The organism is Rarobacter faecitabidus (assembly GCF_006716265.1).
GTDB lineage: Bacteria > Actinomycetota > Actinomycetes > Actinomycetales > Cellulomonadaceae > Rarobacter > Rarobacter faecitabidus.
The window spans coordinates 1,383,399-1,614,084 of record NZ_VFOS01000001.1 but is presented as its reverse complement, the minus strand read 5'-3'; the positions used below and the strand labels follow the sequence as shown (position 1 = coordinate 1,614,084).

Below are 230,686 nucleotides of genomic sequence, written 5' to 3'. Positions count from 1 at the left end.
AAGACGATGACGCCGGAGCCATCCGCGCTGGTTCGCGCCGCGGAGACCTCGTTGGTCGTGGCCGAGGTGTAGTAGGGACTGACGTCGGTGACGCGGTCACCGTCCACCGTTTCGAACGGGACGGAGTAAGCGCGCAGGTAGGGGTTGGACGCAGGCGGGGGGACGAGGTACTCGTCCGAGTACTGCTGAGCGGGATCTTCATTGAGCCGGAGGGTTCGGCCCCCGACCCGATCCCCGAGCATGGCCGCGATTCCTGTCGACGGTGTTCCCCACATGCACTGCTCCGGCGAGGGGCCGGCGTCTTCGTCTCCCCAGCACTGCATGACCTGAAAGAACGACTCCGAGAATCGGCTCACCGGGGTCGGGGCGGCCCCGGACCACGAAACGGTGATGCCCTGCGTGGTCAAGTCCTTGGTCTGGCTCACCGTGACGGTGATGCCCGCAAGCGCGTTGTAGGAGGCTTTCGCGGGATCACGTTCGCCCAGGAGAGCGGGATCGGCCCACTGCTGGGTCACGGCCGAATCGGTGGTCGCACCCCAGTCATCGTCACTCGCCGTGACCGACCGGCTGCCCGCACCATTCGCGGTCGTTGATGCGATCAGCAGGACGCCCCCTAGGGCGTTGGCGGACAGGCCGACGACGCCGAGGACGATGCCGACCCTGCGCAGGACGCTCACGCGCGACCCGCTTTCCCAGCGCGCCGTCATCGGACGCCTCCCTTGGCTGAGTACGAGCCGTTCCTGCGGCGAGCGAGGAAGGCTACCAGGGACGGTGCGGCGATAGCGAGGGCCGCCGCGCCGATGGCCAACCACGCCCCAGCCGGAACCACCGGCGCCGCTGAGTTCTCAAGAGTTACCGGCTCGGCGATCACATTCATGCACACGCCGGTGTCCGGTTCGCAGACGACGGGTCCGCCGCCAAAGTCGGGCCCCACGACGGAGCCTCCCGCGTCGCCGCCCCCGGTGACCGTGTTGTCCGTATCGGCCGCGCCGCCGTCGGTGCCCGCATCGCTGGCTCCATCCGTGGCCGTGTCGGCGCCGCCACCGTCCGTACCACCGCCCGATTCTGTCGACGTCCCACCGCCAGTCGAACCCGTCGTCCCGGAACCTGTGGTCCCACCCTTGGTGGTGCCGCTGGACGTCTTGGTGACTGCGGTCTTCGTCTTCTTCGCACCGCCGGTGCCCTGGGTGCACTGCTCGACACCCTTCTTGTCGCAGTTGTCTGGCATCGGAGCGTTCTTGGCTAGCGTGTTCGTCCCGTCGGGGGAGAAGGTGGGGTTGTTGCATCCCTTCAGGTCGATGGATTGCGCCGCGACTCCGGGAATCGCCCGCACCTGTTCTAGTCCCGCCTTGACGAGGTTGATGGGCAGCGGCGAGTAACCGAGCACCTCGGCCTGCTGCTGGCCCTCGCACAGGAAGTAGTAGGAGAATGCACCGAGCGTCTTGCCCTTGGCCGTCGTGAACCCCGATTGGGTACCGGTCGGGACGATCAGGTAGCTGTACGAGGACAGGGGATACGTCCGCTTGTCGTCGCTGCGAAAGACCCCGGTGAGCTCCTGGGTGAGGTAGCTAGGCGAGTTCTTGTCGGTGTTGATTTTGGCGGACAACAGCCCGACGGCGACGTTCGAGGCGGTCGGCTCGACGTAGTAGCCGGCGTGGTTGAGCACCTTGGCGACCGGGTATCCGGTTTTCAGCGCGTAAGAGTACTCGACGTAGGTGATGGTGCCCTCGTTCGCTCGCTGCGCGACGTAGCCCGCGACGCCCTGCGAATTGGGCTGCGCGACGAAGCCCTTGCCCGCGACCGTGGGGTAGTTGGAGGTGACGCCGCACGGCGTGGATCGTCCCGCCGCCTTGCAGTAGTTGTCCCACAGCGACTGATGCTCGGACGCCATCCACGTCGTGAACTGTGCGGTCGAGCCGGAGCCGTCGGAGCGGACCACCGGCACGACCTTGCGCGCCGGCAGCGACAGGTTGGGGTTGTCCGCCGCGATGGCGGGATCGTTCCACATGGTGATGTCGCCGGTGAACAGCTTGGTGAGCACATCGCCCGACAGCCGCAGGTTCGTGACCTGCTGTCCGCCGATGCGCAGGTTGTACATGAAGGCGGTACCGCCCGCGACGATGGGCATATAGGCGAAGCCTCGCGACGGCGGGGTATCGACGACCCCGCCGTCCTTGAGTCCGTAGGGGATCTCGGAACTCGCGAAGTCGATGGTGCCTGACTTGAACTGGTTTCGCCCGTCGGAGGAACCGGTGGACGCGTAGTTGACGCGCATGCCGTACTGCTCCACGTTTCGGCGCCACTGATCGATTGCGTTGGCTGACCATGACGATCCGGCACCGCTGATCGGGACGTAGGTGTCGGCGTTCGCCGCTGGGGCGAGCGCGAGGGCGAGGCTGGCGGCGAAGCCGCCCGCCAGGACGAGTGCCGCGACCTTGACGAGGTGGCGTGCCGGTACTCCGCGGCGGGCCTGAATGGGGTTCGACATCACTGTTCCTGGATGGTAGGCGTGGAGGTGGGAAGGTGGGACTGTTGGGCGGCGGGCGAGCGCGCTTCGTCGGGCTCGGATGCGGGGCGATCGCCGCGCCCGCGCCGCGCCCGAGTGGCGCGGCGAACGAGGCCCGTCAGGGTGTGCAGCACGGCCTCGCGCCGGTCCTGGCGCCGGGCCTTCTTGGCGGGACTGTCGGCGCCGATGACCCGGGCGATCACGAACAAGGTGACCACGAGCGCCATGAGCACCGCTGCCGTGCCGAATCCACGGGCGATCATGTTCGGCTCTGGGGACTTGACGAACTGGAAGATGGCGAGCGGTAGCGACACCATGGGGCCCGACAGGGGATTGGTGTTCATCGCCGCGGTGAATCCGGAGGTCAGCAGAACCGGAGACGTCTCGCCGATCCCGCGGGCGGTGGCGAGGATAATCGCCGTGGTCAGGCCCGACCGGGAGGTGGGCAGCACCACTTGCCAGACGGTCTTCCACTGGCTGGATCCCAGGCCGTACGCGGCCTCCTTGAGCGTGTGGGGAACAAGGCGGAGCACCACGTCGGCAGACCGGATCATGATCGGCAGCATCATGATCGAGATGGCCAGGGCGGCGGCGAATCCGGACTTGTCGAGCCCGAACATGTAGATTGCCGTGGCGTAGATGAACAGGCCCGCGACGATGGAGGGCAACGCGGTCATCGCCTCGACGACCGTTCGGACGAACCTGGCGAACGGTCCCGGAATCTCCGAGAGGAACACCGCGGTGGCGAGACCCAGCGGAATGGTGATCGCCAGTGCGATGCCGATCTGGATCATGGTTCCGGTGATCGCGTGGAGAACGCCTCCGACGTCCAGCGGGTCGAGTGGCCCGGCGAGTGACATGTCCTGGGTGTAGAAGTTCGGATGCGGCAGCGCGGGGAGCGCTCGAGCAACCGTGAACACGACGATGAAGACCAGCACGAGCAACACCGCGAACGCGAGCGTGTGCACGACCACCATCGCGACGCGATCACGCACAGCGGGGCCGTTCTCGGTGATCGCGGCGACCGCCGCATAGATCCCGACGAACACGATCAGTGTCAGGGCGATGAAAGCGGGAGCGCCGCGAACGGGTGCGAGCACCAGCGAGGCGAATGCGGTCAGCGCGAGCGAGGCGATTGCCGAACCGAGGAGGGCAAGCACGTCTCCAACGCGCGTGTTGGACAACTGCCGTCGCACTTGGCTCGCTGTCACGTCGGGCGCCTGGTCGATGCGGACCTGCGTGGCGATGGTCATGGGAGAACTCGTCCTTCAAATCGAACTGGGGGGCGCGCGCTCACGAACTCGCCCCGGAGCGGGAGCGCGCCACGACGGTGGACGCCGCGAAATTGACGACCAGGGTCATCAGGAACAGGGCCAGACCCGCGGCCATGAGCGCAGACATGCCCATGGGCGTCGCCTCGCCGTAGCGCAGGGCGATGAGGGCCGAGACGGAGTTGGTGCCATTGGCCAGGATGTGCGGCTGGATGACGAAGACGGGCGAGATGATCATGTACACAGCGATGGTCTCGCCCAGCGCCCGGCCCAGCCCCAGCATCGTGCCGCCGATGATCCCGCCCGCCCCGTATGGCAGCACGACCGAGCGGATCATGCCCCAGCGGGTCGAGCCGAGTGCCAGCGCACCCTCGCGTTCACCCAGGGGAGCCTGCATGAAGACCTCGCGCATGATCGAGGTCATGATCGGGGTGATCATCATCGCCACCACTATGCCGGCGATGAAGGTCGAGGACGTGTAGACGGTCGAGCTCGCGAGCGGATCGTGCGGGTCCACGCCGTCCACGCGCAGCAGGGGGATCCAGCCGAACACCGTGGAGATCCACCGGGCCACGGGGACGATCTTCTCCTGCAGGAAGAACACCCCCCACAGGCCGAACACGACCGACGGCACGGCGGCCATGAGATCGACGATGGTGATCAGCGTTTTACGCAGGCGCGGTGGGGCGTACTCGCTGATGTAAAGGGCGGTGCCCATCGCGAGGGGAAGCGCGACCGTGACGGCCACGCCGGCTATCAGGATCGTCCCGACGATCACGGCCGCGATGCCGAAGTTGCCCGAATCGGGTTCCCACGCCTGGGTCGTGAAGAAGCCTGGGCCGGCTACCCGGAGGGCCTCCCAGGCGCGGATGAGGAGGAACACGCCGACGAACGACATGATGAGCAGCACGGTCGTGCCGCTCGCGCGGACGCTACCGCGGAAGACGCGGTCTGCGGTTTCGCGCTTGGTAGTCAGGCGCCGAGGGGTGATGACGGTGTCCACGTGGTTGTTTTGGCCTGTCGTGTCGAGAGGTCGGGGGGTCAATCCCTCATGGTCCAGGCAGATAGCGACCGGTGATCGACGGTCAGGGGAACGAGAGGTGAATCGTTGGTGGCGACACGCCGGTGGGAAAAATCTTCGAGTCGTTATCCACCGCCCGTGGACGAGTTTTCCGGGACGATGTGGAGGCCGAATCGGCGGGTTGTCGCGGCCCAGTGGGCCCTCGTGGCGAGTCATGCGCAGGTTGTCCACAGCCGAACCGATGCGACGCGCAAACACTATCCCTAGTAGTGCAGGCGAGTGTCCGCCACTAGGTGTAGTGTTGGATGAGCAGGGGATGAGCGAGGGAAACCACGCCCCGTTGCGAATGACAACAACGTAATTTCAGCAGTGTCAGCACTTTGCGCCCGACCCGGTTTCGGGGCGAGCCGGGCGGGTGCGAGCGAGCAGGAGGAACTCGTCAAAATGAGCATCACGGTCTACAGCAAGCCGGCTTGTGTGCAGTGCGACGCGACGTATCGTGCGCTGGACAAGCGGGGCATCGAGTACTCGATCGTCGACATCAGCCAGGACGTCGAGGCGCTCGAGATGGTTCGTTCACTCGGGTACCTTCAGGCGCCCGTCGTGATCGCCGGTGACTCGCACTGGTCTGGTTTCCGTCCCGACCAGATCAGCCAGCTCGCTCAGCAGGTCGCGGCGAGTTCCGTAGTGGCCTGACGCAGGCTCTGGCGTGGCCAGCCTCGTCTATTTCTCGTCGGTTTCCGAGAACACGCGGAAGTTCGTCGACAAGGTCGGCCTGGCAGCCTTGCGCATCCCGCTCCGGCGATCCGACCCGGATCTGCAGGTCGGCGAACCCTACGTCCTCGTGACACCGACTTATGGCGGCGGGGACCACGGCGGGGCGGTCCCGCGGCAAGTCATCAAATTTCTCAACGTGCCCGGCAACAGGGCACTCATCCGCGGCGTCATAGCCGCGGGCAATACAAACTTCGGCAGCGGCTATTGCCTCGCCGGTGACATCGTCTCCGCGAAGTGTCAGGTGCCATACCTGTACGCATTCGAACTCATGGGGACACCGCAGGACGTTACTCGCGTCCAGGAGGGCTTGGTGCGATTTTGGCAACGACAACCGAGGTCGATGTGACGACCGGCTTGGACTATCACGCGCTCAACGCGATGTTGAATCTGTATGGTCCCAACGGCGAGATCCAGTTCGACAAGGACAAACTCGCGGCGCGGCAGTACTTCCTGAGCCACGTCAACCAGAACACGGTGTTCTTCCACTCGCTGCGCGAGAAGCTGGACTACCTGGTCGAGAACCACTACTACGAGGCCGCGGTTCTGGATAAGTACGACCGCGACTTCGTCAAGGCGCTGTTCAAACTCGCCTACTCGAAGAAGTTCCGGTTCGAGACGTTCCTTGGCGCCTTCAAGTACTACACCTCGTACACGCTGAAGACCTTCGACGGCAGCAGGTACCTGGAGCGTTTCGAGGACCGCGTGTGCATGGTCGCGCTGGCGCTCGCCGACGGCGATGAGCAGTTGGCCGCGGACTACGTGGAAGAGATCATCTCCGGTCGTTTCCAGCCGGCGACTCCGACGTTCCTGAACCTCGGCAAGGCGCAGCGCGGCGAGGCGGTCTCGTGCTTCCTGCTGCGCATCGAGGACAACATGGAGTCGATCGCCCGCGGCATCAACTCCGCCCTGCAGCTCTCGAAGCGCGGCGGCGGTGTGGCCCTGCTGCTGAGCAACCTGCGCGAACAGGGTGCTCCGATCAAGAAGATCGAGAACCAGTCGTCGGGCGTGATCCCGGTGATGAAGCTGCTGGAGGACTCGTTCTCCTACGCGAACCAGCTCGGCGCGCGCCAGGGGGCCGGAGCGGTATACCTCCACGCGCACCACCCCGACATCATGCGGTTCCTTGACACCAAGCGAGAGAACGCGGACGAGAAGATCCGCATCAAGACGCTCTCGCTGGGCGTCGTGATCCCGGACATCACGTTCGAGTTGGCCAAGAACAACGACGACATGTACCTGTTCAGCCCGTACGACGTCGAGCGCGTCTACGGCAAGCCGTTCGCGGACGTTAACGTCTCCGAGATCTACCACGATCTCGTCGACGACGGCAGGATCCGCAAGACGAAGATCAACGCCCGCGAGTTCTTCCAGACCATTGCGGAACTGCAATTCGAGTCCGGCTACCCGTACGTGATGTTCGAGGACACGGTGAACCGGTCCAACCCGATCGCCGGCAAGATCACGCACTCGAACCTCTGCTCGGAGATCCTGCAGGTCTCGACCCCGTCGACCTACACCACGGACCTCAACTACGACCACATCGGCCGCGACATCTCCTGCAACCTGGGCTCGCTCAACATCGCCAAGTCGATGGACTCGCCCGATTTCGGCAAGACCATTGAGACTGCGATTCGCGCGCTGACCGCCGTTGCGGACCAGACGTCGATCGACTCGGTGCCATCGATCCGCCGCGCCAACGCGGAGGGCAAGGCCATCGGGCTGGGCCAGATGAACCTGCACGGCTACCTGGCCCGCGAGCGGATCCACTACGGCTCCGAAGAGGGCCTGGACTTCACGAACATCTACTTCCTCACGGTCGCGTTCCACGCGATCCGGGCATCGAACAAGCTCGCGATCGAGCGTGGTACCTCGTTCGGTGGCTTCGCCGAGTCGAAGTACGCTTCGGGGGAATACTTCGACAAGTACACCGACCAGGTGTGGGAGCCCGCCACCGAGCGCATTCGCGAACTGTTCGCCCAGGCGGGCGTCGCGATCCCGACCCAGGACGACTGGCGCGAACTCAAGGCGTCCGTCATGGAGCACGGCCTGTACAACCAGAACCTGCAGGCGGTCCCGCCGACCGGCTCGATCAGCTACATCAACAACTCGACCTCGTCCATCCACCCGGTGGCCTCCAAGATCGAGATCCGCAAGGAAGGCAAGATCGGCCGCGTCTACTACCCGGCGCCGTACCTGACGAACGACAACCTGGAGTACTACCAGGATGCGTACGAGATCGGCTACGAGAAGATCATCGACACGTATGCCGCCGCGACGCAGCACGTCGACCAGGGCCTGAGCCTGACGCTGTTCTTCAAGGACACGGCAACCACCCGCGACCTGAACCGCGCGCAGATCTACGCATGGCGCAAGGGCATCAAGACGCTGTACTACATCCGTCTTCGCCAGATGGCGCTCGAGGGCACCGAGGTCGAGGGCTGCGTGTCGTGCATGCTGTGACCTGGCCGGTTGCCGACACGACTTCGAACTCGCCAGCAGAATAAGGAAAGCACATGAGCCCCACCGGCAAGATTAAGTTGATCGATCGCGTATCGGCGATCAACTGGAACCGCCTCGAGGATGACAAGGACCTTGAGGTCTGGGACCGCCTCACCGGCAACTTCTGGTTGCCCGAGAAGGTGCCGCTGTCCAACGACATCCAGTCGTGGGCGACGCTCACCGAGGCCGAGAAGCGCATGACGACCCGCGTCTTCACCGGGCTGACGCTGCTGGACACGATTCAGGGCACCGTCGGCGCAGTCTCGCTGATCCCGGACTCGCTGACCCCGCACGAGGAAGCCGTCTACACGAACATTGCGTTCATGGAATCGGTGCACGCGCGGAGCTATTCGTCCATCTTCTCGACGCTGATCTCGACCCGCGAAATCGATGACGCGTTCCGCTGGTCGGAAGAGAACGAGAACCTCCAGCGCAAGGCGGAAATCGTCCTCGACTACTACCGCGGCGACGACCCGCTGAAGCGCAAGGTCGCCTCGACCATGCTCGAATCGTTCCTGTTCTACTCGGGCTTCTACGCGCCCATGTACTGGTCCAGCCGGGCCAAGCTGACGAACACGGCCGACCTGATCCGCCTCATCATCCGCGACGAAGCGGTCCACGGCTACTACATCGGCTACAAGTTCCAGAAGGGACTCGAGCTCGTCACGCAGCAGGAGCGCGACGACCTCAAGACGTACACGTTCGATCTGCTTTTCGAGTTGTACGAGAACGAGGTCGAGTACACGCAGGACCTCTACGACGAGATGGGCCTGACCGAGGACGTCAAGAACTTCCTGCGCTACAACGCCAACAAGGCGCTGATGAACCTCGGCTACGAGGCGCTGTTCCCGAAGGCGGACACGGACGTGAACCCGGCGATCCTGTCGGCGCTCAGCCCCAACGCGGACGAGAACCACGACTTCTTCTCGGGCTCCGGGTCTTCCTACGTGATCGGCAAAGCCGTGAACACCGAGGACGACGACTGGGACTTCTGACCAGTTGACTCGCAATCGTGAAGCCCCGCCCAGACCGCAAGGTTTCGGCGGGGCTTCATTGGGTTAGCGCCGGACGCCCCTTCCTAGAGCAGAATCGTGAAATCCCTAAGTGGTTTTGCGGTTACATCCCCGGCGATACGGCGGGTGCCAAGCCCCGGTGAGCGACCGCTCGTCAAGAACGTGCGTCGCGGACTTGTCGATGTTCTACACCGTTGCAGTCGAAAGCCGCGACTGCTCGCGGGCCTCAGCGTTCCGATACCTCTCAAGGCCAAGTTTCGTGGAGCGCTTGGCTTCGTTCGGCTTCTGGATAGGCTGGGCACTGAACTTGAGGATGACGGAGGTCAGTTTTTTGCGTCTAGCAATACGAGGCGAGCCGAGATGGCACTGGAGCGTTAGCGGTCGTTGTCGCCAGTTCACAGTTGGTGCTCAGCCTCGTCGACCCATACGCGTCGTTGGTGCGCGAGTTCACGTCGGCGTTGCTTGTTGGCGCGCACAAGGGTGGGGACGAGGTCGAAAGCTTGCTCGATGTAGCCGGGGATGAGTTCGCGATCACCACCGGTGGCATCGAGAAGGACCGCGATGGTCTCTACGGGGTCCGCGCCGTGTTCGAGCAGCCGGTCGATCTCGCGGGCGTCTTTCTCGCCCTTTTCTGTATCGGGTCGGTCAAGCAGTGCGGCAAGCTTGGTGGCTGTGTGGGCATGGATGTTGAGCAGACGCCAGCCGTTCATCGGTGCAGGCTCTGTGTGCTCAATCAGCTTCTCCACCTTGAGCCGCAGTTTGGTCCCTAATGCGGATTCCCACGGAATGTAGGCATCGACGTGGACGCCGTCTTTGGTGCCGCGTCCTTTTCTGCCGCCGCTGTGGATTGCGTTTTCGCTGTAGTCGGGGAGGACTTCGCGTAGCTTCTGCCGCGGCCGGGTCTGCCCCGGGTTTGGTTGACATCTGATGTGTGAGGATTCGTCCTCACTGGAAGGATGTATTCATGCCCAAGCCCTATCCGAAGGAGTTCCGTGATGATGTCGTGGCCGTGGCACGTAAGGCGCAGGCCCCGTTGTCGCAGATCGCGCGTGACTTCGGGATCTCTGAAGCCTCCTTGTTCAACTGGTTAAAGAAGGCTGATGTTGAAGACGGGCGTGCGCCGGGCCTGACCGAGGACGAACGTAAACAGCTCCGCGAGGCGAACAAGCGGATCCGACTCCTCGAGCAAGAGAACGAGGTCTTGCGGCGGGCGGCCGCGTATCTATCCCAGGCGAACCTGCCGGGAAAATAGTCTTCCCGCTCGTCCGAGAGATGGCTGCGGCCGGCGCCCCTGTGAGGGTGCCGGTCGGGTCCTCGGCCTCTCCAGGCAGGGGTATTACCAGTGGCTGGAACATCCTGCCTCCCAGCGGGACTGGGACGATGCGCACCTCATCGATGCGCTCTACGACCTCCATGCGGACGACGCTACCCTTGGCTACAGGTTCCTCACCGATGAGCTCGAGAGCGAGCACGGGATCACCGCGAGCGAGAACCGAGTGCACCGACTCTGCCGGATCGCGGGGATCCACGCATCGCACCACCGCAAGCGCAGCAAGCCCGGCAGCACGGGACCTACGCCGCACGACGATCTCCTCGCGGTCGTCGACGAGCACGGTGTCATCCGGCACGAGTTCGTCGCCGACGGGCCGAACAAGGTCTGGCTGTGGGACATCTCGGAGCACCCGACCAAAGAAGGCAAGCTCTACATCTGCGCGTTCAAAGAAGTCTGGTCGAACAAGATCGTCGGGTACTCCATCGACACGCGCATGCGTTCTTCTCTCGCGAGAGCCGCGATGTGCAACGCGATCGCGTTGCGTTCACCCGAGGGAACGGTGTGCCATTCCGATAGGGGCGGCCAATTTCGTGCGAAACGCACCCAAACCCTGCTTCGGAACAATAGCTTGATCGGCTCTATGGGGCGCTCTTACGGTGCCGGTGACAATGCGAGTATGGAGAGCTTCTTCAGCCTGCTGCAGAAGAACGTGCTGAACACAAGGCGCTGGGACACCCGCGCCGAGCTCCGCCTCGCGATCGTGTCCTGGATCGAAACGAAGTACAACCGGAGGCGCCGGCAACGTGGCCTCGGCAAACTCACTCCCGTAGAGTTTGAAACGATCTACACGGACGCGAAAGCGGCCTGATCACTCTCAACCCCGACTGTCAACAAGACTCGGGGCAGACCCCTTGACCCCCCACGGGACCGTTCCAGGCGTTGACCCACAACGACCAGGCCGAGCTCATCGAGCCGAGTGAACGTGGTCAGGTCAGGGCAAGCGAAGGTAGCGTTAGACACGTCGAGGCCTTTCGAAGGGACAGTGTGAGAACTTCCATCATCGAAAGACCTCGACCCTCAATCCCGCAACGACGCGCCCACCACTCCTACACCCTCAAATCGGAAGAGCCCTTCACGGAGTTCCTCGAGACATTGGGTGAAGTCGAGTCCGGTTCGTCAAGACTTAAAGCGTCAGAAACAAGTAAAGTTGCACAAACTATGCGGTTCGAGTACTCTGTCACAGAGCCTTGAAGGTTCCCTCATCAACTAGTTCAAAAAAATTGAGGTTCACAAACATGCGGCACCAGCCAATTTTGTTACGCTTTCTGCTGGCTATCGCCCTTATCTTCGTCGGCGTGCCGAGTGCACAAGCCGCTGTTCCTGGCGTCCCGACAAACATTCGAGTCACTCTGTATCCTGCGAAATGGGTGACGGTAACGTGGGATTCCGTATTGAGTGCTACAAAGTACGAAATGCGTGTTTATGATACAAACGGAACTGTATTAGAGGACGGTGTATTCGTACAAACGAACCTTAACCGCAGTGTGTATGGACTACAGGCGGGTACGTTATATCGAACTCGAGTGCGAGCCTATAACTCTACTGGATGGGGTGCTTGGTCTAATCCAGTTACTTTCGTAACATTGCCCGATATGCCTGATGTTGAATTGGAGGAAGATCTTCTCACCAGCACATCAGCGGAGGTCTCATGGGCAACTGTAAATACTGCTACTGAATATAGAATTACTGTGAAACAGGGATCGAATCAAGTCCTGGCTCTTAAGGTGCCGACAGGTCTCTTGTCATACTCGATTCAAAACCTAATTGCTGCGACGACATATACCGTCACGCTAAAAGCCTGTACAGCTAGTGGGTGCTCTGTGGAGTCAAATCCGCTTTCGTTTACTACGTATCCAGCGCCCCCCGCAATCCCCTCGGGGCTTTCCGGCAGTGCTTTTTCTTCAGACTCTCTTAGGCTTACATGGAAGTCCGTGGTGGGGGCAAAAAAATACGAAGTACGTGCAATCGATGAGAAGTTGAGCTTTCTGGACAACGAGGATGACGTACGCACCATGGAGTCGACGACCAATAGTATCATATTCACAGGATTGGTTCCGGATTCCCAGTATCGTGTGGAGGTCGCTTCTGTAGGACAATCGAAGAGCGAGTATTCTTCCAGTATTTTAGTCGCAACAATGGCTGAGGCGCCTGACGCTGCTCTAGTAGAAGAAATTCAGGCAAATTCAGCCGTTGCAACATGGGAGGACGATTTGAACGCTCAGGCCTATATTGTCAGTATCGTCGACTCAAATCTGAAAACTATATCGTCAAAAGTTACACAGGGAACTTCAGCCGGATTCATCGGTCTTCGGCCATCTACTCGATATAGGATTAAACTTCAATATCGAACTTTCACCGGTCGTCACTCTGAACCGACATTCACTGCATTTACTACGAAGACGTTACCTCCCAGACCATCCATGGTCAAAGGAATCAAAATTAAGCGATTGAGCAAGAAGTCATTTCGCGTCTCCTGGAATAAGTCTCGGGGCGCTACATCGTATACGATTCGTGTACTCGTCGGTAATAAAAACCTAGTTAGCAAAACGTTTACGAAACGACGAGTCCACGTCAAGGGAATTTTTGTCAAGAAGAAGATTACTGTCATTATAATTGCAAGGGGTATTGGAGGAGAGAGTCAAACTTCTATAAAAACGCTTCGCGCAAAATAGAACTTGTCATTTTGCAATACTGATCGAATGACCGAAAATAAGCAAAGGACGTGCTCATGAGATTGAAATCGATAATCGCCGCCGGGCTTAGTTTAGCCTTGCTTCTGTGCGCAGTTTCTGCAACAGTCGCTGAAGCGAAACCCGTCCGAGCGCAGGATTTGCCGTGTTGGCATGTGCCGTTAAAAACAGGCAAGGCATATTTGAAATGGCGCTCCATTAAAAAGAAACCAGTAATTCTTGGATCGGAATTATATGAGAATGAAACGCTAGAGTCTGCGACTCGAACTGAGTCGATTTCTATCGACAAGACTATAGCGGCGAGCGTTGATGTCAGTTACGAGGGCGGTCTTGAGGCTGGTTTTGCACTTGCTAAACTATCGGCCAAAACTCGCTATAGCCTTAAGGCTGAGGGTAAGAAAACTAAGAGTAGGAGTGTTTCTGTAACACATAAGCTTCGTCCCAAATCTCGTACCGTTTTTTATTACGGGACTACCAAAGTCAGCGGGTCATTTGACTACTACTATCCTGCTTGTGAGAAATCGCGTTTTGAGGAGAATTCGCGTCTTGTGTGGAAGCGCAATAGGGGCGCAGTCATGTCTTTTACTGTCGAAACTAAAGGCGCAGTAGATTGTCGAGTGAAACCGAGTAGAAGAAGCCTGGCTTTCTTTGCAAGAAAGGCCTGCTAGTGACGTCTTGCATTTATTGACTATGGATCCGTGGGATGGACTGTCCCTTGAACTAGTGTCGCAGTTCGGACAACTCTGCTGACCCATCTTGGCTTCTTGAGTTGAGCCTAGACAAAACAGTGGACCCAGACTGGAGTAATAAAATTCGACTAAGTCACTAAATGATTGATTCTGTGCAAGCACGATGCAACCGTTGACGATAACAGACGGAACGGGATTCGGTCCAAGACAGTGCTGACCGAGGTCGCTGTGGTACAGATCGATTCGCCCGGCCGATAGAGAAGGGTCATTTAATCTGACGATCGTGCGCAACCAGAAGCGTGGGTGGAGGGTATCCCTAGGATCGTTTGACTGCGCGTCTCTCGCAACTGCAGGTCGCGGTGTACTTCGGCGATGGTCGTGAGAGCACGTAGTTCTGGCTGGGCGCGTTTACCGGGATCAAGAACCATGGTGTTGAGGACGTGTGCATCGTCGTCCGTGAAGGGCTCAAGTTGCTTCGTAGTCTGATCGCCACGACGCGTGAACTCGTTGCGGCACAGAACTGCACTATCCATCTGATCCGTCACACGTTCAGGTGTGCTTCGAAGAAGTAGTGGGACCGGACCGCGCTGCGACCTGAATCCCGACAATACTGCCCCGAACGAGGTCGTATGAAGCGAGAGGTTCGAGGACTTCGTGGAGAAGTGGGCGATCCGTTATCCCGCGATCTGCAAAATCGGGGCGAAGGAGTGGAGCGAGTCCATCCCGTTCCTGGACTATGACGCCCCAGTCTGTCGGATCATCTGCTCGATGGAACGCGATCGAGTCCTCAAAACACCCACTCACTCCCGCCGCGCTTGAAGTGTCTCTACTTCGTGACCCAGCCCTCGACCCCACCGGGCGGGTCAGGCACGCTAGGTGGCCAGGTGGATTCCCGCACGCAACGCCTTCGCGATCACCTTCGAAGGTCGACCCAATTGAAACGCGCCAGATTAGATCTACCGTCAATCTGAAACACCGAATTTGTCAAGATCGCAGAACGTCGTCAGGTCAGGGCAAGCGAAGGTAGCGTTAGACGTGTCGAGGTCTTGTCGATGGCCGATGTTGGAATCTCCGTAGTCGGACGACCAGGTTTATCACGCATCTCTAACGACGCGCCAATCAGCCTTACACCTTCAAAGAAGCAGGTAACGCTTGCCGCAATCCTCAGTTCATGGCTGCAATGCCGGTGCGGTGAGTGTGATCGAACCTTAACGATTTTAGATAGGGCCTTGACCCGTGATCGTGGACACGGTGTTGGTTCGGCTATGCCGCTTCCGTGAGGGTAGCGGACGTGGTCGCCGCGTAGGTGTTCGGGGTGATGTTTGCCGATCGCTGAGTGGCGTCGGCGGGTGTTGTCGCGGCCCGCCCATCGGAACACGGCCCGATACGCATGGCATGGTCCGGGAACACCGACTCTCCGGCGAGGAGCTCGCGTTTCAGCGCCGCGTTCAGGCTTTCGGCCAGGGAGTTGTCGGCGCTTGTGCCGACCACTCCCATGGACTGTGTCACCTGCAGCTGCTCGCAGAGCTTGGCGTAGGCCTTCGAGGCGTAGACGCTGCCATGTTCGGAATGGAAGATCGCGCCGGCCAGCGACCCGCGGTCACAGGCCCCAGCACGCAGAGCGTCCCCGACGAGTTCGGTGCGCATGTGATCGGCGACCTGCCAACCAGCGAGCTTCCGGGAGCCGAGATCGATACAGGTCTCGAAGTAGAGGTTCGACCCAACCGCGATGGGCAGGTAAGTGATGTCATCGACATAGTTGCGGTTCGGCTCACCGATGGCGAAGTCCCGCCCGAGCAGGTCGGGAAACGTATGTCCGGGGACTGGTCCGGGATAGTCGTCTTTACTCGGCGTCGCAGCCGGATACCGGCGAGCTGATGCTCACGCATCACGCGGGCGACCCGTTTGTGGTTGATCCGCTCGATCGGTGCGACGCCGTCGTTGAGGTCAGAGGTGATCTGCGGCGCCCCGTAGGCACGGTCACTGCCCTTCGTAGGGTCCTGGAGCACCCGGATCCGCGCCGCTAACAACTTATCCGCGGCCTGCCGCTCAGCCCGTCCTGGTGCGGCTGCGAGCCACGCGTAGAACGACGACCGGGTGATCTCGACGACCTCACACAACCGCTTCACGCCGTAGGCATCCTTGTGGCCTTCGACGTATTGGAAGCGGTTCACCAGTTCGTCTCCCCGGCGAAATACTTCGCCGTCTGACGGAGGATGCCGCGCTCCGTCTCGAGCTTGACCCGCTCCGCCTTCCAACCTCGCGTTCTTGGCCTCCAGGCGGAGAACCTTCGCCGTCTGCGACTCCACCCGTCCGGGCATGGGCGGCGACCCCGCGTGGGCGGGCGTGGTCCCGGAGCCGTACTTGTCGACCCGCTCCTTCAACGCGCCGCGAGAGACCCCCAGATCCGCCGCGATGCCCTTCAACGTCGCCCCAGGCGTGGACTCGTACAGGTCCACCGCCCGCTGCCGGAACTCGTCCGTGTAGTTCTTCCTAGCCATCCCTTGAATTCTCGCTTCCCCAGCACCGTGCTGGAATCAGCGTGTCCAAGATCAGGGGTCAAGCGCCATATGACTGGCGCCCTGGCCATATGCAGCGTCATCAGGGATCGGATGCACCACTAAGAACATATGCAAAAAGGTGGTCGACCCAAGCGGGGGTGACCACCTTTTTGCCGAGGGTTCTTCGGCTGATGTTGCGAGACTCGTCAATAATCCAAATCGTGAGGTGTAGCAGCCTCCGGGAAACTACTCAATGCCTCGCGATGCGTGAAGCGGATGCCCCCTTTTCTTCGGGTTACGAGACGAGTGCCTCGACCTTGACAACGAATACTAGAGTCTCCGCCTGAAGCTCGTGACCTTCATTAGCCCCGTAGCCGAACTCCGGTGGAATGACCAATAAAACAGTCGAGCCAACCTTTACCCCGGAAAGTCCCATGGTCCAGCCCGAGACGACCTGTTGAAGTGAGAACTCGATAGGCTCTTCTCCGTGTGACCACGACGAGTCAAACGTGCTTCCATCTGAGGCTTTGACTCCGAGGTAGTGAGCCTTGATCGTGTTACTGGACGTGACAACCTCCCCATCGCCTTCGGTGAGAATCGCGCGCTGAATAACTGTAGGGGCCTTAAACTCCTTGGGGAGTGTGATGGCGGGAACTCCGGCATCGTCGAACTTGACCTGTGGGGTGCCGGGAGCATCGGGAGCGATGTCGTCAAGGAGGCTTTCGACCGACAGCACCTCGACGGCGGCGACCGAACCGGGCTGGGCCTCCGTGCCGGATGCCGCGTCAGCCGCCGTACCGGGGGCCCCGAGCAGGACGCGCACGCCCACCTTCTGGCCGACGAAAGCGTTCAGAAGCTTCTCGTTGAGCTGACCCTCAGTCAGGGTAAGCGGCTCGGGCTCGCCGGTGTAGGAGTTGTACGACTCGGTTCCGGTGTCGGCGGTGACCTGGTACACATTCACGGTGATCTTCTGCCCCGCCTGAATCTCATCGCCCGTTCCGGGGGAGTAGATCTTCACGGCGAGGTCGGAGAATGTCAGAGGACCTTCGAACTCGATCGTCGGCTGAGCACCCGCCTCGCCAGTCACGGTGACCTTGTCGAGCTGCGCAAGGTCCGCGGCGCTCGTCTCGGACGAGCTGCCGTCCGCCGGAGCGGATGCGCTCGGCGCGGTCGAGGCGTCGGTGCTGGGGGATGACGAGTTCGAATCGGAGCAGCCCGCGAGCACGAGCGCTGCCGCGACGACGATGCCCGCAGCGCGGAAGGTGACTGACTTCAATGTGTGTCCTTACGAATCTTGTGGTCGAGACGCCGGCCGGCGAGATCGAATTGCCCGCAGGGCGCATCGCTAACCAGTGAACAGGGCCGCCGCGAGTCTGGCGCACTCAACGTTACCGCCTGTTCCTGGCATTTGGCCGCGAACCAGCTTGGCGTGACAATAGAAATGTGCCCAGTAGCCGCCGTTCCAGCCGCCGTCCCTACGGCAAGCCCGCGCCGGAACTCAACGTCGATCGCGCAACGGGTGGACGATCCAGTGTGACTCGTGACGGCGAGGAGTGGGTGGTTCAGCAGATACGGCACTCCGAGAAGCAGTACACCTGCCCAGGATGTCACCGCGTCATAGCGCCGGGCGAGGCGCACGTGGCTGCGTGGCGTGCCGAGACCGTCCTCGGCGCCCGCGACGGCCTTGAGAGCAGGCGCCACTGGCACGCGGCCTGCTGGCGCATCGGCCACTGACACGCGGCGACCGACACCCCCGCACCGACACCGCCCGGACGGTCACTATCCTGGTGTCATTATGAGTCACGAGATTCGAGCGACATCGGTCCTGCCCGCCCACCGCGAGGACATCGAGCTGCGCACCTCCGATGGCCTGCGATTAGTTGGCGAACTGGCGTTACCGGCCACCGCGCCGGTGAGGGCCACACTCCTAACGCTGCATCCGCTGCCCACCCACGGCGGCTACATGGATTCACACGTCTTGCGCAAGGCGGCGTGGCGGCTTCCTGCGCTCGCGGACATCGCAGTGGTCCGGTTCAACACGCGCGGAACCTCGTCACCGCGCGGCACGAGCGATGGCACGTTCGACGAGGGTGCGGGGGAGCGCCACGACGTTGCCGCCCTTCTCGAATTCGCACAGGAGCGCGGGCTGCCGCGGCAGTGGGTGGTCGGCTGGTCCTTCGGTACGGAGTTGACGCTGAAGTACGGGGCGGATCCGCGCATCGAGGGCGCGATCCTCCTTTCGCCGCCGTTGCATCGCGCGACCGATGAGGATCTGGATCGCTGGGCCGCCTTCGGCAAGCCGCTCGTGATCCTCGTCCCCGAACTCGACGACTATCTACAGCCGCCGGAGGCCGCCCGCCGCTTCGCCCGCGTCCCGCAGGCGGAACTCATTGCGGTGGACGGCGCCAAGCATCTCTGGGTTGGCGAGAAGGCGGTGCGCCGCGTGCTGGACGAGATCGTCGCGCACGTCGCTCCCGAGTTCCCCACGCCGTTGCCGACCCAGTGGGATGCTCCCGTGCAGTAGGAAGCCCGGCAGGCACGAGGGGGCGCCGCGCACTGGTTGGCGTTCGCATCGCGCGAACTCGATGGTGACTACTCCGCTACCTCCGGAGCGATGGTGCTTTTCAGCAAAGTGCGCAGGTCCTTGAGGTGGCCGGAGATCGCATCGCGCTCATCGCGGAGGGAATCGACCTCGGCGCGAATCGAAGTGAGTTCCTCGGCCGCTCGTTCCGCCGCCTCGGTGCGGATACGTTCGGCATCGGCCCGCGCCGCGTCCAGGATGCCCTCCGAACGCTGCTCGGCCTCGGCGAGCGCGGACGACCGCAAGTGCGCCACATCTGCCTGGACCTTCTCGTACTGCTCGAGGGCGGCGGCGGCACGTGCCTCCGCCTCAGCCGCCTGGGCCGAAGACTTCTGGACGAGATCCCCCACGCGCTGGCGCGCGGCCTCGGCCTCGTCGCGAATAGCTGCCAGGGTTTCGTCGCGCTCCTTGGCCACGGCCAGCTCAGCCTCGCTGCGCTGGCGTCGTGCAGCGCTGTGCATCTCTTCCGCCTGCTTCCTGGCATCCTCGAGACGTTCGCGTGCGGTGGCGAGCAGGTCGGCGGCGTCGCTACGTGCCTTATCCAACTCCGACTGGGCCGCGGTGCGGGCGTCGGCGGCCTCGGCCTGGGCGACTGCGAGTTCGGCCTGCGCCTGACCGCGGATGATCGCGGCGTTCTCGTTGGCCTGGTCGAGTGCCGATTGCGCTTCGGCACGAAGCGAATCCGCGTGGGCACGAGCGGACGCGAGTTGTTCCTCTGCGGCCGTGCGTGCGTTGTCCCGGTCGGACTTCGCGGCGCCGGCGGCCTGGATGCGGAGCTGGTCCGCTTCCTGCCGGGCGGCGTCGACGATGCCCTGTGCCTCGGTGCGCGCGCTTGTGACCAGGTCGGCGGCCTCGCGCTGAGATGTGTCGCGTAGCTCGGCGGCCTCGGCGTGAGCCGCCGTCAGGAGATCGGCGGCCTCGCCCTTGGCCTCCTCCAGGATCGAGGTCACCTCCGCGTTCGCCTGCGCGCGCTTGCTTGCGATCTCAGCCTCGAGCGATGACCGATCCGCGACCGCAGTCGCATCGGCTTCGAGCCGGACTCGTTCGGCGTCGCGCGCTGCGGCTTCCCGCGCTTCGGTGGCGGCGAGTTCGGCGGCCTCGAGCCTCGTCTGGCTCTCCTGCTTGGCGCTTTCAACGATTTGTGAGCTCTGGCGGCGGGCTTCCGACAGCATCTGATCCGATCGCTGATGGGCATCCGCGAGGAGCTTCGTCGATTCCGCCTCCGCCTCATTGCGCGCGGCCTCGGCCTGCTTGACGGCGGTGGAGATGAGCGTGGCCGACTGCTCCTCTGCGGAGCGGAGCAGTACTTCGACGCGCGCCCCGAGGCCCGCGTAACTCGGCTGGTCTATCTCCGCGATGCGCGCCTGCGCCTCGGCGGCGGCCAGTCGCGACTGGGCGATCTCGCCTTCGGCGTGCAGAATGCGCTGGTCGAGTTTCGCGATGCGAGAACGCGCCTCGTTCAACTGGTGTTCGCCCCGTGCGACCTGTTCGCGTAGCGTCTGCAACGCGGCATCCACCGGCTCGCGCTCGTAGCCGCGGAAGGTCAGGGGGAAGGGGGTCGTCTCCTGCGTCATCGGTTCTCCTGTAGCCGTTTCCTCACACTATCCACCACCCTACTTGGACCAGGCTGAATGGTCAGGCCATGTCCACGTTCTTGTCAGCCCAATTCGTCCCGCAGCCCGGACGATTCCGGCACCAAGTACCGCCCAATGGCAGCACCATCCGACGATTCGAAGGTTCAACAGTTAGGCTTGCCGAGCAATGCATAGACAACATCTGACTCAAAAGCTGCTGCCTCTCGCCCTCATAGCGGCGGGGCTCGTCGTGGCGGTCCTCGGGGTGGGAACCGCCACCTGGTGGCGCCCGGATGGCAGGATCACGCCGGTGGCCTCGTCCTCCTCGCCCATGATCGTGACCGATCGCGGTGTGCTCAGCGCGGGAGCCGACTCGGTGCTCCTCACCGCCCAGGCGAGCGACGCGAACACGGCCGTGATCGTGCTCGGCAGGCGCGCGGACGTACTCGGCTGGATCGGCACGGCGCCGCACGCGACGGTGACGGGATTGACGAGCAAGACCGCGCTCAGAGTGGTCGAGCAGCCGGGCGACGCTGCCGCGTTGCCGACGCCAAGCGGCAGCGATATGTGGCTGATCGAAGCGGACGGCTCACCGGCCGCTGAGTTGAGTTGGACCTCCACGAGCGACGAGATCGTTGCGCTGGCGGCATCCGTGGGGCCGGACGGCACTCTCGCGGGCACCGTATCACTGAGCCTCGAATGGAACGTTCCCACTCCGCAGACGTGGCTCGTTCCCGGGCTGACCGTAGGCGGGCTCCTCGTCCTGGCCGGGCTGGTCCTGGCGCTCGTGTGGCGCCGTTCCGCGCGCCGGGATGCTGACGACGATGACTCGAAGGAATCCTTGCCCGAAGCCGCGCCCACAGACACCGACCTCGCCGGCGAAGTGCCCGATGGGGTTCTCGTCGCCGCGAGTGACTACAGCCCGCACGTAGCGCCGGCCTACGAGGGCGTAGATCGGCCCGACCCCGCCGACGCGCCGTTGCCATCCGCATTCGCCCCGCGCGCTGAGGACGAGTCCTCCGTCGCTTCCCATCACGCCGCACCCGGGGTCGAGGCCGCGGATCTGGACACGGAAGTGTCCGGCGACGACTCGGCCATCGAGGTGGTCTCCATCGGCGCACTGCCCGCCTCGCCGTTCCGCGACGCGCCCGCCGCCGACGCTGAGCCAGCCGACGCGCCCGCCGCCGACGCCGAGCCAGCTGCCGACGCTGAGCCAGCCGACGCGCCCGCCGCCGACGCTGAGCCAGCCGACGCGCCCGCCGCCGACGCTGAGCCAGCCGACGCCGAGCCAGCCGACGCGCCCGCCGCCGACGGTGAGCCAGCCGACGCGCCCGCCGCCGACGCTGAGCCAGCCGACGCGCCCGCCGCCGACGCTGAGCCAGCCGACGCGCCCGCCGCCGACGCTGAGCCAGCCGACGCGCCCGCGAACGAGGGCAGGTCGGAGCATGCGGCCGACGAGGCCGCTGCGCGGCATCGCTCGGAAGTCGATGCGGCCTTGAAGGGTTCGGACCTGCCCGCCAGGCGGCAGGCACCTGCCGGGGAATCGCAGTCGACTGGGCTCACGGTTCCCGCCGCCCAGCAGCCCATCCCCGGCGCGGGCGATCCGTCGTCCGATTGGTCGCCTTTCTCGCAGCCGCAGGACGCGTACGAGTACGTTCCCCAATTCGCTCCTCCCGCCACGGCGGAGGGCGCGTTCGAGGCCGAACAGGAGTCTGAGGCTTCTGCGGGCGAACCCCCCATCGATGGGGTCCCGGCCGCTGTTGCGGCCGACACGGTGTCGCCTGCGTCGCCCGACGCTCAGGCAGGTGCAACGGCCCCAGAGTCGGTGCCCGCCTCGTCCAACCCACCCATGACCCGCCGCCGATTGCGCGAACTGAGAGAATTGGGCCAACTCCCGCCGGAGTACTCGGACTGGGGGAAGAAATGAACAAGTCGCTTTCCAGGCTGAGCGCCCTGGGCATTGCTCTGGCGTTGGCGGCGGCGGGATGCTCGTCCGCCCTTCCCCAGCCCCACCCGACACCGGTCCCGGCGACGGTCGAGGCGGTCCTGACGCCGTCCCAGGTCCAAGCCGTGGCCGGGCGGATCGCCGTTGCCCTGGGCACCGCGGACGTGGCTCGCGACGCGGGCGCCCTGGCGCAGGCCGCCTTCGGTCCAGCGGCGAAGATCCGCGCCGCCCAGTACACGATCGCGACCGCCACAGGCGATAGCGCGCAGATCACGGCGATACCCGCCGGGATCCAGTCGTCATCCGTGAGCGATACGGATACGTGGCCGCGCTCGTCCCTGCTGGTGACGGAGCAGCCGGAGGACCTTCAACCCCAGCGGCTCGTCGTCGTGACGCAGCCGAGCGCTCGCGAGAACTACGCCATGTGGGCCTGGGTCCGGCTGTTCCCGGGCGCCGCACTCAGCCTGGCGACCCCTGCGGCGGAGATCGACCTCGCCGGCGCGGACGGAGAGGCCATCAACGCGGCCGTCGACGGGTACGTCGACGTTCTGAACAATGGCGCTGGCGCTCAATCCGCATCGCAGTTCAATGCTGAGGACGAGCTTCGCGCGTCGATCGAATCACGCCGTGCCGAGTTGACCAAGGGACTCACGGAGGTGAAGGGTACCTACTCCTACGCGATCAGCCGTCCGCCATCCGAGGAAGCCACGACCCGCGCCTGGAGCCTGGCCGATGGCGGCACCCTCGTCGTGACTGCGCTCACCGCCCGCGAGACAGCCGCGGCCCCGAAGGGCGCGAAGATCACGCCTGACGCGATCGACACCGCGCTCCTAGCAGGCAAGACCGTGACGAACCGGCTCGTGACGGACCGGCAGATCGTCGTGGCCATGGTCCTGCCCGTCGACGAAAGTGCGATCCAGGTGGTCGGCGCGGAAAACGCGCGCATCGCCGCTAGCCTTAAGTGACACCCTGAACGATCTCGAGGAGCAGTAATGTCTCAGCCAGCTCAGCCGCAATTCTCGCTGCGCGGAGCCGTTGACCTTTCCAGCCTTGGCAAGCCCGCCCCCGCGCCCGTCGAGGGGGCTGCGCACGGCGGCAAGTGGGTCGTCGACGTGACCGACACGAACTTCCAGCCCGTTGTCGAGGGGTCTGCGAACTACCTGGTCCTGCTACTCGTGTGGCTGCCCAGCGACCCGACGTGCCAGCAGGTCGCCGCGCATCTCAGTCAGATCGCCGACGAGAAGGACGGCGCCTTCCAGCTCGCCCGCGTCGACGCCGAGACGTCGCCCAATATTGCGCGAGCGCTGCAGGCGCAGGGCGTTCCGTACGTCGTTGCCGTTCTGGGAGGTCAGCCCGTTCCGCTGTTCCAGGGCACGGCTGAACTGGATCAGATCCGCGACGTCGTTGACCAGGTTCTGCAGGCCGCCGCCGCGAACGGGGTCACCGGCAAGGCGCCGAGCGACGAACCCGTCGCCGAGGACGAGGCCCCCGCCGTCGCCGACAAGCCACTGCCGCCGCTGCACCAGGAGGCGTTCGACGCGCTGGAATCGGGAGACTTCGCGGGCGCGGTCGCTGCGTATGAGAAGGCGCTCGCGCAGGATCCCCGCGACCAGGACGCCGCTGCCGGCTTGGCGCAGACCAACCTGCTACTGCGCCTTGAGGGCGCGGATGCGGCCGCGATTCGTCGGGCTGCTGCCGATTCACCCGACGACGTCGATGCGCAACTGGCGGTCGCCGATCTGGATCTGGCCGGGGGCAAGGTGCAGGATGCGCTCGATCGGCTGATCCAAAGGATCGCCACTGTATTCGGGGACGACCGTGACAAGTTGCGCACCCGGCTCATCGACTACTTCGCCCTGCTCGGCGCGGACGATCCGCGCGTCGCTCCCGCGCGCCGTGCTCTCGCCGCCGCGCTCTACTAGGCGCCCCGGCCCTCAGCGCCCGCGCCACTCGTTCGCCGCCGCGCTCTACTAGGCGTCCCGGCCCTCAGCGCCCGCCACCCCTCGTCCGAGCAGGCGGCTTCGTTGAACGGCCAGCCCAGCAGGGCGAGAAGCTGCCCGGTTCCGCCGAGCTAAGCCTGCCGGACCAGGAATAGGCCGCCCAGTGGTGGCACCCGCAGCGAGACCGAGTGCGCCTGGCCGTGGCACGGCGCGCGTTCCGCCTCAAGCGGGCCCGAATTGACCACGCCCGAGCCGCCGAACGCGAGGTCGTCCGAGTTGAAGACCTCGCGCCAGGTGCCGTCCTGCGGGAGCCCGATTCGGTAGCCCTCATGGGGGACGCCAGCGAAGTTGACCACCACCACGACCTCATTGCCTTCACCGTCGCGCCGGATGTAGGACAGCGTGTTGTGGTTGCCGTCGGATGCGTCGAGCCACTGGAAGCCTGCTGGATCGTGGTCCAGTTTCCATAGCGCGGGGTGCTCACGATATACCCGGTTCAGTTCGCGAACGGTCTTCTGGACGCCCTGGTGGGATGGGTAGTCGAGCGTGTACCAGTCGAGGGGCGTGGACTCGTTCCACTCTGTGCCCTGGGCGAACTCGGTTCCCATGAAGGTCAACTGCTTGCCGGGGTGTGACCACTGGTACGTGAACAGCGCGCGAACGCCGGCGTGCTGCTGCCAGTCGTCGCCCGGCATCTTCCGCAGAAGCGATCCCTTGCCGTGCACGACCTCATCGTGGCTGATCGGCAGGATGTAGCGCTCCGAATACGCGTAGACCATCGAGAAGGTGATCTCGCCGTGGTGGTAGCGGCGGTTGACGGGTGATTCCGCCAGATAGCGCAGGGTGTCGTTCATCCAGCCCATGTTCCACTTGAGCCCGAAGCCCAGCCCTCCACCCGAGGTGGGCGCAGTCACGCCGGGCCAGGCCGTGGATTCCTCGGCGATCATCATGATCCCCGGTGCGCGGCGGTAGGCGGTCGCGTTGGCCTCCTGCAGGAACTGTATGGCGTCCAGGTTCTCGCGGCCGCCGAACTGGTTGGGGCGCCACTGACCAGCCTCGCGCGAATAGTCGAGGTAGAGCATGGAAGCCACGGCGTCGACGCGCAGTCCGTCGATGTGGAACTCCTGGAGCCAGTAGACGGCATTCGCGACGAGGAAGTTGCGAACCTCGTTGCGGCCGAAGTTGAAGATGTAGGTCCCCCAGTCGGGGTGTTCGCCCAGGAACGGGTCCGGGTGCTCGTACAGCGCCGTTCCGTCGAAGCGCGCGAGGGCCCACTCGTCCTTGGGGAAGTGCGCTGGCACCCAGTCCAGGATGACGCCGATGCCGGCGCGGTGAAGCGAATCGACCAGGAAACGGAAATCGTCCGGCGAGCCGAAGCGCGAGGTCGGGGCGTAGTAGCCGGTGACCTGATATCCCCAGGAACCGCCAAAGGGGTGTTCAGCAACGGGGAGGAACTCCACGTGCGTGTAGCCGAGGTCAACGACGTAGTCGGTGAGCTGGGACGCCAGGTCGCGGTAACTCAGGCCCGGTCGCCACGAGCCAAGGTGTACCTCGTAGATGCTGATGGCACCTGTGTGCGGGTCTCGCGCCGAGCGGTCGGCCAGCCATTCGTCGTCGCTCCACGTGAAGTTGCTGTCGACCACGATCGAGGCTGTCGCCGGTGGCACCTCCGTGCCGCGGGCCAGCGGGTCCGCCTTCTCGCGCCACGCCCCGTCGGGGTGGCGCAACTGGAACTTGTAGCGCTGCCCCGCTCCGACGCCGGGGACGAATAACTCCCACACACCGGAACTGCCGAGCGAGCGCATGGCGTGACTGCGGCCGTCCCAGCCGTTGAAATCCCCGACGACGCGGACGGCTTGCGCATTGGGCGCCCACACGGAGAAGGCCGTTCCGTGCACGTCCCCGAGGGTCGATTCCACCGTGAGCACCCGCGCTCCAAGCGCATGCCACAATTCCTCGTGGCGGCCCTCGCGGATCAGGTGCAGATCGAGCTCGCCCACAGTGGGCTGGTGGCGATATGGATCGTCTGCCAAGGAGACGTCTGCGCCGTAGCGAGTGCGCACTCGGTAGTCCCATGACGCGACGGGCACGATGGCGTACCAAACACCGGCATGCTCATGCACCGCGCGATACTCGGCATTGCCGGTGACGATCGTCACGTCGTCGGCCAGGGGCCTTCGCACGCGTACGGTCGCCGTCACGCCGTCGGGATTGGGATGAAACCCCAGGACCGAATGCGGATCGAAGTACGACCCGTCCGCGACGGCCACCAATTCGGCCTCGGACTTCGGCAGCGGCGTCGACGACGGTGTCATTGCGGTGCTCATTCTCTTACCTTGTCACAATCTGGGCGTTACGCGGAACCGCGACGTGCGGTTTCGTCACCTATCGGCCGCGATGGGCGCGCTGACCGCGGCGGATAGCCGTCATCGCCCGCGCCGCCACCGCGAGGGCGCGCTTGATCTCCGGCAGATCGCCCGCCGGAGCGCTCCCCGCGGCGGGTGCCCACTCGGATCAGCCTCAGCCGAGGCGGGGGCGCCTCGCGCCTGCCGCGCCGTCCCGCCCGGCACGAATGGAGCGCCTGGAGCGACGTAGAATTGACGCATGTCTTCTCCTTCCCCGGAATCACCTGTGCCCGCGACCGCTGCGTCCGCAATCGCGGCGGAGCCCTCGTCCACGCCCGCAAGCCCGGTGCGCGTGCGCTTCTGCCCGTCACCGACCGGCACGCCGCACGTCGGCATGGTCCGTACCGCGCTGTTCAACTGGGCGTACGCGCGGCACACGGGGGGCACGTTCGTATTCCGCATCGAGGACACCGATCCGGCACGCGACTCCGAGGAGAGTTACCACCAGCTCATCGACTCGCTGAAGTGGCTGGGGCTCACGTGGGACGAGGGTGTCGAGGTGGGCGGTCCGCACGAGCCCTACCGGCAGTCACAGCGCTTCGACCTGTACAACAAAGTGGCTGCCGACCTGCTGGCGGGCGGCTACGCCTACGAGTCCTTCTCCACCTCCGATGAGATCGAAGCGCGTAACGTTGCCGCGGGCCGCCCGAAGGCCTTGGGATACGACGGCTACGACCGCACCCTGACGGACGAGCAGAAGGCGGCATTCCGCGCGGAGGGCCGCGAACCCTCGATCCGCCTCCGGATGCCGGATGAGGACATCACCTTCACTGACCTGGTCCGCGGCGACATCACGTTCAAGGCGGGCTCGGTGCCTGACTTCGTCATCGTACGATCGGGCGGGCACCCGTTGTACACCTTGGTGAATCCGGTCGACGATGCCGCGATGGACATCACCCACGTGCTGCGCGGCGAGGACCTCCTGTCGTCCACGCCACGGCAAATCGTGCTGTACCGCGCGCTGATCGAACTCGGCTACGCCAAGCAGATCCCCGCCTTCGCGCACCTTCCTTACGTCATGGGGGAGGGGAACAAGAAGCTGTCCAAGCGCGATCCGGAGTCGAACCTGCTGTTGCACCGCGAGAACGGCTTCATCCCCGAGGGTCTACTCAACTACCTGGCGCTGCTGGGCTGGTCGATCTCGCCGGACAATGACATCTTCACGACCGATGAGCTGATCGCCGCGTTCGACGTCTCCGACGTCAACCCCAACCCCGCAAGGTTCGACCTGAAGAAGGCGCAGGCGATCAACGCGGCGCACGTGCGCATGCTCGAACCATCCGACTTCGTTGCACGCCTGGTGCCGTACCTTGCCGCGGCGGGCCTCGTTCCCGCTGACACCTACGCCGAGTTGTCGGACGCGGATCGGGCCCGGCTCGACGCGGCCGCGCCGCTCACCCAGGAGCGCATGGTCCTGCTGGGTGAGGCCCCGGGCATGCTGGGGTTCCTCTTCACCGCCGATGGCGATCTGGTGATCGAGGAGGATGCCCGCGCGCAGTTGCGCGACGATGCGGCCCAGGTTCTCGACGTCGCTGTCGACCGGCTCGGGGCTCTCGACGACTTTACGACCGACGCCATCCAGGACGCGTTGCGGACCGCGCTCGTCGACGAGTTGGGTATTAAGCCGCGCTTCGCGTTCACGCCCCTCCGCGTGGCGCTGAGTGGCCGCCGCGTCTCGCCCCCGCTGTTCGAGTCGATGGAGATCCTGGGCAAGGAGTCCACGTTGGCTCGCCTGCGAGCACTGCGGTCGAGCCTGTAGCGTCATGGGTTCATTCAAGGACGAGCCCTCCGTTCCACTGCGAGCCGTCATCGTCGACATCGACGACACGATCGTGGACACTAAGGGCGCGTTCGCTGGCGCACTGAGTGAGGTTGCACGGACCTACCTGCCCGATTTGGCTGAGGCCCGCCACGGCGAGGTCGTGGCCCTATGGCGGCGGGACCCGAACGGCTTCTACCGGGCTTTCACCCGCGGCGAGATGGGGTTTCGTGAACAGCGCCTCGCCCGGGCCGAGCAATTGCAATCCCAGTTTGGCGGGGCTGGCATCGGCACGGATGGTTTCGATGCCTGGAACGAGGTCTTTGAGGCCGCGTTCCAGGCGAACTGGCGCCCTTTCGCCGATGCTGCGCCATTCTTTGCGGCCATCGCGGGTGCGGGCCTGAAACTCGGCGCCGTCTCGAACGCGGACACCGCCTACCAGGAGAAGAAACTCGAGGTGGTGGGACTGGGCGGACACATCCAGACCCTGGTCGGGGTGGATGTGCTCGGCTACGGCAAGCCCTCGCCGCGCGTATTCGAGATCGCCTGCGACCGGCTGGTCGTCGCAGCTGCGGAGACCCTGTATGTCGGTGACGAACTGGACATCGATGCTCGCGGGGCGCGGGCGGCTGGGCTCAGGGGAATCTGGCTCGACCGGCCGGGTGCCCGCCGTGGCGGCCCCTTCGATGAGGATCGCGAGGCAGCGCTCGCGGACGGTATCGCGGTCGTCGAATCGCTAGACGAGTTGGCTGCGGAGCTGTCCCTGGTTCCACAGGTTCGCGATGAGTCCACGGCGAGCTGAGCGCTCCGTCCACGAATGCGGTGAGGAGGACTCCTGCTCAGATAGGGGCGTTCGCGTCGAATCGTCCTGCCGCGTGTCAGACGTCGCGGGTATCGGCCAGTGGAACTCGCGACGCGACTGCGACCAGCGACGATAACCTGAGGTGATGAAGCCTTTTCTCCTCCTCGCCACGCGCTTCGACGATCCGGTCGCCGACGCGGAGTACGAGGCATTTCGGAGTTACGGCGGCCTGAGCGACGGAGAACTCGTCCGAGTGCGTCTTGAGCAAGCACCTATGCCCGCGATCGAGCTGGACGACTATTCGGGCATCATCATCGGCGGCGGACCATTCAACGCATCGGATCCGCAGGCGTCGAAGAGCGGCGTGCAGGTTCGCGTCGAGGAGGAACTCGGTGCGTTGGTGGACCGGATCGTCGAGGCAGACTTCCCGCTGCTCGGAGCCTGCTACGGCGTGGGCGCGGTCGCGACGCGCCTCGGAGCAAAGGTTGACACGCGGTTCGGAGAGCCCGTCAGCGCGGTGCCGATCACGCTGACCAAGGAGGGCAAGGAGGACGATTTGTCCGCCTCGCTTCCGGAGACCTTTCTCGGATTCGTCGGTCACAAAGAGGCGTGTTCGGAGCTTCCTCCCGGGGCGGTGCTGCTGGCATCGTCGCCGCTATGTCCGGTGCAGATGTTCCGGTACGGGCGGAACCTGTATGTCACGCAGTTCCATCCGGAGCTGGACACTCCCGGCATCGTCCAGCGCGTGCGTACGTACCAGGACGAGGGCTACTTTGACCCGGCCGAGTTGGAGGCCGTGATCGCCAGGGTCGAGGGCGTGAAAGTCACGGAGCCGAGCAGGCTGCTGGCCGCGTTCGTCGCGCGGTACGCGCGCTAGCGAAGAATCGCTGATCGGCACGCGTGAGCGGATGCCACCGACACTGATCGGCAGCACGCGGTCCCGTGGTGGCGATCGCGCCGATTAGCGGGTCGCCATGATGGCGATGAGGGGTACGGCAAGCGCCGTGACCGTGCCGGTCAGCGCGGCGATCCCGGTCGTGCGCCAGCGACGCGCGAGTGCGGAGATGGAGATATTCGCCCCAATTGCGACCATGGCGCCCGCGATCATGGCCGTGGATGCCACCGGCGCGGCGCCCTCGGCTTGCTCCGGTAGATCGAACACCGTGCCGAGGGCGATGCAGGCAATGAAGCCGATAACGAACAGCGGCACGATCCTCGCCTTCGAACCAGCCCGCCCCGTTCGGCGCCCGCGCAGTAAGCGTCCGGAGCCGGCAGCGCCCACGATGAGGACGAGCGGCGCAAGCAGTGCCACGCGCAGCAGTTTGGCGACGGTGGCGATGGCGAGAGCCTCGGGCGAGACGAGGTCGCCCGCCATGACCACGTGAGCGACCTCCGGCAGGCTGGCACCCATCCACAAGCCCGTATCGGCATCGCTGAGGCCGAGGCTCGCTGACATAAAGATCGTTACTGGAATGGCTACCAAACCCAGAACGCACACCATCGCTATGGTCGCGGCGGAGTACTCGTCCATCATTGACCGGCGCCGCGAACCGGAACCGCGCTCTGCCAGCGCCCCGGCCATGGTCGAGGCGGCCGCGGCGCCGCAGACGGCGAAGCCCGCCGCGATGGTCGCCGAACCGTCGGGGTCGTTGCCGTAGCGTCGAGCGACGATGCGGGTAACGAGGAATGTCGCTATCAGCGTGAGCGCCGCGATCGCCATCCCCCGCGGACCCAGCGTTCCTAAGTCGCGCAGTGTGAAGCGAATGCCGAGCAGTGCCACGCCGGTGCGCAGCACCGTACCGGCGACCGAATTTGCGTCAGCCAGGATGCGCGCTGGATCGCCGGGCAGGCGAAGGACGACCGGGCGTGCCGCGATGCCGACCGCGAGACCGAAGACGATCGCGGAGACCGCGGGAACGGCCGCTTGCGCCGCGACACATCCCAGGCCGAGACCGGTGAGGATCACCCCGGTGAGGATCGCTCTGGCGGGCGTGCTCTTGCCGCGGCCGAGCTCCCTGCTGGCGCCGTCTTGTAGCGCTCCGGAGTCGCACGATGCGGAGGTGCCGCCGGGCTGACGAGGTCCTCGCAGCGGCGTGGTCGGAGTTGTGCTCACGCATTCCACCCTGCGCGTCCGGAGCTGCGTCCGGAAGGCCCAACCCGCGATAGTGATATAACTTTTAGTTATGGCATGGCGAGGGGAGCGGGTGTCGCTCGCGAGTTTGCAGATCATCACGGCGATCGATGAATACGGATCGATCAGCGCTGCTGCCCGCGCACTCGGGCTCTCGCAGCCCGCAGCATCGGCGGCGGCCCGCCGCCTTGAGCGCAGGGTCGGTGCGCGGCTGCTAGACCGCGGCGCCCGGGGGACCTCCTTGAGCGAGACCGGCCGGGCCGTCGCCGCCTGGGCGCGCGGGGTCATCGACGCATCGGACGCATTCGAGACGGCCGTGGCCGCACTCGGCCAGACGCATGACGAGCGGGTGCGCGTGGCGGCATCCATGACAGTTGCCGAGTACCTGGCGCCGCAGTGGCTGGCACGATTGTCCGCCAAGCATTCCGGCTATGACGTGGAACTGATCGTCCGCAACTCCCGCGCGGTTATGGAACTGGTGCGAGACGGCGAGGTGGAACTCGGATTCGTGGAGGGGACCGACGTCGACTACGGGCTGCGCTCGCGGGTCGTGGCGCGCGACGAACTCGTGGCCGTCGTCGCGCCAGGACATCGCTGGGCAAGGAGGCAGGCGGTCTCGCTGGACCAGTTGCTCGACGCGGAACTCGTGGTGCGCGAGGTCGGATCGGGAACCCGGCAGGTGCTCGAGCGCACGCTGCGGGACGCCGGGCTCGCACTGCCGGACCACCTCCCGCACCTCGGCTCGACGGCAGCCATCAAATCGGCGGTGCGGCACGGCGGGTCGCTCGCCGTCCTGTCCCGGCTGACAGTGAGCGAGGAGATCGAGCACGGCATTCTGGTGCCCGTCGAGGTCCTGGGTGCCGATCTGGCGCGTGAACTCGTGATGGTGTGGCGCGACGACACGGTCCTGGGCGCCGCGGGGTTGGAGCTTGCTGCGTTGGCCGTGCGGGGAAACTGAGGCGAGTCGGTGGGGGAGCGCTAGCGAGCCTACTCGCAGCCGACCCCGTCACCGTTCCGGTCCAGATGGGTGCCGTATCCCGGGTCGCCCCGGTAGACCGGTGCCGCACCCGCGTTTCGGGCCGCCGTGCAGTTTTTGTAGTAGACATCCGCTGGCGGGGTGAAGGACTCTTTGACCGTGGAGGAGCCCTTGTCCGCCTTCGGTGTCATCTTGCTCGGCTCGCTCTTGGTCTTCGGTCCGCTCTTGGTCTTCGGTGAGCGGTCCTTCGGGGTCGTGACGTCCGTGGGGATCGTCTGCCCGGGGCAGCCTGTCAGCACCTTCTCCATGGCCGACCGTTCGGCCTTGGTCACCCAGAGCCGGTACTCGGCTTTGACCGCGATCTGCCGGGCGACGTATTCGCACCGGTAGCCGCGATTGGGCGGCAGCCAGGTGGCGGCGTCTCCGTCGCCCTTCTGGTTGTTGAGCGGTCCATCGACCGCCAGCAGGTTGAGCGGGTCATTGCCGAAGTGCTTCCTGGTGTCGCCGTCCCAGGACTGGGCGCCCTTCTGCCACGCGTCAGACAGCGCGACGACATGATCGATCTGCACCTGCGCCGACGTGTCCTGGCCGCGTGTGAATGCGATCTCCTCGCCCGAGTACGGGTCGGCGAGCATTCCGCTGAGTACTACGCAGCCGCCCGTCCCGGTTTGCAGCACGACTTTCGTGAGGTCGCGGCGCAGCACGTCGTTGCGAACGTCGCAGCCGTTGCCGTCCGCATCGAACGAACGGTAGGCGAAGGAATCTCGATCGTAGCCCGTCTTCGGAGCGCGGCCCTTGGTGGGCAGAGTGGCGAGGACTGCGAGCGCATCGCCCTCGGCGGCGAGAACCGTGCCGTCGTCGGGCGATTGAGGGTCTGGGGTTCCGCTGTTTTCGCCCTGCGGTGCTTCTTCGTCATCGGATGCGGCGGGTTCGGTCTCCTCGATTGCCGGTTCCGCGGAAGGCTGCTTTACTCCGTCTTCGTCTGTCCGATCCGGCGCTGCAGATGGAGAGCCTGCCGATGGCGATGGGCTCGTCGTCCCGAGGGGAGCCGGTTCCCCGCTTCCAGCGTCGGAGACGGCACCGCCGAACACGATGACCGCGACAGCAGCCGCCGCCACCACGCCATTGGGAATGCCCGCAGCCGCAAGGACATTCTTACCCCGTGCGGCCTTGACGATCACCCAGCACAGAGCGGTGATGCCGGCAAGGACCAGTGCTCCTCCAATTCCTTGGAACAGGCCGAACAGGGCAGCGAGGCCCAGAGTTATCCAGAAAGGCTTGGCGGAAGCTCTCATCGTTCGCAGGCGATGCCATCTTTGTCGCGGTCCAGGTGCTTGTTGGCCTTGTATATCGACCGCGACACCTTGGGACGGTACTTCGACGGAGCAGTCACCTTGCGTCCGCCTACAGTCTTGGTGTTCGTCGCCTTCTTGGACTTCGCGACGCCGCCGGGATATGCCCGCTGGAGAACGGCGCAAGACTTGTACTTGGTTGCCGCTGATGCCGGTGTCGTTGTGGCCAGGCCAAGGAGCAGCAGGCTCGCTACGGCGAGCAGGACGCCGAATTTCTTTGTCATGTGGACACAGTATCGCGCGCCCGGCTCGCGGCCTTAACTGCCTAGGACCGCGAAGTCGTTCGGGAGGCGGGCGGTACGTTCCGTAGCCCGTGCTCGCACAGGGAAGCACTTGAGAAAACTGAAACGACCGCCTGACGTTCCCACGTTTTCGCAGGTCAATCAGACGGTCGTATGCGTACCCCCAAGGGGATTTGAACCCCTGTTACCGCCGTGAGAGGGCGGCGTCCTAGGCCGCTAGACGATGGGGGCCAGGACTGGTTTTCGGCATTTTGCCGTTCACCGGTGAACCACTGTACACGATGATCATCGCGAAGCAAATCGCATGTGATCGTGCGCTGGGGTACCAGGACTCGAACCTAGACTGAGAGAATCAGAATCTCTAGTGCTGCCAATTACACCATACCCCAAGGGGTATCACCCTCGGCCGAGCCGAAGAGCGTTACCGTCGTGGAACATTACCCGATCTTTTGGCCGGACTCAAACTGGCCGGTCGGGCAAACCTGATCCCCTCACTCACCGGCGCGGCGCAGCACCTCTGTGAGGCGATTCGCCGCGGCTACTACCGAGGGCGCGTGCAGGCGTCCAGGCTGACGGGTCAGGCGCTCGACCGGCCCGGATATGGATACTGCCGCGACGATGCGCCCGGATGGGCTGCGGACGGGTGCGGACACGGACGCAACGCCGGGCTCCCGCTCGCCAACGGACTGCGCCCAGCCGCGGCGGCGAACGCCGGACAGGATCGTGGCGGTGAATTCCGCTCCCTGGAGGCCGCGGTGCAGGCGATCCGGTTCCTCCCACGCGAGAAGAACCTGGGCCGCGGAACCGGCCTGCATTGTCAGGGCGGCTCCGACGGGGATCGAGTCGCGCAGCCCGACCGGGCGTTCGGCCGAGGCCACGCAGATGCGCTGATCTCCCTGGCGGCGGTACAGTTGCGCGCTTTCGCCAGTGTGGTCGCGCAGAGCGGTCAGCACGGGATTGGCCGCGCCGAGCAGGCGGTCCTCGCCGGCCGCGGTCGCGAGCTCGTTCAGGCGCGGCCCGAGCACGAATCGTCCCTGCATGTCGCGCGCCACCAGCCGGTGGTGCTCGAGCGCCACGGCAAGCCGGTGGGCGGTCGGCCGGGCCAGCCCCGTGGCGGTGACCAGCTGGGCGAGTGTTGCAGGGCCCGACTCAAGGGCGCTCAGTACAATCGCTGCCTTGTCCAGAACGCCAACTCCGCTAGAATTGTCCATAGGTCGATATTGCCGTCTCGCACTTCGAGATGCAACAGATGTCCACATTCTCGTTTTACGAGGCAACTTTTCGACGACTTTCAGTGAGAGAATGCTGTTTTACACCGCCCGTTTGGGCGCAGCATGAGACCCCCCAGGTCACCGAGTGACCGCCGTCCGTCACGCGCGAAAACGTGATGGGCGTCAGCAATAAATGCGAGAGGACGACAATGGCCGGCACGCTGGCGGAAAAGGTCTGGAACGATCACCTGGTTCGACGAGGTACCAACGGTGAGCCCGACCTGCTCTACATTGACCTACACCTGTGCCACGAGGTGACGAGCCCGCAGGCATTCGAGGGCCTCCGCCTCGCCGGACGCCAGGTGCGCCGTCCGGAGCTCACCATGGCGACGGAGGACCACAACACCCCGACGCTCGACATCGACCTGCCGATCGCGGATCTTACGAGCCGCACGCAGATCGACACTCTTCGCAATAATGCGAAGGAATTCGGCGTTCGCATCCACTCCCTGGGCGACGCGGACCAGGGCATCGTTCACCAGGTCGGTCCGCAGCTCGGTCTGACCCAGCCCGGCATGACGGTGGTCTGCGGCGACTCGCACACCTCGACCCACGGCGCCTTCGGCGGTCTCGCGTTCGGTATCGGCACCTCCGAGGTCGAGCACGTGCTCGCGACCCAGACGCTGCCGCTGCAGCAGTTCAAGACCATGGCGATCAACGTCAACGGCGAGCTGCCTCCGGGCACCACCAGCAAGGACATCATCCTCGCGATCATCGCGAAGATCGGCACCGGCGGCGGTGCGGGCTACGTGCTCGAGTACCGCGGCGATGCGATCCGCAAGCTCTCGATGGAAGCCCGCATGACGATCTGCAACATGTCGATCGAGGCGGGCGCGCGCGCGGGAATGATCGCCCCGGACGACATCACGTTCGAGTACATCAAGGGCCGCCCGCACGCACCCGAGGGTGAGGACTGGGACGCCGCGGTCGAGTACTGGCGGACGCTCAAGACGGACGATGACGCCGTCTTCGACGTCGAGGTCGACCTGAACGCCTCGGACCTCGAACCGTTCGTCACCTGGGGCACGAACCCTGGTCAGGGCCTGCCCCTGAGCGCTACGATCCCGGTTCCAGAGGAGATTGCTGACGAGAACGAGCGGGTCGCCGCCGAGCGCGCAATCGAGTACATGGGCCTGACCCCGGGTCAGCCGCTGCGCGAAATCAAGGTCGACACGGTCTTCATGGGATCGTGCACCAACGGGCGCATCGAGGACCTGCGTTCCATCGCCAAGGTCATCAAGGGCCACAAGAAGTCGGACGATGTCCGCGTCCTCGTGGTTCCGGCCTCTGCTCGCGTCCGCCTGCAGGCCGAGGCGGAGGGGCTGGATCGGATCTTCAAGGACTTCGGAGCCGAATGGCGCAACGCCGGTTGCTCGATGTGCCTTGGAATGAACCCCGACCAGCTGGCTCCAGGGGAGCGCAGCGCGTCGACCTCGAACCGCAACTTCGAAGGCCGCCAGGGCAAGGGGGGGCGCACGCACCTCGTCTCGCCGCTGGTCGCCGCGGCGACGGCGATCCGCGGAACGCTGTCGTCAGTTGCCGACCTGGCCGCCACGGACCCCGCTTTCGCTGACCTCGACATCGACTCTATCGACGGCTCGCCGCTCGCGCCGCTGGACCCGAACCTGATCGTTCAGGTCTAGGGATTTAGGAGACTTTAATCATGGAGAAGTTCACCACTCACACCGGAATTGGCGTTCCGCTGCGTCGCGGAAACGTCGACACCGACCAGATCATTCCGGCGGTATACCTCAAGCGCGTGACGCGTACCGGCTTCGAGGATGCTCTCTTCGCGGCATGGCGCAGCGACCCGGAGTTTGTCCTGAACCAGGACGCCTACCGCGCTGGCTCCGTGCTCGTCGCCGGCCCCGACTTCGGGACCGGCTCGTCCCGCGAGCACGCCGTGTGGGCGCTCAAGGACTACGGCTTCAAGGTAGTCTTCGCCTCGCGCTTCGCGGACATCTTCCGCGGTAACTCCGGCAAGCAGGGCCTGCTTGCAGGCCAGATGGCTCAGGAAGACATCGAGTTGCTCTGGAAGATCCTGGAGACCAAGCCGGGTACGAGCATCACGGTGGACCTCGGCGAGCGCGTCGCGACCGCCGATGACGTGACCGTGCCGTTCAACATCGATGACTACACGCGCTGGCGCCTGATGGAGGGCCTGGACGACATCGGTCTGACCCTCCAGCACGAAGAGGAGATCACGGCCTTCGAGGCGAACCGGCCGTCGTTCAAGCCGAAGACCCTGCCCGCCAAGCACTTGCCCAAGGTCGACATCGAAGCTGCGCGTCCGGTCTAATACGACCATGCCGAGAACTCGACCTGTACGAGGGATCACGCCAACATACCGTGCCCTGGTCGCACTCCTGCGACCAGGGCTCATGGCGCTCACCAAGCGTGAGTGGACCGGCGGCGAGAACATCCCCAAGTCCGGTGGCTTCATTGCCGCGGCGAACCACATGAGTGGCTTCGACCCGGTGACGACCACGCACTACCTACACGATCACGGCGTTGCGCCCAAGATCATGGCCAAGGACTCACTGTGGAAGGTGCCGTTGCTCGGGGCCTTCCTACGCGGCACGAAGATGATTCCGGTCTCGCGCGGAACGCGGAACTCGTCCGACTCCCTCGTGGCGGCGCAGAACGCGCTCGAGGCGGGCGAAACGGTGCTGATCTTCCCCGAGGGGACCCTCACCAAGGACCCCGAACTGTGGCCGATGGCGGGCAAGACTGGCGTGGCGCGCCTCGCGCTCACGTCCGGCGCGCCGGTCATCCCGATCTCGCAGTGGGGCGTGCAGCGGATCTTCAAACAGCACGGCAAACTGCTGCGGCTGATCCCGCGTAAGACGGTCCAGGTGCACACCGGCCAGCCGGTCAACCTCGATGACCTGCGCGACCAGCCGATCACCGCGAGTGTGCTGCAGGAGGCGACGTCACGCATCATGCGCGCGATCGCGGATGGCGTCGCCGATCTGCGCGGCGAGACGGCTCCCGAGCAGTTGTACAGTCCCGGCTCGGCGAAGAACTCGTCCAAGGAGAAGCAATGATTGCTGCAGTTCTCGGGTCGGGCGCGTGGGGAACCACGTTCTCGGCGGTGCTGGCCGATTCCGGCTGCCGGGTTCGTCTCTGGGGGCGCGATGAGATCGTGGCCGAGCAGATCACGACGATGCGCCGCAACGACAAGTACCTGCCCGGCATCACGCTGCCGGCGGGGGTGAGCGGGACGACGAGCGCGCGCGACGCGCTCTCGGGCGCCAAGATCGTGGTCGTCGCGATCCCCTCGCAGAGCGCGCGTGCGGTGCTCGAACCGCTCGCGGAGTACCTCGATCCTGATGCGGTCGCCGTGTCCCTGATGAAGGGCGTCGAGCTCGGCACGGACAAGCGCATGAGCGATGTTGTCGCGGAGGCGCTGGGCATCCCGCTGAGTCGCGTCGCCGTCGTGTCCGGTCCGAACCTCGCGGGCGAGATCGCGGCGCATCAGCCGACGGCGACGGTGGTCTCGTCCACCGACGAGGCGACCGCGGCCCTCGTGGCCGAGGCCTGCTCGTGCGACTACTTCCGCCCCTACACGAATCCCGATGTCGTCGGGGTCGAGCTGTGCGGCGCGGTCAAGAACATCATCGCGCTGGCCGTGGGCATCGCCCAGGGCCAGGGGATGGGCTACAACACGACCGCGACGGTCATCACGCGCGGCCTGGTCGAGATCACGCGGCTCGGGCTCGCGCTCGGCGCCCAGGCCGAGACCTTCGCTGGCCTGGCAGGCATGGGCGACCTGGTCGCCACCTGCGCCTCCCCGTCGTCGCGCAACCACACGCTCGGGCGGCACATCGGGCAGGGTAAGACGTTGGACGAGGCCATCGTCGCGACTCGCGGAACCGCCGAGGCGGTGAAATCTTCCCGATCGGTGCTCGCGCTGGCTCGCACTGTTGGCGTCGAGATGCCGATCACCGAGGCCGTGGTGGGCGTGTTGCACGAGGGGCAGTCGGTCACCGAGATGGCATCGAAGTTGCTGAGCCGGCCCCGCAAGACCGAAGGGCTCTAGCGGCGCCACTGTCACTGTCACTGTCACTGGCGCCGATCCGGGGCCGCGCCATCGTTTGCTCGGTTTGTGTTCGGATGCTGCGGTTTAGGTGACCGCATCCGAACGAAAACCGCGCACGCGATGCTTCATAAGGATGCGCTTTTCCGCATCAAAGTTGCGTGATGCGGAAAAGTGGATCACTCGTGCGATCGGATGAATTCCGCACCGTGGTCTTTCGCTGACTCTCGATCATCGTTTGCTCGGGTTTCGTTCGTATGCCGCGGTTTGAGAGGCCGCATTCGAATGAAAATCCCGCACGCGATGCGGATCGGTCGCTTAACCCGGCACGGAGTAGTGAGTTTCCCGCCCGCTAGTTTGGCATTTTATGGGGGCAGCCGGGTTTCCTGCGCCCTAGAGCCGGTCCAGCCCTAGAGCCCATCCAGCCCTTGCGCCAGGTCGGCCCAGAGGTCCTCGACGTGCTCGATGCCCACGGACATTCGGATGAAGTCCTCGGGCACGGTGGGGGATTCGGAGGTGAAGCGGCGGCGGCGCTCCAGCGTGGACTCGACCCCGCCGAGCGAGGTGGCCGGAATCCAGACCTTCAGCGCATCGATTAGCGCATCCGCCCCGGTAGCCCCGCCGCGCGGCCGCAGACCGATCACCGAGCCGTAGCCGCGCATGATTCTGGTGGCAACCTCGTGCCCCGCATCGCCGGGCAGGGACGGGTGACGGACTTCCACGACGTTCGCATGCGATTGCAGGCGCAACGCCAGTTCGCGGGCGTTCTCCTGCGCGCGCTCGACGCGCAGGGCCAGGGTACGCAGGCCGCGCAGGGCGAGCCACACCTCCCACGGCCCGGCGATCGCGCCGTGGTGCGTGCGGTGATGCCACAGCCGTTCGCGCAGTGCGCTGTCGCTTGTGAGGGCCAATCCGAGCACCACGTCCGAGTGACCGGCCAGGTACTTGGTGACCGAGTGGACAACGACGTCCGCGCCGAATTCGAGCGGGCGCTGGACCAGCGGGGTGGCGAAGGTGTTGTCGACGGCGACCAGCGCCCCGGCGGCGTGCGCGGCCTCGATGATCACGGGCAGATCCGCCACCTCCAGCATCGGGTTGGTGGGCGATTCGATCCAGACGAGGTCCGCGCCAACCACCGCCGTGGCCACCTGCTCGGTGTCATCCACATCGACCTGGCGCACGGTCACCCCGTGCCGCTGCGCGAGTTCCTCGGCGAGGATGAGCGTGGCGTGGTAGGCGTGGCGCGGCACCACGATCGTGCCGCCATCCGGCACGAGCGAGATGACGGCCGAGATCGCCGCCATGCCGGAGGAGAACACTAGCCCGGGGAGATCGGCGCGTTCGAGTTCGGCGACGGCCTGCTCGAAGGGATGCCACGTCTCGGTGTCCCACCGCGTGTACAGCAACTCGTCGCTCGACGGCGTGCCCGTCGAGACATAGGTAGAACTCAGGACTACCGGCGGATTCACGGGGGCGCCCGGAGTCGCGTCCGGCCTGCCTGCGCTCACGACGATCGTCGATGGATCAAGCTCGCGTTCAGTCATAGGACCAATCTAACGCCGCAGACGAACCGGCAGAACGTCGTGACCACGAGTCGGAACGACAGGGCCGCATGAGATGGAGTCGGCGCCAATCGGGAACGACATTGGATCCGCGAATGTATTGGTGCCGACCTTCGCTTTTGGCTGCCCGCGAGTCTTTATATCCTAAGGACTACAGTTGCTTGTGTTCAGGCAATGTCATCGATGCCGATCGGATGCACCATGGTGAACCTTCATCACAATCCCGCGGGAGTGCGTCTTCGTCGCGCCGTAGACCCTCCGTTCCGGACGTACCTGGTCGCGTTCGTCAGTGCGTTGGCACTCTTGTGGGCCGTGGCAACCCCTGTGCAGGCAACAACAGCTATCTCACCCGAAGTGAAGGACGCCTCGTCAATACTCGGTGGTCGTGTGGTGCCGTTTGGTGGCATGCCCGCCACCGTTCGATCGGGCGAGTTCATCTCTGTAGCGGCGGGTTTAAGGCACTATCTGGCGCTTCGTGCGGATGGCAGCATCGTCGCGTGGGGCGACAACCGCTACGGGCAGACGGACGTGCCCGCGGAACTCACCGGCGAAACGGTAATCGCGGTCGCTGCGGGTGATTGGTACTCGCTGGCATTGACGGCGAACGGCCAGGTTACTGCCTGGGGTGACGATTCGGCGGGTCAGATCGACGTCCCGCAATCATTGGCAACTACGTCCGTCGTGGCTGTTGCCGCAGGCGAAGCGCATTCCCTCGCGCTGACCTCGGACGGTCACGTAATCGCCTGGGGCTCTCAGACAGAGACACCTCCAGCGCTCACTGGGCGAACCGTGACGGCAGTGGCGGCCGGGGGCGACCATTCGATGGCGCTCCTGGACAGCGGGGAGATCGTATCGTGGGGTTGGATCGTCGACGGCATAGCAGACGTCGCAGAGACCCTGGGTGGCAAGACCATCACTGCGGTCGCTGCAGGCGTCGATCACTCCCTGGTGTTGACCTCCGATGGGGAAGTGATGGCGTGGGGCAGTGACGCTAAGGGGCAATCGAGCGTTCCGCCGTCACTTGAGCACGTGACGATCAGCGGTATCGCGGCCAGTGGCGATCACTCCCTGGTGTTGACCTCCGATGGGGATGTTATCGCCTGGGGCGATAACGACTATGGCCAGACGGCAGTGCCTGCCGGATTGAACGGTTCGCATGTCAGTGTCATTGCCGCTGGTCCTCGGGGCTCCATGGCACTGTCTTCCGCTGGGAAGCTCACCGCATGGGGTGCAGATTTCAACGGTCAGGCGGACGTCCCTGCCTCACTCGCGGGCAAGACCGTGACGGCAATCTCCGCCGCGTATTTTCACTCGCTGGCGTTAACCTCCGACGGTAAAGTCCACGCGTGGGGCTCTGACTTCGCCGGGCAAACCGACGTACCGGAGTCCCTAGACGGCAAGGAAGTGAGTGCGATAGCGGCGGGTGGTTGGTTCTCGCTCGCTCTGACATCGGACGGAAAAGTCATCGCGTGGGGCGCGAAGGGCGGGCCTCAGATCGATGTACCAGCGTCCCTGGATGGCAAGATCGTTACCGCGATAGCCGCGGGAGAGGACCATTCGCTCGCAGTGACAATGGACGGCAAGGTGACGACCTGGGGATACGGCGTCGCTGGCGACAACGCAGTGCCGCCCGCAGAACTGGCGGATGAATCCGTTGTCGCTGTTGCGGCGGGCCAGGATTTCTCGCTCGCTTTAACTACCGATGGACGAGTTCTCAGCTGGGGCGATAGCGCGGCGAATCTTGAGGTGCCCGGCTCCCTCACGGGGAAGACCGTGATCGCTATCGCGGCTGGCGACCTCCACGCCCTAGCTCTGACGTCCGATGGCCACGTCACGGCGTGGGGAGCGGACAACTTCGGGCAAACGGACGTGCCGACGTCCCTGAATGCCACGGCGGTGAATTCCGTAGCCGCGGGGGCATCGTCCTCCTACGCGCTGACGTCCGATGGTCGGGTTACGGCATGGGGCGCCAACCAGTTCGGGCAAACGGATGGGACGGATGGGATCCAGGGAAAATTCGTGACCGCCGTGTCGGGTGGTGCGTATCACGCCCTCGCAATCGTCGCCGATGGGCTCCAAACTCCCGCAATCCAAGCAGCCACACTCGCCTCAGGTCAGGTCGGCACAGCGTACGACTCGCCATTGGTCGTGAGTGGGACGCCGCAGCCCACCCTCGCAATCACGGCCGGGCAACTCCCGCCAGGGCTCGCGTTGACTCCAGACCGCAGGATCGTCGGAACCCCCACGAATGCGGGAACGTACGCCTTCACCGTGACTGCGACGAACGTTCTCGACTCAGCATCCGCGGGATTCACGATCTCCATTGATCCGGCCACCATACCTCCGATTAGACCACCAGGTCAGCCGTCAGCCGGCGGTGGGTCGGACAAGGCTGGCGGCACACCGACTCAGCCCGGCAACAACAGTGGCAACGTTGTAAAGGCGACCGCTAGAGTCACGGCCAAGCTGAAGCGAAAGACCGTGACCACTCGTACTCGGGCACACGTCATCATCCGCGTCCAGACCAAGAACGCGACGCGTCCCACAGGCACGATCACGGTCAAGGTCGGGAAGAAGAAAGTCACCAAGAGACTTAGAGTCAAGAACAACGGCCGGCTGACCATCATGCTTCCGAAACTTCGCAAGGGCGGTTACAGGATCACCACGAAGTTCAGCGGCTCACGGACAGCGAAAGCCGCCAGCGCGAAGAAATCACTCAAACTACGAGTCGTCAAGGCAAAGCCGAAGGCGCGCTGACCAGCCGGGCCCGTATTCCTGCCAGTTTGGGGTTTGGATGCGTCCAGGTGTGCATCATCGACGTCCGTAGGCAGAGGCGTATCGGCACACGGTCGTGTGGTCGCATCAGGCGACGCCAGGCGAGTACGATCTAACCGATGTCTTCTTCGCCCAAAATCCGCGTCATGATCCTCTTCGGGGGACGCTCCGGCGAGCACTCGATCTCCTGCGCCACCGCCGCCGGCGTGATGCGCGCCATCGACCGCGCCAAATACGAGGTCGTGCCCGTGGGCATCACCCGGCAGGGTAAGTGGGTCGAGGCGGACGAGGATCCCGCCGCGTGGGAGATCATCGACGGGAAACTGCCCGAGGTGACGGACAACGGAGGCGGCGAGGTCACGCTGTCGCTCGACGTCGGCACCTCCGAGGCGCGCGTCGTGACCCCGGGTCAGCCAGTGCGATCGCTCGGCCACATCGACGTCGTCTTCCCGCTGCTGCACGGCCCGTTCGGCGAGGACGGAACCCTACAGGGGCTGCTCGAACTCGCCGACATCCGCTACGTCGGCGCGGGTGTCCTCGCGAGCGCGGTCGGTATGGACAAGCACTTCATGAAACTGGTGCTCGCCGGGGCGGGCATCCCGATCGGCGCCTACGAGTTCTTCACCGCGAGCGAATGGGATCGGGATGCGCAGACTCTGCTCAAGCGGGTCGAACCGCTGGGGCTGCCGCTGTTCATCAAGCCGGCACGGGCGGGCTCGTCCCTGGGAATCAGCCGCGTGACCAGCCTCGCCGACCTACCCGCCGCCATCGCGGAGGCGCGCAGGCACGATCCGCGGATCATCGTCGAGGCCGCGATCACCGGCCGGGAGATCGAGTGCGCGGTCCTGCAGGGGCGGGCAGGCCAGCCGACGCGGGCGTCCTCGCCCGGGGAGATCGTCGTCAGCGGCGGCACCCACACCTTTTACGACTTCGAGGCAAAGTACCTCGATGAGGCCAGCGTCCAGTTGTCGTGCCCGGCCAACCTTCCCGCCGATGTCACGCAGCGCGTGCGCGACTACGCCGTCAAGACCTTCGACGCCTTCGCGGGCGAGGGCCTGAGCCGCGTCGACGTGTTCGTGACCGAGGCCGGCGACGTGATCGTCAACGAGATCAACACGATGCCCGGCTTCACGCCGTTCTCCATGTACCCGCGAATGTGGGAATCCTCGGGACTCGACTACGCCTCGCTCATCGACGAACTGCTCACCCTCGCGCTGGAGCGCCCGCTCGGACTCCGGTAGCCGCTCTCGTCGGTCATCAACGCACCACTTGCTAGCGCGCCACTGAACAATCCAGCAGTGCTTAACCCGCACCGCCCGCCAGATGGTCGTTGACGGTCGACACCGGATTGACCCGGCCGCTCCTCACGTCCGACTGACGAGCGCCGCCCCAACTGCCGCTGCCGGGGTGTTCTCCGGCAGGAACTGCACCCTCTCGGGCAGCTTGAGGTCCGCGATGAACGGCGACGTCCCCGACCATTCGCGGAGCGTGGCCCCGAGGGCCTGCCGCAGGGGTTCGCCGAGCCGGCTGAGGCCGCCCCCGATCACGATGGTCTGCGGGTCGATGCTGAGTGCGAGAATCCGCACGCAGCCCGCCGCGCCGCTGACGAGCCCCTCGAACGCGCGCCGCGCGTCGGCATCCCCCGACTCCATGGCCCGCACGAGCCCGCGCCCGGGGTGGGCCCCGCCGGCGGGCCACGCCCGGCGCAATCCGGCGCCGCTGGCAATAGTCTCCAGGCAACCCCTCTGCCCACAGGGGCACTCCAACCCATGCGGGTCTACGGGCAGGTGGCCGATCTCGCCAGCTGCGCCCGCCTGCCCGCGCCACGCAACACCATCCACGACGATGCCCGCCGCCAATCCCGTCCCCAGGTTGAGGAACGCGACGGTGCCGGACAGTGACATGAGGTGCGCGGCTCCGGCGGCTGCGGCGGTCACGTCGTTGTCGATCTCAACCGGGATACCGAACCGCTCCCGCAGCGCGGGTCCGAGTTCGAGCGAGCGCACTCCGAGGTTCACCGCGTTGCGCACTCGCCCGCCGACGCGGTCGACGTGGCCGGGGATGCCGATTCCGATGGACGAGAATTCCCCCAGTTCGCGTCCGGCCGTGGCGGCCAGCGCCACGACTGACGAGGTGGTCGTCGCCAGGACGGCATCCTCGCCGCGCATGGTGGGCAGCGTTACGCTCGCGGCGATCTCGCCCGAGTCGGCGAGGGCGACCGCCTGCGTCTTGGTTCCGCCGATATCGATACCGACGCGCATCATATGACCGCCTCCGCTTCGAGCAGGTGGATCAGTGCATCCCCGACAAGCCTGGAGGCGCCGTAGGTGGCGAGTACGGGCGCATCCGCGAAGACCGATGGCCAGCCCATCTCGACGACCAGGGTCGGGATTCCGCTCGCCGTGAGCTCGCGTAGTCGGTCGGCGGCGGCTCCAGGACGAGTGATCCCGCGTCCGATCACGATGGCGGCCGGGGGCCGCTCATCGAACTGCCAGGGGGACGATGCCTCGGCATCGACCGACGTGAGCGGGCGCTCGGACAGCCAGCCACGGCGGCTATCGGGGGTGAAAGGTCCCCACGGCGCATCGCCCACGGCCATGTTGGCCTCACTGTCGGCGCGGACTATCCACGCCTCGCGATGACGCGCGATCCATTCCCCGGCGGCGTCCACACCGTCGAAGGCTTCGATGACCTGCTCAACGTCCGGTCCGGCGGAGACCTCCTCCTCGCCAATGCCGGTCGGTAGCTCGGCTATCGTCGCCCGCACGCGCGCCGCGGCCTCGCTGACCCGCCCCAAGGTCAGGCCGCCGCGCTCGATGGCGGCCTCGATCTCGGCGGCGATCTCGTCCACGAGGGCGGGGGTGGTACCGGTGCCGAGGCACAGCAGATCGCAGCCGGCCGCGAGCGCGCGCACCGCGGCGCGCGGAATACCGATGCCAGCGCTGGCCCCCTGCATGTCGAGCGCATCGGATACGACGATCCCCGTGAAACCGAGTTCGCCGCGAAGTAGGTCGGTCACGATCGCCCTGCTGAACGTCGCGGGCGCGGTGGCGTCCAGTGCGCGGACCACGATGTGCGAGGTCATGACGGCCTTCACGCCAGCCTCGATAGCGGCGCGGAAGGGGACGAGTTCGCGTGTCGCGAGCTCGTTCGCGGGCACCGAGATCGTGGGCAGGCCGAGATGCGAATCGGCGGACGTGTCGCCGTGTCCCGGGAAGTGCTTGACGCATGCAACGGCGCCCGCGGCCTGAGCGCCCGCCACCCAGGCGGCCACGTGCCGCGCGGCGATCTGCGGATCCGCCGAGAAGCTCCGCGTTCCGATGACGGGGTTAAGCGGATTGCTGTTGACGTCGGCCACGGGCCCGAGGATCAGGTTGAATCCGGCGGCTAGGACGTCCCGCGCGACCTGGCTGGCGACGCTCGCCGTCAACTCGACGTCATCGATGCGCCCGAGAATGGCAGCGCCCGGATATGGCGATCCCTCGCGATAGTGCAGCCGGGTAACGTCGCCGCCCTCCTCGTCGATGGCGACCAGGATCGGCCGGTCCGCCTCTCGCAGGGCGCTTCCTATCGCGCCCAACTGTTCCGCATCGCGCACGTTTTCGCCGTACACGCAGACGGATTCAATGCCGTCAGCCAGCCCTTGCATGACCCATTCGGGGACCACGTGGCCGGTGAATCCTGGCTGGAGTGTGGCGAGAATGTCTCGCCTAAGCGCGTGATCGCTCATCCCTTGACCGCCCCTGACACCAGCCCCGAGGTCATGCGGCCCTGGACGAGGACGAAGAAGAAGATCACGGGCACCGCCACGAGGGTGGACGCGGCCATGACCTCGCCCCAGTCGATGGCCCGCGCGCTCGACTGCTGGATGAAGGTGCGCAGCCACAGGGGCAGGGTCGCTTGCTCGGCGGGCAAGATGACGAGGGCGATCGTGAACTCGTTCCAGGCCTGCAGGAACGCGTAGACCCCGGAGGCGATGAGTCCGGGCGCCAGCAGCGGGAAGGTGATCCGGAGGAATGCCCTGGTGCGGCTCAGGCCGTCTACCATCGCGGCTTCCTCGAGTTCTATCGGAATTCCCGCAACGAAGCCGCGCAGCATCCAGATCGTGAACGGCACGACGGCCGCGATGTAGAGGATCGATACGCCGATGATGTTGCGCATCTCGAGTGATCCCAGCAGCTTGTACTGAGCGATGAACATGCCCTCGGCCGGCAGCATCTGCACGAACAGGACGGCCAGGACGAAACTGCGCCGCCCCTTGAACCGGAAGCGGCTGAGTGCCAGCGCAGCGAAGAAAGCAAAGATGAGGCAGACGACCACCGCGATGCCGGCGGCGATCAGGCTCATGCCGAGAGCGGATGCGAACGATCCGTCCCGAAGGACGGCGCGGAAGTTGTTCAGAGATCCGCCGAAGGGAACCAGGGTCGGGGTGGTGCGCTCCAACGTGACGCCAGGCAGGAATGATGAGTTCAGCATCCAGTAGACGGGGAACGCCCACAGTAGCGCGACGATGATGCCGAGCGCGGCGAGGGCAAATCGGCCGAAGCGCTTGCGCGCGCTTCGCCTCGATGCCGACAGTGCAGGGCTCTCGGACGAGGTCTCCGGCGCGGCCGTACTGCCTAGCGGAATATCGCTCTCGTTGCTGCCGAGAAGGGCGGAGTCGATGGTCATGCGGGTTCATCCTCCCTGACGAGGTTGCGCACGTAGGCCCAGCTCAGTGCGATGGTGAGAAGCAGCACGAAGATCGACATGGCGCTGGCCATTGCGAAGTCCGACGATCCGACGCCGAGTTGGTAGATATAGGTACCCAGCACGTCGGTCTCGCTGGCGAGGGAGCCCCGGTCCTGCAGGAGCTTGATCTGCGTGAACACGCGCAGATCCCAGATGATCTGCAGCAGCATCACGATACCCATGACGGGCTTGACGAGGGGAAGGATGATGTAGCGCAGGCGCTGCCACGGCGTTGCGCCGTCGATGGCGGCCGCCTCCAGGACCTCGCCGGATACCTGGGTCAGCCCGGCGTAGATGGAGAAGGCCGCGAAGGGCACCGACATCCACACCACGATGACCATCGCCACGAAGAAGAATGACAGCGGATTCTCGAGCCAGTTGTGACCGTTGAAATCGAAGCCGAGGTTGGTGAGGAGCCAGTTCGCCAGGCCCCTGCGCCAGTCGAAGAACCAGTTCCAGATCGTCATCGCGGCCACCACGGGAGTGGCCCACGCGAGGAGGAGGGCGATCTGCATAGTGAGCCGCACGCCCTTGTTCGTGGCCTTCATCAGTAGCGCGATCGCCAGGGCGAGCACCATGGTGACGACGGCGGTGACGAGGCAGAAGGCGACGGATCGCCCGACCACGAGCCACGTCGCCTTGGATGTGAACAGGGCCACGTAGTTGTTGAACCAGACGAACTCCGGCGGCTTCCCGAACTGCTGCGCGAGGCCGAACTTCTGCATCGACGTCCGGACCTGCCACAGGATCGGGTAGGCGAGTGCGACCAGCATGATCGCGATGGCTGGCGTGATCAGTACATAAGGTGCGATCCGCCCGCGACGTTTGGGGGAGCGCTGTGCGCGGGCAGACGAGGGTGCCGTGGTCACTGGTGACTCATCTCGTGAGGGCGGGAAGGGCGTGTGATGCCCGGCCCGGGGTCGCGGCGAGGCTGCCGCGACCCCAGGCCTTCGAGCGGTGTTGCGTTACTTCAGGTTGAGCAGGGCGTCCAACTTGCCGTTGTACTCCTGCGCGAGGGCCGTGAGGTCCTTGGCGTCGCGAATCTTGGCGAAGAACTCCTCCATGATGTTCTGCGACTCGATCGCGGCCCAGCCGGGTGCGGCGGGCGTGAGCTTTGCGTTTTGCGCGGACTCGATCAGGGCCTGGGCGAACTGGTCGTCCCCGAGCGAGGACACGTAGTCGGAGTTGGCCGGGCCGAGCCCTGCCGCGCCGAGCATGTTCTGGTACTCCGCGGAGAAGATGATCCGCATGAGCTCCTTGGCGAGTTCCGGCTCCTTGGACGTGGCCGAGATGCCGATGTTGGATCCGCCCGCGAAGACCGGGGCGGCCCCGCCATCGACGCCCGGGAGGGCGAATACGCCGAACGTGTCGTCGTTCCATTCACGAGCCGGCTGACCGTCATCGCCGGTCACGAGGTCGCCGATGGACCAGTGAGCCCAACCCGGAGCCATGATCGTGGCCGCGGACAGCGAGAGCTTGTCGGTGACCTTGCCGTCTTCGTCCTTGACCTCGTCCGAGTCATTGATGAACTGGTACTGGTTGGCGTCCTTGGCATCGTTCGGCGCGTTGGACGCGTTCTTGTACAGTTCCTGCAACTGCTGCAGGCCCTTAAGGGATTCGGGGGAGTCGAGGGTGGCCTTCCACGTGCCGCCCTCGTTCGTGGCGATGTCACCGCCATTGGCGAAGATCCAGGAGATACCGTTGCGCCAGTCCTGACCGCCGAGGTAGAAGCCCGAGAACTTGTCGATACTCTTCGGGTTCTCCTTGGCGATAGTGGCGACGGCGGAGTCGAACTCGGCCAGCGTCGTGGGCACCTCGACGCCCGCGGCCTTCCAGATGTCTTTGCGATAGAACACGTAGCGGGAGCCGAAGTAGTACGGCAGCGTGTAGTTCTTCCCGTCGACCTTGCCGGCCTCGACGAATCCCTGGAGAAGCTTGTCACCGCCCAGTTCCTCGTACATGTCGGAGATGTCGAGGAACGCGCCGACGTTCGTGAACGTGGGCGACTGCGTGTTGCCCATCTCGGCGACATCGGGAGTGTTGTTCGCGTCAGGCAGTGAGGTCGTCAGCTTCGTGACGAGGTCGCCCCAGCCCTGCTCCTCGATGACCAGCGTGGCGCCGGTCTTTTCGTTGAACGTGGTCTTGAGGTAGTCCCGCAGTTCGTCGTTGGTGTCGCCGCCGGCAAGCCAGAGCTTGATCGTCTTGCCCGCGTTCGCACCGGGATCGGGCGATTCGCTGGTCGTGTTGCCCGGCGCGGAGGACGAGGTTTCGTCTCCGGATCCGCAGCCGGTCAGGAGCAGTGCAGACGCCGCTGCCAGGGCGGTGAGGCCCGTGAGCACTTTCTTCATCGGATTTCCTTTCGGTGTGCGTAGCCGGCGTCTGCCGGTCGCAATTGTGGGGCGGAGAGGCCGTCAGCTCACTCCGAGTCGGTCCTGCAGGACGAGGGCGGCCGCACCGCGTAGAACGAGATCGCGGCCTTGCGAGCTTGAGCGGATGGTGAGGGTGTCGTGAGAGTCGGGCATGGTGCGGCGCCGGACGATCTCCAAGGCCGCGTCGGTCAGTGTGCCCTGGACGAGTTCCTCGGGTCCCGCGATGACGACCTCGGTGAGGTTGAGGGCGCCGACCACGGGCGCAAGCGCCACCCCGAGCCGCTGACCGGCCTCCCGCAGGACCGCTTCGCGGCCCTGCTCCCCGGCCGCCGCGAGCGCCGCCGTGAGGTTGGGGACCGACAGCCAGTGCTCCAACACCTGGTCGCGCGAGTAGGGCGCGTCGAGGCCGAGGTCGGTTCCGACCATGACTTGGCCGATCTCACCGGCAGCGAACCGGCTACCGGGGACGAGTTGCCCGTCGACGATGATGCCGGAGCCGAGACCGTGGCCGATCGCGATCAGCATGAGGTCATCGCTGGCCTCGTCGGCGCTGTGCTCGGCGAGGGCGGCGGCGTTGGCGTCGTTCGCCACGACCGTCGGAATCCCGGTGAGCTCCTCGAGTAGATCCTCAAGCGGCTCGTCTTTCCAGCCGAGGTTGGGTGCGGTGCGTACCGTGCCCAGATCGTCGACGACACCGGGCGTGCCGACGCCCAGGCCGAGGATCGGGACGGTGGTGTGGCTCGCCAACTGGTTGGCGAGCCGTGCCGCGAGCTCCGTAGCCTCACGGCCTCGTTCGGTAGTGAGCGGAACTTCGGAACTGTGCAGGATCCCGCCACTGAGGTCGAATACCGCGCCGCGCAGGATGCGGTGGTCGCTGAGATCCAGGCAGACGACGGCGTGGGATTGGCGGGCGATGTCGATGAGGACCGCAGGTTTTCCGGGCCCGGACGATTCCTGGGTGCCCAGGGTGCGAACCAGGCGTTCGACCATCAAACCGGAGACGAGGTCGGAGACCGTCGCCTTGGTCAGCTTGGTCGCGCGGGCAACGTCCGCCCTGCTGATCGGTCCCTGGCGATATAGCGTTTGCAGAACCAGGGTGCGGTTGTGCCAGCGGCTGTCGCCGGGGAGGGACTTGGTCCTGAGGCGATTGCGCCGCGCCGCACGGGCCGCGCGGGAAGCCTCGTCAACGGGGCTGAGTTCGAACTGGGTGCTGTCATGTGTGACCTTCGTCATGTAAGTTAGTACAGCGCACAAACTAATTGTCGGCAAGCCCAAACCGAAAAGTTCTTCGGATCGGATGCGAAATCATGCCAGAATCCGTCGGCAACGGCCCGGGTGCTGCCGAGGCGTGGACGTATTCGGGCGACCAGGCCCGCGTCCCATCCTGAGGAGGAGCCATGCAAGTCGTGATCGTCGAGCAACCCGGTGACGTGGCAAGCTTCGCGGCCAGCCGGATCTCGGACGTCGTCGCCCGGGTCGCAGCGTCGGGAAAACGCGCCGTACTCGGCGTCGCCACCGGCTCGTCGCCGCTGGGGACGTACCGGGCGCTCGCCGAACTCGTCTCTCGGGGCCACCTCGACACGACCGGGGTCAGCGCCTTCGCCCTGGACGAGTATGTGGGGCTCGACTACGCGCACCCGGAGAGCTACCACAGCGTGGTGACGCGCACCGTCACCGAGCCGCTCGCGCTCGACCCGCGGCGGGTGCACGTTCCGGATGGACTGGCGGACGATCTCCCGGCCGCGTGTTCCCGCTACGAGGAGCAGATCCGCGCCGCCGGGGGCATCGACGTCCAGTTGCTCGGCATCGGCGCCAACGGGCACATCGGCTTCAACGAGCCCACCTCGTCCCTGAACTCGCGCACGCGTCTCAAGACGCTCGCCAAGCGGACCCGGGACGACAACGCGCGATTCTTCGATTCCCCCGATCAAGTGCCGATCCACTGTCTTACCCAAGGGCTCGCGACCATCCTCGATGCCCGCCAGGCGCTGCTCGTCGCACAGGGCGTGGGTAAGGCAGAAGCGATTGCGGCCGCGGTCGAGGGGCCCGTGTCCGCCATGTGCCCCGCCAGCGTGCTGCAGTTGCATTCACATGCGACCGTGGTCGTGGACGAGGCAGCCGCATCGCGGCTGCGGCTACGGGACTACTATTCCTACGTGCTCACCAACCTGCCGTCCGGCGACCGGTAGTCCGCCATGTCCTCGCCGAGAACCATCATCCGGGCCGCGCGCATCGTGGGATCGGACGCGATCTACGAGCCTGGCTGGATAGTGAGCGAGGGAGGGCTCGTCCTCGAAATCGGGACCGGAGACCCGCCAGCCGCGGATGCGGAACTGCTGGACCTGCCGGGGGCGACCCTGGTGCCGGGGTTCGTTGACATCCACACTCACGGCGGCGGTGGCGGAACATACGCGGGCAGCGATCGCGACAGCGCGGTCCTCGCGCGCAGCGCCCACCTCACGAACGGGACCACGACCACCATGGCCTCGCAGGTCACCCAGAGCCCCGCGGAACTCCTGGCAGGCGTGCGCATGCTCGCGGATCTGGCGCGCGAGGGCGTCATCCGCGGGATTCACCTGGAAGGCCCCTGGATCAGCCCCGCGAAGAAGGGGGCCCACCCGCTCCAATTCCTGCGCGACCCCGATGCGCGCGAGATCGACGCGCTGCTGACAGCCGGCGATGGGGCGATTCGCATGGTCACCCTCGCCCCCGAACTCCCGGGCGCGATCGCGGCCATCGGGCGGTTCGTCGAGGCGGGCGTGCGCGTGGCGATCGGACACACCGACGCCGACTACGACACGACCCGCCGGGCCATCGATGCCGGAGCCACAGTGGCCACGCACCTGTTCAACGCGATGCGACCGCTCGGCCACCGCGAGCCCGGCCCGATCCTCGCACTGCTGAGCGATCCGCGGGTCGTCGTGGAACTGATCGCAGACGGCGTGCACACTCATCCCGACCTCGTCGCCTGGGTCCGCCGGATCGCGGCGCCAGGCCGTGTCGCGTACGTGACAGATGCCATGTCGGCCGCCTGCATCGACGACGGGGACTACCTGCTCGGTGCGCTGGACGTCGAGGTGCGCGGGGGCGTTGCGCGTATCGCAGGGACGGGCACGATCGCCGGCAGCACGACGACCATGGCGGATTCCTTCCGCGCCGCGCTTCGCGCTGAACCCGGTGCGGCCACCGAGAACGAGTTACTCGCCGCCGTCCGCGTGACCGCCACGACGCCCGCCGCCGCGATGGGCTGGGAAGACGTCGGGGACCTTTTCCCCGGCAAGCGCACGGACGCGGTTGCGCTGGAACCGAGCGGGCAGGTGCGGACCGTCCTCCTTGGCGGGACCGTCGTCGAATAGCCGATTCCCGGCTTGCTGAGTGCCGGTGTCCGTCCCTTCCGCTACTGTCGTTTTAGGAGGACAAAACGGACATGACTGAACTTGCAATCGAGGCGCGCGGGCTGGAAAAGATCTTCGGCTCCACGCGAGCGGTGGACGGGCTCGACCTGGCGATCGCGCGCGGGGGAGTCCACGGGATCCTGGGCCCGAACGGCGCGGGTAAGACGACGACGATGCGAATCCTTGCGACGCTCCTGCAGCCCGACGGCGGTCAGGCGCGAGTGCTGGGACACGATGTGGTGCGCGAGGCGGGCCGGGTGAGGCGCGCGGTTTCGATGACCGGCCAGTTCGCCTCGGTCGACGAGGACCTGACCGGACGGGAGAACCTGGAGATACTCGGAGCGCTCGCCGGGCTCGACCGGGCCGTAGCGCGCCGCCGCGGCATCGATCTGCTCGACGCATTCGGCCTGGGCGACGCCGGCGATCGGCAGGTCAAGAAGTACTCGGGGGGAATGCGACGGCGGATCGACATCGCTGCGAGCATCGTCGTGACCCCCGAACTGCTGTTCCTCGATGAGCCGACGACCGGTCTCGACCCGCGCAGCCGCGGCGAGGTGTGGGACATCGTGCGCGCTATGGTGCGCGCGGGAACCACGGTCATCCTCACGACCCAGTATTTGGACGAGGCCGACCAGTTGGCCGACACGATCTCCGTGATCGATCACGGCAAGGTGATCGCGGAGGGTACGCCAACGCAGCTCAAGGCATCGGTCGGCGCCGGTTCGGTCACCGTCCGAGTGGTGGACCCGGCCGATCGCGACCGCGCGCAGCAACTGCTCGCCGAACAGTTCGGTGCGCAACCGGACCTGTCCGCGGACCCGCATGCGCTGAGCATCAACGTGGGCAAGAACAGGGGCGTGTCCGCCGCGCTCGGTGCACTGGAGTCCTCGGGCATCCAGATCGCCGAGTTCGCGTTCGGCCAGCCGACCCTCGACGAGGTGTTCCTCACCCTCACCGGCCACGCGACGGCGAAGGACGCTGACCAGGAGGACGCAGCATGAGCGCCGAAAGTGCCGTCGACGACGAGGCGCAGGTCGCCTCGGCGCCCAGCCAGGCAGCCATCGCCAACGTGCTCGCCGCCGGAATCCGACCCGAACCAGCGGGTCCCTTCCGGGCATCCCTCATCTTCGGCCGCCGGGCCCTGCTGAAGATCAAGCACGTCCCCGAGCAGCTCTTCGACGTGACGGTGTTCCCGATCATGTTCACCCTGTTGTTCACCTTCCTGTTCGGCGGGGCACTCGCGGGCTCAACAGGCGCGTACATCCAGTTCCTCCTCCCGGGGATCATGGTCCAGGGCGTCATCATGATCACGATGTACACCGGCACCACGCTACGCACCGATGTCGAAAAGGGCGTCTTCGATCGGTTCCGCTCCCTCCCGGTCTGGCGACCCGCCGCTTTGGTGGGCATGCTGCTGGGCGACGCGGTCCGCTTCACCATCTCCGCCGCCGTCACGTCCTTGCTGGGCCTTGCGCTCGGTTGGCGGCGCGGCGGCGGATTCGCAGGAGTGGTCATCGGCGTGCTGCTGATCCTGATCTTCGCATTCTCGCTGGGGTGGATCTGGACGTTCCTGTCGTTGCTGCTGCGCACATCCAACGCCGTCATGGGCGTGTCGATGATGATCATCACGCCGCTGACGTTCGGCTCGAACATCTTCGTCGACCCCGCCACGATGCCCGGCTGGCTGCAGGCCTTCGTCAACGTCAACCCCGTCTCCCACCTGGTCAGCTCAGTGCGGGCGGTCATGGGCGGCACGCCGGTGGGTGACCATGTGTGGCTCGTCCTGATCTGGTCCGCCGCGCTCGTCGCGGTGTTCGGCACCCTGTCCATGTGGCGCTATCGCGACGTCCGCTGACCTGCCACGATAAGGACCATGACCGATCCCAGCGCCACCGGCAGCGAGTTCGCCGCGATCGAAGCCGAACGACTTCTGACGGCACTCGAGGCGGCGGGCACTCCACTGACGCGGCTCGAGGTGGCGGCGGAGGCCTCGTCCACGAATGCGATCCTGCTCGCCGGGATCGCCGCGGAGGGCAGCGGCTGGATCGCCCCCTGCGCGTTGATCGCCGAGCACCAGTTCGCCGGGCGCGGCAGGCACGACCGCACCTGGGTCACGCCTCCGCGCGTCGCGCTGACCGCATCGGTCGCCGTGCCCGTTCCATCCGGTCTCCCACCCACCCTGCTGCCGCTGATCGCCGGTCTGGCGACCTGCGGGGCGGTCCGCGAGGCGACCGCGCTGCCCACCGGGCTCAAGTGGCCCAACGATGTCCTGATCCAGCCCGCGTACGCCGCCGATACGCCGTCGTTCGGCCGCTGGCGCAAGGTCGCGGGCATCCTGGTGCAGTTGGCTCCGGGTCGGCCGCGCGATTCCGCCATCGCGGTTGTCGGCATCGGCCTCAACGTGCACCAGGCGCAGGCCGAATTGCCCGTCCATCATGCGACATCGCTCGACGCGGCCATGGAGGTCACGCCCGGGGCTGCCTCGCCGCGCCGCGCCGACCGGACCTCGCTCGCAGTGGGGGTGATCGGCCGGCTACTCGATCTCCTCGGGACGGCGCGCGAATTCGGCACGGATCCCGTGCTCGACCTGCTTGCGGCCGAGACGCTGACCCTTGGGCAGTACGTCCGAATCGAGGCGGTGGGAGGCGAACCGCTGGCGGGGCGGGCCATCGGGCTCGGGCCCGCGGGTGAGCTGGCGATTCGGCTGCCCGACGGGGCGATTCGCACCGTGTACGAGGGCGACGTCCACCACTTGCGATGACGCCCTATCCGGGTTTCGGCGCGCCCAGTCCGTTCGTGATCTGGATCACTAAACAATGCGGCGTGCCCTAGACTTCAGGGTGTGCAGAACTCAGATCCGCTCGACTCCGCCGAACTGTCTCAGGCGTCGGCGCGGCGGATCGCATCGAGGCTGGACCAGGAGATTCTGGGTGAGCAGCGCGTGCTCACTGCCAGCGAACTCGCCGAGAGCGCGGGGGTGGATGAGCGCTTCGTCCGGGACTACTGGCAGTCGCTCGGGCTACCGATCGCCGGGGAAAATCGCGTCGCATTCACGAACGCAGACGCCGACGCCGTACGCGAGATCGCCGAGGCCGCGCGGGAGCAGGGGTGGGACGAGGCTACCGTCCGCACGCTCGTACGTTCCGTCGGGCACACGATGGACCGCATCGCGCTGTGGCAACTCGAAGCGCTGGTAGACAACGTGGCCCGCATGGAGGGCCTGACCGATGTCGCCGCCCGCTTCAAGGTGATGCACAACCTGCCCGACCTGCTCCCCGTGCTGGAGTCCCAGCTCACTCACGCATGGCGCCGCCAGTTGGCGGTCTGGGCGGGGCGGTACGTGATCGAATTCGCCGGACAGGACTCGTCCACGAACCTCGACAGCGAACTCCCGCTCCCGCGCGCGGTGGGATTCATCGACATCGTGCAGTTCACGCAGCGCACCACGCAGCTGGGGTCGCACGACCTCGCCGTGTTCGTGCAGAACTTCGAGGCGAAGGCGCGGGACCTGGTCACGGACCATGGCGGACGAGTCGTCAAGACCATCGGCGACGCGGTGATGTTCATTGCGGACGAGGCGCGCCAGGGCGCGGAGATCGCGCTCGCCCTCGCGGAGCGGTGGCGTGAACCGCACCTGGAGGTCGACGGCAAGCCGGTTGCGGTGCGCATCTCGCTGGTGTGGGGGCGGGTGCTGTCCCGATTCGGCGACGTGTTCGGACCATCGGTGAACCTGGCCGCGAGACTCGTCGCCCTCGCCGAGCCGGGTGACGTACTCATCGATCCCGAGACCCGTGATGTGCTCGCGGGCAATCCTGACTACCTGCTCACGGCGGGGCAGCCGCAGTCGGTGCAGGGCGTGGGGATCGTCACGCCCTGGTCCCTGGCGCGGTCGTAGGCGAGCGGATGGCGACGCGGCGTAGCGCACGCCGTCCCATCGGACGGGAATCCGCACGCGACGGATTCGTCTACCATTTCCGCGGCCGCACTATCACCGACCCCCGGGAACTCGAGCGAATTGAATCGCTGGCGATTCCCCCCGCCTGGCAGCAGGTCGAGATCGCCCGCTCACCGAAAGCCAAGGTGCTGGCCGTCGGGATCGATGCGGCCGGTCGGCGGCAGGCAATCTACAACCCCAGCTTCCGGCGCCGCCGGGATCGGCAGAAATTCGCCCGCATGATCGACTTCGGTGAGGCGCTGCCTGAGCTGCGGGCCCGGGTCGACAAGGATCTCGCCAGCCGCCGCCTCTCCAAGGCCAAGGCGGTCGCGTGCGTGGTGAAACTCCTCGACGAGGAGAACTTCCGCGTCGGGAACCGGCAGTATTCTCGCCGCCACGGATCGTACGGCGTGACCACGCTGCGGCGCGAGCACGTGCGCGTCACCAGGTCGCGCATCTATTTCGACTACACCGGCAAATCGGCCAAGCATCACCAGCATTCGCTGCCCGATCCGCGCCTGGCGCGCGCGGTGGGCAGGCTGCTGGAACTGCCTGGGGAAGCCGTATTCAAGTACCGCACCCGCAGTGGCCGGATCAACGAGGTGACGAGCAAGCACATCAATGCCTACATCAAGAAGCACGCCGGATCGCGGTTCTCGGCCAAGGACTTCCGGACGTGGGGGGCGACGCGTCTGGCCGTCGAGTTCATGCGCTCGACGCCGGTGGCTGAGAAGGACGAGGCCTACGCCGCGCACATGGTGGCGTTCGTGGCCGATCGACTCGGAAATACCCCGGCGGTGGCGCGGGGTTCCTATATCCATCCAGTCATGCTGCAACTCGCCGAGGCGCAGGACGGTCCCGCGCAGGTTGCGGATGCGGGTCGCAAGAGGCGCGCGCGCAAGCGCTTCAGCGTCGCCGAGCAGTGCGCGCTACAACTCCTGGGCGAGCACTCGACGTAGGAGTCTGCCGCGGCCACCACACTGCATGTCGCGAGGTGCAGGTTCCGGTCCGACAGCCACTCCCGTAAGTCACCGATCCGACAACTGTCGCTATCGACGCCGTCCGCCCAGTCTCGCGGCGATGAGGCGGTTCACGGCTTCATCGATTGTCGTCTCGTCCTTCACGAAGGTGAAACGCAGCAGCGAGCGGAACGGCCCGTCCGAGTCGCCCGGCCGGCACAGCGCGGAGACGGGAATGGCGGCGACGCCGGCGAGGGCCGGAAGGCTGCGGGCGAGTTCATCGCCATCCGCAAAGCCCAGAGGCGCGCCGTCCGCGACGATGAAGTAGGTGCCATCGGGCTCGATCACCGAGAAGCCCGCCTCCTGCAGGCCCGCGCTCAGCACATCGCGCCGATGCTCCAGCGACGCCGCTAGCGCCGCGGGGAACTCGTCGCGCCCCAGACCCCAGGCGATCGCGGGCTGGAACGGCGCGCCGCCCGCGAAGGTCGTGAATTGACGGACGGTCTGAACCGCACCGACCAGGTCCGCGGGCCCGGTGACCCAGCCCACCTTCCAGCCGGTGAACGACATCGTCTTGCCAGCCGATGAGACGGTCAGAGTTCGTTCGAACATTCCTGGTAGCGAGGCGATGGGCAGGTGTTTTGCCGCGCCGAACACCAGATGCTCATAGACCTCGTCGGTGATGACCAGCAGGTCGTGGCGCGCCGCGAAGTCGGCCAGTCGCATCAGTTCGTCCGGGGTCAGCACCATTCCGGTCGGATTGTGCGGGGAGTTGAGGAGCAGCACGCGGCTGCGCGCGGTCGCGGCCCGTTCAAGCGCGGCGAAGTCGATGGCGAAGCGCAATGCGCCATCCGTGCCGGGTTCGTCTGCGCGCGCGGGGCGCAGTGTCAGCGGTACCGCCACGTGCACGCCGCTGGCCATCGCGATCACCGCAGGGTACGAGTCGTAGTACGGCTCGAAGGTGATGACCTCGTCGCCAGGTTCGACCAGTGCAATGACGGCCGCCGCGATGGCCTCGGTAGCTCCTGCCGAGACGATGACCTGCGTGGCAGGATCGAGCGCGAGGCCGTACCGGCGCCCTTGATGCTCCGCGATGGCCTCGCGCAGGGCGGGAACACCGGTGGCGGGCGGGTATTGGTTGCGGCCATCGTCGATGGCGCGCTTGACGAGATCCTTGACCTCGTCCGGCCCGTCGGTGTCCGGGAAGCCCTGGCCGAGGTTGATCGCACCCGTCGCGTTCGCCAGCGCGGACATCTGGGCGAAGATTGTCGGTTGCGGATCCCCGGACGGGCTCAGCAGGCCAGCGGCGGCGGCCACGCGCTGCCATCGCTGGCCCATCGGAACGCCGCGGGATGTGGCGCCGGCCGCGCCGGGCACGAGCCCGGCCACGGCTAGTCGGCCTCGTCCGGGCTGGGTGCCACGTACACCTGCATGCTGAACGGCGCGACCGTCACGGTCGCGCCGCCGGGTATGCCTGGGGCGGCCGAATCGATGTCGGACGGGCGCTCCAGCGCCGAGTCCCAGGCGAGGGACCATTCGCGGACGGTGACGGGCTGACCGGCCAGCGAGACCGAGATCTCGTCGAGGGAGCCGTTGATCACGAGCAGAACGTGCGCGTCGTCGCCTACGCCGCGCCGCAGCATCTGCAGGGAACGCAACTCGGACGAGTTCCAATCCTGGTGCGTGAGCGTCTTGCCGCCCGCGCAGTACCAGGTCAGATCCACCTGATGCGGCATCTCACCGTCGCGCGGAGCACCGAGGAAGAAGTTGTCGACGCGTAGCGCCGAGTGCGTGCGTCGCAACGCCGAGAGGTGGCGCACAGTGGCAAGCAGATCGCGCTGCCAGTCGCCCAACTCCCACGACACCCAAGAGATGTCGTTGTCCTGGCAGTAGGCGTTGTTGTTGCCGCGCTGCGTGCGACCGAACTCGTCGCCGGCCGTGATGAGTGGCGTTCCCGCGGACAGTAGGAGCATGCCCCACAGGTTGCGCAGCGACTTGCGGCGGGCGGCCGAGACGTCGGCACCCTCCGCGCTGCTCGACTGCGCGGCGACCGGTCCCTCGGCGCCATGGTTCCAGGAAAGATTGTTCGTGGTCCCGTCGCGGTTGTCCTCGCCGTTGGCGAGGTTGTGCTTGTCGTTGTAACTGACCAGGTCGCGCATCGTGAAGCCGTCGTGGGCGGTCACATAGTTCATGGACGCGACGGGACCGCGTAGTAGCGGGGGATCGGACATGCCGAACAGGTCGGCGGATCCTGCGAGCCGGGTCGCAAGTTCGCGGAAGCCCGAGGTCGGCCCGTCGTGGGTGGCTGCGCCGAGGTCGTGCAACCAGAAACCGCGCACCGCGTCCCGGAACCGGTCGTTCCACTCGGCGAATGGTGGCGGGAACTGGCCCGTGCGCCAGCCGCCGGGTCCGATGTCCCACGGCTCGGCGATGAACTTGGTGCCGGCGAGGACGGGATCGGTCTGCAAGGCGACCAGGAACGGGTGGTAGCGGTCGAATCCGTCCTGACCGCGCGCGAGCGTCACCGCCAGGTCGAAGCGGAAGCCGTCCACGCCGATCTCGTCCACCCAGTAGCGCAGCGAGTCCAGCGCCAGTTGTACTACGCGCGGGCGCCGAAAATCGAGGGAGTTGCCGGTTCCCGTCACGTCGGCGTACCGCGATGGCGACCCGCCGTCGTGCAGGTAGTACATCTCGTTGTCGAGGCCGCGCCAGCCCAACGTCGGGCCATCGACCCCGCCCTCGCACGTGTGGTTGTAGACAACGTCGAGGACGACCTCGATGCCCGCCTCGTGTAGCAGGTGGACCATTCCACGGACCTCGTGTAGCACGGCGGTCGCCCCGCCCGCCTGGGCCTCGGCCGTGGCGTAGCCGGGATGCGGTGCGAAGAACCCCAAGGTGTTGTAGCCCCAGTAGTTTGCCAGGCCCAAATGGTCCAGGTGCGTCTCGGACGCGAAGGCGTGGATCGGAAGTAGTTCCAGGGTCGTCACACCGAGCGACTTCAGGTGGTCGATGACAGCTGGGTGCGCCATGCCCGCGTAGGTGCCGCGCAACGGCTCGGGAACGGCATCGAACTGCTGAGTGAAGCCCTTGACGTGCGCCTCGTAGACCACGGTTTCGGACCAGGGCACACGTGGGTGGTGAATGTTCTCGTGAGCGGCCAGCGGTTCCACGATGACGCTGTGGGGGACGAACTCCGCGCTGTCGCGCGGGTCCGCCTCACCGAACGGGTCACCCTTGCCGACCTCCGGCGTCACGAAGTCACGCGTCTCCGGGGCGTTCACCAGGTCGCCGGCAAAACCGCGGGCGTAGGGATCGATCAGCAGTTTTGCTGGGTTGTGGCGTCTGCCTTTCGCGGGATCCCAGGGGCCGTGAACGCGGAAGCCGTATCGCTGTCCGGCCTCGATTCCGGGGATGTGACCGCTGAAGACGCCCCAGTCGCGGTGCGGCAACTCGAAGCGGCGCTCACTGACCTCGCCGTCCGTCACGTCGATGGCGCAGAACTCGACCTTGGTGGCGTGGCTCGCGACGACCGCCACGTCGACTCCGTCCTCCGACAGGTAGGCGCCGAGCCGCGGAGCACGGTCGTGAGTGGGCAAAAACGCTTCAGACATACCGACTATTGTCCCGCATTCCGACATTGCGCCCGAACTGAGCTCCGCCGAACCCGGGCCAGGTCCTATTCGCGGTATCGTTTTGGGTGATACCCCAAGGAGTTATAGCGATGCGTGTGCTCGTACCGGTGAAGTACGTTCCAGACATTCAGGCTGACCGCCGATTCGGTGAGGACGGTCGCGTGGTGCGCACCCTGTCGGAGGGAACGCTCAACGAACTCGACGAGGTCGCGGTCGAGGCCGCGCTCCGAGTCGTTGAGGGCATTGCGGGCACCGCCCGCGAGGAGCACGAGGTCGTCGCCCTCACCGTGGGTCCGCAGGACGCGGATCTCGCCTTGCGCAAGGCGTACCAACTGGGTGTCGACCGGGCGATCCGCGTGACCGATGACCGAATTGCCGGGTCGGACTACTTCTCGACAGCGGCAGTCCTGGCCTCCGCTGTGCGTTACGTAGATGGGCAGACCCCCGTCGATGCCGTGATCACCGGCATGGCAGCGCTCGATTCCCTCGGTTCCGTCATTCCCGCCCTCCTGGCCGCGGAATTGGACTGGCCGCAACTGCTCCTCGCCCGCAGCCTCAAGATCGAGGGCGGCAGCGCTGCAATCGAGCGGGAGCTCGACGGCGTTACCGAGTCACTCACGGCCGAGCTCCCCGCCGTCGTGTCCGTGACGGATCACATCGCGGCACCCCGGTACCCCAATTTCTCGTCGATCATCGCGGCGCGCACCAAGCCGATTGACTCTCTTTGCGTTGACGACCTGGACATCGATCCCGCGCTCGTCGGCGACACTGCGGCCCGCACGAGTGTGACTCGAGCCGCGCCGCGGCCCGAGAAGGAGCCTGTGATCATCCACATCGACAAGGGAGACGGCGGGCAGGCGCTCGCCGACTTCCTCATTGCGCGCGGCCTCGTCTGAGACGGCGCGACCCCCACTAGATCTTTGCCAAAAGGAATCTCACGAAGATGACGAGCCAGCACACCGTCGCGGTACTGATCGATCACGCCGACGGGCCGTTGCACTCCCCGGTACGCGAACTCCTGACGATCGCGCGCGAACTCGGCCACCCCGTCGCCGTGAGTTTCACGCCGGTGAGCGACGAGGCCCGGCGGGACCTCAGCACCCTGGGTGCCGAGGAACTCGTGATCGTCCAGCTCGATGCCTCGCATCACCTGACGCCGGTCGCGGCCGAGGGCCTCGCGGCCGCGGTCACAGATATCGGTGCCGACATCGTGCTCGCCTCAACGACGTTCGAGAACCGCGAGATCGTGGCCCTTGCCGCGCGGCAGCTCGGTGCCGGACTCGTGGCCGATGCGAGGCCCGAGTTGACCACCGACGGCAAGATCGTCGCCTTCAAGCGCGTGTTCGCGGGCACCTGGGACGTGTGGGCCGAGTTCAGCACCGGCATCGCCTTCTTCACTGTGCGCGCGAACACCGTCCAGGCCAGCGAGATAGACCCCGTGCAGTTTGCGGAGCGGACGATCCAGGTTGCCTCGTCCTCCCGCGCGAAGGCGGCCCGGCTGGAAGCGCGCGAGTACCATCCGGGACACGGCGAGGCCGGCCCCGCGCTCGCGGAGGCGGCGTACGTCGTGGCTGGCGGCCGAGGAACCCTGGGCGATTTCGAGCCGGTTCACGACCTTGCCGACGCACTCGGCGGGGCCGTGGGCGCGACCCGGGACGCGGTCGACGAGGGTTGGGTCGATCACGATGCGCAGATCGGCCAGACCGGCGTGACCGTGGCGCCGCGCGTCTACATCGGCGCTGGTATCTCGGGCGCCCCGCATCATCGTGGCGGCATGCAGGCCTCGCAGACCATCATCGCGGTCAACACCGACCCTGAGACTCCGCTGTTCGAGATTGCCGACTTCGCCGTCGTGGGCGACCTTGCCGACGTCTTGCCGCAGGCCGCCCGCGCAATCCGGGAATACCGGACGCGGAAATAGTGTTGATGACCGTGCCCCGTCCGCGCCCTGGCGCGCGACTTCGCCGGATACCGAAGCGGTAGCAATGACCCCCACGTACCTCGATCACGCGGCCACCACGCCCATGCGGCGGGCCGCCATCGAGGCGTACGCCGAGGCTGCCACGCTGGCCGGGAACGCCTCGTCGCAGCATGCCCAGGGCCGCCGTGCGCGGCGCGTCGTCGAGGAGTCCCGCGAGCAGATCGCCGCGCTCCTCGGATCGCGGCCGTCCGAGATCATCTTCACCTCGGGTGGCACTGAGGCGGACAATCTCGCGATCAAGGGCGTGTTCCTCGCGCAGGCGCAGCGCGGCCGTAAGCGGGTTGTCATCTCCGCGGTCGAGCACCACGCCGTCCTCGACCCCGCGCGCTGGCTCCAGGTGCACGAGGGCGGCGAGGTCACGATCTCGCCTGTGGACGCCGCCGGCCGACTCGACCTTGACGAGTTCGCCGCCACCCTTCGCGCGTCGTCAGAGCGGACCGCCGTAGTTTCCGTCATGTGGGCCAACAACGAGACGGGGACTATTCAGCCGATTCCAGCCGTCGTGGACCTGGCGAGCCGCTATGGCGTGCCCGTTCACAGCGACGCGGTCCAGGCTATCGGCACGCAACCTGTGGACTTCGGCGCGAGCGGGCTGAGCGCGATGACCGTCGGGGCGCACAAGGTCGGCGGGCCCGTCGGCGTCGGGGCACTGGTGGCGCGCCGCGACCTGCCACTGACAGAACTGACCTCGGGCGGGGGCCAGGAGCGCTCGGTGCGCTCCGGCACGCTGGACGTCGCCGGCGTCAGGGCGTTCGCCGTCGCGCTGGAGGAGACGGTACGCGAACGCGCGGCCGAGGCCGAGCGCGTGGCAGCACTGCGCGACCGCCTTATTGCGGGTGTCCGCGAGCAAGTCTCCGGGGCGCAGTTGCGCGGAGTGGATCCCGCTACGGACCCCACGGGGCGGCTCGCTTCGATCGCTAACTTCACCTTCGCGGGCTGCGAGGGGGATTCCTTGCTGTTCTCCCTGGACTCGCGCGGGATCTGCGCATCGACCGGCTCGGCCTGCCAGGCTGGCGTGCCGCAGGCGTCACACGTCCTGCTGGCCATGGGCATCGACGAGGATACGGCACGCGGCGCCCTGCGCTTCTCGCTCGGTCACACCTCGACTGAGCAGGACGTGGACGAGTTGCTCGCCGTCCTTCCCGAAGCCGTCGCCCGCGCCCGCAGCGCCGGCCTGACCACGCGGGCCAACAAGCCCCTGACAGCGGTGGAGTCCTGATGCGCGTCCTAGCTGCAATGTCCGGAGGCGTCGACTCGGCCGTCGCCGCCGCTCTCGCCGTGGAGGCGGGCCACGATGTCGTCGGCGTCCACATGGCGCTCAGCAAGAACCGGAACCAGTTCCGCACCGGCTCGCGCGGCTGCTGCTCGATCGAGGATGCCTCGGATGCGCGCCGAGCCGCGGACATTATCGGCATCCCGTACTACGTGTGGGATCTGTCCGATCAGTTCGAGGAGACGGTCGTCAAGGACTTCCTCAGCGAGTACGCGGCCGGCCGCACGCCTAATCCTTGCGTCCGCTGCAACGAGCACATCAAGTTCGAGGCGCTGCTGGACAAGGCGGCCGCGCTCGGCTTCGATGCCGTCGCCACCGGCCACTACGCCCGGGTCGAGACGGTTCAGCGCGGCGATGGCTCGGTCGAGCGCCAGCTCCACCGTTCCCCGAACGAAGCCAAGGATCAGTCATACGTGCTGGCCGTGATGGGCCCGGCCCGGCTCGCCAAGGCGATGTTCCCGCTGGGCGGCTTCGCCACGAAGGACGAGGTCCGCGCCGAGGCCGCGCGCCGGGGCCTGTCCGTGTCCAACAAGCCCGACTCGTACGACATCTGCTTCGTGGCCGACGGCGACACCCAGGGCTTCCTGCGCGATCGCCTGGGCGAACAGCCCGGGGAGATCCTCGACACCGACGGCAACGTGCTGGGGGAGCACCGCGGCGCCTACTCGTACACGGTCGGCCAGCGCAAGGGCCTTGCCATCGATCGCCCTGCGGCAGACGGCCGCCCGCGGTACGTGCTCGGCGTCGAGCCGTCGCGTGGCCGCGTCATCGTCGGGCCCGCCGAGTTGTTGACCGTCAACACGATCGACTGCGACGAATCGTTCTGGTTCGCTGGCGATCTCGCGGATCGCGCCGTGACCGAGCCGGTGGGTGGCCTCGTCCAGATCCGCGCACACGCCGAACCCGTCCCAGCCGAGGTCCGCGTGACTGGTGAGGGCCGACTGACTGCGCGCCTGACGGGGCAGACGCTCCGGGGTGTGGCCGCGGGCCAGTCCCTCGTGCTGTACGACGGCACGCGCGTCCTCGCGCAGGGCACGGTTGCGGCCGCGCGCCGCGAACCGTGATCCGCGTCACGGGGCTGGGTCTGGTGCCAGGCGCCGACCCGCTCGAGGCGCAGTTGGCGGTTCTGGACGAGCTCACCCACGCTGCCGCCGGGCAGGGGATTGGCCTGCCGTTCGAGGTCCAGCTGGCCCGCAGCGCGGACGATTCCGTCGCTGCCGTCGCGCGCGCTTGCGCGATGCTCGACCAAGTGTTCGCCGAGCGAGGTCCGCATGGATGGAAACTCGCCGATCGTCCCGGACTCGATCTTATGAGCGAGCGTCGCTGGCTCGACAGTCAGGACGAGGCCGTTCAGATCGCCCTGTCCGGATATGACGGCGGGCTCTCGGTATCGGGCCTCGGTCCGATCACGCTCGCCGCACGGGTCTACCTGGCGCGGGGCGACCTCGCGGTCTCGGATCCGGGGGCGATCAAGGAGATCGCGCACGCCTACGCCGAAGGGCTCGCGACGCATGTCGCACGGCTCCGCGAACACGTGCCCGGTGCCGGTCCGATAGAGGTGCAGTTGGACGAGCCGCTCCTTGGCGCCGCTATGGCTGGGGTGCTGCCCAATTTCTCGGGCATGGCCAGGATTCGCAGATTGTCCAGGGATGTCACCGACCAAATCCTGCACATCGTGACCGATCGGTTGTCCGAACCGGTGACGGTGCACCTCGGTGAGTCAATGGTGGGTCTGGACGCGGTGCGTACCGCGGGAGTCGCGGGCGTTGGGCTCAACGTGGGGCAGTGGGACCCGGCGCGCTGGGCCGCCATTGCCGAGTGTATTGAGGCCGGGACACCCGTGTCCTGGGGAATGCCGGCGCCGCGGTTCTCCCAATGCTCTGGCCCGCAGATCGTGGAACTGGCCGACAAGTTGTGGCAGCCGTGGCGACGAATCGGCCTAGCGGTTTCGGGCCTTTCCGCGTGCTCCATGGTGGATCAGGCGCGAAGCCGGCCGCACACCCTCGGGCAGGTGCGCGACCGGCTTGCGTCGCTCGTCAAGGTCGCGGAGATCCTGACGGAGCGGCTCGACTGAGTCCCGCCGCGGCGAGGCCGGCGCGCCCCGCGCCCGAACTCACGCGATGGCGACGGAGAACTCGTCCCCTCCCGTGAAATCGGGCGCGGGCCCCTGGATTCCAGCGCCTCAGATGACGCCGAGCGCGAGCATGGCGTCGGCTACGCGAACGAAGCCCGCGATATTGGCGCCGAGCACGTAGTTGCCGGGCGCGCCGTACTCCTCCGCGGTCTCCTTGCACTGGCTGTGGACGTTGATCATGATCTGCTCGAGCCGGTCTGCGGTGTGCTCGAACGTCCAGGTGTCGCGCGACGCGTTCTGCTGCATTTCCAGCGCTGACGTCGCCACACCGCCCGCGTTCGCGGCCTTGCCCGGCGCGAACAGGATGTCCGATTCGTGCAGCAGGTTGACGGCTGCGGGAGTGCAGGGCATGTTCGCGCCCTCGGCTACCGCGAGGCAGCCGCCGGCGATCAGCGATCGCACGTCGGCCTCGTCGAGCTCGTTCTGCGTGGCGCAGGGGAGGGCGACCTTGACCCCGCCCGGCTCCCGCGCGACATCCCAGACCTTGCCGGTGGTGCGCAGTTCGGCACGTCCGCCGCGGCGGACGACGTAGTCGGCAATGCGCCCCCGCTCGATCTCCTTGATCTGCTTGAGCAGGTCGAGGTCGATGCCGTCCGGGTCGTAGACGTAGCCCGAGGAATCGGACACTGCCACGACGGTGCCGCCGAACTGCTGGACCTTCTCGATCGCGTAGATCGCGACGTTGCCGGACCCGGAGACGATGACGCGGGCACCGTCGAATGACGCATTGCGCGTCGCGAGCATCTCGCGGGCGAAGATGACTGTGCCGTAGCCGGTCGCCTCGGTGCGCGCCAGCGATCCGCCCCACGCCGGTGATTTTCCGGTGAGGACGCCTGATTCGTAACGGTTCCCCAGGCGCTTGTACTGGCCGAACAGGTAGCCGATCTCGCGGCCACCCACGCCGATGTCGCCGGCCGGGACGTCCGTCTCGGCTCCGATGTGACGGTGGAGTTCAGTCATGAAGGACTGGCAGAAGCGCATGACCTCAGCATCTGATTTGCCCTTGGGGTCGAAGTCGGAGCCGCCCTTGCCGCCACCGATGGGCAGTCCGGTGAGTGCGTTCTTGAAGATCTGCTCGAAGCCGAGGAACTTGATGGTGCCCAGGCGGACGGAGGGGTGGAAGCGCAGGCCGCCTTTGTACGGACCGAGCGCCGAGTTGTACTGAACTCGGAAGCCGCGATTCAGCTGGACGCGACCGGCATCATCAACCCACGGCACGCGGAAGATGATCTGGCGCTCGGGTTCGCAGATGCGCTCCAGGATGGCCGCGTCGAGGTACTCGGGGTGACGCTCGACGACCGGCGCGAGCGAGTCCAGGACCTCCTTTGCGGCTTGGTGAAACTCCAGTTCTCCGGGGTTCCGACGTAGGACTGTGTCGTACGTGGCGGAGACGGACTGGGCGGCAGTGGACATCTTTGATCCCTTGACTTGAAGGAGCCTCGCCGCAGTTGGCTGCAGCGAGGCAACGTGACAGTAACTTTGTTGTAACGCGACTGTAATTTTCGCCGCTGGGAGGGCGGGGGTCAAGTGCGCCGCTAGGCGCCGCTCGCCGATCGAGGCGTGGGCGCGGCGGGTCCCACTGCGCGTTGATATGATGAAATTATCAATTCATCATTCTGCTGAGCTCCCGCTCGAACCTGCCCGTGAGGCCCACTCGTGTTCCAAGACTCCGAACGACCCTTGTACGAGATCAAAGCGAATCTCTTCAAGGGCCTGTCCCACCCCTATCGCATACGAATTCTGGAGATTCTGGCGACCGCGTCCCTCGCCGTGAGCGGGCCTGGAGAGGTGGCTGTCGCAGACATCCTCACCGAAACTGAACTGGAGGCCTCCCACCTGTCGCAGCACCTGTCCGTACTGCGCAGGCACCGCCTCGTTAGGTCGCAGCGCCGGGGGTCAACCGTGTACTACCGGCTTGCGTTTCCGGAGGTCGCGGATCTGCTTCGGGTCGCTCGTTCGCTGCTCGGCGAGATCCTCGAAGAGACGAAGGACCAGCTCGATACCGCCGGAGTTCTGCGATGAAGCAGTTTCTCACGGGCGCCTCTGCCATGCTCCCGAACCGGTCCGACTATGCGGGTCTGGGCCGAACCTGGCGCAGTGACGTCGTGGCGGGGATCACGGTGGGCATCGTTGCCCTGCCGCTCGCCCTGGCATTCGGGGTGAGTTCGGGCGTGGGCGCCGAGGCGGGCCTGGTCACCGCGATAGTCGCGGGCATCGTCGCGGCGGTCTTCGGCGGGTCGAACGTGCAGGTCTCGGGGCCGACGGGCGCGATGGTGGTGGTTCTCGGCCCGGTCGTCGCCGCGCATGGAGCCGGAGCCGTGGTAATCGTGGCGGTGCTGGCCGGCATTGTGGTGTGCGTTGCCGGGGTGCTTCGACTAGGCCGGACGGTGACGTACATCCCGTGGCCGGTCATTGAGGGGTTCACCGCGGGAATCGGCGTCATCATATTCCTGCAGCAGGTTCCCACGGCGCTCGGAGTGGGCCCCAGCGGGCATCACTCCACGAACGCGGGAGTCGCAGCGGCGCAGTCCGTGTCGCAGGCGCGCTGGCCGGGAGTTTTGGTGCCGCTGGCCGTCGTGGCCGCGGTGGCGATTGTCATGGGGCTGGCGGCGCGTCTGGCGCCCAAGGCGCCGGCATCCTTTATCGCCATCGTGGTGGTTAGTGTGGCGGCCATCGCATTCGATCTGCCGCTCGCGACGATCGGTGAGTTGCCGCAGTCACTGCCCGCGCCGCAGCTGCCGGCCGTCAACCTCCACATGATCTCGTCGCTCGCCGGGCCCGTGTTTGCTGTCGCGGCCCTCGCCGCGATCGAATCGCTGCTCTCGGCCCGAGTCGCCTCGTCGATGTCCGATACCGGTCCGTACAACGCGGATCGCGAACTCGTGGGACAGGGGCTCGCCTCCGTCTTTTCGGGCATCTTCGGTGGAATGCCCGCCACGGGTGCGATCGCGCGCACCGCGGTGAACGTGCGCTCGGGCGCCCGCACGCGGCTCGCGGCTGTCGTGCACGCACTGGGGCTTGTGGCGGTCGTCTATCTGGCTGCGCCACTTGTCTCGCGGATCCCGCTCGCCGCACTGGCGGGAGTTCTGATGGTCACCGCCTGCCGGATGATTGAGATCAGCGTCATTCGACAGGTGCTGGGCGCAACACGCTCGGCAGCGCTCGTATTCGGGGTGACCGCGATCGTGACCGTCGGCTTCGACCTGATCGTGGCCGTGGCGATAGGGGTCGCGGTCGCTGCCTTCTTTGCTTTACGAGCGCTCAGTCGCACCTGCGGAGTGCGCCGCGAGGAGATTCCTGGGCCTGCTCGGTCGGGGGACGAGCGCATCGCCATCTTCCGCCTCGATGGGTCGCTTTTCTTCGGGGTCGCGGACCGCGTGATGCAGCGCGTGGCCGACCACGGGGGCGTGGACATCGTCATCCTCCGGCTGTCGCACCTGCAGCACGTCGATGCGACCGGGGCCCATACGCTGGCAGAAATCGTCCAAGCCCTGGAGCGTGCGGGCGTGACCGTCTTCATCAAGGGGATCAGGCCCGGCCACCTGCAGGTGATGACGCGCGTCGGCGCCCTTGACGCGCTGCGGCATCCGAATCACCTGTTCGATGATCTCGAAGCGGCGGTTGCTGCTGCGCGCGGTCACCTGGTGCACACCGGCTAACCAGCGCGCGGCCGCCGTGGCGACTGACGGCCACCTGCGCCAACACGCGCGATGGGCCGCCCGCCTCGCGAAGCCCGCGCTACTCATAAGTCTGTAGACTCATATGTGGCGCGTGCGTGACCGTATGGGTGTGACCGGAGAACTGCAACGTACCGTGGGACAGAACCTGCGCAAGTACAGGCAAGAACGTCAACTTTCGCAGGAAGAACTCGCCGAGGTGCTGGGCGTCCATCGGACCTATATGGGCGGTGTGGAACGCGGAGAGCGCAACTTGACGCTGCAATCGGTCGAGCGCATCGCCACCCGGCTGGGTATCGATCCTCGCGAGTTGTTCGAGAAGGGGTAGTCCGCGACGGCGCGCCGCCTCGATGTCAGAGGGTTGGTACACAATGCACCAACAACCTCGCACGAAAAGGAGCCGACGATGCACTCCTCCGCACGTAGAGCGTCTTGGCAGCGCACCGACTGCCCGACTTGGTGCGTCGTCAACCATCACGACGACGACCACATCCATGATCACCGCCACCAGTCCGAGTTCCTTGAAATTCCGGTCCTCGCGGTGACGGAGGGCCACGGCGGCCACCTGGGCGGCCGAGACAATTGGAACGCCACCGAACTGGTCATCTGCCTCCAACTTCGTGACGGCGCGGACCACACTGAGGTCTACATCGGGGACGGCATGGAACAGCGGATTGCCGTCGATGTACCCAGCGCGCTACGGCTCGCCGACAACCTCGGATCCCTTGTCCGGGCACTCACGGCTTCATGGAGCCGCGAGACCGGCGTGACCGATCAATCCCGCCCCGGGGGCTGACCTCGCCCGACGGCTACCGGGCCTCACTACGAAGGCGCTCGCGAATCATCCGCGCTGTGGTCCTGTCCACGCGGCCGAGGGATCGGCGGAAAGCGCGCCTGTGTACGGTGATCAGCGGAGACGAGCCATCCGGCTGGGCCACCCGAATCCAACTCTGCTTGCGTCCCACCGCTCCCGACCAGTTCTGACTCGGCAGATACATGAACTGTCCGGGACGCGCCGACTTGTCCTGCGAGGTGACATAGAGAACGCGGAGTCGGCGAGTGCTACCGCCAACGATGAGGCATGGCCGATCCTTGGCACCGGTCCCGTCTTCGAAGGGGACCTCTGCCATCCAGAACTGTCCGGCTCGCGGTTGCCTACCCCCGGGGCGGGTACTCACGACCACCAGGCCGAAAATCGCGCCTGCGATCGTGAAACCGATCAGAGTTTCGGGCTCGCGGCCCAGCAGCGATTCCACCGTTGCGTATCCGCTGGCTGTGCCGATCAGTTTCCGCGCTACCCCGAGGAGTGCGAGGAGAATCACTGTAGTGGCGGCAAGAGGGACGACGCTACGCGCTGACCAGGTGACCGCGCGGAGCCACAGCAACCACGTGGCAAGCGCGGCAGTGAATAGCCAGCCCATCGCGATGAACAGCGACTGATCGGTGCCGATCGCGAGGCTGGCGGCGGCGTAGCAACAGGTGGCCATCACCGCGGCGAAATAGATGGCTGCGAGGCATGCCTTGTCGAATTTTGACCCACTGAGCATGGCAACGATGGTACTGACTTGCGACGACCGGGGGATCGCGAGTGCGATGCCCCAGGAACTTGGCAAGATGTACTCATGACGATTCCTGCCTCGGACCAGCCCGGTTCAGAGCCCACCGACCCGCTCGTGCCTCCCGCAGCGCCGGCCCCTGCGCTCCGTCCGGCGAGTCCTGAACAACAGGCCCGGTGGGCCGAATTGGCGGACGAGATCGACAAACTCAGCTTCGCCTACTACGTCCAGGATTCACCACGAGCCTCCGACGCCGAGTACGACGCGAAGCTCCGGGAACTCGAGGAATTGGAGGAGGCCCATTCGGACCTGCGCGTACCGGAATCGCCCACGCAGCGCGTCGGTGGCACGTTCTCCACGGACTTCGCGCCGGTCAGGCACCCGCAGCAGATGCTGTCATTGGTGGACGTCTTTTCGGTGGACGAGGTCTCCGCGTGGGTGTCGAAGACGGCGGCCGACCTGGCCGGCCGTGACGTCACTTTCCTCACGGAAGTAAAGATCGACGGCCTCGCGCTCAATCTGATCTATGAACATGGAAAGTTGACGCGCGCGGCCACGCGCGGAGACGGTGTCACCGGCGAGGACGTCACATTGAACGCGCGGACGATCTCCGCGATTCCCCAGGTGCTCGCGGGAGATCCGGACGATCATCCGGCTCTGGTCGAGATTCGTGGCGAGGTGTTCATCCCGGTCGCTCAGTTCGCGGAACTGAATGCGGCGCAGGTGAAGGCGGGCAAGCCGCCCTTCGCGAACCCCCGCAACGCTGCGGCCGGTTCGCTGCGCCAGAAGGATCCTCGGGTCAGCGCCGCTCGTCCCCTGCGGTTCTATGCCCACGGCCTCGGCACGCTGCGCTGGGAAGCCGGCCACGTCGGCGAACTCGTCCGGCAATCCGAGGCCTACGACCACTTCCGTACCTGGGGCATCCCGGTCTCCGGCCATAACCGCGTGTGCGCGACTATCGACGATGTGCTCGACATGATCGCCTATTACGGCGAGCATCGGCACTCCATCGAGCACGAACTCGACGGCATTGTGGTCAAGGTGGACGAGATCGCCCTCCAGCGGGAACTCGGGACAACCAGCCGGGCGCCGCGGTGGGCGATCGCCTACAAGTACCCCCCCGAAGAGGTGAACACCCGCCTGCTGGACATCCAGGTGGCGGTGGGGCGAACTGGCCGCGCGACTCCCTATGCACTGATGGAGCCGGTGTTCGTGTCCGGGAGCACCGTCCGCCAGGCAACCCTCCACAACCAGGATGTGGTCAAGGTCAAGGGAGTGCGCATCGGCGACATGGTCGTGCTACGCAAGGCGGGAGACGTGATCCCCGAGATCGTCGGCCCCGTCGCGGCGCTCGAGGATGACGGCTTTCCGAGGCGCGACTTCGTGATGCCCCTCAACTGCCCCGAATGCGGCACGCCGCTACGGCCCATGAAGGAGGGCGACATCGACCTCCGCTGCCCCAACGCCCGCTCCTGCCCCGCGCAGGTACGCGGGCGCGTGGAGCACATCGGCTCGCGCGGTGCGCTCGACATCGAGGCGCTGGGGGAGGTTACGGCTGCGGCGCTCACGCAGCCCGAGTCGCCGTCGACTCCACCGCTTAGAACCGAGGCAGATCTATTCGGTCTCACGCTCGAGCAGTTGCTCCCGATCGAGGTCGTCGTCCGCGACGCCGAAACCGGTCTGATCAAGGAGGACGAGGACGGACGAATCCGCCGGCGGACCCCCTTCAAGAAGGTGTCCAAGTCGTACCCTCCGGGCTCGGAGCGCATGGATGCCGCGCAGCGACGCAAGGCCGGTATCCGCAAGGACTACGAGGTCGTCGAGCCCTCCGCTCAGGCACTAACGCTCCTGGAGGAACTCGAAAAGGCAAAGACCAAAGACCTGTGGCGCCTCCTCGTCTCGCTCAACATTCGGCACGTCGGACCCGTGGCTGCGCGCGCGATCGCTGCTCGATTCGGCTCGCTCGACGCCGTACGCGCCGCCGACGTGGACCAGTTGGCCAGCGTCGAGGGCGTCGGTTCGATCATCGCGGAATCGCTCCTTGAATGGTTCGCGGTCGACTGGCATCGGGACATCATCGACGCGTGGACCGCGGCGGGAGTGCGGTTTACGATCCCTGGACACCCCGGTCCCGATGCTGCGCCCGCACAGGACGAGGAGCCGGGTCTGCTGACGGGTCTGACGGTCGTGGTCACCGGCTCGCTAGAGGGCTTCACCCGAGATTCGGCGAAAGAGGCGATCGTTTCGCGTGGCGGTAAGGCCGCCGGTTCGGTTTCGAAGAAGACGGACTTCGTCGTGGTGGGGGAGAACGCGGGTAGCAAGGAGGCCAAGGCTCGTGAGCTCGGTCTGCGCATTCTGGACGAGGACGGCTTCGCCGCACTCCTCGACAGGGGCCCGGCCGCATTCGACGAGGCCTGAAGCTATACGGCGTTCCCGGGACGAGGAAGGGCAAATGTGGCCCACGTCACTCAACCCATTTTTCGACCATCGTGGCAGATCAGGCCAATATTCCGAGGTGGAGCGTTGAAATATCAACGCAACCCCCCGCCCGAAATGCCGATTTGACCTGAGCGAAACAAGTCGCGTAATGTTTCACATGTCGCCCGGACAGGGAGAGACGGACAAGCTGAGAAGCGCAAGGCGCCTCGAAGCGAGGACGGTCCCGCGGGCAAGTCACTCACTAGAAATCCTTAGGGATTCGTGTGCGTGGCGCCTCACTCCGAACAACGCAGGTCAGAGCGATTTGACTGGTGGTTGTGGGGGGTGTAGGTTTGAGAGGTTGCCCTGCTGCGCTGGCTTTGGTTGGTTGTTTGGGTGTGTGGTGGTTGTTTGAGAACTCAATAGTGTGTTTGATAGTTGATGCCATTGATGTTGGGGTGGCTGGGCTGGCTTGCCTGTTGTGGGTGGGTTTGGTTTGGTTGTTTTGACATCTTTTTGTTTGGTCCAGCATTTGCCTTTTAGGTGGGTGTTGGTTTTTTGATGCCAGTTTTGGCGTAATTTGTATGGTTGTTACATCTGCCTTTGTGGTGGGTGTGGCGTTGTACTTTTACGGAGAGTTTGATCCTGGCTCAGGACGAACGCTGGCGGCGTGCTTAACACATGCAAGTCGAACGATGAAGGAGAGCTTGCTCTTTGGATTAGTGGCGAACGGGTGAGTAACACGTGAGCAACCTGCCTTCCACTTCGGGATAACATTCGGAAACGGGTGCTAATACCGGATATGACCTTGGGACACATGTTTTGGGGTGGAAAGTTTTTCGGTGGAAGATGGGCTCGCGGCCTATCAGCTTGTTGGTGGGGTAATGGCCTACCAAGGCTTCGACGGGTAGCCGGCCTGAGAGGGCGACCGGCCACACTGGGACTGAGACACGGCCCAGACTCCTACGGGAGGCAGCAGTGGGGAATATTGCACAATGGGCGAAAGCCTGATGCAGCGACGCCGCGTGAGGGATGACGGCCTTCGGGTTGTAAACCTCTTTCAGTAGGGAAGAAGCGAGAGTGACGGTACCTGCAGAAGAAGCGCCGGCTAACTACGTGCCAGCAGCCGCGGTAATACGTAGGGCGCAAGCGTTGTCCGGAATTATTGGGCGTAAAGAGCTCGTAGGTGGTTTGTCGCGTCTGGTGTGAAAACTCACGGCTCAACCGTGAGCTTGCATCGGGTACGGGCAGACTAGAGTGCGGTAGGGGAGACTGGAATTCCTGGTGTAGCGGTGGAATGCGCAGATATCAGGAGGAACACCGATGGCGAAGGCAGGTCTCTGGGCCGCAACTGACGCTGAGGAGCGAAAGCATGGGGAGCGAACAGGATTAGATACCCTGGTAGTCCATGCCGTAAACGTTGGGCACTAGGTGTGGGGCTCTTTCCACGAGTTCTGCGCCGTAGCAAACGCATTAAGTGCCCCGCCTGGGGAGTACGGCCGCAAGGCTAAAACTCAAAGGAATTGACGGGGGCCCGCACAAGCGGCGGAGCATGCGGATTAATTCGATGCAACGCGAAGAACCTTACCAAGGCTTGACATACACCGGAATCGGCTAGAGATAGTCGCGTCTTCGGACTGGTGTACAGGTGGTGCATGGTTGTCGTCAGCTCGTGTCGTGAGATGTTGGGTTAAGTCCCGCAACGAGCGCAACCCTTGTCCTATGTTGCCAGCGGGTTATGCCGGGGACTCATGGGAGACTGCCGGGGTCAACTCGGAGGAAGGTGGGGACGACGTCAAATCATCATGCCCCTTATGTCTTGGGCTTCACGCATGCTACAATGGCCGGTACAAAGGGTTGCGATACTGTGAGGTGGAGCGAATCCCAAAAAGCCGGTCTCAGTTCGGATTGGGGTCTGCAACTCGACCCCATGAAGTCGGAGTCGCTAGTAATCGCAGATCAGCAACGCTGCGGTGAATACGTTCCCGGGCCTTGTACACACCGCCCGTCAAGTCACGAAAGTCGGTAACACCCGAAGCCGGTGGCCCAACCCTTGTGGGGGGAGCCGTCGAAGGTGGGACTGGCGATTGGGACTAAGTCGTAACAAGGTAGCCGTACCGGAAGGTGCGGCTGGATCACCTCCTTTCTAAGGAGCTTTTGATCATCCCGGTAGGGATGGTGGCCATCTTTCGGTGCCGAGTGTGTGCCGGGGTGGTTGCTCATTGGGTGGAACATCAACTCTTGGCTTGCTGCTGTATGTCATTGCTGGTTTCTTAGTACCGCTCTTGTGGGGTGTGGAACGGGTGCTGGTGGTGGTGGCGGCGGGTATCGGACACACTGTTGGGTTTTGAGACAACGACCTATGTTGTTTCTGGTACGGCGTGTATCGCGACTCTCCCCGGTGGGGGGTGGTTGGTGGTGGATGTCCGTTGGTTGTTTGAGAACTGTATAGTGGACGCGAGCATCTTATTTTTGTGTGATCGAGAATAGATTTGTTTCTTGGTTTTTGTTGTTGAAGTTTTTAAGGGCACAGGGTGGATGCCTTGGCACTAGGAGCCGATGAAGGACGTTGTAGCCTGCGATAAGCCTCGGGGAGTTGGCAAACGAACCGTGATCCGAGGATGTCCGAATGGGGAAACCCAGCCAGAGTTATGTCTGGTTACCCTCACTTGAATATATAGGGTGAGTGGAGGGAACGCCGGGAAGTGAAACATCTCAGTACCGGCAGGAAGAGATATTCCGTGAGTATTGGCGAGAGAAAGCGGATCAGGCCAAACCATACGCGTGTCAAGCTGTCAGGCGTTGCGCGTGTGGGGTTGTGGGACTCGATGGACCTATCTGACAGTGGGTCAAAGAGTAAAAAAGTTGCGTGGATAGTCGAACGGTATTGAAAGACCGACCATAGAGGGTGGCAGTCCTGTAGACGAAATTCCGTGACCTCTTTTCGAGGATCCCAAGTAGCACCGGGCCCGTGAAATCCGGTGTGAATCTGCACAGACCACTGTGTAAGCCTAAATACTACCTAGTGACCGATAGCGGACTAGTACCGTGAGGGAAAGGTGAAAAGTACCCCGGGAGGGGAGTGAAATAGTACCTGAAACCGTGTGCCTACAACCCGTCGGAGCCTCCCTAGTTGGGGTGACGGCGTGCCTTTTGAAGAATGAGCCTGCGAGTTAGTGCTCAGTGGCGAGGTTAACCCGTGTGGGGAAGCCGTAGCGAAAGCGAGTCCGAATAGGGCGATACAGTCGCTGGGTCTAGACCCGAAGCGGAGTGATCTATCCATGGGCAGGTTGAAGCGCGGGTAAGACCGCGTGGAGGACCGAACCCACCAGGGTTGAAAACCTGGGGGATGACCTGTGGATAGGGGTGAAAGGCCAATCAAACTCCGTGATAGCTGGTTCTCCCCGAAATGCATTTAGGTGCAGCGTCACGTGTTTCTTACCGGAGGTAGAGCTACTGGATGGCTAATGGGCCCTACAAGGTTACTGACGTCAGCCAAACTCCGAATGCCGGTAAGTGAGAACGTGGCAGTGAGACTGCGGGGGATAAGCTTCGTAGTCGAGAGGGAAACAGCCCAGATCACCGGCTAAGGCCCCTAAGCGTGTGCTAAGTGGGAAAGGATGTGGAGTTGCACAGACAACCAGGAGGTTGGCTTAGAAGCAGCCACCCTTGAAAGAGTGCGTAATAGCTCACTGGTCAAGTGATTCCGCGCCGATAATGTAGCGGGGCTCAAGTACACCGCCGAAGCCGTGACATTCATACTTATAGCTAGGCCTTCGTGGTCCAGGCGTATGGATGGGTAGGGGAGCGTCGTGTGGGCAGTGAAGCTGCGGGGTGACCCAGCAGTGGAGCCCACACGAGTGAGAATGCAGGCATGAGTAGCGAAAGACGGGTGAGAAACCCGTCCGCCGGATGACCAAGGGTTCCAGGGTCAAGCTAATCTTCCCTGGGTAAGTCGGGACCTAAGGCGAGGCCGACAGGCGTAGTCGATGGACAAGCAGTTGATATTCTGCTACCGGCGAAGAACCGCCCATACCAAGGCTTGTGATACTAACCACCCCGCCCCACCTTGGGTGTCCTTCGGGACATCTGAACGTGATGGCGGGCTGGGACCTGAACTTGTAGTAGGTAAACGTGTTAACAGTGGTGACGCAGGAAGGTAGTCCGAGCCTGGCGATGGTTGACCAGGTCTAAGACTGTAGGGCGAACGGTAGGCAAATCCGCCGTTCACATGCCTGAGAGTTGATGGGGAGCACCTACTGGTGCAACTCGGGTGATCCTATGCTGCCTAGAAAAGCCGCGACGTGAGGTTCTAGCCGCCCGTACCCTAAACCGACTCAGGTGGTCAGGTAGAGAATACTAAGGCGATCGAGAGAATCGTGGTTAAGGAACTCGGCAAAATGCCCCCGTAACTTCGGGAGAAGGGGGGCCCGGACCGTCAACCCACATGCTGGGAGAAGCGGGTAAGGGCCGCAGAGACCAGGGAGAAGCGACTGTTTACTAAAAACACAGGTCCGTGCGAAGTCGCAAGACGATGTATACGGACTGACGCCTGCCCGGTGCTGGAAGGTTAAGAGGACCGGTTAGCCCCTTGTGGGCGAAGCTGAGAATTTAAGCCCCAGTAAACGGCGGTGGTAACTATAACCATCCTAAGGTAGCGAAATTCCTTGTCGGGTAAGTTCCGACCTGCACGAATGGCGTAACGACTTCTCCACTGTCTCAACCACGAACTCGGCGAAATTGCACTACGAGTAAAGATGCTCGTTACGCGCAGCAGGACGGAAAGACCCCGGGACCTTTACTATAGCTTGGTATTGGTGTTCGGTCCGATTTGTGTAGGATAGGTGGGAGACTATGAAACAGCCACGCCAGTGGTTGCGGAGTCAACGTTGAAATACCACTCTGATCGGGCTGGGCCCCTAACTTCGGACCATGATCTGGTCCAGGAACAGTGCCTGGTGGGTAGTTTAACTGGGGCGGTTGCCTCCCAAAGAGTAACGGAGGCGCTCAAAGGTTCCCTCAGCCTGGTTGGCAATCAGGTGTTGAGTGTAAGTGCACAAGGGAGCTTGACTGTGAGACTGACAGGTCGAGCAGGGACGAAAGTCGGAACTAGTGATCCGGCCACGGCAAGTGGAAGCGTGGTCGCTCAACGGATAAAAGGTACCCCGGGGATAACAGGCTGATCTTGCCCAAGAGTCCATATCGACGGCATGGTTTGGCACCTCGATGTCGGCTCGTCGCATCCTGGGGCTGGAGTAGGTCCCAAGGGTTGGGCTGTTCGCCCATTAAAGCGGTACGCGAGCTGGGTTTAGAACGTCGTGAGACAGTTCGGTCCCTATCCGCTGCGCGCGCAGGAAACTTGAGAAGGGCTGTCCCTAGTACGAGAGGACCGGGACGGACGAACCTCTGGTATGCCAGTTGTCACGCCAGTGGCACGGCTGGTTAGCTACGTTCGGAAGGGATAACCGCTGAAAGCATCTAAGCGGGAAGCCTGCTTCAAGATGAGGTTTCCATCCCACACAAGTGGGGAGAGGCACCCAGCAAGACCACTGGGTAGATAGGCCGGACGTGGAAACAGGGACCAAAGACCTGTGGAGCTGACCGGTACTAATCAGCCAACAACCTCAACACACCACACCAAAAAATGTGCGCGTCCACTATACGGTTCCCAGAGAACCAACACACCCACGTGTAAACACTCTGACAACGTTACGGCGGCCATAGCGAAGGGGAAACGCCCGGACCCATACCGAACCCGGAAGCTAAGCCCTTCAGCGCCGATGGTACTGCCCCCGCCAGGGGGTGGGAGAGCAGGACACCGCCGAACACCCATTCAACGAAGGCCCACCACCACGGTGGGCCTTCGTCATACCCCCAACACACCAAAATCCTTCGTCGTAACCCGCGGCCGTTCGTCGCCGACCTACTTCGCGCCAAGCGCGTTGACGCACCAACCCGCCGCGAAAGTTGTCGGCGGGCGGCCCGTGCCAAGCGTGTCGGCGGCTCCAGGGTGTCGGGGGCTCCAGCGCATCGGTGGCCCAGGTGCTCGGGCCTCAGCGCATTGCTGGCCACATCCCGCACCGAAGCCGTCGCTGGCCTAGCGCGCGGCGAAGGCATCGGCGGCGCGACGCAACGCCGTGCGTACGGCCACGACGCTCGGCCGGGCCGCGGTCGCCAGCCGGGCGGAAGAGAATATCTCGCGAACCGGGGAGTGGGGAAGCTCACTGAGTCTCACCTCGGGCTTCTCGCCGGCCCAGACGAGGTCGGGCAGCAACCCCACCGCATTCCCGTTTCTCACCAGCTTCACCTGTGCCACGAGGTCCGCGGTGTCGAACCGCACGTCGGGTTCAAAGCCCACCTGCCGGCACGTCTGCAAGGCCCATTGCCTGCTCGCAGTTCCGAGTGGTTCCATGACCCAGGGGCGATCAGCAAGATCGCCAATAGACAGTGGTGCTTCGCTGCCCAATGCTGTCGCCACGTGTATCCGGTCCTGCGCCAGCGGAATGCGATCGAGTTCCGCGACGATCGGGCGCGTATAGCCGGGGTACTGCTCGGCCAGCACCAGGTCGAAGTCACGCGCCGCGACTCGCAGCAGGGCGGCCTCTGGATCCAACTCGGTCACCTCGACCCGCAGTTCCGGGTAGTCGGCGGCGAGCTCCGACAGCGCGTGCGGGACCATAGAGTGTGAAGCCGATTGGAACACGGCGAGCCGGACGGTACCGCCCACGGCCGTGCGCGAGGCTTCAACGGCCGCGGCGGCCTCGTCCATCAAATCCAGGATCCGGGCGGCGTATCCGACGAGCACCTGCGCTTGCGGCGTCAACTGCAGGCGACGCCCGGCAGGAATGATCAGTTCGCAGCCCGCCTCGCGCTCGAGAGTGCCTAGTTGCTGCGAGATCGTGGACGGACTGTAACTCAGCGCCCGGGCCACCTCGGCGACCGTGCCGCGACGATCCAATTCCAACAGCAGTCGCAGCCTATGTGCATCGAACACGGCGCCCCCATCGTTCGGTTTTCTCGAATGTAATCCTGCGTAAACGTTTGCTTGTTCGAAAGTAGCGTGCGGAGCAGACTGGATTCAAGTAGTTCTGCGATGACCGCCGGCATACGCTGGCAATGATGAGGCGGAGGATCCGATGCTCGCTCCCAAGAAGAATCAGCCGGAGAAGATTCACCAGGCCGTGGGCAAGGTGCTAGCAATCGACAGCGCGCGCCTCGAACTCGCGGGCCACCGCCCGGACGCGCCACCCGTCGCGATCGATTCGGCACGGGTGACCGACCTCGTTCACCGCTGGCTCCGGGAGGCACAGTCCTACCCGGAGGACGTTTCGGCCCAGCGCCTGGCTGGAGTGCTGAAGGACGACAACGGACTAGCCTTCACCGTCGGGTTCGTCGATGGCGTCATGCGGCCGGAGTCGCTCAAGGTCGCGGCTAGGAATCTCGCCAAACTTGGCGGAATCACTCCCAGGTTCCTGCCATGGCACCTGCGTGTCGCCATCAAACTTGGCGCCGCCGTCGCCCCGACAATCCCGGGCATAGTGATCCCGATCGCTCGTCGGGTGCTACGCGCCATGGTTGGGCACCTCATCCTCGATGCTCGTCCGGATCAACTCGCGGGCGCGATACAGCGCCTGCGAGCCGACGGCAACAGGCTGAACCTCAACCTTCTGGGCGAGGCGGTGCTGGGGGAGTCCGAGGCGGACAAGCGGCTCACCGGCACGAGGGACTTCCTCGCCCGCGACGACGTGGACTACGTCTCCATCAAGGTGTCTGCGGTCGTCAGCCAACTGTCGATGTGGAGTTTTGACGAGGCCGTCGCCAAGGTTGTTGAAAAGCTGACGCCCCTGTACGAACTGGCTGCTGCTTCACCGACCCCGAAGTTCATCAACCTGGACATGGAGGAGTACCGCGACCTGGATCTGACCCTCCGCGTCTTTACGGCGATCCTCGACCAGCCTCAATTACGCCGCCTCGAAGCGGGAATCGTCCTGCAGACGTATCTGCCCGACGCCCTCGGCGCCATGATCGCCCTACAGGAATGGGCGGCGCGGCGCGTCGCTGACGGGGGCGCACCGGTCAAGGTGCGCGTGGTCAAGGGCGCGAACCTGGCGATGGAGCACGTCGATGCCGTCATGCACGATTGGCCCATGGCCACCTACGATCGCAAGGTCGATACCGACACGAACTACCTGCGCGTGCTGCACTGGGCGATGACCCCGGATCGCGTGGCCAACCTCCGGCTGGGAATTGCGGGCCACAACATCTTCGACATCGCGCACCTCTCGCTCCTCGCCGGCGACCGCGGCATCGAAGACGCCATCGACTTCGAGATGCTGCTCGGTATGGCTACGGGGCAGGCGGCGGCGATTCGCAAGGATGTCGGACAACTGCTGCTCTACACGCCGGTCGTCCACCCGGACGACTTCGACGTCGCCATCGCCTACCTCGTTCGCCGACTCGAGGAGAACGCGAGCAGCGACAACTTCATGTCGGCCGTCTTCGACCTCCACGACAGCGAGGATCTCTTCGGGCGGGAGCGGGGGAGGTACGAGGCCTCCGTCGCGGCGCTCGAAGACCCAATGGTGGTGCCCGCCCCGCGTCGTGACCAGGCGCGCCCCGCAGCAGTACAGGCGCGCCCCGCAGCAGCGTCCGAACTCGGCGATGCGGGGGACTTCCGCAACGAACCCGATACCGATCCCGCACTCGCCCCGAATCGCGCGTGGGGCCGGTCTATCCTGGCGCGCGTTCCTCGCAGTACCCTCGGAAATGACACCTTGGCCGCCTGCGCGGTGACGTCTGCGGACCAGGCGGTCGCCCTGGTCACCCGGGTGCGAGAGGCCGCTCCCGCCTGGGCGGCTCGTCCAGCGAACGAACGGGCGAGCGTGCTGCTCGCCGCCGCCGACCAACTCTCAGCGCGGCGCGCCGACCTGATAGAGGTGGCCGCCAGCGAAACCGGCAAGATGATCGCCGAGGGCGACGTCGAAGTCAGCGAGGCCATCGATTTCGCCCGATACTACGCGGCCAGTGCCCTCGATCTGGAGCGCGTCGACGGGGCGCAGTTCGTGCCGTCGCGCGTCACCGTGGTCGTTCCCCCGTGGAACTTCCCTGTTGCGATCCCGGCGGGCGGAGTTCTTGCCGCCCTAGCGTCCGGCTCCGGTGTCATCATTAAGCCAGCACCGCAGGCGCGCCGCTGCGCGGCGGTGATCGTCGAGGCGCTGTGGGCGGCGGGAGTCCCCCGCGAAGTGCTCGTCCTGGCCGACGCGCCCGAAGGCGACGTCGCGCGTGCCATCATCGAGCATCCTGCCGTGGGCCGCGTCATCCTCACCGGCAGTTACGACACGGCATCGCTGTTCCGGTCCTGGCGTTCCGACCTGCCGCTGCTCGCCGAGACGAGCGGCAAGAACTCGATCATCGTGACGCCTTCGGCGGACCTCGACCTTGCGGCAGCCGACATCGCGCGCAGCGCGTTCGGACACGCCGGCCAGAAGTGCTCAGCGGCATCGCTGGTCATCCTCGTGGGCGAGGCCGCCCGGTCCGAGCGCTTCCGCCGCCAGCTCGTCGACGCCACGACTTCGATGCGCGTCGGTTGGCCGGATGACCCGACATCGCAGGTGGGCCCGGTCATCGAGCCGCCCACCGGAAAACTTCTGCGCGGCCTGACGAAGCTGGGCCCGGGAGAAAGCTGGCTAGTACAGCCGCACAGCCTCGACGAATCGGGCCGGCTGTGGTCGCCGGGCATCCGCGACGGGGTGCGACCGGGTAGCGACTTCCACCTCACCGAGTTCTTCGGACCGATCCTCGGCATCATGACCGCGGCCACCCTGACGGAGGCGATAGCGTTGCAGAACGCGGTCGAGTACGGACTGACGGCGGGTTTGCATACGCTCGACCCAGCGGACGTGCGCGTCTGGCTCGAGTCGGTCCAGGCCGGCAACCTTTATCTGAATCGGGGGATCACCGGCGCCATCGTCCGGCGTCAGCCGTTCGGGGGCTGGAAGAAATCGGCGGTCGGCGCGGGGACCAAGGCAGGCGGTCCCAGTTATCTGTATGGCCTCGGCACGTGGGCGCGGGCGGATCGCGATCGTCCCGCGACGGCGACGCATCCTCCGGGGCCGGTCGTCGAACTCCTCGCGGCCCTCGACGGAGTAGTGCCCAGCGAGATCATCGACGAGGCATTCGCGGCCGCCGCGCACATCGAGGAGGACTACGCGCGGACGTACGCCGCAGGCACCGATCCGAGCGCACTCGGCGTCGAGCGGAACATACTGCGGTATGTACCCACCGCCGCCACGATCCGGCTCGGCGCGGATGCCCCGTTGGCCGATTCGCTCACGGTGATCGTGGCCGGACTGCGCGCGGGCGGTGAGCTCGCCGTCTCGGCCGAGCCCGACCTGCTGCCCGGCGCGGTGGTGGCAGCGCTTCGCAGCCTGGGTGCTCAGGTGCGCGGCGAGGACGAGGCATCCTGGCTCGCGAGGCTGGGCTCGGCGGCCGCGCGCGGGCAGGCACCAGCGAGGATTCGCCTGGTGGGAGAGGTCAGTGGCCCCGTGTGGGAGGCGGTCAAGGGTGAGCCGTTGGTCGCAGTGTGGGATGCGCCGGTCACGGCCAGCGGCCGCATCGAGGTACTGCCCTTCGTGCGCGAGCAGGCCGTGTCGATGACGAATCACCGGTTCGGCAATCCGACGAGCCTGCTCGATGGCATCCTGCAGGATGAATCCTGAGACGGGTATCGAGGGGTCGTAGCGGCGGGTCCGCGGTAGTTGCGACCGCGTAGACTGGGACCATGTCTACCATCTCATCCGACGAGGTCGCGCGCGTCGCGGCGCTCGCCCGCATTGACCTGCGCCCCGATGAGATCGCGCGGCTAGCCGGAGACCTCGACACCATCGTCGACTCGGTCGCTCAGGTTAGCGCCGTCGCCGCGGATGTTCCGGCGACGAGCCACCCGCTGCCGATCTCAAATGTGTTCCGTGAGGACGTGCCCAGGCCGCCGCTCACCGTCGACGAGGCGCTCGCTGCGGCGCCCGCGGCGGAGGACGACCGATTCGCCGTGCCGCAGATCCTGGGCGAGGAGTGAGATGACGAACGACGTAACAAGGCTCAGCGCGGCTGAGCAGGCGGAACTCTTCGCTCACGGCGAGGTGTCGAGCGCCGAACTCACCTCCGCGCACCTGGCCCGTATCGAGGCCGTGGAATCGAAGCTGAACGCCTTCATCGAGGTGAGCGGAGAGCAGGCGCTCGCTGAGGCGCACGCGATCGACGCTCGCCGCGCTGCGGGCGAAGAACTCGCCCCACTCGCGGGCGTGCCCATCGCGGTGAAGGACATCGTGGTCACGAAGGGCATTCAAACCACGGCTGCCTCGAAGATCCTCGAGGGCTGGATCCCGCCGTACGACGCCACAATCGTCGAGAGGATCAAGGCCGCTGGCCTGCCCATCCTCGGAAAGACGAACCTGGACGAGTTCGCGATGGGCTCGTCCACGGAGCACTCCGCGTACGGCAACACCGCGAACCCCTGGGATCTCGAGCGGATCCCCGGTGGCTCGGGCGGCGGATCGGCTGCCGCGGTGGGCGCCTACGAGGCCCCGCTGGCGATCGGCACCGACACCGGCGGTTCGATTCGCCAGCCCGCCTCGGTGACCGGCACCGTCGGCGTCAAGCCCACCTACGGCGGCGTCTCTCGCTACGGATTGATCGCCATGGCCAGCTCACTCGATCAGGCGGGTCCCGTCACGCGTACGGTGCTCGATTCGGCGCTGCTCCACGAGCTGATCGGCGGTTACGACGACCGCGACTCGACCTCCATCAACGAGCCGCTTCCCGCCCTCGTCGAGGCGGCGCGCCAAGGTGCCGCAGGCGACCTCAGCGGCCTGCGCGTCGGCGTCGTCACGGAGCTCAGCGGCGATGGCTATCAGTCCGGAGTATCCGCCTCCTTCAACGAGGCGCTCGACCTGCTTCGCGGCGCTGGCGCGCAGATCGAGGAGATCTCGTGCCCGAACTTCCCGCTCGCACTCAGCGCCTACTACCTGATCATGCCGTCCGAGGCCTCCAGCAACCTCGCCAAGTTCGACGGCATGCGATTCGGGCTGCGAGTGGAGCCCGAGGACGGCCCGGTCACCGCTGAAAGAGTCATGGCAGCGACCCGCGGGGCGGGTTTCGGTGACGAGGTCAAGCGGCGCGTGATCCTCGGCACCTATGCCCTGTCCGCCGGCTACTACGACGCCTACTATGGCAGCGCGCAGAAGGTCCGCACGCTCATCCAGCGCGACTTCCTCGCCGCATTCGAAAAGGTCGATGTGCTCGTCTCGCCCACCGCGCCCACTACGGCGTTCAAGCTCGGCGAGAAACTGGACGATCCGCTGGCGATGTACCTGAACGACGTCGCGACGATCCCCGCTAACCTCGCCGGTGTGCCGGGCATCTCGCTGCCCTCCGGACTGTCGGACGATGGCCTGCCCGTCGGATTCCAGATCCTCGCGCCGGTCAAGGCCGACGATCGCCTCTACCGGGTGGGCGCTGCGCTGGAGAAACTACTCGAAGACAAATGGGGCGGAACGCTGCTCGCGCAGGCGCCAGAGTTGGAGGTCCTGTAATGGCGGCCACGTTCGATCTCGTCGACTACGACGAGGCCATCGCGAAGTACGACCCGGTCCTCGGCATCGAGGTGCACGTCGAACTCGGCACCAAGACCAAGATGTTCTGTGCCGCGGGCGTGAGCTTCGGCGCTCGCCCCAACTCGGAGACGACTCCCGTGTCGCTCGGCCTGCCGGGCTCCCTGCCGGTCGTCAATGGCACCGCCGTCGAGTACGCGATCCGCATCGGCCTGGCCCTCAACTGCCAGATAGCCGAGACGTGCCGGTTTGCCCGGAAGAACTACTTCTATCCGGACGTGCCGAAGAACTATCAGATCTCCCAGTACGACGAGCCGATCGCATTCGATGGTCACCTCGACGTCGAACTCGATGACGGGACGATCTTCCGCGTCGAGATCGAGCGCGCGCACATGGAAGAGGACGCGGGGAAGAACACGCACGTCGGCGGCGATGGCGGCCGCATCCACGGCGCCGCGTACTCGCTCGTCGACTACAACCGGGCCGGCATCCCGCTCGTCGAGATCGTCACCCGGCCCATCGAGGGCGCCGGCGCGCGGGCGCCCGAGGTGGCGAGGGCCTACGTGCAGACGCTGCGCGACATCTTCCGCGCACTCGGGGTTTCCGAGGCAAAGATGGAGCAGGGCAACGTCCGCGCAGATGTGAACCTCTCGCTTCGCCCCTCTCCCTCCTCGCCGCTGGGTATCCGCTCCGAGACCAAGAACGTGAACTCGTTCCGCTCGATCGAGCGGGCCGTTCGCTTCGAGGTGTCCCGCCAGGCGGGAATCCTCGACGCGGGGGAGAAGGTCATTCAGGAGACGCGGCACTGGCACGAGGACACGGGAGAGACCTCACCGGGACGCGTGAAGTCGGACGCCGAGGACTACCGGTACTTCCCGGAACCCGATCTTGCTCCCGTCAGCCCGAGCCGCGAGTGGGTCGAGGAGATCCGCGAGTCGCTACCCGAGCTTCCCGCTGTGCGACGCAAGCGGCTGCAGGCCGAGTGGGGATACTCGGATCTGGAGATGCGCGACGTCATCAACGCCGACGCCACGGAACTGATCGAGGCGACGGTTGCGGCTGGCGCATCCGCCGCCGGGGCCCGCAAGTGGTGGATGGGTGAATTGGCGCGCGTCGCCAAGGAGCAGGAGGTCGGCATCGCCGATCTGGCTATCACTCCCGCCCAGGTCGGCCAGCTCCAGGCGCTGGTCGAGGCTGGCACCATCAACGACAAACTCGCCCGCCAGGTGCTGTCGGGCGTGCTCGCCGGTGAGGGCGACCCCGCCCAAGTCGTCAAGGATCGCGGCCTCGAGGTCGTGTCCGATGATGGACTGCTGCTCGCCGTGATCGATGAAACGCTCGCCGCGCAGCCGGACATCGTCGAAAAAATCAAGAGCGGCAATCTCGGACCGATCGGCGCTATCATCGGTGCGGTCATGAAGGCCACCAAGGGGCAGGCCGACGCCGGACGCGCCCGCGAACTCGTCCTGGAGCGGGTGAACGGGTCATGACCTCTGGGCCCACGCTCGAGGGGGAACTGATCTGCCTGCGACCACTGCGCTCGTCCGACCGGGACGCGCTCTGGGAGGCTGCCCAGGATCCCGTCACCTCGCGCCTGACCGGGCTCGTCCCGGCGGCCACGCGTGAGTTGTTCGACGCGTGGGCCAGCAGACTCGCCGACCGCAGCGACCGGGTCGACTTCGCAATCACGACGCCGACCTGTGACGATCTGATCGGTCACGCGGTGCTCACCCAGATCGACGAGAATGCCGGCCGCGCCGATATGCGCATGTCGATGCTGCCGGGTTTCCGCGGCCGCGGATACGGCCGTGAGGCCGTGTTCCGCATCCTCGAACTCGCGTTCGCCGGACGCCCGGAGGGGTTTGGCCTTCACCGCGTCGGTCTCGTCGTGCTTGCGCTCAACCCGCGCGCCAAGGAGTTGTACGAGTCCTTCGGGTTCAAGGAAGAGGGCGTGCTGCGCGACTACGCGCGCGACGACGAGAGGTACACGGACGGCATCGTCATGTCCCTGCTGGCGGATGAGTTCCAGCCGGATGCCGCGATTTACGCACCGAGACTCTCGGCGCCTCGCGGCGCGCAGTAGCCACGCCCGCATAGCGCAGCCACGTAGCGCATTCGCCAGTCGAGAACTAAAGGTGGTGGGGCCCGCACTGAGAATCAGTGCGGGCCCCACCACCTTGTTACGACGTCCATCCCGCTTCACCAGTTGAATGCCGTAGGAGGAATCGTCCTCCTACTCGATCGAGCTAGGCGACTGCGACGGGAGTGGTCTGCGCCACCGACTGGATCCTTTTCGCGTGGCGGAAGCCCAGGAACGACAGGACTCCGAGGCCGACTGCTCCGGCGTAGGCCACTCCGGCCGCGATGAAGGCGATCTCGCCGATGGTGCCGAACGCGTAGGCGGTCAGCAGTGTGCCGCGCAGGGTGTTGCCCATGAACAGAGTCTGGCGAAGCGCGCCCAGCGCCTGGCCATCCTCAGACGCCTTCTCCTCATCGCTGAGCTTGGTGTACTCGCCGCTGACCTCTTCGTAGGTGCGGCCGCCAGACGAGGCGTTCATGTGAGCAAGGATGTAGTGGTCGGCGAAGGCCTGCGCCTGCCTGGGGCCCTCGAGCGGCTGCCCGGCGAACGGCTCAAGCGCCTTGCGATCCGCCTCATTCTCTAGTTTCGCAATGGCGTCGCCAGCCGGCATGGTGATCCGCTGGGCAGTGAGTTGGTTGCTCACCTGCGCGTTCACGAAGCCGCCCGCCCAGGTGAGCAGGACGCCACCGATAAGGAGGACGACGGCAAGGACGGCGCCGGTGGAGGAGATCAGTTTGTCGAGTGTCTTGCGGTCCATTTCCATGGTCCTTTCAGCGTCAGTGCATTGGAGTTGTGCAATGTCGTGCGACCGGCGCTATGCCCTAGTCGATGTCATTGGCGACACGACAATCATCTCGATTCGGACAGGCCCCAAATCGGGCGGAAAGTCCCATATCCGCCGAGATCGCGCAAATGTCGCACGAGTCACAAATCCCATCCCGCGTGTTTCAGGTATGTGACAAGTCGCGGCAAAGGGCGTAATGTAAGGCACTATGCAGACAGCGGTACTAGTAGTAGTAACTGAGCGCGCAGCGTAAGCTGCCGATCAGCCAACGTCTGCGCGCTCACCCCTCGAAATGTCCTCACCGGGAACGAGGGGTTTTTTCATGTCACAAGGTTCGCGCCACCCCATGCGATTCCTCGTGACACGGGTTGTTCACAAGACACCTTGCACTCGGTGCCAAAGCCGGCCTAGCCGCTGTGGCGGGTCCGGCAACTATTCCGCCGGCCCGGCAGGCCCGTCGCACAGACACACGTGAGGACCAGGAGCCAAGACATGACAAACCAGGCGACAACGAGGCCACGCCCAGGCCCAGCGACGCCATCGACGCCATCGACGGAAGTCTCGGAGCAGGTGACCGGAGCGCAATCGCTCGTGCGGTCGCTGGAGGCGGTAGGCACGGATGTTGTCTTCGGCATCCCCGGCGGCGCGATTCTGCCCGCCTACGACCCGCTGATGGACTCGACGAAACTCCGTCACATCCTCGTTCGCCACGAGCAGGCGGGCGGACACGCCGCGTCCGGCTACGCGCATGCGACAGGCCGGGTCGGGGTGACCATTGCCACGTCGGGCCCAGGAGCCACCAACCTCGTGACGCCGCTGGCCGATGCCAACATGGACTCGATCCCCATGGTCGCGATCACTGGACAGGTCGGGGCCAGCCTCATCGGCACTGACGCCTTCCAGGAGGCCGACATAGTCGGCATCACCCTCCCGGTGACCAAGCACAACTTCCTCGTGACCAATCCGGACGACATTCCCCGCGTCATCGCCGAGGCCTTCGAGATCGCCGCGAGCGGCCGTCCCGGCCCCGTGCTCGTCGACGTCGCGAAGTCCGCGTTGCAGTCGCAGACGACTTTCAAGTGGCCGCAGGCCACCGCGCTTCCCGGCTACCGTCCGGTCACCAAGCCGCACGGAAAGCAGATCCGCGAGGCGGCGAAACTCATCGCGACGGCCAAGCGCCCCGTGTTCTACGTCGGCGGCGGCGTGATCCGCTCCGGCGCCTCGGAGGTGCTGCGCAAGCTCGTGGACGAGTCCGGTGCCGCTGTGGTGACCACGCTCATGGCCCGCGGCGCGCTGCCCGACTCGCACCCGCAGAACCTCGGGATGCCCGGCATGCACGGCACGGTCGCGGCCGTGGCGGCGCTGCAGAAGGCGGACCTCGTGGTGGCCCTGGGTGCCCGCTTCGACGACCGCGTGACCGGAAAGCTCTCGAGTTTCGCGCCGAAGGCTGCCATCGTCCACGCCGATATCGACCCGGCCGAGATCGGCAAGAACCGCACGGCGGACGTGCCGATCGTGGGTGACCTCAAGGAGGTCATCGGCGACCTGCTGCCCGAGCTGGCGCGCGAGCACGAGATCCAGGGCAAGCCGGATCTGGGCGCCTGGTGGCGCCAGATCGATGACTGGCGCGAGACGTATCCGCTGGGCTACACGGCTACCGAGGACGGACTGCTGGCCCCCCAGCACGTCATCCAGCGGCTCGGCCAGCTTGCGGGCCCGGATGCCATCTACGTTGCGGGCGTGGGTCAGCACCAGATGTGGGCATCGCAGTTCATCCGCTACGAGCGACCCAATACGTGGATCAACTCGGGCGGACTTGGAACCATGGGGTACAGCGTTCCCGCGGCCATGGGTGCCAAGGTCGGACAGCCCGACCGCGAGGTCTGGGCGATCGACGGCGACGGCTGTTTCCAGATGACCAACCAGGAACTCGCCACGTGCGTGATCAACGAGATCCCGATCAAGGTCGCGCTGATCAATAACTCGTCGCTCGGCATGGTCCGCCAGTGGCAGACCCTGTTCTACGACAAGCGCTACTCCAACACCGACCTGCACACCGGGCACGGCACGCGTCGAGTTCCGGACTTCGTGAAGCTGGCCGCGGCCTACGGCTGCGCGGGTATCCGCGTCGAGAGCGAATCCGAGGTGGACGCAGCGATCAAGCGCGCGCAGGAGATCGACGACCAGCCGGTGGTGATCGATTTCACCGTGTCACGCGACGCCATGGTGTGGCCGATGGTTGCCGCCGGAGTCTCGAACGACGACATTCAGTACGCGCGCGGCATCTCGCCCGCTTGGGACCGAGAGGACTAGGAAACCGCCATGACTCGACACACTCTCGCCGTGCTGGTGGAGAACAAGCCCGGCGTTCTCACTCGCGTTGCCGGCCTGTTCGCTCGCCGCGCCTTCAACATCCATTCCCTTGCCGTCGGACCGACGGAACACGAGGGCTTCTCGCGAGTCACCGTCGTGGTGGACGTGGACGAGCAGCCGCTCGAACAGGTGACGAAGCAGCTCAACAAGCTCGTGAACGTCATCAAGATCATTGAACTGGACCCGGTTGCCTCGGTTCAGCGCGAACTCATGCTGGTCAAAGTCCGCGCCGACGTCGCAACCAGGACCTCCGTTCTGCAGGTCGTGGAGCTCTTCCGGGCGCACGTAGTCGACCTGCAGCCCGACGCTCTGACCATCGAGGCCACCGGTAACCCCGATAAACTGGCCGCGTTGCTCGCTGCGCTCGAGCCCTTCGGGGTCCGCGAAATCGTCAAGTCGGGTGCCATCGGTATCGCTCGTGGTTCCCGCTCAATGACCGAACGCGCGCTCGAGCGCGCACCTCGCACTGCCTAACCGCTAACTGAATACCCAAGGAGTACACCGTGGCTGAGTTGTTCTACGACGACGACGCAGATCTGTCCATCATCCAGTCCAAGAAGGTCGCCATCATCGGCTATGGCAGCCAGGGACACGCTCACGCGCTGAACCTGCGCGACTCCGGCGTTGACGTGACCGTCGGCCTGCGCCCCGGCTCGTCCTCGCGCGCCAAGGCCGAGGAAGAGGGCCTGCAGGTCGCCGACATCCCCGACGCTGTTGCGCAGGCGGACGTCGTCATGATCCTCGCGCCGGACCAGCACCAGCGCGGCCTCTACGCCGAGCAGATCGAACCGAACCTCAAGCCCGACGCGGCGCTGTTCTTCGCGCACGGCTTCAACATCCGCTTCGGCTACATCAAGCCGGACGCGACTCACGACATCGCGATGGTCGCGCCCAAGGGCCCCGGCCACACGGTTCGCCGCGAGTTCCTTGACGGCCGTGGCGTTCCGGTCATCGTCGCCGTCGAGCAGGACGCATCGGGTAACGCCTGGGCGCTCGCACTGTCCTACGCCAAGGCGATCGGTGGCCTGCGCGCCGCCGGTATCAAGACGACCTTCACTGAGGAGACCGAGACCGATCTGTTCGGCGAGCAGGCCGTCCTGTGCGGTGGCACGTCGCAACTGATCCAGTACGGTTTCGAGACGCTGACCGAGGCCGGTTACCAGCCGGAAATCGCCTACTTCGAGGTCCTGCACGAGCTCAAGTTGATCGTCGACCTCATCTGGGAGGGCGGCATCACGAAGCAGCGCTGGTCCGTCTCCGACACCGCCGAGTACGGCGACTACGTCTCGGGCCCGCGCGTCATCGACCCGAGCGTCAAGGAGAACATGAAGGCCGTTCTCGCGGACATCCAGTCGGGCGCCTTCGCGGAGCGCTTCATCAACGACCAGGACGCCGGTGCGCCGGAGTTCAAGGAACTGCGTCAGAAGGGTGAGAACCACCCGATCGAGGCCACCGGCCGCGAACTGCGCAAGCTCTTCGCGTGGCGCAACTCGCGCGACTCCGACTACGTCGAGGGCTCCGCAGCGCGCTGATCCCGCGCACTTTGCGGGCAGTCGTGGACGAGTAGCCAAACGGCTGACGTTCAATATCGAATGGGCCACCCGGATTCCGGGTGGCCCATTCGTGTGCGCGGCGTCCGTATGCCGCGGGATGCGTGTCAGTATCCGACCTAGAGCCGGGCGAGCTTACCGCTCAGCGAAAATGTCACTTCCTGCATTTGTATGCGCAGTACCCCGGGATGGTCCATCCGTGTACCCAGATGAGGGTGCAGGCGGTGCCTATTGTGAAGGGCACCCATGTCCAACTCGACAGCACGCCAATAAGCGGGAAGTCGACCACGCGACTGAAGAACGTCACGATCCCGGTGATCCACGTAATTAGCTGGAACACCAGCCGATGCCACGGTGAGAATGCCTTCCGCGTCACCGGGACCCGGTGCGGCGTTACTTGCATCGCGAGTCCCGTGTTGCTCTCGAGCGCCATAGTGTTATGCCCAATCCGATTGGGTATCCGGCAAACCAGCCGGAAAACAACGTCGCCGCGAATGCGGTGTTGGGGTTCCAGAGCAAACCGGCGATCAGTACGAGTCCCATGACGCTGTGGGTCGTCAGCCCTAGCAGCGCGCGTGGATGCCGCCAAGTTAGGTCACCTGGAGCGTGGATGTTTTGGAGGCTGATAGCGGCGAGGCACAACCCCGCGGCCAAGGAAATGGCATACGCCGTCACTTGCAGTAGCCCTCTCTAAAGGTTGAACGACCACTGTCGCGTCAGTGTTGCTGCTGTAACTGATAGTTCCATCGGCAGCGACTTCGGCTTCCTCAATGTCTGCAAGAGCGGGTAACGAGACAGCGATGTCGGGCGCCGTTAGCGCCACGCCGCTAGACGGTGTCACATTGCTCGGGACGCCGTCAGCGACGCTGAGGGTAAAGGGGTCGGGTGGGTCGAGCGGGATCGTCACTGTCCCTGTTTCAGTGATGGCGAGCAGATCGCCCGTCGACAATTCTTCCGACATGACGACGTTGACGGGAGCCACCTCATCAATGACGATCTCGGTCACCTCCGCGGGCACGACGGGGTCCTCGGCATGTGCCAATCCCCCCGAATGTAACGGACGACAGGACGGCCAGAAACAGGATTTTGGTCAGAGTGCGGGCCTTCATTGATCTCCTTCGTTGTTGAGAGGTCGAAGGGGAGGCCTCTCGACGGCGCTGGTGGAACTTCCACACCGTATAGCGTCGCAATGAGTTCTGCATCTTGGGTCCGCAAGGTGTGAGTGAATCAGGTAGCGTGACACCACGCAACTACCCCCTTATGAGTCAGTCGCTGCATCCGCAACTGCGGCACGCACTAGCGATGAAACCGCATGAGTTCGCGGCCTTGCGAATCCACCGCGACCAGTTCCTCATCGTCCGCCGTGATGGCAAGCGCTTTGACCGAGGACCAGCCTTCGTTCCGCTCGGTGTCTATGTCGCAACCCACCAGCGTTGATTCCATGACAGTGGTAAATGCAATTATTCCCGCGTCATCGATAACCCAACCGCGACTCGACTCGTTGCATGAATCGAAGGCAGTCTCCACGCCGTCCTTACCGAACTCGTTCCATGACTCACCTCGTTCGCCGGAAGGTCGTTCGATGGCATACCAGCGCCGGCTTGTGAGCAGATCTTGCGTCACCGGGCGTAGCCCGTCCGGCAACGATGCCGAGAATTCGGCGATAACCTTACTAGCAATGTCGTCCAGGGGATCTTCAGCGCCATCAACGGCCGCGGCCGAGTCGTCGCGATCGAATAGCGCGAGCGTGTTGCCCTGGAGATCCTCCAGCGCAAGGTGCCCGTCAGTGAGGGAAAACCGCCCTTCAATCGGTATCGCTGGCGGTTCGTCGCAGGTGTCGAGCATCCATGTCCGTCCGGTAACGAAGCGGCCGTCGGCGGTCAGGAGATAGGCAACGCTGGCGCCGTTGTCCCAGGCGTCGCAGGGACGACTCACCACAAGGTCCCTTCCGATTGTCAGCGCCATTCCTTCGCCGTCTCGTGATTCGGTCCCTACCCACTTGCCCACCAACTGCTTTAGCAGGCCAACGGCATCCGGGCTCGTAGACTGCTGCGATTTGGGGTTCGGGTGGCCCACGTAACGGGCGGCCTGTTGCCCCGCTTCGTCGAAGAAGAGCAGGGCGCTTCCGTCACCGGTCACAGCCATCGCGTGCGCCGACATCAGGTCGGCATCGGTTTCGACTCCAGGACAGCCGACCTCGTTCTTGCCTCCGCCCGTTGCACGGAAGGCTCCCGTACTGTCATCCACTAGCCAGAGGCCTACCATGCCGTTGCATCCGTCGGACGTTTCATAGCGGCCATCGGCGCGCAGGTCGATCCAGGATCCGCCCGGATCCTCTGGTGCGGGATTCTCGGGATACCACCGGTGGGCCGACAGATCCGCGGCGGTTGCGACCCGCGCATCGTCCGGCAGCGACAGGTTCGCGGGCGCAAGCAGCTGGACTGCCGCCGCCAGTTCCGCGGAGTAGACCGGCTCCTGGGCCAATTCCGGTGAGGTGTCCCCGGTGACGTGCGGCTCGCCACCGCGAGTAAGTTCCGCAATTGTGGCGGAGGACTCGTCCACGATCTCAAGGCGATCGCCGACGAACCGGAACTTCCCGCGCTCAGGGATGAAACTGCCCGGGCCGCAGTCTTGCGTGTAGCCTCCGTCGCTCGCGACGAAGTCACCGTTGGGCTTGATGATGTACGAAACCAGGCTGTAGCCGCATTGCCGCGACAGCGCGAGCGACCAGCCGATCTGCAGGATCGCCCCGTCGGCATCGGTTCCGGAGTCGGCGACCGTCCAATTCCCGATCGCCGATTCCAGATCGAACGACGCGGGGGCCTCGCCCGGCGACGAGGGCGTCGTCGGAACGCACGCCCCGAGCAGCGCGATTACGGCTACTCCGACGGCTGCCATCGGTATCTTCATCGTTGATTCCCTCCACGAGCGCAATGGTGGCGGGACCGGCCCGCTCCATAGTCCTATGTGCCGAGAGCCCGCGAACTTGCGCCGGGGGAGTTATGGACGAGTCCTCCGCCGCGTTTGTCAGCCGTCCTTCTTGGGCTTGCGGCTCTTCTCCTTGGCCTCGGACCTGGACAGCACCTGGCTCGCATAGTCGGGGACGAAGTTGATCTCCTCGCGCGGTGGTCGCACGTAGCCGCCGGATTTGGGGCGCGGCGGGATATCGATGGGATCGCGTTCGACGTCGGTGTAGGGGACCTGGCTGAGCAGGTGAGCGATCATGTTGATCCGGCCGCGTCGCTTGTCCTCGTTGTCCACCTCGAACCAGGGCGATTCCGGGATGTCGGTGTGGACGAGCATCGTGTCCTTGGCGCGCGAGTAGTCTTCCCACTTGGTGATGGAGGCGACGTCGTTGGGGCTGAGCTTCCACCGGCGCATCGGGTCCTCATTGCGGGAATGGAAGCGCACCTCCTGCTCCACGTCGGAGATGGAGAACCAGTACTTCAGCAGCAGGATGCCGTCCTCGATGAGCATGCGCTCGAATATGGGCGCCTGGCGCAGGAATCGCTGGTATTCGGCATGCGTGCAGTAGCCCATGACGCGCTCGACTCCCGCGCGGTTGTACCAGGAGCGGTCCATGAGCACGATCTCGCCCGCCGCGGGCAGGTGCGGAATGTAGCGCTGGAAGTACCACTGTGACTGCTCGCGCTCGGTCGGCCTCGGCAGCGCGACGGTGCGCGTGACGCGGGGATTGAGATACTGCGAGACCCGCGAGATGGTCGATCCCTTGCCCGCGGCGTCGCGGCCCTCGAAGATGACCACCACGCGGGCACCGGAGGCCTGAACCCATGCCTGCATGTCCACGAGCTGCGCCTGTAGCTTCTTGAGCTCGCGCGCGTAGACCTTCTTCGGAAAACGTGTGCTCATTCGTGAAGCGTACTGCGGATGAGGGGGAGGCAACACCGGCCGGTTCATCCGACTCGCTCCACCGGCGTCGCTCAGCCCGCGTGAGTCACGAGCCGCACCGCGATCGCGACCATCACCAGCGCGACCGCGCCGTCGAGAACCCGCCAGGTCCAGCGACGCGCGAAGAGCGGGGTGAGGTAGCGGGCACCGAAGCCGATCGTGCTGAACCAGATGACGCTTGCCGCTATCGCCCCGAGCGTGAAAGCCCACGGTGCCGCGGTGGCGAATTCTGGGGGCACCAGCATCGCCTGCGCGACGCTGATCGATCCCAGGAGCAGGACGGTGTCGATGTACACGTGCGGGTTCAGCCACGTGAGTGCGGCCGTCGTGGCGATGGTCTTGCGCCGGGAGGTTGGCGGTGCGTCGCTCGGGGCGTTAAGCGTGCCGGGCTTCACCGCACGGACGAGGGCCTGGATCGCGAGGAACGCGAGGAAGGCAGCGCCACCCCATCGCGCGATTTCGCTGATGGTCCGCGACTGTGCGACCGCCTGGCCGAGCCCAGCAGTGCCGGCGACGATCAGGATCGCATCCGAGACGATGCACACCAGCACGACGGCGCCGATGTGCTCGCGTCGCAGTGACTGGCGCAGGACGAACGCGTTCTGCGCCCCGAGGGGAACGATGAGTCCTAGTCCTGTGGCGAATCCCGTCCACATGGGTGCGAGGAGGGTGGCAGCGTGCATCCTGCCACGATATGCACGTTAATTAATAAAGTCGAACGAAATATTCTTGATAATATTAAGATCATCTTATGGTAAATCTATCGGTGGAGCAGCTGGAGACCCTGGACGCGATAGCGCAGACCGGCAGCTTCGAAGCTGCGGCGCAGTTCCTGCACATCACGCCATCGGCAGTCAGCCAGCGAGTCCGCGCACTCGAAACCGCGGCCGGGAAGGTGCTCGTCCAGCGCGGTAGGCCGGCAGCACTCACCGCAGCGGGCCGCGAAGTCGCGAATTACGCAAGCAACCTCCTCCTCCAGCAAGCCGATCTGTTCACGGCCCTTGGCATCGCGACTGAGCCGAGCGGGAGGGAGAACTCGTCCTCGAGACCCAGGCTCACGGTCGTCATCTCCGCGGACGCACTCGCGACATGGGCGCTGCGTCCCTTGGCTGATGTCGGGCAGACGGCGGACATCGAGATCCTGCGAGAGGACGAGAACCACTCTCTGGACAAGATTCGCGAAGGGAATGCCGTAGCGGCGATCTCGACAGTGGCTGAACCGGTCCCCGGATGTCGGGTGAGCTTTCTCGGCAAGATGCGCTACCGCGCCTGGGCCAGCCAGGACTTCGTAAACAAGTGGTTCCCCGATGGGCTCGGCGCACCGGCCCTCGCACGTGCGCCCATGATCAATTTCGACCGTCAGGACGGCCTCCAGGCCCGTTATCTGCGCGATCGCTGGGGACTGCGCGCCGAACGTTGGGTCAGCACCTCGAGCGATGGAGCTGACGGCTTGAAGACCATCGCGCCGCCGACGCACTACGTGCCGGCAAGCGCGGATTTCAAACGAGCGATCGATGCGTCGATGGGCTGGGGACTCATTGACGATCTGCAAGCCGATCAATCCCGCAACCGGCAGGGCGAGGGCGGGCGGCAGAGTGGGGTAGGCGAGCAGGGCGGGCTCGTGGACATCGATCCCGGCGAGCACATCGACGTGCCGCTTTACCTCCAGCGCCAGCGACTGCATTCGTCCTCGCTCGACGCCTTGGTGGAGCGCATCGCAGAGGCGGCCAGCGAGGCCCTACGGCGCTGAGACAACGAAGGAGTGCGGAGATGGGACTCTTGCGGGCGTGAGGAGCGCCTTTATCGCAACGAATTTGTGTCGAATCATGAGATCGATGTGTCCGAGGGGCGGACTTACGACTATGCTCTTCCCATGACCCGCAACATCAAACTGGCAGTTATCCCCGGCGATGGCATTGGCATCGAGGTTGTAGAACAGGGCTTGCGGGTCCTTGAGGCGGTGACCGCGAACAGCGGCGTGACCATTGACCAGACCAAGTTCGACCTCGGCGCCGCCCGCTGGCACCGCACCGGCGACACCCTGACGGACGAGGATCTCGCCTCGATCCGCGAGCACGACGCGATCCTGCTCGGCGCGATCGGCGACCCAACCGTTCCCTCCGGTGTGCTGGAGCGCGGGCTGCTCCTGAAGTTGCGATTCAGCCTCGATCAGTACGTCAACCTGCGCCCCGCCAAGCTGTACCAGGGAGTCAAGTCACCGCTGGCCAACCCGGGCGACATCGACTTCATCGTAGTTCGCGAGGGAACCGAAGGACCGTACGTCGGTAACGGCGGCGCGATCCGCGTCGGGACGCCGCACGAGGTCGCCAATGAGGTTTCCGTCAACACCGCCTTCGGTGTCGAGCGCGTTGTCCGCGATGCGTTCACCCGAGCCGCGGCCCGCCCAGCCAAGCACCTGACTCTCGTGCACAAGCACAACGTCCTCGTGCACGCCGGCCACTTGTGGCGCCGGACCGTCGAGGCCGTGAACGCCGAGTTCCCGGACGTCACGACCGACTACCTGCACGTGGACGCGGCCACCATCTTCTTGACGACGAACCCGTCGCGGTTCGACGTGATCGTGACCGACAACCTGTTCGGCGACATCCTGACGGACCAGGCCGCGGCGATCGTCGGCGGTATCGGACTTGCCGCATCGGCCAATATCAACGCCGACCGCACCGCCCCGTCGATGTTCGAGCCCGTGCACGGATCAGCGCCCGACATCGCGGGCCAGGGCAAGGCCGACCCGACGGCTACCGTGGCCTCGGTCGCGCTGCTGCTCGATCACCTCGGTCTGACCAACGAGGCGGCAAAGGTCGAGGCGGCTATCGCCGCCGACCTGGCCTCCCGTGGCGACCGAGTCCGCTCGACGACCGAGGTCGGATCCGACCTGGTCGCCCTCCTGCGCGACTAACGGTCATCGCGGCACCATGATCCCGGTGCCGGATCCACGTTCTGGCTCCCCATCAGGAACCGAACGTTCACCTCGGTCGTCCTCACCAGATAAAGTCGTACCTGGGGAACCCAGCCGCGAGCTGCACCCCGGTTCTTATGGTGAAAGGCCAGAAACAATCATGAGTACTTCATTGGACCTCGGCGAACTAGCACGCTCGTTCGAGGTGTACCCCACATCGAACCCCACCTCTGCTGAGGAACGCGCCGCCGAACTGCGCGCACCGAGGTTCGGCACCGTATTTTCGGACCACATGGCCAGGATCACCTGGAACATCGACGGCGGTTGGCGGGACCGTCGGGTGGTGGAATACGGCCCCCTGCTCCTGGATCCCGCGGCAGCCGTCCTGCACTACGCGCAGGAGATCTTCGAAGGGCTGAAGGCTTACCGCCATGCGGACGGCTCGGTCTGGACATTCCGCCCCGAGGCGAATGCGGCGCGCTTCCGCCGCTCTGCGCGGCGCCTGGCACTCCCTGAACTCAGCACCGAGGACTTCATAGGTTCTCTCGTCGCGCTGGTACGCCAGGACGTCGACTGGGTGCCGGACGCGGAGGGTTTCAGCCTCTACCTGCGGCCCTTCATGTACGCCTCGGAGACCTTCCTGGGCGTCCGGGCGAGCCACGAAGTCGAGTACCTGGTCATCGCCTCGCCGGTCGGCTCGTACTTCGCCGATGGCGTCAAGCCCGTCTCCATCTGGATCGCCCAGGACTATCACCGGGCGGGCAAGGGCGGAACCGGCGCGGCCAAGTGCGGCGGGAACTACGCCGCTTCCCTCCTGCCGCAGATCGAGGCATACGAGCAGGGTTGCGAGCAGGTGGCTTTCCTCGACGATGTCACCGAAACGTACCTCGAAGAACTCGGCGGCATGAACCTCTTCGTCGTGAAGTCCGACGGCACCGTTGAGACGCCGGAACTGACCGGCACGATCCTCGAAGGCGTGACGCGTTCCTCCATCCTGCAACTCGCACGCGACCGCGGTCACCAGGTCGTGGAACGCAAGATCGCCCTGTCGGAATTGATCGCAGGCATTCAGGACGGCTCGGTCGCCGAGGTTTTCGCGTGCGGCACTGCCGCCGTGATCACGCCGATCGGCGGGTTCAAGAGCACCGACATCGACGTCACCGTCGCGGACGGCGGCGCCGGACAACTCACGATGGCCCTGCGCGAGGAACTCACCGGTATCCAGACAGGCAAGGTCGAGGACCGCTACGGCTGGCTGACGCGATTGGCGTGATCGGACGATCGCGCTTCGCCTGACTGCCGAATGGGTGCCGGCCCGGGCGTGCGAGTGTCGTTTCCGGCAAGCAAAAAGGCGGGGCGGATGAACGTCTAGTTCATCCGCCCCGCCTTGCTGTTTGGCGTCAGTACATGCGCTTGATCTTCTGCGACTTGAACTTGTAGGCCTTGGCGTACTTGTTCTTGCTCACCTTGACGTAGGCTCGTCCACCGACGCGCAACTTCTTGCTCTTGAGCGTCACGGTAACGCGCGAGTACTTCGCCTTGGTGAACTTCTTCTTCGCGACGACCTTGAACTTCTTCGCTCCCGGCGCCCGGTAGTAGAGATACGCCTTGGCGCCCTTCTTGAACTCGGGTGCGCGCACGGTGATCTTCGCCGTCTGACCGGTCTTCCATGTGTTGCTGCTGTACGAGGTCTGGCTCTTGCCCACCGCTGCGGGTGCCACGATCGTGACCGTCTTGGTTACCCACCTGGTTACCTTGGTGGTGGGGTCATAGCCGACGGACTGGCTCTGGGTGATCGGAACCGAGACGTTGTACTTGCCCGGCGTCGTGTACGGGGAGACTCGCAAGGTGAATCCTGCAACCGTGCCGGTTGCGAACGCCGTGGTCGGGCCCCAGATCGTCGGCTGAATGACGTTGGCCTTCTTCACGACCGTGCTGACTCGCGTCGCCTTGTACCAGCTCGAATAGTCGGCGGTAGTGGCGCGGTAGGAAACGTACGCGCCATCGCCGTTGGAGTCCGTGTATCCGGCGTCGGCCGGGGTGCCGGTGAGGCTGACGGTGAAGGCATGCTCCTTCGTCGACTTCGTGAGTTTGATGGTCGAGGGGAGCTTACCGATGCTCGATACTGCGAAGGCCCCTGGTGCGGGTGCTGCGGTTGCTGCGGGCGCGGCGGCCAGCCCGAGGCCGCCGGCCAGGGCGAACGCCGATGCGATGGCAGCGAATTTGATGCGGTGGGTATTCATCCCATTCTTCCTTTCCTGGGGCTGAGGCATGGTCAGACTTGGCGCTGGTATGGCCATTCCTGGTTCGCCTCGGCGTGCGAGCGGCCCACCCCGGTCGGGATTCCTGCGGGGTGCAACCACGGCGCTCGTGCTTCGTTCCGTACTCCTCCAGGTTGGGGGAAAACGCCTCGCCGTGCACGTCGAAAGCCTACGAACTGCCGATCTGTGAAATAAATCACATTGCTAGAGTTGTTGGATGTCGAGTACTATTTGCGGTTGTTTCCGCAAACGTTTCGCGCCCGCCACTCACTCGAGAACGCTGCTGATCCAGTGCGTATGGGGCGGGGAGCGTTGCACGTATCCCCGCGCGCGTGTGACAATGAACGGGTGAGCAACGAAGCCGTGGTCATTATTGCCGAGCGCGTCTGATTCCAGTTACGGAATCGGCGCGCCAACCTCCCATGCTGGGGGGTTTTTTTGTTGCTCGCACGCCCGACTAAGCCAGCCAAGGCACGATTCGAAAGAGACCCGCCATGAACTTTCAGGTCTACGACACGACGTTGCGCGATGGTGCGCAGCAAGAAGGCATGAACGTCTCCGTCAATGACAAGATCGCCATCGCAACTCTCCTGGACGAATTGGGCGTCGGGTTCATCGAGGGTGGCTGGCCGGGTGCAATTCCCAAGGACACCGATTTCTTCTCGCGCGCTCGGCGTGAGCTCAAGTTCCGCAACGCCGTGCTGGCAGCATTCGGGGCAACGCGCAAGGCCGGGGTGAGCGCCGACGCGGACCCGCAGGTTCGGGCGCTGCTGGACTCTGAGGCACCCGTTGTCACCCTCGTTGCGAAGTCCGACATCCGCCACGTCGAGCGCGCGCTCAAGACCACCCCGGATGAGAATCTAGCGATGATCCAGGACACGGTTGCGCTACTGCGTCAGCAGGGCCGGCGGGTCATGGTGGATGCGGAACACTTCTTCGACGGATATCGCTTCGATCCTCGCTACACCACGCGCGCCGTCGAGGTCGCCTTCGAGGCGGGCGCCGAGGCCGTGATCCTCTGTGACACCAACGGTGGCATGCTGCCCGAATGGGTAGGCGAGATCGTCGCCGAGCTGCGCGAGGCGACCGGCACGGGAACCCCGGAGACCATCCTCGGCATGCACGCGCACAATGACACCGGGTGCGCGGTCGCAAATACGCTCGCCGCCGTGAACGCAGGCGCCCGCCACGTGCAGGGAACCGTCAACGGCTACGGGGAACGCACCGGGAACGCCGACCTCTTGACCGTGATCGCAAACCTCGAGGTCAAGTACGACCTGAAGACCCTGGCCGGAGACCTGGCCAACGCCACGCACGTCGCGCATCAGATCTCCGAGATCACCAACATCACGCCCTACGGCCGCCAGCCATACGTCGGCGCGAGCGCGTTCGCTCACAAAGCCGGTCTCCACGCGAGCGCCATCAAGGTCGACCCCGACCTTTATCAGCACATGGATCCGACGCGCGTCGGCAACGACATGCGGATGCTCGTCTCCGAGATGGCCGGCCGCGCCTCTATCGAACTCAAGGGTCGTGAGCTCGGCTTCGATCTGGCCGGCCGTTCGGACGTGCTGACGGCGATCACAAATAGGGTCAAGGACGCGGAAGCCAACGGCTACGTTTTCGACGCGGCCGACGCGTCGTTCGAGCTTCTCCTAGTCGAGGAACTCGAGGGCACTCGCCCCAAGTACTTCGCCGTGGAGTCCTGGCGTGCGATCGTGGAGCGGGTCGGCCCTCGCGGCACCCAGGCCAGCGCCGAAGCCACGGTCAAACTCGTGGCCGGCGGTGAGCGAATCGTCACCATCGGGGAGGGCAACGGACCGGTCAACGCTCTCGACCACGCCTTGCGAGTGGCCTTGGAGCAGGTCTACCCCGAGATCAACAAGTTCGAACTCGTGGACTTCAAAGTGCGCATCCTCGACGAGACGCACGGCACAGACGCGATCACCCGCGTCCTGATCGAAACCACGGACGGCGTGAGCACGTGGTCGACGGTGGGCGTAGGCCCCAACGTGCTCGAGGCGTCATGGGAAGCGCTGACGGACTCCGCCATCTACGGCCTGCGGCGCGAGGGCATCGATCCGCGCTAGGCCGATGCCAGGCCGGTGAGCGCTAGGCCGATGCCAGGCCGGTTAGTGCTAGGCCGGTTAGCGCTAGGCCGATGCCCCGCTACTGAGGGTGAGTCTCGTCGGGACGGCGCCGTACCTGCGCCATTCGGGATCGCTGCTGCAACGCCGCCCGTGGCGGGATGCGATTCGCTCGCTTCGACTCGGATTCTTCCGGCCCGCGTCTCAGGCGCTGGCGAACTCGACGCAGAGCGTGACCTTCGTCTTCCTCAGCGCACCTCGGAGCGTGGATTCCACTGCGTTGACGCGGCCGCCTTGCGGCGTGCCCGGCTGCAGAATCAGGTGGAGGTCGTAGGTCTCGGAACCCCGGACATCGTCGGGCACCAGCCCCTGGGCCGGGGCGGACGCGATGGCGGCGAGACCGCTGTTGAACGCGGTCTTCATGAGCCGAGCCACCCGTGCCTCGATGCTGGTCTCCGGCAACGCGACCTTGATGACGAGCGACTTGGCGGCCTCGTCCCACGCGAGTTCCGCGGCACCCACCTCGGGGTCGCTGTCCGGGTCGTCCTCCTCGACATCCGGCACCGAAGTTTCGGCGACCTCGAGCGGGATCGAGGAGCCCAGCGACTCGCGCAGAATGTCGACGGTGTGACGTTCCAGGTCGCCGAGCCCCCTGCGCTCGGGCTCGACGAGGATCGCGACGGTGGCCTCGGTCACGCCATCCGGAATGGACGAACCCACGTCGCCGGCCTGCACCGCGCGGACGGCGTGCACGATCGCCTGGGAGAGTTCTTCCGCCGTATCCGATGTCGCGGGAGACGCGGGCGCGAATGGGACGTGGAGGAGTACGCGGTGCGTCGCAGCGTCCCATGACTCGTGCCAGTTGGGGTCGACGGGGCGCGAGCGCGAGAACCATGCCATGAACCCGACTCTCGCCTACAACCCCCACCCGTAGCAAATTGACCCGCTGGTGGACATCGGTTGTCCGGTGGAGTGCGCGGGCATACGATTCGAAAATGGTACAAAACACGCAAGACTCCGCGTGGCGGAAAATAGCGACGGCGATTGCGGTTTCAGCGCTCGCCACAAGCGCCGGTATCGTCGGCGCGACCACCTCCCACGCCGGCACCAACGGCACCTGGACGAGGGTCACAAACGACGACGTGTCAATCACAACGACGCCCTCGATTCTGCGCCAGGGAAGCGACCTCCTCGCGGGGTGGCAGCAGGGTAGCGTCGGTAACTCGGCGGTGAAGGTCGTTCGCATCAATGCGAAGGGCAAGGCCATCAAGACGTCTACCGCGGTCAGCGGCTGGATGTCGATTGAGCACGATCCCGCCCTTGCCCGATTGAGCAATGGGCAGGTCATCGTCGCTTATTCGGGTGTGCGCACGAGCGAGCCCAGTGACCCGTTCAGCCAGACTGTGGCGTTCTCGCGCCTCGGCGCCGGGGACAACTGGGCGGTCGCCACGAATGAGTCACTGTCCGATTCCTACAGCAGCTATCACTCTGCCTACGGCCTGGCCGTGGTCTCCTCTGGCTCTGCGGTCGTGACCGGCCGGATCCCCACCTCGACCAACCGCGTGACCTTCCGAATCGGGATCGCGCCGACTATCGCTGCCGCGTCCGGTGATTTCCACGGCCGGGAGGCGGCACTCGGAGCCGACTCCTACAACCTGTCCCTGGTTCGCGACAACGCGTCGGGCGCCGTCGTGGCGGGCTGGTTCATCGGGGGAGGTTCCGACGAGGGGGTCTGGCTGCAGCAGGTCTGGCCCACAGTGGGCCAGGCCGTGCGGGCGCCCGGATCCGGTCCGAACGCCTACTGGTCCGGGGGCAACATCGGTCTTGCCAGCCCTAAGTCCGGTGGTGTCTACGCGGCCTACGCCACGAGCCCTTCCACGATCGCGCTCTGGAAGTTCGGCGCAACCAAGGCAAGGACGGTGACTAACAAGGCCAACTACTTCAGGAGCGTCAAGGTGGCAGCCGCCCCGACGGGCAACCGACTCTGGGTGTCCTGGCTGGAGGGCCGCGAACTACACGTTGCCTCCACAAATCCGACGGGCACCAAGATAGGCGCCGTGCGCACGGGACAATCGCTGAAGTGGGGGAGCGAGAACGCCTACCTCTACAACCTCGAAACCGACGCGTACGGACCGGGGCTGGACGCCATCCTGACCGCCGGGCACGCGACGACGGCCAACCAGGCGGACCTGTTCCACGTCCAACTGCTCCCGGCGCTCTCCGTGAAGGTCAGTCCCAAGAAGGCCAAGGCGAAGAAGGGCAAGAAGTTCACGGTCACCGTGACGGACGCCGGGAGCCCGGTGAAGGGCGCCAAGGTGAAATTCCTCGGAAAGTCCTACCTCACCAAGGCGAACGGCAAGGTCAAGGTCACGCTGAAGAAGAAGTCCAAGGCCAAGACTGTGAAGATCACCGCGGCCAAGAAGAACTTCGTCTCGGCGACGGCGAAGGTCAAGTTGACCAAGTAGGGACGCGCTCGCGGCCGGCGATCACACCGTCGGCCGCGAGCCGAACACTGCAGTTCCCGGCCGCACGATCGTCGCGCCCGCGGCGATCGCCAAGTCAAGATCGCCGGACATGCCCATCGACAGTTCCCTCGCGTGGGCGTGCCCGCGGTCGATCAGGCTCTCGCGCAGCGTTCGCAATGACTCGAACGCGGCGGTCGTGACATCGCGGTCGCGCGAGCGCGGGCCGATGGTCATGAGGCCCACCAGACGTAGCGTGGGATGGTTCGCGATCTCCTCGGCCAGATTGGGCAGTAGCGCCGGCTCGATTCCGCGTTTGAACTCGTCCATAGCGGTATTGACCTGGATCATGACGTCCAGGGGTGCGTTGCCCTGGCAGCGCGAGGCGAGCCGCCTCGCCAGGGAGGCGGAATCGACGGTCTGAATGCAGGCTCGGCCCGCCGCGTGCGTGGCCGCGGCGAGCGCGGCGAGCGCGGCGTTGACCTTGTTGGACTGCAACGGTCCGATCAGGTGGATGTCGGTACGCAAGCCGGCGAAGTACCCCGCCTTGGCAACGAGTTCCTGCACCCTGTTCTCGCCCACCAGCACGCTCAACTCGTGTGCGCGTGCCGCGTCGATGGCCTGCGCGATGCCGTCCGTGTCCTGCGTCTTGGTCGCGAGCAGCACGCGTACCTCAGACGGGACGCGCCCAGCGGCGGTTGCTGCGCTATGGATTCGCTCGGTCAGCGCCGCCACGCGGGACGCGATAGTCGCCGAAGCGGTCATTCCCGTCATGCGCTAACCCCGAGCGATCTGGGCGCCGACGGCATCGAGTACTCGGACCAGGTCCGCGGGAGCCACCTCAATATCCATGCCGCGCCGCCCGCCCGATACCAGGATCGTCTCGAATCCACCGGCGCTCGCATCGATGACGGTGCGCAGTCGCTGCCGCTGGCCGAACGGGGATATCCCGCCGAGCACGTAGCCGGTCGATCGCTGCGCGACCGCGGGATCGGCCATCTCGGCACGCTTGGCCCCCAATGCCTGGGCCATGGCCTTCAGATCGAGTTGGCCGGTCACCGGCACAATGCCGACGGCCAACGCGCCGTCGGCGCTCACGAGCAGCGTCTTGAACACCTGCGCGGGATTCTTGCCCAGCGCCGTCGCGGCCTCCAGTCCGAAACTCAGGTCGGAGTGCGGGTCGTGCTCGTACGTGTGGACGTGGAAGGCGACGCCCGCCTTGTCGAGTGCCACGGTGGCGGGCGTGCCGCCCGGCTTCTTGCCCTCTGCTCTCTTGCCCTTAGCCACGAGATTCCTCCCAGGGGCCGACCGACAGGATGTGCAGGACCACCTGGCCGGCCTCGTCCGAGGCATCGAGGTCTACTTCCGCGACGATGGACCAGTCTCCGGTGTGGTCGGGATCGTCGATCACCTGCCGGACCCGCCAGGTGCGCGCGCCCGGGCTGTCGCCGGTGTCGATGTGGACGAGCGCCGCGCTGCGCGCCGCGCCGTCGATGCCGATCGCGTCGTCCCCGAACTCATCGAACAGGGGATCGAGCGCATCGGCCCAGGCGCGCGCGTGCCAGCCGTCGCCGCTGTCAAGCGCGCCGAGCGCCGAGTAGTTCTCCCTGGCGGCAAGTTCGACGCGGCGGAACATCGCCCCGGCGACCATGATCCGGAAGGACCGCGCGTTGGCGGTCAGCGGTCGTACTGGAGCGGATTCGCCCGTCCCCGACAGCGGCCCGTCGCCGGTCAGGGTGTCGGCATCGTCGTCCACGGGATGGGAGAGGCGCTCCCACTCGTCCAGGAGGGACGAGTCCACCGACGCGATCATCTCGCCGAGCCACACGACGATGTCCGCCAGGTGCTCTGTGCGGTGCTCGGGGGCGACCGTCTTGGACAGCGCGCGATACGCGTCTGCCAGGTAGCGCAGCAGCACGCCCTCGGTGCGGTCCAGCGAGTAGCGGCCCACGTATTCGCCGAAGGTCGCGCCCGTCTCGACCATCTCGCGCACCACGGATTTGCAGGCGAGTTCCGCGTCGGCGACCCACGGATTCGTGCGGCGGTACGTCGCGAAAGCGGGCTCCAGCACGTCGGCGAGGGGCCGGGGCCACTTGATTTCCTCAAGCGCGGCCATGCGCTCGTCGTAGTCGTATCCCTCTGCCTTCATGGCCGCGATGGCCTCACCCTTCGCGGCGCGCTGCTGCGCGTACAGCACCTGGCGCGGGTCGTCGAGCGTCGCCTCGATGGTGGAGATGACGTCGAGCGAGTGCGTGGGTGCCTCGATGTCGAGCAGTTCCTGCGCGGCGAGCGCGAAGGGCGAAAGCGGTTGGTTGAGCGCGAAGTGATCGGGCAGGTCCCGCGTGAGCGTGACGCGCGCGTGCAAACCCTTCGCGTCCCGGTAGGTCGAGTGCTCGATCAGCCCGGTCTGCTTCAGGGAGCGGTAGATCTGCAGGGCACGGCGCACATGCTCGCGCTTGGCTGCTGCCGCATCGTGGTTGGCGGTGAGCAGATGCGCGAGGATCGCGACCGGGTCGGCGCGGAAGTCGGCGCGCGTGCGGCCGAGTACGTTCAGCACCATCGCGTGATTGATCGCGAAGTTGCTGGTCAGCGGCTCCGGATCGGCATCCCGCAGCCGCTCGAAGGTCTTGTCGGTCCAGTTCACCGACCCCTCGGGGGCCTTCTTCCGGACGATCTTCCTGAGCTTCTTCGGGTCGTCGCCCGCCTTTTGCAACGCTTTGCGGTTCTCGATGACGTGCTCGGGCGCCATGACCAGCACCTCGCCGAGCGTGTCGTACCCGGCGCGGCCCGCCCGCCCCGCGATCTGGTGGAACTCGCGCGCCGTAACGTGGCGCATCTTGACGCCGTCGAACTTCACGAGCGAGGTGATCAGCACGGTGCGGATGGGCACGTTGATGCCGACGCCGAGCGTGTCGGTGCCGCACACGACGGCGAGGAGGCCGAGCTGGGTCAGTCGTTCGACCACCCGGCGATACTTCGGCAGCATGCCCGCGTGGTGAATGCCGATTCCCGCTCGCAGCAGCTTCGACAGGGTCGACCCGAAGCCGCGGGCGAACCGGAAGTCGCCAAGTTCGTCGACGATCTGTTTCTTCTGTTCCGCTGAGATCAGCTTTGTGCTGAGCAGCGCGGTGGCCCGGTCGATCGCATCCTTCTGCGCGAAGTGGACCACGTAGACGGGGGTGCGGTGGGTGTGGACGAGTTCTTCGATGACCTCGGTGATGGGCTCCACGACGTACTCGAAACTCAGCGGAACGGGTCGGGTGGTCGACGTGACCGTCGCGATCGGGCGCCCGGTGCGCTGCTGCAGATCCTCTTCGAAGAACGAGGTGTCGCCGAGTGTCGCCGACATCAGGATGAACTGGGTGCTCGTGAGCGTCAGCAGAGGCACCTGCCACGCCCAGCCGCGCTGCGGATCGGCATAGAAGTGGAACTCGTCCATCACCACCTGCGCGATGCGCTCGCGGCCCTTCGGATCGTCTCCGCGGCGCAGCGCGAGGTTCGCGAGGATCTCCGCGGTGCAGCAGATGATCGGCGCCTCGGGATTGACCGCCGAGTCTCCCGTCATCATGCCCACGTTCTCGGAGCCGAATAGCTTCACGAGGGCGAAGAACTTCTCCGAGACCAGTGCCTTGAGCGGGGCCGTGTAGTAGGTGACGCCGCCGTCGCCCGCAGTGCGCGCGGCCAGTGCGGCGAAGTGGGCAGCCGCGGCGACCATCGATTTGCCGGAACCCGTCGGGGTCGCCATGATCACGTGCGAACCGGAGACAATTTCGAGGAGTGCCTCCTCCTGCGCCGGATACAGCGTGAATCCCGCGTCCTGCGCCCACGACGTGAAGCCGTCGATCACGGCCTCGGGGTCGGCGCTGGGAGGACTCGTCCTTGAGGCGTCGAAGGCGGGCAGGTAGTCCTTGAGAGCGGCGGGCATGATCCCTAGTCTGCCAGGGCGAGCAGCGCAGAGGTGACCTGCGAGAGGCGAGCACGAAGAACCTCCGCGCGGACGAAGACCTCCCGCTGGCGGCGGGCGTACTCGGCGCGACCGCGGGCGGATTCGATCGGCACGACCCCGTAGCCGCGCGACGTCACGTCGTAGGGTGAGGCTTCCATGTCGAGCACTCGCACGTCGCGCGCCAGCTCGAAGCAGTCCAGCAGCAGGTCGCCGGGAACGGCCGGGCCTAGTTTGGTCGCGTGCCGAAGCAGGTCCATGTTGGCGTGCAGACAGCCCGGCTGGTCCATGGTCACGCGCGACTCGGGCGTGGGCTGCAGCGCGTTGAGCGGCCTGGCCGCGGGGGTGAAGAAGCGGAAGGCGTCGAAGTGGGAGCACTGAATGGACGAGCCCTCCACCAGCGCATCGGTGGCCTCCTGCCCGAGGCGAAGCGGGAGGCTGTGGCGGTGGGCGTCCTGCCGGTACACCATCGCCCATTCGTGGAAGCCGAAGCAGCCGAACGCCGGGCGCCTGCCCGCGGTGCTCGTCAGTACGGCGTGGATCCACCGCACGGCGTCGATGCGGTCGGCCAGGAAGGCTCGGGTATCGAGGCCGACTGCCATCGCGATCGGCTGCCGATCGGCGCATTCCGCATCCTCGCGAAGGCTTGCGCTCGGGTCCTCAGAGCGGCGCTGCGCGCCATACCAACGGCCAGCGACCCACTCGGAGGCCTCGTCCTCGCTGTCCACCACGAGCGCGATGCCCACACCGGGATGCCAGCGGCGCAACTGGCCGGGGCGGACCGGGTAGTAGGTGAACAGGAAGTCTTCAACCTCGTCCTTGGTGCCGGCTGCCGTGCGGGCCCTGCGGGCGGCCGTCAGCGAGTCCGCTCGCTTCGCGTGGTCCGCGGCAGCCGCCCGCCAGGTCGGCGCGTCGAGCAGTACGGCCTCGCTCTGTACGGCTGCGGATGGCGGCGAATGCGTCACGGTCCTATTGTGTCGCGGTTTCCCTGTGGAAAACGAACGAGTGCCCCATCGAGATCGGTAATGTCCAGCGATACGCGCGTACGCGCTAAGGCACGGGGAAGGAGCAGTCGATGGCGAACGTGCGGTGGCAGGTGATCGGTGAGCGGGGCCAATGCGTCGCCTTGCAGATCGAGGCCGACGACTGCGCGCCGATCGGGCAGATCGCTCACGCCATCGCCCGTGAACTGCGGCCGGTACCCGGGGAAGGTCACTCCGGACCGCTGACCCTGTGCGAGATCTTGCCGGGGGGAGACCAGCGCGTCGAGCATCCGGCCACACCGCTTGCCGATTCGGGTCTCAGGAGCGGGCGAACGATCGCGATAGTCGCGTTCGGCAGCATCGGTTCGCCTGACGTCGAGCGTCACCGGCCGCCGGCATGGGTCACGTGCACCAGTGACCGAATGCCGGCGATCACATATCCGCTGCTGCTGGGCTCCAATGCGCTGGGTCGAGGCTGGCGGAATCGCATTCGGATCCCGGACGCGAGGACGCCGCGCATCAGCGGCGAACTCATCTTGCGCCGCGTGGGGCGCGGGGGAGTTCTCGAGGTGGCGATGCGACACGAGGGCAACGGAGACGAACGGCTGGCGGACCGGCGCGCGCATTCACTGCCCGCGCGGCTCGAGTTGGGGCACCTGTCCTTACTGATCGAGTCCGCACGCCAGGCGCCGAGCGCCGGTGTAGCCACGCAAGCAGTGGCGAGGGCTCCGAGCAGTGCCTCGACAGCGACGATCGACCGCGGGCGGGAGTCGCTAGGAGCCGGCGGGCTCACCATCGAGCACCTGCCATCACCGAGGGTGCAATCACGCTTCGCGCAACTCGAACTGGCCATGCCAGAGGTACCCGACAGGGCTCCCAGATCACGTATGGGAGTCCTTTCCGCGGTCATTCCGGGCCTGCTCGGTGTCGGTGCATGGGCGGTTACGGGGCAGACCGCGATGCTGTCGATGGTCGCGATGTCGGCCGTGATGGTCGCCGGAACTTGGGCGGATCAACTGGTCGGAGCGCGCCGCAGGGGCAAGCGGGATCGAGCCCGATTCCGCCAGGCTTTGGACGATTTCAGTCACTCTCTCGCGGACCTGCAACAGGGGGCAATCGATGCGCTCCAGGGGCAGTTTGGGTCCGTCCAGCGCGCCGCGGCGTCCGTCACCACGCTCGATGACGAATTGTGGAGTCGCCACGAGGGTCCGGAATTCCTCACCCTCCGCGTGGGATCACAGACGCGGGATGACCTCGTGCTCGTGAACGGCCCGACGCAGCACTCGTCCTATCCCGAACTTCGCCGCGAACTAGCGGAACTCTTACGCCGGGAACTGCCGGTGCGCAACGTGCCGGTCGGAGGATCCCTCGTATCCTGGGGCAACCTGGGTCTGGCGGGTGCCATGGCTCGCGATACCGCCAGAGCCCTCGCCGTGCAGTTGGTAGCGGGGCATTCGCCGCGTACGCTGGCGGTCTACTGCGCGACCTCGCCGTCACACGCGGACGATTGGGAGTGGCTGCAATGGCTGCCGCACGTTCGCGATACCGGGCACTTGGCCGGTGACGGCGCCGCGGTCCAGGACCTGGCCAGCGCGCTTGATCGGGAGCGGGCGACGCGGCGCCTGCTCGATGGGGCGCCTTCGGGAAACCGGCTAGCCATCGTGCTGATCGTCGATGGGCCCGCTGGTGGAATCGGCCCGTGGCTGCGGTTGGCCGCTGCCGGGCCGCCATTGGGCATCTACGTCCTCTGGGTAGCCGATGAGGTTCATGGACTCCCGGCAGAGTGCGCCGCGTTCGTCGAATGCGGGCCCACGACACGATTCGTCGATGCGCGCGCTGGCAGGCAGATCGAACTGACCCAGCTCGAGGTCGCTAGCGCCGGTGAGTCGGCGCGACTTGCGCGAGCGCTGTCACCGCTCGACGATCCTCGCGGGACCGAGGGCGCGGACGCTCAATTGCCGGGTATGGTGCGGCTACCGGCGATCCTCGGTGAGGATGTTGCCGACGCGCAGGTGATTGAGCGCCGGTGGCGCGAGGCCGACGACGATCTCGCATGCACGATAGGCCAGGGCAGGTACGGCCCCGTGCGGGTGTCCCTGCGACAGGACGGACCGCATGCGCTGGTGGGAGGTACGACCGGTGCGGGCAAATCCGAGTTCCTGCAGACGTGGATCACCGCGCTCGCGGCCACGTATGACCCCGCGCACGTCAACTTCCTGCTGGTCGACTACAAGGGAGGTTCCGCGTTCGCTGAGTGCGCTCGTCTGCCGCACGTGGTGGGGCTCGTGACCGACCTGTCCGGCGGGCTGGTCACGCGAGTTCTCGTATCCTTGCGCGCCGAGTTGCGGCGTCGCGAAGGCATCCTGGCCGACTGCGGCGCCAAGGATCTCTCCTCGCTTGCGCGAGGAAACCCAGAGGTGGACCTTGCGCCCCTGATCATCGTCATCGACGAGTTCGCCGCACTCGTGACAGAGGTACCCGAATTCATCGATGGCGTTGTCGACATCGCGCAGCGAGGGCGCTCGCTCGGGCTCCACCTCATTCTCGCGACGCAGCGACCCGCGGGCGTGATCCGGGACAACGTGCGAGCGAATACGGCTATCCGCGTCGCGCTGCGGATGGCTGACGACGATGACTCGCTCGACGTAGTCGGCGTGCGCGATGCCGCTCGCTTCCGCGCCGATGCGCCCGGCAGGGCTCTCATCCGTCGTGGAGCGGCGTCGCTCACCGAGTTCCAGTGCGCCTACCTCGGTGCCACGGCTTCCGGAGATCGGGAAGTGACGATCAAGCGCCTCGGATTCCATGCGAGCGCGCCCGTCGTTGCGTCGGTGCGTCCCCGGGCGGTCCGCTCCGACATCCAGCGTCTCTGCGCCGCCGTCTCGCGGGCGATGGGGGATCGGCCGCGACCGCGACGCCCATGGCTCGATCCGCTGCCAGAAGTCCTGAGGTTCGAGGATCTGGACGCTGTCGCGCAGGCACGGTCGATCGGCTTGGTCGATGATCCCTCCGATCAGCGCCAAGTGCCCCTGCAATGGAGCCTGACGGAGGGCAACAACCTGCTCATCCTCGGGCCGCCGGGCTCGGGAAAGTCCGAGGCCGTCCTGACGGTGCTCCTGCGGCAGGCCGAGGCGGACATCGCTGTGGGAAGCACCGTGGAATGTCACGTGCTAGATCTCGCCAGCGCCTTGCCGGCGAGCACGGCTACCCTGGCCGGGGTCACGAACCTCGTGACCGGCGGCCAGAATGAGCGGCTCCAACGCCTGCTCGACTACCTATGCGGCCTCTGCGATCGGCGCGAATCCGGCCGAAGCCCGGCCCAGCCGATCTTGATCGTGATCGACGGGCTCGGCCTGTTGCTCGAACGATTCGAAACGGACCTGCACGGCACCGTCGAAACGCAGATCGCCACGATTCTGCGCGCTGGATCGCTTGGTTTTCGGGTCGTTGCGACCTCCCTGGGCGAGCGAGGCATCCCGGCGCGTATCCTGCAGCAGTTCGGGCTGCGCATCGTTCTGGGGTCACCCGACGAGGACCCGGATCGCCGCGTTGCGATTCCTGGTCGCGGCTGGGTGGATGGATTGGAGTGCCAGATGGCGGTCGCGGCCTGCGATGCGGCAGGCAGGTTCGATGCGCTGGGGCGCCTCGCGGGCCTCGGTGAGTCCCAAGGGCTGTTCGCGGTGGGATGCGAGATCGAGGATGCGCCGGAGTCGCTGACGTGGGCGGACCTGACGGCACGGATCTCGCGGTCCTCCGAGCGCGTCTCGGATCTATCCGGTGCTGAGCGTGAAACGGATCCCGCGCCCGCTTCCGACGAATCTCCGGCGATTCCCGTTGGCATTGATCTGGCCCACTTCGACCCGGTGACGGTGGATGTCCGGGGAGTAACGATAGTGAGCGGCGGGTTCGGCGGCGGCATCACTACGACCCTGCGCACGTTTGCCGCGGCGTATTCACGGGTGAATCCCGAGCGCACGACTGCCCTTCTTAGCGCCACCCCGGATCGAGAACTGTCCGAGCAGATTTCCTGGACGCACCTGAGCACCGGAATCGAGCAGTGCGCCGCGACCGCCAGATCGATCCTGGCGGGCGAACTGGCGATTGATTTCCTCGTCATCGGCGGTATTGCCGATTTCGCCGACACGGACTGCGATGAACTCCTGGCATCGCTCATTCGGGTTCTTCCCGCCGTCGTGGTCGGGGTGGAACTTCCGAGCGGAAGCCGCGCGTGGCAGATTCACGCGGAACTTGCAGCCGCGCGGCGAATCCTCGCGTTGAGACCGTCGGATGGGGACGTGCCGGGCCCCATCCCGGTGTCGTTGCCAGCGAATCTCGTCGGAACTCAGTTGAAGCGTCCGGGACGTGGGGTGCTGGCGCAGGCGGACACGATCCGCGGGATCCAGATCGCATTGCCACCTGATCCGGGTAATGCCTGACCTCGGCTAATGTGGTTTGATCCAGCCTTCGATTCCCAGCGCCGGCAAAGGTCATCGTGGATAGTTACGCAGAACTCGTCCAGTATCGTTCTCTGGCTGCGCTCCTCACGGCGGATCCGGGACTGATGGAGCAACTGGAGTGCCTTGCGCCTCACCAATCGGCTTCGATACCCGATCTGACGCCTCGCCGTTGGCTCGTCACCGTGCAATGGCTTCGTGACAACGAGGTGGCTGTCGCCGTCGCAGCGGACGACGATGCCCGCGATCTGCTGCACTGGCTGGGTGGGCATCCGCTTGTTTCGCCTGCCACGACCTTTGGCGATATCTCGCCGAGGATGCCGCAACTGCACGCGGCACTACTGGTCACAGGTCGATTGGCGGCTGTGGGCCTCGAACTAGTCAGTCTTGAGGACGGTACGGGCAAATCGACCTATGTGCTCCTGCCTGCGGCGCAGATTCCGCTCTTCAGGTTCCTGGTCAGCCAGGTGAAAGGGGCCATTGAACCGCTGACTCTGGCGGAGGCGTCGCTTTACGGTCCTGTTCCAAGGGGCGCTCGGGAACCCGCCAGTACGGCCGCGATCAGCGCGATGGGCTTCCAGGAGCAAGTGGTGGATCCTCCGCCAGATCCCGCGGAACCCGTCTGGTATGTGCTGCGGCGACGTGCGTGGTGGCTAGTAGCCCTGGGGATCGTGCTGAGCCTTTCCAGCCACTTTCTGCACGGGTGGGTGGCGCGGCTCATTCGTGAGGGGGACACGGATATCACCGCCATCGCGGCGATGGTGCTCATTCCGACGTTTCTGCTTGTCGTGTGGATTCGTACGCTCATCCGGCGCCGTAGGTTCCGAGTGCGGCTGACGCGGGCGGCCAGCGTTCCCGGCGCTGTTGTCGTCATGGGCCATTCGCGCCCCAAAACGATGCAGGCACTGGGAGCGGTTCGCGACTGCCTCGCTGACGGTGGCGACTCCGGACCGTTGGGTAGCGCCTACGTCGTGGCGGTATCGCGTGACGGACTGCGGCTAATTCCTGGATACCGCGAGCCTTCGGAGGGGTTCTTGATCGATGCCACACAAATCCGCTCGATCCACACCGTTCGGTCAAAGGGCGGCGAACTGAATATCGCATTCGACATCGTCTCGGATGACGGGCAACGGATTGTTCCCGTGAGCTTCCTCGTCTCTAGGAAACCGATGCTTCTGGTTCGCACGCCCCGGAGGTTCGTTCAATCCACTGCCGCCGAGATGCGCGTTCAGCTGGGATTGAATCCGCTCGAGTAGGTGCGCCAACACGCCGCGACCAGATTTGCCTCTCAACGCTTGTGCGCTCTGCTGTGGGCGCTGATTCACGGCTTGGTGTGAGGCTTCGCCGTGGCGTTGGCGGGCGGTGCGCGCGCTGGCGCGTGGGGCTTTGCCGTGGCGCTGGCGGGCCGTGAGGCGCAGTCGCTGGCGCGTGGGGCTTCGCCGTGGCGCTGGCGGGCCCTGAGGCGCAGTCGCTGGCGCGTGGGGCTTGGCCGTGGCGTTGGCGGGCCCCTGAGGCGCAGGCGCTGGCGCCGACAGTCGCGTTGAGTGCTGGCCGCCGAGCAGGGCGTGGTGTGAGTTGGCTGACTGGTTTTTGTGCGATGCAGTCGGGATGGTGCGCGGTCATTCGGTCACCGCCCACGCACCACGTAGTGGTCATGGGCGGTGACGCGATCACCCCCCTTGGCGAGGAAACGCTGAACGCTGCCGTGCCGCGCATAGGCGGCCTGCTGGTCGAGTGCGGTCTCGGCGTAGTCGGCGGCGCTGTGGCCACCGGCTCGGCCCCGCACTGTCTTGTGCTGCTTCGTCTCGTTGTTCCTTTTCATGTCCAGCCGGGGCACGACCTTGTCGCTGGCGTTCTCGAAACTCAGCGCGGAGACGCCTTCCGGTAGTGGGATGCGGGCGACGGGAGCTCCCGCAGTGACGACCTGTTTGATGGCGAAGTCGCGATGGTAGCGCTGGGCGAATCGGGCGGCGGTGATTCCGCCCTGACTGAATCCCGCCACCATGACGGCCACGGAAGATGGATCCAGGCGGAGATCCTTCATCGTCGACCGCAGAGCGTGCTCGGCCGCCCTCAGCAGTGCGGAATCCGCGCCGGCCATAATGGCAATGTTGGACGCGAGATCGTTGGGCACCTTCGACGTGCTGTACCAGTCCTTCGTGCTCGGCAGGATCAACGTTAGAGTCACTGGCGGACCGTGATTGACCATCACGCGGATGACGGCCGCACGGTTTTCGCCCAGAGCATCGATCTCACCCGCATTTGCGAAGACATCGCCGACGGTGCTGAGTTGCCCATACCGGTTTGAGAGCCGCGGATGGGCGGCGCGCAATTTCGCACGGTAGCGATCCCGCGCGGCGTTCATCTGCGCCCGCTGTGCTCGATTCGGCGTGACGGAGCGGATCGACCTGTCGGATTTCCCGGTAAGCGTCCAGGCATTGGAGAACAAGGCGAGGATCGACTGGTATGACAGCAGCCCGGTATCGGGAAGCGTCCGCCCGATTCCGTCCTCGATGGCGTCAGGGTCCAAGCCGTCCTTCACGTTTCGCAGTATCAGTGCGGCGCCGCGCAGCCACTCCGAGGGGCTGTCCAGGGCACCGGGGTCGGTGAGGATGCCGCGACCAAGTTCGCCGGCGGCATTCCGCAAGGAGCGCTCGACCGATGCCACTGTGCCACTTGCTAAGGCCGTGGTCGAGCCGAGCAAACCCGCGGCCATGGCGGCCCGCCAGCCAGTCACGTAAGTCAGACCGCCCACGATCGAGAGCGCGGTTGACGCGGGTACGGTCAGCAATCGGCCCGCGATACGCACCTGCACTCGTCCAATCCGGATCGCAGTGGCCGTGCCGGCTGCGGCAGCTCCGTATGCAACATCGAGGCTAAGTCCTATCACATCCTCGGCGGCCTGGACTGATGCCGCGATGCGCGTAAAAACGGGCAGAAGCCAGCGTCCGGTGTGTGTTAGGCCCTTGATCGTGGCGGCTCCGGCAATGGCTGCGGTGAGCACGGCCTGGCCCGTGACCGCGCTCAAGGCCATCGATCGGATCATCGCCCCATCCGTGGGTAGCCTCCCGAGCGTCCCCGCAATCGCATCCAAGTCATCGAGGATCTCATCGAGTCCGCGTTCGATTTCGCGCAGCGCCGAGATCGTCAGCCGGAACTCCCTCGCGGTGCGTGCCGCGCGCCTCTGAGTACGGCTTGCGATTTGCGAACTTCGCCTTGCCAGTTCGTCCGCGGCCGCTGTGGTTCCGGAAGTGACGTCGCGGGCGGCAGCCTTGGCGGATTCGTCCGGTGTTCCGAGTGGACCGCTGAAGGATTTCGCGCCCTGATGCGCAGCGTCGACCTGGCCCCGAACCAGCAGGTCCCCGAGGATGTCGCGGTCGATTCCGCCGTCTGCGCGCGCCATGAGTCAGTTCCAATAGCGAGCGAGAACGGAGGGAACAGACAGCCAGGCGAGTGCGCCGGGCGGCGGAATCGCTGGAATCCGCTGGGCGATCGAGAGTGCCCGGCCGACGCGACCAGGATCCACGCAGGCGTTGCCGTGCTCGTAGTAGTTCACGCGCACCTCATCGCTGCCCGGTGCAAGGGTTCCGAGTACCGTCATCCACGGGTTCACTCGGGTGATCGGGATTACTCTGTCGACCCGGCGCGCCTCCCGGGCAAGGCGCAGCGCGCTCTGCAGGGCGTCGGACAGCCCAGTCTCGACGCGCTGGATCGCACGCTGCACTCGCTCCGCGGCCACCCGGTGCGCCGCCACGAGCCGGGCTACGGCCTCGATCGTTGTCGCTGCCCCACGGCATCCAGTCATGAGGGCATCGACCTGACCTCGGAGCGCGATGCCTGTCAGTGAGGGGAGATCGGCCTGCGCGAGTTGCCGCGTGACGTTGGCCGCTTTCTGACGGAGCGAATCGGCGAGAGAGGCGAGTTCCCGCTCATAGGTGCGTAGTCGCTCAGAGTCTGAAGTCATTGCGCACTCTATCGAGCGATCTTCGCGGCCAGTTGGCGGTCAACCTCGGCCAGCGTCTTTGCAGTATTAGTTAGGAAGTCAGCGATGCCATCCAGGCTCGCGATCGTCGTGCGCGCGCCGCGCGTGAACTCCCGGTAGTGCGCCTCGAATGCTGCCGAGGTCCTGTCGGTGACAAAGCCCTGCGTCACGAGCGAGGCGATCTCCCGCTGCAGTTTGTCGAGTCGCCGGACGATCTCGGTGCGCTCACTGCGCAGCGACGAGGCCTGCCGGCTCAGGTCCGCGTAGGACACATTGATGGCGTTCTTCATGGTCTCCTCCTTGTCCACGTCCTGCCCGTAGCGGGCTGGTGGAGGAGACGTTACGCATTCTGCGGTCTCGGCGACCGTTATCCACAGGCTAGAACAATGCGATCTTCGGCGGCGCTGGGAAGATGTCGCCCACTCGGCCGACGATCTCCGGGTCGAGCCGAACCGCGGCGCGAGCGTTGGCCTCGATCTGCGCGGGAGTAGTCGCGCCAGCGATCACGGACGTGACCGGGGATTGTGCGGCGAGCCAGCTGATCGCGAGTTGCAGCGGCGTGAGCCCTGCACTATCGGCGACGGCGAAGAACTCGTCCAACTGATCCCACGGCGCCGTCTCGAGCAGGTGCGCTTTGCGCCCGGCCAGCCGACTGCCCTCGGGCGCGGCCTGGCCGCGGCGGTACTTGCCGGTGAGCAGGCCGTTGGCTAGCGGGAAGTAGGGGAGCACGCCGAGTCCGAGTTCGAGTGCGGCGGGCAGCACCTCGAGTTCTGCGCGGCGATCGAGCAGGTTGTAGTGACTCTGCGATGAGATGAAGCGGGTCGCGCCGATTTCACGGGCGACGTAGTGGGCCTGGGCGATCTGCCAGCCGGAGCGGTTCGAGTGGCCGATGTAGCGTACCTTGCCCGCATGCACCAGATCGTCGAGTGCGCTGAGTGTCTCCTCGATGGGCGTTAGCGGGTCAGGGGAGTGGTACTGGTACAGGTCGATGTAGTCGGTGCCGAGGCGCGTGAGGGAGGCCTCCACGGCGGCGATGATGTAGCGACGCGATCCGCGCGGTGCGTTGATCGCCGCCTGTTCGCCCATGTCGAGGCCGAACTTGGTCGCGAGCACGATCTCGTGGCGCCGCTTGCCGAGTGCGCGTCCGAGCAGTTCCTCGCTGGCGCCATTGACGGTGCCGTACATGTCGGCGGTGTCGAAGAGGGTGATTCCGGCATCCAGTGCGGCATGGACGAGTGCGTCCGCCCCCACCTGATCCCCGGCGGGTGTTGAGGTCGAACCGATGTTGTTGCAACCGAGGCCGACCGGAGAGACGGTCAAACCACTGGTACCCAGTTGGCGGGGGGCGAGGGGCGAAGGAGTCATGTCCAAGACGCTACGCCGGTCGGTTGACCGGGGCAAACAGCCCGCGACTCGGGCGAATTTCCCGTCCACATATCGAAACTCGAGTCTCGCATGATGGTCGGCACAGGCTACGATCAGGCCATGAGCGCTCCCAATCGAAGCGATCTTTCGCTGGAATCCGAGTCCTACACCCACGGTCACCACGAATCCGTGCTGCGCTCACACCGTGCGCGCACCGTGGCGAACTCCGCACAGTATTTGGAGTCGCACCTTTCTGAGGGAGCGTCGCTGCTCGACGTCGGCTGCGGGCCGGGGACGCTCACCGTCGACCTGGCCAGGCGGGTGGCTCCGGGACGAGTCGTGGGCGTCGACGCCTCGCAAGACGTGCTCGAATCGGCGCGCGAGTACGCGCTCGCCGAGGGAGCTGCCGTCGAATTCGCGCAGGCGAACGTTTATGAACTGCCCTTCGCCGATGACACCTTCGACGTGGTTCACGTCCACCAGTTGCTGCAGCACCTGTCCGACCCCGTTGCCGCGATCCGAGAGCTGCGCCGCGTGGCGAAGCCCGCCGGCATCGTCGCCGCCCGCGAGGCCGACTACGCCGCCATGACCTGGTTCCCCGACTTCGACGGACTGACCGAGTGGAACATCCTCTACCACGAGGTCACGGCCGCGCATGGCTTCGAGGCCGATGCCGGACGCCGCCTGCTCGCCTGGTTTGAAGAGGCGGGCTTCGCCGTGGACGAGTTGACCGCCAGCGCATCGACGTGGTGCTACGCCACTGCCGAATCGCGCGACTGGTGGGGCGGACTGTGGGCACAGCGGTGCCTCGAATCCAACTTCGCGGTCCAGGCCCGCGAGGCCGGGCTGGCGGATGATGTCGCGCTGGAGGCGCTGGCCCACGACTGGCACCGCTGGGCCGCCGATCCGCGGGGCTGGTTCTCGGTGCTGCACGGCGAGATCCTGGGCCGGGCCTAGGGGGCGCTCCGGCTCCATCGGGTGTGTCGACTCGATACAGTAGTGACGTGCGCATCGCGAGATTCATTGAGGGAGAAAATCCCCGGTACGGATTTGTCCAAGGCGAGCCCGGGGCGGAGTACCTGGCGGTAGTGAGCGGCGATCCGCTGTTCCAGCCCGTTGCCCCGACCGGAGAGCGAGTGGACCTCGACACCGATGGGCTCCGGTTGCTCGCGCCGGTGATTCCTCGTTCCAAGGTGGTCGGCGTGGGCCGCAACTATGCGGATCACGCGGCCGAGCTCGGCAACGAGCCGCCGATCGAGCCGTTGCTCTTCCTCAAGCCGAACACCGCGGTCGTCGGACCCGACGATCCGATTCAGTTGCCGTCGTGGTCTCGTGAGGTGCACTACGAGGCCGAACTCGCGGTGGTGATTGGACGAGTCGCCCGCAACGTCGAGCCCGAGGACGCGCTGGGGCACGTCCTTGGTTACACGGTGGCCAACGACGTCACCGCCCGAGACATCCAGAACTCCGACGATCAGTGGACGCGCGCCAAGGGATTCGACACGTCGTGCCCGCTCGGCCCCTGGATCTCCACGGACGTCGACCCGGAGGATCTGCGCGTCACCACGCGCGTGAATGGCGAGTTGCGCCAGGACGCGACGACGGCGGACCTGATCTTCGACGTGCCGTTCCTGGTTTCGTATATCTCCAAGGTATTCACGCTACTGCCGGGGGACGTCATTCTGACCGGCACTCCGGCCGGTGTGGGCTCCCTCAAGCAGGGCGACGTCGTCGAGTGCGAGATCGAGGGCATCGGCGTGCTGCGCAGTCCCGTGGTCTCGATGGACGAATAAGCCCGCCTGATCGGTTCGATTGCATGCGCGGGCGGTACCCTGTCGCCGCGCACGCTCGCGGCGGCTGATCGCCGGTCTGGCACTCGGCTAATTGTCGAAAGCAGCTACGGCTAATTGTCGAAAACGTGGTCGGCTAGATGTTGAAAATATCGTCGGCTCACTGCTGCTTGGTGCTACGGTGGTGGCATGATTACGCGCATCGAGCGACGCCTTCTGCCGGTCGTTCTGGAACGCATCCCCCAGACCCCGGTGCTGCTTCTGGAAGGTCCACGCGGCGTCGGCAAGTCAACGCTGCTCGCCGAGGTGGCAAGCACGATTCCCGCTGCGCGCCTGTTCGATCTCGATGACCCGGCGGTCCTCACGCTCGCGAAACAGAACTTGTCGCTACTCACCGACGAGGCTCTTCCCGTGCTCATCGACGAATACCACGCTGCCGAGGGAACCTTGCAGGCAATCAAGGCGCGGCTGAACAAAGGCACTCACTCGGGCATGTTTGTCCTCGCGGGGTCGGCCAGCTACGACTCGCTGCCTGCGGGAACACAGGCACTGACTGGCCGCATCCAGCGTCTGCCCGTGATGCCCCTCACCCAGACCGAAATCGACGGCACTGGCAATACCTTCATCGCCCGGGCATTCGACGGTGACATCCCGCACACGGCTGATATGGCGAGCGCCGCTCGAATGGACTACGTTGATCGAATCTTGCGCGGTGGAATGCCGCTGGCGCTGGCACAGCCGAACGAGACTGCCCGTGGACGATGGTTCGCGGGCCATGTGCGCCAGTCTTTGCAGCGCGATGCTGGGCAACTCCGACGGCTGAACCGGGCAGCAGTGTTGCCTAAACTCTTCACCCGCGTGGTAGGTCAGACAGCCGGGCTGCTGAATATATCGAAGGTTGGCGAAACGCTGGAAGTCTCTCGCAGTACGGTGACGTCCTATGTGGAACTGCTCGAATCGATCTTCCTGATCGCCACCCTTCCTGCCTGGGGAACGACAGTGGCGTCACGGAGCGTGGAAGCCCCGAAAGTCCACGTCCTCGACTCCGGCATCGGCGGTCACATGCTGCGACTCACGCGGTCGAAACTGGAGCGGGGCGACCCTTCGGCCTTGACTGAGTACGGCCACCTGGTTGAGTCATTCGCGGTACAGGAGGCTATTCGTCAGTCGACCTGGATGGACGACATCATCACCGCGGGGCATTGGCGTACCCGCGACAACGTCGAGGTCGACCTCGTGCTCGAACGTCATGACGGTGCGGTGATCGGCATCGAGGTCAAAGCCGGTGACCAGGTTCCCTCGAAGCAACTGACCGGTCTGCGTCAACTACGTGACCGTCTCGGAGAATCGTTCATCGCGGGGATCGCCTTCCACACGGGCAGTCGCGGTTACCCGGTGGAGGATCGTATTCATGCCTTGCCGCTGGAGAGACTGTGGACATGATCGGCGCCCTTGTGAGGGCTTGTCCGCAAGTCGTGGACACGACCCGCACAACTACCCCGAGCGTGCCAGCAGTTCACTAGGCGTGTGCCAGGTCACCCCAGGGAACCTGCTGAAGTCGTTGTCGTATGACGCAATGCTTGCCCGGTGCTCCAGGGACAGCGCGGCGAGGTGCGCGTCGTTGGTGAGATTGCCTCCGCCTCCGGTACGCGTGAGCAGGGTGCTCAGGTGGTGCTGGTGCGCGGGGCCGGGTGAAACGAGCACGGCATTGGGCGAGCTGAGCCACAGATCGGCCTGCGCGATGGCGTCAGCCGAGGAAAGCGGGGTCGGCAACAACGCGTGGTGGGTTGAGATGCGAATAAATGCCAGGAGCACGTTCCATGCAAATCCGACGCGATCGCCACCACCAAGGGCGGTGTCCAGCCATTGCCGGGAGTCATCGTGGTGCGGAGTCGCCGAGTTGCTTGCGTAGAGCAGGACATTCGCATCTACGACCCTCATTTGCCGAGCCGCATCTTACGAATGATGTCCGCATCCTCAAGATCGTCGGCAACGCTGAGCGCCTTATCGAAATCGATCCGTGGCATACCCAGATCGCGCGCGATGGTGTAGGAGCGTGGCCCGCTATCGTGCGGTTGCAGTCCCGCCCGGATGGCATCGTTCAATGCCTGCTTGAAACTGATGTTGTTGTCATGCATGGCGCGGCGCAACGCGGCTTCGACGTCGGCGTCGAGTGTGACGGTGGTGCGCATGGTGACAGCATAGCATCACGGAGAGTGACAGCATGCTGTCACTACGCTAGCCGCCCGAGGCAGCCAGGATCTGCGCCATCAGGATCTTGGCGATCATCGCCGCCGGGTAGAGCAACGCATACCCCACGGCGACGCGCGGATCGTGCCGGGTCTTGGCATTGGCGAACGACAGGACGGCCGGGTTGGTCTGCGCACCCCCGATCAGCCCAGCGAGCCTAGTCCCTCCCGACTTCCACACGTACTTCATCAGCAGATACGTGGCGACGGTCAGGAACATGGTCATGACGACGCCGAGCAGGGCGTCACGCGTGACCTCGCCGGTCTCGATGGCGTGCAGGATCAACGATCCCGCCTTGGTCCCGGCGTAGGCGAGGAAGATGAACAGCCCGAGTTCGCTGACCACGCTCGCGGATGTTTGCGGCATCGAGACGGGAATCCGCCCCACGCGACCGACCTTCCCCAGCACCAGTCCGGTGAGCAGCGTTCCACCCGCGGCCCCGAGGGAGAACGTGAGCGATCCGAGCGGGAAGGTGATCAGCCCTATCGCCAGTCCCGCGGCGATGCCGAGCCCGAGCGCGACGGGCGTCAGCTCGGTTAGCCCGCGCGAGGAGTCGCCCACGTAGTCGCTGACCTCGCCCAGCCGATCGGGCTGCCCCACGATCCGCAGCCGGTCACCGAGTTGAAGCAGCGTGTCGCTGGTCGGCAGCAGGTCGATATCGCCCCGGCGCAGCCTTACGACCTTGGCCCCGAATCGTTCGGTTAGCCCCAACTCGCCAACAGTGCGTCCCACTAGGTCGTGCCGGGACACGATGATCCTCCGGTAGGCGAGGCTGGTCTGGTCCTGCCGAAGATCGTCGGCGCTGCGCTGGCCGATGGCGGCGACCAGCGCGTTCACCGCGACCTGGGTTCCCACGAGCGCGATCTGGTCACCCGCGCGCACGGTCATCTCGTCCGTCAGCGCGACGACGGGCCCGCGACCGCCCGGCCGAATGCGCGTGAGGATCAGGTCGGGGCCAAATTGCTCCTGAAGCGCGGCAACCGATATCGACTGCTTGAACACGTCGATCGTGCAGTCCTCAAGCGTGGGCGGCGCGTCCACGTCCTTATGTGCCGATCGCAGCGCCAGTACGGCCAGGAACAGCGTCCAGCCGGTCGCGAACACGTACGTCGATGCGTAGCCGACCGTGGCGGCGGGCGTCCCGCCGGCCGCGGCGAGTGACGGCGTGTTGGTGAGCGCCCCGGCGAATGCCCCGGCAATCGTCTCGCCCTCGATCCCCATGGCACGGCCCACGAACAGGCCGATCACCCCGGTCGCGACGACCACCCCGGCGATCGCGAGCATCGCGGGCCAGGAGCGGCGCAGGGCGGCGAAGAAGCCCGGCCCGGCCAACATGCCGGTGGTGAACGCGAACAGCACGAGGCCGATCGATCCGATCACATCCGGCAGAACGAGTTCCAGCCCCATCGAACTGCCCCACGCCGTGATCCCGAGCGCGGTGAACAACACTGCGGCAGGCCCCAGCGATACCTTCCGGATCGAGATGGACCCGATGGCGGCCCCGAGCCCGATCACGAGCGCGAGGAAGATCAGTGGGTTGTCGGCAAGTAGTTTCATAGGAATCGCCCCAGAATCCGCATCAGGGCATCCGTTGGCACCCATTCCCACTGCTGCCGGTGCCGATGCTCGTATCCGACCTCGTACGCCGCGCGATCCAGCTCGAACGCATCCAGCAGCGATCGCCGTGCCTCGTCGCCGATGTGCGGCGTGCGCTCATCGACCGGCCCGAGGTGGCTGTAGTAGCCGGTGAGCAGGGCGTCGCGCGCATCCACCCGCCAGGCCTCGCCAGCATCGGTGAGGGCGGCGGCGTAGTCGATCGAGCGGAGCATCCCGGCGAGATCACGTTCCGGCAGGTCGGGAGTGATGCGGTCGGCGAGCGGTCGCAGGGGCTCTCCCTCGAAGTCGAGGATCCACCAGCCGTGTGGCGACCACAGCGTCTGCCCGAGGTGCAGATCCGAGTGCAGCCGCTGAACGGTGACGGGTGAATCGGGCAATTGGCGCCGCAGCGCCGCCAGGTAGGTGTCGATCGGCCCCAGCAGGTCCGCGACCGCTTCGCTGCGTTCGGCTGAGTCCTCGATGCGGGCGCCGATCGCAGCCAGCACTTCGTGGATGGAACGGGTCTCCGCTGGGAACGCCCTGCGCAGTGCAACGTGCATATCGGCCAAGTCGGCCCCGAGCGCGGCCAGGTCGGCGGTGAAGGGCAGATCGGAGGCGGCCATTGCGCACGCCCGCGTGAACCCGTCCTCGGCGTCGGCCACGAGCTGGGACACGATCCCGAGGGTGGCTTGCCATCCCGCCAGGAAGCGGCCGTCGTCCACCACGGCCTCCAGCACGGCGTACGTGCGAGGAACGTGCGCGAAGCCCGCGGAGGCCAGCGCGTTGGGGACGTCCAGGTCCGGTTGATTCCCGTCGACCACGCAGCGCAGCAGCTTGACGATCACTCCGTGGTGGACGCGCGGCATGATGATCGAGGTGTTGGACTGCTCGACGGCGAGCACCGCCCCGAGGCTTTGTGAGTCGTCCTCGTCCGCTTCGACCCCGCCGGCCCCGGGCCGTTCGTCCTCGGGCTCGGGGACGAGCATCCCGCCGGACTCGCGGCGAAGCCACGGCTCCACAATGCGCGACTGAGTGAGGAGCGCCCGGTGGAAGCGGTCGTCGTGGGCCGCGTCGACCAGGAATCTGTCCCGCCCATCGACTCGCACCTCAGCGATGAGTCCCGGCGGCCGCACCACCGGGCGATGCGAAGCGAGGGAGATGACTCCGGGCGGTGCCGCATCCGGAACCGGCAGCAGGGCAAGTGGCACCTGGACGGTTACCTCGCTGGGCGTGCGGAGCAACCAGATCGCTACGTCGTCGCCCAACTCGATCTGCGTCGCAGACTCCCAGCCTTCGTCCCCTGGCCACCAGCGTTGCCGCAGCAGCCATTCGCGAAGCGCGGCGGCGAACTCGTCCGGGATCTTCGCGGATCTGGCGACGAGCATCTAGTAGCGCCGTAGGTGTAGGACGTGCGCGACGCGCTCATTCGGATCGAGGCGCACGTAGGGGATTGCGCCCCATGCGTAGGACTCGCCGGACAACTCGTCGTATGCGGTGATCGTGCCGTCGCCCAGGTCGGAGAGCCCGATGGCGCCGAGGTTGAGGTGGACGAGCCCGTCATGCGCCTCGTGCGGATCGAGGTTGACGATGGTCAGCACCGTGTCGGCGACGTGAGCCGGGGTGTAGGGCGCGTCGAGGTGATGCGAGAAGGCGACGATGCTGTCATTCGTCGTGGGATGGACCACGAGGTTGCGCAACTGCCCCAGCGACGGATGATTGCGCCGGATCGTGTTGAGCCGGGTGAGCAGGTCAGCAACCCCGTAGTGCGAGGTCAGTGCCCAGTTCCGCGGCTTGAGCTCGTACTTCTCGTTGTCGATCTGCTCCTGAGCGCCGGGGCGCGGCACGTTCTCGACCAGTTCGTAGCCGGAGTAGATGCCCCAGGTGGGGGACGAGAGCGCCGCCAGCACGGCGCGCACCTTGAAGCCGGCGACGCCGCCGTGCTGCAGGTAGGGCGGCAGGATGTCGTGCGTGGTGGGCCAGAAACTCGGTCGCATGACGCTCGCCTGATCGCCGGCGATCTCGGAGAAGTACTCCTCGATCTCCCACTTGGTGTTGCGCCAGGTGAAGTACGTGTACGACTGGTGGAAACCTATCGTCGCGAGCGTGCGCATCATGGCGGGGCGGGTGAACGCCTCGGAGAGGAAGATGACCTCGGGGTTCGATTCGCGGATCTCGCCGAGCAGACGCTCCCAGAAGTCGAGCGGCTTGGTGTGCGGGTTGTCGACGCGGAATGCCTTAACGCCGTGACTGATCCAGAGGCGCAGAATGCCGGCGATCTCGGCGTAGATGCCCTCGGGGTCGTTGTCGAAGTTCAGCGGATAGATGTCCTGGTACTTCTTCGGCGGGTTCTCCGCGTAGGCGATCGTGCCGTCCGCGCGCGTGGTGAACCAGTCGGGGTGTTCGGAGACCCACGGGTGATCGGGAGAACACTGCAGGGCCAGGTCGATAGCCACCTCAAGACCGAGCTCGGCGGCGCGGGCGACGAACGCGTCGAAGTCCGCGAACGTGCCGAGTTCGGGGTGGATGGCGTCGTGGCCCCCGTCCGGCGAGCCGATCGCGTAGGGCGAACCGGGATCGTCCGGCCCGCCGCCCAGGGTATTGTTCCTGCCCTTGCGCTCCGTCAGGCCGATCGGATGGATGGGGGTCAGATAGACGGTGTCGAATCCCATGCCCGCGATGGCAGGCAACCGCTCCGCGGCCGTCGCGAACGTGCCCGAATGCCAGGTGCCGTCATCGTCCTGGAACGCACCCTCGGAGCGGGGGAAGAACTCGTACCAGGCCGACGCTAGAGCCGCGGCGCGGTCGACGCGCAGCGGATAGTTCTCCGTGGGGGATACCAGGTCGCGCAGGGGAGCCCGGTCGAGGACCGCTGTGATCGGAGGCGACACCAGCGCGGCGAACCGCGAGGAGACACTGAGGGACGCGTCGAGGGCGGTATCTGCCGCATTCACGAGCATCGCGGCATCGTCCTGGTTGCGGAACTCCTCCGCCGCGGCTCGGCGCAGCACGGCCGCACCCTCGGCCAGCATGAGTTGGACCTCCAGGCCAGCTGCGATCTTGATCTCCGCGTTGTGCCGCCACGTGCCGTATGCGTCCGACCAGCCCTCGATGCGGAAGGCCCAGTCCCCAGCGGCGTCGGGGACGAGGTTACCGCGCCACTTGTCGAGCCCTGAACCGACCTCGTGCATCGGCGCGCTCGAGTGGACGTTTCCGGCGGGATCGATCAGGACGGCTGTCGCCCGGTGCAGATCGTGTCCCTCGCGGAAGACGGTCGCTGTGATGGGCACGACTTCGCCGACAACAGCCTTGGTGGGCCAGCGGCCACCCTCGATCACCGGCTGCACGTCAACGACCGGAATGCGTCCGATACCGGGTCCGCGCGGGGCATTGAGTCGCTTGTGGTCGAGCTTGCCCGAGGTCGGCGCTGGTGTCTGTTGCTTCGGGGCGCGCGTCGATCGGGGGACAGACGTCTTCGATGGCTTCTGCTCGCGGTTCACACAGTCGAATCTAGTCCATCAGCCCCAAAACACCGGTTAGGGCTGCGGGGTGTGCGGTATGCCGGGTGTCCGGGAGCCCGGACCGGTGTTCTCCTGCGAGGTGCGCGTCGGCAGGCTCGAACAGATGGGCCATTTAGAATGGCGCAGGTGAGTCAGATCGAGTCGGAACTGCCGTCGCGCGCATCGCGCCGTCGCGAGCGGGATCGCGCCACGCGGCGGCGTGCCTCGATCCCTGCGCGCATCGCCGGCGTCGTTGGCGAGTTGCTCATCACGGCGGGAATCGTCGTCCTCGGCTACGTCGCATGGCAGGTCTGGTGGGACTCGAACGCCGCGGTCGCGGTAGCGCAGGAGCACATCCAGGAGTTTGAGCGGGAGATCACCCCGCGGGTCCTGGAATCCGCCGAACTCGTCACCGAGGGCGAGCCGCCCACCGTTGAGCGCGTGGCCGAAGGCGAGACATTCGGGGTTCTCATCGTTCCCAAGTGGTACGAGAAGACGGACAACAACATGCCGATCCGCGAGGGTACGACTGCGGCGATCCTCGATCAGGCGGCGGCGGGGCACTACACCGATTCCGCCATGCCCGGCGAGGTCGGCAATTTCGCGCTCGCGGGGCACCGGCGCACCCACGGGAACTCATTCCGGTTCATCAACGAACTCGAAAAGGGGGACCAGGTCATCGTCGAAACCGCGGACACGTGGTTCGTGTACGAGGTGTACGACGAACAGATCGTGACGCCCGATCAGGTGGACGTCGTCGCCCCCGTTCCGGGTGATCCCGGCGCCGAGCCGACTCGGCGCCTGCTCACGCTCACGACCTGCCATTCCCTCAGGCTGGGCGAGTGGGGAAACGATCACCGCTGGATCGTCCACGCGGAACTTCTCGGCTGGATGGCACGTGCCAATGGCACACCCGACCAAGTGCTGGAGACCAAATAATGTACGGATTCCTGTGGCGCATCCTGCCCGGCCCGACCTGGCTGAAACTCATCGAGGCGGCGATCATCATCACGGCTGTCGCCTACGCGCTCCTGAACTGGGGCTATCCGTGGATCAGCGACCGCATCGAACAGAATCCGGTGATCGGGAACTGACATGGGCGGACTCGACATCCTTCTCGTGATCGGGCTGCTCGCCGCGATCGCGTTCGGCATTCGCCGAGGTCTCGCCGCTACGCTCGGGCTCATCGCCGGGATGGTGGTCGGCGGCGTCGTCGCCTGGCTCTCCATGCCGTGGCTCACCGGCCTGCTCCCGTCCGCCCAGTGGCGAATGCCCGTGATCGTATTCCTCGCCGTGTTGCTCCCCGTGCTCGGCGGTCGAATCGGGGGCTATGCGGGACTCGTCATTCGCCGCGGTGTCGACGCCACGCCGTTGCGGCTGACGGATCGCGTGCTCGGCGCCCTCGTGTCCCTGGCGGGGGTCGCTATTGCATACAGCCTGGTCGCGTCGCTCGTCGTTTCCCTCGGGGTTCCGGGAATCGCTCCGGCGGTGGCCTCGTCCAAAATCGTCACCACGATCAATGGCCTCATCCCGGCACCCGTGGAACGAGCGATCGCCGGGATCCGCAATTTCGAGCTTCCCGCCGGACTCGCTGGGCTCGGCGATGTCTTCGGCGTGGGAGAGCCCACCACAATCCCGGACGTCGACACCGGCACCCCGGAGATCAGGGCGGCGGCAGGTTCGGTGACCCGCATCACCGGGGTCGCCCTCGCGTGCGGCATCTCCTCGACCGGTAGCGGCTTTGTGGTCGGCCCCGGAATGGTGATGACGAACGCGCACGTGGTGGCGGGGGTCACCAGCCCCGTCGTGCAGGCGCCCGGCGGGTTCGCGAGCGATGGCGAGGTCGTGTACTTCGACGACGAGACCGACATCGCCGTCATTCGGTTGGCGGACGAGGGCCCCGCCGCGCTTCAACTCGTCGACAACCTTGTGAAAGGGAATGACGCCATCGTCGCCGGGTATCCGTTCGGCGGTCCGCTCACGATCGGGGGAGCCCAGGTGCTGCACGTGGGGGACGTGCCTTTCACCGACGTCAACGGGACGCCCGCCGCGCCGCGGCAGATGTACGCGCTCGCTGCGAACATCCAGCCAGGAAACTCGGGCGGTCCGTTGCTCACGCAGGCTGGGAAAGTCGCGGGAATGGTGTTCGCACGTTCGGCCGATACCCCGCGTTTGGGCTACGCGATCACCGCGGACGAATTGCGGCCCGTCGTCAAGTCGCTGGGGTCGCTGCGAGAGCCCGTGGCCACAGGCAGGTGCACCTCCGACTAGGCCGACGTCGGGGGGGTGCTCTATCGGCCCGAGACATACATGAGGTGGGCCCGAACGGAAGAATCCGCTCGGGCCCACCTCACGATGCGCTACTCATCGCCTACTTGGTGATCTTCACCTTGGTAGTCTTCGTAGCTTTGTTGACCTGGGCGTTGCCCCGGAAGGTCACGGTGACTTTCTTGCTGCCCTGGAGCTTCTTCGGGAGCGCGATAGTTACCTTGCCCTTGGACTTCGCGGTCAGCTTCCCCGTCACGGTCTTCTTGCCGATCGTGATGGCCACGACGCCCGTAACGGTCTTGATGCCGGCCGCCTTGACGGTGACCTGGGCCTTACCCTTCTTGGCCTTCTTGGCGATTGAGACCTGGGCGTTGGCCTTGGCGACCTTGCCCGTCGGAGCTGTCACGATCGACTTGGAGGCGAAGCCCGCGAGGACGGGGGTGATCTTAAGCGACAGTGTCTCTGCCGTGGCCGATAGCGAGGAGACTCCCTCAAGTTAGAGCGCCATCGAGTCGCTGAGCCGCGGTTATCTTCGCCCAGCGTTGTCAAGTAGCCTTGACGGTTGTGGCCACTACAGACTTTTCGACAGAGATCGAGCAACTGCGCTCGACGTTAGCGTCAATCTCCGCGGTTTCAGATCCCGATGCGCTGCGGGCCAGGATCGCCGAGTTGTCGGATCAGGCTGCTGCGCCCGACCTCTGGGACGACCAGGACAAGGCGCAGGCCGTGACGACCGCGCTCTCGCAGACCCAAACGGAGCTGGAACGCATTACGTCGATGGAGTCCCGGATCGACGACCTTGAGGCACTGGTGGAACTCGCCGCCGAGGAAGACGACGCAGATACGCTCGCCGAGGCTGAGTCGGACCTCTCCGTGATCCGCAAGGACCTGGACGCGCTCGAGGTTCGCACGCTCCTGAACGGTGAATACGACGCGCGTGAGGCAGTGGTGACCATCCGCTCCGGCGCGGGCGGAATCGATGCCGCGGATTTCGCCGAGATGCTTTTGCGCATGTACCTGAGGTGGGCCGAGCGCCACGGCTATCCCACGGCTGTCTTGGACACGTCCTACGCCGAGGAAGCGGGATTGAAGTCCGCGACGTTCGAGGTCAAGGCCCCGTACGCGTTCGGCACGCTCTCGGTCGAGGCGGGAACCCACCGCCTCGTGCGCATCTCTCCGTTCGACAACCAAGGGCGCAGGCAGACATCTTTCGCCGCGGTCGAGGTCGTTCCGCTCATCGAGCAGACCGACTCGATCGAGATCCCCGAGTCGGAGATCAAGGTGGATGTGTTCCGCTCGTCGGGTCCCGGTGGCCAGTCGGTGAACACGACCGACTCGGCGGTTCGCATGACGCACATCCCGACCGGCATCGTCGTGTCGATGCAGAACGAGAAGTCGCAGATTCAAAACCGTGCTGCGGCGCTCCGCGTCCTCCAGTCCCGGCTGCTGATCGAGCGCCAGGCGGAAGAACGGGCCAAGAAGAAGGAACTCGCCGGCGATATCAAGGCATCCTGGGGCGACCAGATGCGCTCGTACGTCCTGCAGCCCTATCAGATGGTCAAGGATCTTCGAACGGAGCACGAAGTGGGCAACACGGGGGCGGTGTTCGACGGCGATATCGACGATTTCATCGAGGCGGGCATCCGCTGGCGCCGCTCCGCTGAGCGGGCCGAGGCCTAACCCACTCCGGCACCGGATCGACCCGGGTCGGCGTGTCAGCCCTCCGGTCCCAGGTACCGCTCGTACGCTCGGTAACACCTATCGCGTCCTTTCCACGCGATCGAATGCCAGCCTGAGGGGGCCTCTGCGAGTGATCCGATTCGACAATGTCACCAAGGTGTATGCGCGCGGTGCGCGTCCCGCACTCAATGACATCTCCCTCGAGATCGAGCGGGAGGAATTCGTCTTCCTCGTGGGTGCGTCAGGCTCCGGGAAGTCCACCTTCCTGCGGCTGGTGCTGCGCGAGGAGCGTGCCACCTCCGGCACCATGTTCGTGGCAGGGCACAACCTCTCGACGCTGTCCAACTGGAAGGTGCCATCGCTGCGCCGCCAGATCGGCGCGGTCTTCCAGGACTTCCGGCTGCTGCCGACCAAGACGGTGTTCGAGAATGTCGCCTTCGCATTGCAGGTCACGGGCCGGCCCCGGCACCAGATCCGATCGACGGTGCCGGAGATGCTCGAACTCGTCGGTCTCGCGGGCAAGGAGAAACGCCGCCCGCACGAACTCTCCGGCGGTGAGCAGCAGCGCGTGGCCATCGCCCGGGCGATGGTGAACCGCCCACCCATCCTGCTGGCGGACGAGCCGACGGGAAACCTGGACCCCACGACCTCGCTCGGCATCATGCGGCTCCTCGACCGCATCAACCGCAGCGGCACGACGATCGTGATGGCGACGCACGACGACGAGATCGTCGACCAGATGCGCAAGCGCGTCATCGAGTTGGAAACCGGTGACCTGATCCGAGACCAATCCCGCGGCGTCTACGGCGCTTCGCGGTAGGAGTTATCACTGTGCGTTTTCAGTTCATCGCGTCCGAAATCTGGATCGGCCTGCGCCGCAACCTGTCGATGACGATCGCGGTCATCATCGTCACGTTTGTCTCCCTGACGTTCATCGGTTCCGCCGCGCTCATCCAGGCCCAGGTGGGCAAGTTCAAGGACGACTGGTACGGCAAGGTCGAAGTGTCGGTTCTGCTGTGTCCCACGAATTCGGCCAAGCCCGTATGCGCGTCGGGGGAGGCCACGACCGAGCAGATCGCCGAGATCGAGGGCCTCCTGAAGTCGCCGGAACTCGCCCCCGAGATCGAGACGTTCACGTTCGAGTCCAAGGCCGATGCCTGGGCCTCCTTCTCGGATCGCTTCGAGGGGCAATGGCTGCTGTCGCAGGTCACCGAGGACGACATGAACGCCTCGTTCCGCATCAAACTCGTCGATCCGCAGAACTACCAGGTCATCGCGGACGTCCTTACTGGCCGGCCGGGCGTCGAGGAGGTCCAGGACCAACGCCAGGTGCTCGAACCCATCTTCCGGGTACTCAATGGCGCCACCTTCGTTGCGGCCGGACTGGCGGCCGTCATGCTGCTCGCGGCGGTCCTGCTCATTACAACGACGATCCGCCTGTCGGCGCTGAGCCGTCGCCGTGAGACGGGCATAATGCGGCTCGTGGGCGCCTCGAACTTCATCATTCGGCTTCCCTTCATGCTGGAAGGCGCGATAGCGGCGCTCGTGGGCAGCGCCTTGTCGCTGGCCACGCTGTGGGGCGCGGTTCGTTATCTTGGACGAGCAGCCCAGTCCAGTTCGCTTCAGTGGGTGCCGGTCATCACCGTTTCCGAGGTATGGGCGATCGCCCCCTACCTCGTCGTGGTCGCAGTCGCTCTGGCGATGGTCGCGTCCGCGCTGACGCTTCGGAAGTTCCTCAAGGTCTGATCACCATGCCATCAACTAGGTTTCTATCCCGGATCTCCAAGGCGGCTTCGGCGCTCGTAGTGGGCGCACTCCTCGCCGCTACCGCGGTGACTGGCGCGCACGCCGACGATCTCGCGGACCTCGAGGCGAAACTGTCGAAAGCGCGTACCAACGCCAAGACGACCAAGTCGCAACTGTCCTCGGTGATGGAGGACCTGGAGCACTCGGACGCCGAACTGGCTAAGGCCTACGAGGAGCTGGAAGATACGCGCGCCCAGATCCCGGTGGCCAAGGCAGAACTCGAGAAGGCGAACGGCGAATACGAGGTCGCGCAGCGCGAAGCCGACACCATCAAGGGACGATTGGCCAACGCCCGTGAGGAGCGGACGTCGATCGCGACGAAGATCACCGAGAACGAGGAGAACACTGAGCGCGCGCGCCGGGGGATCGCCCAGATGGCTCGCGACTATGCCGCGGGCAATTTCAAGGTCACCTCCGTGGAGATCATGGTCGGTGCCTCCGATTTCTCCCAGGTCATGGCCGACTACAACCTTTCCCAGACCGCGCTGCGAACCGAGGCGGATGCGATGCGGGCGCTGCGGGAGGCGAACGCCATCGCCACCAACATGCAGGTGCGCCTGGACGCGACCGAGGAAGCGATTTCCGCCCTGCAGGAGCAGGCGGCCGAGAACGTCGTCACCACCAAGACCGCAGCCGACGCGGCAAAGGCAGCCAAGGACAAGCTCGAGAGCCTCGAATCGACCCAGACTAAGGCCGCGAACCAGATCGAGGCCCGCAAGCAGGCTGAACTGGATCGCCAGGCAGAACTCGTCGCGGAGCAGGATTCGCTGACCGACGACATCCAGAAGCTCATCGGCCTGACCAAGGCCGAGCGCGACCGCATCAAGAAGGAACGCGAGGAGGCGCAGCGCAAGGAGCGCGAGCGGCTCGAGCGGGAGCGGAAGCAGAACGGCACCACTAGTGGAGGCGGTTCCTCGTCGGGCGGCGGCACCTCCACCGGGGCGAAGGGCCGCGGATTCCTCGGATACCCCACGGCCAACCCACACATCACGTCGAGTTACGGGCTTCGCTATCACCCCGTTCTTCACTACTGGCGGCTGCACGCCGGCACGGACTTCCGTGCCTACTGCGGGACTCCCATCTACGCAGCGGGCAAGGGAACCGTCGAATGGGCCTACATGCGGGCCGGCTTCGGAAACCAGGTCATGATCAATCACGGCACCGTCGACGGGGCCAACCTCATGACGAGTTACAACCACCTCTCGCGATTCGCGGTTCACTCCGGCCAGAGCGTGAAGAAGGGCGACCTGGTGGGCTATGCCGGGGCCACCGGGACGGTCACCGCGTGCCACCTGCACTTCGAGGTCTACGTGAACGGTTCGACCGTGGACCCCATGACCCGCCTCTGATCGGTTCGGGAGGGCGGCGGAGGTCTCGTCCATAAATCGCGTGAGCGCGAGGTTCACCTGAAGTAGGCTTGATTGCCGGTCACGAGTCGAATGGATGAGGAGGACAGCCGTGGCGAAGAACCGTATGTACAACGTGGGCTCGACCCCGTCCAAGAAGACCCCGGAGCGAGTTCCGAAGAAGACGCTGATCGCATCGAACAAGCGCGCACGTCACGACTACGCGATCGACGACGTGCTCGAGGCGGGCGTCGTGCTGACCGGCACCGAAGTCAAGGCGCTGCGTGCCGGACGGGCATCCCTGATCGACGCGTACGTAGCCATCGATCGCGGTGAGGCGTGGCTCGAGGCGGCGCACATCTCGGAATATGCCCAGGGCACCTGGACCAACCACGCCCCGCGCCGGAAGCGCAAACTGCTGCTGCACCGTACCGAGATCGACCGACTCGATCAGCGCACGCGGGAGAAGGGCTTCACGATCGTGCCGCTCTCGCTCTATTTCCTGGACGGCCGCGTAAAGGTGGAGATCGCGGTCGCCCGCGGTAAGCAGGAGTGGGACAAGCGCCAGACTCTGCGCGAGCGGCAGGACAATCTCGAGGCGCGCCGCTCGATGCGCTACCGCGAACTCGGCTGATCTGCGCGGCCGGAAATACTGGCGACACCCGGGCTGTTGAAAGGATAGACTGGACGAACCCCGCTCGCGGGGCTTTGACAACTGAACACGGGGGTGATCGGTTTCGACGGTGGTCGTGATTCCACGCGAAGCGGGTCGAGGATGCAGGCTTATCTCGTTAACGATGTCTGCAAACCAATAGGTGCCGATTCCAAGCGCACCGACTTCGCCCTCGCTGCCTGATAGCGAGCGCATAGGAAGTCCGTCAGCCCGGGGTTGCTTCTGCTCCGGATCCTGGCGTCATCTAGGAAGCCACTGCTGTCCGTCCTCGTCGGTGGGGCGGGCGGGACTCTTAGCCGACTGAGCCTGTCAACGTCTTGTCTGCGTGAGCGTTGGGGCTGAGAAAATCGTCAGCAGACTGCACCCGGAGAATTCGTGGGTGACCGTCACCGGACCGGGGTTCGATTCCCCGCACCTCCACCATTAGTACTAAGAAGGGCCTCTGACCTGCGAAAGCGTTGCAGGTTGGGGGCCCTTCCCCACGGAAACCACACGATAATTCATCGTCCGAGTTAGCCAAGGATGCCCGAACATCAGGGATTGAATGCTGTTTTGCAACACAGTGACGCTGGGTGTTTCGTCGTTGGAATGGCCTAACGAGTTGTGCGGCATCGTAGGTGGTGCGGGCCACGAGTGTTGCCACTGTCTTGCGCAGAATGTGTGTGGTCTTATCTTCCCAGAGTGTGCCCTTCGCCACCACGAGACTTACAGACGGTTCACGCTGGACTACAGGGCATAGACCCCATCAGCCCTTCCGTGAGAATTAGCGCTGAGAGCATATACCGCCGGGCAAATCGACACTACGTATAGGTATCTGCTTGAAGGAGCCAGACGAATAATCAAGGATGATGGCTTTCCCTTCTTGAGGGGTGCTTTCGAAGAAGATCGAACTAGAAATGTATGAGTCCTCCGTCTCTGAATCCCTGACATAGGTCTGAACGTAAAAGGGAAGGGTGGGCGGTAGAGGCATTGATCCAGCTGAGTCAATCGTCACATACGACGGCAAATTAGTAAATGGTATTTCCAGCAATCCCAAGGGTGCCTTGGTGAGTTTCAATAAGGTTGGGTTCTTATCGTTGAAGTCTTTCCCGTGGCCAATCTCTATTTTCGTTATTTGGTAACCGCTCTCGCAATTATTCTGTATCAAGATTTGTGATTCGTCGTTTGTGGGCTTCGCAAAAGAAATCACATATCCATCTGCTTGGCGAGGCTCCGCAACGAAACAGCCTCCGAGGAGTAGGAGAGAGCACAGCACGAGTAATCGAAGGAGAGGATTCACGATACGGCCTCCATTGTCTATGTCGTTGGATTATTTTGACTAATGACAGCCGCTGTCGGCTCCTTGGTTGGAGAGCGCAGGTACGATTGCCGTTGAAGTCGAATCCTTACGATCTTACAGTCCGTGGGCTATCACAGGTGTCATCTACGGAAGTCAGTCGATCTACTTCTTCATATGTCAATGTCTGCTGACGCGTCTCGCCCGGGGCATTGGGACCAGATTGGACTGAGATTCTTCTTGAATGTCGTAGCCGGTTTTCCGTGATGCGAGAGTCCCAACGGATGAGGGATATGTGATGCCAGTTGTTTGGCCGGCACGGTCATTGGAGTTTGTGCGGATGCGCATCGTCGCAAAGTTCTGGATCATTGGGCGTCCGCCTGCGTCGTAGGTCGAGTTGAACTGGCCAGAGCCGGAAATGTTCTTGGACGTCACAAGACCTCTGTGTTCGGTGAAGCTGTCGTACGGGTCCGCAACCGAAGCGAACTGTCCAGCCGTGGGATAAGTCGTTGTCCTTAAGAAGTCATCCCTGTCGATATAACTGGTCTGCCTACCCCACAGCCGCATCCCCTCTGAACCACGCCACCCGATGCCTCGATGCCCGTGTGATCTAGGTGAGCAAACCACTCGCCGAGTCATATGTATTGGTCGTTGGAGACACAGCCGTGTAAGAGGAAAGCCCGGTACGCTCGTTGCTGAGGTTGCCGGTCTGGAGGCTGCGTTAAGAGTTGCAGTGTTGGTTCGAATTGTCCTGTGGGGCGGTTCTGCCCTGACGTCCAGTGCTCCCCATGCATTCTCGAGGAGGGATGCCCGCTCCCGTCGAATACGCGGGTCCGCGTAATCTGGGACCATGCCGCCGCATCATCGAATCAGTACCGGACATCAGGGTGTCGACGCCATCGTCGATGGCCTGCGTATCGGCGACAACGTCGTTTGGCAAACAAGCGATCTGGCCGACTACCGCGAGATGGTGGGCAACTTCGTCGCTCAGGCGCGGATGGACGGTCGCCGCATCGTCTACATCCGTTTTGCCGCGCATGAACCCGTCGTCGATGACATGACGGGTATCGAGTTGTACCACCTCGATCCGGCTCCGGGATTCGAGAGCTTTGCCTCCACGGTTCACCAGATCATCACTCGTGAGGGCATAGGGGTCTATTACGTATTCGACTCCCTGACGGATCTGCTCGATCGCTGGTATTCCGACCTTATGGTCCTGAACTTCTTCAAGGTCACGTGCCCGTACCTCTACGACCTGGATACGGTTGCCTACTTCTGCCTGCTTCGGGGCAAGCACACCTTCAGCACCATCGCAGGCATCCGGGAGACGACCCAGCTCCTGTTCGACCTCTACAACGTCGAGGGTCAGACCTACATCCACACCCTCAAGGCGGCTGACCGATACGCGCCGACGATGTACTTTCCGCATCGCGTCGCCGCGGATCGCGCCGAGCCGGTAACGGCAAGCGAGGAGACCTCACGGCTATTCGGCCAGGTGGCCGGGCAGCGCGAACCTCTCGACCGCTGGCGGACCCTCATCAGTGATGGATCGAGGGCACTCCACGACGGCGACGTGGCCGAGCAGCAGCGCATAGCCGACACCCTCGCGCGGCTCCTGCTGGGCAGGAGCGGGCGAATGGTGGCACTTGCGCGCCAGCAATTGAGTCTGCAAGATCTGCTGGCCATCGCCGACCGCGAGATCGGCACCGGATTCATTGGCGGAAAATCGGTGGGCATGCTGACGGCCGGGGCAATCGCCGCCAGCGTGCCGAGCCTCGCTCGGCGGCTTGAGGCTCATGATTCGTTCTATCTCGGATCCGACCTTTTCCTCACCTACATCGTCGCCAACGGGTGGTGGCGCGAATGGATGGCGCAGAAGACGGAGGAGGGCTACTACGAGGTCGGGGCGAGACTGCACGACCGCCTCGCTCACGGTCAGTTTCCGCAGGCAATCCGCGAAAGGTTCCTACGCCTGCTGGAGTACTACGGGCAATCGCCCATCATCGTTCGATCCAGCTCACTGCTGGAGGACAACTTCGGCAATGCCTTCGCAGGCAAGTACGAGTCCACGTTTTGCGCGAACCAGGGAACTCCCGAGGACCGCCTGCGTGCTTTCGAGAACGCCGTGAGATCCGTCTACGCGTCGTCCATGAGCGAGGAGGCACTCACCTATCGCGAAAGGCGGAACCTCAGCACCTCGGACGAGCAGATGGCCGTCCTCGTCCAGCGCGTGTCCGGGGATCACCATGGGGAGCTCTTCTTCCCTCACGCGGGTGGCGTCGGCAACTCGCACAACCTGTACGTGTGGGGCGAGGACATCGATCCGGCGGCGGGCGCGCTGCGCCTCGTTATCGGGCTCGGCACCCGAGCGGTGGACCACCTGACGGACGACTACGCGCGAGTGGTCACCCTCGACCATCCGCTGCGCAGTCCGTTCTCACTCGAGGACGCGGCGCGATACGCCCAGCGCAAAGTCGACGTGCTCAACCTGCGGCGAAACGCCCTACTCACCGTTCCGCTCACCGATGTGCAGTCGTTGCCCATGGACTGGAGCCTGTTCCTCAGCCTTGATCGCGAGCAGTTGCGGCGGTTGCGCGAACTCGGCCGCTCCGCGCCGATCACCCCGCTGACCTGTGATTTTGCCGGACTTCTGCACTCCGAGTTCGCGGCCTACATGCGCGAGTTGATGTCCATGCTGGCGGCGGCCTACGAGTATCCCGTCGACATCGAGTTCACCGTGAACCTGTCTCGTGAGGGTGAGTTCCGCGTCGGCCTGGTTCAATGCCGTCCCCTGCAGACCAGGGGACTGGGAGATGCCATTGAGATGCCGGACGAGGACTCCGGTCGCGCGATTCTGCGCGCAGCCGGCGGATTCATGGGCGGCAACGTACGTTTGCCGATCGACGTCGTCGTGCTCGTCCGACCGCAGGCATACCTCGCGCTCGGCCAGCAGGAACGCTACTCAGTCGCTCGCGAGTTGGGCGAGGTGAACCGCGCACTGGCCGGTCAGCGCATTATGTACATCGGGCCGGGACGGTGGGGTACAAGCACGACGGAGCTGGGGGTCCCCGTCCACTTCGCCGAGATCAACAACGCTGCCGCGCTGGTCGAGGTCACGGATCCGGCAGCGGACTTCAGCCCTGATCTCAGCTTCGGCTCCCACTTCTTCCTCGACCTCGTCGAATCGAACATCTTCTTCATCGCACTCGACCAGGCCAAACCCGATGCGCTATTCGCGCCGGCGCTGGTGACGGAAGCGCCCAACCTGCTGGCGAGCCTCGTGCCCGGCACCTCGCTGGAACACGTCATCACCGTGGCACGGCTACCCGGTCTGACGCTCTACTCGGACGTCGTCAGCCAGCGCGTCGCCTGTCTCTGACCTTGAGGGCTTCGCCGCGCGTCGGCGACCTAGTCTGCGACGAGCGAGGACAGAAGGAGCGGCAGATCCCGCCGCGACTTGATCCCCAACTTGGGGTAGGCGCGCCACAGATGCCATTCCACGGCCTTGACGGTCACGTACAACTCCGCCGCGATCTGGCGGTTCGTCATACCCTTGGCGGCGAGTTCGCACACGCGCACCTCGGATGCGGTCAACGATGCGACCGGATCGTTGACGCGCTCGGTCGGATGGCGTTCCCCGAGATCAGCCAGCAGCGTGCGCGCCCGTTGCGCCACGGGGATCGAGCCGATGCGCTCAGCCTCGATGATGCCGCCCCGCGCCAGCGCGATAGCCTCGGCCACCTGCGCGTCGCCGCCGAGTTCGGCCAGATGGTGCGCTAGGCGGACTCGGCCCTCTCCTAGTTCAAGCCGTCCCTCGTGCAGTTCGAGCAGCCTGATTCCCTCGCGAAGCAGGACGATGGCCTCGTCCTGCGGGTACGCGGCCGAAGCCATGACGAGCGTCCGGCCCAGGGTGCGGGGGGCGCCGAATGTGCGGGCTCGTTCAATGGCTTGAGCGGCGACGTCCGACGCCAACTCACGATGTCCGAGCACGACTGCGGATCGGACGAGGGCGAGCGGCGGGAGGCCGTACGTCGGTCCCGGGCAGTACTCATTGGTGATTTCTGTGGCAGCCCGCAGATATTCGAAGGCTCGCTCGTGGTCGCCCTCGCCCTGAGCGACAAGGCCCACGGCGTGCAGCGCCATCATCTGAGGCAGCGCCTCGGAGCGCATGGCGTCCGAGTAAACGTCCAGATCCGCGACCGCGGCCTTCGCCGCGTCCAGGTCGCCCTGCGCGAGTGCCACGCGCGCGAGCACCAGTTTTGCGGCAGCGAGGTATGCACCCCAACCGTAGTCGCGGTGCGTGCGCAATGCCGCCTCGGCATCCTGGCGCGCCCGCCGAAGCCGACCGCGGTTCATGTGGACGTACGCGCGGCAGTACGACATCGTGCCGTAAGCCATCACGGAGCCCGAGATGCGGGCGCGCCGCAGCGCCTCGGTCATCAGCGCGAGTGCCTCGTCGTCGCATTCGGCTCCATTGAGCGCACCTGTGAGCATGGAGAGGACCGGCCCGTCGATGCCATCCTCGGACACGATTGCGAGGTTGTGGGCCGCGCGGCGAGCCAGGTGGGCCGCTCGCGGCGCATCTCGACCGAGAATGGTCAGTTCGAGTGCAGCATGACTCAGGAGGGCTCGTTCTCCTAGCCCGTCCAACGACTCGTCCTGTGCCAGGATCGCCTCGATCTCCGATTCTTCGAGAGGTTTGCCTTCACCGACAAGCCATGCGACTGCCGCGAGCCTCGCTATGGCGAGGCGCCGGTGGCCGAGGGAGAGACGGATGGAATCATCCTCCAGCATGGCGAGCGTATCGAGGAAAGCTTCGCGCGCGAGTTCGGTCTGTCCGCTCGCGTAGTAGGCATCGCCGATGTCCATTTGGATGTCGAGCACCTGCGACGCGTCGGCGCCGGCCATCGCCGCGCGCCAGGCTCGGACGGCACCTTCCACATCGCCAGCGAGTACGAGGGACTTGCCGTCGAGGATCTTCAGCCGGTGGGTGTCCTCGTCGCTCGTCGGAGGCTCGAGTCGCGCCCGTTCCACCAACTCGCGAGCGGTCCTTTCGAACCCGAACGTGATCGAGCGTTCGATAGCCGAAAGGAGTAGGGGGAGCACGCGAGGATCCTGCTGCGCGGGCGTCGCGATCAACCACGCCCCGACCTGCTCGACAGAGGCTTGATCACCGAGGGCGAGGGCTGCCTTGAGGTAGATGGGCGCGGTCAGGTCTGCGTTCTCGAGTACGACCTCGGCGAGTAAGGGGTGAGCGGCCACGGAGACGCCGTCCGCTCCGTCGAGAAGGTCGAGGCGCGTCGCCTCGGCGATGAGTTCGGCGGCGGCGTGGGGCGCGATCTCCAGCACGGTTGCCACGTTCGCGGAGGTGGCGAAGGAGTCGAGCACCGCCACTGCGGCCAGAACCGGCAGGAACTGAGGAAACCCCGCAAGGTACTGCCGGCCGATCGCGAGTAACTGCCCGGGCGCCGTGGGGGTCCGCGGCGTGCCGTCCGGATTCAGCAGGGTCTCCATGACCGCCGGATCGTGGACAAGGGGGGCGATGAGCAGCGGCAATCCGCCTGTGACGGCGGCAACGCGGCCAACCTCTTCCTCGCTGAACTTCGCAAAATCCGTGGCGCGCAGCCACTCGGCGATGTCCGGACGCGACAGCGCGGTGAGCTCGGAGAACGACGTTCCCGGCCGCCCGATCAAGGGCTCGAATTCCGGCGGTAACTCGCCTGCGCGCGCGGCGATGACGACCACGACCCGCTGATCCGTCAGCGAACTGATGGCCGATGCGATGGCCTGCAGCGAGGCAGCATCCCCCCAGTGGGCGTCGTCGATGACCAGGAGCGTGGGTCCGGCGGCGGCCAGCGTCTCGATGGTCCAGGTGAGAGCCACGGGAATGCCACTTGTGGGAACCACCTTCCCCAGCACGAGGTCGCTGATCGAGGTTCCGGGCCCATCGAAGGGCTCACTGCCGGCGGGAATGCGCGTGGCGAGTCGCACGAAGATTCGCGTCAGTATTCCCCACGCCTGGTCCGGGCCGCCCGCCGGATTGCCGGTGGCCGCCAGAACTGTCCAGCCCTCACTCGTCGCGTCGTCGCGGATGGCGCGCAAGAGGGAGGTTTTTCCCACGCCGGCCATACCCGTGATGAACCAGACCGAGCCCGCACCCGCCGTCGCCGCGGCGCGCAGGCGTGCCCACTGCTCCAGTTCCGTGCTGCGTCCTACGAGTGGCATGTTCTCGGATACTCCTTCGCGCAGGGGTCAGGCCAGCGCTTCACTGGAATTGTCGCGCCCTGGTGCGCAAATACCAAGGGACGATCCTGAAAATCTGGGGTCTCGGGGTCTTGTATGTCGAGCCGATCAAGTGTATCGCCGCCGCCATGCGCCGTCATTCGTTGGAGGGTATCCGTCCGATGCGCGACGTAGGATTGTGCCCATGACCGATCCCAACCTGCCACTTTCCGAGCCCGCTGCGGACCCTGCCACCCAGGGTGGCGCCACGGCGGTCCTGGAGCGCGCGGAGCAGACGCAGGATGCCGAACCAGGGGACCATGAGCGGTTCAGCCACTACGTGCGCAAGGAGAAGATCCTCGAGTCGGCGCTCTCGGGCAAGCCCGTTGTCGCGCTGTGCGGCAAGATCTGGGTTCCGGGCAGGGACCCGAAGAAGTTCCCCATCTGCCCCGTCTGCAAAGAGATCTATGAGGGTCTGCGCGACCCGCAGGACGATGGCGACGGCAGCGACGGCGGTGACGCCAAGTCGTGAGCATGACTCAAGACTTTGACGGTAGCCAGACACTCTTCGACGCGCTGGGAGCCACCGAGGAAAGCCCGGAGGTTCGGCCGATTCCCACGCCTGGGGGCGACCTGGAATCGGGCGCACCGGCCCACGTGCCAGCGCGCCGTGCCGGTTCCGTGGCCGCCGCCGAGCACCTCCCACCGGCCTTCCCGCTCCGTGCGCCGTGGGGCACCGTCACGAAGTTGCGTGCCTGGCAGGCCGAGGCGCTCGAGCGCTATCAGGCGGCCCGCCCGCGCGACTTCCTCGCCGTGGCCACGCCTGGCGCGGGGAAGACGACCTTCGCGCTTCGCCTCGCGACGATGCTGCTCGATGAGGGCGTCGTGAACCGCGTCACCGTCGTGGCACCCACGGAGCACCTCAAGCACCAGTGGGCCGAGGCAGGCGGGCGAGTGGGCATCAAGCTCGACGCGAATTTCCGCAACTCGCAGGGCGCCCACGGCGCTCACTTCCACGGCGTCGCGGTGACGTATGCCCAGGTGGCCGCCAACCCGGAACTGCACCGGGCCAAGACGGAGGCTCGCCGCACCCTGGTGATCCTGGACGAGATCCACCACGCGGGCGACGCGCTGTCCTGGGGAGATGGCGTGCGCGACGCGTTCGAACCCGCCGCGCGCCGCCTCGCCCTGACGGGCACGCCCTTCCGCTCGGACACCGCACCCATCCCGTTCGTGACTTACGAGAAGGGCGACGACGGCATCCGCCGTTCCCGCGCCGACTACACGTATGGCTACGCCGAGGCGCTACGCGATCACGTGGTGCGCCCCGTCATCTTCATGTCCTATTCGGGGCACATGCGCTGGCGGACGAAGGCGGGGGACGAGGTCTCCGCGCGCCTCGGGGAGCCGTTGACGAAGGACATCACGGCGCAGGCCTGGCGCACGGCCCTCGATCCCTCGGGCGAGTGGATCTCGCAGGTGCTTCGCGCCGCCGACACTCGGCTCACGGAGGTCCGCCGTTCGGTTCCGGACGCGGGCGGGCTCGTCATCGCCTCGGATCAGACGGATGCGCGCGCCTACGCCAAGCAGCTACGCGCGATCACCGGGCAGCCGCCGACCGTGGTGCTCTCCGACGACACGGGCGCATCCGAGCGCATCGAGGAATTCGCCAAGGAACCTAAGAAGCGCTGGATGGTGGCCGTGCGCATGGTCTCGGAGGGGGTCGATGTGCCTCGCCTGGCGGTAGGTGTTTATGCGACCTCGACGTCGACCCCGCTGTACTTCGCGCAGGCAGTCGGACGATTCGTCCGGGCGCGCAAGCGCGGAGAGATCGCCTCGTTGTTCCTGCCGTCCGTACCGCACCTGCTCGGCCTCGCGAACGCGCTGGAACTCGAACGGGACCACGCTCTGGACCGCCCCGAGACCGCGCAGAATCCCGATTTCGTGCCCGAGGACGCCCTCGTAGCTGCGGCGAACCGGGAGGAGAAGGCATCTGGAACGCTGCTCGATGAGGGCGCATTTCAGGCGCTTGAGGCGCAGGCATCGTTCGATCGCGTCCTGTTCGACGGCGGCGAGTTCGGGACGGCGGCCGACCCCGGATCGTCCGAGGAAGCGGATTTCCTGGGCCTGCCGGGCTTACTGGAACCGGATCAGGTCTCGACGCTGCTGCGCTCGCGGCAGGCCGATCAGTTGCGTGGTGGGCGCGGCGGTCAGGCGGACGAGGAGTTCGACCACCGTCGCGCCGCGGAACTGCGCAAGGAACTGCAGAAACTCGTCTCCGCGTGGTCTCGCAGGTCAGGTCAGCCGCACGGCTCGGTGCACACGGCGCTGCGCCGTGCCTCAGGTGGTCCCGAGGTGCCCCAGGCGACGGTCGCGCAGCTCGAAGCGCGCATCGCCACGCTCCGGAAGTGGTTCGTCGGCAAACGCTGAGCCGGGGGCACCGCCCGGTTCGGGCATCACCCGGTTCGCACCGCCACCCGGTTCGAGCCACCACCTGGTTCGCACCGCCACCCGGTTCGCACCGCCACCGGGTTCGCGCCACCATAGTGCAGTTCGACCTATGAAATACATGCCGGTGAACGGTACTTTCATACAGCGAACAGCGAACAGCGAACCGCGAACCGCAAACCGGGGATCAGGCGCGCACCGCTATACGCGCACGGTCACAGAGTTGCAGTGCGGACGGGCAGTGCGGGCTCGCCCGACGAGAGTCGCAGCGCCGTCAGCGGCAACTCGTCGCGGGCAGAGCGGTGGTGCTCCGCCGCTCGGCGCAGGCCCCCAGCGCCCAGGTGGCTCTCGTCGATCTCACCGTCGCGGACGTACGTCACCGTGAGGTCGCGCGCGGGCTGGGACGGCACGAAGGAGGCGACGGAGGCCTCGTCCCCGATCGCCACCAAGTCGGCGCTTGCTCGCCCCTGGTCGTCTACCTCGCGGAAGAGTCGCTTGAACCCGCCGACGCTCGGCTTGCCAGCGGATGCCTTGGCGACCGGGACCATCGAGCCGTCCGCAGCCTCGCGCGCCGCGAGTTTGTAGACCATAGAGCACGTGGGAGCGCCCGATCCCGTCACGAGCCTGGTGCCGACGCCGAACGAATCGACCGGCGCGGAACTGAGTGAAGCTATCGCGTACTCGTCCAGGTCTGAGGTGACCGTGATCTTCGTCTCGGTCGCCCCGGCCGCGTCGAGTTGCGCGCGCACCTCGCGCGCCAGGATGCCCAGATCGCCCGAATCGATGCGCACCGCGCCGAGTTCCGAACCCGCTACCTCGATGGCGCGCCGCACCCCGAGCGGAATGTCGTAGGTGTCGACGAGTAGCGTCGTCCCAGGACCGAACGCGGCCACCTGCGAGGCGAAGGCCTGCTCCTCGTTGTCGTGCAGCAGCGTGAACGCGTGCGCCGCGGTCCCGATCGTGGGGATCTCCCACAGCGCCCCCGCGGCCAGATTGGACGTGCCCGTGAACCCTCCCACGACGGCGGCGCGCGCGGCCGCGAGCGCCGCGTCCTCGTGCGTGCGCCGCGCGCCCATGTCCAGGCAGGGACGAGTCCCCGCGGCCGACGTCATTCTGGAAGCGGCGGCGGCCACCGCCGAATCGAAGTTCAGCACCGATAGCACCAGCGTCTCGAGGACTACGGCCTCGGCGAACGTGCCGACGACACTCAGCAGCGGGGTACCGGGGAAGTAGACCTCGCCCTCGGCCAGGCCGCTGATGGTGCCGTTGAAGCGGTAGTTCTCCAGGTAGGCGGCGGTGGGCTCGTCCACGATCCCGCGCTCGAGGAGGAATCCGAGTTCGGCCGAACTGAAGCGAAACGCCGCCAACTGCTCAAGGAAGCGGCCGGTACCCGCCAGCACACCGTACCTGCGCCACGACGGCAGGCGGCGGGTGAACACCTCGAAGCGGCAGCGGCGCTCGGCGGTGCCGTCGGCGAGGGCAGCGCGCAACATCGTGAGTTCGTACATATCCGTGCGCATGGCCGGGGAGATCCGGCGGGGGTCGGCGGGAATCACCCCATAACGGTACGTCCGAACCGACTAGAGTGGGCGTATGGGCGACACACACGCTACCGGCGGGTCGACCGCGCTGGCGTCGCAGGCCGCCGCTTCGCGGGCCGCTGCGGAGAACCCCAAATGGCAGGTCGTCGTCTGGGATGACCCGGTGAACCTGATGAACTACGTGGAATACGTCTTCCGCAAGCACTTCGGGTACACCCAGGACCACTCGCGCACCCTCATGCTGCGGGTTCATCACGAGGGCAAGGCCGTCGTCGCGACGAGGTCCAAAGAGCGCGCGGAGGCCGATGTGCAGGCGCTGCACGGCTACGGGCTGCAGGCGACGATGCGGCCAGAGGCTCGCGGATGATCCCGTTCGAGGTCGAGGAATCGGCCTACGTCGCATGGCTCGACGACATCGAGGTGTTCCTCGTCATCGGTGCGATCGAGCAGACGATCGAGGCGCTGAGCGGCGTCACGGCAGTCGTCGTGCCCGGCGCGGAGGAGGCTGGCAACGGTCGGTCCGGCGCGGACGAGCCCGGCGCCGCTCGGCCCGGGGCGGACGAGCCCGGAACCGACGAGGGCACGAACCCGCTTGCGGAGATGCTTCGACTGCACTCTGCCGAGATCGAGGCGATAGCGCGGCCAGCCGATAGCGCCGTCCTCAAACTCCTGCCCGACGGCAGCGAGGACCCCGACGTAGCAGACCAGTTCCGCCGCCTCACCCAGCTCGACCTCGCCGAGCGGAAGGTGACTCGGCTCGTACGCCTCCACCAGCAATTGCGGGCTTCGGGGGAACTGGGAATGCCGCAGGCGGCGCATCGTATCGAGTTGCAGCCAACGGACGCGGCGGAAGTTGCGTCCGCGATCACCGACGTCCGGGTTCTGCTCGCCGATCGACTCGGGATCGCCGATAGCGATCAGGTCGAGGAGGTCTACGAACGAGTCATGGACCTGGCCGACGATACGGTTACGCCGCCCGACGAGGCGTTCGAGCCGGCGGCATCACCCGACTCACTGACGCAAGAACCGGACGAGGGCGCGCCCTGGCCGGATATGAATCGCGTCGCCTTCGTGCTGCTGGGGTTGCTGCAGGATTCGCTGGTCGATGCCATGCTGGACGATCTGCCGGAGGACGGACCGGCGTAATAGCCCGAGGCGGGTACCATAAGGGACGTGAATGACGCGCCGATCGGTATCTTCGACTCTGGTGTGGGCGGGCTCACCGTGGCGCGCGCAGTGCTCGATCTCCTGCCGGGCGAGTCGATCCTCTACATCGGCGACACCGCGAATTCCCCCTACGGTCCCAAGCCACTGGCAACGGTGCGATCACTGGCTATGGAGGTGATGGACCGGCTCGTGGACCAGGGCGTCAAGATGCTCGTCATCGCCTGCAACAGCGCGTCCGCGGCCGTCCTGCGGGACGCGCGTGAGCGCTACACGATCGGCCGCGGGCTGCCCATCGTCGAGGTGGTGCTGCCCGCCGCCCGCCGCGCCGTCGCCGCGACCCATTCCGGTCGCATCGGCGTGATCGGAACCCAGGCCACGGTCGATTCGCGCGCCTACAACGACGCGCTCGCGGTGGTGCCCGGGATCGAGATCTTCTCCCAGGCCTGCCCCGAGTTCGTGGAGGTCGTTGAAAATGGCGTGACGACGGGCCCCAAGGTGCTCGCGCTCGCCCATGAATACCTTTCTTCGCTGCGGGAGCACGAGATCGACACGCTCATCCTCGGCTGCACGCACTATCCGCTGCTGGCGGGCGTCATCAGCTACGTCATGGGGGACAAGGTCACGCTCGTTTCCTCGGCCGATGAGACGGCTCGCGACGTCTACCGGACGCTGATCGCGCAGAATCTCCAGCGCGACCCGGCCGCGGGTCCGCCGCGCCACCGCTTCGTCTCCACCGGCGACAACGAGGTGTTCCAGCGCCTGGCGCGGCGATTTCTCGGACCCGAGGTGGATCAGGTCGAGCGCGAGGTCCGAATCGGGCTGCCCGTGGGGGACGCGTCGTGAAACTGACCGTCGTCGGCTGCGCGGGCTCGTATGCGGGACCCGAGAGCGCGGCCTCGTGCTACCTGGTGCAAGCGAGCGACGAATCCGGTCGCGTTTGGAACCTGATCCTGGACCTGGGCTCCGGCAGTTTCGGGTCGCTGCAACGCCACATCGAGCCGTCCGAGCTTGATGCCGTCGCGATCTCGCACATGCATGCGGATCACATCGCCGACATCACCGGCCTCGAGGTATACCGCAAATACCACCCCGAGCGGGCGGAGCGGATCGGCGCCGGCCCCGCGGATCGCGCCGAGGCGCTCACGGTGCTCGGGCCCTCGGGCATCGCGCGCCGGGTGGCCCGGCTTAGCGCGAGCGAGGACGAGTCCTCCGCCACTCCCGCCGGCGCCCTGACAGGGGAGCCGTGCACCTTTCGCTTCGTGGAGTGGGAGACGGCCACGACGTACCGGATCGGCCCGTTCACCATCGAGGCGTTCGACGCTCACCACCCGATCGAGGCATACTCGATCCGCATCTCGGGACCGAGCGATTCGGGAGCCGCCGAGCCGGTGGTGCTCGCCTTCAGCGGCGACACCGACGACTGCGCGGGCGTTCGTGCTGCCGCCAGCGGCGCCGACCTGTTCCTGTGCGAGGCCGCGTTCGTGTCCGGCCGCGACGACGCGATCGACGGCGTGCATCTGACCGGCCAGCGCGCCGGCCGGATCGCGACGGATGCAGGTGTCCGGCAGCTCGCGCTGACGCACATTCCCGCCTGGAACGCGCCGGGAATCGCCCGGGATGAGGCGCGCGTCGAATACGCCGGGCCCTTGAGCGTGGTCCGTCCCGGTGACACTTTCGTCCTGTGATAGCGCGACCTGGGGCCGCGCTACGAACCGCCACTTCTTCTACCGAGCCCGTTCAAGCACCCGACCGTAAGGCACTCACCCCATGACGACAGTCTCCGACCCCACCTTCCAGCGCGCCGACGGCCGCGCGGCCGACCAACTGCGTCCCGTCCGGATCACGCGCGGCTGGCTCGATCACGCCGAGGGCAGCGTGCTCGTCGAGTTCGGTGCAACGCGGGTACTGTGCGCCGCCTCGTTCACGCAGGGCGTGCCCCGCTGGCGCAAGGGCTCCGGGCAGGGCTGGGTCACCGCGGAGTACGCGATGCTGCCGCGCTCGACCAACACGCGATCCGATCGCGAGTCCGTGCGCGGCAAGATCGGCGGTCGCACGCACGAGATCTCGCGGCTGATCGGGCGCTCACTGCGAGCGGTCGTCGATGTGGATGCGCTCGGCGAGAACACGATCGTGCTCGACTGCGACGTGCTGCAGGCCGACGGGGGAACCCGCACCGCAGCTATCACTGGCGCGTACGTGGCACTCGCGGATGCGGTTCGCTGGGCGACGCAGCGCGGCGTGATCGCGCCGGGCCGGCAGGTGCTGCGGGATTCGGTTGCGGCCATCAGCGTTGGAATCGTGGATTCCACGCCGGTCCTGGACCTGCCCTACGTCGAGGACGTGCGAGCCGAGACCGATATGAACGTGGTCGTCACCGGCTCGGGGGCCTTTGTCGAGGTGCAGGGGACCGCCGAGCACGCGCCGTTCAATCGCAATGAGCTGAACTCGCTGCTGGACCTGGCGCTCGCGGGTACCAGCGAACTGGCGCGGATCCAGAGCGAGGCGCTCGCGGCACCGCTGCCCGGTGGAAGGGCGCCGCAGGCATGACCGCGGTGCCCGGAAACGCCCGCCTGCTACTCGCGACGGGCAACGCCCACAAACTGGGCGAACTGCGCGCCATCCTGACCGGTGAGGACGGGGTGCCCGGGCTGCGTCCCGACGAGATCATCGGATCGGGCGAACTAGGCCTGCCCGAGCCAGTCGAGGACGGCGCGACCTTTGCCGAGAACGCGCTGATCAAGGCCCGCGCACTCGCCCAGGCGACAGGTCGGCCCGCCATCGCAGATGACTCGGGAATCGCCGTCGACATCATGGGCGGCGCTCCCGGAATCTTCTCCGCCCGCTGGAGCGGGCGGCACGGCGATGACGTCGCCAACCTCGACCTGCTGCTCGCCCAATTGGCCGACGTCCCCGATCGGCACCGCGGGGGTGCGTTCGTCTGCGCGGCCGTGCTCGTCCACCCGGATGGTCGGGAGATCGTGCGCCTCGGCGAACTGCGGGGCACGATTGCTCGCGCGCCCCGTGGCGAAGGAGGGTTCGGCTACGACCCGATCTTCATCCCGGAGGGGATGAAGGTCTCGTCAGCCGAGTTGAACGCCGATGAGAAGAACGCGATCTCGCACCGGGGGCGGGCATTCCGCGAACTGGCGCGCGACATCGCCGCTGGCATCGCCTAGGGAACGGGCCATTCCTGCGGCCGTCCCAGAGCGCCGAGTTCACACGCGATTGTCCGACTTCCAGGACGCATTGCTGTGAACGTGCGCCCTGGCTAGTGGGGCCGCTGCCGGCAGGGTGGTCCCGGCCAGCGGCCTCGGTCGATGGGGCGAGGCGGGTTACTCCGCCTGCGCCGACTTTGCGGCGGCGCGAGCCAGGAGGCGCCAGCCGAGGATGAGCAGGGCGAGGACCACGACGGTGATAGTCGTCATGGTCCAGTGCGGCGCCTTGCTCTGCACGACCGCGTAGATGCCGAGCCCGACGGCGCTCGTCGCCGCCCACACGCTCAGGCCCACGGGCTTGAGACTGGCCGGGGCGCGCCAGGCGCGGGCGGCCAGCCACGCCACGGCAAGCGCGGGCACGAAGATCGCGAGGAGTTTCGCGATGTCCGCCGGCCCTTTTCCGTGCGCCAGGGCGGCCAGCAGCGCGAATACCACGACGCTCACGAAGTCTGAGATGGCGGCGCGCACGACTTGCTGGCGCGCGGGCGGGGCGGGCACGGGGCTGGGGGAAACGCTCACGTCAACATCCTAACCGGCTCCAAAGTCGCGGGCGGCAGCCAGCTGCGTTCCGCCGGGATCGGTCTCGACCGCACACCACCCGCGAAGCAATGTTCGCCGTGGCGAACATTTGTTATCAGGCACGGCGAACACTACTATCGGGGCATGCGCATTCCCCGCACGGCTCTGCGTGCAGTTTCCCTCATCGTGGTCGTCGCGCTCGCGGCGGGGTGCTCGTCCTCCGCCCGTAAGGCCACCGATGACCGTCCGCTGGTGCTGACCACCTTCTCGGTGCTCGCCGATATCGCGAGCAACATCGCGGGGAACAGGGTGCGGGTCGAATCCATCACCAAGGTCGGCGCCGAGATCCACGGCTACGAGCCGACGCCCGGGGACCTGAAATCCGCCGAGGACGCCGACCTCATCCTCGTGGGCGGACTCGGGCTCGAGGCGTGGTTCGAGAGGTTCGTCGCCCATTCCGATGCCCCGCGCGTGATCGTGAGCGATGGCATCGTGCCGATCGACATCGCCGGTGGCGCATACGAGGGCAGGCCGAACCCGCACGCCTGGATGAGCCCGGCGAACGTGCAACTCTACGGGGATGCCATCGCGGCGGCGCTCGCCTCGATCGTCCCGGAGCATGCGGACGAGTTCACCGCCAATGCCTCCCGCTACCGCGGCGAACTGCAGCAGGTGCGCGACGATCTGGCGGCCGCGCTCCGAGCCGTGCCGCAGGAGCGCCGAGCCCTCGTGACGTGCGAGGGCGCGTTCTCGTACCTCGCGCGCGATGCGGGACTCACGGAACGCTACCTGTGGCCCGTCAATGCCGAGCAGCAGGTGACGGCGCAGCAGATCACCGCGGTGATCGAGTTCGTCCGCGACAACGAGGTGCCGGCGGTGTTCTGCGAGTCGACGGTCTCCGATGCCGCGATGCGGCAGGTCGTCGAGGCCACGGGGACCAGTTTCGGCGGCACGCTCTACGTCGATTCGCTGTCGGCGAAGGACGGTCCGGTGCCCACGTACCTCGACCTCATCCGGTACGACGCGGAGTTCATCGCCGCGGGCCTCACGGGAGGAACGCAGTGAGCGCGGCCATCGACATCGACGGCGTCTCGGTGCGCTACGGGGATCTCGTCGCCCTGGACGATGTCACCGTCCGGGTCGAGTCCGGCGGAATCTGCGGGCTCGTCGGCATGAATGGCGCGGGCAAGTCCACCCTCATGAAGGCGGCGATGGGAGTGATCCGGCCCGGTGGGGGAACCGTTCGCCTCGCCGGGCGTGCCCCTGGCGAGGCGAGACGGGCGGGCGTCGTCGCCTACGTCCCGCAGAGCGAGGCCGTGGACTGGGATTTCCCCATCTCGGTGCGCGAGGTCGTGACGATGGGACGATATGGCTTCATGCGGCCCGGCCGGCGGGCGTCGCGGGCGGACATCCGCTGCGTGGACGAGGCCATCGAACGCGTGGAACTGCCTGACCTCACCGAGCGGCCCATCGGGCAACTCTCGGGTGGTCAGCGCAAGCGGGTGTTCGTCGCCCGCGCCATCGCGCAGCGAGCGAGCGTCCTGCTGCTCGATGAACCCTTCGCGGGCGTCGACAAGCGCACCGAGGCCACGATCACGCGGCTACTGCGAGAACTCGCGGCGGGCGGCGCGTCGGTCCTGATCGCGACGCACGACCTCGCGGCTCTGCCGGAACTCGCTACCGAGGCCGTCCTGCTGGCGCGCAGCGTCATCGCGCATGGCACGCCGGTGGACGTTCTCGCACCCGCCAACCTCGCCCGCGCCTTCGGCATGGATCCGCTTAGACGGGACGAGCAGGTATGACCGTCATCGAGTTCCTCACCGAGCCGTTCGCCTACGACTTCATGATGCGCGGGCTCGTGACCTGCCTCATCGCTGCCGTCGTGTGCGCGGTGCTGTCATGCTGGCTCGTGCTCATCGGCTGGTCCCTGATGGGCGATGCGGTCTCGCACGCCGTCCTGCCCGGGGTCGTGCTCGCCTACATCGCCGGTGTGCCCTTCGCGCTGGGGGCGATCGTGTTTGGACTGCTTGCCGTCGGGCTGATCTCGGCGGTGCGCTCCGGTTCGGGCATCAAGGAGGATGCGGCGATCGGGATCGTCTTCACGACGCTGTTCGCGCTCGGCCTCGTGCTCATCTCGGTGACGCCGTCACAGACCGACCTGAACCACATCGTGTTCGGGAACGTGCTGGGCGTCGCGAACGCGGACTTCGCGCAGATCGCCGGAATCGGAGCCGTGGTGCTCGCCGTCCTGGTGTACAAGCGCCGCGATTTCACCCTGTTCGCGTTCGATCCCGCGCACGCCTTCGCCATCGGATTGAATCCCAGGCGCCTCGCCGCGATCCTGCTCGGTTTGATTGCGCTCACTGCGGTCGTCGCGCTGCAGGTCGTGGGAGTCGTGCTCGTGGTGGCGCTGCTCATCACGCCGGGTGCGACGGCCCGGCTGATCACCGATCGATTCAGCCGGATGCTGGTGATCGCCCCGGCAGTGTCGATCGGTGCGACCTTCGCTGGACTGTATGCGAGTTACTACGCCGACGCGGCGCCGGGCGGCTCCATCGTCCTCGCCCTGGGGGTTGCCTTCGCGTTGGCGTACCTGTTCGCCCCGCGCGCCGGGCTCGTGGTGCGAGTCGTGCGCCGCCGGTAATCCGAGCGTCGACGGCGGTAACCACGATCCGGGCGTCGACACCGGGTAGGGCTACCGAACACCCGATATACCCGGTGTCGCGCAACCCTAACCGGCGTCGGCAGTGGACTGTGCGGGTAGGTGGTGTCGGCAGTGGACTGTGCGGGGCTATGCGTCCTCGGCTGCCGGCGCCGGAGACACGAATATCGCGTCGGCCGCCTGCGCACCGAGCGGGATCTTGCCTCCGCCCGGAAGCGAGACCTGGACGGCATCCGAGTAGGGGGCGGCCTCGCCGATCGTCAGTTCCGCCCCTAGACCTATCCCGCAGCTGTCGAAGAACTGAAGCATGGCGGGATCCTCGTCCGAAATCCGCTCCACCACAACGCGGCCTACCGGACCGGCCTGGCTCAGACGCACGGCATCGGGCACGCGCACTATCCCCTCCGCGTCCGGGATCGGGTCGCCGTGCGGGTCGCGATCCGGATAGCCGAGTAGCGCGTCGATCCGTTCGACCATGAAGTCGGACACGGCGTGCTCCAGCGTTTCGGCCTCGTCGTGGACCTGATCCCAGGTATAGCCAAGCGTCGTGACCAGGAACGACTCGATCAGCCGATGGCGGCGAACCATCTGGATGGCGTAGCGACGCCCCAGCTCCGTCAGTTCGACGGCGCCGTAGGGCGCGTGCTCGACCAGCCCTTGGCTGTCCAGTTTCTTGATCGCATCGGAGACGGAGGACATCTTCAGCCCTGATTTATCCGCGATCAACTTGGGGGTCACGGGATCATCCGACCACTCGGCGAGGCCCCAGATGACCTTGAGGTAGTTCTGGGTGCTGGCGGACAGATCAGATACGGACACGTGCTCAGTCTAGGGAACGGGGCATCCTCCCGTCGTGTCCGCAGGGCTGGGGGTTAACCCCCAGCGAATTCGGGTGGCAGCAGGGTGTCGCCTCGCCTCGGCAACTGAAAGCATGGAGAACATGACAGATCAAGTGACCGCTGCCGGCTTTCCCGATCTCGGCGAAGCGCCGATTCGCTCGGCGCTCGCCTCGGCGCCGTTGTTTCAGGAACGCCGTTCGCCCCTGCTCGGGCTCTTCCAGGGGACGACCTGGAGCGCATTCGGCTACCTGTTCACGACGATGCTGCTGGCACCGGTTGGCTTCGCCTATGCGATTACTGCGATCTCGCTCGGCCTGCCGATCGCCGTGTTCATTGTCGGACTGGTCGTATCGGCGGCTTTGATCCTCGGCGCCCGGGGAATAGGAGCGGCCTACCGGCTTCTTGCCAACGGCATCCTGAGGACGAGTATCCCGGCACCGATGCCGCCTCGCAGGCGGGCGGGCATCACCGGGTTCGTCAAGATGGGCCTGACGGATGCGGCGGGCTGGCGCGCGCTGGCGCACTCGGTCATCAGCTTCGTCACCGCGCTGATCTCGCTCGTCCTGACCGCGACTCTGCTTTCCATCGGCCTGGGTGCCACGACCTATGGGCTCTGGCGTCCGTTCCTGCCGGCGCAGGAGGCGACGGACGGCACCTGGCATAGTGGCGCGCAGTTCGGGGACGCCTATTTCCTCGACACCCCGGGGCGCATCGCCCTGTCCACGATTGTCGGCCTCGTGTTCTTGGTCTTAATCTGGCCGGCCGTCAACAACGGGCTCGCCCGCTTGCAAGCCATCCTCGCCGCGAGTCTGCTCGGTCCCACCGCCTCGTCGATCGCTCGCGCTCGTCTTGAGGCGCAGCGCGACCAGGCGGCATCGGTCACGACGGACAGGATGCGCTCCATTGAACGCGACCTGCACGATGTCACGCAGGCTCAGCTCGTCGCCATCGCCATGAAACTCGGCGATGCGCGCGAACGACTCGATTCGGGCGAGACCCCCGCATCCGTCGCGGCCAGCATCGCCGCCGCTCACGACACGTCCAAGGACGCACTGGCGGATCTGCGGTCGCTGGTGCGTGGGATCCACCCCGCGGCGCTCGACGCCGGGCTCGGCACGGCCCTGCAGACGCTCGCGTCGCGCTCCGCGCTGCCGGTATCGCTCGATCTTAGGATTGAGGACGATCTCACCGCGACAGTGGAGAGCGTCGCCTACTTCTGCGCCGCGGAACTGCTCAACAACGTCGCCAAGCACTCGGGCGCGGATCATGCCGAACTCGTAGTGCGGACAGCCGATCAGCGGCTGCTGCTGACGGTGCGCGACGGCGGGCGGGGAGGCGCGCGCGGGCTCACCTCGGTGCGCGGGCGGGCCGGCAGCATCGGCGGCAACGTTACGATCGAATCACCAGAAGGTGGCCCGACCGTGGTGACAGTGGACCTGCCCCGGATCCTGACGTCGGCCTGACCTGGAGTAAGCAATCGGGGGACGTAGATGAAACTGGCCATTGCCGAGGACTCCGCGATCCTGCGGGTGGGACTGAGCGAACTCCTCAGCGGTCGCGGGCACGAGGTGACGATCGCGGCAGGCGACGGCGACCAGTTGTTGCGCGAACTAGAGCACGCCGGCGTGGACGCCGTCATTATGGACGTGCGGATGCCGCCCACGTTCGTCAGCGAGGGCATCGAGTGCGCGCTGAAGGTCCGGCAACGCTGGCCCGATACGGCCGTCCTGGTGTTCTCCCAGTACGTCGAGACCCAGTACGCGGCCGAGCTGCTCGCGGGTGACCCGAGCGGCGTCGGCTACCTGCTCAAGGACAGGGTGGCGGAGGTGGGCCAGTTCCTTGATGCTCTCGCGAGGGTGGCGGCCGGCGAGACCGTGCTCGACCCCGAGGTCGTCAGCCAACTCATCGGGGCCTCAGCGACGCGGCAGGGCATCGCGTCGCTGACGGCGCGCGAGCGGGACGCCCTCGAATTGATGGCCCAGGGGCGTTCCAATGCGGCGATCGGCCAGTCCCTGCACATCTCGCTGGGGACCGTGGAAAAGTACGTCTCGGCGATCTTCGCCAAGATGGGGCTCGAACAGGCGGGGGAGGACCACCGGCGCGTGCTCGCCGTCCTGCGCTATCTCGACGTGACCGCGTAGGCGGAAGGTTCTTCTCCATTGCGTCGTCATCCCGGCGAGAGGCGACTCCGCAACCCCGAGTGACAGCCGTGCCGCGGACTGCTGTCCTGAACTCGGATGACTGAGTACGATCGATGCTATGAGAGTTTCCCGGCGCATCGCGGCTATTTCGTTGCCTGTCATCCTCATGTTCGGCACGATCACCGGCGCAAGCTCGGCCGTGGCGCAGGAGCCCGCATGTTCCACCGCCAATGCGGAGGCTCTGCTCGTGGGCAACGGAGTGAAATTCGATGTGCGCAAAAGCGCAGGCGCCTATCTCGACAAGCGCGAGCGCAAGACGATCTGCGTGGTGTGGATGGCGGACCTGGAGAAGGGCAAGTCATCGGTCCGGCTCTCGCTGAGCAAGAACACCAAGACCCTCTGGGTCAAACGCACGGAGAAGACCGCGAAACGGGCGTTCACATCGGTTGAGACCTTGACCAAGGCGGGACGCAAGGCGCTCGGGGTGAAGACAGTGCGATTCACGCACAAGACCACGACTCGCAAGAATGGCAGCAAGCAGGTCACCTCCTACCGCAACGTGGGCGGTAGTGCTGGTCGCAGGATCGCCACGGTCAAGAGCAGCAGTACCGCCTGGTCGAACAAGGTCAAGATCACCCTCACCGCCAAGAACGGACGGACCACGAAGATCGTGGTCGGTGACACTTGCCGGGTCAACGCCGCTAAGCCGCGGTGCACCGGCTCGCAGTCCAGCAGCAGCAAGTCGTACCGGGGATCGTTCAACGTCGTGCTGAAGGAGAAATCCTCCGATGACCTGCTCGTAAGCCACGGACTTGCGCGTAGCGGTCAGGGTGCGGGGCGCTACAACAAGGTCTATCGGCTGGAGCAGTCGCGATTCGGGGCGGAACGCAATGGATACGCGCGTGGCCGAGGCTAGCCGCTGCATCACCTGATGATTGCGACTTCCTGGAAACGCTCGATATAGGCGAGTAGGGTCGATGGATTCGCAGGCCGGGATTCCGGTCACCAGCCGTGACCACGCTGGAAATCGTGGATCAGCAGGAGGAATCATCGTGAATCTTGCGCCTATCGAGATCACCACGCTCAAGGGTGACCGAACCACCTTCGGTGAGCTCACCGGCGGCAAGGTTGCGCTTGTGGTCAACGTAGCCTCCCGCTGCGGACTGGCTCCGCAGTATGCCCAGCTTGAGGAACTGCAGAAGACCTACGCCGACCGCGGGTTCACCGTCATCGGCTTCCCCAGCAACCAGTTCCTCCAGGAGCTCAGCTCGGAGGACAAGATCGCCGAGTACTGCTCGATGACCTGGGGTGTCACCTTCCCCATGACCGAGAAGGTCAAAGTCAACGGGAAGCATGCGCACCCTCTCTACCGCGAACTCACCCAGACCCCTGACGAGGAGGGCAAGTCCGGGCGCGTCATATGGAACTTCGAGAAGTTCCTGGTGCACCCGGACGGGCGGACCAAGCGTTTCCGGCCGACGGTCGTCCCAGACGATCCGAGGATCGTCGGTGCCATCGAAGATTGGCTTGACGAGAAGTAGGCAGGCAACCGGGTCCCCGCGAATTGAGTAGGCGGGCAACTGGGGCGCTGGCCCCCGCGAATTGCCCGTCGGCTACGGCGGGCTATCCGACGCCGGAGGGGCGGGTTGCCGCGATCTCCTCGGCCTGGATGACGGCACCGAGCAGTCCGGGGAAGCGCGTGTCCAGATCGTCGCAGCGGAGCGCGTTCAGGATCGCCGTGCCCTCGTACCGCTGCCTGATCACCCCCGCCTCGCGCAGGACGCGAAAGTGGTGGGTCAGGGTGGATTTGCTGACGGGTAGCTCGAATGCGATGCAGGCGAGTTCGTCATGCCCCTGGGAGAGTTTCAGCACGATCTCCCGGCGAACCGGATCCGATAGGGCGGAAAGCATGTCGGTGAGGGAGACGTCGGCGATGTCGGGGTGCATCAGTTCACGCGGCATCAGTTCTCCTTCGAGTGGTGGGTGCGCGGGCCGGTGGTCGCGGACCACGGCGTCCGCACCTAGTCTACCTTGTACGTAATTTATCGTAGTACGATCATCTACGTACAAATCAGGCTGTTGTGTTGAGGAAGGTGCCGTCTTGTTATTTGAACCGCTTCAGATCCGTGGGCTGTCGATCTCGAACCGCGCGTGGATGCCGCCCATGTGCATGTACAGCGCGGATCCCGCGCCGGGGAGGGCGGGCTTCCCGACGGACTTCCACGTAGCGCACTACGCGGCTCGCGCAGCGGGTGGCGCGGGCCTCGTGACCGTCGAGGCGACCGGCGTCTCACCCGAGGGGCGCATCTCGCCGTATGACCTGGGCCTGTGGGACGACGCGCAGATCTCGTCCTTCGCTCGCTTGACCGCGGGTATTCGGGCGGGCGGCGCCGTGCCGGCCATCCAGCTTGCGCACGCCGGTCGCAAGGCGGCAACCGACAAGCCCTGGCTGGGCGGGGGCTCCGTCAGCGAAACGGATCTGGGCTGGCTACCGATCGGGCCCAGTCCGCTGGCCTTCCCGGGCCTACCTGTGCCGGCTGAGCTTTCCAGGGACGAGATCTCCGCCGTCGTGGCGCAGTTCGCCGCGGCGGCGCGGCGGGCGGATGCGGCGGGCTTCGACGTGGTCGAGATCCATGCCGCCCACGGTTACCTGCTGCACTCGTTCCTGTCGCCGATCTCCAACAAGCGCGCGGATGAGTACGGTGGCAGCCTCGAGAACCGTGCGCGGATCGTGCTCGAGGTCGCAGGCGCGGTGCGCGCGGTGTGGCCGGAAAGCAAGCCGCTGTTCATGAGGGTCTCGGCGACCGACTGGATCGAGGAGAACCCGCACGATTCGCGGGACGCCTGGACTGTGGAGCAAACCACGCAGTTGGCGCGCTGGGTCGCCGAACTCGGAGTCGACCTCATCCACGTCTCCTCGGGAGGAGTGGACCAGGTGCCAGTGCCGAACGACGTCGACTACCAGACGCGCCTCGCGGCCGAGATCAAGCGCGACGCGAATGTCCTCGTCGGTGCCGTAGGCCGCATTACGACGCCCCAGCAGGCCGAGCGGCTCCTGGCCGAGGGGGAGGCGGACGCGATCTATGTGGGCCGTGAGATGCTCCGCACGCCCTCGTGGGCCAACGATGCCGCGATCGAACTGGGTGCGCGCCCGCGTTTCATCGAGCAGTACGCATATACCCAACCATCCGCTCGTGCCTGATTCGGCGCCTCGGCGGGGCTTGGGGTCCTGATTCGGCGTCTCGGCGGGGGCTATGCGCACCCGCCGAGGCGCTCACCTGCGCATTCGGCGAAATCTTGGTTGTGTCCGTAGATGGCCCTACACTGAACTATCGAACAAGTGTTCGATTGAAGGGGTGGGTGCCGTGGATGCAGAGATGTCGACCAATCAGGTTGCCGAGCAGGTTTGGACCACGCCGGATGGCGCCCCCGCGCGCTTCATATGGAACCAGCGCAGGTTTGTCGCCTGGGCGAAGCCACTCCCGTGGATTGCCCGGATCCCGTGGTGGGAGGTCGACGCTGACAGGGGTCCGAACCCGGCTGACCGGGGGGTGGAGCAAGCGATGTGGCAGGTGGAGGCGAAGGCGCTCGACAACGGCGAGATACTCATCTTCGACCTCGGCCTCATCGATCCCCCGCAGTGGCGGATCAGAGCGGTATTCAGTTAGTTGCCCGCCTCAGTTTTCACACACCTGAATGTGACGTCCTGTTTCACGGCGCATCACGGGACCGCGCATCCGGAGGAACTCGTCGCCGCCGCGGCCGCGGACGGGGCCACAGCGGCGGCGATCACCGATCGGGACGGCATCTACGGGGCGATCCGCCATATCCGAGCCTGCCTGGGCGCAGGCATCCAGCCGATCGTCGGAGCGAACCTTCAGATCCACGATGTGCAAGGTGAACTGGCCGCCATCACGGTGCTCGCCCACGGGCGGAACGCGGGCGCCGGCTGGGCCGGCCTCGTCCGCCTCATCTCCGCCGCTCATTCACCGCGCGGCCGCAAACGCGAAGTGCACGGCAGTGCCCACCGCGCCGCGCGAATCGCCCCTGACCAGATTCCCGCCTTCATCCTCGGTGAGGACGGGCTGGTCGCCACCGTGCTCCTGGGACCCGACTCCGACGTGGGCCGGGCCGTGCTCGCCAGCGACCACAATCGCGCTCGCACCCTTCTCGGAGACTGGGCATGCCGCCTGCCCGGAGGAGTCGCTGTCGAGGTCGTCTGCCACCACAGCAAGCCGGGGACCGTCGCGAGCCTGCAGCACGCGGGGGACATGTTGCAACTCGCCCGGACAGCGGGCGTACCCGCAGTGCTGACCAATGCCGTCCGCTTCCTGCAGCCGGACGATGCGATCACCGGCGATCTGCTCGATTCCACCGCCCTGCTGCAACCGCTCGGCTCGTTCGAGCAGCAGTCGGCTCAGGCCTGGCTCAAGCCAAGGGCTGCCATGCACGCCCTTGCGCGCGAGATCACCGAGTACGCGGGCCTGCGCCGGGACGTCTGCCTCGACCTGCTCAATCACACGGAACGAGTGGCCGATCGATGCCGACTGGACCCGGAGGGCGACCTGCGGTGGCGGCAGCCCAAAGTGCCGGAACTAGAGGCGATCGGCCTCGCTGGAGCCGATCCGGTACGAGTGCTCCGCCAGCGGTGCGAAGCGGGAATCATTGATCGATATCCGCACACCAGCGGGGCTGAACTCGTCCGCGTTCGCGATCGGCTGGACGACGAACTCGCCACCGTGGGGCGCTTCGGTTTCGAGTCGTACTTCCTGACGGTCGCCGACGTCGTTGATCACATCCGTGAGATGGGCATCCGCGTCCAGGCGCGGGGAAGCGGCGCCGGGAGCCTCGTCAATCATCTCCTGCGAATTTCCGCCGTAGACCCCTTAGAGCACCACCTGCTCGCTGAGCGATTTCTCGGAAATGCGCGCCTGACCCTGCCCGATATCGATATCGACGTCGAGGCCACGCGCAGGCACGACATCTATCAGGCCGTGTTCGACCGGTACGGGCATCATCGGGTCACGCTGCTGTCTATGCAGTCGACCTACCGTGCCCGCGGGGCGGTGCGTGACGCTGGTGCGGCCCTCGGCCTTGCCCCGGAACAGATCGACCGCATCGCCGAAAACGTGTGGCGATTCAACGCGAAGGACTTCGCAGCGGCTCTCGCGACTAAGCCGGAACTTCGCGACATCGCGGACCAGATCGCCACCGATGCGCAACTGGCTCTGCTGGTCGATCTCACGGCGCGACTAGACCGGCTCCCGCGGCACATCTCCATGCATCCGTGCGGCGTCATCCTGGGAGACAGCAACCTGCTGTCGCTGACCCCCACCCAGCCATCGGGCATGGGGCTGCCCATGTCTCAGTTCGACAAGGATGACATCGACGACGCAGGCCTGCTGAAACTGGACATCCTGGGCGTCCGCATGCAGTCGACGCTGGCCTACGCCGTCGAGGAGATCGTTCGCGTCAACGGCGCCGCCGCGACCGCCGAAGGAGGGCTGCCCGTGGACGCCCCCTACGTGTCCCCCAGGGGCCGGATAGACCTCGACGAGATTCCGCGAGACGACGAACCGACCTTCGAGCTGATCCGCTCGACACATACGCTCGGCTGCTTCCAGATCGAATCCCCGGGGCAACGGGAACTGGTCGGCAAACTACAGCCCGATCAGTTCGAGGACCTCATCGCCGACATCAGCATGTTCCGTCCCGGCCCCATGAAGGCCAACATGATCGAGCCGTTCATCAACGCGAAGCACGGTTTCGACTCGATCAAGCCGCTGCATCCACGATTCCGCTCGTTCCTGCTGGAGACCTACGGGGTGGTCATCTACCACGAGCAACTCATGCGCATCCTCGCCGACTGCATGGGGATCACGCTCGCCGAGGCTGACGAGGTCCGCCGCGCCCTGACGAAAGGCGCGGATTCCATCGAGTCCAGGTTTCGCGAGCTGACCGCTACTCGCGTAGACGACCGCGGCCGGCGCCTGTTCAGCGCCCGAGAGGTGGATCTCATCTGGGAGAACGTCAAGTCCTTCGGCTCCTTCGGCTTCTGCAAGGCGCACGGCGCGGCCTTTGCGCTTCCGACCTATCAGAGCGCCTGGCTGAAGACGCACTTCCCGGCGGAATTCCTGGCCGGGATCTTCGAGCACGATCCCGGGATGTACCCGCGCCGGCTCCTCACCGCTGAGGCGCGCCGCATCGGCATCCCACTCCTGCCGGTTGACATCAATGCCTCTACCGATAGTTATTACGTCGAGCGGATATCGCCCGAGGAGAAGGCGATCAGGTTCTCCCTGCGGGACGTGGCAGGGATCACTGACGCCGAACTCGTCCGCATCCTGGGCGGCCAACCCTACGCCTCGATCACCGACGTGTATCAGCGCGCCAGGCCCTCGCGGCCGCTCATGATGCGACTGGCGCGTATCGGAGCATTCGATAGCCTCGCGGTGGGTCATGACGGGCAGCCGCATCGCGGTGGGATCATCGCCTATGTTCGTCACCTGACGGCGCGGCCGCGTAAGCCCACGGCGGCGCCATCGCCCGGTCAGGCGTTGCTCTTCGAAGACGATCTCCTGATCGACATGAATATCCCCGACCCCAGTGCCGAGGAGCGGATCGCCACCGAACTCGACATTCTTTCCACCGAGGTGGACGGCCATGTTCTGGAGCTTTACCGTCCCATGCTCGATGATCTGGGCGTCACTCCCGCGGAGGAACTGCTGAGCTTGCGCTCGGGCACCGAGGTCGTCGTCGCCGGGGTGCGCGTCGCGACGCAGACCCCTCCCATGCGCTCGGGAAAGCGCACGGTATTCATCAGCGTGGACGACGGCACCGGTTGCGTCGATGCGACGTTCTTCACGGAAGCCCAGCAGCAGACGGGATCGGCGTTGTTCACCACCCGGATGCTGCTCATTCGCGGTCGAACACGCCGCACGGGACAGCGGGGCATGTCCCTCCAGGCGGAGGAGGCCCGCGACCTCAAGCAGACGTGGCTCGAGTGGCAGCGGATGCACGGCCAAGCCGGCTGAGAGCATCCGCTACCACGCCGATCATCCCCGGGCCGCTACTTCCGGCTCGCCTTCGCGAACCGGGTGTCGCCCGAATAGGTGAGACGCACCTTGCCGCTCTTGCGGATTGTCTTGGTGCGCACTGTCGCGATGTAGCGCTTGCCCACCTTCTTCACGCGAGCCTTACCGACGGCGGCCTTGCCAACCCGGATGGTGATTTTGCCCTTCACCTTGAACGCGCCCGAGCCGGTGATGCGCACCCGGACCACGGCGCGCTGGCCGGCGCGCAGCTTGCCCTTCACGACCTTGGGCTTACTTACCTTCACCCGTCCCTTCGTCACGTTCAGCGTGAGCTTGGTGGGCGTGCGGGGCGCTATCGCCCTACCTGTAATTGAGGCCGTGTATTCGATCGAGAGTGCGTGCCGTCCCACCTTCAACGACTTTGGCAGCAGCACCGTGGCTCGACCGGCCGCGAGTTGCTTGCTCGCCAGCACCTTTGACCCTGCGCTGACCGTAACGATTCCCGTGGGGACGATGCCCTTGGCGGTCACCGTGACGTTCACCTTGGCCGCCTTGCCGAAGCGGGACGCCTTGGCGCTTGCGACAACGGTTGCGGGCACATCCGCATTGCCCGGGTTCGTCCCCGGGTCGGTGCCCGGATCAGTCCCCGGGTCGGTGCCCGGATCAGTGACGGGGTCCTCCGCGCCCCCGCTGCCGGGGTCGGTGCCATCGGCGTTGCAACGTTCCGGTAACTCGGGTCCGGGCTCGGTCGGGGGAATTTCCGCGGCGGGAAGCGCATAGGGCACAGTCACGTAGGAGCCGGAACCCGTCGTGATGGTCAGCGCAGCGGTGCCGATGGCGGCCCATACCTCCAACTTCACCGTGCCGTTGCTGAGCGCGGCGATTGCCGAGCCGGTCACCGTCGGCGTGCGGCCCACGTTCGTGTACGCCTCCGTGCCCGCCACCGGGTCGGTCGCGAAGTAGCCGTAGGTTTCCGTGCGATCGAATACGCCGTCCCCGGTGAAGTCGTAACTCACGCGAGCCTGGGCTGCCGCTCCAGGGTTGTTGCCGGCGTCGATCAGGACGCGGAACGCGGTTTGCGCGCTTGTGCTGGCACCGGTCAGGCCGGTCGCGGTGAAGCTCGCCGGCTCGTGGGGCGTGCCGTCGTAGTTCGCGCCGCCCGCCGATGAGATCTGCACCGTGCCGGGTGATCCCGCCAGTGCGGCGAGCGTTCCGTCGGCACTCAGTTTCAGGGTGTTGCTGTCACCTGCCGGGTCGCCCGGGGTGTTGTTTGGATCGGTGGGAGCCGCGCATGCGGCATTGCCTCCCCGCCAGGTCACCCCGCCCTTCGTGGCCGTCTTGCCCGCCTCGACGGCCAGCGTCGTGCCGTCGGAGAAGTGGACCGTCATGGTTGCCGTTCCAGGGTTGGTCGCCACGTACGTCTTGACGCCGTTCTTGCTGAACACCTGGTAGAGCGGCGTGTCGGCCGTCACCGAGGTGTCCACAGTGCCGAGGGTCGCAAGGTTCCGGATCCACTGGAACGTGTGGGCCTTGGATTCGCCCGCCTCGGAACCGAACCCGGAATTTGCCCGGAATTTTGCGAGCGCCTGATCGCCGTCACCGAGCGCATAGAACTGCCACAGGATGTCCTGCCACGACGTCGGACCGCCGCCCTTCAGCGCCTCCATCTGCGCGTAGAGACGGCGCACGGTCACCGGGTCGTAGCCGAGGTAGAAGTGGGAGCCAGTGACGGGCAGGTAGTTAATGCCCTGAATCTGCTCGGGGCCGCCCTCGAACCAGATCGCGTAGGCGCCGCCGTCGCCCCACACCATTCCCACGGACTCACGCGCGAAGCCGGCCGGGAACGTGTCGCCGCTGGCGTTGAACCAGTACCGCTGAATCGCGGCCGCCTGCGTGGTGTACATGTACACCCCGGCGTCCCTGATCTCGGTGTTCCCCGTGGCTTGGCCCCACTCGATCAGAGCGCCGGCGAAGTTCATGCCCTCGGACGAGGATTCCTGGTTGTTCCCGGCGTTGAAGGCACCGTGGCCCGATGCCCAGTCATGCCCGGCGTAGATGTCGAAATCGCGCATGTAGGGGAAGCGGTCGTCGGCGCGATCGTAGTTGTTCGCGTCGCGGATCAGCAGATCCACCATGCCGCCGTACTGCTGCGCCCACTGCGGGTCGAACCGGGCGAGCGTCGCGGCCGCGGCGATGAAGTAGCCGAAGTGGAAGTGGTGGTCGTTCACCTCCGTGTCGGAGAAGTACGAGGCGGGGTACCCGGTGAGCAGGCCCCAGTCGGAGTTGTAGGCGAACACTCGCGATGCCTTACCTGGGCTCGCGGTGAACCAGTCCGTCAGCAGTCCCTTGATCTTCGCGAGCGCCGCGTCCCGCTGGGTGATGCGCCCGAGCTGGTCGGATATCTCGACGATGCGGGCGGCTCGTCCCAAGCCCTTGCCGGCCCAGTATGTGTCGTCTGCGCTCGTGCCGAACGGGTCGGCACTCACCGCATTCAGGTCGGCCTCGAGCTGCGTCCGGTCGGCACCGGAGGAGGTCGCTACGCCGGGAATCTCGGGGAGCACGCCGTGGAATGTGTCCACCGTCGTGAAGCTTGCGGCTCCCACGAGTGCCTTCATCTTTCCGCGCGGAGATGTGTAGGTCTGCGCGATCGGGGTCGCCCCTGCCAGGACCGACCACTGGTGCGGATACAGGGCAAGGACGGACGCCGTCTGCGTGGATCCCGAACCAGCCCAGGGTGTCGCCGTCACTGTATAGGTTGCCGTGACCTTGGCGTCGGCGACGTTGTAGTCGTAACTGACCTTGCTGCCCGTCACGGGGGAGTAGGCATAGGGCGCGTACTGGTTCGCAAGCGCGGCGCGATCGGCGGTGGCGGCATCCGGCAGCACTGCCACGGAGAATTTCCCCGGTCCGGCGGTGAAGGTCGTTCCGCTCGCCGTCCATGACGATCCGGTGGGGGCGAACGCCACGTAGTGATGCCCATTGACCGTCAGCCCGAGCCTGCCGCCTGCGTTGAGCCAGACCTCGGGAGTGGCCGATGCGGTGAGGACGGCGTTGCCGCCAGTGGCCTCGTACCAGGAGAAGGGGAGACCGTGGCCGATGGTCGCCCGCAGCGTGCGGGTCCCGTCCGACCACCAGGGGCTCACGGTCCAGTCAGTCCAATCGTCCACTTTTACGTCCGCCGAGTTGAGCCCGGCAACCCCCGCGAGTAGGTCCTGGTGGTAGCCGAAGTGGTATTCGCGCGTCAGCCCGGTGCCGCTCAGGATTGCCTGGGTCGTGTACGAGATTCCCAAGCCCGCTGCTCGCGGCAGATACGAGGCGGGGTGCGCGTGGAGCGGCACGCTGTACTTGCAGGTGTTCTCGATGCCGTCCGCGGTCCACCGCTTGTAGACGAGTGAACTCCACCAGTCGTTCGTGGGTATCGCAGCCTCGGGAGCATTCGCCGTGACGTATGCGCGCGGATTGGCGATGGGGGCATTGGCGGTACCGGCCGCATTGCATCCTTCCGGCACCGCGCCCACCACATCGGTGGTGTAACTTCCGGCGCCGACCGGGATCACGGCGGCGCTCGCGGCCGGTGCCTGCACGGCGATCAGCCCGGCAACCGCCAGCGCCGTGGCTGTGAGTGCAGAAGTCGTTCGACGAAAACTAGATAGACGCATGACATGCCCTCCGTTGTGCTCGCGGGCCGCAGAGAGGCCAAGGGACGAGCAATGTCAGTTCCGGCGAGAAGCCGGGGTTTGGTTCCGGCGACGATGCCGGAGTGCGGACGAGCGCCACGCGACGTCGAGTGGCGGCAATTGTTTAAGAAATGAAGCGTGAGCGATGATCGCGCTCTCTTCACCTTCCTGGGAACCTACTCCCCATTTAGTGCGATGTCTAGACGCCCGGCGCTGCAAGAGGCACGATCGCCAAAATCGGTCAATACGAAGGCATTGACTGTGCGCTTTCCGCGGTGATTGCCGTTATTGCATGAACGCAAACACATTACTCGTATGGCGACCGGTCGGCAGCGATCGATACGCTAAGCATCGGCTCATCCCGGATGTTGCTAGCCGACTAGGTCAGACAACTCCAGCCACCGCTCTTCGAGCGCCGTGGCCTCGTCCTCGAGGGCGGTGATCTTCACCATCTCCGCATTCAGCAACGCGTAGTCACTCTGGTCCAGATCGGCGAGGCCGGTACGGGCCTTGGCCGCTTGCTCGGTGAGCTTCTCGATGCGTCGTTCGAGTGCGGCGAGTTCCTTCTGTGCGTCGCGCAGTTCGCGGCCGGTCAGGGAAGAACCCTCGGACGAGTCCTCCGCCGCAGTCGCTGCGTTCGCGCTCAGGGGGGAGTCGGGTGCGGGGTTCGATTCCCCGCCCCCTGCGATCCGCAGGTACTCGTCCACGCCGCCGGGCAGGTGTCGCAGGCGGTGGTTCCAGATGGCGTACTGCTGGTCGGTGACGCGCTCCAGCAGGTAGCGGTCGTGCGAGACGACGATCAACGTCCCGGGCCAGGAATCCAGCAGGTCCTCCATCGCGGCCAGCATGTCCGTGTCCACGTCGTTGGTCGGCTCGTCGAGGATCAGCACGTTCGGCTCGGCAAGCAGGATGAGCAGAAGTTGCAGGCGCCTGCGCTGACCGCCCGACAGGTCTCCCACGCGCGCCGAGAGGTGCTCGCGGGAGAACCCGAGCCGTTCGAGCAACTGCGCCGGAGTGAGATCCTTGCCATCGACGTTGACCAGTGTCTTGGTACGCGCCAGGACCTCGCGTACGCGGTCAGATTCGATCTCGGCGAGCTGCGAGAACTGCTGATCCAGTACGGCGAGTTCTACGGTCTTGCCGCGCTTGATGCGACCGGAGGTCGGCGCGAGGGTGCCAGCGATCAGGTTCAGCAGCGTGGACTTTCCCGCGCCGTTGGCCCCCAGGATGCCGGTCCGCTCGCCGGGGCCGATTCGCCAGGTGATGTCCTCGAGGACCACCTTGTCGCCGAAGGTGACGCCGGCGTCGATGACGTCGACCACGTCTTTGCCTAGGCGCGCGGTGGCGAGCTTGGTGAGGCTGATCGAGTCGCGCACGGGCGGCACGTCCTCGATGAGTTGGTTCGCGGCGTCGATCCGGAATTTGGGCTTCGACGTGCGCGCGGGCGCGCCACGCCGCAGCCAGGCGAGTTCCTTGCGCATCAGGTTCTGGCGCTTGGCCTCGACAGCAGCGTTCTGCCGATCGCGCTCGACCCGCTGCAGCACGTACGCGGCATAGCCACCCTCGAACGGCTCCACGATGCGATCGTGCACCTCCCACGTCGAAGTGGAGATCTCGTCCAGGAACCAGCGATCGTGGGTGATGATCAAAAGCCCGCCCGAGCCACGCGACCAGCGCGTGTTCAAGTGGCGGGCCAGCCAGGAGATGCCTTCGATGTCGAGATGGTTGGTGGGCTCGTCCAAGCCGATGACATCCCACTCGCCGGTGAGCAGCGCGGCGAGCGCGACTCGGCGGCGCTGGCCACCACTGAGCGTGCCGATCGTCGCGTCCCACGGCAGGTCGGAGACGAGTCCGGCGATGACGTCGCGTACGCGGGAATCCGACGCCCACTCGTGATCGGCGGCATCGCCCACGACGCTGTAACCCACGGTCGCGGCCGGATCCAGCGAATCCTCCTGCGTGAGCATGCCCACCCGCAGCCCGCCGCGGCGCGTTACGCGACCGGCATCGGGGGACTGGGCTCCCATGAGCATGCGCAGAAGCGAGGACTTGCCGTCGCCGTTGCGTCCGACGATGCCGATGCGGTCGCCGTCGTTGATGCCGAGCGTGACGGAGTCGAAGACGACGCGGGTGGGATATTCGAGGTGGAGGCCCTCGGCCCCCAGGAGGTGCGCCATGAACTACGCAAGCCTCCCGACGTGGGCAAGCGCCTGACGCAGGAGTACGTCCTGACCGCCCGCCATCTCCGAGAGCACATCGGGGTGCATGGACTCCTCGGGCGTGAGCCACGACAGTTCGATGGCGTCCTGCTGCGGGGCGCAATCGCCGCGTACGGGGACCACGTAGGCGAGCGAGACGGCGTGCTGGCGGTGATCGAAGTAGGGCGTGACCCCCGGGGTGGGGAAGTACTCGGCGACCGTGAAGGGCTGTGGGCTGGCCGGGATGGTCGGCAGCGCCATTGGACCGAGGTCCTTCTCTATGTGGCGCATGAGCGCATCGCGGATCCGCTCGTGGAACAGTACCCGGCCGGAGACGAGCGCGCGGTTGATCTGCCCGCCCTCCGTGACGCGCAGCAGCAGACCCACCTGGATGACATCGCCCACGTCATCGACGCGCACGGGAACGGCATCGACGTACACGATGGGCAGGCGCGAGCGGGCCTGGCGCATCTCGTCCTTGGTCAGCCAGTTCGTGTCGGGCCTGTGCGGCCTGTTCGGCGGGTCGAACTCGGGGAAGTCCACGGTCTCAGTCATGCGAGGTACTCGTTTCTCGTGCGGTCGCCTCTATTGTGCAACGTACGGGCAGGGGACTACCGGCGCACCGCCGCGAAGTCGGCGACTCCGCGGCCCTCGGCGTGGGCTTTCTGCTCGAACCTGGTCAGCGGACGCAGGTCGAACCGGTCGGTCCTGCCGCCGTCGAAGTCTTGCGAGGCCGTGAGAACGCGATCCACCTGGTCGGCGTAGTCCGGCCAGTCGGTCGCGATGCGCCAGATGCCGCCCGGCTTCAGCACGCGCGCGGCGAGGCTCGCGAACTCGTCGTTGATCAGGCGGCGCTTGTGGTGACGGGACTTGTGCCACGGGTCGGGGAAGAACACCCACAGTTCGTCGAGCGAACCGGCGGGCAGGACGTACTCCAAAAGCGCAGTCGCGTCGGCGTGGACGAGGCGGACGTTCGTCAGTTCCGCGCGGCCGACTCGTCCCAGAATGCCCGCGACGCCGGGGGTGTAGACCTCGCAGGCGAGGTGATCGCGCTCGGGCCGCTGCTCGGCCCCGTGGGCGATCATCTCGCCGCGGCCGGAGCCGATTTCGAGGACGAGCGGCGCTACGCGCCCGAAAAGCGCCGACGGGTCGAGGGCTGCTCCGGAAGCGATGCTCATGGAGGCCTCCTCGTGCTCGATCGGCACGAGGTAGGTCGGGGCGAAACGGTCCCAGTGACCCTGCAGGCGAGGGCCGAGCCGCGAGGATCGCTGAACGTAGGAGCGGATGCGGCGATGAGGCCGCTCGGCGGGATCGGTGGAAGAAGTCATCTAGGGAAGCCTACCGAGAACTTCGGTGTCCGCGGCGGGGTAGGCTTTGCGGAACTGCTCTTATCGAGGACATTCCATCCATCGCACTCAAGGAGGCGCTATGAGCGACGGCCCCGACCACGTCGAGTTCCAGATTGAACTTCCCGGCAAGGTGGAGACCGGTGTGCCCGCCGATTTCGCCTCGCTCTGGCACACGCCTACATCGTTCGTCATCGACTTCGTGGCGACCAAGGGGCCCGCGCAGATCGGCGAGGACGATGAGGGGCAGCCCGTGCAGGTGATTCCCGCCAAGGTCGTCTCGCGCATCCGCATCCCCCCGGAGCAGGTGTTCGAGCTCGCCAAGGCACTCACCCAGCAGTTGTCGATGTGGGAGAACGAGACCGGTAAGACCGCCTCGGACGAGTGACCTCGTTCTCGCTTTCGTATTGACGGACGCCCGGCCTCGCTTCGCGAGTGCTGGGCGTCCGTCTTTGCGGTCAGTCGCTTTCCAGCGCGTCCCTGAGTCGCCGCAGGTCTTGACGGACGAGTTCTGCGTCGCTCTCGTACTCCCGGTCCGTGACGCCGGGCAGTCGATACAGGGTGAACACCACCTCGCTCGCAGCATCGTTGCTGAGGACGCGCAGCGGGTTATGGAACCGGGTGCCATCGGGCATGATCACCTCGTGGTCGAGGACCCCCCATCCGATTCCATCGGTGAAGACGACCTCGACCGGGCCCATGGGGGAGTCGGCGAGCCAGCGGCCGTCTTCGTTGCGGATCCCCGGCTGAGCCCGGCCGCCCACAGCGGCAGGTTCGCCGGATTCCCGGCGAACGCCGCGACAGCGGACGGGGCCGCCTCGATGGTCCGGGAGATATGGCGCGCCTCGAAGGTCATGCCACTAGTTGATCACGGCCATTCATTCGATGCTCCGAGGCATGCGCCCGCAAAAATGCTGTGCCGGGGCATCCTTAAATCGACGCCCCGGCACAGCACATGGGTGCGCGAGGTGGGACTCGAACCCACACGTCCGAAGACACTAGGACCTAAACCTAGCGCGGCTGCCAATTACGCCACTCGCGCGCGACAACGATTGTAGCCTGGTTGGCAGTTCTTCCGCGCCGGATACGCCGGTTCAGGCGTCGATGCCGAGTTCCCTGCGAAGACGCGCCACATGGCCGGTGGCTTTGACGTTGTACTGGGCGAGTTCGATCTTGCCGTCGGCGTCGATCACGAACGTCGAGCGGATCACACCGCGGGTCAGTTTGCCGTAGAGCGTCTTGTCGCCCCACGCGCCGTAGGCATTCAGGACGTCCTTGGACTCGTCCGACACCAGCGGGAAGGTCAGAGCCTCGTCCTGCGCGAACTTTGCCAGTTTTTCCGGAGCATCGGGCGAGATGCCTACGACGGTGTAGCTGTGCGCCGTCAGCGACGCCAGGGAGTCACGGAAATCGCACGCCTGCTTGGTGCACCCGGGTGTGCCAGCGGCGGGGTAGGCGTACAGCACGACGCGCTTGCCGCGCAGATCGCTGAGCTTGAGTCGACCGCCGTCACCGGTGGGCAGATCAAAGTCCGGGGCTGGGTCGCCGACTTGCAGTTTGACGGTCATAGGTGGCCTTCCGAAGGGGATACTCGTTCCTCAACCGTACCGCGGGCGCGCCAGCGGGTAAGGTGCAGTGGGGCAGATCCGGCTGGCTGCGGCGACGGAGGCCTCGTCCATAAGCGGTCAATAATCTGGAGGGATCATGGCTGGTCACGGCGGCACGAAGGCGATCATTGCAGCGCTCAGCGCCAACCTCGGCATCGCGGTCACGAAGTTCATCGCGTACCTGCTGACGCACTCGTCGTCGATGCTCGCGGAATCGGTCCACTCCGTCGCCGACTCCGGCAATCAGGTGCTGCTGCTCATCGGCGGCAAGCGCGCCCGGCGGGCGGCGGACGAGGAGCACCCCTTCGGATACGGACGAGCCCGCTATCTCTATGCGTTCGTCGTGTCAATCGTGCTGTTCAGCCTGGGCGGGCTGTTCGCGCTTTACGAGGCATGGCACAAGTGGGCAGACCCGCACGGCATCGAGGGACGATGGTGGTGGGTGCCCATCGCAGTGCTGGTCGCGGCGATCGCCATGGAGGGATACTCGTTCCGGACCGCCATCCACGAGGCGAATCCCGCGCGCGACAAGCAGAGCTGGGCGAGGTTCATCAAATCGTCGAAGTCGCCGGAACTGCCAGTGGTGCTACTCGAGGACTTCGGCGCACTCGTCGGCCTGACGCTCGCACTCGGCGGCGTGGGGATGACCCTCGCGACCGGGGACGGGCGATGGGATGCGGCGGGCACCGCTTGCATTGGCCTGCTGCTCGTGGCCATCGCCTGCGTGCTGGCGGCGGAGACCAAGTCGCTGCTGCTGGGCGAATCGGCGACAGCCGAGGACGTGGTCCGGATTCGCAGTGCTCTGGTGGGTGAAGGAGTCGATTCGGTCATCCACCTCAAGACCCTTCACCTCGGGCCGGAGGAGCTGCTGGTGGCGGCGAAGATCGAGGTGTCTGCTGCGCGGTCCGCGGCCGATGTCGCGGCGGCGATCAATGCCGCCGAGGCGCGCGTGCGCGCGGCGGTGCCGATTGCCCGAGTGATCTATTTGGAGCCTGATCTGCTCGCGTCATCCGATCCGGCGCCGGCTTCCTGACCATTATCGCCCGCGGCGGTGGCGTCAGGTGTGACCGCGCCGACGGGTGACGCTTGGGCACTGTCGTCGGGGATGGTGACGGAGCTGTCGGCGGCCGCGCGGACCTTGACGGTGCGACGCAGGAGTATCCACGCCGCGTTGCCGAGGACAAGGGCGCCGATCGCGAGCCAGAGCACCCACAGGCTTGGCACGCCGAGCAACTTGAGACTTGAGGCGAGAAGCAGCACTGCCAGCGCGCGTCGGATGATGCCGCCCGGCGCGCGGCTCGACACCTGGGCGCCGAGCCAGGCCCCGGGGATTGCCCCGATCAGCAACGTTCCGGTGACATCGAAGTGGAAATCGCCGAAGGCGATGTGCCCCAGCGCTGCCGCCCCCACGAGAGGAATCGCCTGCACGAGGTCGGTCCCGACGAGCTGCGATGCCTTGAGCGTCGGGTAGAGCAGCAGCAGGGCGATGATGATGATCGAGCCGGCTCCCACGGACGTGATGCCGACCATGAGGCCTGCCACGGCACCGAGCGCCACGGTGCGGCCAGGCTTGATGGCGATGCCGCTGGGCGCGGTCGGAACGGCGGGGCCTTCCCCGAGCGGGGTGGCCCGCTGCAGCATTCCGTGAACGGCGCGTAGTACGAGACCCGCCGTGGCGATGAGCAGGGCGATGCCGAGGAATACCTTGAGCAGGTGGTCGAGTTCGGCGCCCTGTGGGAGCGACTGGGTGAAGACGGCACCGGCGAAGGCGGCGGGTATCGAGCCGACGCAGAGCCATTTCACCAGTTGCCAGTCGACCGTTTTGCGACGAATGTGGACAATAGCGCCGGCCGGTTTCATGAACAGGCTGACGACGATATCGGAGGATATGGCGACGAGGGGGTCGACGCGGAAGAAGAAGACCAGCATGGGTGTCATGAGGGCGCCGCCGCCCATTCCGGTGAGTCCCACCAGAAATCCAACGATGAGCCCGCCGATCATCAGTCCATAATTCACGCGAAAGTCCCTTAATTGGTAAAACTCTATAGAGTTAGGCGTTATTGAATTCGCTGGATTTATCATATCGATTTCACTCGGAATTTGATCGCGGCCCAATCTTCGGCGTTCATTTTGCCGGACAGACGCACCTTGTCGAGCGTGGGGGAACATATCGGGCGCATGGGCTGTTACGAAAGATGGGATGTTTTCCGGTGACTGTGAGGTCGCGGGTCGCCCATATCGAGGCACGACTGAAAGGACGACAGATGACGGAGACAAAGGTCGCATTGGTGACCGGGGCGGGACAGGGCATCGGCCGCGGACTCGCCTTGAAATTGGCGGGGGACGGGTTCGACATCGCTGTCGTGGATCTGCCGTTTCAGACAGATAAGGGGCAGAGTGTCGTCGAGGAGGTCAAGGCACTCGGCCGTAATGCGTTGTTCGTCTCCGCCGACGTGTCTAAGAGGGCCGATATCGTCGCGGCCGTAGAAACTGCGGCCATTGAACTGGGCAGCTTCGACGTCATGGTCAACAATGCCGGGATTGTGCAGGTCAAGCCGATCGAGGAGATCACCGAGGAGGAACTGAACAAGATCTTCGCCATCAACGTGAACTCGGTCGTGTTCGGGATTCAGGCGGCATCGGCGAAGTTCAAGGAACTGGGCAAGCGGGGGAAGATCATCTCCGCCGCGTCGATCGCCGCCATCAAGGGCTTCCCGATTCTCGGTGCCTACTCCGCCTCGAAATTCGCCGTACGCGGGATCACCCAGGCCGCCGCGCAGGAACTGGCGCCAGCGGGGATCACGGTCAACGCGTACGCTCCCGGTATCGTCGGCACCGGCATGTGGGAGGTCATCGACCAGCGGCTGCACGAGATCAACGGCAAGCCGCTCGGTCAGAACCTCAAGGAGAACGTGGACAGTATTGCACTCGGCCGCATTGAGACGCCCGAGGACGTCGCGGGCGTCGTCTCCTTCCTTGCCTCGCCCAACTCCGACTACGTGACGGGACAGGTCCTCCTGGTCGACGGCGGCATGCTCTACAACTGAGCCGCATCGTAGCGCAGTCTGGGTCTGGCACTGGGACCTGCCGCTCGGGCGACGCTACGGCTGTGAAACGACGGGGTGGCCCGCGCGATCTCTCGCGCGAGCCACCCCGTCTCAGCAGCTCCTGGCAGGAACTACTTCCTCTTGACCTTCTTGGTCTTCACCTTCTTCGTCACGGTGGTGTATCCCGGCTTGGACACCTTGACGGTGAGCGTGACCTTCTTGCCGACGTACTTCTTCGTCAGCTTGAAGGTCGCCTTCTTGCCGGTCTTCTTGCCGGCCTTCCACTTGTAGGTGACCTTGGTGCCGGCCGCGAGGCCGGTAACCTTTGCCTTGAGTTTCTTACCGGCCTTGACCTTGCCGGTCACCTTGACCTTGACGGCCTTGGCGAACTTGGCGGCAGTGACCTTCGCCGTCGGAAGGCTCACCTTCGTGACGGGAGCGTAGCCCGTCAGCGTGCCAGCAACCGAGACGCTAAGCACCTTGCCGAGGTCCGCCGCCGTCGCGGTGTAGGTCGGCTTGGTGGCGCCGGGGATAGGCGTTCCGGCGCGGAGCCACTGATAGCTGAGCGTCGTACCGGATTGCCATACGCCGGGTGCCGCGGTGAGCGTGCCCTCCACGACCGCCTTGCCTGAAATGGTCGGGGTGCTGGCGGTCACTCCTGGACCGGTCGCGACCGCGACGGTTTCGGCGCTGGTCTTGGTCACGGTGCCGAATCCGGTCAGCGAACCGGTGACGGCAACGCTGATCTTCTTGCCCAAGTCGGCGACGGTGAGCAAGTATGTGCCCGATGTTGCTCCCGCAACGGGTGCGCCATCACTCAGCCATTGGTAGGTGAGTTCAGCGCCCGTTTGCCAGGCGCCGGGTGCTGCCGTCAGAACACCGTCAACCGCCACGGTGCCGGAGATGGTCGGGGTGTCGGAGACCACATCCGGGCCATCCGCGACGGTCAGTTCGGCGCTGCAGGCAGACGTGCACCATAGGCCCGTGGTGGTGGTGGATGCGCTGGCGTTGAGCGTGGACCAGCCTGCGTTCGCGGCGATGCTCGCATCGAGCGTCACGGACGCCGAGGTGCCCACGGCGACGGAAGGTACCGTCCATGTCGCGCTCGTACCGGTAACGCTGACGTCCGCCGGAAGCGGATCGGCCAGGGTGGCATTGTCGAGCACATCGGCCAGATCCAGGGTTACGACCGCGCCCTCAAGCGCCACCTTGCCGGTGTTCTGCACGGTGAGCGTGTAGCTCACGTCGCCGCCGGGTTCGACGGTGACCGGGTCGGCCGTGGTGCCCAGCGACAATTCCGCGCGAGCCGGCCATGCCGGCTTACCGGCCTCATAGATCCAGTCCTGGAATAGGTCGTCCAGGTCCTGTCCGGAAATTTCCTCGGCCAGCGCCTGGAATTCGACGCGTCCGGCGCTCTTGCCGCCGTAGCGCGTCTGCCATTCGAGGACGAACTCGAAGAACGCCTCGTCCCCGAGGCGGGTGTGCAACGCCTCCCAGAACTGGGCGCCGCGCGTGTACGTCTGGTAGTCGTACAGCGTCGAGGTGTCGGTCATTCCGGCGGGCGGAATGTTCCAGTCGGCGCTGGACGCGGCCTTGTTGTTCCACGAGTTGAAGTAGGAAGTCTCGACCGCGGCGGGGTTGGTGCCGATGATCGCGTTGTTGTAGTAGGTCGGACCCCACGTGGCCATTCCCTCGTTGATCCAGATGTCGTTCCAGTCCTTGGGGGAGACATTGTCGCCGTACCACTGGTGAACGAGTTCGTGGATCAGCGTGTTGCCGTTCGCGCTGGACGCGCTGGGGAAGAACGACCGGTCCTGGGTCTCGAGCGCGTAGCTGATTCCGCTTGGCACGGCGTCGATGACGATGCCGGTGCTCTTGCCGGGGTAGGGCCCGTAGATCGATTCGAGGCCCCGGATGATGGTCGGCAACTTACCGCGCGCTGTCAGTGCCGTCGTCTTGTTCGCCGTGCTCAGGTCTGAGTCGTAGAAGGAATACTCCGGAATAGTAGACCCGTCGGTCAGCGTGACGGTGGACTGCACCATCTCGTACTTGCCGATCGTGATGAGCGCGAGTTCGGTGGCCATTGGCTTGGTCTCGTTCCACACCCAGGTCTTGCTCGTTCCGTCCGCGCTGGGGATGACGGAGACGAGTTCTCCGTTGCTCACAGCCGCGGCGCTTCCCGTGCCGGCGCTCGAGGTGATGGTGGACGGCACGTTGAGGCTGAATGTGTAGGTCGCCTTGTCGCCGGGGGTGTTGTTGTTCGGGTAGCCGGTCATCGCGCCGATGGGCTGGCCCATGAAGATCGAGCCGTTCGTGGTGGGGACCCAGCCCTCCCAGCTGCCGTCGGCGTCGGTGTGGCGGCTCGGCGTGCCGTGGTACGTCACTACTGTCGTGAAGTCTCCCTCGATAGCCGCGGCGGGAGTCACGACCAGCTTGTACTTGATCGAGGCCGCATCGATGTCGCGCACCCAGGTCGCGGGCGCGCCGTTGACCGTGATCGAGTCGATCTCCAGTCCCTCGAAATCTAGCGAGAAGTTGCTCAGCGGATAGTCCGCCTTTGCCTTGATCGTGGTGGTGGCTTGGATCGTCGCGTCGCTGAGCGTGGGAGTGACAATCGAGCCGGGCGTCCAAGTCAGGGCGATGTCGTAGTGCTGAACGTCGTAGCCGCCGTTGCCGACATTCGGGAACAGCGCGTCTCCGGACGTCTGCGGGCCGGGAACCGGGTCGACGGCGTGCGCGGGCGCGACCGCGAGCGACATCGAGGCCGCAAGGGTGAGCGGGAGAAGGAGCGTGGCGGCCTTGGAACGTAGTGGTCGCCGATGCTGGGAGGCTGAATGCATTATTGCCGCCTTAGTCACATCAGTAGGATCCTGACACGGGCGATGTCAGGCTTATTCCACCGTAGATATGTCGTGTTTCGTAATGTTTGCTTGCTGATTGCACTCGATGACGAACTCGGGGCGGCGTCCAGGACACGTACGCTTCGGGTATGCCATTTACGGTGAGCCATGTTTGCGGTGCTACCGATCCGAAGATTGCCGTTGCCGATGGCCGCACTCGCCGCCGGTAGCATGAGCCCGGATCTGCCATACTTCGTGACCCCGCTGGCAAGGCTCGACGTCGATACCCACACCGCGGCCGCGATCGTCTCGGTCAACGTGGTCTTCGGGTTACTGATGTGGGGAGTTTGGCGGCTGTTGGCCACCGGACTGCATGCGCTTGTCCCATCCGACGTTCGCGAACGATGGGTGTTGCCGACGTGGCGCGACTTTCCCTGGTGGGCGGTCTGCGTGGCCGTGGCCGTAGGTGCCGCAACGCACCTGCTGTGGGACGAGTTCACGCACTTCGGCCGATTCGGGACTGAGCACATTCCGATGCTCACAGCCGAGTTCCCTTCTCCGCTGGGACCGCTCATGGGCTACCGCTACGCCCAGTACTTCAGTGGCATTGCAGGGCTCCTGGCCGTAGCAATCGTGATCGTGCGATTGCCCAGGCGCGCTGCGACGCCTACGGAGTCGCGATGGGTCACCCCCGCAGTCGTTCTGGCATGCGTCCTGTCCGGCATCGCAGGATCAGTGATCAAGGTGATGCTCGCCGGGGGAGTGGGCATCGGCGTGAGGGCTATCGCATTCGAGGGCATCACTGGCGGGATCGCTGCGATTGGGCTCGTCCTCGTGTTCGACGCGATCACGACGATGTTGCTCGGCAAGCGTGGCAGCGCGGATCATGGCTACGCGGGAGTTGTCCCGAACGCGCCCAAGGAGACCACGCAGTCCCGATAGCCTGGTCCCGAGGCTTCATCGCCCCGGCGTTGTGCGGCGAGCAAGACTGTGGACCTATCATGCAGGGCATGACCTTCGACGCCGAACCATCGGCCCCGCCGACCGTTTCACGTCTGCGCAGGTTCCTGCGCCGCCGGATCATCCGCTGGGCTCTAGTGGTAGTCGCACTGGCAGTCGTCGTAGTGGTGAGCGCGATCGTCTGGGTGCAGGGCTCCGGGAGAGGCGGCATCTACGACACGGCGGACGTTCCATCCCGGCCGGTGGCGCTCGTCCTCGGTGCCGGCCTGCGGTCCGACGGAACGCCCACGCTCTACCTGGCGCGGCGACTCGAGATTGCGCTCGACTTGTACGACCGTGGCGCGATCCGCGGTGTTTTGGCGAGCGGGGACAATTCCACGACCAGTTATGACGAGCCCTCCGCGATGCGCGACTGGCTGGTGTCTCGGGGCATCCCGGACGACGTGGTTGCCCTCGACTACGCAGGATTCGACACGCACGATTCATGCGTGCGCGCCCGTGAGATCTTCGGCGTCACTGCGGCGACCGTGATCACGCAGGACTATCACTTGCCGCGGGCGCTGTTCTCGTGCCGGCGAGCCGGGGTCGATGCCGTTGGAGTGGGCGCGTCGTCGGGGAACGGTACCGTCGGCAGGTATCGGGCTCGCGAACTGGCTGCGTCGGTCAAGGCCGCCTGGGACGGCATGACTCATCGCAAGCCCAAGTTCCTGGGCCCGCACGAGCCCGCACTAGACGGAATCCTCACGAACTGATCGCGGTGCCAAATGTTCGATGGATGCGTTTGAACGGTCGTGTGTCAATACCTACTACGAGATCACGACCCTCGCGCAGCCATACATGGCGGCACGAACGAATGCACCGTACGGCACCAACTATGACGCAACTAAGGGCTTCCGGTATGAAGTCGCAGCGGACGGTCAGGATGCGAGGACTGCGCTAGCGAACTGAGAATGGCGAGATCGACAGTCTGTCAACGCGGTCGTAGACTCGTTGCAGAAGCGCTTCGGTGGAGGCGTTGGATCACTCAACGATGAGGGACAAGAAGCATGAAATCACGCAACGATTGGTTGAGATATGTAAAGACGGGGCCGAGCGCCGCTGTGCAAAGGCGAGTTACCGCGCTTGCGGTTTCGCTGGTGCTCGCCGCGACGGCGGGCGTGGCGACTGCAGGCGCTTCGTTACAGGCCGCCGCCTCCGTGGGATCAGTGGCGTCATCCGAGATCGTGCAATCTGCCACTACTACCTCGGCAGGTCTCACCCAAACGGGTCCTGACCAGCAGCGATGGCTGTCCGTTCCGAACTCCCGCATGGTGCTTCATCCCTACGACTATCCACACGGTGGTCCAGAACTGGATCAGCACAACGGGCCGACATTCCCGATGGACGTCGGTACCTTCGCGTACGACGACGCGATTCGGGTCAACAACGTCCTGCAGATGTTCCACACGGACGACACCGCTCCACCGCCGACCCAGACCGAGCCGACGGTGACGGCGTACAACAACGACTTGAACTCCGCAGATGGCTGGGCGGTTGATCAGGTGTCCACTTCGGCATCCGGCGGCCGCGTGACGATCGCCACCGAAGCGGGCAAGGAGTGGGGGAGCATTATCAGCCCCACCATTCAGGTCAATGACATCGCCGTGGCCCGGTACTTGACCGTGAAGGTCACGAACGTTTCGCAGAAGTGGAACGTCAAGATCAACAACCCCGCCACCGGCAACGACTACGACACGCTGTTCCAGCCCGATTCGACGGAGATCGGCACCTTCACCTTCGATATCGCGAAGACTCTGGGGTGGACCGGAGCCAAGTCCCTCAAGGTGCGGTTGTGGGCAACCGGGGGATCAGGTGCGTCAGTGACCTTCGACTCGGTGACCATCAGCGACTACTACGCGCCGTTTGCGGACAGTTTCGGTTCGGGTGGTTGGGCTTCGTCTGCCAACGGTGTGACGATTGCGGGGGGAACGATCACCAACGGCGGTTCGAGCGGGTGGGGTGCCGTCGCGAAGACAGTGACGATCCAGAACATCGAGAACACGCCACTACTCACAGTCGATGTTGCCAACACCACCGCGAAGTGGGCGCTCAAGATTCGGCGCGGCTCATCTGGCAACGACCTCTCCCCGTCGCTGATTCACGACACAGATCAGACGGGGAAGATCACGGTTGACCTTGCGGCGGCGTACAACCTGACCGGTAAGCAAACGTTCGAAGTCCGCTTGTTCCAGGTTGGGCCGCAGGGATCGACCACAGTGTTCAACTCCATCGCCATTCACACGGGCGAGTCGTGGCTTCAACCCGCAACGGGGGTCGCGAATTCCTGGGCGCCGCACGAACTCGCGTTCACTGGCACCTACGGGTCCGATGGCCAGGTTGTCGGTCGGGACCAGTTCTCCGGTCCTGATGCGTTCGCGCGCGTGATCGACAGCAGTGGGCTCACCCGCGGCCAAGTCGTCGTCACCGGCCACATCGGCAAGAACGCGGCCTATGACGCAACGACGAACACGATCACCTACACCGCCGATGGCAAGTCCATTTCCAATCAGGTCCACACCGATGCTCTCGCGGTGGCCGTTGCGCTTCCCGCTGGGGTCGTGCCGACCTTTGACGGTGCAGCTACGCCCGCTGCGCAGGGTACTAGCCGTTGGCTGGCAATCTTGCCGGAAGGCTCCGTGAGGGCCGTGGGTGTGGGGTTCATCGCCCGGACCTCGACCACAGCGGCCGCGGTGATGGCTGCGCGCGCTGCGGCAATCGCCGCGATCGCCGATCCCGATGCTGACCGGGACTACTGGGAGACGTATTGGGACGAGTATCTCTCTCGAGTGCCGGTTCCACAGGACTTCTCGCTGTACCATGTCGAGGCTGACGGTGTGACACCGGCACAGGTGGAGCGCATGTACTACCTGGGTTGGATCACGATGGACATGAACGTGATGCCGGCGACTCCCGAGACGGGAAACAACTTCGCGAGCTTGGGTACTGGTATGGCGTCGCTCTACGACACCGGAACCATTGGCGTGTCCAACTCCGCAAGCTGGGACTCGCTGCTGGGTATCCAGCAACTCGTTCACGTCGACCCGGAGAACGCATGGCAGACCTACGAGGGCATGATGGCCCTCGTTGCTGAGGATGGGATGCTCGCCGGGGAGTCCCTGCCGTCCCGCAAGGCGCAGACCGCGTGGATCCTCTACCAGGTCACAGGCGACAAAGACCGCCTCGCGGCGACCTACGACGACCTGATCCGGCACTTGCGCTGGGAAGAGGACAACATGCGGTGGATGTCCACCGACCACGACGAGCCGGATGAGGTTGACAGCGAGTTCACCGCGTCTCTCTACTTTGACCTGACCTACGCCGAACGGATCTCAAAGCTGCTCGGAGAAGATGCGCACGTAGCGGAGTGGGCCGCGACCAAGACTCGTCTCGCTCGGAACTACGAGGAGTGGTTCTTCCCCGCGGAAGGCCGTACCCGCGGATTCCCCACGGTCCAGAAGATCTATTTGAATACATCGCGGACGAGTGCTCCGAGCGGAATATCCGTGTTCCGCGACCCTGCAACTCAGCGCTGGACCGATTCGGGCCACCAGTTCTACACGTCCACCGCGATGGTGATGGATCAGTTGGCCGATCAGGAAATGGGCTGGGTCGTAGAACGATTCATGCAGGAGTATGACCCAAACCGTCAGTTTGCGGGTCTGGCACGTATCGCGCAGAAAGCTCCCGACGCGCAACTGATGACCTATGGGCTCATCGACCGAGGTGACCTCGAAAAGGCTAGAATCTTCACCAATGCGACAATCCGTGACACCGTCCGGTCGAAGTGGTTTGCCGAGGTGTATCACGAGGCAGGTGGCACACGCGAGGGGACGCCGCGCGTGAGCGGCGTGCGGCCATCGATTTTCGGGATTACGAACCTGATCGAGAACATCTGGCTCAACAACGGCTACCGGATGGACCTCGGCAACCTGTCGGCAATTCGGCTGTCTGACTCGATGCAGGGTGGAATCGCCGGGCTCATGAACCTAGGTCAGCCCTTAGACCTCGACTTGACCGCCGACGGTGCGTTGCTGAGCGGCCCGGGAGCAGAGAACATCGGCTGCCGGTTGATTCTCCTCACCTCGGGAGAGACGTCGGGGCTGGACGACTGTGTGGGCAAAGACGCGCAGATCACTGTGCCTACTACCGCCGTGAAACAGGGGGAAACTCTTACGGTCTCCGGCACCGGATTCGGCGCGAACGAGGTTGTGCAGTTCTCGATCGGCGCCACGGGGGTGGGCAGTGCCATCGCGAATCCGGCTGGTGCGTTCGCCGGTAGTGTGGTCGTTCCCAAGGTTACGGGTGCTCAGACGTTTGTGGCGGCGGGGCCATATTCTTCGGCATCGATCGTTCTCACTGTGACCGCGCCGCCCGACGTCCCGCCGCCTGGTGGCGATAAGAGTCCAGTGACACTGGAGGTGTCCACCTCACCCGCCAAACCTCGCGTGGGGCAGCAGGTGACGCTCAAGGTGTGGGCCCGCACGACGGGAATATGGAAGGCCGCTAGGGTTAAGGTCACTGTGAACGGAGAACAGGCCACCGTGTCGGTCCCTGCCTCGGGTGTCGCCTCCGTGAAGTTGGGGCGCGCGACAAGTACGCAGGCGTTGTCTGTCAATGTGGCGTTCGCGGGGACCGATTCCCTGCTCGCCGCGAACCGGTCACTCGTTGTGAAGGTGGCGAAGGCTAGGTCCAAGGTGAAGATCACCGCGAAGAAGAAGTTGAAGACGGGCAAGCGACTCACTTTGCGTATTCGCGTGTCGGGTCCGTCGGACGTCAGCCGTGCAGGAAAAGCTTGGGTCCTCATCTCCGGAAAGCGCGTACGTACCGTCAAGGTGAGCCATTCCGGCAAGGTCACTGTGAAGGTGAAGGTCAGCAAGACTGGCATCCAGAAGGTCCAGGTGCGCTATGTGGGCAACAAGAATGTGGCCAAGTCGCAGCGGACGGTGAAGGTTCACACGCTGCGCTAGCTAGCACCCCGGCAGGTGGTGCAGTGGAACGCAAGCCCGTCGCTTGTGTCGTCTCTCGCGCGAGGGCCGCTGTTCAAAGTATGGTCGTGGGTTTCCACAGCTGACCTGCCGGGCAGCGGCCCTCCTTGTTTTTCCGCAAGAGGGTACGGGCTGGGTCTGTGCCGCATCGGCCTGCCCTTGTAGAATCCCGCAAGCGGGCGTTTCTCCGTAAGGGAGTTAAGGCGGGGTCTGTGCCGGGGCGGTATCTCTCACGGAGAGCATCCAAATACATCGACGCCCCCACGAATTCGCGGTACGTGAGTCGTGGGGGCGTCGGCCAATGCGGACCAGTGCGGCTAGCGGATGACGCGCAGCTTCGTGGTGTAGGTCCGTGCCGCCAGATTGGCGTTGCCTGTGTAGATGACCTCGATGCGGGTCGCCTTCTCGATTGTCCGGGTGGACTTCGCCGACACGCGGATGGTGGCAAAGTAGCGGCCGGCCTTGGTGCGCTTCACTGAAGCCTTGCCGATCGTGCGCTTGCCTGCCTTCAAGGTCACGTGTCCGGTCGGGTTCGCGCCCGAAACGGTGGCCAGGCGCACCTGGATTCGGACGGCCTTCTTGCGTTTGATCGAGCGCGCGGCCTTACCAGACTTGCCGGCCTTACCTCGGGTGACCTTCGCCGAGACGAGCTTGGTACGAGCCTTCTTGATCTGAACTCTGACGGTGGACGAGGAACCCGAGACAACCGCAGCGTTGGCTGGCTCGAATGAGACCTGCACGCCGTACTGACCAGCGCCCTAGTACTTCGGCAGAACCAGTGTGGCACGCCCGCTGGGCGCGGAAGCGTCGTGGAACACATCCAACGGCGGAGTGAAGTTGTGCGTCTTGCGGTCCTGATTCCCGACCGTCTTTGAACCAAGTTGTAACACGGGCTGATTTTCAGCCGCAAACGCAAACGGCCCCGACCCGGGTTTCCCCAGGTCAGGGCCATCTTTGCGGGTGCGCCGTCAGGGACTCGAACCCCGGACCCGCTGATTAAGAGTCAGCTGCTCTAACCAACTGAGCTAACGGCGCGCGATTAAGAACTCTAGCAGTACCCTCACCGCACTTCCAAATCGTTGCCGTTAACCGCGCAATTCCGCGGATCCGAGCACGTCGAGTGTCCAGGCCAGCTCAAATGCGACCTCGCGCCATTGGGCGTACCGGCCCGACACTCCGCCGTGACCGGCCGACATCTCGGTCTTCAGGAGCACGTCGGCGCCGACTTCCCGCAGGCGCGCGGTCCACTTCGCGGGCTCCACGTAGAGCACCCGGGTGTCGTGGAGCGAGGTGACCGCGAGGATGCGCGGATACTTCACCCCGTCGCGCACGTTCTCGTAGGGCGAGTACGACTTCATGTACTGATACACCTCGGGGTCGTGCAGCGGGTCGCCCCACTCGTCCCACTCGACGACGGTCAGCGGCAGCGAGGGGTCCAGGATCGAGGTCAGTGCGTCCACGAACGGCACATCGGCCACCGCGCCGGCGAACAGCTCAGGCGCCAGGTTCACCACGGCCCCGATCAGCAGGCCGCCAGCGGACCCACCCTCGGCCACCAGTCGATCCGGCGTAGTCCAGCCCTGCTCGATCAGGTGACGCGCGCACGCGATGAAGTCGGTGAACGTGTTCCGCTTGCTGCGGAGCCTGCCCTCCTCGTACCAGTGCCGCCCCAGCTCGCCGCCGCCTCGCACGTGCGCGATCGCGAACACTACGCCGCGGTCGAGTGCGGACAGGCGCGGAATCGATAGCCCGGGGTCGATCGACGCCTCGTACGCGCCGTACCCGTACAGCCGCAGGGGGGCGGCGGATTGCGGGACGCCGGCGTCGTCGACGGCAACGGCATCCCTGCGCCACACGATCGAGATGGGCACCTTGGTGCCATCGTCGGCGGTGGCCCACAGCCGCGCCTGGGCGTACTCGTCCGGGTCATACCCGCCGAGGACTGGCTGCACCTTGCGCACGTGCGCTGTTCGCGCGGCCACGTCGTAGTCGAGCACGGTGGCCGGGCGAACGAACGACGACACCCCCACTCGAACCAGCGGCTGGTCGAATTCACCGCCCGCGATTCCGACGGCGGTGAGCTCGTCCCCGAATTCCAGCGGACTGAGCCGCCACGGGATCTCAGCCGAAGCGCCGAGCGCCTCGTCCACACCAAGGAGCGCAACCGCGGGCACGGCACGATCCCGGTACGACACGGCCAGGAACGTGGCGAACGCGTCCACGGCCTCGATGCGCTGGCCGGGCTCAGGAGCGAGGACGAGTTCTCCCTCGCCCATAGCAAGCGGTACTCCCGCAGGCACGGGAGTACGGGTGATCGCGAAGTCCTCATGGTCGATGTTGTGGCAGATCAGCAGCCACTCCTGCGCTCCGGACGTCGCGTGCTCCACGCTGTATTCGACGCCATCGCGGCGCGGCCACACGATCACGGGTTGTCCGGTGGGCTCGTCCACGCTGATCAGCGCGGTTTCCGAGGTGATTTTGGACGAGGCCTCCACCAGCACGTACCGGTTCGTGCGGCTGAGGGATATGCCGACCCAGAACCTCTCGTCCGGCTCGTGCCACACGAGCGCGTCCTCAGTCGGATCCGTGCCGACGCGGTGACGCCATACCCGGTCGGGCCGCCAGGCGTCATCGACGGTCGTGTAGAAGACGTACGCGCCGTCGGGCGTGATGAGCGCGCCGCTGGAGGTGTTCGCGATCGTGTCCGCCAGATCCTGGCCGCTCGTGAGGTCGCGGATGCGCAGCGTGTAGCGCTCGTCGCCGACGACGTCGGTGGCGTAGGCGAGCCGCGTTGCCGAGTCGTCGAGGCTGAACGACCCGACCGAGAAGAAGTCGTGTCCGTCCGCCTCGGCGTTCGCGTCGAAGATGACCTCCTCGCCGGGGAGCATGCGGCCCGGCTCGACCGCAGGGGGAGTCCAGCTGTCGCCAGTGACCGGCACGCGCGACTGGGTAGAGTACTGCTTGCCCTCCTCAGTGCGAGCGAAGTACCACCAGTCGCCCCGGCGGCCCGGGACAGACATGTCCGTTTCCAGCGTGCGGCCCTTGATCTCCTGGAAGATCTGCTCGCGCAGCGGCTGCAGATGCGCGGTGCGTGCGCGGGTCCAGTCGTTCTCGGCCTCGATGTACGCGATCGTCTCGGGGTTATCCGCGTCGCGCAGCCACTCGTAGTTATCGATGAATTCGTCCCCGTGATGCTTGCGCACCGACGGCCGGCGCGCGGCGCGCGGGGGCGTCACGGGATCGCCGTCTGCGTGGGGCTTGGGGGAGAAGTCGGTGATGGGGTCCTCAGTACTCACGTTGCCCACGGTACGCCATACGTTCGCGACCTCTAAGATGGAGAAATGCCGCAGAAGAAGATCGCCCTGGTGACCTGCTCCGACCTGCCAGACCTCGACGGGGACGACCAGCCACTCATCGGTGCGCTGGCCGCCAAGGGAGTCGAGGCGTCGGCCGTGGTGTGGGATGACGAGGCCGTCGAGTGGGACTCCTTCCATCTCGTCGTCGTCCGCTCGACCTGGGACTACGCTCACCGCCGCGACGAGTTCATCGCCTGGGCGGCGCGCGTTCCGCGACTGGTCAATGCGCGTGAGGTCCTGGAATGGAACACCGACAAGCAGTATCTGAAGGACCTCGGGGATCGCGGCATCACGACGATCGACACCCTGTGGCTAGATCCAGCCAAGCATCTGACCAGCCAGGCGATCCACACCAGGTTGCCCGCATTCGGCGACTACGTCATCAAGCCCACGATCTCGGCAGGCGCCCAGGACACCATCCGCTACCGCGAGTCGAGTGCCGAGGCCCGCGGAAACGCCATTCTGCACGTGCGCGACTTGCTCCGCGACGGGCGTCACGTCATGGTTCAGCGCTATCTCAAGCGCGTTGACACGGTCGGTGAGACCTGCCTGATCTTCATCCAGGGCGATTTCTCCCACGCCGTCCGCAAGGAAGCCATGCTCCAGCGCGACGTCGTGCCGGCCAAAGGGCTGTACCAGCGCGAGGTCATGACCGCGGCCGAGGCGAGTGCCGAGGAGTTCGCGCTCGCGGAGGAGACCATGGATCAGACCGCGGCAATCCTCGGCATCCCGCGTGAGAGTCTGCTCTACGCCCGCGTCGACATGCTTCCGGGCGACGACGACAAGCCGCACCTGCTCGAACTCGAACTCACCGAGCCGTCGCTGTTCTTTGCGCAGGCTCCGGGTTCGCTTGACAAGTTCGTCGACGCGATTCTCGCGCGGCTGGGCTGAGCCCCGGCGGGTTTTGAGTCTGTCAAGGCTGAGCCTATCGCGGGTGGACCGTGAGGACCGATGCGGATGCCCGTACGCGTGGTGGGCGGTCTTCGCACTGGCGTCCGGGAGTTGTTGCGCACTGCAGTGTGGACTCGACTCCGAATAGGGGTAGAAAAGAGATATGCCGCAACCCCGACAAGTCGACGTTGCGGCACATCGCATCAGGGTCCCTACGTGAAAAGTTCGCAAACTTTCCCCCTCGAACGAAAGCCTGGTAACACGGTGGTATCGCGGTGCTTACCGGGAGTCGCGGAGGCTGTTCGGACCGCCGTCGAGGGATGCTCGGGGACCGATAGTGCGGAGAATCGAGACGACTCGAACTTTTCTCACCGCCGCCGAGATCGACAGCTTGGTCGGCGATTACCTCGCAGGAGCAGGCGCCCAGGAGTTGGCCGAGCGATACGGGATTCACCGGGCGACGGTGTTCGCGCACCAACGTCGTCGGACCCTACGGGCTTGGGTGTTCATGAGCAGGCCGAAGCCGCCAGGTTCTACCGGGACGGTGTCTCGATACGGGCGATCTCCCGCCGCATGGGAGTGGTCCGCAAGGCTGTCCGCACATCCTTGGTCCGGGCGCAGGTCGTGATCCGGAATTGACTCGCCACTTTGTCCCGTCTCAGATTGCGGGGCCTATTTTGGTTCTTGCTTCGTGCTAGACGTACGTGGTCGGTCTAGTCCCGGATGGTGGTGTAGCGGTCGGTGATCCTTCGACTGGTGATCTTGGTTAGGGGCTGAGTTCGAGGACGGTTTGGTCGGGTACCTCCTTGCTGCTGGTATCGGGGACGAGCGTGAGACGACTTTTGGCGAGGATGTCGAGGCCGAGGTAGCGGCGTCCTTCGGCCCATTCATCGGTCTGCTCAGCAAGGACTGCCCGACAAGGCGGATCGCCCGCACGGCGCGCCGGTGCCGGAGCTCGCGGCGCGGGCTTTGTGATGCCCGAGCCGTTCGATGTCCTTGCTGCGCTGATTCGCGTGGATCGTTCGCCGAGCCTGGGGCTCGCGGCGCGGAGCCTCGCGACGGCTGGCGTGCCTGTGTTCCCGTGCCTCGTCGAGGGGAAGCGTCCGCTGACTCGCCGTGGGTTCCTCGACGCGAGCAGCGAGCCGGAGCAAGTTGCCGAGTGGTGGTCGCGTACACCGGACGCGAACATCGGCATCCCGACAGGCGCGGCATCGGGCGTGGTCGTCGTCGATGTCGATGTGCGCGAGCGTTCTTCGGCGGGCCGACCGTCCCGAACTACCCCTCACCGCGCGGCCTGCTCGATATCCCCGGCTGGCAACAGATGGACCTCGGCGAAGCCGCCTGAGCCGTCGAAGTGTCCGCCTACCCCGACCGTTACCGCAACTACGCGCCCGCCGCAGACAGCATCCCCGCTGCCCTCACCACAGGCGGCAGTGCCGCTGGCGGCGCGGGTGGCCCGGCGGTCTTGTCGTCGCGGGTGGTGTTCCCGCTGCCCGAGGGCACCTGGGTGCTGTCCTCGCCGTTCGGGATGTGGGTGCACCCGATCACGGGCGAGCGGAAGATGCACACTGGCACCGACTTCGCCGCGCCCGACGGCACCCCGATCCTCGCCGCCGCGGACGGCACCGTCACCGTCGCGGAGGTCTCCGGCGGGTACGGCGGCCTCATCGTCATCGAGCACACCATCGCCGGCAAGACCGTCGCGACCGCCTACGCGCACATGTGGCAGAGCGGCATCCACGTCCGCCGCGGAGACCGCGTGAGCGCCGGGCAGCACATCGGCGATGTCGGCTCCTCGGGCATGTCCACCGGCGCACATCTGCACTTCGAGGTCCGCCCCGGCGGCACGAACGGCGAGGCCATCGACGCCGCCGCCTGGCTCAACCAGCACGGGGCCGCGAACCTGCCCACGGCGACCAGCGGATCACCCGCCTCCTGCAACAACACCACCGCCGGTGCGCCGACCGGCGTCGATGGAGACCCCGACCGGCTCGTCGACGATCCCACCAGCTCGGGCAAGATCACCGCCCGCATGCTCCACCTCTACCAGCAGACCCTCGCCGCGTTCCCAGACACCGGCTGGGGCTGCTACTCACCGCGCCCCGGCACCAAGTCCGAGCATCCCCTCGGCAGAGCGTGCGACATCACCTTCGGCAACCGCATCGGCCAGCGACCCACCCCGGCCCAGCTCGACGTCGGCTGGAAGGCCACCAACTGGATGAAGGACAACTCCGACGTGCTCGGCGTCGAGTACCTGATCTGGCAAGGCCAAATCTGGTCCGCCGCCCGCGACGCCCAGGGCTGGCGACCCTACAACGGCGGAGGCATGCACGACCCCACCTCCATCACCGGAGGCCACTACGACCACCTCCACGTCACAGTCGGGCCGTAATGTCGGAAATTGCGTCTAGCGCAGGATTCCTTACGCCACTGCAACGTTCGGTGACTCAGCAGGACGAACCGGTACCAGCGCGCGACGCCTGCGGATCGAGCACGCCGGAGAGCATCGCCAGCGTCTCAGGGACGAGCGTGTAGTAGGCCCACCTGCCGCGCTGCTCACGGGTGACCAGGCCGGCGTCGACGAGCTGCTTCATGTGATGCGACACGGTGGGCTGGGACAGGCCGACTGGCTCGGTCAGGTCGCACACACATGACTCGCCGCCGGACTGTGTGGCGATCATCGACAGCAGCCGCACCCTGGTCGGATCGCCCAACGCCTTGAACACCCGCGCCAGCCGCTGCGCGTCCTCCACGTCCATCACGCCCGCGGTAACCGGCGCACAGCACCCGGACGCATCCGTGGTCAGCAGAGGCAGCAAAGTCGTCATGGTGCCCACTCTACCCCCACGTATTGACATCTGTCGATGCATCGACCATCATCAATATGACTTGATCCATCCGACACGAACGGAGCACGCCATGACCGAGAACACCACCGACACAGCCGAGCTGCGGGAGCAGGTTCGCGCCCGCTACGCCGGAGCCGCGACTGCGGTCAAGGCGGGCACCCGCAACGCGGACCTGCTGGTCGAGGATGGCTTTCGGAGTACGTCGTGTTGTGGTGGTACACCCGACGGACAGGGCGCGGTAACGCCGAAGATTGAGCAGGCCGAGTCGTCGTGCTGCGGCGACACAAGCGCGGCGGAGCGGAGCTTCGGCGCGGGCCTCTACGACGCCGCGACCACCGCCGGGCTGCCGATCGAGGCGGTCGAAGCGAGCCTGGGCTGCGGGAACCCGACCGCCGTGGCCGAGCTGCACGAGGGCGAGCGAGTCCTCGACCTCGGCTCCGGCGGCGGCATCGACGTGCTGCTTTCCGCCAAGCGGGTCGGCCCCACGGGGTTCGCCTACGGGGTGGACATGACCGACGAGATGCTGGACCTCGCCCGCGAGAACGCGGCCAAAGCCGAAGCCACCAACGTCGAGTTCCTGAAGGGCACCATCGAGAACGTGCCCCTGCCCGATGGCTCGGTGGACGTGGTGATCTCCAACTGCGTCATCAACCTCTCCACCGACAAGCCCGCCGTGCTCGCCGAGATGTTCCGCGTCCTGACCCCCGGCGGACGGATCGGGGTCTCCGATGTCGTCGCCGAAGACCACCTCACCCCCGAGCAGCGCGCCGAGCGCGGCTCCTACGTCGGCTGCATCGCCGGAGCCCTCTCCAAGAGCGAATACATCGACGGGCTCGCTGCAGTCGGGTTCACCGACGCGAGCGTGGAGTTCACCCATGAAGCCGCCAACGGCATGCACTCGGCGATCATCCGCGCCACCAAACCCGCCGCGTGACCAGCGCAAACGGCGTGAGCACAGCGACGGCCCCGGCCGTCGTCGGGGTGCGGCGGTTGTCGACGCTCGACCGATGGCTGCCGGCCTGGATCGGCCTCGCGATGATCGCCGGGCTCCTGCTCGGCCGCTTCATCCCCGCCCTGGCCGACGTGCTCACCCGCATGGAGGTGGCCGGCATCTCGGTGCCGATCGGCCTGGGTCTGCTGGTGATGATGTATCCGGTGCTGGCGAATGTCCGCTACGACAAGGTGGCCGCCGTCACCGGCGACAAGAAGCTCCTGGTGTCGTCGCTGGTGCTGAACTGGCTGGTCGGCCCGGCGGTGATGTTCGCCCTCGCCTGGGTGTTCCTGCCCGACCTGGCCGAATACCGCACCGGACTCATCATCGTCGGCCTCGCCCGCTGCATCGCGATGGTCGTGATCTGGAACGACCTCGCCTGCGGCGACCGCGAAGCCACCGCCGTGCTCGTTGCGATCAACTCGATCTTCCAAGTCATCGCGTTCTCGTTCCTCGGCTGGTTCTACCTCACCGTCCTCCCCGGATGGCTCGGCCTCGACACCCAGGGCCTCGACGTGTCGGTCGCCAAGATCGCGCTCAACGTCCTGGTCTTCCTCGGCATCCCGCTCATCGCCGGGTTCGCCTCCCGCTGGATCGGCGAGCACCGCCGAGACCGGGCCTGGTATGAGGACACGTTCCTCCCGCGCATCGGACCCTGGGCGCTCTACGGACTGCTGTTCACCATCGTGCTGCTGTTCGCACTCCAAGGCGAAGCGATCACATCGAACCCGCTCGATGTGGCCCGGATCGCGCTGCCGTTGCTGGTCTACTTCGCCCTCATGTGGTTCACCGGACTGCTACTCGGCAAGAGCCTCGGCCTCGGCTACGCCCGCTCCACAACCCTCGCGTTCACCGCCGCAGGCAACAACTTCGAACTCGCCATCGCCGTCGCGATCGGCACCTTCGGCGCCACCTCCGGCCAAGCCCTCGCCGGCGTGGTCGGCCCCCTCATCGAAGTCCCCGTCCTCGTCGCCCTCGTCTACGTCTCCCTATGGGCGGCCAGACGCTGGTTCCACACCGACCCCTACCAACCCGAAACGAGCCCACGATGACCACCACGCCCAAGCCGACCGTCCTGTTCGTCTGCGTCCACAACGCCGGCCGTTCCCAAATGGCCGCCGGCCTCCTCACTCACCTGGCTGGGGACCAGATCGAGGTTCGCTCCGCCGGGTCCGAACCCGCCGACCAACTCAACCCCGCCGTCATCGACGCCATGCGCGAGGTCGGCGTCGATATCACCGCCGAGCGCCCCAAGCTCCTCACCACCGACGCCGTGAGAACAGCCGATGTCGTCATCACGATGGGCTGCGGCGACACCTGCCCGATCTTCCCCGGCAAACGCTACGAAGACTGGCAGCTCGACGACCCCGCCGGACAGGGCATCGAGGCCGTCCGACCGATCCGGAACGAAATCGAGGCCCGCATCCGCGACCTCATCACCCAACTCACCTGACCCAGCCCGCCGTCCCAGGAGCGCCCGACGCACCTGCACAGCATGAAGCGCGCACCACTCACCCGGCTCCACCGAAACCCAGAACCCCGGCACTTCGATCATCCGACTTCGCTGGTGAGGTGATCGGCGATGGGTGTCTTTCCCGACTTCGACGGGCTCGGCGGCATCGGTGACCTCCGTGCCGTGGTCGGTGCGCTCCTGACATTCGTCCTGATCGTCGCCGTCCTCATGCTGATCGTCTCGGCGATCGTCTGGGCGATCGCGACGGCCCACGGTAACTACACGACCGCCAGCAAAGGCCGCATCGGTGTCCTCGTCTCCGTCGGTGCCGCCGTCCTCGCCGGAGGCGGCGTCGCCTGGATGAACTGGCTCCTCAACCTCGGCCAACAGCTCTGACGTCGAACATCTCTGAGCTTGATGCCCACGTCCTCGCCGACGTGGGCATCGTCGTCTCCGCTTCGGGGGGTCACGGGGTGCACCTGTGGCGTGTACCCCGTCTGCGAGTTCGTGGGCGGGCCGCCCGTCGCCAAGGAGACTCACCGTGTTCGATCTGCTCGCCAACGTCATGTCCGCGCCGCTGCTGGTGCCGATGGACATCAACATCGACCCCAACACCAACGGGTTGCCGGGGATCAACCAGCTCCGTACCATCGTCGGCGCGGTGATGACCATCGGCCTCATCCTGTCCGTGCTCGCGCTAATCGTGTCCGCGATCGTATGGGGCTTCGGCGCTCACTCCTCCAACCCGCACCTCGCCTCGCGCGGGAAGATCGGCGTCCTCGTCTCCTGCGGCGCAGCGGTGATATGCGGTGCGAGCGTCACGCTCGTCAACTTCTTCTGGAACGTCGGCCAGTCCGTCTGACCCGCCTGTCGTCGAGAGTGCTGGTGTTCGTGATGGGTGTGTGCGACGTTCCCGTGATCTCCTCGGTCTGCGATGCCGTCGGCGAAGGGGCCGCTTCTCTGGTGGCGGCCCCGTTCGATTGGCTCGCCCAGGCGATGGGTGCCGCCGCGGGGTGGGTGTTCGAGGCGATTTGGTCGGTGTTCGACACCACGACGCTGGTGGATGTCACCAAGCCTGGCTACATCTGAAGCGCCCTGGGTTTGTTAGAGACTCAGCTCATTCGATTTGGGTCTGCTGCACGGCATCATGTCCTCGATCGCCGAGTTCTACTCACGCAACCTCGCTACCGAAACAGTGAAGGGGCTCACTCAAAAGGCCGCGCAGGGTGGCACCACGAATCGAGCACCGATCGGCTATGTGAATGCGGGTGTGCGCGACGAGCGCGGCCGCGAGAACCGCACCGTACAAGTCGACGAAGAGCGTGCGCCGCACATTACGTGGGCGTTCCAGGTGTACGCATCCGGCAGGTGGCAGCTCTCTCAGATCCATCGCGAACTGATCGCCCGTGGGCTCACCACCCTGCCGACACCGAAGCGCCCCTCGAAGCCGATAGCGATCTCAACCCTGCACCGGTTGCTGTCGAACCCGTACTACAAGGGCGATGTGAGGTTCAAAGGCGCAACCTACAAGGGCAGCCACGAAGCGATCGTGCCGAAAGAGGTCTGGTATCAGGTGCAAGCGGTGACAAGTCAGCTGCTGACGCGACCCAAGTGCATGACCACTACTTGAAGGGCTCGGTCTATTGCGGCCAGTGCGGCGAACGCCTGATTATCAACAATGCGAAGAACCGGCACGGGAACATCTACCCGTATTTCGTGTGCTCGGGAAGGCACTCGGGAAAGACCGAGTGCACCCGGCAGGCGATGCTCATCGAAGATGTCGAGCGGCTCATCGAGAAGTACTACGAGATGATCGAGGTGTCACCCGCTCTGCGGCAGGACCTTGCCGGGAAGATCCACGCCGACTTCGACCTGCTCATGGCGAATGAGACGAAAGAGCTTTCGCGGCTGACGGGCGAGCGCGACCGTCTCGATGATGAGCGAATGAAGCTGTTGCAGGCTCACTATGCGCGGGCGGTGCCGATCGACCTGTTGAAGCAGGAGCAAGATCGCATCGCGAACCAGATCGGTGACATTCAACACCGGCTTGAAGCGCATCACGACGAGTATGCGTCAGCACGGGCGAACCTCGATGATTCGCTCGGGCTGCTCGCCAACATAGTGAGTGTGTACCAGCGCGCCGATGACGCAAACCGGCGGCTGTGTAACCAGGCGTTCTTCCATCGGATCTTCATCGAGGAAGACGGGGATGTGTGGGTCGAGTACGAGCGACCCTTCGGGTCACTCTGCGACACGGAGGAGCAGATGAACGCACTCAACTGGGCGGCTGACGCGAAAAAGAAGGGAGAGGTTCAACCCGGACAAAGAGTGGTGACTCTTGTCGAGGGTTTGACCCTCTCCCATTTGGGGTGGCTAACGGGACTCGAACCCGCGACCCCCGCGACCACAACGCGGTGCTCTACCAACTGAGCTATAGCCACCATCGCCGTTCCGCATGAGGCGGAAGGACTTCCCACCGCAGTGGGCCGCAGACGATTCTAGCCGGTCATCCGCGAATTGCCGAATCGTCCTTACCGCTGGGCCTTGCCGGCGGTGATCGTGCCCGAATAGGACCCCGCGGCGATCATTGAAGCGATCGAACGTGCCGTGTTGGAGTCAGGTCCGGCATCCGACGGGAACAGCGCGGCACGGTAGTAGCGCAGCTCATCGATGCTTTCGAGGATGTCGGCGAGCGCACGGTGGCCACCGTGCTTCTCCGGCGAGGCGAAGTAGACCCGCGGGTACCAGCGGCGCGCGAGCTCCTTGATGGACGAGACATCGATGATCCGGTAGTGCAGGTGCTCGGACAGGAGCGGGAAGTCGCGCTCCAGGAACGCCTTGTCGGTACCGACGGAGTTACCCGCCAACGGAGCCTTGCGTGCGTCTGGCACCCACTGCTTCACGTATTCGAGGACCTGCCGCTCGGCCTCGGCCAGGGACAGCCCGCCATCCAGCTCCGTGATCAGCCCGGACGTGGTGTGCATGTTGCGCACGAAGTCGCCCATGTTCTCCACCGCCGCGGCGGGCGGCTTGATGACCACGTCGATGCCTCGGTCAAGCGGAGTCAGATCCGACTCGGTCACGACGGCAGCCACCTCAATGAGGGCATCCGACTCAAGATCGAGGCCGGTCATCTCGCAGTCGATCCAGACGATGCGGCCAGCGGGGGCTTGGTTGTTTGACACGCTGTTTAGCCTATCGCTGATTGGGGGTACCCCACCTGACGCGTCAGGTCGGAGATTTCGTTACAGGGGCCATCGGCGCCAAGCGAGGCCGCGATGCTGGATATCACAGCGCTGGGCGTCACAATGCCGTGAGGATGACCGGGCCATCCTCGGTGACGGCAATGGTGTGCTCGAAGTGCGCGGCGCGGCGGCCGGTGGCGGAACGGATGGTCCAGCCGTCGTCGTCATAGGTGTAGTTCGCGTTTCGGCCGGCGATGAACATCGGCTCGATAGCGATGGTGAGGCCCGGAGCCAACTTCAAGCCCTTGCCGCGGCGGCCCTCGTTCGGGACGAACGGATCCATGTGCATTTCGCGCCCAATGCCGTGGCCGCCGTGATCAGGCAGATTGCCGAACCGTCCCCGGCGGGCAACGGCATTGACCGCGTGGCCGATGTCGCCGATGTGGCCGCCGACCTGCGCGGCCGCTATGCCGTCAGCGAGTGCCTGCCGGGTGGCATCGATCAGCGCTAGGTCCTCGGCGGACCCGTCTCCGACGATGAAACTGATCGCCGAATCGCCGCACCAGCCATCGAGCACGGCCCCGAAATCGAGTGACACGAGGTCTCCGTCAGCGAGCACCTGCTTCGTCGGAACGCCATGCACGATCGCGTCGTTGACCGAAGCGCAAACCACGCCCGGGAACGGAGACGGCGCCCAATTGGGGTGGTATCCCAGGAACGGGGACGTGGCGCCAGCGGACTTCAGGACTTCGCGGGCGGCCTCGTCCAAGTCGAGCAGCGATACCCCCGGCGCGCTCACCCTGTGCATCGCATCGAGGGCGCGTGCCACCACGCGCCCTGCCTCGCGCATGCCCGCGATTTCGCTTGGCGTTTTCAGGTCAACCATGCCGACAACCCTACCTGCGCGGGCAGCAGGCGATGAAAAGGGAGCTGAATCCGGCGTGCGGGGACGGCTGCCGCACGCCTCATTCCCCGCCGGGCACCCGGGCACCGTGAGTGATTCGTGAACAAGGTCTTCGCGGATTAAATACCCTCGCTAGAGTGTTATGCAGCGTGAAGGACAAGAACTGTGCAGCGCAACGCGCGCGATAAGGGGTAAGGGAACTGCATGTCGACCATTGAGATCACCAAAGAGAACTTCAGCGACACCGTTCGCGATAACGACATCGTGCTCGTCGACTTCTGGGCGGAGTGGTGCGCGCCGTGCCGCGGCTTCGGTCCCGTCTTCGAGGCGTCGTCGGAGCAGCACCAGGACGTCGTCTTCGGCAAGCTCGACACTGAGGCGCAGCAGGAACTCGCCGCGGCCGCGGGAATCACCTCGATCCCGACCATCATGGCGTTCCGCGAGGGAGTCCTTGTCTTCTCCCAGCCTGGAGCGCTCCGCGCACCCCAGCTCGAGGAACTGATCGGATCGATCAAGGACCTGAACATGGAAGAGGTCCACGCGAGCATCGCCGCAGAGCAGGCAGCGAGCAACTCCGGTTCCTGACCGGCGGGCCCGGAGGGGGACGATGGCGGGAGCCGAAATGACGAAGACTGCGCCACAGCGCAACACCCGGCAGCGCACCGCCGTGCGAACGGCGCTCGGTCATCAGCCCGGCTTCGTGTCCGCCCAGGATTTGCACGCCAGCATGCGCGCGGCGGGGGAGACCGTAGGGCTCGCCACCGTTTACCGTGCGCTTGCCGACATGGTGCGGTCGGACGAGGCCGATTCGATCCACACAGAGGATGGCACTCAGCTGTTCCGAGCGTGTGAGGACGCCGATGGCCACCACCATCACCTGATCTGCGTCGATTGCGGTGCCACCATCGAGATCGACCCGCCGATGGAATCGTGGGTCGAGCAGGTCTGCGCCGAGAATGGGTTTACGCCGGTGCGGCACGTCCTTGACGTGTTCGGTCGTTGCCGCGACTGCCAGGGACTAGCGGCCCACGCCGAATAGCGTCGAGGACCGTTCCTCGCTTCGCAGCCACCGCCGGTCCGATCGTCCCGCGAACCAGCGGTCGATTCGCCGGTACGCGTCCATTCGCGCGTCGTGGTGCGACAAGAAGACATCGTGCAGCGCGCCGTCGATCCGTTCGATGTTCACCGAACTGCCGAGTTTCAACGCGGCGCGGGCGATCTCGTCCACGGTGAGGACGCTGTCCGCCCGGGTCAGCGCGTCGGACCACCTGGTGGGCACCGCGGAGCGCGCGGACAAAAGGACGCAGATCGGCACCCGGATATTGAGCCCACCCTGCACCTGCGCGTGTCCGGCGAGGATGGCGTTGAGCCATCCCGACCTGACCGGCATGGTGTGATCCGGGCGCCACTCCTCGTTGATCGTCATGGGCTGAGAGGGATCCGCGCATTCTCGCACCGCGCGCGCGTAGAACCCGAAGTCGACATTGGGGGCGGTGTCCTGCGGGCGTATCGCGGCCTGGAGGCCGACCAGCGGCGTGATGGCGGCCCGGACCACTGAACTGAGCTGGAATTCGAGCCACGGCGAGTTCAGGATCAGGCCGTCGGCGGCGCCCGGGTGCCTGGCAGCCCAGAGGCTGAAGATGAGACCTCCCGTGGAATGCCCGAGCAGAAACAGGCGGCGCCGACCCTCGAGAGTTGGATCCGATCGGCGAATCTCGGTGAGCGCTGCCTCGATGTCGTCGTCGTATGTGGCCAGATCGGTGATGAATCCCGGGGTTTGCCCTGCGAGCAGGCTACGGCCGTACTTGCGCAGGTCGAGCGCGAAGAAGCGGGCGCCCCGCTTGGTGAAGAATTCCGCCAGCGGCGTCTGGAAAAAATAGTCGGACCAGCCGTGGACATACAGAACGTCCACGTCCTCCAACTCGCGCGGAAGCTGGCGGAGTCCCCGCCGCGGAGTTGCCGCAGGCAGGTGCCGAACGAGCGTGGCGACGACCGGGCCCTCATCGTCCTCGCCGAGGGGCATGACCAGCGACTCGTAGCCGTCCCCGAGGAAATCCGGCTCCCAGACATAGGGCGGGTGAGCGTCCATGAGCTCTAGTGTGGCATTGAATGGGGCAGGGACGAGCGCCCCGTCGCGACGGAGGGCTCGTCCCTGCCCAGGATTCCGCCGGGTTAGGAGCCCAGGACCTCGGACTCCAGGCGGGCGTAGCTCGCCTCCATGCCCGACACCATTCCGGTGTCGAGGATCATGTCGCGCATCTCAGCGTTGTCGTACGTGATGACGAACGTCAGAAGCGTGCCCTCGGAAACCGGTGCGAGGGTCAGTTCATTGAGCGTGGCGGGCCCGGGGGCGCCCTCCATCGACTCCGTGGTGACCGCTCGGTAGGGCGGTTCGGCGGCCAGCAGCTCACCGATGAGCGCGAAACCGGCGTTACCCCCTTCTTGCCGCCAGGCGTAGCGGTAGTGCTCGCCCGGCGTGGTCGCGACCTGACAGTCGCTCATTTCCCAACCGTCAGGGCCCTTCAGCCAGCGCCGCAGGAGCGCGGGCTCGTGGTGTGCCTTCCAGATCTGCTCGACGCTCCCGCGAATGATGCGCGAGATACGCACCTTTGTGTCGCTGAGTAGCTGATGTGAGGTGGCCAGCGAGGCGGCGTATGAGGTGAGATCGGCCAGGATGTCGTCGATCTGCCCCATGGCGGCGGTCATGCCTTCCTGCATGCCCATCGCCAGCAGCTTCTCGAGTTCCTCGGCGGAGTTGAAATAGGTGATGGTGGTCAGGCGCGATCCCTGCGGGGTCGCCTCGAAGGAGAACGTCATCCGCATGGAGGGCATGTCGGTCTTCGGCTCGCCGTCATTGGTCGCGAAGCCGTCCTCGACCTCGAAGGACTCGCCGTCGGTGACCGTGAGGAACTTCCAGTAGCCGTGTGATTCCTCGCCGTCGGGTCCCGTCATGTAGTAGTCGGAGCGGCCGCCGGGGGCAACGTCGTGGCGGGTGAAGGTGGCGGGCCACTGCGGGGGACCCCAGAACTTCTCGATCTGGCGCGGGTCGACGTAGGCGTCCCATAGGCGGGTGACCGGCACGGCGAAATCGGCGACGACGGTCAGGGTAACTTTCTCGGGGTCTTTGGTGACGGACGTGATGGGCATGGAACTTGCCTTTCGGGACGGAGGTCGGCGGAACCTCGAAGGGTCTGAGATCTGTTGTGCGGCGAGCTGGATCGACGGGGTAAATCGTTGTCGAGCCGGGTCGACACGGGTCAATCCTCGGCGAGCAGAGCGTCGAGGCGCTCGATGCGACCGCGCCAGATCTGTTCGTATTCGTCGAGCAGGCCACGCACCTTGCGCAGCATGCTGGGATTGGCTTGGACGAGGCGCGCGCGGCCATTGGCGTGCTTGGTGATGAGACCGGCTCCCTCCAGGACGGAGACGTGCTTGTGGACCGCCGCGAACGACATGTCGTAGTCCGCGGCCAGTTCGGTCAGCGATTGCTCCCTTGTGAGGGTCCGCTGGATGATGTCGCGGCGCGTGGCGTCGGCAAGGGCGTGGAAGATCCGATCGACCTCGTCGTCGGTCAGGCGCTGCGACTGTGTTTGTATAACCATTTGGTTATACGTTAAGGCGCTCGTGGGCTTTCATCAACCGGAGCGAGCCGGAATGCGCCGTCACTTTCGATGGAATCGAGTCCGGCAGGTTACCGGCAGCGCTGGAACTCAGCCGCCTTCCGGGTTTGCCACCCCCGTCGCTGGCCGCCCAGGGGATTGGCGCCCAGTGTGTGACGGCATTGTGCTAACGAAGAACGCATGGACTCCACACCACCAGAAGTTCTTCGGAACGCGGCTGCGACACTACTCACACGCGGCTAGGCGCCGCCCACACCTTCCTTCGGGAGGCTGGGACGGTCTTCTCGTGCGATGCTCGTCTCATGTGCGGTCGCTACGTTCAGCCGAAATCGGTCGGCGATCTCGCGCGGATCTTCGGCGCTGTGGTGCAAGCACCGGCCGACCTCTGGGAGCCGTCGTGGAACATTCCCCCCAGCAGTTCCATACCGATCCTCCTCGAGTCGGTCGCCGGTGAGGCGGAATTCCAGCGGCGCATCGCACTGGCGCAGTGGTCACTCACTCCACCGTGGTCCAAGACGCTCACGTCTCGATTCGCGACCTTCAACGCGCGCATCGAATCCGCGTCCGAGAAACCAGCCTTCAAGGCTTCCGTGAAGTCCAAGCGCGCGATCATTCCGGCGAGCGGATACTACGAATGGGTCGGCGAGGGGGCGTCTCGCCGACCGCACTATATCCATCTGCCCGACGGGGATCTCGCGCTCGCAGGCCTCTACTCGTGGTGGCGCGACCCTGCTGCCGACAAGGACGACGACGCCCGCTGGCACCTCACCGCGACCATGCTCACCTCGGACGCCGTGCACACAATCGCCGACGTGCACGACCGCGAGCCAGTGCCCCTCCCGCGCGACCTCTGGGATGAATGGCTCGACCCGACAGTCGCCGGAGATCAGGAGTTGCTCGACCGTGTTGCCGCCGCGTCACTCCCGATCGCACGCGAGCTTGTCCATCACGAGGTTGCGCCGTTGCGTGGGGACGATCCGGCGCTGATCGAGCCGCTTTCGTGAGACTGGTTGCGCCCTTTTTGCGCCCTTGCGCAGCACTGGAAAGTGAAGATTTCGCAATGACGCCTGTTCAGTGAGCGCCCCCGACAGGATTCGAACCTGCAACCTACGGATTAGAAGGCCGTTGCTCTATCCCTTGAGCTACGGGGGCACCGTCGATCTTACCTACTCCGGAGCCGTTCCTGGCGTCATGCCGCGATGCGCGGAACTTTTCCACAACGGCTTTTTGGACGAGTCCTCCGTCGCCATTTGCGGAAACATTCCTGGCACGGCGCGCACCTGGCGCGCCACGACCTTGGAGGTTCACATGACTAACCGCCGCTCAGAGCTCACGATCCACGGCTGGGCCGGTACGACTCCCGAGCTACGGGAGACCGCCAATCACAATAAGGTGGCCAGTTTCCGCATCGCCGATTCTGTTCGGCAGCGCGACGGCGAGACCGGCAACTGGATCGACGCGAAGACCACCTGGTACACCGTTCGCATGTGGGGACGGCTCGCCGAGAACGTTGCCGAGTCGGTCCGAAAGTCCGATCCGGTCGTCGTCACCGGCCACCCGTGGCTGGAGACCTGGACCAACGCGGATGGGGAACCGGTCACGCAACTGGTGATCGATGCCTACTCGATCGGACCCGATCTCAACTTCGGAACGTCGCGTTACTCGCGCACGGTGCGCATTGTCGAAGAACTCGGCAAGGGGAACAACGAGGCGGCCGAGGCCGCAGTCGACGACGTAGCCGGCGACAGCGACCGCCGGGTTGACGCCGAAACGGGGGAGTTGACGAACGCGGGCGACGAGGAACTGGAGGTCGACGACACGCTTCGCGTCCCCGTGTGATCGGAAAGGATGAACGGCCCTCGGCCCACGGCGCAGTCGTGCCGTTCTAGCGCGTCCGCCTGCCAGCGCGGACGGCCCGGCGAATGTTCAACCTTCGCCGGGCCGTTCAGCGTAGAATGGGCGGCTGGATCAACGGTCGCCCCGAACCGGGACCTGCCCCGGGACCGCGCCTCGTGCCACGCACGAGGATCGCGTTCGGCGACTTCGGCACGACGCCCCGGATGAAGAGACGAGAAATCATTGGCTGAGTTCATTTACTCGATGTACAAGGCGCGCAAGGCGCACGGCGACAAGGTCATCCTCGATGACGTTTCGCTGAACTTCTTGCCTGGTGCCAAGATCGGTGTCGTTGGCCCCAACGGTGCGGGAAAGTCAACGATCCTCAAGATCATGGCGGGCCTGGACTCGCCGTCGAACGGCGAGGCGCGCCTCTCGCCCGGATACACGGTTGGCATCCTGCAGCAGGAGCCGCCGTTGAACGACGACAAGACCGTCCTGGGCAACGTCGAGGAGGGCGTCGCCGAGATTAAGGGCAAGCTTGACCGCTTCAATGAGATCTCCGCGCTGATGGCCGAGCCCGATGCCGATTTCGACTCTCTTCTCGCCGAGATGGGCACGCTGCAGGAGGACATCGACGCGGCGAACGCGTGGGATCTGGACAGCCAACTCGAACAGGCGATGGACGCCCTGCGCTGCCCCCCGCCGGACGCCGACGTGAAGGTCCTGTCGGGTGGTGAGCGACGCCGGGTCGCACTGTGCAAGCTGCTGCTCGAGAAGCCCGACCTGCTCCTCCTCGACGAGCCCACGAACCACCTCGATGCCGAGAGCGTGCTCTGGCTCGAGCAGCACCTCGCGTCCTACCCCGGCGCCGTGCTCGCCGTGACCCACGATCGATACTTCCTCGATCACGTCGCCGAGTGGATCTGCGAGGTCGACCGCGGACGCCTATACCCGTACGAGGGCAACTACTCGACCTACCTCGAGAAGAAGGGCGCCCGCCTTGAGGTTCAGGGCAAGAAGGACGCGAAGCTCGCTAAGCGTCTGGCCGAGGAACTCGACTGGGTCCGTCAGAGTGCCAAGGGTCGACAGGCGAAATCCAAGGCGCGTCTGCAGCGTTATGAGGAGATGGCCGCCGAGGCGGAGCGTACGCGCAAGCTCGACTTCGAAGAGATCCAGATTCCAGCGGGGCCGCGCCTTGGAAGCGTCGTGCTCGAAGCCAAGAACCTCGAGAAGGGGTTCGGCGACCGAAAACTGATCGATGGGTTGAGCTTCACGCTACCGCGCAACGGCATCGTCGGCGTCATCGGCCCGAACGGTGTTGGAAAGACGACGCTGTTCAAGACGATCGTCGGCCTCGAACCGCTCGATGGCGGCGACCTGAAGGTCGGTGAGACCGTCCACATTTCATACGTCGATCAGTCGCGCGGCGGTATCGACCCGAAGAAGACCCTGTGGGAGGTCGTCTCCGACGGTCTCGACTTCATCAAGGTCGGAAACGTCGAAATCCCGTCTCGCGCCTACGTGGCCTCGTTCGGATTCAAGGGACCCGATCAGCAGAAACCCGCAGGCGTGCTGTCCGGTGGTGAGCGCAACCGCCTCAACCTGGCACTGACCCTCAAGCAGGGCGGAAACCTGCTACTCCTCGACGAACCGACAAACGACCTCGATGTCGAAACACTGGGCTCGCTCGAGAACGCGCTGCTCGAGTTCCCGGGCTGTGCCGTGGTCGTCAGCCACGACCGGTGGTTCCTCGACCGCGTGGCGACGCACATCCTCGCCTACGAGGGCAACGAGGAAAACCCGGCCAACTGGTACTGGTTCGAGGGAAACTTCGCCTCGTATGAGGAGAACAAGGTCGCCCGCCTCGGGGCGGACGCGGCCCGCCCGCACCGCGTCACCTACCGCAAACTCACCCGCGACTAAGACAACCACGCCCGGGCCGCCGAATCCGGCGGCCCGGGCGGCACCTTCGGAGGAGTCATGGCCAAGCTCACCGTCAGAGTCCCCGTTCGCTGGAGCGACCTCGACCCCTATGGGCACGTCAACAACGTCGCGATGCTCACGCTGCTGGAAGAAGCGCGCGTTGCCGCCTTCTGGAATGGGCGGGGCAACGGCGTCGATGCCGAACCGACCGATCCCCACACCGCTGTCATCGGCGCTGGTACCAGCGGCGAGACGCTCACCTTCGTCGCCAGCCACCGCATCGAGTACCTGGCGCAACTGGGTCACCTCGCCGAGCCCGCGCGTATCCAACTCTGGATCTCCGCGATCGGCGGCGCCAGCTTCGATATCGACTACGAGGTGTTCGACGGCGAAACCGTCTGCGCCCGGGCACGCACGACGCTCGTTCTCATCGATCCCGAGACCAAACGGCCGCGCAAGTTCACGGCCGAGGAGAAGACCGCGCTCACGGGTGCCCTGGCGCCTCCGCTGACTTTCCGCCGCTAGCGCGCCGGGGCGAGCGACCCGGTCACGTGCTGGCAACGTCGAGATCCAGGCACACGCGGCCCGTCGTTCCCCCAAGTCGGCTGCGGACTGGGCCAGCAGACGTTGGCGACAGCCGACCCGCAGGCTACGGCACGCGCAGCATTCCCTCCTGGTTGATGGTCGCAACGAGCGTGCCGTCCGCGGCGAAGACGCGAGCCGTCGAAAGGCCCCGCCCACCGCTGGCCGAGATCGCGGACAACTCGAAGAGCAGCCATTCATCGATGCGTACGTCTCGGTGCCACCACATGGCGTGATCGATGCTGGCAAGGTTGAGCCCCGGAGTGATCCAGCAGATGCCACTCCCGCGCATCACCGGTTCCAGGATCAACTGATCGCAGGCGTAGGCGAGCGCCGCACGATGCTCAAGTTGCGACGCCTCGACGCGCCCCTTGGAGCGCAGCCACACGTGCTGGTGTGGAACCTTGCGCGGGTCAGGCCGCAGGAACAGAGGCGCGTCGACGTGACGGATGTCGAAGGGTGAATCTGTGCCCCAGAACGCGGCAGCGGGATGATCGATCCCTGCGAGATGCTCGGTGGCCGTCGGCAGTTCATCCGGCCCTGGCACCTGCGGCGCTGGCACAGCGAATTCAAGGCCCGGCTGCTGCAGTTGGAACGAGGTGATCATCGACAGGATCGGCTCGCCCTCCTGGTAGGCGTGCGTCCGGCGCGCCGAGAACGACTTCCCATCTCGTAACTTCTCAACGCCGAAGAGCAGCGGCTTCTCGACGACCCCCGGGCGCATGAAGTAGCCGTGAATGGAATGCGGTAGCCGCTCCGGCACCACCGTCGCGCCTGCGGCGAGCAGCGACTGCGCGAGGACCTGGCCGCCGTAAACACGCCCGGTCGGCTGATGGAGCGACGTGCCTGCGAACACGGAACTGTCCGCGTGACGCCCGTCGGAGGCGAGCGTCGGGACGAGGTTCAGCACCTGCCATAGCTGCTCGAGCGGCCTGGAGGGCTCATCCTGAACGGTGGGCCGATGAGTGTCGCCGGGCGATGTCATTCCGCGTTACCTCCGGGGACCGGGGGAGTGGGTTCGAAGGTGTTGATCAGGGAGTGCGCGGCGCGTTCCAGATAGTCCCACAGGATCGCCTCGTCGGCGGGGGCTAGAGCCAGGGCCTCGACGGCGGCGCGCATGCAGGCGAGCCAATGGTCCCGTGCCTCGGGATTCACGTGATACGGCTGATGCCGCATGCGCAGGCGCGGATGGCCGCGCCGCTCGGAGTACGTCGTGGGCCCGCCCCAGTACTGCTCGAGGAAGAGCTGGAGGCGCTCTTTGGCAGGTCCGAAATCACGTTCGGGATACATGGGGTTGAGGATCGGGTCGGCGGCGACGCCCTGGTAGAAGAGTTCGACCAGCCGGCCAAAGGTCTCGTGCCCGCCAATACGATCGAAGAACGATTCGGGCAGCCCTGGTGCGGGGTCGGGAGCAGGCAACTTCATGTTGGACATTATCCCCCCGCTGACGGCGGGTTACGCGAGCAGGCCGGGCGGCACGTCAGGTGCGAGTGCAATGCCGCGCTTCTCGATCTCGCGGTTGACGGCCAGGCGTAGCGCAGTTGCCACATCGAACACGCGGTCGGGGTCGGTTCGGATCGCGGCGCGGATCGTGAGCGAGTTCGAGGTCATAGATTCGATGCCGCCGATCGTCGGTGCGCCTTGTATGACGGTCGAAAGTACCTCGTCATCGGCCACCTGCTGCGCGGCCTCGCCCAGCGCCTCATACAGCGACTCCAGGTCGCAGTCGTGCGGCACTCGGACTGCGACCGAGGCGCGCGACCAGCCCTGGGAGGTATTTCCGACCTTGAGGATCTCGCCATTGCGGATAATCCAGAGCACGCCATCGACATCGCGCACGCGGGTAACGCGCAGGGCCACGGATTCCACCGTGCCCGTCACCTCGCCGATGCGCACTACGTCGCCGACGCCGTACTGATCCTCCATGAGCAGGAAGATGCCCGAGAGGAAGTCCTTCACAAGCGTCTGCGCGCCGAAGCCGAGCGCGACGCCGACGATTCCGGCCGACGCGACGAGCGGGGCTATGTTCACTCCGATGATGTCGAGGATCATCAGGATCGCCACAGCGGCGACGATCAGGTTCGACGCGGAGCGCAACACCGTTCCGACGGTGCGGGCGCGCTGCTCGCGGCGCGGTGAATCCAGCGCCGAGACCTGCAGCAGAGCCGCACCGATCTCAGTCTTCGCTAACGCTCCCGTCGCCGTTCCTCGGACGATCTTGTTGGTTGCGGCCTTGATGATGCGATGCAGTACGGCCAGGAGGATGATCGACACGGCAATGATCGCCAGAATGTGCAGCGGCGCTCCGACGAGCCAGTTCAGAGCCTTCGTGACCCAGGACTCCGCCTCCTCGCCCAGGTCGGTCCCCGCGGCGGCGAGAACGATCGAGTGCGCGTCGCTGACGTGGGCGCCGGGTGCAACCGGCCCGGCTGCCATGGAGAAGATCGATGCGACAGACATAGTGTCAAGGCTACTTGTCCGGTGTGTAAAACTCTTCGAACCGGCGCGCGCCTTCGCCTTCGACGAGGCGCGGCATCTGGCAAGATTCTCAGAGTGGAGCAACTCGTATCGCCAGCCGGTCCCGCCGAGCCCGCATCCGACCGCCTGCTAGCGCTCGCCGCGCTCCACGGCATTCAAGACTCCTATCAGGGGCATTCGGGCAGTATCGAACGCGTTTCCAGTTCGACGCTGCGCGCCGTGCTTGCGGCGCTGGATGTTCCGGCAAGCAGCGGCGCCGAGGTGGAGGAATCGATTCGGCGCGCGCAGGACTCCGCGTGGCTGCGGCGGGTACCGCCGAGCATCGTCGTGCGGCAGGGCGAAGCGCGCGAGTTCCCCGTCCACGTGGACCACGGCAGCGCCGTTCAGGTGCACATCGATCTGGAACAGGAGGGTGGACGAGTTCTCCCGGCCCAATTGGATCGGTGGTTTGATCCGCGTGAGGTGGCCGGTCGGCTGATCGGACGCGCAACCTTCGAGGTTCCCGCGGAACTCCCGCTCGGGTACCACTCGCTCGTGGCCACCAGCGAGGGTGTGACAGTGGCGGGGACCATCATCGTCGTGCCGCCGCGGGCACCGCTGCCTGCGGAGCAGAGTTGGGGCGTCACCACGCAGCTGTATTCGATCCGTTCGCGGCAATCGTGGGGCGTCGGCGATTTCGCCGATCTGGGAGATCTTTGCCACACGGTGGCTCGTCGCTTCGGAGCCGACTTCGTCCTTATCAATCCCGTGCACGCCGTTGAACCGACCTCGCCCCTGACGCCGTCGCCCTATCTGCCGACCTCCCGTCGCTTCGTAAGTCCCTGGTACATCCGGGTCGAACAGATTCGCGAGGCCGCCTATCTCGATGCCAGCGCTCGAGCCGAGGTCGAGGCGCTGGGAGTGGGCGTGAACCGAGCCGTGGGGCAGGCCTCGGGCGGCGATTTCTCCCGTCAGTTCGTGGATCGAGATTCGGCCTGGGATGCCAAGCTGCAGGCGCTCTGGCTGGTCTACCAGGTGCCGAGAGTTCCCGCTCGCCAGGATGCATTCGACCAGTTCTGCGAAGACCAGGGGGCCGCGCTCGAAAACTTCGCGCTGTGGTCCGTGCTCTACGAGCGATTCGACGGAATCGACTGGCCCGACGGTTTCGATTCGCCTACGAGTCCCGCAGTGCTTGAGTTGGGCAAGCATGTGGGTAAGGAGATCGGATTTCACAAGTGGCTGCAGTGGGTGGCCGCCGAGCAGCTTGCCGCGGCGCAGCGTAGCGCCCTTGATGCGGGCATGTCGATCGGTGTCATGCAAGATCTCGCCGTGGGGGTGCATCCGCACGGGGCGGACGTCTGGTCGCAGCAGGACATCATTGCGCGCGGGGTGAGCGTGGGGGCCCCGCCGGACATGTACAACCAACTCGGCCAGAACTGGTCGCAGCCACCGTGGCGCCCCGATCGGTTGGAGGAAACAGCATACGAGGCGTTCCGTGGCATGCTTCACAGCGTCTTCCGCCATGCGGGGGCCGTGCGCATTGATCATGTGATCGGGCTGTTCCGGCTCTGGTGGATTCCTGACGGAGCCCCGCCCAGCTCCGGAGCCTACGTGCGCTACGACCACGAGGCGCTCATCGGCATCCTCTGCCTTGAGGCCCAGCGCGCTGGCGTCGTCGTGATCGGTGAGGACCTGGGTACTTTCGAGCACTGGGTTTCCGACTACCTCGCCGACCGCGGCTTACTCGGTACATCCGTGCTCTGGTTCGAGCGGGACTGGGACGGGGCGATCAAGCCGCCCGAACACTATCGCCCTGCGGCGCTGGCATCCGTGACCACTCACGACCTCCCACCGACCGCGGGCTACCTGCAGTACGCGCACGTCACGCTGCGCGAACAACTCGGACTGCTCACCGTTCCGGTCGAACGGGAATTGGCTCAGGCGGAGGCAGAGATCGCGGGCGTAGAGCGGCTGCTCGCGAGTCGCGACCTGATTGAACTTCCGGCGAGCCGCGAGGATGTGGTCGTCGCTCTCCATGCGCTGCTGGCGCAGACGTATTCTTTGCTCCACGGCGTGGCCCTCGCGGACATGGTCGGGGAGGACCGCACGCAGAACCAGCCGGGCACGGACCAGGAATACCCGAACTGGCGCGTTCCACTCGGGGACGGCAAGGGCCACGAAGTGTGGCTGGAGGAACTGCCGGATATCCCACTCGCCCAGCGCATTGCGGCCATCATGCGCGAGGGGCGCGGCTAGGGCCTACCCGCACCTGCCTAGCTGCCTACCCGCACCTGCCGACCCGCACCTGCCGACCTGGCCAGCGCGCTCGCTGTGCCGCCGCCACTGCGCCCCATCGTTTGCGGGTTTCCGATTCGCATGCCGCGTATTGAACCGCCGCGAACGAACAGAATTCGCGCAAACGATGAGGCTGCCAGGCCGCGTTAGTTGAGGAAAGTCAGCGGCGTCTGCCAGACCGCGTCTCCGGCGTCCATGGCGTCGATCAGCGCGACCTCGTCGGCCGAGAGCTCGAACCCGAACAGGTCGAGGTTCGATGCGATCCGTTCGGGCGTCACCGACTTGGGGATCACCACCGTGCCGTGCTGAATGTGCCAGCGCAGGACGACCTGTGCGGGCGTCACCCCGTGTGCCTGGGCGATCGTGGTGATCGGCTCGCTCCCCAGCACCTCTCCCTGGGCGAGGGGCGAGTACGCCTCGGTGACGATGCCGTGCTCGTCGTGGTAGGCGCGCAGCGCCGGCTGCTGCAACGTCGGGTCGAGCTTCACCTGGTTGATGGCGGGCGTCACTCCCGTTCGCTCGATCAGGTCGCTCAGTAGTTCAGGGGTGAAGTTGGAGACGCCTGCCTCGCGGATGAGTCCCTCCTCGCGTGCCTTGAGCACTTCCTCCCAGGCACCCACGTACGCACCGCGGCCGGGAACCGGCCAGTGCAGCAAGTACAGGTCCAGGTAGTCCGTGCCCAGCAGCGACAGCGATTTCTCCAGCGCGGGGCGCACGTCGGCGGCCGCGAAGTCGTCCGGCCACAATTTCGACGTCACGAAGATGTCGCCGCGGGCGATGCCGCTGCTTGTCAGCGCCTGGCCCACTCCGCGTTCGTTCCGGTAGATCGCGGCGGTGTCGATGTGACGGTAGCCCGCTTCGATGGCCGTCTCGACGGCGGCGGTGGTTTCCTCGTCGGGGATCTGGAACACGCCGAAACCGACCTGCGGGATGGTCACCGAGGCGGAGAGGCGGATGTCGGGAATGGTCATGATTTCGTGTCCAATCTTTGGTGGTGAGGTTTAGTTCGCGGCGTCCACGCGCTGCGCGGTGAGCGCGCGCTCGGTGGAAGACACCTGCTCGCGGACGTAGCGGCGCAGCGCCGCCGGAACGTCCGGGTGGGCGTTCAGCCAGGCGGTCCCGCTATCGGCGAGTTCCCGGGTAGCCAGCGCCGCCGGGAAGAGCCCTTCGATGAGCTCATCGGCGATGTGGAACGAGCGGTCCCGCCAGATCTGGGTGATCGCGTCGTAGTACGGTTCGACGAGCACATCGAGCAGTGCGGGGTCCGTTGCGTGACCGAGCCCGGCTGCGGTGTGGCGGATGATCGCGTTGGGTGCATCCCTGTCCGCGATGATCGCTTTCAGGGTGGCGAGTTTCACCTCCCGATCCGGCACCGTGGCGCGCGCTCGGGCGGCGAACTGTCGACCGTTCGCGGTATCGTCCGCGGCGAGCTGGGCCGCGATCTCTGCCTCTCCGGCGGCGCCGGTGAGGACGAGCCCGTCCAGCAGCTCCCAGGTGAGGTCGGTGTCGATGGCCAGGCCTTCGAGGACGAGTTCGCCCGACTTCAGATTCGCGAGCACTTGCGCGTGGGTGTTCGTGGAGGCCACGGCCGCGAAGGTCTTCACGAATTGAAGCTGCTGATCGCTGCCCGCCGGAGCAGCGGATGCGAGCTCCCACAACCGATCGGCGACCTTCTCCAGGGTTGCCGCGCGCTTCTGTGGCGCGACGAACGTGCGAGCGGTGATCAGCAGCTGGCCGAGTACGGTCCGCAACGTCGTCGACTGGTCCTCCACGGCGACGTTGTCGAGGATCAGGTCGATGAAGCGGCTGGCGGGGAACTCGCCGTCACGAGTCGAGTCCCACGCCGAACCCCAGATCAGGGCGCGGGCCAGGGTGTCCTCGACCTTGGACAGGTGGGCGATGGCAGCCTCCCACGAATCCGCGTCGAGGCGGATCTTCGCGTATGCGAGATCGTCATCGTTCAGCAGTACGAGTTGCGGGCGCTCAAGCCCGACCAGTTGCGGCACGGCCCTGCCCGGGCCGTCGATGTCGAGTTCGACGCGGTGGACGCGGGCCATCGACTCGTGGCCGTCCTCGCCGGGGACGAGTGAGTAGAAGCCGACGGCGAGGCGGTGTGGGCGCAGCGTTGGCTGCTCGGCGATGGCGGTCTGCTCGATCTCGAACGAGGTGATGATGCCGTCGCCATCGATCTCGATGAGCGGCCGCAGCGTGTTGACGCCAGCCGTCTCGAGCCACAGCCGCGACCAGGTGGACAGATCCCGCCCCGAGGAGGCCTCGAGCTCGACCAGCAGGTCCTTCAGCTCGGTATTGCCGAACGCGTGCTTCTTGAAGTACGCGGAGACGCCGGCGAGGAACTCGTCCAGACCCACCCACGCGGCGAGTTGCTTGAGCACCGAGCCGCCCTTCGCGTAGGTGATGCCATCGAAGTTCACCTGCACGTCGTCGAGATCGTTGATCGGCGCGACGATCGGGTGCGTCGAGGGCAACTGGTCCTGGCGGTATGCCCACGCCTTCTCCATTGACGCGAACGTGGTCCACGCGTCGTGCCACTCGGTGGCCTCGGCGGTCGCGAGGGTGGACGCCCACTCCGCGAACGACTCGTTGAGCCACAGGTCGTTCCACCACTTCATGGTGACCAGGTCGCCGAACCACATGTGCGCCAACTCGTGGAGAATGGTCACGACGCGCCGCTCGCGGATGGCATCGGTCACGTTGGAGCGGAACACGTACGTCTCGGTGAACGTCACGCAGCCGGCGTTCTCCATCGCGCCCATGTTGTATTCGGGGACGAACAACTGGTCGTACTTCTCGAACGGGTAGGGAACGTCGAACTTCGCCTCGAAAAACGCGAACCCGCGGCGCGTCGTCTCCAGGATGTAGTCCGCGTCCAGGAACTCGGCGAGCGAGGTGCGGCAGTACACGCCGAGCGGAATCGTCCTGCCGTCGGAACTGGTTAGCTCGCCGCGCACCTCGTGGTACGGGCCGGCGACGAGCGCTGTGATGTACGTCGAGATGCGGGGGGTCGGGGCGAAGGACCACGTCGCAGTGCCGTCGCCGTGCTTCACCGGTGCGGGCGCGGGGGAGTTGGAGACGACCTTCCAAGCCTCGGGCGCGCGCACGGTGAAGGCGAACGTCGCCTTGAGGTCGGGCTGTTCGAACGTCGCGTACATGCGACGAGCGTCGGGCACCTCGAACTGGCTGTAGAGGTAGGCCTCGCCGTCGACCGGGTCGACGAAGCGGTGCAGACCCTCCCCGGTGTTGGTGTACGCGGCGTTCGCGACCACGCGCACGGTGTTGTGCGCCTTCAGGTCGCTGAGCGCGATACGGGAGTCCTCGAAGATCGCATTCACGTCCAGCGCAACGCCGTTGAGTTCGATCTCGCGCAGACGAGGCGCGACCAGATCGAGGAAGGCCGATCCACCCGGGGTCGCGTCGAACCGGATCACCGTGGTCGATTCGAATGTCTCCGGGCCCTGCGTGAGGTCAAGGGTGACGTCGTAGCTGTGCGTGGTGACGGTGGCCGCGCGCTGCACGGCCTCACTGCGGGTCAGGTTCTCCCCGGGCATGGTGCTCCTCAATGTGGCAACTGATGTAGGTCGGGATCGGTTTAGATCACTCAATCAATCTTTCCACGCATTCCTGCCGGATTCCTATCCACTCGTCCGCGCTCGCCGTCGAAGCACGCCGAACGCGCCCCCGGGCGCTGGCGATGCGCCGGACGTGGGCTAGCGTTGGATGTATGGCAGAGAACGCATCCGGCGATTACGCCGATTTCTGGTTCGACCCGTCGTGCCCTTGGGCATGGATGACCTCACGTTGGATGGACGAGGTCACCGCCGTCCGGCCGATCAAGGTCCGCTGGCACGTGATGTCGCTGGCGGTGCTCAACGAAGGGCGGGATCTGCCCGAGAAGTATCAGGCGATCATGAAGCGCGCATGGGGACCTGTCCGCGTCATCATCGCTGCCCAACTGAAATTCGGCGACGACGTGATCAAGCCGCTCTACGACGCGATGGGCCAGCGCATTCACCCGGGTGGGCGCACCGACTTCGACGCGATCATCGCGGAGGCACTCGCGGAGGCGGGCCTCCCGGCTGACCTCGCCGAGGTGGCGCACACCGACGAGGTCGATGAGCAGTTGCGAGCCTCACACCAGGAAGGAATCTCCCTGGTCGGTGAGGACGTCGGCACGCCCGTGGTCGCCTTCGACGGCGTGGCGTTCTTCGGTCCGGTCGTCACCCCCGCGCCGAAGGGAGAGGCCGCCGGACGCCTGTGGGACGGCTGCGTCCTGGTCGCGACCACACCCGGCTTCTTCGAACTCAAGCGCACGCGCACGCAGGGCCCGATCTTCGACTGAGAGGGCCGGGAGAGTAGGGCTCGGAATCACCGCGGAGCGGCTGACAACGGCCCGCGTGCCGGAATGTTTGACATAGTTGCCCCATGGCGACATCGAGCGCACCACAGGTGATTATCGGCGCGGGTCCAGTCGGAACGGCGCTGGCGGCTCTGCTAGCCCGCGATGGGCAGCGCGTGCGAATTCTCCAGCGCGGGGCGCGCCACCGGAATCCCGGGAGTCGACTCGGTCGCGGTTGATGCGTCCGCCCCCGACGCGCTGACAGTGCAAGCGAGCGGAGCCGAAACCCTGTACAACTGCGCCAACCCGGGTTCGTATACCGAGTGGGAGCGGCTCTGGCCGCCGCTTGCGGCATCGATTCTCACCGCCGCGGAACGTTCCGGTGCCGTGCTGGTCACGGCGAGCAACCTCTATGGCTATGGCCCGCCCGACGGGCCGATGACTCGAGAGACCCCGCTGCGACCGTCGGATCACAAGGGCGAACTGCGGGCTCGTATGTGGCAAGAGGCGCTCGCGGTGCACGAGGCCGGGCGGGTTCGCGTCACCGAGGCGCGGGCGTCGGACTACATCGGCCCGACGTTGCCCGTGAGCAGCGGCCTGCTCGCCATGTACGCGAAAGCCACCTTGGCGGGTAAGACGGCATCCGTCTTCGGTGACCCAGATCAGCCGCACGCGTGGACGGCAATCGACGACGTGGCCGCAACGCTTGCGGCAGTCGGACGGGACGAGAAGGCGTGGGGATCGGCGTGGATCGTGCCGTCCGCGCCGCCCCGCAGCGCTCGGCAGGTGCCCCGGGCGCTGGGAGAATCCGTTGGGATGGGGGAGCCGAGACTGCGGAAGATACCGACATGGACGCTCAGAGTCGGGGGCTTCGCGCTGCCGATTCTGCGGGAGGTGACTGGGGCGCTATACCAGTTCGAGCGGCCGTATATCGCCGATGGCACCGAGACGACCGAACGGTTCGGGGTTGACGCCACTGAGTGGGAGGAAACCATCGCGTCCACCGCTAGAGCCTGGCGCGCCCGCCTATGAGCCGGTGGGCCAGAGCGCGCCACCGGCCGGATCGAGGATCGTCACCGGCTGGCCGCCATCCAGGTCGATGATGACGTCCAGGTAGTCCGCGCCGTTCGCGGATCGGGTTCGATAGGCGTAGTGGGTGTTCTCCAGCCGGAGCGTCTCGGTGGTCGCGGTAGTCAGCCACGGGTGACGGCGGCGCAATCCGATGAGTTCCTGGTGAGCCCGATAGATCAGCCAGCCCTCTGCCGCGAGCTCGGCGGGGGTACCCGGGAAAGCGGGCCGGACCTCGTCGTCACCGCCGGCGCGCTCCTCCTTGATCCCAGTGAAGCCTTGCTCGTCGCCGTAGTAGATCGACGGAATGCCGCCGACTGTCATGAGGATCGCTAGCGCCGCCACGGCGCCACTAGGCCCCAGCGTGCTGGCGATGCGAGTGACGTCGTGATTCCCGATGAACGTGTTGGGGATGAATCGTTGGAGGAGGTCGTTGTGGCGATGCAGCGTCCAGTCCAACTCGAAGAGATTCCTGTCGCGCAGCGATGACCAGATGGCCTTCCACAACTCGTACTGCGTGACCGAGTCCAGTGCCGACGCGGCCACGAAATCGGAGTAGTCGCCGTGGATAACCTCCCCGAGGAACCACGCGCCGGGATGGGCGGCGCGAACCCGCTGCAGCACTCGTGCCCAGAAGTCGGGCGCGACCGAGTAGGCGGCGTCGAGTCGCCACCCGTCGACACCGCGATCCAGCCAATGCGTCATCACTTGGACCGCATAGTCGGCCGTCCGCTCGGTGGCGTGGTTCAGCCGGACGAGGTCGCCGTGCCCCTCGAACACCCGTGGCGCGGGGCCGCCCGGGGCATCCCAGTCAATGTCGAAAAGTTCGGCGGGAGCGCTCGTCCTCCCCTCGATCAGGGCGGGCTGCAACTCGGGGTGCTGCACGCCCACGTGACTGAACACCCCGTCCAGGACCACGCGCAGGCCGCGCTCGCGGCATGCGGCCACCAACGAATCGAAGTCCGAGTCGTCACCGAGGCGGGCGTCGATGCGAAACTGATCCACGCTGTCGTAGCCGTGGGATTGCGCGGCGAAAATCGGTCCCAGAAGGAGCCCTGAGGCCCCCAGCTCAATGGCGTAGTCGAGCCAATTCAGCAGGTGTCGCAGCCGGTGCGCTGGCACGGGAGCCGCATCGCGGATCGGCGCTCCGCAGAACCCCAGCGGATATACGTGCCACCAGATGGAGTGTTCGATCCAACCCATCGCGATCTCCTCACCGAGAACTCGTCACCAATCGGCGGGAATCGAGTCCTTGCCGTCGAGCCACAGCCGATCGGACGCGTCCGAGTGTGCGCCGCCCGTTCCGACATGCTTGGTCGAGATCCGATCGCCCTTGGTGATCACATGCACCATGGCCATGGCATGCCCCCGGCCGAGCCCGTACTCGTCCTTCAGCCATTCGATGATCGGGGTGGCCCTGCTTTCCGGCCCGAAGCCGCGATCGCGTGCTTGCTCAAGCAGTTGCCGCGGGGTGAGACCTGTCTTGGTCTCTATCGCGCTCAGATACGCCTGGAAGGACATGCCCGTTCCTATCGGTGATCGTCCTGCCGCAGCAGGATGCGGTTGGTGAACTTCTGGGTCCACGGGGAGTGGGCCGTAACACCACACTAGTGGCCGCAGACGCGCACCAACGCGCTGACGGGGATGGCACGACCCCACACGCGCCCGCTCGTGCCCGCATCGAGTGCGGCCGAGCGGTGCGGGGCATGGTGAACGTCGCCGCAGCGCAGGACCACCGGCCCTGGTTGTGCCTACGATGACCACGTGACTAGCGCGGAATCCGTGGACGACGACGGCAGGCTGGAAACCCCGAACCAGCGCGCCGATCGCAACTGGAACGAGATTCTCCAAGAACTGCGCGTCGCCCAGACCGGAACACAGATCGTGAGCGGTTTCCTGCTCGCCGTCGCGTTCCAGCCGAGATTCGGCGAACTGGACCGATACCAGTCGACGCTGTACCTCGTCCTCGTCGGTCTCGCCGCCATCGCGACCGCGCTGGGGCTGGCTCCCGTCAGCCTGCACCGCATCTACTTCGGGCGCCGGCAGAAGGCGCGTGTCGTGCAGGTCGGCAGCCGCCTCCTCGTGGCGAACATGGTGACGGTCGCCGTGCTCGCGGCGGGGGTGACGAGCCTCATCGTCGACTTCACCGTCGGTCGGGTTGCGGGGTGGGTCGCGTTGGGCGTGGGAGGCGTGCTATTCACCACGCTCTGGGCGCTCGTGCCAAGGCTCGGTGCGGGCCGTCTGGGCGCGCACCGCAGTGAGGACGAGACCTCCGCCGCTGCCCGCTGACGAACATCCTTTGGCGGCGTTCATCCGTCAGCGCGGCGCAACTATCTGGCGAGCGGCGCAACTATTCGGGAGTAGCCCAAGCTGCTACCAGATCTTGACGCGCTTCGCGGGGTCCAGGTAGAGGCCATCGCCCTGCACGACACCGAATGCCTCGTAGAACGCGTCGAGGTTCGACACGATCCCGTTGCACCGGAACTCGTTCGGGGAGTGAGGGTCCACGCTGATGCGCTGGATCAGCGCCTCGTCGCGGATCTTCTGCTGCCACACCTGAGCCCAGGAGAGGAAGACGCGCTGCACTCCGGTCAGGCCGTCGATCACGGGCGCCTCGTCCAGCGAACCTCCGAGCGAGATCTCGTATGCCTTGAGCGCGATGGTGAGGCCGCCAAGGTCGCCGATGTTCTCGCCGATCGTCAGTGCGCCATTGACGTGGACGTCGCGCCCCGACAGTTGCGCGGGGATGAACGCGTCGTACTGCTCGATCAGAGCCCTCGTCCGGGCCTCGAACTCGCCGCGATCGGCTGAGGTCCACCAGTCGATCAGGCGGCCGTCGCCGTCGTATCGCGATCCCTGGTCGTCGAATCCGTGACCGATCTCGTGGCCGATCACGGCACCGATTCCGCCGTAGTTCGCCGCGTCATCCGCTGTCGCGTTGAAGAAGGGCGGCTGCAGAATCGCGGCGGGGAAAACGATCTCATTCATGCCCGGGTTGTAGTACGCATTCACCGTCTGCGGGGTCATGAACCATTCGTCGCGGTCCACGGGCGAAGTCAACTTCGCCAGTTCGAAGGCGTGGTCGAATTCGTTCGATCGGCGTACGTTGCCGACCAAGTCGTCGGAGGCGAGTTCCAGGCCCGAGTAGTCGCGCCACTTATCCGGGTAGCCGATCTTCGGCGTGAACTTCGACAGCTTCTCCAACGCCCGCTTGCGCGTGTCCGGCCCCATCCAGTCGAGATCCTCGATGGAGGCGCGGTAGGCCTTGATCAGGTTGCCGACCAGCTCGTCCATCCGCTGCTTGTGCTCCGCGGGGAAGTGCCGCTCCACATAGAGTTGCCCCACCGCTTCGCCGAGGGCTCCCTCGACGAGGGATACCCCGCGCTTCCATCGTTCGCGGACCTCTGTGGCTCCGGTGAGGACTCGGCCATAGAAATCGAAGTTCAGGTCCACTGCGGCGCCGTGGAGATACGGGGAGAACTTGCGAATCGTGTGGAAGGTCGCCCACGATTTCAGATCCGCGAGTTCGGAATCAGCCCAGACCTGGCTGACCCCGGTGAAGAAGTCCGGCTCGCGCGCGATCAGGCGCTCGTGCGCGATCGCGGGAATTCCGACCGCGTCGGCCCATGACCGCCAGTCGAAGCCGGGCGCACTCGACACCAACTCGGACAGGGACATCGGGTTGTGGGTCGCTTGAGCGTCGCGATTGCGGACAGCGTCCCAGTGATGGCTGGCTATCGCCGTTTCCAACGCGACGATCCGGTCCGCCGTGACTTCTGGCTCAGCCGAGAATCCGCGTGCGAGCGTGGCGGCGATGTGATCCCGGTAGGCGACCAGCGTCTCGGCGTGGCTCTCCTCGCGGTAGTAGGCCTCGTCCGGCAGGCCGAGGCCCGCCTGCATCAGATAGAGGGTGTATGCGGTGGGATCGTCGCGATCGGTATCGACCCAGAACCCTGCGATAGCTGGGCCGCCAGACCGCTGGTGGGAACCGAGCAGCTTAGTCAACTCCGCGTGGGACGAGGCGGAGGCAATGGCATCAAGGTTCTCGCGCAAGGGGCCGTAGCCAGCCGCTTCGACGCGGTCGACGTCCATGAAGCTCGCGTACAGTGCTCCGATCGACTCCGCGACGCTACCCAAAGTGGCCGAGTCCTGGGCTTCGGTGATGATGTCCCGCACTTGCCGCTCGGCCTGGTCGGCGAGTTCGCGGAAAGCGCCATCGGCTGCCCGGTCCGCGGGGATCTCGTGCGAGGCGAGCCAGCGCCCGTTGACGTGATGGTAGAGGTCGTCCTGCGGGCGGATGTTTTGATCGATGGCGGCTACATCGATGCCGGAAACTGCTGCGCGGCGCGGGTGGAAATCTGATGGCATGTCATACAGCGTAGGTGCGATTCATGACAGATTCGGCTCACGTCACCGAGTGTCCGAGGATCGAAACGGTTCTGTGGACAGAAGGACGAACAATGTGATCATTCCGTGTGCGTGGCCTTCTCCAAATGCGAGTCGTGAGGATAAGTGCCTATGTTGAGAGCACCGTGCAACCGATAGGAAGCAGAGATCAAGAGATGACACACGTACGCATACGAAAAGCAAGAATCGGAATTCTGTCCCTGGCGGCAGTGGGAGCCGTCGCATTCGGCGGATCAGCTCTCGCTGTGGCTGCTGACGATCCCGCAGTACCCACCGTCACGTGTAACGGCAAGGAAGCCACCATCATCGGAACCGATGGCGACGACGTCATCAACGGAACCGATGGCGACGACGTGATCGTGGCGCTCGCCGGAAACGACACCATCAACGGCTTGGCCGGAAACGACACCATCTGCGGCGGGGATGGGAACGACGTCATCACGGGCGGCGACGGACAGGACTATATCTCCGGAGACGCCGGTGACGACAAGATCAACGGCAACGCTGGGGTCGACACCATCTACGGCGGCGCCGGCAAGGACTGGATCCACGGAAACCAGGATGACGACATCCTCCATGGGGGCGATGACGATGACACCATCTATGGTGACACCGGTAACGACACCATCTACGGCAATGCCGGCAACGACTGGGTGGCTGGACAGTCGGGAAATGAGACGATCAACCTCGGCGCCGGGGACGACTTCGCGAAAGGCGGGTCAGGGGATGACCTGATCGAAGGCGCATCAGGTAACGACACCATCCGCGGAAACAGTGGCAACGACACCCTTCGCGGCAACACCGGCGATGACAAGATCAGCGGTGCGGGCGGCAAAGACCGTATCAACGGCGGCGCAGGTGCCGACCGCATCGACGGCGGTGCATCAGATGACAAGATCTGGGGTAAGGCTGGCGCCGACGTCATCTTCGGTGGCAAGGGCGCGGACTACATTCATGGCGGCACGGGTGACGACTTCATCGAAGGCGGAACCGGGAAGGACCGACTCGTCGGCGGTGCCGGACGCGATGAGGTCTACCAAGCCGAACAGCCCTCCAGCTGACGAGGGAGCGTCCAACTAAGCGAGGGTTGGCCGGAGTCTGGATACCAGCAGGGATCGGGACCCCGGCCAACCCCTTCGCGTTTCATAGGGCAAAATGGTCGCATGCGCGTTCACATTGGTACCGACCACGCCGGCTTCGAACTCAAGGAGTACCTCCGCGAGCAGCTGGCAGCTGATGGTCACGATGTCGTCGATCACGGCTCGTTCGAATACGACATCGAGGATGATTACCCGGCTTTCTGCTTCGCAGCGGCCGAGGCGGTTGTCGCCGAGGCGGGATCGTTGGGGATCGTCATCGGCGGTTCCGGAAACGGCGAACAGATCGCGGCAAATAAGGTCAGGGGTGTTCGTGCTGCCCTGGCCTGGAGCGTCGAAACGGCGCGCCTGTCGCGCCAGCACAACGACGCCAACGTCGTGGCGGTCGGCGCTCGTCAGCACACAGCGGCCGAGGCCCTGGAGATCGTGCGCGCGTACCTTGCCGAACCCTTCACCGGTCTCGCGCGACACCAGCGCCGCATCGATCAGGTCTCAGCGTACGAGAATGCCCGCTGAACACAGGCATTGAGACGGCGGCAACCGGCGGCCTAGATGCCCGAGGGACACACGATTCACCGGCTCGCGAACACGATGAGTTCGTTGTTCGCGGGTCAGGTACTCGAGGTCACTAGCCCGCAGGGACGTTTCGACGCGGGCGCGCGCCTGCTCACCGGCCGCCAATTGACCGATGCTGAGGCATGGGGGAAGCGCCTATTCCTGAGCTTCAGCGGGGACGAGCCCCTTTACCTTCATACCCACCTCGGCCTCTACGGCTCCTGGACCTTCGCCGGAGATGGCGAACTCACCGTCGCGCACGCGATCGGCGCGCCCCGCCTTCGGATGAGCGAGCGCGAGAACGCACTGCCAGGAGGCGCCGAATTTCCTCCGCCACCCCGCGGTCAGGTGCGAGTGCGGCTCATGAGCGAACACGCCGTCGCAGACGTGACCGGGCCGACGGTATGCGAGGTCATCGATGCCGAGGAGAGGGCCCGAGTGATCGCGAAGCTCGGCCCGGATCCCATTAGGGGCGACGCCGTCTCCGCCCGGTTCGTCGGCGCGCTCAAGAAACGTCGGATGCCCGTCGGGGCCGCGCTCATGGACCAGTCGATCATCGCGGGCGTCGGCAATATCTACCGGGCGGAGGTGCTCTTCAGAGCAGGGCTCGATCCGCTGATTCCCAGCGCCGAAGTGAGCGAGTCCGTGGCGAGGCGGCTGTGGGATGACCTCGTACTGCTGATGCGTCAGGGGGCCGCGACGGGGCGCATCGTCACCACCGTGCCATCAGACCGCGGCGACGGCGAATCGGCGCCGCGCGGCCCTCGGCAGAATACCGATCTCGACGCCGACGCCGTGCCCAGCAGTGAGGCGTTTTATGTGTATCACCGCGATGGCCGGCCTTGCCGGCTGTGCGGGACGCCCATCGGGCTACGCGAACTTTCGGGGCGCAAACTCTACTGGTGTCCCACCTGTCAGCGCGGAAAGGGAACTCGCCCGCGCGTTACCGGCTCGCCCCTGTAGCGCTGTTCGGCCACGGAGGTCGGCCGCGATCAGATGACGTACTCGATCAGGAGCGCGGGGTCCTGGATCGGACCGCCTGGTTCATGGCGCTTGGCGGCTCGGAGTGTAGCCGGTACGCCTACGGCGATCATGCCGGCGGGCACGTCCTTGACCACGACGGCGTTTGCGCCGATTTGCGACCCATCACCGATCCAGACGGGGCCTAGCACTTTGGCGCCCGCACCCACGACGACGCAGTCGCCCAGCGTTGGATGCCGCTTTCCCCTCGACATGGAGCGGCCGCCGAGGGTGACATTGTGGAACAGCACCACGTCGTCCCCGATCTGCGCCGTCTCGCCAATAACAACGCCCATCCCGTGGTCGATGAACAGCCGTTTGCCCAACTGGGCACCCGGATGGATCTCGATTCCCGTCAGCGCGCGGTTCACGTGCGAGATCAGACGGCCGAGTAGCTTGCCCCCAGGACGTAGCCACACGGCGTGGGCGAGCCGATGTCCCCAAACCGCGTGCAGGCCTGGGTAGGTGAGGACGATCTCGAGCGTCGTGCGGGCGGCCGGGTCGCCGCGGCGTACCGCCTCGATATCGCCACGAACAGTGGTGAAAAATCGTGACTTCTTAGACGACACCGAATCCTCCAGATAACAGTGAGATGGCCGGGCGATGCTTGCGGTTCCCGTCGGTCGGATCTTTCGATCGGCTCTGGACCCGCCATCCGACTTCCGTCGTTGGTCGGGTTCGTCAGGACCCAAGCGGATGCTGGCGACGGCTTCCGCCGCCAGCATCCGAGTGGCGCTTAGTCGGACAGACCCTCGAACAGCGGCGTCGACAGGTAGCGCTCGCCGAAGTCGGGAACGATCACGACGATCGTCTTGCCGGCACTCTCGGGGCGTGCCGCGACATCGAGGGCGGCCCGGATCGCCGCACCGGAGGAGATGCCGACCAGCAGACCCTCCTTGGCCGCGGTCTCGCGGGCCGTGTCAATGGCTGCCTGAGAGGAGACATCGACAACCTCGTCATAGAGATCGGTGTCGAGCACCTCGGGGACGAAGTTGGCGCCGATTCCCTGGATCTTGTGAGGCCCCGCCTGACCCTGGCTCAGGAGCGGCGATTCGCTCGGCTCAACGGCGACGAGCTTAATGTCGGGGTTGTGCGCCTTCAGCGCCTGGCCCGCGCCGGTGATGGTTCCGCCGGTCCCGATGCCGGAGACGAGGATGTCGACTTTGCCGTCGGTGTCGTCCCAGATCTCTTCGCCCGTGGTGCGCTTGTGAATGTCCGGGTTGGCCGGGTTGGCGAACTGGCGCGCGAGGATCGCACCGGGACGCTCCGAGGCGACCTTCTCTGCAGCGGCTACCGCGCCGCGCATACCCTCCGCGGCAGGCGTGAGAATGAGCTCAGCGCCGAGTGCGCGCAGGAGTGCCCGGCGCTCCTTCGACATCGATTCCGGCATCGTGATCACGACGTTGTATCCGCGAGCCGCACCCACCCAGGCCAGGGCGATTCCAGTGTTGCCCGAGGTTCCCTCGACGATGGTGCCGCCCTCTTTGAGTTCACCCGACTTCTCCGCGGCGTCCACGATGGCGACTCCGATGCGGTCCTTGACCGAGTTGGCCGGGTTGTAGAACTCGAGTTTGGCGAGCACGGTAGCGTTGACGCCCTCCGTGACGCGGTTCAGCCGGACGAGCGGGGTGCGCCCGATCAGTTGGGTAGCATCGTCGTAGATCTTTGCCATGGTTTTTCCGTTCTTCTGTGTTGGGAGGGGG

General features: G+C 65.5%; 188 protein-coding genes, 6 tRNA genes, 3 rRNA genes, 1 other RNA gene and 8 pseudogenes (1 of these 206 running past the window's edge). 121 read left to right on the top strand and 85 right to left on the bottom strand.

What is annotated here, in order from left to right:
• The 4 genes in view from FB461_RS07115 to pstC are tightly spaced (at most 40 nt apart) and all read right to left on the bottom strand, a layout consistent with a single transcriptional unit that may run on beyond the window.
• Positions 1-707: the 5' portion of a hypothetical protein gene (locus FB461_RS07115; protein WP_142120216.1), read on the bottom strand. It extends 1,882 nt beyond the left edge of the window; the window shows 707 of its 2,589 coding nt (coding positions 1-707); it begins with the start codon at positions 705-707; the stop codon falls past the left edge of the window.
• The gene (pstS, locus tag FB461_RS07110) at positions 704-2,488 is read right to left on the bottom strand and encodes a phosphate ABC transporter substrate-binding protein PstS (RefSeq protein WP_142120214.1); all 1,785 of its coding nucleotides are present in this window, start codon (positions 2,486-2,488) and stop codon (positions 704-706) included. Before pstS ends, FB461_RS07115 begins: the two co-directional genes overlap by 4 nt.
• A complete protein-coding gene (gene pstA / locus FB461_RS07105; RefSeq protein ID WP_142120212.1) occupies positions 2,488-3,759 on the bottom strand; it encodes a phosphate ABC transporter permease PstA in 1,272 nt (423 codons plus the stop codon). Before pstA ends, pstS begins: the two co-directional genes overlap by 1 nt.
• Before the next feature lie 40 nt (positions 3,760-3,799).
• The gene (gene pstC, locus FB461_RS07100) at positions 3,800-4,780 is read right to left on the bottom strand and encodes a phosphate ABC transporter permease subunit PstC (protein WP_246046063.1); all 981 of its coding nucleotides are present in this window, start codon (positions 4,778-4,780) and stop codon (positions 3,800-3,802) included.
• A gap of 462 nt (positions 4,781-5,242) precedes the next feature.
• Here pstC and nrdH point away from each other — a divergent pair, with 462 nt between their 5' ends.
• From nrdH to nrdF, 4 genes are read left to right on the top strand one after another with little or no spacing between them, the layout of a single operon-like run.
• The gene (gene nrdH, locus FB461_RS07095; protein ID WP_142120208.1) at positions 5,243-5,494 is read left to right on the top strand and encodes a glutaredoxin-like protein NrdH; all 252 of its coding nucleotides are present in this window, start codon (positions 5,243-5,245) and stop codon (positions 5,492-5,494) included.
• A 13-nt stretch (positions 5,495-5,507) separates the two neighbouring features.
• The gene (gene nrdI, locus FB461_RS07090; protein WP_142120205.1) at positions 5,508-5,921 is read left to right on the top strand and encodes a class Ib ribonucleoside-diphosphate reductase assembly flavoprotein NrdI; all 414 of its coding nucleotides are present in this window, start codon (positions 5,508-5,510) and stop codon (positions 5,919-5,921) included.
• The gene (gene nrdE / locus FB461_RS07085; protein WP_281282066.1) at positions 5,894-8,035 is read left to right on the top strand and encodes a class 1b ribonucleoside-diphosphate reductase subunit alpha; all 2,142 of its coding nucleotides are present in this window, start codon (positions 5,894-5,896) and stop codon (positions 8,033-8,035) included. The genes nrdI and nrdE overlap by 28 nt, the downstream gene beginning before the upstream one ends.
• A gap of 53 nt (positions 8,036-8,088) precedes the next feature.
• A complete protein-coding gene (gene nrdF / locus FB461_RS07080; protein WP_142120203.1) occupies positions 8,089-9,069 on the top strand; it encodes a class 1b ribonucleoside-diphosphate reductase subunit beta in 981 nt (326 codons plus the stop codon).
• A gap of 413 nt (positions 9,070-9,482) precedes the next feature.
• On the opposite strand, the gene FB461_RS07075 is transcribed toward nrdF, so the two are convergent.
• A complete protein-coding gene (locus FB461_RS07075; RefSeq protein ID WP_211349848.1) occupies positions 9,483-9,797 on the bottom strand; it encodes a hypothetical protein in 315 nt (104 codons plus the stop codon).
• Between the two features lie 254 nt (positions 9,798-10,051).
• Here FB461_RS07075 and FB461_RS07070 point away from each other — a divergent pair.
• The 5 genes and pseudogenes from FB461_RS07070 to FB461_RS12485 all read left to right on the top strand — a co-directional run bounded on the left by FB461_RS07070 (position 10,052) and on the right by FB461_RS12485 (position 14,371).
• A pseudogene (locus FB461_RS07070) lies at positions 10,052-11,228 on the top strand (IS3 family transposase).
• A gap of 427 nt (positions 11,229-11,655) precedes the next feature.
• Positions 11,656-11,985: pseudogene (locus FB461_RS12490) on the top strand (fibronectin type III domain-containing protein); the annotation flags it as partial.
• Positions 11,986-12,012: 27 nt separating this feature from the next.
• Complete coding sequence (locus tag FB461_RS07065; RefSeq protein ID WP_170222645.1) at positions 12,013-13,092, top strand: fibronectin type III domain-containing protein; 1,080 nt, start codon at positions 12,013-12,015, stop codon at positions 13,090-13,092.
• A 56-nt stretch (positions 13,093-13,148) separates the two neighbouring features.
• Complete coding sequence (locus FB461_RS07060) at positions 13,149-13,778, top strand: hypothetical protein (protein WP_142120197.1); 630 nt, start codon at positions 13,149-13,151, stop codon at positions 13,776-13,778.
• A 419-nt stretch (positions 13,779-14,197) separates the two neighbouring features.
• Positions 14,198-14,371, top strand: a complete 174-nt coding sequence (locus tag FB461_RS12485; protein WP_142120881.1) for a transposase — start codon at positions 14,198-14,200, stop codon at positions 14,369-14,371.
• Between the two features lie 691 nt (positions 14,372-15,062).
• Here the strand turns inward: FB461_RS12485 and FB461_RS07045 are convergent.
• Positions 15,063-16,300: pseudogene (locus tag FB461_RS07045) on the bottom strand (IS3 family transposase).
• 295 nt (positions 16,301-16,595) lie between these two features.
• The gene (locus tag FB461_RS07040) at positions 16,596-17,576 is read right to left on the bottom strand and encodes an FKBP-type peptidyl-prolyl cis-trans isomerase (RefSeq protein ID WP_142120193.1); all 981 of its coding nucleotides are present in this window, start codon (positions 17,574-17,576) and stop codon (positions 16,596-16,598) included.
• Between the two features lie 167 nt (positions 17,577-17,743).
• Here FB461_RS07040 and FB461_RS07035 point away from each other — a divergent pair, with 167 nt between their 5' ends.
• On the top strand, positions 17,744-18,034 hold the full coding sequence (locus tag FB461_RS07035) for a hypothetical protein (RefSeq protein WP_142120191.1): 291 nt from the start codon (positions 17,744-17,746) through the stop codon (positions 18,032-18,034).
• 61 nt (positions 18,035-18,095) lie between these two features.
• Positions 18,096-18,824 (top strand): alpha/beta hydrolase, encoded by a 729-nt coding sequence (locus tag FB461_RS07030; RefSeq protein ID WP_142120189.1) that lies wholly within the window; start codon positions 18,096-18,098, stop codon positions 18,822-18,824.
• A gap of 68 nt (positions 18,825-18,892) precedes the next feature.
• Here the strand turns inward: FB461_RS07030 and FB461_RS07025 are convergent, their stop codons facing one another.
• Complete coding sequence (locus FB461_RS07025; RefSeq protein WP_142120187.1) at positions 18,893-20,455, bottom strand: coiled-coil domain-containing protein; 1,563 nt, start codon at positions 20,453-20,455, stop codon at positions 18,893-18,895.
• A gap of 187 nt (positions 20,456-20,642) precedes the next feature.
• Between FB461_RS07025 and FB461_RS07020 the strand changes: the two genes are divergently transcribed.
• From FB461_RS07020 to FB461_RS07010, 3 genes are read left to right on the top strand one after another with little or no spacing between them, the layout of a single operon-like run.
• The gene (locus FB461_RS07020; RefSeq protein ID WP_142120185.1) at positions 20,643-22,382 is read left to right on the top strand and encodes a hypothetical protein; all 1,740 of its coding nucleotides are present in this window, start codon (positions 20,643-20,645) and stop codon (positions 22,380-22,382) included.
• A complete protein-coding gene (locus FB461_RS07015) occupies positions 22,379-23,365 on the top strand; it encodes a DUF8094 domain-containing protein (protein WP_142120183.1) in 987 nt (328 codons plus the stop codon). The genes FB461_RS07020 and FB461_RS07015 overlap by 4 nt, the downstream gene beginning before the upstream one ends.
• 27 nt (positions 23,366-23,392) lie before the next feature.
• On the top strand, positions 23,393-24,322 hold the full coding sequence (locus FB461_RS07010) for a tetratricopeptide repeat protein (protein ID WP_142120181.1): 930 nt from the start codon (positions 23,393-23,395) through the stop codon (positions 24,320-24,322).
• Positions 24,323-24,471: 149 nt separating this feature from the next.
• On the opposite strand, the gene glgB is transcribed toward FB461_RS07010, so the two are convergent.
• Complete coding sequence (glgB, locus tag FB461_RS07005; protein ID WP_246046062.1) at positions 24,472-26,667, bottom strand: 1,4-alpha-glucan branching protein GlgB; 2,196 nt, start codon at positions 26,665-26,667, stop codon at positions 24,472-24,474.
• 277 nt (positions 26,668-26,944) lie between these two features.
• Here glgB and gltX point away from each other — a divergent pair, with 277 nt between their 5' ends.
• From gltX to FB461_RS06990, 3 genes are all read left to right on the top strand, one after another.
• Entirely contained in the window at positions 26,945-28,504 is a 1,560-nt protein-coding gene (gltX, locus tag FB461_RS07000; RefSeq protein WP_142120179.1) for a glutamate--tRNA ligase, read from the top strand.
• A 4-nt stretch (positions 28,505-28,508) separates the two neighbouring features.
• Positions 28,509-29,306 (top strand): HAD family hydrolase, encoded by a 798-nt coding sequence (locus FB461_RS06995; protein ID WP_142120177.1) that lies wholly within the window; start codon positions 28,509-28,511, stop codon positions 29,304-29,306.
• 145 nt (positions 29,307-29,451) lie between these two features.
• Positions 29,452-30,183 (top strand): glutamine amidotransferase, encoded by a 732-nt coding sequence (locus FB461_RS06990; protein ID WP_142120175.1) that lies wholly within the window; start codon positions 29,452-29,454, stop codon positions 30,181-30,183.
• Positions 30,184-30,267: 84 nt separating this feature from the next.
• Here the strand turns inward: FB461_RS06990 and FB461_RS06985 are convergent, their stop codons facing one another.
• Positions 30,268-31,419, bottom strand: a complete 1,152-nt coding sequence (locus tag FB461_RS06985) for a YeiH family protein (RefSeq protein ID WP_170222644.1) — start codon at positions 31,417-31,419, stop codon at positions 30,268-30,270.
• A 70-nt stretch (positions 31,420-31,489) separates the two neighbouring features.
• On the opposite strand from FB461_RS06985, the gene FB461_RS06980 reads away from it, so the two are divergent.
• The gene (locus tag FB461_RS06980; RefSeq protein ID WP_142120171.1) at positions 31,490-32,395 is read left to right on the top strand and encodes a LysR family transcriptional regulator; all 906 of its coding nucleotides are present in this window, start codon (positions 31,490-31,492) and stop codon (positions 32,393-32,395) included.
• A 29-nt stretch (positions 32,396-32,424) separates the two neighbouring features.
• On the opposite strand, the gene FB461_RS06975 is transcribed toward FB461_RS06980, so the two are convergent.
• From FB461_RS06975 to FB461_RS06955, 5 genes are all read right to left on the bottom strand, one after another.
• A complete protein-coding gene (locus FB461_RS06975) occupies positions 32,425-33,708 on the bottom strand; it encodes a GmrSD restriction endonuclease domain-containing protein (protein ID WP_142120169.1) in 1,284 nt (427 codons plus the stop codon).
• On the bottom strand, positions 33,705-33,989 hold the full coding sequence (locus FB461_RS06970) for an excalibur calcium-binding domain-containing protein (RefSeq protein WP_142120167.1): 285 nt from the start codon (positions 33,987-33,989) through the stop codon (positions 33,705-33,707). Before FB461_RS06970 ends, FB461_RS06975 begins: the two co-directional genes overlap by 4 nt.
• A 176-nt stretch (positions 33,990-34,165) precedes the next feature.
• Positions 34,166-34,238: transfer RNA gene (locus FB461_RS06965), tRNA-Glu, on the bottom strand.
• Between the two features lie 86 nt (positions 34,239-34,324).
• A tRNA-Gln gene (locus FB461_RS06960) sits at positions 34,325-34,396 on the bottom strand.
• A 102-nt stretch (positions 34,397-34,498) separates the two neighbouring features.
• Entirely contained in the window at positions 34,499-35,218 is a 720-nt protein-coding gene (locus tag FB461_RS06955; RefSeq protein ID WP_142120165.1) for an IclR family transcriptional regulator, read from the bottom strand.
• A 209-nt stretch (positions 35,219-35,427) separates the two neighbouring features.
• On the opposite strand from FB461_RS06955, the gene leuC reads away from it, so the two are divergent.
• Genes leuC through FB461_RS06935 form a run of 4 tightly spaced genes read left to right on the top strand, consistent with a single transcriptional unit; the run spans position 35,428 to position 39,320 of the window.
• A complete protein-coding gene (gene leuC / locus FB461_RS06950; protein WP_142120163.1) occupies positions 35,428-36,921 on the top strand; it encodes a 3-isopropylmalate dehydratase large subunit in 1,494 nt (497 codons plus the stop codon).
• 20 nt (positions 36,922-36,941) lie between these two features.
• Positions 36,942-37,577 (top strand): 3-isopropylmalate dehydratase small subunit, encoded by a 636-nt coding sequence (leuD, locus tag FB461_RS06945; RefSeq protein WP_142120161.1) that lies wholly within the window; start codon positions 36,942-36,944, stop codon positions 37,575-37,577.
• A gap of 7 nt (positions 37,578-37,584) precedes the next feature.
• Positions 37,585-38,325: a lysophospholipid acyltransferase family protein gene (locus FB461_RS06940; protein ID WP_142120159.1), complete on the top strand. Its 741-nt coding sequence runs from the start codon at positions 37,585-37,587 to the stop codon at positions 38,323-38,325.
• Positions 38,322-39,320, top strand: coding sequence for an NAD(P)H-dependent glycerol-3-phosphate dehydrogenase (locus FB461_RS06935; protein WP_142120157.1), 999 nt, complete (start codon positions 38,322-38,324; stop codon positions 39,318-39,320). The genes FB461_RS06940 and FB461_RS06935 overlap by 4 nt, the downstream gene beginning before the upstream one ends.
• A gap of 407 nt (positions 39,321-39,727) precedes the next feature.
• On the opposite strand, the gene FB461_RS06930 is transcribed toward FB461_RS06935, so the two are convergent.
• Positions 39,728-40,861 carry a trans-sulfuration enzyme family protein gene (locus FB461_RS06930; protein ID WP_142120155.1) on the bottom strand — a complete coding sequence of 378 codons (1,134 nt, stop codon included), beginning with the start codon at positions 40,859-40,861 and terminating at the stop codon, positions 39,728-39,730.
• 423 nt (positions 40,862-41,284) lie between these two features.
• Here FB461_RS06930 and FB461_RS06925 point away from each other — a divergent pair, with 423 nt between their 5' ends.
• Complete coding sequence (locus FB461_RS06925) at positions 41,285-43,636, top strand: RCC1 domain-containing protein (protein ID WP_170222643.1); 2,352 nt, start codon at positions 41,285-41,287, stop codon at positions 43,634-43,636.
• A gap of 137 nt (positions 43,637-43,773) precedes the next feature.
• Positions 43,774-44,895, top strand: a complete 1,122-nt coding sequence (locus tag FB461_RS06920; protein WP_170222642.1) for a D-alanine--D-alanine ligase family protein — start codon at positions 43,774-43,776, stop codon at positions 44,893-44,895.
• A gap of 123 nt (positions 44,896-45,018) precedes the next feature.
• Here the strand turns inward: FB461_RS06920 and FB461_RS06915 are convergent, their stop codons facing one another.
• The 6 genes from FB461_RS06915 to FB461_RS06890 all read right to left on the bottom strand — a co-directional run bounded on the left by FB461_RS06915 (position 45,019) and on the right by FB461_RS06890 (position 51,987).
• Complete coding sequence (locus FB461_RS06915) at positions 45,019-45,918, bottom strand: ROK family protein (RefSeq protein WP_342776118.1); 900 nt, start codon at positions 45,916-45,918, stop codon at positions 45,019-45,021.
• Complete coding sequence (locus FB461_RS06910; protein WP_142120152.1) at positions 45,915-47,384, bottom strand: glycoside hydrolase family 3 N-terminal domain-containing protein; 1,470 nt, start codon at positions 47,382-47,384, stop codon at positions 45,915-45,917. The genes FB461_RS06915 and FB461_RS06910 overlap by 4 nt, the downstream gene beginning before the upstream one ends.
• Positions 47,381-48,325, bottom strand: coding sequence for a carbohydrate ABC transporter permease (locus FB461_RS06905; protein ID WP_142120150.1), 945 nt, complete (start codon positions 48,323-48,325; stop codon positions 47,381-47,383). The genes FB461_RS06910 and FB461_RS06905 overlap by 4 nt, the downstream gene beginning before the upstream one ends.
• Positions 48,322-49,158: a carbohydrate ABC transporter permease gene (locus FB461_RS06900; RefSeq protein ID WP_142120873.1), complete on the bottom strand. Its 837-nt coding sequence runs from the start codon at positions 49,156-49,158 to the stop codon at positions 48,322-48,324. The genes FB461_RS06905 and FB461_RS06900 overlap by 4 nt, the downstream gene beginning before the upstream one ends.
• 192 nt (positions 49,159-49,350) lie before the next feature.
• Positions 49,351-50,733: an extracellular solute-binding protein gene (locus FB461_RS06895; protein WP_142120148.1), complete on the bottom strand. Its 1,383-nt coding sequence runs from the start codon at positions 50,731-50,733 to the stop codon at positions 49,351-49,353.
• Positions 50,734-50,796: 63 nt separating this feature from the next.
• Positions 50,797-51,987 carry an ROK family transcriptional regulator gene (locus FB461_RS06890; RefSeq protein WP_142120146.1) on the bottom strand — a complete coding sequence of 397 codons (1,191 nt, stop codon included), beginning with the start codon at positions 51,985-51,987 and terminating at the stop codon, positions 50,797-50,799.
• Positions 51,988-52,151: 164 nt separating this feature from the next.
• Here FB461_RS06890 and nagB point away from each other — a divergent pair, with 164 nt between their 5' ends.
• The 7 genes from nagB to FB461_RS06855 all read left to right on the top strand — a co-directional run bounded on the left by nagB (position 52,152) and on the right by FB461_RS06855 (position 59,042).
• Entirely contained in the window at positions 52,152-52,943 is a 792-nt protein-coding gene (nagB, locus tag FB461_RS06885) for a glucosamine-6-phosphate deaminase (RefSeq protein WP_142120144.1), read from the top strand.
• 6 nt (positions 52,944-52,949) lie between these two features.
• Positions 52,950-54,110 (top strand): N-acetylglucosamine-6-phosphate deacetylase, encoded by a 1,161-nt coding sequence (gene nagA, locus FB461_RS06880; protein ID WP_142120142.1) that lies wholly within the window; start codon positions 52,950-52,952, stop codon positions 54,108-54,110.
• A gap of 71 nt (positions 54,111-54,181) precedes the next feature.
• The gene (locus FB461_RS06875; RefSeq protein ID WP_142120140.1) at positions 54,182-55,150 is read left to right on the top strand and encodes an ATP-binding cassette domain-containing protein; all 969 of its coding nucleotides are present in this window, start codon (positions 54,182-54,184) and stop codon (positions 55,148-55,150) included.
• Positions 55,147-56,004: an ABC transporter permease gene (locus FB461_RS06870; RefSeq protein WP_142120139.1), complete on the top strand. Its 858-nt coding sequence runs from the start codon at positions 55,147-55,149 to the stop codon at positions 56,002-56,004. The genes FB461_RS06875 and FB461_RS06870 overlap by 4 nt, the downstream gene beginning before the upstream one ends.
• Before the next feature lie 18 nt (positions 56,005-56,022).
• Positions 56,023-56,910, top strand: a complete 888-nt coding sequence (locus FB461_RS06865; RefSeq protein ID WP_142120137.1) for a biotin--[acetyl-CoA-carboxylase] ligase — start codon at positions 56,023-56,025, stop codon at positions 56,908-56,910.
• 81 nt (positions 56,911-56,991) lie between these two features.
• Positions 56,992-58,044: an adenylate/guanylate cyclase domain-containing protein gene (locus tag FB461_RS06860; RefSeq protein WP_246046060.1), complete on the top strand. Its 1,053-nt coding sequence runs from the start codon at positions 56,992-56,994 to the stop codon at positions 58,042-58,044.
• A gap of 8 nt (positions 58,045-58,052) precedes the next feature.
• Positions 58,053-59,042, top strand: coding sequence for a DNA topoisomerase IB (locus FB461_RS06855; RefSeq protein WP_142120135.1), 990 nt, complete (start codon positions 58,053-58,055; stop codon positions 59,040-59,042).
• 90 nt (positions 59,043-59,132) lie between these two features.
• Here the strand turns inward: FB461_RS06855 and FB461_RS06850 are convergent, their stop codons facing one another.
• On the bottom strand, positions 59,133-60,431 hold the full coding sequence (locus FB461_RS06850) for an aminotransferase class I/II-fold pyridoxal phosphate-dependent enzyme (protein ID WP_342776117.1): 1,299 nt from the start codon (positions 60,429-60,431) through the stop codon (positions 59,133-59,135).
• A 2-nt stretch (positions 60,432-60,433) separates the two neighbouring features.
• Positions 60,434-62,653 (bottom strand): glycogen debranching protein GlgX, encoded by a 2,220-nt coding sequence (glgX, locus tag FB461_RS06845; protein WP_142120133.1) that lies wholly within the window; start codon positions 62,651-62,653, stop codon positions 60,434-60,436.
• A 110-nt stretch (positions 62,654-62,763) separates the two neighbouring features.
• Here glgX and FB461_RS06840 point away from each other — a divergent pair, with 110 nt between their 5' ends.
• The 5 genes from FB461_RS06840 to FB461_RS06820 all read left to right on the top strand — a co-directional run bounded on the left by FB461_RS06840 (position 62,764) and on the right by FB461_RS06820 (position 68,002).
• The gene (locus FB461_RS06840) at positions 62,764-63,570 is read left to right on the top strand and encodes an electron transfer flavoprotein subunit beta/FixA family protein (RefSeq protein WP_142120132.1); all 807 of its coding nucleotides are present in this window, start codon (positions 62,764-62,766) and stop codon (positions 63,568-63,570) included.
• Between the two features lie 47 nt (positions 63,571-63,617).
• Entirely contained in the window at positions 63,618-64,595 is a 978-nt protein-coding gene (locus FB461_RS06835; protein WP_142120130.1) for an electron transfer flavoprotein subunit alpha/FixB family protein, read from the top strand.
• Between the two features lie 64 nt (positions 64,596-64,659).
• Positions 64,660-65,874 carry a cysteine desulfurase family protein gene (locus FB461_RS06830; protein ID WP_142120128.1) on the top strand — a complete coding sequence of 405 codons (1,215 nt, stop codon included), beginning with the start codon at positions 64,660-64,662 and terminating at the stop codon, positions 65,872-65,874.
• Positions 65,874-66,992, top strand: a complete 1,119-nt coding sequence (mnmA, locus tag FB461_RS06825; protein WP_142120126.1) for a tRNA 2-thiouridine(34) synthase MnmA — start codon at positions 65,874-65,876, stop codon at positions 66,990-66,992. Before FB461_RS06830 ends, mnmA begins: the two co-directional genes overlap by 1 nt.
• On the top strand, positions 66,989-68,002 hold the full coding sequence (locus FB461_RS06820) for a uroporphyrinogen decarboxylase/cobalamine-independent methonine synthase family protein (RefSeq protein WP_142120123.1): 1,014 nt from the start codon (positions 66,989-66,991) through the stop codon (positions 68,000-68,002). The genes mnmA and FB461_RS06820 overlap by 4 nt, the downstream gene beginning before the upstream one ends.
• A 108-nt stretch (positions 68,003-68,110) precedes the next feature.
• Here FB461_RS06820 and gdhA read toward each other — a convergent pair whose 3' ends face one another.
• Complete coding sequence (gene gdhA, locus FB461_RS06815; RefSeq protein ID WP_142120121.1) at positions 68,111-69,475, bottom strand: NADP-specific glutamate dehydrogenase; 1,365 nt, start codon at positions 69,473-69,475, stop codon at positions 68,111-68,113.
• Positions 69,476-69,718: 243 nt separating this feature from the next.
• On the opposite strand from gdhA, the gene FB461_RS06810 reads away from it, so the two are divergent.
• The 4 genes from FB461_RS06810 to FB461_RS06795 all read left to right on the top strand — a co-directional run bounded on the left by FB461_RS06810 (position 69,719) and on the right by FB461_RS06795 (position 72,535).
• Positions 69,719-70,084, top strand: coding sequence for an ArsR/SmtB family transcription factor (locus tag FB461_RS06810; RefSeq protein ID WP_142120119.1), 366 nt, complete (start codon positions 69,719-69,721; stop codon positions 70,082-70,084).
• A complete protein-coding gene (locus FB461_RS06805) occupies positions 70,081-71,721 on the top strand; it encodes a SulP family inorganic anion transporter (RefSeq protein ID WP_142120117.1) in 1,641 nt (546 codons plus the stop codon). Before FB461_RS06810 ends, FB461_RS06805 begins: the two co-directional genes overlap by 4 nt.
• A gap of 130 nt (positions 71,722-71,851) precedes the next feature.
• Positions 71,852-72,067 carry a helix-turn-helix domain-containing protein gene (locus tag FB461_RS06800; protein WP_211349847.1) on the top strand — a complete coding sequence of 72 codons (216 nt, stop codon included), beginning with the start codon at positions 71,852-71,854 and terminating at the stop codon, positions 72,065-72,067.
• Positions 72,068-72,145: 78 nt separating this feature from the next.
• Positions 72,146-72,535: a DUF6907 domain-containing protein gene (locus tag FB461_RS06795; protein ID WP_142120115.1), complete on the top strand. Its 390-nt coding sequence runs from the start codon at positions 72,146-72,148 to the stop codon at positions 72,533-72,535.
• Between the two features lie 13 nt (positions 72,536-72,548).
• Here FB461_RS06795 and FB461_RS06790 read toward each other — a convergent pair whose 3' ends face one another.
• Positions 72,549-73,286, bottom strand: a complete 738-nt coding sequence (locus FB461_RS06790; RefSeq protein ID WP_142120113.1) for a type II toxin-antitoxin system PemK/MazF family toxin — start codon at positions 73,284-73,286, stop codon at positions 72,549-72,551.
• Positions 73,287-73,361: 75 nt separating this feature from the next.
• On the opposite strand from FB461_RS06790, the gene ligA reads away from it, so the two are divergent.
• From ligA to rrf, 4 genes are all read left to right on the top strand, one after another.
• On the top strand, positions 73,362-75,713 hold the full coding sequence (gene ligA / locus FB461_RS06785; protein ID WP_142120111.1) for an NAD-dependent DNA ligase LigA: 2,352 nt from the start codon (positions 73,362-73,364) through the stop codon (positions 75,711-75,713).
• Between the two features lie 627 nt (positions 75,714-76,340).
• A 16S ribosomal RNA gene (locus tag FB461_RS06780) occupies positions 76,341-77,859 on the top strand.
• Positions 77,860-78,224: 365 nt separating this feature from the next.
• Positions 78,225-81,344, top strand: a 23S ribosomal RNA gene (locus tag FB461_RS06775).
• 79 nt (positions 81,345-81,423) lie between these two features.
• Positions 81,424-81,540: ribosomal RNA gene (rrf, locus tag FB461_RS06770) — 5S ribosomal RNA — on the top strand.
• Together the 16S, 23S and 5S rRNA genes form the textbook arrangement of a ribosomal RNA operon.
• Before the next feature lie 270 nt (positions 81,541-81,810).
• On the opposite strand, the gene FB461_RS06765 is transcribed toward rrf, so the two are convergent.
• Positions 81,811-82,707: a LysR substrate-binding domain-containing protein gene (locus FB461_RS06765; RefSeq protein WP_142120109.1), complete on the bottom strand. Its 897-nt coding sequence runs from the start codon at positions 82,705-82,707 to the stop codon at positions 81,811-81,813.
• Between the two features lie 142 nt (positions 82,708-82,849).
• Between FB461_RS06765 and FB461_RS06760 the strand changes: the two genes are divergently transcribed.
• From FB461_RS06760 to FB461_RS06740, 5 genes are all read left to right on the top strand, one after another.
• Positions 82,850-86,431 (top strand): proline dehydrogenase family protein, encoded by a 3,582-nt coding sequence (locus tag FB461_RS06760; RefSeq protein ID WP_142120107.1) that lies wholly within the window; start codon positions 82,850-82,852, stop codon positions 86,429-86,431.
• A 62-nt stretch (positions 86,432-86,493) separates the two neighbouring features.
• Positions 86,494-86,787, top strand: a complete 294-nt coding sequence (gene gatC / locus FB461_RS06755) for an Asp-tRNA(Asn)/Glu-tRNA(Gln) amidotransferase subunit GatC (protein ID WP_142120105.1) — start codon at positions 86,494-86,496, stop codon at positions 86,785-86,787.
• 1 nt (position 86,788) lies between these two features.
• Positions 86,789-88,303: an Asp-tRNA(Asn)/Glu-tRNA(Gln) amidotransferase subunit GatA gene (gatA, locus tag FB461_RS06750; RefSeq protein WP_142120103.1), complete on the top strand. Its 1,515-nt coding sequence runs from the start codon at positions 86,789-86,791 to the stop codon at positions 88,301-88,303.
• Complete coding sequence (gene gatB / locus FB461_RS06745) at positions 88,303-89,811, top strand: Asp-tRNA(Asn)/Glu-tRNA(Gln) amidotransferase subunit GatB (RefSeq protein WP_142120100.1); 1,509 nt, start codon at positions 88,303-88,305, stop codon at positions 89,809-89,811. The genes gatA and gatB overlap by 1 nt, the downstream gene beginning before the upstream one ends.
• On the top strand, positions 89,808-90,404 hold the full coding sequence (locus FB461_RS06740) for a GNAT family N-acetyltransferase (RefSeq protein WP_142120098.1): 597 nt from the start codon (positions 89,808-89,810) through the stop codon (positions 90,402-90,404). Before gatB ends, FB461_RS06740 begins: the two co-directional genes overlap by 4 nt.
• A gap of 163 nt (positions 90,405-90,567) precedes the next feature.
• Here the strand turns inward: FB461_RS06740 and FB461_RS06735 are convergent, their stop codons facing one another.
• Positions 90,568-91,158: a hypothetical protein gene (locus FB461_RS06735; protein WP_142120096.1), complete on the bottom strand. Its 591-nt coding sequence runs from the start codon at positions 91,156-91,158 to the stop codon at positions 90,568-90,570.
• A 519-nt stretch (positions 91,159-91,677) separates the two neighbouring features.
• Here FB461_RS06735 and FB461_RS06730 point away from each other — a divergent pair.
• The 3 genes from FB461_RS06730 to ilvC are packed head-to-tail and all read left to right on the top strand — an operon-like array spanning position 91,678 to position 95,090.
• The gene (locus FB461_RS06730; protein ID WP_142120095.1) at positions 91,678-93,498 is read left to right on the top strand and encodes an acetolactate synthase large subunit; all 1,821 of its coding nucleotides are present in this window, start codon (positions 91,678-91,680) and stop codon (positions 93,496-93,498) included.
• A gap of 9 nt (positions 93,499-93,507) precedes the next feature.
• Positions 93,508-94,032, top strand: a complete 525-nt coding sequence (gene ilvN / locus FB461_RS06725) for an acetolactate synthase small subunit (RefSeq protein ID WP_142120093.1) — start codon at positions 93,508-93,510, stop codon at positions 94,030-94,032.
• A 29-nt stretch (positions 94,033-94,061) separates the two neighbouring features.
• Positions 94,062-95,090, top strand: coding sequence for a ketol-acid reductoisomerase (ilvC, locus tag FB461_RS06720; protein WP_142120091.1), 1,029 nt, complete (start codon positions 94,062-94,064; stop codon positions 95,088-95,090).
• Between the two features lie 613 nt (positions 95,091-95,703).
• On the opposite strand, the gene FB461_RS06715 is transcribed toward ilvC, so the two are convergent.
• The 4 genes from FB461_RS06715 to FB461_RS06700 form a co-directional block, all read right to left on the bottom strand.
• Positions 95,704-96,126 carry a hypothetical protein gene (locus tag FB461_RS06715; RefSeq protein ID WP_142120089.1) on the bottom strand — a complete coding sequence of 141 codons (423 nt, stop codon included), beginning with the start codon at positions 96,124-96,126 and terminating at the stop codon, positions 95,704-95,706.
• A 278-nt stretch (positions 96,127-96,404) separates the two neighbouring features.
• Positions 96,405-98,018, bottom strand: coding sequence for an META domain-containing protein (locus FB461_RS06710; RefSeq protein ID WP_142120087.1), 1,614 nt, complete (start codon positions 98,016-98,018; stop codon positions 96,405-96,407).
• A 117-nt stretch (positions 98,019-98,135) separates the two neighbouring features.
• Complete coding sequence (gene ppk2 / locus FB461_RS06705; RefSeq protein ID WP_142120085.1) at positions 98,136-98,978, bottom strand: polyphosphate kinase 2; 843 nt, start codon at positions 98,976-98,978, stop codon at positions 98,136-98,138.
• A gap of 71 nt (positions 98,979-99,049) precedes the next feature.
• Positions 99,050-99,700 carry a LysE/ArgO family amino acid transporter gene (locus tag FB461_RS06700; protein WP_246046058.1) on the bottom strand — a complete coding sequence of 217 codons (651 nt, stop codon included), beginning with the start codon at positions 99,698-99,700 and terminating at the stop codon, positions 99,050-99,052.
• A 68-nt stretch (positions 99,701-99,768) separates the two neighbouring features.
• Here FB461_RS06700 and FB461_RS06695 point away from each other — a divergent pair, with 68 nt between their 5' ends.
• From FB461_RS06695 to FB461_RS06685, 3 genes are all read left to right on the top strand, one after another.
• Positions 99,769-100,767: an ArgP/LysG family DNA-binding transcriptional regulator gene (locus FB461_RS06695; RefSeq protein ID WP_142120083.1), complete on the top strand. Its 999-nt coding sequence runs from the start codon at positions 99,769-99,771 to the stop codon at positions 100,765-100,767.
• Positions 100,768-100,890: 123 nt separating this feature from the next.
• A complete protein-coding gene (locus FB461_RS06690; protein WP_142120081.1) occupies positions 100,891-101,934 on the top strand; it encodes a 3-isopropylmalate dehydrogenase in 1,044 nt (347 codons plus the stop codon).
• Between the two features lie 160 nt (positions 101,935-102,094).
• Complete coding sequence (locus tag FB461_RS06685; protein ID WP_142120078.1) at positions 102,095-103,207, top strand: branched-chain amino acid aminotransferase; 1,113 nt, start codon at positions 102,095-102,097, stop codon at positions 103,205-103,207.
• A 127-nt stretch (positions 103,208-103,334) separates the two neighbouring features.
• Here FB461_RS06685 and FB461_RS06680 read toward each other — a convergent pair whose 3' ends face one another.
• Positions 103,335-104,177, bottom strand: a complete 843-nt coding sequence (locus FB461_RS06680) for a hypothetical protein (protein ID WP_142120076.1) — start codon at positions 104,175-104,177, stop codon at positions 103,335-103,337.
• Between the two features lie 512 nt (positions 104,178-104,689).
• Between FB461_RS06680 and cimA the strand changes: the two genes are divergently transcribed.
• On the top strand, positions 104,690-106,285 hold the full coding sequence (gene cimA / locus FB461_RS06675; protein WP_142120074.1) for a citramalate synthase: 1,596 nt from the start codon (positions 104,690-104,692) through the stop codon (positions 106,283-106,285).
• A 201-nt stretch (positions 106,286-106,486) separates the two neighbouring features.
• On the opposite strand, the gene FB461_RS06670 is transcribed toward cimA, so the two are convergent.
• Positions 106,487-107,182, bottom strand: coding sequence for a hypothetical protein (locus FB461_RS06670; RefSeq protein ID WP_142120072.1), 696 nt, complete (start codon positions 107,180-107,182; stop codon positions 106,487-106,489).
• A gap of 95 nt (positions 107,183-107,277) precedes the next feature.
• Between FB461_RS06670 and FB461_RS06665 the strand changes: the two genes are divergently transcribed.
• Positions 107,278-108,747, top strand: coding sequence for a hypothetical protein (locus FB461_RS06665; RefSeq protein WP_142120070.1), 1,470 nt, complete (start codon positions 107,278-107,280; stop codon positions 108,745-108,747).
• A 21-nt stretch (positions 108,748-108,768) separates the two neighbouring features.
• Here the strand turns inward: FB461_RS06665 and FB461_RS06660 are convergent, their stop codons facing one another.
• From FB461_RS06660 to FB461_RS06645, 4 genes are read right to left on the bottom strand one after another with little or no spacing between them, the layout of a single operon-like run.
• On the bottom strand, positions 108,769-109,518 hold the full coding sequence (locus FB461_RS06660; protein ID WP_246046057.1) for a YggS family pyridoxal phosphate-dependent enzyme: 750 nt from the start codon (positions 109,516-109,518) through the stop codon (positions 108,769-108,771).
• A 3-nt stretch (positions 109,519-109,521) separates the two neighbouring features.
• Complete coding sequence (ybaK, locus tag FB461_RS06655) at positions 109,522-110,031, bottom strand: Cys-tRNA(Pro) deacylase (RefSeq protein WP_246046054.1); 510 nt, start codon at positions 110,029-110,031, stop codon at positions 109,522-109,524.
• On the bottom strand, positions 110,024-112,669 hold the full coding sequence (locus tag FB461_RS06650) for a DEAD/DEAH box helicase (protein ID WP_142120066.1): 2,646 nt from the start codon (positions 112,667-112,669) through the stop codon (positions 110,024-110,026). The genes ybaK and FB461_RS06650 overlap by 8 nt, the downstream gene beginning before the upstream one ends.
• A 5-nt stretch (positions 112,670-112,674) precedes the next feature.
• A complete protein-coding gene (locus tag FB461_RS06645) occupies positions 112,675-113,652 on the bottom strand; it encodes a 3-methyladenine DNA glycosylase (protein WP_246046053.1) in 978 nt (325 codons plus the stop codon).
• A gap of 110 nt (positions 113,653-113,762) precedes the next feature.
• Here FB461_RS06645 and FB461_RS06640 point away from each other — a divergent pair, with 110 nt between their 5' ends.
• Together FB461_RS06640 and FB461_RS06635 are read left to right on the top strand one after the other, a co-directional pair.
• Positions 113,763-118,103: an FtsK/SpoIIIE domain-containing protein gene (locus tag FB461_RS06640; protein WP_142120064.1), complete on the top strand. Its 4,341-nt coding sequence runs from the start codon at positions 113,763-113,765 to the stop codon at positions 118,101-118,103.
• A gap of 56 nt (positions 118,104-118,159) precedes the next feature.
• Positions 118,160-119,377, top strand: a complete 1,218-nt coding sequence (locus tag FB461_RS06635; RefSeq protein ID WP_142120062.1) for a hypothetical protein — start codon at positions 118,160-118,162, stop codon at positions 119,375-119,377.
• Positions 119,378-119,748: 371 nt separating this feature from the next.
• On the opposite strand, the gene FB461_RS06630 is transcribed toward FB461_RS06635, so the two are convergent.
• The 4 genes from FB461_RS06630 to FB461_RS06615 all read right to left on the bottom strand — a co-directional run bounded on the left by FB461_RS06630 (position 119,749) and on the right by FB461_RS06615 (position 123,468).
• Complete coding sequence (locus tag FB461_RS06630; RefSeq protein WP_142120060.1) at positions 119,749-121,524, bottom strand: alpha/beta hydrolase; 1,776 nt, start codon at positions 121,522-121,524, stop codon at positions 119,749-119,751.
• 3 nt (positions 121,525-121,527) lie between these two features.
• Entirely contained in the window at positions 121,528-122,085 is a 558-nt protein-coding gene (locus tag FB461_RS06625; protein ID WP_142120058.1) for a DUF342 domain-containing protein, read from the bottom strand.
• Positions 122,086-122,093: 8 nt separating this feature from the next.
• A complete protein-coding gene (locus tag FB461_RS06620) occupies positions 122,094-122,393 on the bottom strand; it encodes a WXG100 family type VII secretion target (protein WP_142120056.1) in 300 nt (99 codons plus the stop codon).
• An 88-nt stretch (positions 122,394-122,481) separates the two neighbouring features.
• A complete protein-coding gene (locus tag FB461_RS06615; RefSeq protein ID WP_142120054.1) occupies positions 122,482-123,468 on the bottom strand; it encodes an aldo/keto reductase in 987 nt (328 codons plus the stop codon).
• 120 nt (positions 123,469-123,588) lie between these two features.
• On the opposite strand from FB461_RS06615, the gene FB461_RS06610 reads away from it, so the two are divergent.
• The 3 genes from FB461_RS06610 to FB461_RS06600 all read left to right on the top strand — a co-directional run bounded on the left by FB461_RS06610 (position 123,589) and on the right by FB461_RS06600 (position 126,701).
• A complete protein-coding gene (locus FB461_RS06610) occupies positions 123,589-124,425 on the top strand; it encodes a methyltransferase domain-containing protein (RefSeq protein ID WP_142120052.1) in 837 nt (278 codons plus the stop codon).
• A gap of 47 nt (positions 124,426-124,472) precedes the next feature.
• On the top strand, positions 124,473-125,261 hold the full coding sequence (locus tag FB461_RS06605) for a fumarylacetoacetate hydrolase family protein (RefSeq protein WP_142120050.1): 789 nt from the start codon (positions 124,473-124,475) through the stop codon (positions 125,259-125,261).
• Positions 125,262-125,447: 186 nt separating this feature from the next.
• A complete protein-coding gene (locus tag FB461_RS06600) occupies positions 125,448-126,701 on the top strand; it encodes an ATP-binding protein (RefSeq protein WP_142120048.1) in 1,254 nt (417 codons plus the stop codon).
• 51 nt (positions 126,702-126,752) lie between these two features.
• Here the strand turns inward: FB461_RS06600 and FB461_RS06595 are convergent, their stop codons facing one another.
• The 5 genes from FB461_RS06595 to FB461_RS06575 are packed head-to-tail and all read right to left on the bottom strand — an operon-like array spanning position 126,753 to position 132,601.
• Positions 126,753-127,199 (bottom strand): type II toxin-antitoxin system VapC family toxin, encoded by a 447-nt coding sequence (locus FB461_RS06595; protein ID WP_142120046.1) that lies wholly within the window; start codon positions 127,197-127,199, stop codon positions 126,753-126,755.
• Positions 127,196-127,450, bottom strand: a complete 255-nt coding sequence (locus FB461_RS06590) for an antitoxin (RefSeq protein WP_142120044.1) — start codon at positions 127,448-127,450, stop codon at positions 127,196-127,198. Before FB461_RS06590 ends, FB461_RS06595 begins: the two co-directional genes overlap by 4 nt.
• Positions 127,451-127,496: 46 nt before the next feature.
• On the bottom strand, positions 127,497-129,065 hold the full coding sequence (locus tag FB461_RS06585; RefSeq protein ID WP_170222641.1) for an aspartate:alanine exchanger family transporter: 1,569 nt from the start codon (positions 129,063-129,065) through the stop codon (positions 127,497-127,499).
• Complete coding sequence (locus FB461_RS06580) at positions 129,062-130,489, bottom strand: hypothetical protein (protein WP_142120040.1); 1,428 nt, start codon at positions 130,487-130,489, stop codon at positions 129,062-129,064. Before FB461_RS06580 ends, FB461_RS06585 begins: the two co-directional genes overlap by 4 nt.
• On the bottom strand, positions 130,490-132,601 hold the full coding sequence (locus FB461_RS06575; RefSeq protein WP_142120038.1) for an alpha-1,4-glucan--maltose-1-phosphate maltosyltransferase: 2,112 nt from the start codon (positions 132,599-132,601) through the stop codon (positions 130,490-130,492).
• A 147-nt stretch (positions 132,602-132,748) separates the two neighbouring features.
• On the opposite strand from FB461_RS06575, the gene FB461_RS06570 reads away from it, so the two are divergent.
• The 3 genes from FB461_RS06570 to FB461_RS06565 are packed head-to-tail and all read left to right on the top strand — an operon-like array spanning position 132,749 to position 134,872.
• Positions 132,749-133,540 carry a class E sortase gene (locus FB461_RS06570; RefSeq protein WP_246046052.1) on the top strand — a complete coding sequence of 264 codons (792 nt, stop codon included), beginning with the start codon at positions 132,749-132,751 and terminating at the stop codon, positions 133,538-133,540.
• Positions 133,540-133,695: a hypothetical protein gene (locus tag FB461_RS11985; RefSeq protein ID WP_170222640.1), complete on the top strand. Its 156-nt coding sequence runs from the start codon at positions 133,540-133,542 to the stop codon at positions 133,693-133,695. The genes FB461_RS06570 and FB461_RS11985 overlap by 1 nt, the downstream gene beginning before the upstream one ends.
• 1 nt (position 133,696) lies before the next feature.
• A complete protein-coding gene (locus FB461_RS06565; protein ID WP_142120034.1) occupies positions 133,697-134,872 on the top strand; it encodes a MarP family serine protease in 1,176 nt (391 codons plus the stop codon).
• Between the two features lie 100 nt (positions 134,873-134,972).
• On the opposite strand, the gene FB461_RS06560 is transcribed toward FB461_RS06565, so the two are convergent.
• Positions 134,973-135,275 (bottom strand): Ig-like domain repeat protein, encoded by a 303-nt coding sequence (locus FB461_RS06560; RefSeq protein ID WP_170222639.1) that lies wholly within the window; start codon positions 135,273-135,275, stop codon positions 134,973-134,975.
• Positions 135,276-135,433: 158 nt separating this feature from the next.
• Here FB461_RS06560 and prfB point away from each other — a divergent pair, with 158 nt between their 5' ends.
• The 7 genes from prfB to FB461_RS06525 all read left to right on the top strand — a co-directional run bounded on the left by prfB (position 135,434) and on the right by FB461_RS06525 (position 145,029).
• Positions 135,434-136,549 carry a peptide chain release factor 2 gene (gene prfB, locus FB461_RS06555; RefSeq protein ID WP_142120030.1) on the top strand — a complete coding sequence of 372 codons (1,116 nt, stop codon included), beginning with the start codon at positions 135,434-135,436 and terminating at the stop codon, positions 136,547-136,549.
• Between the two features lie 130 nt (positions 136,550-136,679).
• Complete coding sequence (gene ftsE / locus FB461_RS06550; RefSeq protein WP_142120028.1) at positions 136,680-137,369, top strand: cell division ATP-binding protein FtsE; 690 nt, start codon at positions 136,680-136,682, stop codon at positions 137,367-137,369.
• Between the two features lie 11 nt (positions 137,370-137,380).
• On the top strand, positions 137,381-138,295 hold the full coding sequence (ftsX, locus tag FB461_RS06545) for a permease-like cell division protein FtsX (protein ID WP_142120026.1): 915 nt from the start codon (positions 137,381-137,383) through the stop codon (positions 138,293-138,295).
• Positions 138,296-138,300: 5 nt separating this feature from the next.
• Positions 138,301-139,704, top strand: coding sequence for a M23 family metallopeptidase (locus FB461_RS06540; protein ID WP_142120024.1), 1,404 nt, complete (start codon positions 138,301-138,303; stop codon positions 139,702-139,704).
• Positions 139,705-139,813: 109 nt separating this feature from the next.
• Positions 139,814-140,335: an SsrA-binding protein SmpB gene (gene smpB / locus FB461_RS06535; protein WP_425466888.1), complete on the top strand. Its 522-nt coding sequence runs from the start codon at positions 139,814-139,816 to the stop codon at positions 140,333-140,335.
• An 89-nt stretch (positions 140,336-140,424) separates the two neighbouring features.
• Positions 140,425-140,797, top strand: a transfer-messenger RNA (tmRNA) gene (gene ssrA / locus FB461_RS06530).
• Positions 140,798-142,500: 1,703 nt separating this feature from the next.
• On the top strand, positions 142,501-145,029 hold the full coding sequence (locus FB461_RS06525) for a PEP/pyruvate-binding domain-containing protein (RefSeq protein WP_142120022.1): 2,529 nt from the start codon (positions 142,501-142,503) through the stop codon (positions 145,027-145,029).
• 29 nt (positions 145,030-145,058) lie between these two features.
• Here FB461_RS06525 and FB461_RS06520 read toward each other — a convergent pair whose 3' ends face one another.
• On the bottom strand, positions 145,059-147,875 hold the full coding sequence (locus tag FB461_RS06520) for a helix-turn-helix transcriptional regulator (protein ID WP_142120020.1): 2,817 nt from the start codon (positions 147,873-147,875) through the stop codon (positions 145,059-145,061).
• Between the two features lie 202 nt (positions 147,876-148,077).
• Here FB461_RS06520 and FB461_RS06515 point away from each other — a divergent pair, with 202 nt between their 5' ends.
• Positions 148,078-148,404 carry a DUF3039 domain-containing protein gene (locus FB461_RS06515; protein ID WP_142120018.1) on the top strand — a complete coding sequence of 109 codons (327 nt, stop codon included), beginning with the start codon at positions 148,078-148,080 and terminating at the stop codon, positions 148,402-148,404.
• 2 nt (positions 148,405-148,406) lie between these two features.
• Positions 148,407-150,302 (top strand): DEAD/DEAH box helicase, encoded by a 1,896-nt coding sequence (locus FB461_RS06510; protein ID WP_142120016.1) that lies wholly within the window; start codon positions 148,407-148,409, stop codon positions 150,300-150,302.
• 233 nt (positions 150,303-150,535) lie between these two features.
• Here the strand turns inward: FB461_RS06510 and FB461_RS06505 are convergent, their stop codons facing one another.
• Positions 150,536-151,876 (bottom strand): nicotinate phosphoribosyltransferase, encoded by a 1,341-nt coding sequence (locus tag FB461_RS06505; protein WP_281282065.1) that lies wholly within the window; start codon positions 151,874-151,876, stop codon positions 150,536-150,538.
• Positions 151,877-151,913: 37 nt separating this feature from the next.
• Here FB461_RS06505 and clpS point away from each other — a divergent pair, with 37 nt between their 5' ends.
• The 6 genes from clpS (at position 151,914) to rdgB (ending at position 156,204) form a co-directional block, all read left to right on the top strand.
• Positions 151,914-152,228 (top strand): ATP-dependent Clp protease adapter ClpS, encoded by a 315-nt coding sequence (gene clpS / locus FB461_RS06500; protein WP_142120014.1) that lies wholly within the window; start codon positions 151,914-151,916, stop codon positions 152,226-152,228.
• Positions 152,225-153,007: a DUF2017 family protein gene (locus FB461_RS06495; RefSeq protein WP_142120012.1), complete on the top strand. Its 783-nt coding sequence runs from the start codon at positions 152,225-152,227 to the stop codon at positions 153,005-153,007. The genes clpS and FB461_RS06495 overlap by 4 nt, the downstream gene beginning before the upstream one ends.
• Before the next feature lie 27 nt (positions 153,008-153,034).
• Complete coding sequence (gene murI, locus FB461_RS06490) at positions 153,035-153,871, top strand: glutamate racemase (protein WP_142120010.1); 837 nt, start codon at positions 153,035-153,037, stop codon at positions 153,869-153,871.
• Positions 153,868-154,713, top strand: a complete 846-nt coding sequence (locus FB461_RS06485) for an MBL fold metallo-hydrolase (protein WP_142120007.1) — start codon at positions 153,868-153,870, stop codon at positions 154,711-154,713. Before murI ends, FB461_RS06485 begins: the two co-directional genes overlap by 4 nt.
• An 82-nt stretch (positions 154,714-154,795) precedes the next feature.
• Complete coding sequence (gene rph, locus FB461_RS06480) at positions 154,796-155,575, top strand: ribonuclease PH (protein ID WP_142120005.1); 780 nt, start codon at positions 154,796-154,798, stop codon at positions 155,573-155,575.
• On the top strand, positions 155,572-156,204 hold the full coding sequence (gene rdgB / locus FB461_RS06475; RefSeq protein ID WP_142120003.1) for an RdgB/HAM1 family non-canonical purine NTP pyrophosphatase: 633 nt from the start codon (positions 155,572-155,574) through the stop codon (positions 156,202-156,204). The genes rph and rdgB overlap by 4 nt, the downstream gene beginning before the upstream one ends.
• Before the next feature lie 156 nt (positions 156,205-156,360).
• Here rdgB and FB461_RS06470 read toward each other — a convergent pair whose 3' ends face one another.
• On the bottom strand, positions 156,361-156,762 hold the full coding sequence (locus tag FB461_RS06470; protein ID WP_142120001.1) for a DUF3054 family protein: 402 nt from the start codon (positions 156,760-156,762) through the stop codon (positions 156,361-156,363).
• A 144-nt stretch (positions 156,763-156,906) separates the two neighbouring features.
• Between FB461_RS06470 and FB461_RS06465 the strand changes: the two genes are divergently transcribed.
• Genes FB461_RS06465 through FB461_RS06455 form a run of 3 tightly spaced genes read left to right on the top strand, consistent with a single transcriptional unit; the run spans position 156,907 to position 159,406 of the window.
• On the top strand, positions 156,907-157,827 hold the full coding sequence (locus FB461_RS06465; RefSeq protein ID WP_142119999.1) for a metal ABC transporter substrate-binding protein: 921 nt from the start codon (positions 156,907-156,909) through the stop codon (positions 157,825-157,827).
• Complete coding sequence (locus FB461_RS06460; RefSeq protein WP_142119997.1) at positions 157,824-158,564, top strand: metal ABC transporter ATP-binding protein; 741 nt, start codon at positions 157,824-157,826, stop codon at positions 158,562-158,564. The genes FB461_RS06465 and FB461_RS06460 overlap by 4 nt, the downstream gene beginning before the upstream one ends.
• Positions 158,561-159,406: a metal ABC transporter permease gene (locus tag FB461_RS06455; protein ID WP_142119995.1), complete on the top strand. Its 846-nt coding sequence runs from the start codon at positions 158,561-158,563 to the stop codon at positions 159,404-159,406. The genes FB461_RS06460 and FB461_RS06455 overlap by 4 nt, the downstream gene beginning before the upstream one ends.
• A 147-nt stretch (positions 159,407-159,553) precedes the next feature.
• On the opposite strand, the gene FB461_RS06450 is transcribed toward FB461_RS06455, so the two are convergent.
• Positions 159,554-160,243, bottom strand: a complete 690-nt coding sequence (locus FB461_RS06450) for a metal-dependent transcriptional regulator (RefSeq protein WP_142119993.1) — start codon at positions 160,241-160,243, stop codon at positions 159,554-159,556.
• A gap of 121 nt (positions 160,244-160,364) precedes the next feature.
• Between FB461_RS06450 and FB461_RS06445 the strand changes: the two genes are divergently transcribed.
• The 4 genes from FB461_RS06445 (at position 160,365) to FB461_RS06430 (ending at position 163,945) form a co-directional block, all read left to right on the top strand.
• A complete protein-coding gene (locus FB461_RS06445) occupies positions 160,365-161,726 on the top strand; it encodes a sensor histidine kinase (protein WP_170222638.1) in 1,362 nt (453 codons plus the stop codon).
• Positions 161,727-161,753: 27 nt separating this feature from the next.
• Positions 161,754-162,404 carry a response regulator gene (locus FB461_RS06440; protein WP_142119989.1) on the top strand — a complete coding sequence of 217 codons (651 nt, stop codon included), beginning with the start codon at positions 161,754-161,756 and terminating at the stop codon, positions 162,402-162,404.
• A 118-nt stretch (positions 162,405-162,522) separates the two neighbouring features.
• Entirely contained in the window at positions 162,523-163,320 is a 798-nt protein-coding gene (locus FB461_RS06435) for a hypothetical protein (RefSeq protein ID WP_142119987.1), read from the top strand.
• Between the two features lie 151 nt (positions 163,321-163,471).
• A complete protein-coding gene (locus FB461_RS06430) occupies positions 163,472-163,945 on the top strand; it encodes a glutathione peroxidase (protein ID WP_425466906.1) in 474 nt (157 codons plus the stop codon).
• Between the two features lie 82 nt (positions 163,946-164,027).
• Here the strand turns inward: FB461_RS06430 and FB461_RS06425 are convergent, their stop codons facing one another.
• Positions 164,028-164,366, bottom strand: a complete 339-nt coding sequence (locus FB461_RS06425) for an ArsR/SmtB family transcription factor (RefSeq protein WP_142119983.1) — start codon at positions 164,364-164,366, stop codon at positions 164,028-164,030.
• Between the two features lie 139 nt (positions 164,367-164,505).
• Between FB461_RS06425 and FB461_RS06420 the strand changes: the two genes are divergently transcribed.
• The 3 genes from FB461_RS06420 (at position 164,506) to FB461_RS06410 (ending at position 169,438) form a co-directional block, all read left to right on the top strand.
• Positions 164,506-165,606: an NADH:flavin oxidoreductase/NADH oxidase gene (locus tag FB461_RS06420; protein WP_142119980.1), complete on the top strand. Its 1,101-nt coding sequence runs from the start codon at positions 164,506-164,508 to the stop codon at positions 165,604-165,606.
• A gap of 175 nt (positions 165,607-165,781) precedes the next feature.
• Positions 165,782-166,072: a hypothetical protein gene (locus FB461_RS06415; protein WP_142119979.1), complete on the top strand. Its 291-nt coding sequence runs from the start codon at positions 165,782-165,784 to the stop codon at positions 166,070-166,072.
• On the top strand, positions 166,073-169,438 hold the full coding sequence (locus FB461_RS06410) for a DNA polymerase III subunit alpha (protein ID WP_142119978.1): 3,366 nt from the start codon (positions 166,073-166,075) through the stop codon (positions 169,436-169,438).
• 35 nt (positions 169,439-169,473) lie between these two features.
• Here the strand turns inward: FB461_RS06410 and FB461_RS06405 are convergent, their stop codons facing one another.
• From FB461_RS06405 to trmB, 4 genes are all read right to left on the bottom strand, one after another.
• Positions 169,474-173,097, bottom strand: a complete 3,624-nt coding sequence (locus FB461_RS06405; RefSeq protein ID WP_142119975.1) for a glycosyl hydrolase — start codon at positions 173,095-173,097, stop codon at positions 169,474-169,476.
• Positions 173,098-173,486: 389 nt separating this feature from the next.
• On the bottom strand, positions 173,487-175,292 hold the full coding sequence (locus tag FB461_RS06400; protein WP_142119973.1) for an ABC-F family ATP-binding cassette domain-containing protein: 1,806 nt from the start codon (positions 175,290-175,292) through the stop codon (positions 173,487-173,489).
• Positions 175,293-175,295: 3 nt separating this feature from the next.
• A complete protein-coding gene (locus tag FB461_RS06395) occupies positions 175,296-175,868 on the bottom strand; it encodes an NUDIX hydrolase family protein (RefSeq protein WP_142119971.1) in 573 nt (190 codons plus the stop codon).
• 56 nt (positions 175,869-175,924) lie between these two features.
• Positions 175,925-176,641, bottom strand: coding sequence for a tRNA (guanosine(46)-N7)-methyltransferase TrmB (gene trmB / locus FB461_RS06390; protein WP_142119969.1), 717 nt, complete (start codon positions 176,639-176,641; stop codon positions 175,925-175,927).
• A 100-nt stretch (positions 176,642-176,741) separates the two neighbouring features.
• On the opposite strand from trmB, the gene FB461_RS06385 reads away from it, so the two are divergent.
• A complete protein-coding gene (locus tag FB461_RS06385) occupies positions 176,742-177,047 on the top strand; it encodes a DUF3467 domain-containing protein (protein ID WP_142119967.1) in 306 nt (101 codons plus the stop codon).
• A 70-nt stretch (positions 177,048-177,117) separates the two neighbouring features.
• Here FB461_RS06385 and FB461_RS06380 read toward each other — a convergent pair whose 3' ends face one another.
• The 3 genes from FB461_RS06380 to bcp form a co-directional block, all read right to left on the bottom strand.
• A complete protein-coding gene (locus FB461_RS06380; RefSeq protein ID WP_246046049.1) occupies positions 177,118-177,423 on the bottom strand; it encodes an SRPBCC family protein in 306 nt (101 codons plus the stop codon).
• 196 nt (positions 177,424-177,619) lie between these two features.
• Positions 177,620-177,701: transfer RNA gene (locus FB461_RS06375), tRNA-Leu, on the bottom strand.
• A 52-nt stretch (positions 177,702-177,753) separates the two neighbouring features.
• The gene (gene bcp / locus FB461_RS06370) at positions 177,754-178,227 is read right to left on the bottom strand and encodes a thioredoxin-dependent thiol peroxidase (protein WP_142119965.1); all 474 of its coding nucleotides are present in this window, start codon (positions 178,225-178,227) and stop codon (positions 177,754-177,756) included.
• Positions 178,228-178,363: 136 nt separating this feature from the next.
• Here bcp and FB461_RS06365 point away from each other — a divergent pair, with 136 nt between their 5' ends.
• Complete coding sequence (locus FB461_RS06365) at positions 178,364-179,299, top strand: cation diffusion facilitator family transporter (RefSeq protein ID WP_142119963.1); 936 nt, start codon at positions 178,364-178,366, stop codon at positions 179,297-179,299.
• On the opposite strand, the gene FB461_RS06360 is transcribed toward FB461_RS06365, so the two are convergent.
• On the bottom strand, positions 179,248-180,282 hold the full coding sequence (locus FB461_RS06360) for a sulfite exporter TauE/SafE family protein (protein WP_211349846.1): 1,035 nt from the start codon (positions 180,280-180,282) through the stop codon (positions 179,248-179,250). The genes FB461_RS06365 and FB461_RS06360 overlap by 52 nt on opposite strands.
• Positions 180,283-180,530: 248 nt before the next feature.
• Between FB461_RS06360 and FB461_RS06355 the strand changes: the two genes are divergently transcribed.
• Entirely contained in the window at positions 180,531-181,313 is a 783-nt protein-coding gene (locus tag FB461_RS06355) for an acetoin reductase (RefSeq protein WP_142119962.1), read from the top strand.
• 131 nt (positions 181,314-181,444) lie between these two features.
• Here the strand turns inward: FB461_RS06355 and FB461_RS06350 are convergent, their stop codons facing one another.
• Positions 181,445-184,153 (bottom strand): M1 family aminopeptidase, encoded by a 2,709-nt coding sequence (locus FB461_RS06350; RefSeq protein WP_142119959.1) that lies wholly within the window; start codon positions 184,151-184,153, stop codon positions 181,445-181,447.
• Positions 184,154-184,321: 168 nt separating this feature from the next.
• On the opposite strand from FB461_RS06350, the gene FB461_RS06345 reads away from it, so the two are divergent.
• From FB461_RS06345 to FB461_RS06335, 3 genes are all read left to right on the top strand, one after another.
• Entirely contained in the window at positions 184,322-185,095 is a 774-nt protein-coding gene (locus FB461_RS06345) for a DUF4184 family protein (protein WP_142119958.1), read from the top strand.
• Positions 185,096-185,163: 68 nt separating this feature from the next.
• Positions 185,164-185,865 (top strand): SanA/YdcF family protein, encoded by a 702-nt coding sequence (locus FB461_RS06340; protein WP_142119955.1) that lies wholly within the window; start codon positions 185,164-185,166, stop codon positions 185,863-185,865.
• Positions 185,866-186,318: 453 nt separating this feature from the next.
• A complete protein-coding gene (locus tag FB461_RS06335) occupies positions 186,319-190,119 on the top strand; it encodes a hypothetical protein (protein WP_142119953.1) in 3,801 nt (1,266 codons plus the stop codon).
• A gap of 335 nt (positions 190,120-190,454) precedes the next feature.
• Here FB461_RS06335 and FB461_RS06330 read toward each other — a convergent pair whose 3' ends face one another.
• From FB461_RS06330 to FB461_RS06320, 3 genes are all read right to left on the bottom strand, one after another.
• Complete coding sequence (locus tag FB461_RS06330) at positions 190,455-190,877, bottom strand: GIY-YIG nuclease family protein (protein WP_142119951.1); 423 nt, start codon at positions 190,875-190,877, stop codon at positions 190,455-190,457.
• 221 nt (positions 190,878-191,098) lie between these two features.
• Positions 191,099-191,172, bottom strand: a tRNA-Lys gene (locus FB461_RS06325).
• A gap of 50 nt (positions 191,173-191,222) precedes the next feature.
• Entirely contained in the window at positions 191,223-193,433 is a 2,211-nt protein-coding gene (locus tag FB461_RS06320) for a S9 family peptidase (protein WP_425466886.1), read from the bottom strand.
• Between the two features lie 45 nt (positions 193,434-193,478).
• Between FB461_RS06320 and FB461_RS06315 the strand changes: the two genes are divergently transcribed.
• Complete coding sequence (locus tag FB461_RS06315) at positions 193,479-194,384, top strand: ATP-grasp domain-containing protein (RefSeq protein ID WP_142119949.1); 906 nt, start codon at positions 193,479-193,481, stop codon at positions 194,382-194,384.
• 766 nt (positions 194,385-195,150) lie between these two features.
• Here the strand turns inward: FB461_RS06315 and FB461_RS06305 are convergent.
• Positions 195,151-195,297 (bottom strand): annotated as a pseudogene (locus FB461_RS06305) (IS256 family transposase); the annotation flags it as partial.
• A 61-nt stretch (positions 195,298-195,358) separates the two neighbouring features.
• Here FB461_RS06305 and FB461_RS06300 point away from each other — a divergent pair.
• Positions 195,359-195,706 (top strand): annotated as a pseudogene (locus FB461_RS06300) (bifunctional DNA primase/polymerase); the annotation flags it as partial.
• Positions 195,625-196,776: pseudogene (locus tag FB461_RS06295) on the top strand (M23 family metallopeptidase); the annotation flags it as partial. The pseudogenes FB461_RS06300 and FB461_RS06295, both read left to right, overlap by 82 nt.
• A 55-nt stretch (positions 196,777-196,831) precedes the next feature.
• Here the strand turns inward: FB461_RS06295 and FB461_RS06290 are convergent.
• Positions 196,832-197,212 (bottom strand): ArsR/SmtB family transcription factor, encoded by a 381-nt coding sequence (locus FB461_RS06290; RefSeq protein WP_142119947.1) that lies wholly within the window; start codon positions 197,210-197,212, stop codon positions 196,832-196,834.
• Positions 197,213-197,303: 91 nt separating this feature from the next.
• Between FB461_RS06290 and arsM the strand changes: the two genes are divergently transcribed.
• The 8 genes and pseudogenes from arsM to FB461_RS12285 form a co-directional block, all read left to right on the top strand.
• Positions 197,304-198,167, top strand: coding sequence for an arsenite methyltransferase (arsM, locus tag FB461_RS06285; RefSeq protein WP_142119945.1), 864 nt, complete (start codon positions 197,304-197,306; stop codon positions 198,165-198,167).
• A 101-nt stretch (positions 198,168-198,268) separates the two neighbouring features.
• Positions 198,269-199,276 carry an ACR3 family arsenite efflux transporter gene (arsB, locus tag FB461_RS06280; protein ID WP_342776125.1) on the top strand — a complete coding sequence of 336 codons (1,008 nt, stop codon included), beginning with the start codon at positions 198,269-198,271 and terminating at the stop codon, positions 199,274-199,276.
• On the top strand, positions 199,273-199,677 hold the full coding sequence (locus tag FB461_RS06275; RefSeq protein WP_142119943.1) for an arsenate reductase ArsC: 405 nt from the start codon (positions 199,273-199,275) through the stop codon (positions 199,675-199,677). Before arsB ends, FB461_RS06275 begins: the two co-directional genes overlap by 4 nt.
• A gap of 129 nt (positions 199,678-199,806) precedes the next feature.
• On the top strand, positions 199,807-200,073 hold the full coding sequence (locus FB461_RS06270) for a DUF6112 family protein (protein WP_142119940.1): 267 nt from the start codon (positions 199,807-199,809) through the stop codon (positions 200,071-200,073).
• Positions 200,074-200,242: 169 nt separating this feature from the next.
• Positions 200,243-200,539, top strand: coding sequence for a DUF6112 family protein (locus tag FB461_RS06265; protein WP_425466905.1), 297 nt, complete (start codon positions 200,243-200,245; stop codon positions 200,537-200,539).
• A gap of 32 nt (positions 200,540-200,571) precedes the next feature.
• Positions 200,572-200,763: pseudogene (locus FB461_RS06260) on the top strand (conjugal transfer protein TrbL); the annotation flags it as partial.
• Positions 200,764-200,803: 40 nt separating this feature from the next.
• Positions 200,804-201,307, top strand: coding sequence for a recombinase family protein (locus tag FB461_RS12290; protein WP_246046047.1), 504 nt, complete (start codon positions 200,804-200,806; stop codon positions 201,305-201,307).
• A pseudogene (locus FB461_RS12285) lies at positions 201,289-201,420 on the top strand (recombinase zinc ribbon domain-containing protein); the annotation flags it as partial. The gene FB461_RS12290 and the pseudogene FB461_RS12285, both read left to right, overlap by 19 nt.
• Before the next feature lie 78 nt (positions 201,421-201,498).
• On the opposite strand, the gene FB461_RS12280 reads toward FB461_RS12285, so the two are convergent.
• From FB461_RS12280 to map, 4 genes are all read right to left on the bottom strand, one after another.
• Positions 201,499-201,735, bottom strand: a complete 237-nt coding sequence (locus FB461_RS12280) for a hypothetical protein (protein ID WP_246046046.1) — start codon at positions 201,733-201,735, stop codon at positions 201,499-201,501.
• 307 nt (positions 201,736-202,042) lie between these two features.
• Positions 202,043-202,118, bottom strand: a tRNA-His gene (locus FB461_RS06250).
• A gap of 90 nt (positions 202,119-202,208) precedes the next feature.
• Positions 202,209-202,811: an oligoribonuclease gene (gene orn, locus FB461_RS06245; RefSeq protein WP_142120851.1), complete on the bottom strand. Its 603-nt coding sequence runs from the start codon at positions 202,809-202,811 to the stop codon at positions 202,209-202,211.
• A gap of 169 nt (positions 202,812-202,980) precedes the next feature.
• Positions 202,981-203,748, bottom strand: a complete 768-nt coding sequence (map, locus tag FB461_RS06240; protein ID WP_142119936.1) for a type I methionyl aminopeptidase — start codon at positions 203,746-203,748, stop codon at positions 202,981-202,983.
• 222 nt (positions 203,749-203,970) lie between these two features.
• On the opposite strand from map, the gene trxA reads away from it, so the two are divergent.
• Positions 203,971-204,351 carry a thioredoxin gene (trxA, locus tag FB461_RS06235; RefSeq protein WP_142119935.1) on the top strand — a complete coding sequence of 127 codons (381 nt, stop codon included), beginning with the start codon at positions 203,971-203,973 and terminating at the stop codon, positions 204,349-204,351.
• Between the two features lie 37 nt (positions 204,352-204,388).
• On the top strand, positions 204,389-204,805 hold the full coding sequence (locus FB461_RS06230; protein WP_142119933.1) for a Fur family transcriptional regulator: 417 nt from the start codon (positions 204,389-204,391) through the stop codon (positions 204,803-204,805).
• On the opposite strand, the gene FB461_RS06225 is transcribed toward FB461_RS06230, so the two are convergent.
• The 3 genes from FB461_RS06225 to FB461_RS06215 all read right to left on the bottom strand — a co-directional run bounded on the left by FB461_RS06225 (position 204,785) and on the right by FB461_RS06215 (position 207,368).
• Complete coding sequence (locus tag FB461_RS06225) at positions 204,785-205,855, bottom strand: alpha/beta hydrolase (RefSeq protein ID WP_142119931.1); 1,071 nt, start codon at positions 205,853-205,855, stop codon at positions 204,785-204,787. The genes FB461_RS06230 and FB461_RS06225 overlap by 21 nt on opposite strands.
• Before the next feature lie 83 nt (positions 205,856-205,938).
• Positions 205,939-206,913 carry an SRPBCC family protein gene (locus FB461_RS06220; RefSeq protein ID WP_142119929.1) on the bottom strand — a complete coding sequence of 325 codons (975 nt, stop codon included), beginning with the start codon at positions 206,911-206,913 and terminating at the stop codon, positions 205,939-205,941.
• 110 nt (positions 206,914-207,023) lie between these two features.
• Entirely contained in the window at positions 207,024-207,368 is a 345-nt protein-coding gene (locus FB461_RS06215) for an ArsR/SmtB family transcription factor (protein ID WP_142119927.1), read from the bottom strand.
• Between the two features lie 320 nt (positions 207,369-207,688).
• On the opposite strand from FB461_RS06215, the gene FB461_RS06210 reads away from it, so the two are divergent.
• Complete coding sequence (locus FB461_RS06210; protein WP_142119925.1) at positions 207,689-208,390, top strand: SOS response-associated peptidase; 702 nt, start codon at positions 207,689-207,691, stop codon at positions 208,388-208,390.
• 75 nt (positions 208,391-208,465) lie between these two features.
• Here the strand turns inward: FB461_RS06210 and FB461_RS06205 are convergent.
• A tRNA-Arg gene (locus tag FB461_RS06205) sits at positions 208,466-208,538 on the bottom strand.
• A 156-nt stretch (positions 208,539-208,694) separates the two neighbouring features.
• Here FB461_RS06205 and FB461_RS06200 point away from each other — a divergent pair.
• The 3 genes from FB461_RS06200 to FB461_RS06190 all read left to right on the top strand — a co-directional run bounded on the left by FB461_RS06200 (position 208,695) and on the right by FB461_RS06190 (position 211,673).
• Positions 208,695-209,225, top strand: a complete 531-nt coding sequence (locus FB461_RS06200) for a single-stranded DNA-binding protein (protein ID WP_170222635.1) — start codon at positions 208,695-208,697, stop codon at positions 209,223-209,225.
• A 240-nt stretch (positions 209,226-209,465) separates the two neighbouring features.
• On the top strand, positions 209,466-211,148 hold the full coding sequence (gene ettA / locus FB461_RS06195; protein WP_142119921.1) for an energy-dependent translational throttle protein EttA: 1,683 nt from the start codon (positions 209,466-209,468) through the stop codon (positions 211,146-211,148).
• Positions 211,149-211,205: 57 nt separating this feature from the next.
• The gene (locus tag FB461_RS06190; RefSeq protein WP_142119919.1) at positions 211,206-211,673 is read left to right on the top strand and encodes an acyl-CoA thioesterase; all 468 of its coding nucleotides are present in this window, start codon (positions 211,206-211,208) and stop codon (positions 211,671-211,673) included.
• 124 nt (positions 211,674-211,797) lie between these two features.
• Here FB461_RS06190 and FB461_RS06185 read toward each other — a convergent pair whose 3' ends face one another.
• The 3 genes from FB461_RS06185 to FB461_RS06175 are packed head-to-tail and all read right to left on the bottom strand — an operon-like array spanning position 211,798 to position 214,190.
• Entirely contained in the window at positions 211,798-212,715 is a 918-nt protein-coding gene (locus FB461_RS06185; RefSeq protein WP_142119917.1) for an acyl-CoA thioesterase, read from the bottom strand.
• A complete protein-coding gene (locus FB461_RS06180) occupies positions 212,712-213,155 on the bottom strand; it encodes a globin (RefSeq protein ID WP_142119915.1) in 444 nt (147 codons plus the stop codon). The genes FB461_RS06185 and FB461_RS06180 overlap by 4 nt, the downstream gene beginning before the upstream one ends.
• Positions 213,156-213,185: 30 nt before the next feature.
• Entirely contained in the window at positions 213,186-214,190 is a 1,005-nt protein-coding gene (locus FB461_RS06175) for a mechanosensitive ion channel family protein (RefSeq protein WP_142119913.1), read from the bottom strand.
• A 93-nt stretch (positions 214,191-214,283) separates the two neighbouring features.
• On the opposite strand from FB461_RS06175, the gene malQ reads away from it, so the two are divergent.
• Positions 214,284-216,443 carry a 4-alpha-glucanotransferase gene (gene malQ, locus FB461_RS06170; RefSeq protein ID WP_246046044.1) on the top strand — a complete coding sequence of 720 codons (2,160 nt, stop codon included), beginning with the start codon at positions 214,284-214,286 and terminating at the stop codon, positions 216,441-216,443.
• A 185-nt stretch (positions 216,444-216,628) separates the two neighbouring features.
• Here malQ and FB461_RS06165 read toward each other — a convergent pair whose 3' ends face one another.
• On the bottom strand, positions 216,629-217,453 hold the full coding sequence (locus FB461_RS06165; RefSeq protein ID WP_211349845.1) for an aldo/keto reductase: 825 nt from the start codon (positions 217,451-217,453) through the stop codon (positions 216,629-216,631).
• A 30-nt stretch (positions 217,454-217,483) separates the two neighbouring features.
• The gene (gene pepN / locus FB461_RS06160) at positions 217,484-220,048 is read right to left on the bottom strand and encodes an aminopeptidase N (RefSeq protein ID WP_142119906.1); all 2,565 of its coding nucleotides are present in this window, start codon (positions 220,046-220,048) and stop codon (positions 217,484-217,486) included.
• A gap of 173 nt (positions 220,049-220,221) precedes the next feature.
• On the opposite strand from pepN, the gene FB461_RS06155 reads away from it, so the two are divergent.
• The 3 genes from FB461_RS06155 (at position 220,222) to FB461_RS06145 (ending at position 221,868) form a co-directional block, all read left to right on the top strand.
• The gene (locus FB461_RS06155) at positions 220,222-220,839 is read left to right on the top strand and encodes a mycothiol-dependent nitroreductase Rv2466c family protein (RefSeq protein ID WP_142119904.1); all 618 of its coding nucleotides are present in this window, start codon (positions 220,222-220,224) and stop codon (positions 220,837-220,839) included.
• An 83-nt stretch (positions 220,840-220,922) separates the two neighbouring features.
• On the top strand, positions 220,923-221,075 hold the full coding sequence (locus FB461_RS06150) for an FAD-dependent monooxygenase (RefSeq protein WP_142119902.1): 153 nt from the start codon (positions 220,923-220,925) through the stop codon (positions 221,073-221,075).
• Positions 221,002-221,868, top strand: a complete 867-nt coding sequence (locus FB461_RS06145) for an NAD-dependent epimerase/dehydratase family protein (RefSeq protein WP_142119900.1) — start codon at positions 221,002-221,004, stop codon at positions 221,866-221,868. Before FB461_RS06150 ends, FB461_RS06145 begins: the two co-directional genes overlap by 74 nt.
• Here the strand turns inward: FB461_RS06145 and FB461_RS06140 are convergent.
• Both FB461_RS06140 and FB461_RS06135 read right to left on the bottom strand, forming a co-directional pair.
• The gene (locus FB461_RS06140) at positions 221,863-223,107 is read right to left on the bottom strand and encodes an alpha-amylase family protein (protein ID WP_142119898.1); all 1,245 of its coding nucleotides are present in this window, start codon (positions 223,105-223,107) and stop codon (positions 221,863-221,865) included. The genes FB461_RS06145 and FB461_RS06140 overlap by 6 nt on opposite strands.
• Before the next feature lie 24 nt (positions 223,108-223,131).
• Positions 223,132-223,425: a DUF4287 domain-containing protein gene (locus FB461_RS06135; RefSeq protein WP_142119896.1), complete on the bottom strand. Its 294-nt coding sequence runs from the start codon at positions 223,423-223,425 to the stop codon at positions 223,132-223,134.
• Between the two features lie 243 nt (positions 223,426-223,668).
• Between FB461_RS06135 and FB461_RS06130 the strand changes: the two genes are divergently transcribed.
• Positions 223,669-224,193 (top strand): DUF6328 family protein, encoded by a 525-nt coding sequence (locus tag FB461_RS06130; RefSeq protein ID WP_142119894.1) that lies wholly within the window; start codon positions 223,669-223,671, stop codon positions 224,191-224,193.
• An 84-nt stretch (positions 224,194-224,277) separates the two neighbouring features.
• Here the strand turns inward: FB461_RS06130 and FB461_RS06125 are convergent, their stop codons facing one another.
• Positions 224,278-226,272, bottom strand: coding sequence for a M13 family metallopeptidase (locus FB461_RS06125; RefSeq protein ID WP_142119892.1), 1,995 nt, complete (start codon positions 226,270-226,272; stop codon positions 224,278-224,280).
• A 284-nt stretch (positions 226,273-226,556) separates the two neighbouring features.
• Here FB461_RS06125 and FB461_RS06120 point away from each other — a divergent pair, with 284 nt between their 5' ends.
• From FB461_RS06120 to FB461_RS06110, 3 genes are all read left to right on the top strand, one after another.
• Entirely contained in the window at positions 226,557-227,372 is an 816-nt protein-coding gene (locus FB461_RS06120) for a calcium-binding protein (RefSeq protein ID WP_170222631.1), read from the top strand.
• A gap of 102 nt (positions 227,373-227,474) precedes the next feature.
• Positions 227,475-227,924 carry a ribose-5-phosphate isomerase gene (locus FB461_RS06115; RefSeq protein WP_142119888.1) on the top strand — a complete coding sequence of 150 codons (450 nt, stop codon included), beginning with the start codon at positions 227,475-227,477 and terminating at the stop codon, positions 227,922-227,924.
• 36 nt (positions 227,925-227,960) lie between these two features.
• On the top strand, positions 227,961-228,926 hold the full coding sequence (locus FB461_RS06110) for an Fpg/Nei family DNA glycosylase (protein ID WP_142119886.1): 966 nt from the start codon (positions 227,961-227,963) through the stop codon (positions 228,924-228,926).
• Positions 228,927-228,955: 29 nt separating this feature from the next.
• On the opposite strand, the gene epsC is transcribed toward FB461_RS06110, so the two are convergent.
• Both epsC and cysK read right to left on the bottom strand, forming a co-directional pair.
• Complete coding sequence (epsC, locus tag FB461_RS06105; RefSeq protein ID WP_246046042.1) at positions 228,956-229,552, bottom strand: serine O-acetyltransferase EpsC; 597 nt, start codon at positions 229,550-229,552, stop codon at positions 228,956-228,958.
• Positions 229,553-229,719: 167 nt separating this feature from the next.
• Complete coding sequence (gene cysK / locus FB461_RS06100; protein ID WP_142119882.1) at positions 229,720-230,655, bottom strand: cysteine synthase A; 936 nt, start codon at positions 230,653-230,655, stop codon at positions 229,720-229,722.
• Positions 230,656-230,686 lie beyond the last annotated feature (31 nt).

Bases quoted from the DNA above. Each gene is read 5' to 3' on its own strand.
- pstS (WP_142120214.1), bottom strand. From the start codon at position 2,488: ATGTCGAACCCCATTCAGGCCCGCCGCGGAGTACCGGCACGCCACCTC.
- pstA (WP_142120212.1), bottom strand. From the start codon at position 3,759: ATGACCATCGCCACGCAGGTCCGCATCGACCAGGCGCCCGACGTGACA.
- nrdH (WP_142120208.1), top strand. From the start codon at position 5,243: ATGAGCATCACGGTCTACAGCAAGCCGGCTTGTGTGCAGTGCGACGCG.
- nrdF (WP_142120203.1), top strand. From the start codon at position 8,089: ATGAGCCCCACCGGCAAGATTAAGTTGATCGATCGCGTATCGGCGATC.
- FB461_RS07075 (WP_211349848.1), bottom strand. From the start codon at position 9,797: ATGAACGGCTGGCGTCTGCTCAACATCCATGCCCACACAGCCACCAAG.
- FB461_RS07065 (WP_170222645.1), top strand. From the start codon at position 12,013: ATGCCTGATGTTGAATTGGAGGAAGATCTTCTCACCAGCACATCAGCG.
- FB461_RS07060 (WP_142120197.1), top strand. From the start codon at position 13,149: ATGAGATTGAAATCGATAATCGCCGCCGGGCTTAGTTTAGCCTTGCTT.
- FB461_RS07030 (WP_142120189.1), top strand. From the start codon at position 18,096: ATGAGTCACGAGATTCGAGCGACATCGGTCCTGCCCGCCCACCGCGAG.
- FB461_RS07025 (WP_142120187.1), bottom strand. From the start codon at position 20,455: ATGACGCAGGAGACGACCCCCTTCCCCCTGACCTTCCGCGGCTACGAG.
- FB461_RS07020 (WP_142120185.1), top strand. From the start codon at position 20,643: ATGCATAGACAACATCTGACTCAAAAGCTGCTGCCTCTCGCCCTCATA.
- FB461_RS07015 (WP_142120183.1), top strand. From the start codon at position 22,379: ATGAACAAGTCGCTTTCCAGGCTGAGCGCCCTGGGCATTGCTCTGGCG.
- FB461_RS07010 (WP_142120181.1), top strand. From the start codon at position 23,393: ATGTCTCAGCCAGCTCAGCCGCAATTCTCGCTGCGCGGAGCCGTTGAC.
- glgB (WP_246046062.1), bottom strand. From the start codon at position 26,667: ATGAGCACCGCAATGACACCGTCGTCGACGCCGCTGCCGAAGTCCGAG.
- gltX (WP_142120179.1), top strand. From the start codon at position 26,945: ATGTCTTCTCCTTCCCCGGAATCACCTGTGCCCGCGACCGCTGCGTCC.
- FB461_RS06995 (WP_142120177.1), top strand. From the start codon at position 28,509: ATGGGTTCATTCAAGGACGAGCCCTCCGTTCCACTGCGAGCCGTCATC.
- FB461_RS06990 (WP_142120175.1), top strand. From the start codon at position 29,452: ATGAAGCCTTTTCTCCTCCTCGCCACGCGCTTCGACGATCCGGTCGCC.
- FB461_RS06980 (WP_142120171.1), top strand. From the start codon at position 31,490: ATGGCATGGCGAGGGGAGCGGGTGTCGCTCGCGAGTTTGCAGATCATC.
- FB461_RS06975 (WP_142120169.1), bottom strand. From the start codon at position 33,708: ATGAGAGCTTCCGCCAAGCCTTTCTGGATAACTCTGGGCCTCGCTGCC.
- FB461_RS06970 (WP_142120167.1), bottom strand. From the start codon at position 33,989: ATGACAAAGAAATTCGGCGTCCTGCTCGCCGTAGCGAGCCTGCTGCTC.
- FB461_RS06955 (WP_142120165.1), bottom strand. From the start codon at position 35,218: ATGGACAATTCTAGCGGAGTTGGCGTTCTGGACAAGGCAGCGATTGTA.
- leuC (WP_142120163.1), top strand. From the start codon at position 35,428: ATGGCCGGCACGCTGGCGGAAAAGGTCTGGAACGATCACCTGGTTCGA.
- leuD (WP_142120161.1), top strand. From the start codon at position 36,942: ATGGAGAAGTTCACCACTCACACCGGAATTGGCGTTCCGCTGCGTCGC.
- FB461_RS06940 (WP_142120159.1), top strand. From the start codon at position 37,585: ATGCCGAGAACTCGACCTGTACGAGGGATCACGCCAACATACCGTGCC.
- FB461_RS06935 (WP_142120157.1), top strand. From the start codon at position 38,322: ATGATTGCTGCAGTTCTCGGGTCGGGCGCGTGGGGAACCACGTTCTCG.
- FB461_RS06930 (WP_142120155.1), bottom strand. From the start codon at position 40,861: ATGACTGAACGCGAGCTTGATCCATCGACGATCGTCGTGAGCGCAGGC.
- FB461_RS06925 (WP_170222643.1), top strand. From the start codon at position 41,285: ATGCCCGCCACCGTTCGATCGGGCGAGTTCATCTCTGTAGCGGCGGGT.
- FB461_RS06920 (WP_170222642.1), top strand. From the start codon at position 43,774: ATGTCTTCTTCGCCCAAAATCCGCGTCATGATCCTCTTCGGGGGACGC.
- FB461_RS06915 (WP_342776118.1), bottom strand. From the start codon at position 45,918: ATGATGCGCGTCGGTATCGATATCGGCGGAACCAAGACGCAGGCGGTC.
- FB461_RS06910 (WP_142120152.1), bottom strand. From the start codon at position 47,384: ATGAGCGATCACGCGCTTAGGCGAGACATTCTCGCCACACTCCAGCCA.
- FB461_RS06905 (WP_142120150.1), bottom strand. From the start codon at position 48,325: ATGACCATCGACTCCGCCCTTCTCGGCAGCAACGAGAGCGATATTCCG.
- FB461_RS06900 (WP_142120873.1), bottom strand. From the start codon at position 49,158: ATGCTGGTCGCACTCGCCTACCCGATCCTGTGGCAGGTCCGGACGTCG.
- FB461_RS06895 (WP_142120148.1), bottom strand. From the start codon at position 50,733: ATGAAGAAAGTGCTCACGGGCCTCACCGCCCTGGCAGCGGCGTCTGCA.
- FB461_RS06890 (WP_142120146.1), bottom strand. From the start codon at position 51,987: ATGACGAAGGTCACACATGACAGCACCCAGTTCGAACTCAGCCCCGTT.
- nagB (WP_142120144.1), top strand. From the start codon at position 52,152: ATGCAAGTCGTGATCGTCGAGCAACCCGGTGACGTGGCAAGCTTCGCG.
- nagA (WP_142120142.1), top strand. From the start codon at position 52,950: ATGTCCTCGCCGAGAACCATCATCCGGGCCGCGCGCATCGTGGGATCG.
- FB461_RS06875 (WP_142120140.1), top strand. From the start codon at position 54,182: ATGACTGAACTTGCAATCGAGGCGCGCGGGCTGGAAAAGATCTTCGGC.
- FB461_RS06870 (WP_142120139.1), top strand. From the start codon at position 55,147: ATGAGCGCCGAAAGTGCCGTCGACGACGAGGCGCAGGTCGCCTCGGCG.
- FB461_RS06865 (WP_142120137.1), top strand. From the start codon at position 56,023: ATGACCGATCCCAGCGCCACCGGCAGCGAGTTCGCCGCGATCGAAGCC.
- FB461_RS06855 (WP_142120135.1), top strand. From the start codon at position 58,053: ATGGCGACGCGGCGTAGCGCACGCCGTCCCATCGGACGGGAATCCGCA.
- glgX (WP_142120133.1), bottom strand. From the start codon at position 62,653: ATGTCTGAAGCGTTTTTGCCCACTCACGACCGTGCTCCGCGGCTCGGC.
- FB461_RS06840 (WP_142120132.1), top strand. From the start codon at position 62,764: ATGCGTGTGCTCGTACCGGTGAAGTACGTTCCAGACATTCAGGCTGAC.
- FB461_RS06835 (WP_142120130.1), top strand. From the start codon at position 63,618: ATGACGAGCCAGCACACCGTCGCGGTACTGATCGATCACGCCGACGGG.
- FB461_RS06830 (WP_142120128.1), top strand. From the start codon at position 64,660: ATGACCCCCACGTACCTCGATCACGCGGCCACCACGCCCATGCGGCGG.
- mnmA (WP_142120126.1), top strand. From the start codon at position 65,874: ATGCGCGTCCTAGCTGCAATGTCCGGAGGCGTCGACTCGGCCGTCGCC.
- gdhA (WP_142120121.1), bottom strand. From the start codon at position 69,475: ATGTCCACTGCCGCCCAGTCCGTCTCCGCCACGTACGACACAGTCCTA.
- FB461_RS06805 (WP_142120117.1), top strand. From the start codon at position 70,081: ATGAAGCAGTTTCTCACGGGCGCCTCTGCCATGCTCCCGAACCGGTCC.
- FB461_RS06795 (WP_142120115.1), top strand. From the start codon at position 72,146: ATGCACTCCTCCGCACGTAGAGCGTCTTGGCAGCGCACCGACTGCCCG.
- FB461_RS06790 (WP_142120113.1), bottom strand. From the start codon at position 73,286: ATGCTCAGTGGGTCAAAATTCGACAAGGCATGCCTCGCAGCCATCTAT.
- ligA (WP_142120111.1), top strand. From the start codon at position 73,362: ATGACGATTCCTGCCTCGGACCAGCCCGGTTCAGAGCCCACCGACCCG.
- FB461_RS06760 (WP_142120107.1), top strand. From the start codon at position 82,850: ATGCTCGCTCCCAAGAAGAATCAGCCGGAGAAGATTCACCAGGCCGTG.
- gatC (WP_142120105.1), top strand. From the start codon at position 86,494: ATGTCTACCATCTCATCCGACGAGGTCGCGCGCGTCGCGGCGCTCGCC.
- gatA (WP_142120103.1), top strand. From the start codon at position 86,789: ATGACGAACGACGTAACAAGGCTCAGCGCGGCTGAGCAGGCGGAACTC.
- gatB (WP_142120100.1), top strand. From the start codon at position 88,303: ATGGCGGCCACGTTCGATCTCGTCGACTACGACGAGGCCATCGCGAAG.
- FB461_RS06740 (WP_142120098.1), top strand. From the start codon at position 89,808: ATGACCTCTGGGCCCACGCTCGAGGGGGAACTGATCTGCCTGCGACCA.
- FB461_RS06735 (WP_142120096.1), bottom strand. From the start codon at position 91,158: ATGGACCGCAAGACACTCGACAAACTGATCTCCTCCACCGGCGCCGTC.
- FB461_RS06730 (WP_142120095.1), top strand. From the start codon at position 91,678: ATGACAAACCAGGCGACAACGAGGCCACGCCCAGGCCCAGCGACGCCA.
- ilvN (WP_142120093.1), top strand. From the start codon at position 93,508: ATGACTCGACACACTCTCGCCGTGCTGGTGGAGAACAAGCCCGGCGTT.
- FB461_RS06710 (WP_142120087.1), bottom strand. From the start codon at position 98,018: ATGAAGATACCGATGGCAGCCGTCGGAGTAGCCGTAATCGCGCTGCTC.
- ppk2 (WP_142120085.1), bottom strand. From the start codon at position 98,978: ATGAGCACACGTTTTCCGAAGAAGGTCTACGCGCGCGAGCTCAAGAAG.
- FB461_RS06700 (WP_246046058.1), bottom strand. From the start codon at position 99,700: ATGCACGCTGCCACCCTCCTCGCACCCATGTGGACGGGATTCGCCACA.
- FB461_RS06695 (WP_142120083.1), top strand. From the start codon at position 99,769: ATGGTAAATCTATCGGTGGAGCAGCTGGAGACCCTGGACGCGATAGCG.
- FB461_RS06690 (WP_142120081.1), top strand. From the start codon at position 100,891: ATGACCCGCAACATCAAACTGGCAGTTATCCCCGGCGATGGCATTGGC.
- FB461_RS06685 (WP_142120078.1), top strand. From the start codon at position 102,095: ATGAGTACTTCATTGGACCTCGGCGAACTAGCACGCTCGTTCGAGGTG.
- FB461_RS06680 (WP_142120076.1), bottom strand. From the start codon at position 104,177: ATGAATACCCACCGCATCAAATTCGCTGCCATCGCATCGGCGTTCGCC.
- cimA (WP_142120074.1), top strand. From the start codon at position 104,690: ATGAACTTTCAGGTCTACGACACGACGTTGCGCGATGGTGCGCAGCAA.
- FB461_RS06670 (WP_142120072.1), bottom strand. From the start codon at position 107,182: ATGGCATGGTTCTCGCGCTCGCGCCCCGTCGACCCCAACTGGCACGAG.
- FB461_RS06665 (WP_142120070.1), top strand. From the start codon at position 107,278: ATGGTACAAAACACGCAAGACTCCGCGTGGCGGAAAATAGCGACGGCG.
- FB461_RS06660 (WP_246046057.1), bottom strand. From the start codon at position 109,518: ATGACGGGAATGACCGCTTCGGCGACTATCGCGTCCCGCGTGGCGGCG.
- FB461_RS06650 (WP_142120066.1), bottom strand. From the start codon at position 112,669: ATGCCCGCCGCTCTCAAGGACTACCTGCCCGCCTTCGACGCCTCAAGG.
- FB461_RS06640 (WP_142120064.1), top strand. From the start codon at position 113,763: ATGGCGAACGTGCGGTGGCAGGTGATCGGTGAGCGGGGCCAATGCGTC.
- FB461_RS06630 (WP_142120060.1), bottom strand. From the start codon at position 121,524: ATGGCGCGCGCAGACGGCGGAATCGACCGCGACATCCTCGGGGACCTG.
- FB461_RS06625 (WP_142120058.1), bottom strand. From the start codon at position 122,085: ATGACTTCAGACTCTGAGCGACTACGCACCTATGAGCGGGAACTCGCC.
- FB461_RS06620 (WP_142120056.1), bottom strand. From the start codon at position 122,393: ATGAAGAACGCCATCAATGTGTCCTACGCGGACCTGAGCCGGCAGGCC.
- FB461_RS06615 (WP_142120054.1), bottom strand. From the start codon at position 123,468: ATGACTCCTTCGCCCCTCGCCCCCCGCCAACTGGGTACCAGTGGTTTG.
- FB461_RS06610 (WP_142120052.1), top strand. From the start codon at position 123,589: ATGAGCGCTCCCAATCGAAGCGATCTTTCGCTGGAATCCGAGTCCTAC.
- FB461_RS06600 (WP_142120048.1), top strand. From the start codon at position 125,448: ATGATTACGCGCATCGAGCGACGCCTTCTGCCGGTCGTTCTGGAACGC.
- FB461_RS06595 (WP_142120046.1), bottom strand. From the start codon at position 127,199: ATGAGGGTCGTAGATGCGAATGTCCTGCTCTACGCAAGCAACTCGGCG.
- FB461_RS06590 (WP_142120044.1), bottom strand. From the start codon at position 127,450: ATGCGCACCACCGTCACACTCGACGCCGACGTCGAAGCCGCGTTGCGC.
- FB461_RS06585 (WP_170222641.1), bottom strand. From the start codon at position 129,065: ATGAAACTACTTGCCGACAACCCACTGATCTTCCTCGCGCTCGTGATC.
- FB461_RS06580 (WP_142120040.1), bottom strand. From the start codon at position 130,489: ATGCTCGTCGCCAGATCCGCGAAGATCCCGGACGAGTTCGCCGCCGCG.
- FB461_RS11985 (WP_170222640.1), top strand. From the start codon at position 133,540: ATGTACGGATTCCTGTGGCGCATCCTGCCCGGCCCGACCTGGCTGAAA.
- FB461_RS06565 (WP_142120034.1), top strand. From the start codon at position 133,697: ATGGGCGGACTCGACATCCTTCTCGTGATCGGGCTGCTCGCCGCGATC.
- FB461_RS06540 (WP_142120024.1), top strand. From the start codon at position 138,301: ATGCCATCAACTAGGTTTCTATCCCGGATCTCCAAGGCGGCTTCGGCG.
- FB461_RS06525 (WP_142120022.1), top strand. From the start codon at position 142,501: ATGCCGCCGCATCATCGAATCAGTACCGGACATCAGGGTGTCGACGCC.
- FB461_RS06520 (WP_142120020.1), bottom strand. From the start codon at position 147,875: ATGCCACTCGTAGGACGCAGCACGGAACTGGAGCAGTGGGCACGCCTG.
- FB461_RS06515 (WP_142120018.1), top strand. From the start codon at position 148,078: ATGACCGATCCCAACCTGCCACTTTCCGAGCCCGCTGCGGACCCTGCC.
- FB461_RS06510 (WP_142120016.1), top strand. From the start codon at position 148,407: ATGACTCAAGACTTTGACGGTAGCCAGACACTCTTCGACGCGCTGGGA.
- clpS (WP_142120014.1), top strand. From the start codon at position 151,914: ATGGGCGACACACACGCTACCGGCGGGTCGACCGCGCTGGCGTCGCAG.
- FB461_RS06495 (WP_142120012.1), top strand. From the start codon at position 152,225: ATGATCCCGTTCGAGGTCGAGGAATCGGCCTACGTCGCATGGCTCGAC.
- rph (WP_142120005.1), top strand. From the start codon at position 154,796: ATGACGACAGTCTCCGACCCCACCTTCCAGCGCGCCGACGGCCGCGCG.
- rdgB (WP_142120003.1), top strand. From the start codon at position 155,572: ATGACCGCGGTGCCCGGAAACGCCCGCCTGCTACTCGCGACGGGCAAC.
- FB461_RS06465 (WP_142119999.1), top strand. From the start codon at position 156,907: ATGCGCATTCCCCGCACGGCTCTGCGTGCAGTTTCCCTCATCGTGGTC.
- FB461_RS06455 (WP_142119995.1), top strand. From the start codon at position 158,561: ATGACCGTCATCGAGTTCCTCACCGAGCCGTTCGCCTACGACTTCATG.
- FB461_RS06445 (WP_170222638.1), top strand. From the start codon at position 160,365: ATGACAGATCAAGTGACCGCTGCCGGCTTTCCCGATCTCGGCGAAGCG.
- FB461_RS06440 (WP_142119989.1), top strand. From the start codon at position 161,754: ATGAAACTGGCCATTGCCGAGGACTCCGCGATCCTGCGGGTGGGACTG.
- FB461_RS06435 (WP_142119987.1), top strand. From the start codon at position 162,523: ATGAGAGTTTCCCGGCGCATCGCGGCTATTTCGTTGCCTGTCATCCTC.
- FB461_RS06425 (WP_142119983.1), bottom strand. From the start codon at position 164,366: ATGCCGCGTGAACTGATGCACCCCGACATCGCCGACGTCTCCCTCACC.
- FB461_RS06415 (WP_142119979.1), top strand. From the start codon at position 165,782: ATGTCGACCAATCAGGTTGCCGAGCAGGTTTGGACCACGCCGGATGGC.
- FB461_RS06405 (WP_142119975.1), bottom strand. From the start codon at position 173,097: ATGCGTCTATCTAGTTTTCGTCGAACGACTTCTGCACTCACAGCCACG.
- FB461_RS06400 (WP_142119973.1), bottom strand. From the start codon at position 175,292: ATGGCGCACCTCCTGGGGGCCGAGGGCCTCCACCTCGAATATCCCACC.
- FB461_RS06395 (WP_142119971.1), bottom strand. From the start codon at position 175,868: ATGACTGAGACCGTGGACTTCCCCGAGTTCGACCCGCCGAACAGGCCG.
- trmB (WP_142119969.1), bottom strand. From the start codon at position 176,641: ATGACTTCTTCCACCGATCCCGCCGAGCGGCCTCATCGCCGCATCCGC.
- FB461_RS06385 (WP_142119967.1), top strand. From the start codon at position 176,742: ATGAGCGACGGCCCCGACCACGTCGAGTTCCAGATTGAACTTCCCGGC.
- bcp (WP_142119965.1), bottom strand. From the start codon at position 178,227: ATGACCGTCAAACTGCAAGTCGGCGACCCAGCCCCGGACTTTGATCTG.
- FB461_RS06365 (WP_142119963.1), top strand. From the start codon at position 178,364: ATGGCTGGTCACGGCGGCACGAAGGCGATCATTGCAGCGCTCAGCGCC.
- FB461_RS06355 (WP_142119962.1), top strand. From the start codon at position 180,531: ATGACGGAGACAAAGGTCGCATTGGTGACCGGGGCGGGACAGGGCATC.
- FB461_RS06350 (WP_142119959.1), bottom strand. From the start codon at position 184,153: ATGCATTCAGCCTCCCAGCATCGGCGACCACTACGTTCCAAGGCCGCC.
- FB461_RS06345 (WP_142119958.1), top strand. From the start codon at position 184,322: ATGTTTGCGGTGCTACCGATCCGAAGATTGCCGTTGCCGATGGCCGCA.
- FB461_RS06340 (WP_142119955.1), top strand. From the start codon at position 185,164: ATGACCTTCGACGCCGAACCATCGGCCCCGCCGACCGTTTCACGTCTG.
- FB461_RS06315 (WP_142119949.1), top strand. From the start codon at position 193,479: ATGCCGCAGAAGAAGATCGCCCTGGTGACCTGCTCCGACCTGCCAGAC.
- FB461_RS06290 (WP_142119947.1), bottom strand. From the start codon at position 197,212: ATGACGACTTTGCTGCCTCTGCTGACCACGGATGCGTCCGGGTGCTGT.
- arsM (WP_142119945.1), top strand. From the start codon at position 197,304: ATGACCGAGAACACCACCGACACAGCCGAGCTGCGGGAGCAGGTTCGC.
- arsB (WP_342776125.1), top strand. From the start codon at position 198,269: ATGATCGCCGGGCTCCTGCTCGGCCGCTTCATCCCCGCCCTGGCCGAC.
- FB461_RS06275 (WP_142119943.1), top strand. From the start codon at position 199,273: ATGACCACCACGCCCAAGCCGACCGTCCTGTTCGTCTGCGTCCACAAC.
- FB461_RS06270 (WP_142119940.1), top strand. From the start codon at position 199,807: ATGGGTGTCTTTCCCGACTTCGACGGGCTCGGCGGCATCGGTGACCTC.
- FB461_RS06265 (WP_425466905.1), top strand. From the start codon at position 200,243: ATGTCCGCGCCGCTGCTGGTGCCGATGGACATCAACATCGACCCCAAC.
- FB461_RS12280 (WP_246046046.1), bottom strand. From the start codon at position 201,735: ATGCGCTTCAAGCCGGTGTTGAATGTCACCGATCTGGTTCGCGATGCG.
- orn (WP_142120851.1), bottom strand. From the start codon at position 202,811: ATGACCGGCCTCGATCTTGAGTCGGATGCCCTCATTGAGGTGGCTGCC.
- map (WP_142119936.1), bottom strand. From the start codon at position 203,748: ATGGTTGACCTGAAAACGCCAAGCGAAATCGCGGGCATGCGCGAGGCA.
- trxA (WP_142119935.1), top strand. From the start codon at position 203,971: ATGTCGACCATTGAGATCACCAAAGAGAACTTCAGCGACACCGTTCGC.
- FB461_RS06230 (WP_142119933.1), top strand. From the start codon at position 204,389: ATGACGAAGACTGCGCCACAGCGCAACACCCGGCAGCGCACCGCCGTG.
- FB461_RS06225 (WP_142119931.1), bottom strand. From the start codon at position 205,855: ATGGACGCTCACCCGCCCTATGTCTGGGAGCCGGATTTCCTCGGGGAC.
- FB461_RS06220 (WP_142119929.1), bottom strand. From the start codon at position 206,913: ATGCCCATCACGTCCGTCACCAAAGACCCCGAGAAAGTTACCCTGACC.
- FB461_RS06215 (WP_142119927.1), bottom strand. From the start codon at position 207,368: ATGGTTATACAAACACAGTCGCAGCGCCTGACCGACGACGAGGTCGAT.
- FB461_RS06210 (WP_142119925.1), top strand. From the start codon at position 207,689: ATGTGCGGTCGCTACGTTCAGCCGAAATCGGTCGGCGATCTCGCGCGG.
- FB461_RS06200 (WP_170222635.1), top strand. From the start codon at position 208,695: ATGACTAACCGCCGCTCAGAGCTCACGATCCACGGCTGGGCCGGTACG.
- FB461_RS06190 (WP_142119919.1), top strand. From the start codon at position 211,206: ATGGCCAAGCTCACCGTCAGAGTCCCCGTTCGCTGGAGCGACCTCGAC.
- FB461_RS06185 (WP_142119917.1), bottom strand. From the start codon at position 212,715: ATGACATCGCCCGGCGACACTCATCGGCCCACCGTTCAGGATGAGCCC.
- FB461_RS06180 (WP_142119915.1), bottom strand. From the start codon at position 213,155: ATGAAGTTGCCTGCTCCCGACCCCGCACCAGGGCTGCCCGAATCGTTC.
- FB461_RS06175 (WP_142119913.1), bottom strand. From the start codon at position 214,190: ATGTCTGTCGCATCGATCTTCTCCATGGCAGCCGGGCCGGTTGCACCC.
- FB461_RS06165 (WP_211349845.1), bottom strand. From the start codon at position 217,453: ATGACCATTCCCGACATCCGCCTCTCCGCCTCGGTGACCATCCCGCAG.
- pepN (WP_142119906.1), bottom strand. From the start codon at position 220,048: ATGCCCGGGGAGAACCTGACCCGCAGTGAGGCCGTGCAGCGCGCGGCC.
- FB461_RS06155 (WP_142119904.1), top strand. From the start codon at position 220,222: ATGGCAGAGAACGCATCCGGCGATTACGCCGATTTCTGGTTCGACCCG.
- FB461_RS06150 (WP_142119902.1), top strand. From the start codon at position 220,923: ATGGCGACATCGAGCGCACCACAGGTGATTATCGGCGCGGGTCCAGTC.
- FB461_RS06145 (WP_142119900.1), top strand. From the start codon at position 221,002: ATGGGCAGCGCGTGCGAATTCTCCAGCGCGGGGCGCGCCACCGGAATC.
- FB461_RS06140 (WP_142119898.1), bottom strand. From the start codon at position 223,107: ATGGGTTGGATCGAACACTCCATCTGGTGGCACGTATATCCGCTGGGG.
- FB461_RS06135 (WP_142119896.1), bottom strand. From the start codon at position 223,425: ATGTCCTTCCAGGCGTATCTGAGCGCGATAGAGACCAAGACAGGTCTC.
- FB461_RS06125 (WP_142119892.1), bottom strand. From the start codon at position 226,272: ATGCCATCAGATTTCCACCCGCGCCGCGCAGCAGTTTCCGGCATCGAT.
- FB461_RS06115 (WP_142119888.1), top strand. From the start codon at position 227,475: ATGCGCGTTCACATTGGTACCGACCACGCCGGCTTCGAACTCAAGGAG.
- FB461_RS06110 (WP_142119886.1), top strand. From the start codon at position 227,961: ATGCCCGAGGGACACACGATTCACCGGCTCGCGAACACGATGAGTTCG.
- cysK (WP_142119882.1), bottom strand. From the start codon at position 230,655: ATGGCAAAGATCTACGACGATGCTACCCAACTGATCGGGCGCACCCCG.